This is a genomic window from Bifidobacterium bifidum ATCC 29521 = JCM 1255 = DSM 20456, from assembly GCF_001025135.1.
Taxonomy (GTDB): domain Bacteria; phylum Actinomycetota; class Actinomycetes; order Actinomycetales; family Bifidobacteriaceae; genus Bifidobacterium; species Bifidobacterium bifidum.
On sequence record NZ_AP012323.1, the window covers coordinates 1,614,802 to 1,845,487 of the forward strand.

192 protein-coding genes, 8 tRNA genes and 11 pseudogenes (1 of these 211 cut by a window edge) are annotated in these 230,686 nt (G+C 63.3%); 70 read left to right on the forward strand and 141 right to left on the reverse strand.

Translation table 11 applies throughout. The annotated features are described in order from the left end of the window. Nucleotides 1-16: 16 nt before the first annotated feature. Together ileS and BBBF_RS06790 are read right to left on the reverse strand one after the other, a co-directional pair. On the reverse strand, nucleotides 17-3,340 hold the full coding sequence (gene ileS / locus BBBF_RS06785) for a mupirocin-resistant isoleucine--tRNA ligase (RefSeq protein ID WP_080665051.1): 3,324 nt from the start codon (nucleotides 3,338-3,340) through the stop codon (nucleotides 17-19). Nucleotides 3,341-3,883: 543 nt separating this feature from the next. Next, entirely contained in the window at nucleotides 3,884-4,249 is a 366-nt protein-coding gene (locus BBBF_RS06790; protein ID WP_003818305.1) for a phage holin family protein, read from the reverse strand. A gap of 265 nt (nucleotides 4,250-4,514) precedes the next feature. Between BBBF_RS06790 and BBBF_RS06795 the strand changes: the two genes are divergently transcribed. Next, nucleotides 4,515-5,966, forward strand: coding sequence for an aldehyde dehydrogenase family protein (locus tag BBBF_RS06795; protein ID WP_021647842.1), 1,452 nt, complete (start codon nucleotides 4,515-4,517; stop codon nucleotides 5,964-5,966). A gap of 257 nt (nucleotides 5,967-6,223) precedes the next feature. Here the strand turns inward: BBBF_RS06795 and BBBF_RS06800 are convergent, their stop codons facing one another. The 3 genes from BBBF_RS06800 to BBBF_RS06810 form a co-directional block, all read right to left on the reverse strand. After that, nucleotides 6,224-7,123, reverse strand: coding sequence for an SPFH domain-containing protein (locus tag BBBF_RS06800; protein ID WP_370622753.1), 900 nt, complete (start codon nucleotides 7,121-7,123; stop codon nucleotides 6,224-6,226). Nucleotides 7,124-7,305: 182 nt separating this feature from the next. Then, nucleotides 7,306-8,601, reverse strand: a complete 1,296-nt coding sequence (locus tag BBBF_RS06805; RefSeq protein WP_021647841.1) for an O-acetylhomoserine aminocarboxypropyltransferase/cysteine synthase family protein — start codon at nucleotides 8,599-8,601, stop codon at nucleotides 7,306-7,308. Nucleotides 8,602-8,745: 144 nt separating this feature from the next. After that, a complete protein-coding gene (locus BBBF_RS06810) occupies nucleotides 8,746-9,975 on the reverse strand; it encodes a trans-sulfuration enzyme family protein (RefSeq protein ID WP_033509856.1) in 1,230 nt (409 codons plus the stop codon). A gap of 407 nt (nucleotides 9,976-10,382) precedes the next feature. Between BBBF_RS06810 and BBBF_RS06815 the strand changes: the two genes are divergently transcribed. Beyond that, nucleotides 10,383-11,771: an FAD-dependent oxidoreductase gene (locus BBBF_RS06815; RefSeq protein ID WP_021647838.1), complete on the forward strand. Its 1,389-nt coding sequence runs from the start codon at nucleotides 10,383-10,385 to the stop codon at nucleotides 11,769-11,771. 82 nt (nucleotides 11,772-11,853) lie between these two features. Here the strand turns inward: BBBF_RS06815 and BBBF_RS06820 are convergent, their stop codons facing one another. Together BBBF_RS06820 and BBBF_RS06825 are read right to left on the reverse strand one after the other, a co-directional pair. Continuing rightward, the gene (locus tag BBBF_RS06820) at nucleotides 11,854-13,098 is read right to left on the reverse strand and encodes a glycerate kinase (RefSeq protein WP_021647837.1); all 1,245 of its coding nucleotides are present in this window, start codon (nucleotides 13,096-13,098) and stop codon (nucleotides 11,854-11,856) included. Nucleotides 13,099-13,114: 16 nt separating this feature from the next. Beyond that, on the reverse strand, nucleotides 13,115-15,922 hold the full coding sequence (locus BBBF_RS06825) for an ABC transporter ATP-binding protein/permease (RefSeq protein ID WP_033509898.1): 2,808 nt from the start codon (nucleotides 15,920-15,922) through the stop codon (nucleotides 13,115-13,117). 255 nt (nucleotides 15,923-16,177) lie between these two features. Between BBBF_RS06825 and BBBF_RS06830 the strand changes: the two genes are divergently transcribed. The 3 genes and pseudogenes from BBBF_RS06830 to BBBF_RS10385 form a co-directional block, all read left to right on the forward strand. Beyond that, nucleotides 16,178-18,592 (forward strand): cation-translocating P-type ATPase, encoded by a 2,415-nt coding sequence (locus BBBF_RS06830; protein WP_021647835.1) that lies wholly within the window; start codon nucleotides 16,178-16,180, stop codon nucleotides 18,590-18,592. A 144-nt stretch (nucleotides 18,593-18,736) separates the two neighbouring features. After that, entirely contained in the window at nucleotides 18,737-19,255 is a 519-nt protein-coding gene (locus BBBF_RS06835; RefSeq protein WP_269446885.1) for a GNAT family N-acetyltransferase, read from the forward strand. A 244-nt stretch (nucleotides 19,256-19,499) separates the two neighbouring features. Then, nucleotides 19,500-19,709 (forward strand): annotated as a pseudogene (locus tag BBBF_RS10385) (MFS transporter); the annotation flags it as partial. Nucleotides 19,710-19,711: 2 nt separating this feature from the next. Here the strand turns inward: BBBF_RS10385 and BBBF_RS09660 are convergent. Then, nucleotides 19,712-20,011, reverse strand: a pseudogene (locus tag BBBF_RS09660) (MerR family transcriptional regulator); the annotation flags it as partial. Between the two features lie 109 nt (nucleotides 20,012-20,120). Here BBBF_RS09660 and BBBF_RS06845 point away from each other — a divergent pair. Beyond that, nucleotides 20,121-21,128 (forward strand): aldo/keto reductase, encoded by a 1,008-nt coding sequence (locus BBBF_RS06845; protein ID WP_021647832.1) that lies wholly within the window; start codon nucleotides 20,121-20,123, stop codon nucleotides 21,126-21,128. A 336-nt stretch (nucleotides 21,129-21,464) separates the two neighbouring features. Then, on the forward strand, nucleotides 21,465-22,007 hold the full coding sequence (locus BBBF_RS06855; protein WP_003814892.1) for a 3'-5' exonuclease: 543 nt from the start codon (nucleotides 21,465-21,467) through the stop codon (nucleotides 22,005-22,007). A 97-nt stretch (nucleotides 22,008-22,104) separates the two neighbouring features. Here BBBF_RS06855 and BBBF_RS06860 read toward each other — a convergent pair whose 3' ends face one another. The 3 genes from BBBF_RS06860 to BBBF_RS06870 form a co-directional block, all read right to left on the reverse strand. Next, complete coding sequence (locus BBBF_RS06860; protein ID WP_003818001.1) at nucleotides 22,105-23,397, reverse strand: citrate synthase; 1,293 nt, start codon at nucleotides 23,395-23,397, stop codon at nucleotides 22,105-22,107. A 210-nt stretch (nucleotides 23,398-23,607) separates the two neighbouring features. Further along, the gene (map, locus tag BBBF_RS06865; protein WP_003814888.1) at nucleotides 23,608-24,384 is read right to left on the reverse strand and encodes a type I methionyl aminopeptidase; all 777 of its coding nucleotides are present in this window, start codon (nucleotides 24,382-24,384) and stop codon (nucleotides 23,608-23,610) included. A gap of 24 nt (nucleotides 24,385-24,408) precedes the next feature. Next, nucleotides 24,409-25,314, reverse strand: coding sequence for an HdeD family acid-resistance protein (locus BBBF_RS06870; RefSeq protein WP_033509864.1), 906 nt, complete (start codon nucleotides 25,312-25,314; stop codon nucleotides 24,409-24,411). A gap of 228 nt (nucleotides 25,315-25,542) precedes the next feature. Between BBBF_RS06870 and BBBF_RS06875 the strand changes: the two genes are divergently transcribed. Continuing rightward, on the forward strand, nucleotides 25,543-27,624 hold the full coding sequence (locus BBBF_RS06875) for a M13 family metallopeptidase (RefSeq protein ID WP_021647828.1): 2,082 nt from the start codon (nucleotides 25,543-25,545) through the stop codon (nucleotides 27,622-27,624). Between the two features lie 45 nt (nucleotides 27,625-27,669). Here the strand turns inward: BBBF_RS06875 and BBBF_RS06880 are convergent, their stop codons facing one another. After that, nucleotides 27,670-28,239 carry a single-stranded DNA-binding protein gene (locus BBBF_RS06880; RefSeq protein ID WP_231855213.1) on the reverse strand — a complete coding sequence of 190 codons (570 nt, stop codon included), beginning with the start codon at nucleotides 28,237-28,239 and terminating at the stop codon, nucleotides 27,670-27,672. Nucleotides 28,240-28,588: 349 nt separating this feature from the next. Between BBBF_RS06880 and BBBF_RS06885 the strand changes: the two genes are divergently transcribed. Further along, nucleotides 28,589-29,530, forward strand: coding sequence for a hypothetical protein (locus BBBF_RS06885; RefSeq protein ID WP_003821436.1), 942 nt, complete (start codon nucleotides 28,589-28,591; stop codon nucleotides 29,528-29,530). Between the two features lie 155 nt (nucleotides 29,531-29,685). Here BBBF_RS06885 and BBBF_RS06890 read toward each other — a convergent pair whose 3' ends face one another. Then, entirely contained in the window at nucleotides 29,686-31,506 is a 1,821-nt protein-coding gene (locus BBBF_RS06890; RefSeq protein ID WP_029414654.1) for a proline--tRNA ligase, read from the reverse strand. A gap of 446 nt (nucleotides 31,507-31,952) precedes the next feature. Here BBBF_RS06890 and BBBF_RS09870 point away from each other — a divergent pair, with 446 nt between their 5' ends. Next, nucleotides 31,953-32,381, forward strand: coding sequence for a hypothetical protein (locus BBBF_RS09870; protein WP_021647823.1), 429 nt, complete (start codon nucleotides 31,953-31,955; stop codon nucleotides 32,379-32,381). Between the two features lie 109 nt (nucleotides 32,382-32,490). On the opposite strand, the gene BBBF_RS06900 is transcribed toward BBBF_RS09870, so the two are convergent. From BBBF_RS06900 to BBBF_RS10630, 5 genes and pseudogenes are all read right to left on the reverse strand, one after another. Further along, nucleotides 32,491-33,903 carry a DEAD/DEAH box helicase gene (locus tag BBBF_RS06900; RefSeq protein ID WP_021647822.1) on the reverse strand — a complete coding sequence of 471 codons (1,413 nt, stop codon included), beginning with the start codon at nucleotides 33,901-33,903 and terminating at the stop codon, nucleotides 32,491-32,493. Nucleotides 33,904-33,974: 71 nt separating this feature from the next. Continuing rightward, entirely contained in the window at nucleotides 33,975-34,826 is an 852-nt protein-coding gene (locus BBBF_RS06905) for a Cof-type HAD-IIB family hydrolase (RefSeq protein WP_021647821.1), read from the reverse strand. Between the two features lie 56 nt (nucleotides 34,827-34,882). Further along, a complete protein-coding gene (orn, locus tag BBBF_RS06910; RefSeq protein WP_003814872.1) occupies nucleotides 34,883-35,533 on the reverse strand; it encodes an oligoribonuclease in 651 nt (216 codons plus the stop codon). Nucleotides 35,534-35,561: 28 nt separating this feature from the next. Next, complete coding sequence (locus tag BBBF_RS10625) at nucleotides 35,562-35,906, reverse strand: ATP-binding protein (protein WP_021647820.1); 345 nt, start codon at nucleotides 35,904-35,906, stop codon at nucleotides 35,562-35,564. A 71-nt stretch (nucleotides 35,907-35,977) separates the two neighbouring features. Then, nucleotides 35,978-36,181: pseudogene (locus tag BBBF_RS10630) on the reverse strand (response regulator transcription factor); the annotation flags it as partial. Between the two features lie 197 nt (nucleotides 36,182-36,378). Here BBBF_RS10630 and BBBF_RS06925 point away from each other — a divergent pair. Beyond that, nucleotides 36,379-38,169, forward strand: a complete 1,791-nt coding sequence (locus tag BBBF_RS06925) for a glycoside hydrolase family 13 protein (protein ID WP_021647818.1) — start codon at nucleotides 36,379-36,381, stop codon at nucleotides 38,167-38,169. 153 nt (nucleotides 38,170-38,322) lie between these two features. On the opposite strand, the gene guaB is transcribed toward BBBF_RS06925, so the two are convergent. The 3 genes from guaB to BBBF_RS06940 form a co-directional block, all read right to left on the reverse strand. Further along, nucleotides 38,323-39,867 carry an IMP dehydrogenase gene (guaB, locus tag BBBF_RS06930; RefSeq protein WP_033509872.1) on the reverse strand — a complete coding sequence of 515 codons (1,545 nt, stop codon included), beginning with the start codon at nucleotides 39,865-39,867 and terminating at the stop codon, nucleotides 38,323-38,325. Between the two features lie 69 nt (nucleotides 39,868-39,936). Next, nucleotides 39,937-41,118, reverse strand: coding sequence for an MraY family glycosyltransferase (locus BBBF_RS06935; protein WP_021647817.1), 1,182 nt, complete (start codon nucleotides 41,116-41,118; stop codon nucleotides 39,937-39,939). After that, nucleotides 41,115-41,774: an L-threonylcarbamoyladenylate synthase gene (locus tag BBBF_RS06940; protein WP_003814862.1), complete on the reverse strand. Its 660-nt coding sequence runs from the start codon at nucleotides 41,772-41,774 to the stop codon at nucleotides 41,115-41,117. The genes BBBF_RS06935 and BBBF_RS06940 overlap by 4 nt, the downstream gene beginning before the upstream one ends. Before the next feature lie 289 nt (nucleotides 41,775-42,063). Here BBBF_RS06940 and BBBF_RS06945 point away from each other — a divergent pair, with 289 nt between their 5' ends. Further along, a complete protein-coding gene (locus tag BBBF_RS06945; protein WP_013363768.1) occupies nucleotides 42,064-42,468 on the forward strand; it encodes a maltose acetyltransferase domain-containing protein in 405 nt (134 codons plus the stop codon). On the opposite strand, the gene prmC is transcribed toward BBBF_RS06945, so the two are convergent. The 4 genes from prmC to BBBF_RS06965 all read right to left on the reverse strand — a co-directional run bounded on the left by prmC (nucleotide 42,411) and on the right by BBBF_RS06965 (nucleotide 45,286). Continuing rightward, nucleotides 42,411-43,400, reverse strand: coding sequence for a peptide chain release factor N(5)-glutamine methyltransferase (gene prmC / locus BBBF_RS06950; RefSeq protein WP_014760534.1), 990 nt, complete (start codon nucleotides 43,398-43,400; stop codon nucleotides 42,411-42,413). The two genes, BBBF_RS06945 and prmC, sit on opposite strands and share 58 nt — an antisense overlap. 264 nt (nucleotides 43,401-43,664) lie before the next feature. Further along, nucleotides 43,665-44,753: a peptide chain release factor 1 gene (prfA, locus tag BBBF_RS06955; protein ID WP_003814857.1), complete on the reverse strand. Its 1,089-nt coding sequence runs from the start codon at nucleotides 44,751-44,753 to the stop codon at nucleotides 43,665-43,667. A 145-nt stretch (nucleotides 44,754-44,898) separates the two neighbouring features. Then, nucleotides 44,899-45,111, reverse strand: coding sequence for a 50S ribosomal protein L31 (gene rpmE / locus BBBF_RS06960; protein ID WP_003814855.1), 213 nt, complete (start codon nucleotides 45,109-45,111; stop codon nucleotides 44,899-44,901). A 101-nt stretch (nucleotides 45,112-45,212) separates the two neighbouring features. Further along, nucleotides 45,213-45,286: transfer RNA gene (locus tag BBBF_RS06965), tRNA-Ile, on the reverse strand. A 139-nt stretch (nucleotides 45,287-45,425) separates the two neighbouring features. Between BBBF_RS06965 and BBBF_RS06970 the strand changes: the two genes are divergently transcribed. The 3 genes from BBBF_RS06970 (at nucleotide 45,426) to BBBF_RS06980 (ending at nucleotide 48,741) form a co-directional block, all read left to right on the forward strand. After that, nucleotides 45,426-46,469 carry a GlxA family transcriptional regulator gene (locus BBBF_RS06970; protein ID WP_013390155.1) on the forward strand — a complete coding sequence of 348 codons (1,044 nt, stop codon included), beginning with the start codon at nucleotides 45,426-45,428 and terminating at the stop codon, nucleotides 46,467-46,469. A 299-nt stretch (nucleotides 46,470-46,768) separates the two neighbouring features. Further along, nucleotides 46,769-47,656: a GRP family sugar transporter gene (locus tag BBBF_RS06975; protein ID WP_003814851.1), complete on the forward strand. Its 888-nt coding sequence runs from the start codon at nucleotides 46,769-46,771 to the stop codon at nucleotides 47,654-47,656. Nucleotides 47,657-47,715: 59 nt separating this feature from the next. Next, on the forward strand, nucleotides 47,716-48,741 hold the full coding sequence (locus BBBF_RS06980) for a Gfo/Idh/MocA family protein (RefSeq protein WP_021647815.1): 1,026 nt from the start codon (nucleotides 47,716-47,718) through the stop codon (nucleotides 48,739-48,741). A gap of 20 nt (nucleotides 48,742-48,761) precedes the next feature. Here BBBF_RS06980 and BBBF_RS06985 read toward each other — a convergent pair whose 3' ends face one another. The 3 genes from BBBF_RS06985 to BBBF_RS09670 all read right to left on the reverse strand — a co-directional run bounded on the left by BBBF_RS06985 (nucleotide 48,762) and on the right by BBBF_RS09670 (nucleotide 51,943). Beyond that, nucleotides 48,762-50,066: an SAM-dependent methyltransferase gene (locus BBBF_RS06985; protein ID WP_003814846.1), complete on the reverse strand. Its 1,305-nt coding sequence runs from the start codon at nucleotides 50,064-50,066 to the stop codon at nucleotides 48,762-48,764. Nucleotides 50,067-50,332: 266 nt separating this feature from the next. Then, a complete protein-coding gene (locus BBBF_RS06990) occupies nucleotides 50,333-51,031 on the reverse strand; it encodes a hypothetical protein (protein ID WP_003814844.1) in 699 nt (232 codons plus the stop codon). Nucleotides 51,032-51,430: 399 nt separating this feature from the next. Next, on the reverse strand, nucleotides 51,431-51,943 hold the full coding sequence (locus BBBF_RS09670; protein ID WP_021647812.1) for a GrpB family protein: 513 nt from the start codon (nucleotides 51,941-51,943) through the stop codon (nucleotides 51,431-51,433). A gap of 190 nt (nucleotides 51,944-52,133) precedes the next feature. On the opposite strand from BBBF_RS09670, the gene BBBF_RS06995 reads away from it, so the two are divergent. Continuing rightward, entirely contained in the window at nucleotides 52,134-53,000 is an 867-nt protein-coding gene (locus BBBF_RS06995) for a D-hexose-6-phosphate mutarotase (RefSeq protein ID WP_003814840.1), read from the forward strand. A 66-nt stretch (nucleotides 53,001-53,066) separates the two neighbouring features. On the opposite strand, the gene BBBF_RS07000 is transcribed toward BBBF_RS06995, so the two are convergent. Together BBBF_RS07000 and BBBF_RS07005 are read right to left on the reverse strand one after the other, a co-directional pair. After that, the gene (locus BBBF_RS07000; protein WP_017143542.1) at nucleotides 53,067-54,179 is read right to left on the reverse strand and encodes a serine hydrolase; all 1,113 of its coding nucleotides are present in this window, start codon (nucleotides 54,177-54,179) and stop codon (nucleotides 53,067-53,069) included. Between the two features lie 204 nt (nucleotides 54,180-54,383). Next, the gene (locus BBBF_RS07005; protein ID WP_013390158.1) at nucleotides 54,384-56,429 is read right to left on the reverse strand and encodes a DEAD/DEAH box helicase; all 2,046 of its coding nucleotides are present in this window, start codon (nucleotides 56,427-56,429) and stop codon (nucleotides 54,384-54,386) included. A 194-nt stretch (nucleotides 56,430-56,623) separates the two neighbouring features. On the opposite strand from BBBF_RS07005, the gene BBBF_RS07010 reads away from it, so the two are divergent. Beyond that, entirely contained in the window at nucleotides 56,624-57,538 is a 915-nt protein-coding gene (locus tag BBBF_RS07010) for a DMT family transporter (RefSeq protein WP_003816259.1), read from the forward strand. Between the two features lie 213 nt (nucleotides 57,539-57,751). Here BBBF_RS07010 and BBBF_RS10535 read toward each other — a convergent pair. The 6 genes and pseudogenes from BBBF_RS10535 to BBBF_RS07030 all read right to left on the reverse strand — a co-directional run. After that, a pseudogene (locus tag BBBF_RS10535) lies at nucleotides 57,752-57,952 on the reverse strand (ABC transporter ATP-binding protein); the annotation flags it as partial. Between the two features lie 39 nt (nucleotides 57,953-57,991). After that, on the reverse strand, nucleotides 57,992-58,891 hold the full coding sequence (locus BBBF_RS07015) for an ABC transporter permease (protein WP_033509876.1): 900 nt from the start codon (nucleotides 58,889-58,891) through the stop codon (nucleotides 57,992-57,994). A gap of 97 nt (nucleotides 58,892-58,988) precedes the next feature. Next, on the reverse strand, nucleotides 58,989-59,870 hold the full coding sequence (locus BBBF_RS07020; protein WP_021647807.1) for a sulfite exporter TauE/SafE family protein: 882 nt from the start codon (nucleotides 59,868-59,870) through the stop codon (nucleotides 58,989-58,991). 130 nt (nucleotides 59,871-60,000) lie between these two features. Then, nucleotides 60,001-60,159, reverse strand: coding sequence for a hypothetical protein (locus tag BBBF_RS10000; protein ID WP_014760542.1), 159 nt, complete (start codon nucleotides 60,157-60,159; stop codon nucleotides 60,001-60,003). Between the two features lie 71 nt (nucleotides 60,160-60,230). Further along, entirely contained in the window at nucleotides 60,231-60,422 is a 192-nt protein-coding gene (locus tag BBBF_RS07025) for a transposase (protein ID WP_021647806.1), read from the reverse strand. A gap of 55 nt (nucleotides 60,423-60,477) precedes the next feature. Beyond that, on the reverse strand, nucleotides 60,478-61,596 hold the full coding sequence (locus tag BBBF_RS07030; RefSeq protein WP_033509878.1) for a DUF2974 domain-containing protein: 1,119 nt from the start codon (nucleotides 61,594-61,596) through the stop codon (nucleotides 60,478-60,480). Between the two features lie 160 nt (nucleotides 61,597-61,756). Between BBBF_RS07030 and BBBF_RS07035 the strand changes: the two genes are divergently transcribed. Beyond that, on the forward strand, nucleotides 61,757-63,034 hold the full coding sequence (locus BBBF_RS07035) for an O-acetylhomoserine aminocarboxypropyltransferase/cysteine synthase family protein (RefSeq protein WP_003814823.1): 1,278 nt from the start codon (nucleotides 61,757-61,759) through the stop codon (nucleotides 63,032-63,034). 104 nt (nucleotides 63,035-63,138) lie between these two features. Here the strand turns inward: BBBF_RS07035 and BBBF_RS07040 are convergent, their stop codons facing one another. From BBBF_RS07040 to BBBF_RS10720, 3 genes are read right to left on the reverse strand one after another with little or no spacing between them, the layout of a single operon-like run. Then, on the reverse strand, nucleotides 63,139-63,456 hold the full coding sequence (locus tag BBBF_RS07040; protein WP_231855214.1) for an aldo/keto reductase: 318 nt from the start codon (nucleotides 63,454-63,456) through the stop codon (nucleotides 63,139-63,141). Continuing rightward, nucleotides 63,380-63,859, reverse strand: coding sequence for an MFS transporter (locus BBBF_RS07045; protein ID WP_021647803.1), 480 nt, complete (start codon nucleotides 63,857-63,859; stop codon nucleotides 63,380-63,382). The genes BBBF_RS07040 and BBBF_RS07045 overlap by 77 nt, the downstream gene beginning before the upstream one ends. After that, nucleotides 63,856-64,089 (reverse strand): hypothetical protein, encoded by a 234-nt coding sequence (locus BBBF_RS10720; protein ID WP_021647802.1) that lies wholly within the window; start codon nucleotides 64,087-64,089, stop codon nucleotides 63,856-63,858. Before BBBF_RS10720 ends, BBBF_RS07045 begins: the two co-directional genes overlap by 4 nt. Before the next feature lie 277 nt (nucleotides 64,090-64,366). Here BBBF_RS10720 and BBBF_RS07055 point away from each other — a divergent pair, with 277 nt between their 5' ends. Both BBBF_RS07055 and BBBF_RS07060 read left to right on the forward strand, forming a co-directional pair. Beyond that, complete coding sequence (locus BBBF_RS07055) at nucleotides 64,367-65,317, forward strand: ROK family glucokinase (protein WP_003814816.1); 951 nt, start codon at nucleotides 64,367-64,369, stop codon at nucleotides 65,315-65,317. A gap of 1,009 nt (nucleotides 65,318-66,326) precedes the next feature. Then, nucleotides 66,327-67,919: an ATP-binding cassette domain-containing protein gene (locus BBBF_RS07060; protein ID WP_021647799.1), complete on the forward strand. Its 1,593-nt coding sequence runs from the start codon at nucleotides 66,327-66,329 to the stop codon at nucleotides 67,917-67,919. Here BBBF_RS07060 and BBBF_RS10400 read toward each other — a convergent pair. Next, nucleotides 67,905-68,129 (reverse strand): MFS transporter, encoded by a 225-nt coding sequence (locus BBBF_RS10400; protein WP_230958092.1) that lies wholly within the window; start codon nucleotides 68,127-68,129, stop codon nucleotides 67,905-67,907. The two genes, BBBF_RS07060 and BBBF_RS10400, sit on opposite strands and share 15 nt — an antisense overlap. A 417-nt stretch (nucleotides 68,130-68,546) precedes the next feature. Here BBBF_RS10400 and BBBF_RS07070 point away from each other — a divergent pair, with 417 nt between their 5' ends. Next, entirely contained in the window at nucleotides 68,547-69,389 is an 843-nt protein-coding gene (locus BBBF_RS07070; RefSeq protein ID WP_014760548.1) for an alpha/beta hydrolase, read from the forward strand. Nucleotides 69,390-69,665: 276 nt separating this feature from the next. Here the strand turns inward: BBBF_RS07070 and BBBF_RS07075 are convergent, their stop codons facing one another. The 3 genes from BBBF_RS07075 to BBBF_RS07085 form a co-directional block, all read right to left on the reverse strand. Next, complete coding sequence (locus BBBF_RS07075) at nucleotides 69,666-70,295, reverse strand: pyridoxamine 5'-phosphate oxidase family protein (RefSeq protein WP_033509880.1); 630 nt, start codon at nucleotides 70,293-70,295, stop codon at nucleotides 69,666-69,668. Nucleotides 70,296-70,405: 110 nt separating this feature from the next. Further along, nucleotides 70,406-70,479, reverse strand: a tRNA-Asp gene (locus BBBF_RS07080). 40 nt (nucleotides 70,480-70,519) lie between these two features. Further along, nucleotides 70,520-71,020 (reverse strand): YdcF family protein, encoded by a 501-nt coding sequence (locus tag BBBF_RS07085; RefSeq protein WP_003821354.1) that lies wholly within the window; start codon nucleotides 71,018-71,020, stop codon nucleotides 70,520-70,522. Nucleotides 71,021-71,289: 269 nt separating this feature from the next. Here BBBF_RS07085 and BBBF_RS10405 point away from each other — a divergent pair, with 269 nt between their 5' ends. Beyond that, nucleotides 71,290-71,727, forward strand: coding sequence for a 5-oxoproline transporter, DUF979 family subunit (locus BBBF_RS10405; protein WP_021647796.1), 438 nt, complete (start codon nucleotides 71,290-71,292; stop codon nucleotides 71,725-71,727). Continuing rightward, the gene (gene pcp, locus BBBF_RS07095) at nucleotides 71,724-72,371 is read left to right on the forward strand and encodes a pyroglutamyl-peptidase I (RefSeq protein WP_014760552.1); all 648 of its coding nucleotides are present in this window, start codon (nucleotides 71,724-71,726) and stop codon (nucleotides 72,369-72,371) included. The genes BBBF_RS10405 and pcp overlap by 4 nt, the downstream gene beginning before the upstream one ends. An 87-nt stretch (nucleotides 72,372-72,458) precedes the next feature. Here pcp and BBBF_RS07100 read toward each other — a convergent pair whose 3' ends face one another. Then, nucleotides 72,459-72,656: a hypothetical protein gene (locus tag BBBF_RS07100; RefSeq protein WP_014760553.1), complete on the reverse strand. Its 198-nt coding sequence runs from the start codon at nucleotides 72,654-72,656 to the stop codon at nucleotides 72,459-72,461. Between the two features lie 983 nt (nucleotides 72,657-73,639). Between BBBF_RS07100 and BBBF_RS10635 the strand changes: the two are divergent. Beyond that, nucleotides 73,640-74,317, forward strand: a pseudogene (locus tag BBBF_RS10635) (DUF3800 domain-containing protein). Between the two features lie 150 nt (nucleotides 74,318-74,467). Here the strand turns inward: BBBF_RS10635 and BBBF_RS07110 are convergent. Together BBBF_RS07110 and BBBF_RS07115 are read right to left on the reverse strand one after the other, a co-directional pair. Next, on the reverse strand, nucleotides 74,468-75,124 hold the full coding sequence (locus tag BBBF_RS07110) for a hypothetical protein (protein WP_021647791.1): 657 nt from the start codon (nucleotides 75,122-75,124) through the stop codon (nucleotides 74,468-74,470). A 95-nt stretch (nucleotides 75,125-75,219) separates the two neighbouring features. Then, nucleotides 75,220-75,558, reverse strand: a complete 339-nt coding sequence (locus tag BBBF_RS07115) for a hypothetical protein (protein ID WP_003816275.1) — start codon at nucleotides 75,556-75,558, stop codon at nucleotides 75,220-75,222. Between the two features lie 588 nt (nucleotides 75,559-76,146). On the opposite strand from BBBF_RS07115, the gene BBBF_RS07120 reads away from it, so the two are divergent. Genes BBBF_RS07120 through BBBF_RS07130 form a run of 3 tightly spaced genes read left to right on the forward strand, consistent with a single transcriptional unit; the run spans nucleotide 76,147 to nucleotide 77,098 of the window. Further along, the gene (locus BBBF_RS07120) at nucleotides 76,147-76,371 is read left to right on the forward strand and encodes a DUF3791 domain-containing protein (protein ID WP_013390170.1); all 225 of its coding nucleotides are present in this window, start codon (nucleotides 76,147-76,149) and stop codon (nucleotides 76,369-76,371) included. Further along, entirely contained in the window at nucleotides 76,368-76,844 is a 477-nt protein-coding gene (locus BBBF_RS07125) for a DUF3990 domain-containing protein (RefSeq protein WP_013390171.1), read from the forward strand. The genes BBBF_RS07120 and BBBF_RS07125 overlap by 4 nt, the downstream gene beginning before the upstream one ends. Next, entirely contained in the window at nucleotides 76,841-77,098 is a 258-nt protein-coding gene (locus BBBF_RS07130) for a hypothetical protein (protein ID WP_021647788.1), read from the forward strand. Before BBBF_RS07125 ends, BBBF_RS07130 begins: the two co-directional genes overlap by 4 nt. A gap of 314 nt (nucleotides 77,099-77,412) precedes the next feature. On the opposite strand, the pseudogene BBBF_RS07135 reads toward BBBF_RS07130, so the two are convergent. The 3 genes and pseudogenes from BBBF_RS07135 to BBBF_RS07145 form a co-directional block, all read right to left on the reverse strand. After that, nucleotides 77,413-78,152: pseudogene (locus tag BBBF_RS07135) on the reverse strand (Fic/DOC family protein). Continuing rightward, the gene (locus tag BBBF_RS10005; protein ID WP_021647785.1) at nucleotides 78,149-78,343 is read right to left on the reverse strand and encodes an antitoxin VbhA family protein; all 195 of its coding nucleotides are present in this window, start codon (nucleotides 78,341-78,343) and stop codon (nucleotides 78,149-78,151) included. The pseudogene BBBF_RS07135 and the gene BBBF_RS10005 overlap by 4 nt, the downstream one beginning before the upstream one ends. Nucleotides 78,344-78,441: 98 nt before the next feature. Beyond that, nucleotides 78,442-78,990, reverse strand: a complete 549-nt coding sequence (locus BBBF_RS07145; protein ID WP_013390173.1) for a DUF4825 domain-containing protein — start codon at nucleotides 78,988-78,990, stop codon at nucleotides 78,442-78,444. Nucleotides 78,991-79,153: 163 nt separating this feature from the next. On the opposite strand from BBBF_RS07145, the gene BBBF_RS10120 reads away from it, so the two are divergent. From BBBF_RS10120 to ettA, 3 genes are all read left to right on the forward strand, one after another. Further along, the gene (locus tag BBBF_RS10120; RefSeq protein WP_013390174.1) at nucleotides 79,154-79,435 is read left to right on the forward strand and encodes a response regulator; all 282 of its coding nucleotides are present in this window, start codon (nucleotides 79,154-79,156) and stop codon (nucleotides 79,433-79,435) included. Nucleotides 79,436-79,474: 39 nt separating this feature from the next. Further along, the gene (locus tag BBBF_RS10125) at nucleotides 79,475-79,756 is read left to right on the forward strand and encodes a response regulator transcription factor (RefSeq protein ID WP_013390175.1); all 282 of its coding nucleotides are present in this window, start codon (nucleotides 79,475-79,477) and stop codon (nucleotides 79,754-79,756) included. A 282-nt stretch (nucleotides 79,757-80,038) separates the two neighbouring features. Beyond that, nucleotides 80,039-81,718 carry an energy-dependent translational throttle protein EttA gene (ettA, locus tag BBBF_RS07155; protein ID WP_003814786.1) on the forward strand — a complete coding sequence of 560 codons (1,680 nt, stop codon included), beginning with the start codon at nucleotides 80,039-80,041 and terminating at the stop codon, nucleotides 81,716-81,718. Nucleotides 81,719-81,920: 202 nt separating this feature from the next. On the opposite strand, the gene lnbB is transcribed toward ettA, so the two are convergent. Further along, nucleotides 81,921-85,247, reverse strand: coding sequence for a lacto-N-biosidase (gene lnbB / locus BBBF_RS07160; RefSeq protein WP_021647783.1), 3,327 nt, complete (start codon nucleotides 85,245-85,247; stop codon nucleotides 81,921-81,923). 382 nt (nucleotides 85,248-85,629) lie between these two features. Between lnbB and BBBF_RS07165 the strand changes: the two genes are divergently transcribed. Next, nucleotides 85,630-86,535 (forward strand): acyl-CoA thioesterase, encoded by a 906-nt coding sequence (locus tag BBBF_RS07165; RefSeq protein WP_013363792.1) that lies wholly within the window; start codon nucleotides 85,630-85,632, stop codon nucleotides 86,533-86,535. Nucleotides 86,536-87,059: 524 nt separating this feature from the next. Here the strand turns inward: BBBF_RS07165 and BBBF_RS07170 are convergent. From BBBF_RS07170 to BBBF_RS07225, 12 genes are all read right to left on the reverse strand, one after another. After that, on the reverse strand, nucleotides 87,060-87,599 hold the full coding sequence (locus BBBF_RS07170) for a DUF3180 domain-containing protein (RefSeq protein ID WP_003814779.1): 540 nt from the start codon (nucleotides 87,597-87,599) through the stop codon (nucleotides 87,060-87,062). Further along, nucleotides 87,596-89,110, reverse strand: a complete 1,515-nt coding sequence (gene folK, locus BBBF_RS07175; RefSeq protein WP_003814777.1) for a 2-amino-4-hydroxy-6-hydroxymethyldihydropteridine diphosphokinase — start codon at nucleotides 89,108-89,110, stop codon at nucleotides 87,596-87,598. Before folK ends, BBBF_RS07170 begins: the two co-directional genes overlap by 4 nt. Nucleotides 89,111-89,192: 82 nt before the next feature. Beyond that, nucleotides 89,193-90,065, reverse strand: a complete 873-nt coding sequence (gene folP, locus BBBF_RS07180) for a dihydropteroate synthase (RefSeq protein WP_013363793.1) — start codon at nucleotides 90,063-90,065, stop codon at nucleotides 89,193-89,195. Nucleotides 90,066-90,130: 65 nt separating this feature from the next. Further along, the gene (gene folE, locus BBBF_RS07185) at nucleotides 90,131-90,697 is read right to left on the reverse strand and encodes a GTP cyclohydrolase I FolE (protein ID WP_003816279.1); all 567 of its coding nucleotides are present in this window, start codon (nucleotides 90,695-90,697) and stop codon (nucleotides 90,131-90,133) included. Between the two features lie 140 nt (nucleotides 90,698-90,837). Then, nucleotides 90,838-92,931 carry an ATP-dependent zinc metalloprotease FtsH gene (gene ftsH, locus BBBF_RS07190; RefSeq protein WP_003814772.1) on the reverse strand — a complete coding sequence of 698 codons (2,094 nt, stop codon included), beginning with the start codon at nucleotides 92,929-92,931 and terminating at the stop codon, nucleotides 90,838-90,840. A gap of 6 nt (nucleotides 92,932-92,937) precedes the next feature. Beyond that, nucleotides 92,938-93,495 (reverse strand): hypoxanthine phosphoribosyltransferase, encoded by a 558-nt coding sequence (gene hpt / locus BBBF_RS07195; RefSeq protein ID WP_003816281.1) that lies wholly within the window; start codon nucleotides 93,493-93,495, stop codon nucleotides 92,938-92,940. Continuing rightward, the gene (tilS, locus tag BBBF_RS07200; protein ID WP_021647780.1) at nucleotides 93,482-94,600 is read right to left on the reverse strand and encodes a tRNA lysidine(34) synthetase TilS; all 1,119 of its coding nucleotides are present in this window, start codon (nucleotides 94,598-94,600) and stop codon (nucleotides 93,482-93,484) included. Before tilS ends, hpt begins: the two co-directional genes overlap by 14 nt. 12 nt (nucleotides 94,601-94,612) lie before the next feature. Further along, nucleotides 94,613-96,076, reverse strand: a complete 1,464-nt coding sequence (locus BBBF_RS07205) for a D-alanyl-D-alanine carboxypeptidase/D-alanyl-D-alanine-endopeptidase (protein WP_033509886.1) — start codon at nucleotides 96,074-96,076, stop codon at nucleotides 94,613-94,615. Nucleotides 96,077-96,134: 58 nt separating this feature from the next. Next, a complete protein-coding gene (locus tag BBBF_RS07210) occupies nucleotides 96,135-97,790 on the reverse strand; it encodes a hypothetical protein (RefSeq protein WP_033509888.1) in 1,656 nt (551 codons plus the stop codon). Next, on the reverse strand, nucleotides 97,790-98,719 hold the full coding sequence (locus BBBF_RS07215) for an ABC transporter ATP-binding protein (RefSeq protein WP_003814760.1): 930 nt from the start codon (nucleotides 98,717-98,719) through the stop codon (nucleotides 97,790-97,792). The genes BBBF_RS07210 and BBBF_RS07215 overlap by 1 nt, the downstream gene beginning before the upstream one ends. A 138-nt stretch (nucleotides 98,720-98,857) precedes the next feature. After that, a complete protein-coding gene (locus BBBF_RS07220) occupies nucleotides 98,858-100,081 on the reverse strand; it encodes a glycosyltransferase family 2 protein (protein WP_003814758.1) in 1,224 nt (407 codons plus the stop codon). After that, nucleotides 100,081-101,685 carry an AI-2E family transporter gene (locus tag BBBF_RS07225; RefSeq protein ID WP_003816286.1) on the reverse strand — a complete coding sequence of 535 codons (1,605 nt, stop codon included), beginning with the start codon at nucleotides 101,683-101,685 and terminating at the stop codon, nucleotides 100,081-100,083. Before BBBF_RS07225 ends, BBBF_RS07220 begins: the two co-directional genes overlap by 1 nt. A 53-nt stretch (nucleotides 101,686-101,738) precedes the next feature. Between BBBF_RS07225 and BBBF_RS07230 the strand changes: the two genes are divergently transcribed. Continuing rightward, a complete protein-coding gene (locus BBBF_RS07230; RefSeq protein WP_003816287.1) occupies nucleotides 101,739-102,638 on the forward strand; it encodes a glycosyltransferase family 2 protein in 900 nt (299 codons plus the stop codon). Between the two features lie 170 nt (nucleotides 102,639-102,808). Here the strand turns inward: BBBF_RS07230 and fucO are convergent, their stop codons facing one another. From fucO to galE, 6 genes are all read right to left on the reverse strand, one after another. Continuing rightward, the gene (fucO, locus tag BBBF_RS07235) at nucleotides 102,809-103,960 is read right to left on the reverse strand and encodes a lactaldehyde reductase (protein ID WP_003816288.1); all 1,152 of its coding nucleotides are present in this window, start codon (nucleotides 103,958-103,960) and stop codon (nucleotides 102,809-102,811) included. Between the two features lie 483 nt (nucleotides 103,961-104,443). Beyond that, nucleotides 104,444-104,575: a hypothetical protein gene (locus tag BBBF_RS10540; RefSeq protein ID WP_021647776.1), complete on the reverse strand. Its 132-nt coding sequence runs from the start codon at nucleotides 104,573-104,575 to the stop codon at nucleotides 104,444-104,446. A gap of 404 nt (nucleotides 104,576-104,979) precedes the next feature. After that, a tRNA-Phe gene (locus BBBF_RS07240) sits at nucleotides 104,980-105,055 on the reverse strand. Nucleotides 105,056-105,099: 44 nt separating this feature from the next. After that, a tRNA-Asp gene (locus tag BBBF_RS07245) sits at nucleotides 105,100-105,173 on the reverse strand. 152 nt (nucleotides 105,174-105,325) lie between these two features. Beyond that, nucleotides 105,326-106,033: a DUF4190 domain-containing protein gene (locus BBBF_RS07250; protein WP_003819800.1), complete on the reverse strand. Its 708-nt coding sequence runs from the start codon at nucleotides 106,031-106,033 to the stop codon at nucleotides 105,326-105,328. Between the two features lie 293 nt (nucleotides 106,034-106,326). Beyond that, nucleotides 106,327-107,340 carry a UDP-glucose 4-epimerase GalE gene (gene galE / locus BBBF_RS07255; RefSeq protein WP_003814750.1) on the reverse strand — a complete coding sequence of 338 codons (1,014 nt, stop codon included), beginning with the start codon at nucleotides 107,338-107,340 and terminating at the stop codon, nucleotides 106,327-106,329. Nucleotides 107,341-107,533: 193 nt separating this feature from the next. Between galE and trmB the strand changes: the two genes are divergently transcribed. Continuing rightward, nucleotides 107,534-108,445, forward strand: coding sequence for a tRNA (guanosine(46)-N7)-methyltransferase TrmB (gene trmB / locus BBBF_RS07260; RefSeq protein WP_021647773.1), 912 nt, complete (start codon nucleotides 107,534-107,536; stop codon nucleotides 108,443-108,445). 67 nt (nucleotides 108,446-108,512) lie between these two features. After that, a tRNA-Glu gene (locus tag BBBF_RS07265) sits at nucleotides 108,513-108,584 on the forward strand. A 1,187-nt stretch (nucleotides 108,585-109,771) separates the two neighbouring features. On the opposite strand, the gene BBBF_RS07270 is transcribed toward BBBF_RS07265, so the two are convergent. Beyond that, a complete protein-coding gene (locus BBBF_RS07270) occupies nucleotides 109,772-111,247 on the reverse strand; it encodes a glycoside-pentoside-hexuronide (GPH):cation symporter (protein WP_021647770.1) in 1,476 nt (491 codons plus the stop codon). 365 nt (nucleotides 111,248-111,612) lie between these two features. On the opposite strand from BBBF_RS07270, the gene lacZ reads away from it, so the two are divergent. After that, a complete protein-coding gene (gene lacZ, locus BBBF_RS07275) occupies nucleotides 111,613-114,771 on the forward strand; it encodes a beta-galactosidase, LacZ type (protein WP_021647768.1) in 3,159 nt (1,052 codons plus the stop codon). An 18-nt stretch (nucleotides 114,772-114,789) separates the two neighbouring features. Beyond that, nucleotides 114,790-115,176, forward strand: a pseudogene (locus BBBF_RS10420) (N-acetylglucosamine-6-phosphate deacetylase); the annotation flags it as partial. A gap of 107 nt (nucleotides 115,177-115,283) precedes the next feature. On the opposite strand, the gene BBBF_RS07285 reads toward BBBF_RS10420, so the two are convergent. The 3 genes from BBBF_RS07285 to BBBF_RS07295 form a co-directional block, all read right to left on the reverse strand. Then, entirely contained in the window at nucleotides 115,284-116,285 is a 1,002-nt protein-coding gene (locus BBBF_RS07285; protein WP_033509892.1) for a LacI family DNA-binding transcriptional regulator, read from the reverse strand. Nucleotides 116,286-116,469: 184 nt separating this feature from the next. Next, entirely contained in the window at nucleotides 116,470-117,756 is a 1,287-nt protein-coding gene (locus BBBF_RS07290) for a sensor histidine kinase (RefSeq protein ID WP_013363808.1), read from the reverse strand. Continuing rightward, complete coding sequence (locus BBBF_RS07295; RefSeq protein ID WP_003814721.1) at nucleotides 117,753-118,409, reverse strand: response regulator transcription factor; 657 nt, start codon at nucleotides 118,407-118,409, stop codon at nucleotides 117,753-117,755. The genes BBBF_RS07290 and BBBF_RS07295 overlap by 4 nt, the downstream gene beginning before the upstream one ends. A gap of 374 nt (nucleotides 118,410-118,783) precedes the next feature. Between BBBF_RS07295 and BBBF_RS07300 the strand changes: the two genes are divergently transcribed. The 10 genes and pseudogenes from BBBF_RS07300 to BBBF_RS10640 all read left to right on the forward strand — a co-directional run. Further along, on the forward strand, nucleotides 118,784-119,260 hold the full coding sequence (locus BBBF_RS07300; protein ID WP_003822154.1) for a hypothetical protein: 477 nt from the start codon (nucleotides 118,784-118,786) through the stop codon (nucleotides 119,258-119,260). A gap of 85 nt (nucleotides 119,261-119,345) precedes the next feature. Then, complete coding sequence (locus tag BBBF_RS07305; RefSeq protein ID WP_229029519.1) at nucleotides 119,346-120,368, forward strand: peptidoglycan-binding domain-containing protein; 1,023 nt, start codon at nucleotides 119,346-119,348, stop codon at nucleotides 120,366-120,368. Further along, nucleotides 120,358-120,960: an ABC transporter ATP-binding protein gene (locus BBBF_RS07310; protein WP_021647764.1), complete on the forward strand. Its 603-nt coding sequence runs from the start codon at nucleotides 120,358-120,360 to the stop codon at nucleotides 120,958-120,960. Before BBBF_RS07305 ends, BBBF_RS07310 begins: the two co-directional genes overlap by 11 nt. Continuing rightward, complete coding sequence (locus BBBF_RS07315) at nucleotides 120,957-122,054, forward strand: hypothetical protein (RefSeq protein ID WP_013363811.1); 1,098 nt, start codon at nucleotides 120,957-120,959, stop codon at nucleotides 122,052-122,054. The genes BBBF_RS07310 and BBBF_RS07315 overlap by 4 nt, the downstream gene beginning before the upstream one ends. A gap of 167 nt (nucleotides 122,055-122,221) precedes the next feature. Then, nucleotides 122,222-122,567 (forward strand): annotated as a pseudogene (locus tag BBBF_RS07320) (hypothetical protein); the annotation flags it as partial. A 149-nt stretch (nucleotides 122,568-122,716) separates the two neighbouring features. Next, entirely contained in the window at nucleotides 122,717-124,084 is a 1,368-nt protein-coding gene (locus BBBF_RS07325; protein WP_003818237.1) for an ABC transporter permease, read from the forward strand. Next, complete coding sequence (locus tag BBBF_RS07330; RefSeq protein ID WP_013363812.1) at nucleotides 124,081-125,304, forward strand: ABC transporter permease; 1,224 nt, start codon at nucleotides 124,081-124,083, stop codon at nucleotides 125,302-125,304. Before BBBF_RS07325 ends, BBBF_RS07330 begins: the two co-directional genes overlap by 4 nt. 12 nt (nucleotides 125,305-125,316) lie before the next feature. Beyond that, nucleotides 125,317-125,952 carry an ABC transporter ATP-binding protein gene (locus BBBF_RS07335; protein WP_013390186.1) on the forward strand — a complete coding sequence of 212 codons (636 nt, stop codon included), beginning with the start codon at nucleotides 125,317-125,319 and terminating at the stop codon, nucleotides 125,950-125,952. A 132-nt stretch (nucleotides 125,953-126,084) separates the two neighbouring features. After that, nucleotides 126,085-126,165: pseudogene (locus tag BBBF_RS09885) on the forward strand (DUF4916 domain-containing protein); the annotation flags it as partial. 131 nt (nucleotides 126,166-126,296) lie between these two features. Then, a pseudogene (locus BBBF_RS10640) lies at nucleotides 126,297-126,491 on the forward strand (branched-chain amino acid transporter permease); the annotation flags it as partial. A 69-nt stretch (nucleotides 126,492-126,560) separates the two neighbouring features. Here BBBF_RS10640 and BBBF_RS07345 read toward each other — a convergent pair. From BBBF_RS07345 to BBBF_RS07360, 4 genes are all read right to left on the reverse strand, one after another. After that, complete coding sequence (locus BBBF_RS07345) at nucleotides 126,561-127,616, reverse strand: Gfo/Idh/MocA family protein (RefSeq protein WP_013363814.1); 1,056 nt, start codon at nucleotides 127,614-127,616, stop codon at nucleotides 126,561-126,563. Nucleotides 127,617-127,842: 226 nt separating this feature from the next. Then, nucleotides 127,843-128,361, reverse strand: coding sequence for a low molecular weight protein-tyrosine-phosphatase (locus BBBF_RS07350; protein ID WP_021647760.1), 519 nt, complete (start codon nucleotides 128,359-128,361; stop codon nucleotides 127,843-127,845). Nucleotides 128,362-128,430: 69 nt separating this feature from the next. Further along, on the reverse strand, nucleotides 128,431-129,090 hold the full coding sequence (locus BBBF_RS07355; RefSeq protein ID WP_003818243.1) for a dihydrofolate reductase: 660 nt from the start codon (nucleotides 129,088-129,090) through the stop codon (nucleotides 128,431-128,433). Between the two features lie 47 nt (nucleotides 129,091-129,137). Further along, nucleotides 129,138-130,010 (reverse strand): thymidylate synthase, encoded by an 873-nt coding sequence (locus tag BBBF_RS07360; RefSeq protein ID WP_014760583.1) that lies wholly within the window; start codon nucleotides 130,008-130,010, stop codon nucleotides 129,138-129,140. A 453-nt stretch (nucleotides 130,011-130,463) separates the two neighbouring features. Here BBBF_RS07360 and BBBF_RS07365 point away from each other — a divergent pair, with 453 nt between their 5' ends. Beyond that, complete coding sequence (locus BBBF_RS07365; protein ID WP_014760584.1) at nucleotides 130,464-130,877, forward strand: OsmC family protein; 414 nt, start codon at nucleotides 130,464-130,466, stop codon at nucleotides 130,875-130,877. A 141-nt stretch (nucleotides 130,878-131,018) separates the two neighbouring features. Here the strand turns inward: BBBF_RS07365 and BBBF_RS07370 are convergent, their stop codons facing one another. The 4 genes from BBBF_RS07370 to BBBF_RS10015 all read right to left on the reverse strand — a co-directional run bounded on the left by BBBF_RS07370 (nucleotide 131,019) and on the right by BBBF_RS10015 (nucleotide 134,452). Beyond that, a complete protein-coding gene (locus BBBF_RS07370) occupies nucleotides 131,019-132,059 on the reverse strand; it encodes a universal stress protein (RefSeq protein WP_003818249.1) in 1,041 nt (346 codons plus the stop codon). A gap of 279 nt (nucleotides 132,060-132,338) precedes the next feature. After that, nucleotides 132,339-133,118 (reverse strand): C40 family peptidase, encoded by a 780-nt coding sequence (locus BBBF_RS10545; RefSeq protein ID WP_269446876.1) that lies wholly within the window; start codon nucleotides 133,116-133,118, stop codon nucleotides 132,339-132,341. A 177-nt stretch (nucleotides 133,119-133,295) separates the two neighbouring features. Further along, the gene (locus tag BBBF_RS07380; RefSeq protein ID WP_021647755.1) at nucleotides 133,296-134,318 is read right to left on the reverse strand and encodes a CHAP domain-containing protein; all 1,023 of its coding nucleotides are present in this window, start codon (nucleotides 134,316-134,318) and stop codon (nucleotides 133,296-133,298) included. After that, nucleotides 134,315-134,452 carry a hypothetical protein gene (locus tag BBBF_RS10015; protein ID WP_003822050.1) on the reverse strand — a complete coding sequence of 46 codons (138 nt, stop codon included), beginning with the start codon at nucleotides 134,450-134,452 and terminating at the stop codon, nucleotides 134,315-134,317. Before BBBF_RS10015 ends, BBBF_RS07380 begins: the two co-directional genes overlap by 4 nt. A 30-nt stretch (nucleotides 134,453-134,482) precedes the next feature. Here BBBF_RS10015 and serC point away from each other — a divergent pair, with 30 nt between their 5' ends. Both serC and BBBF_RS07390 read left to right on the forward strand, forming a co-directional pair. Next, entirely contained in the window at nucleotides 134,483-135,625 is a 1,143-nt protein-coding gene (gene serC / locus BBBF_RS07385; protein WP_021647753.1) for a phosphoserine transaminase, read from the forward strand. A 110-nt stretch (nucleotides 135,626-135,735) separates the two neighbouring features. Beyond that, the gene (locus tag BBBF_RS07390) at nucleotides 135,736-135,990 is read left to right on the forward strand and encodes a hypothetical protein (protein WP_003814675.1); all 255 of its coding nucleotides are present in this window, start codon (nucleotides 135,736-135,738) and stop codon (nucleotides 135,988-135,990) included. Nucleotides 135,991-135,996: 6 nt separating this feature from the next. Here BBBF_RS07390 and BBBF_RS07395 read toward each other — a convergent pair whose 3' ends face one another. Further along, entirely contained in the window at nucleotides 135,997-137,265 is a 1,269-nt protein-coding gene (locus BBBF_RS07395) for a sensor histidine kinase (RefSeq protein ID WP_021647752.1), read from the reverse strand. 183 nt (nucleotides 137,266-137,448) lie between these two features. Here BBBF_RS07395 and phoU point away from each other — a divergent pair, with 183 nt between their 5' ends. After that, entirely contained in the window at nucleotides 137,449-138,129 is a 681-nt protein-coding gene (gene phoU, locus BBBF_RS07400; RefSeq protein ID WP_003814671.1) for a phosphate signaling complex protein PhoU, read from the forward strand. A 220-nt stretch (nucleotides 138,130-138,349) separates the two neighbouring features. On the opposite strand, the gene BBBF_RS07405 is transcribed toward phoU, so the two are convergent. The 4 genes from BBBF_RS07405 to lysS form a co-directional block, all read right to left on the reverse strand. Then, nucleotides 138,350-138,514, reverse strand: a complete 165-nt coding sequence (locus tag BBBF_RS07405; RefSeq protein WP_229026557.1) for a hypothetical protein — start codon at nucleotides 138,512-138,514, stop codon at nucleotides 138,350-138,352. Between the two features lie 149 nt (nucleotides 138,515-138,663). Further along, on the reverse strand, nucleotides 138,664-139,404 hold the full coding sequence (locus tag BBBF_RS07410) for a phosphoglyceromutase (protein ID WP_003814666.1): 741 nt from the start codon (nucleotides 139,402-139,404) through the stop codon (nucleotides 138,664-138,666). A gap of 77 nt (nucleotides 139,405-139,481) precedes the next feature. Continuing rightward, complete coding sequence (gene menA / locus BBBF_RS07415; protein ID WP_003814664.1) at nucleotides 139,482-140,447, reverse strand: 1,4-dihydroxy-2-naphthoate octaprenyltransferase; 966 nt, start codon at nucleotides 140,445-140,447, stop codon at nucleotides 139,482-139,484. Nucleotides 140,448-140,663: 216 nt separating this feature from the next. Continuing rightward, the gene (gene lysS, locus BBBF_RS07420; protein ID WP_003814662.1) at nucleotides 140,664-142,355 is read right to left on the reverse strand and encodes a lysine--tRNA ligase; all 1,692 of its coding nucleotides are present in this window, start codon (nucleotides 142,353-142,355) and stop codon (nucleotides 140,664-140,666) included. A 129-nt stretch (nucleotides 142,356-142,484) separates the two neighbouring features. On the opposite strand from lysS, the gene BBBF_RS07425 reads away from it, so the two are divergent. The 4 genes from BBBF_RS07425 (at nucleotide 142,485) to BBBF_RS07440 (ending at nucleotide 146,829) form a co-directional block, all read left to right on the forward strand. After that, nucleotides 142,485-142,558, forward strand: a tRNA-Pro gene (locus tag BBBF_RS07425). Nucleotides 142,559-142,721: 163 nt separating this feature from the next. Then, the gene (locus BBBF_RS07430) at nucleotides 142,722-143,909 is read left to right on the forward strand and encodes an MFS transporter (RefSeq protein WP_014760592.1); all 1,188 of its coding nucleotides are present in this window, start codon (nucleotides 142,722-142,724) and stop codon (nucleotides 143,907-143,909) included. Between the two features lie 176 nt (nucleotides 143,910-144,085). Further along, entirely contained in the window at nucleotides 144,086-146,149 is a 2,064-nt protein-coding gene (locus tag BBBF_RS07435; protein ID WP_021647749.1) for a DUF4037 domain-containing protein, read from the forward strand. Between the two features lie 68 nt (nucleotides 146,150-146,217). Beyond that, nucleotides 146,218-146,829, forward strand: a complete 612-nt coding sequence (locus tag BBBF_RS07440; protein ID WP_021647748.1) for a DUF4125 family protein — start codon at nucleotides 146,218-146,220, stop codon at nucleotides 146,827-146,829. 54 nt (nucleotides 146,830-146,883) lie between these two features. Here BBBF_RS07440 and BBBF_RS07445 read toward each other — a convergent pair whose 3' ends face one another. Together BBBF_RS07445 and BBBF_RS07450 are read right to left on the reverse strand one after the other, a co-directional pair. Beyond that, nucleotides 146,884-147,861, reverse strand: coding sequence for a hypothetical protein (locus BBBF_RS07445; RefSeq protein ID WP_021647747.1), 978 nt, complete (start codon nucleotides 147,859-147,861; stop codon nucleotides 146,884-146,886). A gap of 32 nt (nucleotides 147,862-147,893) precedes the next feature. Further along, complete coding sequence (locus BBBF_RS07450; protein ID WP_021647746.1) at nucleotides 147,894-149,609, reverse strand: PspC domain-containing protein; 1,716 nt, start codon at nucleotides 149,607-149,609, stop codon at nucleotides 147,894-147,896. Between the two features lie 113 nt (nucleotides 149,610-149,722). Between BBBF_RS07450 and BBBF_RS07455 the strand changes: the two genes are divergently transcribed. The 3 genes from BBBF_RS07455 to gndA all read left to right on the forward strand — a co-directional run bounded on the left by BBBF_RS07455 (nucleotide 149,723) and on the right by gndA (nucleotide 153,568). Next, nucleotides 149,723-151,168 carry an ATP-binding protein gene (locus BBBF_RS07455; protein ID WP_003817674.1) on the forward strand — a complete coding sequence of 482 codons (1,446 nt, stop codon included), beginning with the start codon at nucleotides 149,723-149,725 and terminating at the stop codon, nucleotides 151,166-151,168. After that, entirely contained in the window at nucleotides 151,165-151,998 is an 834-nt protein-coding gene (locus tag BBBF_RS07460; protein WP_003817677.1) for a LuxR C-terminal-related transcriptional regulator, read from the forward strand. Before BBBF_RS07455 ends, BBBF_RS07460 begins: the two co-directional genes overlap by 4 nt. Before the next feature lie 121 nt (nucleotides 151,999-152,119). Continuing rightward, nucleotides 152,120-153,568, forward strand: coding sequence for an NADP-dependent phosphogluconate dehydrogenase (gene gndA / locus BBBF_RS07465; RefSeq protein ID WP_003814647.1), 1,449 nt, complete (start codon nucleotides 152,120-152,122; stop codon nucleotides 153,566-153,568). Nucleotides 153,569-154,437: 869 nt separating this feature from the next. Here the strand turns inward: gndA and pgl are convergent. The 8 genes from pgl to serS form a co-directional block, all read right to left on the reverse strand. Continuing rightward, on the reverse strand, nucleotides 154,438-155,226 hold the full coding sequence (gene pgl, locus BBBF_RS07470) for a 6-phosphogluconolactonase (RefSeq protein WP_021647743.1): 789 nt from the start codon (nucleotides 155,224-155,226) through the stop codon (nucleotides 154,438-154,440). 155 nt (nucleotides 155,227-155,381) lie between these two features. Beyond that, the gene (locus BBBF_RS07475; protein ID WP_021647742.1) at nucleotides 155,382-156,371 is read right to left on the reverse strand and encodes a glucose-6-phosphate dehydrogenase assembly protein OpcA; all 990 of its coding nucleotides are present in this window, start codon (nucleotides 156,369-156,371) and stop codon (nucleotides 155,382-155,384) included. After that, the gene (zwf, locus tag BBBF_RS07480) at nucleotides 156,368-157,930 is read right to left on the reverse strand and encodes a glucose-6-phosphate dehydrogenase (RefSeq protein WP_003814642.1); all 1,563 of its coding nucleotides are present in this window, start codon (nucleotides 157,928-157,930) and stop codon (nucleotides 156,368-156,370) included. The genes BBBF_RS07475 and zwf overlap by 4 nt, the downstream gene beginning before the upstream one ends. 303 nt (nucleotides 157,931-158,233) lie before the next feature. Further along, entirely contained in the window at nucleotides 158,234-158,758 is a 525-nt protein-coding gene (locus BBBF_RS07485; protein ID WP_033509834.1) for an HTH domain-containing protein, read from the reverse strand. Nucleotides 158,759-158,901: 143 nt separating this feature from the next. Continuing rightward, on the reverse strand, nucleotides 158,902-159,246 hold the full coding sequence (locus BBBF_RS07490) for a hypothetical protein (protein ID WP_003818894.1): 345 nt from the start codon (nucleotides 159,244-159,246) through the stop codon (nucleotides 158,902-158,904). A gap of 373 nt (nucleotides 159,247-159,619) precedes the next feature. Continuing rightward, nucleotides 159,620-165,379, reverse strand: coding sequence for an alpha-N-acetylglucosaminidase TIM-barrel domain-containing protein (locus tag BBBF_RS07495; protein WP_231855215.1), 5,760 nt, complete (start codon nucleotides 165,377-165,379; stop codon nucleotides 159,620-159,622). Nucleotides 165,380-165,924: 545 nt separating this feature from the next. After that, nucleotides 165,925-166,009, reverse strand: a tRNA-Ser gene (locus BBBF_RS07500). Between the two features lie 86 nt (nucleotides 166,010-166,095). Next, a complete protein-coding gene (gene serS, locus BBBF_RS07505; protein WP_021647739.1) occupies nucleotides 166,096-167,382 on the reverse strand; it encodes a serine--tRNA ligase in 1,287 nt (428 codons plus the stop codon). Nucleotides 167,383-167,678: 296 nt separating this feature from the next. On the opposite strand from serS, the gene BBBF_RS07510 reads away from it, so the two are divergent. Both BBBF_RS07510 and BBBF_RS07515 read left to right on the forward strand, forming a co-directional pair. Next, complete coding sequence (locus BBBF_RS07510; protein ID WP_021647738.1) at nucleotides 167,679-172,472, forward strand: ExeM/NucH family extracellular endonuclease; 4,794 nt, start codon at nucleotides 167,679-167,681, stop codon at nucleotides 172,470-172,472. Nucleotides 172,473-172,803: 331 nt separating this feature from the next. Next, entirely contained in the window at nucleotides 172,804-173,934 is a 1,131-nt protein-coding gene (locus BBBF_RS07515; protein ID WP_013363837.1) for a diacylglycerol/lipid kinase family protein, read from the forward strand. 81 nt (nucleotides 173,935-174,015) lie between these two features. Here BBBF_RS07515 and BBBF_RS07520 read toward each other — a convergent pair whose 3' ends face one another. From BBBF_RS07520 to BBBF_RS10020, 4 genes are all read right to left on the reverse strand, one after another. Beyond that, nucleotides 174,016-174,861: a PRD domain-containing protein gene (locus BBBF_RS07520; RefSeq protein WP_003814628.1), complete on the reverse strand. Its 846-nt coding sequence runs from the start codon at nucleotides 174,859-174,861 to the stop codon at nucleotides 174,016-174,018. A gap of 50 nt (nucleotides 174,862-174,911) precedes the next feature. Continuing rightward, the gene (locus tag BBBF_RS07525) at nucleotides 174,912-176,990 is read right to left on the reverse strand and encodes a glucose PTS transporter subunit IIA (RefSeq protein WP_021647737.1); all 2,079 of its coding nucleotides are present in this window, start codon (nucleotides 176,988-176,990) and stop codon (nucleotides 174,912-174,914) included. Nucleotides 176,991-177,647: 657 nt separating this feature from the next. Then, the gene (locus tag BBBF_RS07530; protein ID WP_003821809.1) at nucleotides 177,648-178,226 is read right to left on the reverse strand and encodes a hypothetical protein; all 579 of its coding nucleotides are present in this window, start codon (nucleotides 178,224-178,226) and stop codon (nucleotides 177,648-177,650) included. A 107-nt stretch (nucleotides 178,227-178,333) separates the two neighbouring features. Beyond that, nucleotides 178,334-178,504 carry a hypothetical protein gene (locus BBBF_RS10020; RefSeq protein WP_162175198.1) on the reverse strand — a complete coding sequence of 57 codons (171 nt, stop codon included), beginning with the start codon at nucleotides 178,502-178,504 and terminating at the stop codon, nucleotides 178,334-178,336. On the opposite strand from BBBF_RS10020, the gene BBBF_RS07535 reads away from it, so the two are divergent. Next, nucleotides 178,488-178,790 carry a Spy0128 family protein gene (locus BBBF_RS07535; RefSeq protein WP_021647734.1) on the forward strand — a complete coding sequence of 101 codons (303 nt, stop codon included), beginning with the start codon at nucleotides 178,488-178,490 and terminating at the stop codon, nucleotides 178,788-178,790. The two genes, BBBF_RS10020 and BBBF_RS07535, sit on opposite strands and share 17 nt — an antisense overlap. Before the next feature lie 60 nt (nucleotides 178,791-178,850). Here BBBF_RS07535 and BBBF_RS07540 read toward each other — a convergent pair whose 3' ends face one another. Beyond that, on the reverse strand, nucleotides 178,851-179,021 hold the full coding sequence (locus tag BBBF_RS07540; protein ID WP_225840968.1) for a hypothetical protein: 171 nt from the start codon (nucleotides 179,019-179,021) through the stop codon (nucleotides 178,851-178,853). A gap of 541 nt (nucleotides 179,022-179,562) precedes the next feature. Here BBBF_RS07540 and pgm point away from each other — a divergent pair. Continuing rightward, complete coding sequence (pgm, locus tag BBBF_RS07545) at nucleotides 179,563-181,239, forward strand: phosphoglucomutase (alpha-D-glucose-1,6-bisphosphate-dependent) (RefSeq protein WP_003814621.1); 1,677 nt, start codon at nucleotides 179,563-179,565, stop codon at nucleotides 181,237-181,239. Between the two features lie 380 nt (nucleotides 181,240-181,619). Further along, entirely contained in the window at nucleotides 181,620-183,044 is a 1,425-nt protein-coding gene (locus tag BBBF_RS07550; RefSeq protein WP_003821816.1) for an FAD-dependent oxidoreductase, read from the forward strand. Between the two features lie 112 nt (nucleotides 183,045-183,156). Here BBBF_RS07550 and BBBF_RS07555 read toward each other — a convergent pair whose 3' ends face one another. Next, entirely contained in the window at nucleotides 183,157-189,039 is a 5,883-nt protein-coding gene (locus BBBF_RS07555; RefSeq protein ID WP_033509815.1) for a beta-N-acetylglucosaminidase domain-containing protein, read from the reverse strand. 230 nt (nucleotides 189,040-189,269) lie between these two features. On the opposite strand from BBBF_RS07555, the gene BBBF_RS07560 reads away from it, so the two are divergent. Next, entirely contained in the window at nucleotides 189,270-190,349 is a 1,080-nt protein-coding gene (locus tag BBBF_RS07560) for a ribonuclease H family protein (RefSeq protein ID WP_013390211.1), read from the forward strand. 149 nt (nucleotides 190,350-190,498) lie between these two features. Next, nucleotides 190,499-191,197 carry a ribose-5-phosphate isomerase RpiA gene (gene rpiA / locus BBBF_RS07565; protein ID WP_003814612.1) on the forward strand — a complete coding sequence of 233 codons (699 nt, stop codon included), beginning with the start codon at nucleotides 190,499-190,501 and terminating at the stop codon, nucleotides 191,195-191,197. A 167-nt stretch (nucleotides 191,198-191,364) separates the two neighbouring features. Here rpiA and BBBF_RS09710 read toward each other — a convergent pair whose 3' ends face one another. Both BBBF_RS09710 and BBBF_RS07570 read right to left on the reverse strand, forming a co-directional pair. Then, the gene (locus tag BBBF_RS09710) at nucleotides 191,365-191,454 is read right to left on the reverse strand and encodes a 30S ribosomal protein bS22 (RefSeq protein WP_003817716.1); all 90 of its coding nucleotides are present in this window, start codon (nucleotides 191,452-191,454) and stop codon (nucleotides 191,365-191,367) included. Nucleotides 191,455-191,578: 124 nt separating this feature from the next. Continuing rightward, nucleotides 191,579-192,208, reverse strand: coding sequence for a hypothetical protein (locus BBBF_RS07570; protein ID WP_003818877.1), 630 nt, complete (start codon nucleotides 192,206-192,208; stop codon nucleotides 191,579-191,581). Between the two features lie 85 nt (nucleotides 192,209-192,293). On the opposite strand from BBBF_RS07570, the gene radA reads away from it, so the two are divergent. Beyond that, a complete protein-coding gene (gene radA / locus BBBF_RS07575) occupies nucleotides 192,294-193,694 on the forward strand; it encodes a DNA repair protein RadA (protein ID WP_013390212.1) in 1,401 nt (466 codons plus the stop codon). 141 nt (nucleotides 193,695-193,835) lie between these two features. On the opposite strand, the gene ribF is transcribed toward radA, so the two are convergent. From ribF to nusA, 5 genes are all read right to left on the reverse strand, one after another. After that, nucleotides 193,836-195,095 (reverse strand): bifunctional riboflavin kinase/FMN adenylyltransferase, encoded by a 1,260-nt coding sequence (gene ribF / locus BBBF_RS07580; RefSeq protein WP_003823255.1) that lies wholly within the window; start codon nucleotides 195,093-195,095, stop codon nucleotides 193,836-193,838. A gap of 280 nt (nucleotides 195,096-195,375) precedes the next feature. Then, nucleotides 195,376-196,668 carry a tRNA pseudouridine synthase B gene (locus BBBF_RS07585; RefSeq protein ID WP_017143574.1) on the reverse strand — a complete coding sequence of 431 codons (1,293 nt, stop codon included), beginning with the start codon at nucleotides 196,666-196,668 and terminating at the stop codon, nucleotides 195,376-195,378. 42 nt (nucleotides 196,669-196,710) lie between these two features. Further along, nucleotides 196,711-197,295 carry a 30S ribosome-binding factor RbfA gene (rbfA, locus tag BBBF_RS07590; RefSeq protein WP_003814603.1) on the reverse strand — a complete coding sequence of 195 codons (585 nt, stop codon included), beginning with the start codon at nucleotides 197,293-197,295 and terminating at the stop codon, nucleotides 196,711-196,713. 301 nt (nucleotides 197,296-197,596) lie between these two features. After that, nucleotides 197,597-200,563 (reverse strand): translation initiation factor IF-2, encoded by a 2,967-nt coding sequence (gene infB, locus BBBF_RS07595; protein WP_033509818.1) that lies wholly within the window; start codon nucleotides 200,561-200,563, stop codon nucleotides 197,597-197,599. Nucleotides 200,564-200,772: 209 nt separating this feature from the next. Beyond that, entirely contained in the window at nucleotides 200,773-201,801 is a 1,029-nt protein-coding gene (nusA, locus tag BBBF_RS07600; protein ID WP_003815687.1) for a transcription termination factor NusA, read from the reverse strand. 290 nt (nucleotides 201,802-202,091) lie between these two features. Between nusA and BBBF_RS07605 the strand changes: the two genes are divergently transcribed. Then, a complete protein-coding gene (locus BBBF_RS07605) occupies nucleotides 202,092-202,850 on the forward strand; it encodes a hypothetical protein (RefSeq protein WP_003814598.1) in 759 nt (252 codons plus the stop codon). Between the two features lie 313 nt (nucleotides 202,851-203,163). Further along, a pseudogene (locus BBBF_RS07610) lies at nucleotides 203,164-203,946 on the forward strand (IS1/IS1595 family N-terminal zinc-binding domain-containing protein). An 83-nt stretch (nucleotides 203,947-204,029) separates the two neighbouring features. On the opposite strand, the gene BBBF_RS07615 reads toward BBBF_RS07610, so the two are convergent. From BBBF_RS07615 to BBBF_RS07630, 4 genes are all read right to left on the reverse strand, one after another. Then, nucleotides 204,030-204,117: transfer RNA gene (locus tag BBBF_RS07615), tRNA-Ser, on the reverse strand. 340 nt (nucleotides 204,118-204,457) lie between these two features. Beyond that, nucleotides 204,458-205,258, reverse strand: a complete 801-nt coding sequence (locus tag BBBF_RS07620) for a transglutaminase family protein (RefSeq protein WP_003814594.1) — start codon at nucleotides 205,256-205,258, stop codon at nucleotides 204,458-204,460. Between the two features lie 121 nt (nucleotides 205,259-205,379). After that, complete coding sequence (locus tag BBBF_RS07625; protein ID WP_003822766.1) at nucleotides 205,380-207,563, reverse strand: circularly permuted type 2 ATP-grasp protein; 2,184 nt, start codon at nucleotides 207,561-207,563, stop codon at nucleotides 205,380-205,382. Between the two features lie 185 nt (nucleotides 207,564-207,748). Beyond that, on the reverse strand, nucleotides 207,749-208,651 hold the full coding sequence (locus BBBF_RS07630; RefSeq protein WP_033509836.1) for a tRNA pseudouridine synthase A: 903 nt from the start codon (nucleotides 208,649-208,651) through the stop codon (nucleotides 207,749-207,751). A 259-nt stretch (nucleotides 208,652-208,910) separates the two neighbouring features. On the opposite strand from BBBF_RS07630, the gene BBBF_RS07635 reads away from it, so the two are divergent. Then, nucleotides 208,911-213,746 carry a discoidin domain-containing protein gene (locus BBBF_RS07635; protein ID WP_231855216.1) on the forward strand — a complete coding sequence of 1,612 codons (4,836 nt, stop codon included), beginning with the start codon at nucleotides 208,911-208,913 and terminating at the stop codon, nucleotides 213,744-213,746. 398 nt (nucleotides 213,747-214,144) lie between these two features. Here the strand turns inward: BBBF_RS07635 and rplQ are convergent, their stop codons facing one another. The 29 genes from rplQ to rpsJ all read right to left on the reverse strand — a co-directional run bounded on the left by rplQ (nucleotide 214,145) and on the right by rpsJ (nucleotide 229,104). Further along, nucleotides 214,145-214,657, reverse strand: coding sequence for a 50S ribosomal protein L17 (gene rplQ / locus BBBF_RS07640; RefSeq protein WP_003819143.1), 513 nt, complete (start codon nucleotides 214,655-214,657; stop codon nucleotides 214,145-214,147). A gap of 86 nt (nucleotides 214,658-214,743) precedes the next feature. Next, entirely contained in the window at nucleotides 214,744-215,739 is a 996-nt protein-coding gene (locus tag BBBF_RS07645) for a DNA-directed RNA polymerase subunit alpha (RefSeq protein WP_003814583.1), read from the reverse strand. Nucleotides 215,740-215,819: 80 nt separating this feature from the next. Then, complete coding sequence (gene rpsK, locus BBBF_RS07650) at nucleotides 215,820-216,218, reverse strand: 30S ribosomal protein S11 (RefSeq protein ID WP_003814580.1); 399 nt, start codon at nucleotides 216,216-216,218, stop codon at nucleotides 215,820-215,822. Between the two features lie 88 nt (nucleotides 216,219-216,306). After that, nucleotides 216,307-216,684: a 30S ribosomal protein S13 gene (gene rpsM / locus BBBF_RS07655; RefSeq protein ID WP_003808138.1), complete on the reverse strand. Its 378-nt coding sequence runs from the start codon at nucleotides 216,682-216,684 to the stop codon at nucleotides 216,307-216,309. Nucleotides 216,685-216,816: 132 nt separating this feature from the next. After that, nucleotides 216,817-216,930 carry a 50S ribosomal protein L36 gene (gene rpmJ / locus BBBF_RS07660; RefSeq protein ID WP_003814578.1) on the reverse strand — a complete coding sequence of 38 codons (114 nt, stop codon included), beginning with the start codon at nucleotides 216,928-216,930 and terminating at the stop codon, nucleotides 216,817-216,819. Nucleotides 216,931-216,953: 23 nt separating this feature from the next. Next, nucleotides 216,954-217,172 carry a translation initiation factor IF-1 gene (infA, locus tag BBBF_RS07665; protein WP_003808114.1) on the reverse strand — a complete coding sequence of 73 codons (219 nt, stop codon included), beginning with the start codon at nucleotides 217,170-217,172 and terminating at the stop codon, nucleotides 216,954-216,956. A 165-nt stretch (nucleotides 217,173-217,337) separates the two neighbouring features. After that, entirely contained in the window at nucleotides 217,338-217,901 is a 564-nt protein-coding gene (locus BBBF_RS07670) for an adenylate kinase (RefSeq protein ID WP_003815675.1), read from the reverse strand. A gap of 67 nt (nucleotides 217,902-217,968) precedes the next feature. Further along, nucleotides 217,969-219,303, reverse strand: a complete 1,335-nt coding sequence (gene secY, locus BBBF_RS07675) for a preprotein translocase subunit SecY (RefSeq protein WP_003815673.1) — start codon at nucleotides 219,301-219,303, stop codon at nucleotides 217,969-217,971. 202 nt (nucleotides 219,304-219,505) lie between these two features. After that, nucleotides 219,506-219,961: a 50S ribosomal protein L15 gene (gene rplO, locus BBBF_RS07680; RefSeq protein ID WP_003814543.1), complete on the reverse strand. Its 456-nt coding sequence runs from the start codon at nucleotides 219,959-219,961 to the stop codon at nucleotides 219,506-219,508. A gap of 2 nt (nucleotides 219,962-219,963) precedes the next feature. Continuing rightward, nucleotides 219,964-220,146, reverse strand: a complete 183-nt coding sequence (gene rpmD, locus BBBF_RS07685; protein ID WP_003814541.1) for a 50S ribosomal protein L30 — start codon at nucleotides 220,144-220,146, stop codon at nucleotides 219,964-219,966. Then, nucleotides 220,146-220,880, reverse strand: a complete 735-nt coding sequence (gene rpsE, locus BBBF_RS07690) for a 30S ribosomal protein S5 (RefSeq protein ID WP_003815670.1) — start codon at nucleotides 220,878-220,880, stop codon at nucleotides 220,146-220,148. The genes rpmD and rpsE overlap by 1 nt, the downstream gene beginning before the upstream one ends. Next, a complete protein-coding gene (rplR, locus tag BBBF_RS07695; protein WP_003814538.1) occupies nucleotides 220,877-221,248 on the reverse strand; it encodes a 50S ribosomal protein L18 in 372 nt (123 codons plus the stop codon). Before rplR ends, rpsE begins: the two co-directional genes overlap by 4 nt. 1 nt (nucleotide 221,249) lies before the next feature. Beyond that, complete coding sequence (gene rplF / locus BBBF_RS07700) at nucleotides 221,250-221,789, reverse strand: 50S ribosomal protein L6 (RefSeq protein ID WP_003814536.1); 540 nt, start codon at nucleotides 221,787-221,789, stop codon at nucleotides 221,250-221,252. Nucleotides 221,790-221,806: 17 nt separating this feature from the next. Beyond that, nucleotides 221,807-222,205, reverse strand: coding sequence for a 30S ribosomal protein S8 (gene rpsH, locus BBBF_RS07705; RefSeq protein ID WP_003814533.1), 399 nt, complete (start codon nucleotides 222,203-222,205; stop codon nucleotides 221,807-221,809). Nucleotides 222,206-222,294: 89 nt separating this feature from the next. Further along, on the reverse strand, nucleotides 222,295-222,480 hold the full coding sequence (locus BBBF_RS07710; protein ID WP_003814530.1) for a type Z 30S ribosomal protein S14: 186 nt from the start codon (nucleotides 222,478-222,480) through the stop codon (nucleotides 222,295-222,297). Nucleotide 222,481: 1 nt separating this feature from the next. Continuing rightward, a complete protein-coding gene (rplE, locus tag BBBF_RS07715; RefSeq protein WP_003814525.1) occupies nucleotides 222,482-223,054 on the reverse strand; it encodes a 50S ribosomal protein L5 in 573 nt (190 codons plus the stop codon). Continuing rightward, nucleotides 223,051-223,386, reverse strand: a complete 336-nt coding sequence (gene rplX / locus BBBF_RS07720) for a 50S ribosomal protein L24 (protein ID WP_003814523.1) — start codon at nucleotides 223,384-223,386, stop codon at nucleotides 223,051-223,053. Before rplX ends, rplE begins: the two co-directional genes overlap by 4 nt. 1 nt (nucleotide 223,387) lies before the next feature. After that, nucleotides 223,388-223,756, reverse strand: a complete 369-nt coding sequence (gene rplN / locus BBBF_RS07725) for a 50S ribosomal protein L14 (RefSeq protein WP_003814521.1) — start codon at nucleotides 223,754-223,756, stop codon at nucleotides 223,388-223,390. A 92-nt stretch (nucleotides 223,757-223,848) separates the two neighbouring features. Beyond that, nucleotides 223,849-224,115: a 30S ribosomal protein S17 gene (gene rpsQ, locus BBBF_RS07730; protein ID WP_021648355.1), complete on the reverse strand. Its 267-nt coding sequence runs from the start codon at nucleotides 224,113-224,115 to the stop codon at nucleotides 223,849-223,851. 2 nt (nucleotides 224,116-224,117) lie between these two features. Then, complete coding sequence (rpmC, locus tag BBBF_RS07735) at nucleotides 224,118-224,375, reverse strand: 50S ribosomal protein L29 (protein WP_003814517.1); 258 nt, start codon at nucleotides 224,373-224,375, stop codon at nucleotides 224,118-224,120. Next, entirely contained in the window at nucleotides 224,375-224,794 is a 420-nt protein-coding gene (rplP, locus tag BBBF_RS07740; protein WP_003814515.1) for a 50S ribosomal protein L16, read from the reverse strand. Before rplP ends, rpmC begins: the two co-directional genes overlap by 1 nt. Nucleotides 224,795-224,798: 4 nt before the next feature. Then, nucleotides 224,799-225,617: a 30S ribosomal protein S3 gene (gene rpsC, locus BBBF_RS07745; RefSeq protein WP_003814512.1), complete on the reverse strand. Its 819-nt coding sequence runs from the start codon at nucleotides 225,615-225,617 to the stop codon at nucleotides 224,799-224,801. Nucleotide 225,618: 1 nt separating this feature from the next. Further along, entirely contained in the window at nucleotides 225,619-225,978 is a 360-nt protein-coding gene (gene rplV / locus BBBF_RS07750) for a 50S ribosomal protein L22 (RefSeq protein WP_003814510.1), read from the reverse strand. A 15-nt stretch (nucleotides 225,979-225,993) separates the two neighbouring features. Then, nucleotides 225,994-226,272 carry a 30S ribosomal protein S19 gene (gene rpsS / locus BBBF_RS07755; RefSeq protein WP_003814508.1) on the reverse strand — a complete coding sequence of 93 codons (279 nt, stop codon included), beginning with the start codon at nucleotides 226,270-226,272 and terminating at the stop codon, nucleotides 225,994-225,996. Nucleotides 226,273-226,288: 16 nt separating this feature from the next. Further along, nucleotides 226,289-227,119: a 50S ribosomal protein L2 gene (rplB, locus tag BBBF_RS07760; protein WP_003814500.1), complete on the reverse strand. Its 831-nt coding sequence runs from the start codon at nucleotides 227,117-227,119 to the stop codon at nucleotides 226,289-226,291. Between the two features lie 36 nt (nucleotides 227,120-227,155). After that, nucleotides 227,156-227,452 carry a 50S ribosomal protein L23 gene (rplW, locus tag BBBF_RS07765; protein WP_003814498.1) on the reverse strand — a complete coding sequence of 99 codons (297 nt, stop codon included), beginning with the start codon at nucleotides 227,450-227,452 and terminating at the stop codon, nucleotides 227,156-227,158. A 2-nt stretch (nucleotides 227,453-227,454) separates the two neighbouring features. Continuing rightward, nucleotides 227,455-228,120, reverse strand: a complete 666-nt coding sequence (gene rplD, locus BBBF_RS07770; protein ID WP_003815665.1) for a 50S ribosomal protein L4 — start codon at nucleotides 228,118-228,120, stop codon at nucleotides 227,455-227,457. A gap of 5 nt (nucleotides 228,121-228,125) precedes the next feature. After that, nucleotides 228,126-228,779 (reverse strand): 50S ribosomal protein L3, encoded by a 654-nt coding sequence (gene rplC, locus BBBF_RS07775; protein ID WP_003814493.1) that lies wholly within the window; start codon nucleotides 228,777-228,779, stop codon nucleotides 228,126-228,128. 16 nt (nucleotides 228,780-228,795) lie between these two features. Next, nucleotides 228,796-229,104 carry a 30S ribosomal protein S10 gene (rpsJ, locus tag BBBF_RS07780; protein ID WP_003808013.1) on the reverse strand — a complete coding sequence of 103 codons (309 nt, stop codon included), beginning with the start codon at nucleotides 229,102-229,104 and terminating at the stop codon, nucleotides 228,796-228,798. 637 nt (nucleotides 229,105-229,741) lie between these two features. Between rpsJ and BBBF_RS07785 the strand changes: the two genes are divergently transcribed. Beyond that, complete coding sequence (locus BBBF_RS07785) at nucleotides 229,742-230,281, forward strand: bacterial Ig-like domain-containing protein (RefSeq protein ID WP_003820218.1); 540 nt, start codon at nucleotides 229,742-229,744, stop codon at nucleotides 230,279-230,281. Beyond that, on the forward strand, nucleotides 230,257-230,686 hold the 5' portion of the coding sequence (locus tag BBBF_RS07790) for a hypothetical protein (RefSeq protein WP_231855217.1). 170 nt of this gene lie beyond the right edge of the window; the window shows 430 of its 600 coding nt (coding positions 1-430); its start codon is at nucleotides 230,257-230,259; its stop codon lies beyond the right edge, outside the window. Before BBBF_RS07785 ends, BBBF_RS07790 begins: the two co-directional genes overlap by 25 nt.

Below are 230,686 nucleotides of genomic sequence, written 5' to 3' on the forward strand. Positions count from 1 at the left end.
TCGGCTCACCACGGCATCACGCCTTGGCGACCTCCACGCCCAGCTCGGCACCTTCCTTCACCGCGAAGGAGGTGGCCAGCGTCTCATGGGCGATCAGATCGCGGAACCGCTCGACATCGGCCACATTGGCGGACGGCACGGTCAGCACCAGGGCGATGCGATCGGCGATGTCCAGGTCGGCGGCCTTGCGGGCGTCCTGCACGGCGCGAATCACGTCGCGGGCGTAGCCCTCGGCCTCCAGGTCGGCGGTCAGCACGGTATCGAGGATCACGAAACCGCCGGTGGGCAGAGCGGCCGACACGGAAGCGTCGACCTCGGCGGCGTTCTCCTCCTCCACGCGGTTGATTAGCTCGTATTCGCCAGCCTCCAGCGCAACCTCGCCGTTCGGCGTCTCGACGACCGGAGCACCGGTCGCGGCATCGACGTGCCAGGCACCGGTCTTGGACGCCTTGATGGCGAACTGGACCTGCTTGCCGAGGCGCGGGCCGGCGGCGCGGGCGTTGACCTTCAGCTCGTGCACGATCTTCAGCCCCTGCGAACCGGCATCCTCCATCGTGCAGAACTCAATATCCTTTATATTAAGCTCTGACTTGAGAATTTCGTCGTACGCCTTGACGGCGTCCACATCCTCGACCACGACGGTGAGCTTGGCGAGCGGCTGGCGCACACGGATCTGGGCGGCCTTGCGCAACGACAGAGTGCCGGAGACGATCTCACGCACCTTCTCCATCGCGTCCACCAGTGCCGGGTCGTCGACCAGCACACGGCCAAGCTCGGTCGCCTCACCGGTCTTCTCGTCCGAGACGTACGGCCAATCGGCCAGATGCACGGATTCACCGCCGGTCAGGCCACGCCACACGGATTCGGACTCCATCGGGGCGAGCGGCGCGAGAACGCGCATGAACACCTCAAGCACGGTGTACAGCGTGTTGAACGCGTTCGTGTCCTCCTTCCAGAAGCGGTCACGGGTGTTGCGGATGTACCAGTTGGTAAGCACGTCGATGAAGTCACTTGCCGCATCGCACGCGTCAGAAATCGCGAACTCGTCGAGCGACTTCTCTACACGCTCTACGAGCCTGCGGGTGCGGGCCAGCAGGTAACGGTCCATCTCGGGCAGACCCGCCACCTCGTCCGCGCGCAGCTGACGGGCGTCGAAGCCGGCCCCGCCATTGGCCGCGTTCGCATACAGCGTGAAGAAGTAGTAGGAGCTCCACACCGGCAGCATGACCTGGCGCACGGTGTCGCGGATGCCCTCAGCGGTAACAATGAGGTTGCCGCCGCGCAGGATTGGTGACGACATAAGGAACCAGCGCATGGCGTCGGAACCGTACTTGTCGAACACGCCGTTCACGTCCGGGTAGTTGCGCAGGTGCTTCGACATCTTCTGGCCGTCGGAACCGAGCACGATGCCGTGGCAGATCACGTTCTTGAACGCCGGGCGGTCGAACAGCGCGGTGGCCATCACGTGCAGCAGGTAGAACCAGCCGCGAGTCTGGCCGATGTATTCGACAATGTAATCGGCCGGGAAGTGCTGCTCGAACTTCTCCTTGTTCTCGAACGGGTAGTGGAACTGCGCGAACGACATCGAACCGGATTCGAACCAGCAGTCGAGCACGTCGCTGATACGGTGCATGTGGCTCTTGCCGGTCGGGTCGTCCGGGTTGACGCGCGTGAGGTTGTCGATCCACGGACGGTGCATGTTGACGTTGCCGTCCTTGTCGCGCGGGTAGTCGCCGAAGTCGGCCTTGAGCTCCTCCAACGAACCGTACACGTCGACGCGCGGGTACTTCGGGTCATCGCTCACCCACACCGGGATCGGCGAACCCCAGAAGCGGTTGCGGGAGATCGACCAGTCGCGCGCGTTGGCGAGCCACTTACCGAACTGACCATCCTTGACATTATCAGGAATCCAGTTGATCTGCTGGTTGAGCTCCAACAGGCGCGGCTTGATCTTCGTCACCGACACGAACCAGGAGCTCACAGGCTTGTAGATCAGCGGCGTGGCGCAACGCCAGCAATGCGGGTAGGAGTGCACATAGCTCTTCTCCTGGAACAGGATCGCGCGATGCTCGGCCGGGATCTCAGCCAGCGGGCCGTCTCCGTTGCGCAGGTTGCGCAGGATCGGCTTGTTCGCGTCGAACACGTACATGCCCTCGTAATCGGGGCACTGCGCGGTGAAGCGGCAGCCGGCGTCGAGCACGTCAGTGCTCTTGATGCCGTGCGCGTTCAGCGTGTTCATATCGTCCTCACCATAGGGAGCCTGGTGAACCAGGCCGGTACCCTCGACGGTGTCTACGTAGTCCGCGGTAAAGATTTGGTAGCCTTCGGGCCCCGGCACGTTGCCCTCAGACTCGGCTTTGTCGCCAGCGAAGTACGGGAACACCGGCCAGTAACGCCAACCGGCCATCTCGGAGCCCTTGAGCTCGCGCACGACCTCGTAATCCTCGCCGAGCTCCTTCTCGTACTTGGAGAGCAGGGGCTTGCCGAAGTAGAACTTCTTGCCGGCGTACTTGCCCTGCGTCGGGCGCACCTCGACATAGTCGATGTCAGCGCCGACGACGATTGCGAAGTTAGTGGGCACGGTCCACGGCGTGGTGGTCCAGAAGACCGCGTAGGCGTCCTCCTCGTCGCGCAGCTTCACGGCCACCGACACGGTGGTGTCCTGACGATCCTGATACACGTCGGCGTCCATGCGCAGCTCGTGCGCCGAAAGCGGCGTCTGATCCTTCGGGCAGTACGGCAGCACGCGGTAGCCCTGGTACGCCAGACCCTTCTCGTACAGCTGCTTGAACGCCCACATCACCGACTCCATGTACGGGATGTTCAGCGTCTTGTACCCGTGCTCGAAGTCGACCCAGCGGGCCTGACGATGCACGTAATCCTGCCATTCGTGCGTGTACTTCAGCACGGAGGCGCGGCAGGCGTCATTGAACTTGTCGATGCCCATCTTCTCGATCTGGTCGACCGAGTCGATGCCGAGCTCCTTCTGCGCCTCCAGCTCGGCGGGCAGACCGTGCGTGTCCCAGCCGAACACGCGGTTGACCTTGCGGCCCTTCATGGTCTGGTAGCGCGGGATCACGTCCTTCGCGTAACCGGTCAGCAGGTGGCCGTAGTGCGGCAGGCCGTTCGCGAACGGCGGGCCGTCGAAGAACACGAACTCGTTCTGGCTATGGTCGCCGGAAGGGTTGCGTTCAACGGACTTGTTGAAGGTGTCGTCCTTGTCCCAATACTTCAGGACGGTTTCCTCCATGTTGGGGAAACTCGGGTTCGGCGCGACGCTGGCGGTCTCGCCGCCCTCGTTCGCCTTGGGATACACGTGGGAATTGGTGGTTTCGCTCACCATTGCTCTCCTCGATGTCGCATTGCACTGGTCCTACGGGAGCTGGCTATAGCGAACCATTCACGGGAAGAACGGGGATTGAGACGGCCGTTCGCCACACCGGCGGCATATATGCGCCGGCGATGTCCTCGCGGCCGGAACCCTTGTTCCGCCCGGAACGGCCGTCATGGCCATTCCCGCCTACGAGGACGATGATCGGCGGCATGCCCTCAGGCTGCCGACCGCCACCGCGGTACCACCTCGCTTGTCGCTCGCATCCGGCCATCCTAAGACGGCGAAAACTCGCGACCGCTTGTGTTCGGCTGTGACGGGCCGATCCCGTCGGTTCTACTCAGCTTCGTGCCGTCGACGTTCGATCGACCGTCATGAAGCTTTTCTTCCGAAGACTCCCCGCTGATAACGGATCATCGCCTTGACTTCGGTGCATATCCTAGCACGGTGTGTGGCCGACGGAACCGGGGTGTCCGCGAACGCCGTCGGCTCGCGGCCAGGCAATCATGCGAGGCCCGAAATCCGACCATCATGCCGGATGTACGCCGACGCTCAATCGCGCACGATGCTGCCGACGATCCCCGAGACAATGGACATGATGAGAGAGCCGAGCACCGCCCACCAGAACCCGTGCACCAGCACGCCAACACCGAACAGACTGATTGCCAACCATGAGGCGAGCCGCATGAACAGCCAGTTGATGACCAGATACAGCAGCCCGAACGTGAGAATCGAAAACGGCAACGCGATCAGCTGCGTCACCGGCTTGATCGAGGCGTTGATCAGCGCCATGAACAGCGCGAACACTGCGATTCCCAAAATCGGAGGCTGCCCCACCGCGGTCATGCCGGGCAGAAGCACCACCATCACCGCGGCCGCAACCGTCAGCACCAGCCATCGCATCAGAAAATCCTTCATGGCGCCCATCTTATGCCATCCAAGCCGTCACCGATCGGTTGCGATGTGCCGGTTCGGTGCATTCATCATATGTCGGGCACGATCATCGAGAACGATTGCACTTAAGGGCACAATCGCCGCCTAAAGACCCAGACCACCCTCAGTCGGCTCCGCCGACAGCTCCCGCCAGCAGGAGCCAGCATGCAACTCCAATACGACGTCAGGGCGGAAATCGTCGATTACGTTCCGCGGATTCTTCGGCTACCATGCAAACAGGAGGACGACGATGACTACAAAGGAAACGGCGGCGGCGACCACGACGAAGCAGGCAGCCGCCCGGCAACGGGCGTTCGCGCAACTGGACGCGACCTTCCGCTCAGGAGTCACCCGGCCACTGCGCTGGCGAAAGGCGCAACTCGACGCGATGGCCCGAATGCTGAGGCAGAATGCCACCGTCATCGCCCGTGCGGTACGCGCCGACCTGGGCAAACCCGCCGCGGAGACCGCGCTGATGGAAATCGGGCTGGTGCTCGATGAGATTCGCTTCATCAAGCCACGCCTCGGCAGGTGGGCGGCGCGGCATCCCAAGCCGATGCATTACCTGCTGCAGCCCGCAGTCGGCTGGACAGTCGCCGAGCCGAAAGGCGTGGCGCTCATCATCTCGCCGTGGAACTATCCGGTGCTGCTCAGTTTCGAGCCTATGGCGGACGCGATCGCCGCAGGCAATTGCGTGTGCATGAAACCATCGGAGCTGTCTCCGCACACCAGCGGCGTGATGGTGGACCTCATCGCACGGTACATGGACCCGCAGGCGTTCCGCGTGGTTCAGGGAGGACCGCAGGAGACGACAAAGCTGCTGGAGCAGCCGTTCAATCACATCTTCTACACCGGCGGAGGAAAAGTCGGTTCGATAGTCATGGCCGCCGCCGCGAAGCATCTCACACCGGTCACTTTGGAGCTCGGAGGCAAGTCGCCGGTGTTCGTCGACCGTACCGCGAACCTCGAAGTCGCCGCGCGGCGCATCGCCTGGGGGCGGTTCATCAACGCCGGGCAGACCTGCGTGGCACCCGACTATGTGCTCGCAACGTCCGACGTCATCGAGCCGCTGGCAGGAAAGATCGCCAAGGCCGTCACGCGGTTCTTCGGCTCAGACCCGCAACATTCCGACAGTTTCGGACGCATCATCAACACCCGGCATTTCGACCGGCTGACTGCGCTGCTGCCCGATCCGAAGAACCCCGCCACCGGACGCACGGTATGCGGGGGCAATACCAGACGCGATGACCTCTACATCGCACCGACCGTGCTATTGGGCGTCAAACCCGATGCGCTGGTGATGCAGGAGGAGATATTCGGCCCGATTCTGCCCATTCTGGAAGTCGCCGACGCGAAGGCCGCAGTGGAATTCATCAACGCCCGGCCACGCCCGCTGTCGGCCTACGCGTTCACGGGCAGCAAGAGGGTACGGCGGATGTTCGAGCGCGAAGTCAGTTGCGGAGCACTGGGATTCAACCTGCCGCTTGGCCATCTGATCTCCAGTCGGCTGCCGTTCGGCGGCGTGGGAGCTTCGGGCATGGGCTCATATCACGGCAAGGCCGGGTTCCTGGAGTTCAGTCATGTCAAGACCGTGGTCGGCAAGTCCGCGGTGCCGGATACGCTTTCGTTGGTGTATCCGCCGTATGACGGCTTGAAGAAGATACTGATTTCGGCAGTCAGCCATACGCCGAGAGTGCGGTAGCGGGACACGGCGCACCTCCCGCTGGCGGGAGGTGACGTGCAGCGCCGGTGGGTGGTGACCACCCCCAGTCGGCTCAGCCGACAGCCCTTCGGCCCCTGCAATTATGGACGGGCTAAGCATGACTGTTCCGCTGGCTCATTGTCGTTCGCTCTTCGCCTACAAACAGCACCGCTGTTTGCTTGACGGCTCAGCCCGTCAACGGGGGCATAATGGAAAAGCCCCTCGCGATGAGGGGCTTTATCGATGAGTAGGACTTGTTACTTGGCTTCGTTGGTGGTGAGCATGGCCTTGGTGACCTGTTGGTAGAGATCCTCGTAGCCGCCGGGCGTGGAGGCGGGCAGCACGACGGTCTTGGTGTTGTTCGACTCGGACAGCGAGCGCATCACATCAAGGTACTGGTTGAACAGCACGACGTTGTTGACGTCGTTGATGTCCATGCCCACGGCCTGCAGGCTCTTGATCTGGTCGACGATGCCGTTTGCGATCTCACGACGGTAGTTGGCCTGGCCCTCACCCTGGAGTCGGGTCTTCTCGGCGTCCGCAGCGGCCTGCGTCTCGATCTGGATGCGCTGCGCCTCGGCACGCTGGCGGGTGGCCTCCTTCTCACGCTGCGCGGCGTTGATGGAGTCCATCGCGCTCTTGACCTGCGGGCTCGGGTCAATGGCGGTGATCAGCGTCTTGACGACGGTGAAGCCGAAGCGCGCCATCTCGGCGCCGACCGTCTTCTGCACGTCGAAGGCGACGTCGTCCTTGCGGGCGAAGGCGTCATCGAGGCTGAGCGCCGGGATCGCGGAACGCAGCGCGTCCTCCATGTAGCTCCTGAGCTGTCCGGCGGGATCGCGCAGCTCATAGTATGCGGTGGCGACGTTCTCAGGATTGACACGGAACTGCGTCGAAGCGACGACCGTGACGAACACGTTGTCGAGCGTCTTGGTTTCCAGCTGCACGTTCAGCTGGGAGACTCGCATGTTCGTCTTCGTCGAGATGCGGTCGACGAACGGGATCTTGGCGTGGATGCCGGCGAACTGGACCTTATTGTATTTGCCGAACCGTTCGATGATGTATGCCTGCTGTTGCGGCACGATGAAAATCGAGGCGCACAGCACGGCGAGGACGATGACGACGATGACGCCCGATATGATCAGAGCACCCGTCATTCCCACCAGAACACCCATCATTCCTCCTTGCCTGGTGTTGCCGCACCCTACTTTGGGTGCGATGTCTATTCCATCCTATCCGAAAACGACGGGCTTTCAGTGAAAGCTCACATAGAATTCAAGAGTTGTTCGCCGTGTGGCCCTTCTTCGTCTCACCGTACGGGACGGCGGCATGCCCACGTCTACTCCCCGTATGCGCCGGCTATGGCCCGGTCAAGGTCGGCCATCAGGTCTCCCGCGTCCTCAAGACCGATGGACAGACGAATCAGATCGTCGCTCACACCGGCGGCCTTGCGATACGATTCCGGCACCTCGCGGTGAGTGATGTTCGCGGGGTCGACGATCAGCGACCTTGCGTCGCCGATATTTGGCACATATGAGAACAGCTTCACGCCGTCGAGGATGCGACGCACACGGTCCGCGCCGCCTTCCACCTTGAACGAGAGGATCTGGCCGACGCCTCGGGGGAAGTATTTCCCGGCGAGCGCATGATACGGCGAGTCCGGCAACCCTGAATAATTCACCGACACGACATGCGGCGTGTGTTCGAGGTGCCCGGCGATGGCCGTCGCCGTTTCGACCTGGCGGGCGACCCGCTGCGGCAGCGTCTCCAGTCCGATCAGCTGCAGGTATGCGTTGAACGGGCTTTGCACGGCACCGAACGTGCGCAGGTATTTGACGCGGATGCGCCTGATGAACGCTTCGGAGCCAAACGCCCCGGAGAAGCTGCGCCGGTTGCCGTCGATGTCGGCGATGACCTGCTCAGGCCGCGTGAATTGCAGGAAACGGCCGTTCGCCCAGTCGAACCGTCCGGCGTCGACGATCACGCCGCCGATGGCGTTGCCATGCCCGGTGATGCCCTTGGTGGTCGAATGCACAACGATGTCGGCGCCGAATTCGATCGGGCGCAGCAGGTACGGCGTCGGCACGGTGTTGTCGAGAATCAGCGCCAGCCCGTGCCGGTGCGCCAGATCGGCCAGCGGACGGATATCGGTGATGGCGGTGTTCGGGTTGGCGACCGTCTCGGCGAAGATGGCACGGGTCGCGGGACCGATCAGAGACTCGATCTCATGCAGGTCGTTGATGTCCTTGACGAAATCAGCGTGGATGCCGAACTGCGGCAGGAAGTCGCCGAGCGCATCGACTGACGCCCCATACAGGTTCGTCGGCGCGATGATGCGGCCACCGCCCTCCCCCGCGCACATCAGCGCGTATGACACCGCGGCCATGCCCGACGACACCGCCACCGCGCCGACGCCACCCTCCAGGGCGGCAAGCCGGCGTTCGAGCGCATCGACGGTCGGATTGGCGACTCTGGAATACTCGAACCCGGATATCTCACCGGCGGCCAGATCACGGCCACGAGCGGCGTTCTCCAAATCGAAGGCGGCGGAGGCGTAGATGGGCACGCTGACCGCATTGTCGTTGCGGTTCGCATTATACCCGCCATGAACCGCAAGCGTGCTGAAATCAGTCATTTCCAAATCCCTTTCATCCGCATGACCGCCAAAACAACGAACACCGACCGCCATATTTCTTCAAGACACGACAGTGCGGGCGTCATCGCCATGAACGTCAACGCCCGCACGGCCCGCACCGCATGATAGGCACGGTACGCGACCCTATGCGGCCACTTCCGTCGTCAGCCGGTCGAGCACCTGACCGCTTACGCCGTCGATGCCCAGCGCCTCGAACGCCTTGTCGAAGCCCTGCCCCAGATCCTCGATCAGATCGGACACGTCCTCGATGCCCACCGACAGACGCACCAGCTCGTCGGTGATGCCCACCTTGAGACGCTCCTCGCGAGGCAGCTCGAAATGCGTCATGCGGCATGGCAGCTCGGCGAGGCTTTCCACCGCGCCCAGACTGACGGCGAGATGGAACACGTGCAGGTTGTCGAGCACGATGGACGGGTCAACCCCCGGCACCACTTCAAAGGACAGCACGCCGCCGAACCCCTTGAGTCCATTCTCGGCGAGCAGATGGTTGCGGTCGCCATACACGCCCGGGTAATGCACGGCCCGAACGAGCGGATGCGCCAGCAGGTATTCCGCCACGGCCTGCGCGTTGCGCTGCTGACACTCCATGCGCAGCGCTAACGTCTGGATGCCACGGCGCACGTCGTTGCATTCGGTCGGGGCGAGCACGCCGCCGAACCGGTTCTGCGCGAAGTAGATGCCATTGCCGACCTCATCGTCCAACACCACCACAAGGCCGGCGTTCACCTCGGAATGGCCTGCCAGGTATTTGGTGGCCGAATGGATGACGATATCCGCGCCCAAATCGAGCGGCTGCTGCAGGTACGGGGTGACGAACGTGTTGTCGACGATGGACAGCGCGCCGTATCGGTGCGCGATGGCCGAGATGCGGTTGACGTTGTTGATCTGCAGCAGCGGGTTGGTCAGCGTCTCGAAATATACGGCGCTGGCCGCGCGGCCGCCTCTGTCGCGCCCGCTGATCGCGGCGTCGAGCGCCTTGTAGTCGGCGGTGTCGACGCTGTCGAACTCCAGCCCACGCTCGGCGAAGTACTCGTTGAACAGCGAATACGTGCCGCCGTAGATGTTCTTGCCGACCACGATGCGGTCCCCGGGTTTGAAGATGGACAGCACCGCGTGAATCGCAGCGAGTCCGGACGCGAACGCGAAGCCGCGAGTCCCGTGCTCCAGCTGGGCGATCTGCTTTTCCAGAAAGTCGCGGGTCGGGTTGCCGCTGCGCGCATAATCCCAGCGGGGCATGGCGTTGACCGATTCGACAGTGTATGTGGATGAGTTGTAGATGGGCGGGTTGACGGCTCCGGTGTTGTTGTCGTTGACCGGCAATCCGTGGACCAGCTGAGTGTTGAACCTCGTCATGAGCACCCCCTGCGGTTTTTTGGCGGGTTTCCCGATGAACCTCGCGTGACCCTTATGAAGGTAGTCAGCGGCCGGCGGCCTCGCAACCCGGACGGCATACACATTATTTATAGGATGCTCAAAACCTTTGCAAACACTGGATTTTCACGACTTGCACGGCATCTTTGACGACCGGCAAGAGCCATTTGCGACACGCACGGAATGTTCTGGCGGCAACCAAGGCGCGACTAAGTGCGACATGGCTTCGCGCAGAAACCGACGCCACGACCCATCGGCCATCGTGATGTTCGTCACATCCGGGCCCTGCAGGGCATTTGGTCTCACCCCGGCAGCGGAACCGGGCGATATGCTGGAGTGACGCCGGCGGGATCCACGCGCCGGAGGGACCCAAGCAAAGGAGCTCGCCCATGACCACCGTAGCCATCGTCGGATGCACTCACGCGGGAACGTTCGCCGCCACATCCATCCTCAAGCAGCATCCCGACTGGACGGTCCACGTATTCGAACGCAACGACTCGCTGTCGTTCCTTTCCTGCGGCATCGCGCTGTGGGTCGGCGACCACGTGTCCGACCCGAAGCGCATGTTCTATTCGTCGCCGAAGGCCCTCGCCGAAGCCGGTGCCACGATGCACATGCGCCACGACGTGCTCGATGTGGATGTCGCCGGCAAGGTGTTGCGCGCCCGTGACATGAACACCGGGGAAGTCGGCGAATACCGATACGACAAACTGGTGATCACCACCGGTTCCGCGCCCGTGGTGCCGCCGATCGACGGGCTGGACGAGGCGCTCGAATCGGGACGCGTGCTGCTGTGCAAGAACTGGGACCATGCGATGGCGATCAAGGAGCGCGCGGGCAGCGCGAAATCGGCCGTCGTGATCGGCGCGGGGTACATCGGCGCGGAGATCGCCGAGCAGTTCAGCGAAATCGGCGTGAAGACCACGCTGGTGGATGCGCTGGACCGCGTGCTGGCGAACAATTTCGACGCGACCATCACCGATGACGTGGAGCAGGCGTTCGACGAGCATGGCGTGACCCTGGCGCTCGGCCAGAAGGTGACGGCGTTCCGGCCGGCGGCCGGCAGCGACGGGATCGAGGGCTCCGGCGTGACCGTGGTCACCGAGAAGGGCGAGTACACGGCCGATATGGCGATCCTGGGCGCCGGATTCCGCCCGAACACCGCGTTGTTCGCGGATCAGCTGCGTATGCTGAAGAACGGGGCGATCGTCATCGACGACTACATGCGCGCCTCATTGCCGGACAACACGGTGCTCGACGACGTGTTCGCGGCGGGCGACAGCGCCACGGTCCGATACAACCCGACCGGCGCGGACGATTACATCCCGCTCGCCACCAATGCGGTGCGGCAGGGGCTGCTCATCGGCGAGAACATCGTCGCCGCGACGAAGCGGTATCCCGGCACGCAGGCCACCAGCGCAGTGCAGTTGTACGATCTGGCGATGTCCGCCACGGGACTCACCGCCGGCGGCGCGAAACGCCGAGGCATCGCCGCGAAATCGACGACGATCACGCAGGATTACCGCCCCGATTTCATGCTCACCACCACGCCGGTGACGACCACGCTGGTGTGGAGCCCGGTCACCCGGCGCATCCTGGGTGCGCAGTTCCTGTCGAAGCATGACATCTCGCAGGCGGCGAACGTCGTGTCCGTGGCCATTCAGGCGGGGTTCACGATCGATCAGCTCGCCGGCGCCGACCTGTTCTTCCAGCCGAACTTCAGCCAGCCGATCAATTTCGTCGGAGCCGTGGCCATTCAGGCAGTGGCCGAAAGCTGACCCCAATCGTTGACTCGCGCTCAACGCGGATGCGAAAGCCCCGATCATTGGGAAACGGCCATTCCGGTTCTCGTATCCGCGGCTAATGCGAGCGCACGATTCGCATCAGCCGCGTGACCTGTTCGGCGGTGCGGGCCACGTTCGCACGGGCGTCGCGCAGCAGCTCATCGAGACTCGCGGCACCCGGCGCGGCACCGAAGACCGCATCGATGCCGCGCCCGTGCAGACACTCGATGCCGTCGCCGACGTGGCCGGCGATAGCAATCACCGGTTTGCCGTGCCGCTTCGCCACGGAGGCGACCCCGACCGGCGTCTTGCCGAACATGGTCTGCGCGTCAATCGAACCTTCGCCGGTGAACACGATGTCCGCCCATTGCGCGGCGGCATCCAGCCCGGACTGCTCGATCACCAAGTCGATACCCGGGCGAAAATCGGCGTGCAGCACGGCGAGCAGCGCCATGCCGATGCCGCCCGCCGCCCCTGCTCCGGGATGATCGGCGATGGGCGTGCGGGTACGGTGGTCAGGACGGGAACGGTGGCCAGGAGACGATGATTCAGCCACGGCCGCTTCGACTTTTCCGCCATCGCCATTCCGTTCGGCGGGCACCTGTTCAGCGAGCGCACGTTCGATGACCGACGAGACGTGCCGCAGGGCGCCGTCCAACAGCGTCACGTCTTCGCGACTCGCGCCCTTCTGCGGGCCGAACACCGCGCTGGCGCCCTCGGGGCCGGTCAGCGGATTGGTCACATCGCAGGCGGCGATGACATGCACGTCGCCAAGCCGTCTGTCCAGGCCGCTTAGGTCAACGCGCTCCACTTCGGCGAGCGCCGCCCCGCCCGGCCGCACGTCACGCCCGTCATGGTCAAGCAGCCGCACCCCCAACGCCTGCAGGAGACCGCAGCCCGCGTCGTTGGTGGCGCTGCCGCCGAGCCCGACGATGATCGTCTCGGCGCCGGCGTCGAGCGCGGCCCGGATCAGTTCGCCCGTGCCGTATGACGTCGTGGCCTTCGGGTCGCGTTCGGATGGGCGCAGCAGCGCCAGTCCGCTGGCGGCGGCGGTCTCCACGACCGCGGTGCGGCCGTCGCCGAGCAGCGCGAGCCCGGCCTGCACTGGGCGTCCGAGGGGATCGTGCGCGCTGGCCGTCAGCATTGTGCCGCCGGTGGCGTCGGCCAGCGCCCGCGCGGTTCCCTCTCCCCCGTCAGCCATGGGCAGGCATCGTATTTCGGCGTCGGGGTCGCCGCGGCGGATGCCTTCGGCCATGGCCCGTGCCGCCTCGGCGGCGGTCAGGCTCTCCTTGAAGGAATCAGGCGCACATAGGTATCGCATCGCCGGATCACGCCTGCTATTCGGTGCGCAGCGCGGTGGCCGGGTCCTGCTTGGCGGCCTTGCGCGACGGAATCAGGCCGCCGATAAGGGTGAGCACCATGCTGAGCACCACCAGGATCACCGCTCCGGCCACCGGCAGCGCGGCGTTCACGTCGTTGGTGCCGATGAAATGGTGCAGCACCTGGTTGCCCGGTATGAGCAGCAGCAGCGTCACGCCTATGCCGATCAGGCCGGCGCACAGGCCGATGAGTCCGGTCTCCGCGTTGAACACCTGCGACACATTGCGCTTCGAGGCGCCCATCGCGCGCAGGATGCCGATCTCCTTGGTGCGTTCCAGCACCGAGATGTACGTGATGATGCCGATCATGATCGACGACACCACCAGCGACACGGACACGAACGCGATCAGCACATAGGAGATCACGTTGATGATCGTCGTCACCGAGCTCATCATCAGGCCGACGTAATCGGTGTAGACGATCTTGTCGGCCTTGGGCACGGTCTTGTTGTAGTCGGTGATGGCCTTGGACACGTGGTCCTTGTCCTCGAAGCTGTCGGTGTAGATGTTGATCGTCGAGGGCGCGTCCCGGCTCACCACGCCGAACGCGGCGAGGTTGTCGTCATACGTGCCGGTCGAGACGTACTGGTCGTAGATCTTGACCAGCACGTCCTGCGAGGCGGTGGCGATGTACTGGTCGAAGCTGTCGGCGAGCTGCTGCTCGCTCATCGCCGCCATCCGCTGCCCGCCCGCGGCTGACTGCCCGGCCTGCCCGGGCTGAGCCGACTGCGCTGACTGCGACTGCATCACGGCCTTGGCCATGTTCGCCTTGTCGCTCACGCCGAGCGAGGCCACATAGGTCTTGGCATCAGCGGCCTTCGCCGCGTCGTCCAACGGCGAGAACGCCAGGCCGTTGAGCACGTCGCGGGTCTTGTCCTTCTCCTGGTCGGTGACGATGGCGCTGGAGTTCGCATGGTCGATCAGCTCGTCGGTCAGTGCGCGGGTGTAGCCGATTCCGGTGGCCAGCGGCGTGGCGGAGGCGTCCTTGATCGGCTTGACCACGCCCACGATCTTCAGCTGCTCCGCCGAGTCGAAGCGCTCTGCGATGGCGTCCGCGTCGTCGCCGATGTACGTGTAGTCGCCGTTCGCGTCCTTCACGTACTGGTCTGCGGCGGGTATCATGGCCAGCTTCTGCCCCATCGCCGTCGCGTAGTCGATCTTGCCGGTGGGTGTCTTGACCGTCTCGCCGTCGTTGAGCTTGTTCATCATGTCGGTGTAGTCGCTGGCCTTGAGCAGGCCCAGCTCATACAGCGTGGTGAGCGGTACCTTGTTGTCGTCGTCAAGCACGAGCACGACCTGGTCCTTGCCGGTCGGCCATGCGCCCTTGACCACGCAGTAGTTGTCGGTGATGACCTTGCTGATGAGCTGATCGTCCTTCGCCCCCGGCATGATTTCATGGAACGAGTCGGGCGACGCGCTCGTGTCGGTCTTGCCGGTCAGCACCGTCATCTGCATGCTCGTCATGTCGGACATGCTCGACGACTGGCCCATCGAGCTCATCCGCGCAGCGTTCGATGTCGAATCGGACTTGGCACCGATGGTGACGCCGTTCGCGGTGACCAGCGTGCCGTCGGGATCGTGGCTGAACACGGAGAACTTCACGTCGTACGTGTATTGGATGCCGGTTTCGCCGACATATTGGCGAACCTCGCTGTTGGGGTCGTCCAGATACTTCTTGAAATCGGCGAGGTTGTTCTTCGTGATGCTGCTCGTCAGGCTGGAGGCCTGCTTGATGCTGCGGTCGTCCGGGTAGATGCCGTCGTTCTTCGCCGATTTGCCTCCGGTCTCCTTGCCGCCCGCCTGGGCGCCCATGATGCTGGTCATGTCGAAGGTCTGCGAGTCGATGGTGATCGGATAGGCGGTCATCGTGTCGCGCTGGATGCTGTCGATGTACGCGTTAACGCCGGTGGAAACCGACAGGATCAGGGCGATGCCGATGATGCCGATAGACCCGGCAAACGAGGTGAGCAGCGTACGGCCCTTCTTGGTCCTCAGATTGTTGAAGCTCAGCGCGATGGACGTGGCGAGCGACATCGAGGCCTTGCCCAGCCTCTTGTGTACGGGTGCCTCGGACGCGCCCTCCTCGACCTCGTACGGGTCGGAATCGCTGCGGATCACGCCGTCGCGCAGCTGGACGGTTCTGGTGGCGTACTGCTCGGCGAGCTCGGGATTATGTGTGACCATGACCACCAGACGGTCCTTCGCCACCTCCTTGAGCAGGTTCATGATCTGCACGGACGTGTCGGAGTCGAGCGCTCCGGTCGGCTCGTCGGCCAGCACGATGTCCGGGTCGTTGACCAGGGCGCGGGCGATGGCGACGCGCTGCATCTGCCCGCCGGACAGCTGGTTCGGCTTCTTGTTGATGTGGTCGCCCAGCCCGACCTGTTCGAGGGCCTTGCGGGCACGCTCCCGCCGTTCGGTACGGGATACGCCGGAGATCGTCAGCGCGAGCTCCACGTTCGACAGAATCGTCTGGTGCGGAATCAGGTTGTAGCTTTGGAACACGAAGCCGATCGTGTGGTTGCGGTACGAATTCCAGTCACGGTCCTTGTACCGTTTGGTGGAGACCCCGTTGATGATCAGGTCGCCGCTGTCGTACCGGTCCAGGCCGCCGATGATGTTGAGCAGCGTGGTCTTGCCGGAACCCGACGGGCCCAATATCGCCACGAATTCGCTGTCGCGCAGGTTCAGGCTGACGTCATCCAACGCCTTCTGCACAAAATCGCCGGTCTTGTATTGCTTGGAAATCGACTTGATCTGCAGCACGATGCTCCCCTTATTACCCATGGGTGGTTCGTCGTATGTCTCCATGATTTGCGATATGACACCACTGTATCCGACCCGTTCCCCCAGCGCCTCGTGATTCACCGCAAGCATGGGGAATAAAACCGACAACAAACGACTTTGCGTCGCTTTGACATGACGGAACCGTGACGGCCCTCGCGCGTCAAGTGTGTGTATCAAGCATGCTTTGCGTTTTTTTAGCGCCCCCCTCAGCAGTTTTCCCATACAGTCGAAACCATGACAGGACTCACTACATCTGAAGTCGAAGAACGCCGCGCGCGAGGCGAGGGCGAAACCGGGGCGCGAAGCGTCACCAAATCGACAGGCGCGATACTGCGCGAGAACATCTGCACGCTGTTCAACGCACTGAACTTCGCTATAGCGATACTGCTGTTCGCGGTCGGCGCGTACTCCAACATGCTGTTCATCGCGATCATCATCCTCAACATCGTCATCGGCATCGCGCAGGAATTCAAGGCGAAGAAACTCGTCGACGAGCTGACGATCCTCAACCAGCCGCACGCGGTGGTGCTGCGCGACGGCAAGGAGACGACCATCGAGGCCGGCGACATCGTCAAGGACGATGTCATGGTGCTGGATTCCGGCAAGCAGATCTGCAACGACGCCGTGGTCATCGACGGCCGTCTGGAAGTCAACGAATCGCTGCTGACCGGCGAAAGCGACTCCATCGACAAGACCGCCGGCAGCGAGCTGTATTCCGGCAGCTCGGTGATTTCCGGCCGCGCGTACGCCCGTGTGACGCACGTCGGCGACGAGAACTACACGAATTCGCTGATCAACGAGGTGCGCCAGGAGAAGCGCGTGCACTCCGAGCTGCTGGATTCGATGCGCAAGGTCACCCGGTTCACCAGCTTCCTGATCATCCCGCTGGGCGTGCTGCTGTTCGTCGAGGCGATGTTCCTGCGGCGCTCCGGCACGTACGACGCCGTGGTGTCGTCCGCCGCGGCGCTGCTCGGCATGCTGCCGAAGGGACTGGTGCTGCTGATCTCCGTGTCGCTGGCCACCGGCGTGATCCGCCTCGCGAAGGCCAAGATCCTCGTGCAGAACATCTATTCGCTGGAGACGCTGGCGCATGTGGACGTGCTGTGCCTCGACAAGACCGGCACGCTGACGGACGGCAACATGAGCGTGGACCGGATCGTGCCGCTCGGCGAGCGCGGTGCCGCCGAGGATTCCGACGCGCTGCTGCGCGCCTACCTGGACGCCAGCGAGGACAACAACGTGACCATCGCGGCGCTGCGCGCCCATTTCGGTGCCGACGACTCCACCGCCGATGCCGGGCAGCCCGCGGCGCCCGCCAGTGACGGCCGTTTCGCCGCGCAGGCCATCATCCCGTTCTCATCGAAGCGCAAATGGGGCGCCATCACGATGCGCGCAGCGGCTGGTGCGGCAGACGCGCCTCGCCACGCGCAGGAGGGCGAGTCGGCCGCGACGGCGACCGGAACCGTGTTCCTGGGCGCCCCGGAGCGCATCCTTGGCGCGAACCTGCCCGATGAGGCGGCCGCGCTGATGGGTCAGGGACTGCGTCTGATCGCCGTCGGATACCTGCCCGGCGCGTGGACGGACGAGGAGCGTCTGCCGGATGCGCTGCAGCCGATGTTCCTGATCGCGCTGCGCGACAACATCCGCCCGCGGGCCAAGGAGACGCTGGCGTACTTCCGCGACCAGGGCGTCGACGTGAAGGTCATCTCCGGCGACCATCCCGACACCGTCGCCGCCGTCGCCCGGCAGGCCGGCCTGGAGCGTTGGCGTGACGTCATCGACATGACCTCGGTGCCGGCGGACGCCCCGGATTCCACGTTCGACGACGTCGCCGGCCGATACACGGTGTTCTCTCGCGTCACCCCCAAGCAGAAGCGCCAGCTGGTGCAGGCGATGCAGCGGGCCGGGCATCAGGTCGCGATGACCGGCGACGGCGTGAATGACCTGCTCGCCCTGCGCGAGGCCGACTGCTCGATCGCCATCGCCTCCGGGTCGGACGCCGCGCGCCAGATCTCGCAGGTCGTGCTGCTCGACTCCGATTTCACCTACCTGCCGCAGGTGGTGCTGGAGGGCCGCAAGGTCGTCAACAACGTGACCCGCACGGCCGCCGTGTTCTTCATCAAGACGATCTACTCGGTGCTGGTGTCGTTCTTCTGCCTGGCTTTGAACGTCCCGTTCCCGTTCATTCCGATCCAGATCACGCTTGTCGATGCCTGCATCGAGGCGTGGCCGTCGTTCCTGACGATATTCGAATCGGACACGCGACGCATCCGCGGCCGGTTCCTGCCCACTGCGCTCGGCAAGGCGGCGCCGTTCGCGATCGTCGTCACCGGCATGATCATCGCATTCAGCCTCATCGCTCCGTTCGGCGAGACGCAGAACCGCACGGTCATGTTCGCGCTGCTGGTCGCCGCGTCGATGGTCGCCGTGATCAAGAGCTGCGTGCCGTTCACGAAGATCCGCGTGTTCGTCTGCGTGACGATGGTGCTGGGTGCCCCGTTCGCGCTGCTCATCCTGCCGCACCTGTTCGAAGTGGTTGCGATGACCGGCCCGATGTGGGCATGGTTCGCGGTGGCGTTCGTGGTGATGATGGCCGTCACCGCCGCGATCATCGCGGCGCAGCGGGCATGGCTGCGGTCACGGCGCTGACCGGCGAGCGATTCCCCGTGATGCCGGCCGGCGTCCGGCCCGGAGCGATTCGGACATTCATGTTCGATGCGTTCCGGGCCGGGCACATGTGTTTTCCCTGACTGCGCGGTCACGGCAGAGAGCTGTTACAGTGAAGCCATGCAGATGATACGACACGCCGATATGAGCGATCTGGATGCGCTGGCAGCGCTCGAATCCGAATGCTTTCCGCCGGCGGAGGCGGCGAGCCGCGACGCCATCGCCGACCGGTTGCGCACATACGCCGACCATTTCTGGCTGCTGTTCGACGACGACCGGCTGACGGCGGCCATCAACGGCATGGTCACCGACGAGCCGGATCTGGTCGATGCCATGTATGCGGACACGTCCATGCATGACGAGCGCGGCGCGTGGCAGATGCTGTTCAGCGTGTGCACCGACCCCGGGAGCCGACGGGAGAGGCGGGCGAGCCGCCTCATGCGCTCCGTCATCGAAGACGCGCGCGATGCCGGGCGAGACGGCCTGGTGCTGACGTGCAAGGAACCCCTGATCGGCTTCTATGAGCGTTTCGGGTACCGGGACGAGGGCGTCTGCGGTTCCCGTCACGGCGGCGCGGCTTGGCATCAGATGCGTCTGGACTTTCGGCGGGAGCGGCAGCAGTCGTGTTGTCCACAGGGACGATAGACAGTATGCGGTTTCATTGTTTTTCCGTGAATCCCCGCAGGAGCTGTGTCGCCGAACGGCCGCAGCGGCGGTCTGGCAGCAGCAGCCGAGATCGGCCGCCCCCCCCGAGTCTCGCGAGGTATGCATGCAATCGAACATATCCGATACCGCCGTAGCGCAGTCGAATTCCATGTCGAAGCGTGATCTGGTCCCGATCATCGTGATGATGGTCGGCAGCTTCACCGCCATCCTCAATCAGACGCTGATGACCTCGGCGCTGCCCCATCTGATGCACGATTTCGACATCACCAGCAACACTGCGCAATGGCTGAGCACCGTGTTCATGCTGACGAACGGTACCATGATCCCCATCAGCGCGTTCCTCGTCCAGAAGTTCACCACACGGCAGCTGTTCTTCTACGCGGTCGGCATGTTCCTGTTCGGCACGCTCGTGTGCACGGCGGCGCCCGGTTTCGGCGTCCTGCGCTGCGCCTCGATGGCGGCGCGACGGTCCTCAAGCAGTGCGACGATGTCGTCGATATGCTCCGGTTCGTCGGCCTCGAACGCGAAGAACCGCTTGAGGTCCTCGATGGACATGCCCGCGTGCTTGAAACAGCAGATCGTCCTCATGCGGTTGATATGACACTGGAGGTATATGCGCTGCCCGGCCGGCGTCCGGCCAACGTTGGTGAGCAGCCCCGCATCCTCGTAATACCGCAGCGTCGACGGCTCCATATGGAACATGTCGGCGACCTCGCGGATTGTGTATCGTTCCATGCTCGACATTGTAGCCGCGAGGATGACACGCCGGACGCCCTTGCGCTCAAGCCAACTTGAAGCGTGACAATGGAGACATCGGACCGATCGACGACACCTGGAGGCACCCATGTTCGAACCCACCGGCACCTACGCGCCCGCCACGACGCGCTACGACACCATGCTGTACAAGCGCTGCGGCGCCAGCGGCCTGAAGCTCCCGGCCATATCGCTGGGCTTCTGGCGCAACTTCGGCGACATCACGCCCTACGACCAGATGAAGGCCCTGGTGCTCACCGCATTCGACCACGGCATCACGCACTTCGACCTGGCCAACAACTACGGCCCCGAACCCGGCGCCGCGGAGAAGAACGCGGGACGGCTGATCCGGCAATACCTCGCCGCCCACCGCGACGAACTGGTCATCAGCACCAAGGCCGGCTACGAGATGTGGTCGGGCCCGTACGGCGATTGGGGCAGCCGCAAATACCTGCTCGCCTCACTCGACCAGAGCCTGGAACGCCTGGGACTCGACTACGTCGACATCTTCTACCATCACCGTCCGGACCCCGAGACTCCTTTGGAGGAAACGATGGGCGCGCTCGCCCAGGCCGTCGCCAGCGGCAAGGCGCTCTATGTGGGCCTGTCGAACTACGACGGGCCACAGCTGGAGCGGGCGGCGACGATCCTCGATGAACTGCACGTGCCGTTCATCATCAACCAGAACAAATACAACATCTTCGACCGCACCGTCGAGCGCAACGGGCTCAAGGACACCGCCAAGCACCTGGGCAAGGGTCTCATCACGTTCTGCCCGCTCGCGCAGGGTCTGCTGACCGACCGGTATCTCAACGGCATCCCCGCGGATTCGCGCGTGGCGCACGATCCGCGCTTCCTGCACGCCGACGACGTGACGCGCGTCCACGGCCAGATCATGGCCCTGAACGAGATCGCCAAGCAGCGCGGGCAGACGCTCGCCGAGATGTCGCTCGCCTGGCTGCTGCACGACGACGCCGTGACCAGCGTGCTCGCCGGCGCATCCAAGCCGCAGCAAATCATCGACAACATCGGGGCGCTGAAGAACACGGACTTCAGCGACGAGGAGCTGAAAGCCATCGACGAGATCTCCATGCAGTGACGAATACCGCTGGAAGTCGCATCCGGAAACGGCTCCCAGCGTACCGGAAGGAAACGTACCGGCATATATTCATGCCAATCACAGCACAGCTTCCAGGATGGTGGAGTGATATGGAGGTTGTCGGCAAGAGCCGGCGAGGTCACTCAAGGTAACCCCACAATTGTCCCCCTCTCTCTTCTCCTTCTCACCCGGCCCTTTTGGGCCGGGTTTCCTTTTCTTCGGAGCCTGCGACACCGGAAAGCCGACGACGGCGAATCGTATCGCAATGGTGATGTACAGTAGTGAGTTCGCCACGACCATTACGAGGCGGCTTCATGCCGCCGGGAGGAGACACCGATGCTGCCCGACGGGACACTGCCCGACGATTATGTCGTACTGGATCTGGAAACCACCGGTGTCAGCTGGTATCGGGACACCATCATCGAGTTCGGAGCGGTGAAGGTCGTCGACCGCAAGCCCGTCGACACCTATCAGCAGTTGGTCAATCCGATGCGCAACCTCAATCCGTTCATCACGCAGCTGACCGGCATCACGCCGGACATGCTCGAACCGGCACCGACGCTGGACACCGTGCTGCCCGACTTCCTGCGCTGGTGCGGCGACGACGCGATGATCGGGCACAACATCATGCAGTTCGACATCAAGTTCATCGACCTGGCGGCGCAGCGCATCCTGCACCATGCGGTGCCGAACCGCATCATCGATACGTTGCAGATGAGCCGGAGCATGTACCCGCAGTACAACCGACACCGGCTGGTCGACCTGATCCAGCGTTTCGACATCGCCGACGTCGAGGAGCACCGCGCGCTGTCGGACGCCGAGCAGACACAGATGTGCTTCGAATACATGCGCGACGAGCAGCGTCGCAGAGACTGCTGAGAGCGGAGAGAGCTGACTGATGGCATTGGGCGTTGGCGCGCGGTCTCTGACGCCGCCCGCCAACGCTCAATGCCATCGGCGCAGTTTTCCGCTTCCGTCAGCGTTGATTCAGGGGGATGTAGGCGCGCTCCACCTCGCCGGTGTACACCTGACGCGGACGACCGATCTTCGTGTTCGGGTCGGCGAGCATCTCGCGGTACTGGGCGATCCATCCGGGGATGCGGCCAAGCGCGAACAGCGTGGTGAACATCGCCGGATCGAAACCGATCGCGCGGTATATCAGGCCGGTGTAGAAGTCGACATTCGGATACAAGTGACGTGACACGAAATACTCGTCGTTGAGCGCGATGTCCTCAAGCTCGACCGCGACGTCGAACAGGGCGCGCTCGTCGGCGGGAAGCTTGCGGGTGTCCTCACGCGCGATGATCTTCTCCAGATACAGGCGCGCGATCGCGGCACGCGGATCATACGACTTGTACACGCGATGCCCCAGGCCTGAGATGCGATGCCCCTCGGCCTTCGCGTCCTCCACGAACTGGCGGACGGACTTGCCGGAGTCGCGGATCGCCTTCAACTGACGCAACACGGCCTCGTTCGCGCCGCCATGCAACGGCCCGGACAGCGCGTTGATGCCGGCGGAGATCGCCGCATACAGGTTCGCGTGGGCGGAGCCGGCGATGCGGACCACCGACGTGGAGCAATTCTGCTCATGGTCGGCATGGATGATGAGCAGACGGCCGAGCGCGTGCACGTACAGCGGGTCGGAATCGAACCGCTCGTATGGCACGGCGAAGCACATGCGCAGGAAATCGTCGACGTAGCCGCGGGCGAGGTCCGGGTAGAGCATCGGCTCATCGCGGCGGCGCCGGAAAATGTAGCTGACCACCGTGCGCGCCTTCGCCATGATGATCTTCGCGGCCTCATCCAGCTGGTCGGAGTCGGTGATGTCGGTGGTGTCGGGGTAGAACGCCGCAAGCGCGTTCACCGCCGCAGCGAGCACGCTCATCGGATGGGCGGCACGGGGGAACGAGCCCATGAACGTGCGGAAATCCTCGCCCACCATGGTCTTGTGGTTGATGTCGCTGCAAAACCGGTCGTATTCCGCCTGCGTCGGCAGGTCGCCGTGTCGCAGCAGCCACGCGACCTCAAGGAAATCGGAATGCTCGCACAGCTGCTCGATGGGGTAGCCCCGGTAGCGCAGGATCGACCGATTGCCGTCTATGAACGTGATCTTCGATTCGCACTGCGCCGTGGTCAGGAAGCCGGGATCAAGCGTGACCCAGCCGTCGTTGCGCAGCTTGGAGACCACAATGCCATCCGGGCCGGCCGAAGCCTTGACGACCGGCAGCGTGTACTGATTCGAATCCACATGAAGTTCAGCTGTCGCCATGCACGCTCCTTAATCCCTTGATTGAGTCGTTCGAATTGTCAAGTCGTCGAAATTATCGAATTCGTCGTCCCGGTGCCTTGTATTGGACACACTATATTGCGTGCATGTTTCCACCAAAAACGCCGCTCCAGCACGTGGACATCATCACATGCCAAAGCGGCGACGGCATCGCCCGATACAGACCGTGGGCGATGGACGACCGGTTGCCGGTCAGTCGCGGGTGGTCAGGATGACCGGACCGTTCTCGGTGATGGCGATCGTGTGCTCGCTGTGGGCGCCACGCGACCCGTCCTCGGAACGCAGCGTCCAGCCGTCCTTGGGGTCCTGGTAGATCTCGTCGGTGGTCTTGAGGAACCACGGTTCGATGGCGATGACCAGACCCGGGCGCAGGCGGTAGCCGTGGCCGGCCTTGCCGTCGTTGGCGACGTGCGGGTCGCCGTGCATGATGTGGCCGACGCCATGGCCGCCGAATTCCAAGTTGATCGGGTAGCCGTACGAACGGGCGATGTCGCCGATGGTGGAGGACACGTCGCCCAGACGGTTGCCCGGACGGGCCGCGTCAATGCCGGCGGCGAGCGCCTCCTCAGTGCACTTGATGAGCTTGAGGTCGCTCGGGTCGGGGTCGTTGCCGACCACGAAGCTGATGGCGGAGTCGCCGACCCAGCCGTTGACGCTGATGGCCAGATCAAGGCTGACAAGGTCCCCGTCCTTGAGGTTGTAGTCGAACGGGATGCCATGCAGCACTGCGTCGTTGACCGACGTGCAGATGTAGTGTGCGAACGGGCCGGTGCCGAAGTCCGGCGCATAATCCACGTAGCACGATTCGGCGCCCTTGCGGTCGACGATCTTCTTGTGCACGTACTCGTCGATCTCCAGCAGGTTGGTGCCGACCTTCGTCATGGCCTTGAGTTCCTTGAGAATCTCGCCGACGAAACGACCGGCCGGCTTCATCTCCTCGATTTCCTTAGCGGTTTTCAGTTCGATCATGCAACCCAGCCTACTGTGCGGGGGTTACTTACGCCTCGGACGGCCGAACTTGAACGCGCGGACCATCGAGGAAACACCCATGACGATCAGCGCACATCCGCAGAAAATCACCAGGAACAGCATCGACGAGACCGGCGAGACCAGTACGACGAGACCGGCGATAATCGAGATGATCGCGTACAGCACCGCCCAGCCGGAGCTCGGCAGGCGCCATGATTCGGCGAGCGCCATCACGCCTTCCATCATCCAGCCGAGGCCAACCACCATCGTGATGAACACTGCGAGCGCCTGTCCGGACAGGGCCGCGTTCTTCAGCATGAGTACGCCGCCGACCGACAGCATTATGCCGATGAGGATGTCCAGGATGCGCCATCCGGCCGGCAGTCCCAATGTGACGATGGCGCTGACGATGCGGATCACGCCGGAGACCACGAAGTAGATGCCGAGTGCGACGGCCGCGACGCCGAGCGTCTTGCCGGGCCAGATCAGCAGCGCGACGCCGAGCACGATCGCCGCGACGCCGATGATGCCGTACAGGCCGCGGATCGCGTTCTTCGCCTTCTGCGGCAGCATCTCCTCGATCAGCCGGAACGGGCTGAAGTCCTCCCAGCCGCCCTGCCCTTGCTGCTGGCCGGGCTGCTGTTGGCCGAACGGAGGCTGGTAGGCGTAGGGCTGGCCGTACGGGCGGCCTGGCTGGTCGGATGCGACATCTGGCTGCGTCTGGTATTGGCCGGATGAGGCGCCGTCCTGCGGCGCTCCCCCGTACGGGTATTGCCGACCCGCAGGCTGGCCTTGAGGCGCGTAGGCTCCGTATTCCGGCTCTCCGGCACGGCCGGTCTGTTCGTTCCCGCCGGGCTGTCCGCCGTCACCGCGCCCGTTGTCGCCATGTCCGTCGCTGTGCGGGAAAGGCCCGCCATCGTATGTGCTCATCATGACTCCTTCACCGTTCATGCGGCCTGCCGTCAACCGTGTGCGGGCATCCGAAGCGGGCCACTTCGATATCGTCACCGTCACCACCATATTCTAGACAAGTTGTCCAATTCATGCCATCAACACAACCCGCCGTTCCGTCCAATACCTTGCGTGTCGTTCGCTATGGGAAAAGACGGGCCGCGGAAGGTCAGAAGGAACGTCACCGAACCCGGATAGTATGAGACCATGACCACAGATTTGACGTCCGGCCTCGATACGGCCGCTTTTTCCTCTGTTATCAAACCATCCGACGATCTGTTCCGTTTCGTCAACGGCCCTTGGATCGACACGTACCGGCTGCCTGACGACAAGGCGCGCTACGGTTCCTTCGACAAGCTCGCGGAAGACGCCGAGAGCCAGATCCGCGACATCCTGGAGGACGAGGACTGCCCCGCAGCCAAGTCGCAGGCGCTGTACCGCTCGTTCATGGACACCGACGCCATCGAGGCGGCCGGTGCCACGCCGATCAGGCCCGCCCTCGACGCCATCGACCACGCCGCCGACAAGGCGGCGCTGACCCGCACCATCGGAGCCCTCAAGCCCATCGACATGGGGCCGGACGTCTTCGACATCGCCGTATTCGGCGACCCCAAGAACCCCGACACGAACGTCGTGCACCTCGAACAGTCCGGCATCGGCCTGCCCGACGAAGCCTACTACCGCGAGGACCACTACACCCCGATCCGCGAAGCCTACGTCGACATGGTCGCCAAGCAGCTGCGTCTGGCCGGCTACGGCGACGAGGAGACCACCCGCGCACAGGCGGGCCGCTTCCTCGATGTCGAGACCCGCATCGCCGCGAACCACTGGGACAACGTCGCCACGCGCGACTCGCAGAAGACCTACAACCCGACCGATTTCGCCACGCTGAGCGACGAATTGGCCCACTTCGACATCGCGGCGTGGGCCGACGCCTGGCAGGGCGCCTACGACGCCACGCCGGCGGCGAAGACCCAGCCGGTGGACCTGACGGCCGCGCTGCAGCACACCATCGTCCACGAGCCCAGCTTCCTCAAGGGCTTCGACGCCTTCTGGAACAACGCTGACCTTGACGACCTCAAGCTGTGGGCTCGCGTGCACGTCATCATCGGCACCGCGAGCCTGCTCAGCCACGACTACGACGCCGCCAACTTCGACTTCTACGGCAAAGTGCTGTCCGGCACCACCCAGCAGCGCGACCGCTGGCGTCGCGGTGTCTCCCTGGTCAACGGCGTTTGCGGCGAGGACGTCGGCCGCGAATACGTCAAGCGTCACTTCCCCGAAAGCTCCAAGCAGCGTATGGGGCAGCTGGTCGGCAACCTGATCGACGCCTACCGCGTGTCGATCACCAACAGCGACTGGCTCGGCGAGGAGACCAAGGCCAAGGCGCTGGAGAAGCTGTCGAAGTTCACGCCGATGATCGGCTACACCGAGCGTTGGCGCGACTACACCGCGTTCGACGTGCATGCTGACGCCGGCCTGGTGGCGAACATGCAGGCCGCGGCGCTCTACGAGTGGGGCTTCCAGCTGTCCAAGGCCGGCAAGCCGGTCGACAAGGGCGAGTGGCTGATGAACCCGCAGACCGTGAACGCCTACTACGAGCCGAGCATGAACGTCATCGTGTTCCCGGCGGCCATTCTGCAGCCTCCTTTCTTCAACCCGGATGCCGAGGACGCCGCGAACTACGGCGGCATCGGCGCGGTGATCGGTCACGAGATCGGCCACGGCTTCGACGACCAGGGCGCACAGTACGACGGTGACGGCGTGCTCAACGACTGGTGGACGGCCGACGACAAGGCCAACTTCGAAAAGCGCACGAAGGCGCTCATCGAGCAGTACAACGCCTTCGTGCCTACACAGCTGGACGAGAAGTACGCCGACGAGCCGGACAAGGCGCCGCACGTCAACGGAGCGCTGACCATCGGCGAGAACATCGGCGACCTCGGCGGCGTGAACATCGCGCTGAAGGCCTACGCGTTCGCGCTCGACGAGGCCGCGGGACGCGACAAGGACGGCTCCGCGAAGGCTATCGAGGAGTCGCTGTCCGCGGCCCCGGTGATGGACGGATGGACCGGCCTGCAGCGTTTCTTCCTGAGCTACGCCTCGATCTGGCGCTCGAAGAACCGTGACGAGCTCGCCGAGAAATACCTGCAGATCGACCCGCACTCCCCCGCCGAATGCCGCACGAACGGCATCGTGCGCAACGTGGACCTGTTCTACCGTGCGTTTGATGTGACGCCCGACAGCGCCATGTGGCTCGACCCCGATAAGCGCGTACGCATCTGGTAATCCGTTGCCGGCAGGCAGGCTGAACCGCACCTGCCTGCCGGCAGATCATCGGAATTCGGCTTCTCCCGCCGGCCGCATGTCCCCGGTCGTCGACTCATCGAGCGGCGATTCGGCGAATCCCGAACCGAACTCCTGCGCCTGTGAGGTCTCCTGCGTCTGTGAGGCCTGCGGATTATTGGTCGGGGTTTCTTCGCCCAGATTATCGAACGTCACCGGCGTTGGATGCACCGGGCGCGCATCCGCCTGCTGTCCCGTGTCCGCCGTTGCCGTGCCGCCGCCCGGCGATGGCGGCAGGCCGGGATTCGCCGGCGTGCCGTTCCCCTGCGCCGGGGCGTCACGATCCGATTTCTGGAACTTCTTCAGTTCCGACACCCCGTAATTGATGTCGTGGCCGATATTGGTGGCCTCCACAACGATGCGGGAGCGCCTCTCATCGTTCTGGGTCGTCCATTCCTCCGTGCTGAGCACACCGGTCACGATCGCCGCCTCCCCCACGTGCAATGACATGCGAGCGTTGGACGCGAGCGTCCTGAACGCCTTCACGGTAATCCATGTGGTCGGCAGGTTGCGCCATTCGCCGGTTCCGCCATCCCGGTACCGCCGCGTGCTGCCCATCCGAAACGAGCATCCCTCGATTCCCCCGCTGCGCCCGAACGGCACCGGCATCGATGACGAACCCGGTGATGGTCACCGTCCCCTGTTGTATGGCCATGTCGGCCTCCTTTCCTTCCCTGTACTGACGTTGGACCGCCGATCCCCCCTTCGGCGGTGTACTCACTATCGCAGATTTCCCGCCGGCATCACATGGTTTTCGGACAATGTGGTCGAAGGCTACCCCTTTGGCGTGTTGTGGACAGCATGTGGATAGAAAACCGGTTATCCACAATCACGCCGTCAATGCCCCGGCTCATTCATGACCGGCTATGCTGGGTTCGGTATCGCAGACGAACAGCAAGGAGAATTCATGGGCAAACCGCCATGGATGCGACAGACCCGTGTCACCGCCGACGGGGAAACCGAATTCCACGACACCGGCTTCCCCACCAGTTTCCTGTCCATATTCATCGGCCTGAGTATGCCGAGGAATCCCCGCAAAGCGTTCTCGATGCACCGGGCCGTATGGTGGACGGTCGCCTGGCTGGCACTGTTCGCGGCGTTCACCGCCATACAGGCATGGTATACATTCCAGACCCGTGACAGCGCGCGGATGGGGGAATGGTATCTGCACATGTTCGGCATCACCCTGGCGGGCGACTGGTGGCCGATCGCGGTTCTGCCCGTGCTGTTTGGCCCCGGGGGCGTCGTGTTATGGATATTGGGCGGCGTCTTCAACAATCGGCCCTGGATCGTCGCCATCGCCAATGTTCTCGTCCTGCAATTCATCATCAGCGCATTGGGCGCTTCCATCGGACACTTCGCCATGTTTCTGACGTTCGGTCCGCATGTGCCGGGACTGACCGATTCGACCACCGGCCGCGCAGCAGAGCAGCTGTATGTCTCCAGCTCACCGCAGACATGGATTCCCGGTCTCATCACCGCCGGCATCGCCCTGACGCTTGCCGTAATCATGGCCGCTGTCACTGGGGCGAGCAGCGCAAGGCAGAACGGCACGGCGATGAATCGTCTGCGCATCATCGCGTACGTCTTATCCTGCCTGGGATTCGTCGCATTGCTCATAGCAATCTGCATAGTGCTTGCATTTCTGCGCAACAAGCAGACCAACATCCTGCTGGCGGTATTGGCGTTCCTGACGCTGATCGCATGGATTCCCGGAGAAATGAAGTCGATACGCCGCTGCGTCGCGGAACAACGTGATGCTTCATGGCAGTGCGTCGCGGGCAGCTTCCTGGCATTGGACCTGATATTCGTGCCGATGCTAGCCGCCACCGCCCTCACCTCATGGTGACAGACATGCGCCAGTCGGGCCCCCATCCTGCGAAAGTCCCATCCGAGCATGCGTAAACGGGACTTTCGCTGGGTGAAGAAGGAATAAAACGCAGAAGTGGGGGGTCTTTCGCATGAAAGACCCCCCACTTCGAGCGATCAGGAGAAGCAGCCGGACTACTTGCCGAGCAGCGTGTCCAGACGCGACGCCAGCGTCTGCGCAGCGTCGGCGACCGGCACGGCGACGGAATCGGAGCTGTCACGGTTGCGGATCTCGATTGTTCCGTTATTCACGGTGTCACGGCCGGCGACTGCAATCAGCGGCACGCCGATCAGCTCGGCGTCCTTGAACTTGACGCCCGGGGAGACCTTCTTGCGGTCGTCGTAGATGACCTCGATGCCGCGCTCCTCCAGTTCTGCGACCAGCTTCTCGGCCGCGTCGAACGCCGCCGCATCCTTGCCGGTGGCGACGACGTGCACCTGGGCGGGCGCGATGACGGCCGGCCATGCCAGACCGCGCTCGTCATGATGCGTCTCAGCGATGCAGGCGAGCACGCGGGAGACACCGATGCCGTAGCAGCCCATCCACACGGGCACAGTCTTGCCGTTCTGGTCGAGCACCTTGAGGTCAAGCGCCTTGGAGTACTTGAGGCCAAGCTGGAACACCTGGCCAATCTCCACGCCGCGCTCGAAGCTCAGCGGGCCGGAACCATCCGGGCTCATGTCGCCATGACGCACCTCGACCGCCTCGACGGTGCCGTCGGCCTTGAAATCACGGCCGTACACGGCGTGGAAACGGTGCTTGCCCGCCTCGTCGCCGCCGATGATCCACTCAGTGCCCTCAGCCACGTGCGCGTCGATGAAGAAGCGCACCGGTTCGGCGACGCCCGCGGCCTCGCCCTGCTTGCCGAAGACCATCGGCCCCATGTAGCCGGCCACCATCTCGGGATGGGCCTTGAGATCGTCCTCGGTGGATTCCTCCAGCTCGGCGGGCGCGAACTGCGCCTCAAGACGCTTCATATCGACCTGACGGTCACCGGGCAGCGCCACGGCGATGACCTCGCGCCACGGCCCCTCATGATCATCGTCCTCGGGGTGCAGCACAGTCACGGCCACGGTCTTCAACGTGTCGGCGGCAGTCCATTCGCGGCCGTCCTCACGCGGGTACAGACGGTTGGCGGTGGCGACCAGATCCTCGATGGTCTTGGAATCCGGGGTTTCACGGCTTTCCATCGCGGGCACGGCGGAGCTGTCCACGGCCGGCAGCTCTGGGGTGGTCAGCGCCTCGACGTTCCACGCCTTGCCGGAGGGCGCCAGCGCGAACGTGTCCTCACCAATCGCCATGGGAGCCAGGAACTCCTCGGACGCGGAACCACCCATCGGGCCGGACATCGCGAACACGGGCACGTACTTCAGGTCGAGACGCTGGAAGATGCGCTCGTAGGCGCCGCGCTCGTCGTAGTACGCCTTCTTCATGCCCTCCTCGTCGATGGTGAACGAGTAAGCGTCCTTCATGATGAACTCGCGGCCGCGGATCAGGCCCGCGCGCGGGCGGAACTCGTCGCGGTACTTGGTCTGGATCTGGTAGAGCGTGACCGGCAGGTCCTTGTACGAGGAGTACATATCCTTGACCAGCAGCGTGAACATTTCCTCATGCGTGGGGGCGAGCAGGTAGTCGGCCTCGTGACGGTCCTTCAGACGGAACAGGTTCTCGCCGTATTCCTCCCAGCGGTGGGTGGCCTCATACGGCTCGCGCGGCAGCAGCGCCGGGAAGTGGACCTCCTGGGCGCCGATGCCGTCGATCTCCTCGCGGACGATGGCCTCGATCTTGTTGAGGACCTTCAGACCCAGCGGCAGCCAGGTCCAGATACCGGGAGCCGCCTTGCGCACATAGCCGGCGCGCAGCAGCAGTTTCGCCGAATCGGTGTCGGCGTCGGCGGGATCCTCGCGCAGCGTGCGCAGGAACATGGTGGACATTCGAAGTGCTTTGGAACTCATGGGTTCCAAGGTATTCGCGTTCGGGGACATTGCGGGCCCGGTTCAGTTCGGCAAACCCGCAGTATTGAAAAAGGCCACCCACCCGGAGCTCACCGAGCGAGCGGCCTTCGTATTGGCCTCGCGGCCGTGCCGCTCTTATCGCGTCATCCGGCGCAGCCGTTCGAGGGTAATGCCGGCCGCCAGCATGGCCATCGCCAGGACGGTCACCAGCGACATGTCGATACCGGTATGGGTCAGAGAATCGGCCGCGGACATCTTGCCTCCCCGGCAACTACGCCCGTGTTCGCGCCCGGCTTGGCGGAAGACGAGCCATCACCCGACGTGCCACCCGGCACGGTACCGGGCTTGTTCTGCTCATTGCCGCCCGGCGCGGTGCTGTTCGGTCTGGGCTGCGTGACGATAGCACTGCGGGCGGTTCATCAGAAAGGCCGTCAACCGTTGCGCGCATGGTCCCTGTACGCCTCTTTCTCTTTGCCCGTGTCGCTGATGCTGCTGTGCGACCTGCCGACGCTGCCGAGATACATGTCCGAAGCCGTCAGCGCGGCTGTCTTCACTATGCTCGCGGGAGCCGCCTGTCTTATCGGCCCGGGCAATATGTCGCCGAGCGCATCATCGTCGCCTTCATCAGCGCTTTGAGCCTTACCGTCATCGCGATCGCCGATTTCAGCAATCGCATGGTTGAGAAAAACCTCGTGGCGATTGCCGCATATGTGCTGCTGCCGGCATTGGCCGCCACCGCATGGCTGCGTACATGCCATCCGATGGCCGACAGCGCGACCCGCAACCTGCGCTGGATATTCGGTGCCGCCGCGCGCTACGAGGCAAGCCTCAAATCGGTGCAATCGCTCGGAAAACGCATCTCACAGCTGCGCTAGCGCACCGCTACCCGGCGAAAGTCCCATCAGCACCATCTCAAATGGGACTTTCGCGGGATTGATGCCTTCCTCCGCCCAATAACAGTCCCATATCCGAAAGCAGCTACCACTAGAACAGCTCGGCTTGTTCGAATTCGCCAGCAGGCTCGTCCTCGGGAGGCGTTTGCGGCCGGAACGCAGCCACGCCCTCGTCGCCCAGCCGCGCGCTGGCGGCCTGTGACCTGCCGCGCAAATCGCCGTCGAGCATCACTGCATCCGCCGAAACCGCGAACATGCGCTCGTTGACGCCGGCAAGATACAATCCGCCCATGCGTTCCACACGCGAGAGCGCCACATATCCCATGCCGGGCGCGAACGTGCGGCTCAGATCCATCACCGCCCGGTCGAGGGTCATCCCCTGCGACTTGTGGATGGTGATCGCCCATGCGCATCGCAACGGCACCTGCGCCACGGACGCCATCACCGTGTCGCCGTCCATCATCTCCCACGTGGCCTGCTTCATCGTGACGATGTTGCCGTTCTCGAATTCCACGATGGGCCAACCGCCCTTGTTCTCGTTGGCGAAGCCGCGCACGGTACCGAGCGAACCGTTGACATACTGGTGGTCGGCGTCGTTGCGCAGTGCCATGACGGCGGCACCGGTCTTGAGCACGAGGCACTCCGGCGCCAGCATGTTGCGCTTGAGCCGTTCGACCAGGTGGGCCGGCCCCATCTGCTCGGCATGGAACTCGTGCGGCTCCTCGCCTATCCGCGCGAGCCTGGAATCGTTGAGATTATCGGCCTGCCGGTTGACGGGGAACAGGTGGACCGCCACCTCGCCCGGCTTCGGTGTCACACCGAGCCGCGTGACGAGCGCGTCACGGTCATCCTGATCCACGCATCCGGCGCGGATGTCGGTGAGCACGTGCAGCAGCCGGCCGTCGTCCTGACGATGCTGCTCGGTCAGATAGCAGATGACCGGCGCGAGTTCACCCCACACCAGCGATTCGGTGACGAATCCTTCCGGATTGAGTCCGGCCTTCGCGTACCGTTCGCGGGACGCCACGAAATCCGGGCCGGGCGGCAGCACGTCGCGGTCGCGCCCGGACACGGAGACCGGCGGCAGCTGGAAGAAGTCGCCGGACAGTACCACTTGCAATCCGCCGAACGGCCGAGGATCATGCCGCACTTCACGGCACACCTGATCGACCATGTCGAACAGCCAAGCGTGCATCATCGACACCTCGTCGATGATGAGCACGTCGGCCGCCTGTATCTTGCGCCGACGACGGGTCTTGATGGTCTTCAGCAGATTTGGCGTCAGCACGTTGGCGAGTCCGACGCCGCTCCACGAGTGGATGGTCTGGCCGTCGATATGCGTGGCGGCGATGCCCGTTGACGCGGTGACGGCCACGTTCGCGCCGTCTGCGCGCGCCTGCCGGATGAACTCGTTCAGCACGTACGTCTTTCCTGCGCCGGGCGCACCCGTCAGGAACACGTTCGCGCCGGCGTTCAGAATCGCGAGCGCCTCAGACTGCCGCATATGCCCTCCTTAAGCTCATGCATCACGCACGATCCGCGCGCCCTGGCGTATGACATCGCTCGCCTGCGGGCTCAGACCAGCCGGCGGACCACCTGCAGCACGCCGTGCTCGGTGTTGGCCGGCGCGATGTACCGCGCCGCGCGTTTCAGATCCGGATGCGCGTTGGCCATGGCGAACGACCATTCGCCGGCGTCGAGCATCTGCAAATCGTTGAGATAGTCGCCGAACACCGCCGTCTGCGCGGGCGTGACGCCGAGATGCCGCTGCAGCGCGACGACACCCTGCCGCTTGTCGGTTCCGGGATTCATGATATCGACCCAGTGCGCTCCGGATACCACCACCTGATGGGTGCGTTCCACATCGCCCAGCAGGTCCGCGGCCATGCCTTGCGCGTCGCCGAAATCGAAGATCGCCAGTTTCAGCACGGTTTCGTCCTCGGTCTCCAGCACCTCGTGCAGGTCGTCCACGATGCGCAGCGCCTTGTAGTATTTGGAGCATTCCTCGACGAACGGCCTGTCCTGCCGCTGGATGTACGCCGTGTTCAGACCGCATATCACGAGTCCGATGTCATGCGAGCCCGACGCCACCGCGGCGTCCACCAGATCGATCAGCGTACGCGTGATGTCCCAGCTCACCCCGTGCACGTCGATGACGTTGTCGTCGGCGACCACGACGTTGCCGTTCTCCGCGATATACGACATGGCGCCATCGACGCGGTCCGCGAACATGGAGCGCAGCGTGGCGAGCTGGCGGCCGGAAGCCGGCACGAACTCGACACCCTTGGCGTGCAGCTCGTCGAGCAGCGGCCAGAAGTCATCGGGGATGTTGCTGTCGCCGTCCAGCAGCGTGCCATCCATGTCCGCCACGATCAGGCGGATGTCGTGCGGCTTGTCGCAGATGGCGGTCCAATCGTTCGAGGTCATGGTGTCGTTCCTCTCAGTCGTGTGCGTGACGTTTTCTGTTTTTCGAGACCGGCCGGCTACTTATTCAGCAGGCTGGTGGCGACGATCTGGTCGGCGATGGCCTTCGACTCGGCCTCGTTCGGGCCGGGAGCCGGCGCCATGAACGCCTGACGGTAGTAGCGAAGCTCGTCCAGCGACTCGATGATGTCGGCGAGGGCGCGGTGCCCGCCGTTCTTGGCGGGGCGGTTCTCATACACCGCGGGGTACCAGCGGCGCGCGAGCTCCTTCAGCGTGCTCACGTCCACGCTGCGGTAGTGCAGATGGCTCATGAGACCCGGCATGTAATGGTCGAGGAATTTTTTGTCGGAGCCGATGGTGTTGCCCGCGAGCAGCGGCCTGACTCCGTCCGGCGTGAACCGCAGCACGTATTCGGTGACCTTGCGTTCCGCCTCTTCGAGGCTCAGGCCGTGCTCCCATTCGTTGATGAGCCCGGAACGGGTGTGCATGGCGCGCACGAAGTCGTTCATGTGCGCGACGGCGGCGTCGGACGGCTTGATGACGTAGTCCACGCCTTCGTCCAACACGTTGAGGTCGAAATCGGTCGGGACCACGGACACTTCGACGAGCTCGTCGCCACCGAAGATGTCAAGTCCCGTCATCTCGCAATCAATCCAGATCAGGCGCGAATCCTTCGCGCTGTACGTTTCCGCATCATGGCTGTCGACCATCGCAAGCCGCCTTTCCTGCTGTGTTTTCCTAGGGAACGTTACAGGCTATAGCAGACCGGGGACGCACCGTCAGGCCAGCGGGAAAGAGAGCAGCATCGTAGTGCCGGACGGGGACGAGGACTCCACCGCGACCGAGCCCCCCCCCATACCGGTTCGCCACGTCACGGGCGAGCGCGAGGCCGAGCTCGTACCCTTGGTGCGCGGTGCCGTCATCGTCCCGGGCGAAGCGGCGGAACAGTCGTTCGGGATCGCCGCCGATGACCGGCCCATGGTCGGACACGCGGATCTGCGCCCATTTGCGATGACGCGCACACCCGAGCAACACGGCCCTGCCGTCCGGATCCTTGATGATGCCGGAGTGCGGCTTGAGCACGCCCAGTCGCCCACCACCACGCTGGCCGTCTGGGCGTTGAACCCCCGCAGCAGCGCGCGCAACCGGTCCTGCAGTTCAATGAAGTGGAACGGCTTGGTCAAGTAGTCGTTCGCGCCGCAGTCCAGCCCTTCCACGATGTCGTCCACCTGCGCGAGCGCGGTCAGCATCAGCGCGGGTGTAGTGACGCCGGAGCCGCGCAGGGTGCGAATCAAATCCAGCCCGTCGCCGTCTGGCAGCCGGCGGTCGACGATCAGCGCGTCATGCTCTTGCCCTATCCAATTGGGACCCCGCTAAAGCGCCGCTAAGAAGACACGCGGGCACGACGGAAGCTTGGTGTCGCGGCACGACATGACCCGCCGTTTCGGGGGAAACGGGACGGATATAATCTTGGACATTCGGGACGCGGCCGGCCGCGCGCCATTACGGCAGTGCAGGAACGGCAGCGGTACATGCATACGGCCAGGAGGACTACATGGCAGAGGAAACGCAATCTATCACGACGCGGCACGACGCCGAGACCGACCCGGCACTGTGGTGGCGGCAAGCCGTGGTCTACCAGGTCTACCCGCGCAGCTTCCAGGACACCACCGGCTCCGGTCTGGGCGACATCAATGGCATCACCGGGCGGATCCCCTATCTGCGGCAGCTGGGCGTCGACGCGATCTGGCTGTCGCCCTTCTACCCGAGCGAACTCGCGGACGGCGGCTACGACGTGGCCGACTACCGTGACGTGGATCCGAAGCTCGGCTCGATGGACGACTTCGACCGGCTGGCCGCCGCCGCGCATGCGGCAGACATCAAAGTGGTGGTGGACATCGTGCCCAACCACAGCTCCCACCTGCACCCCTGGTTCCGTCAGGCGCTGGCGGACGGCCCCGGCTCCCCTGCGCGCGACCGGTACATCTTCCGCGACGGCAAGGGCCCGAACGGCGACGAGCCGCCGACCCGCTGGCAGAACCATTTCGGAGGTCCGGCATGGACGCGCGTGGACGACGGCCAATGGTACCTGCACATGTTCGCCAAGGAGCAGCCCGACTGGAACTGGAAGAACCCGGACGTGCGCGCCGATTTCCTTGAGACGCTGCGTTTCTGGTGCGATCACGGCGTGGACGGGTTCCGCATCGATGTGGCGCACGGGCTCGCCAAGGACCTCGACCGCGACGACCTCGACGACTACGTGGTGATGAGCACGAACGACATGCCCGCGGACGGATCCCACCCAGTGCTCGACCGCGACGAGGTGCACGACATCTACCGTGAGTGGCGCCGAGAGGTGTTCAACCGCTACGATCCCCCGCGCTTCGCGGTCGCCGAGGCATGGGTCCGGCCGGAACGCCAGTACCTGTACGCGTCACCGGATGAACTGGGGCAGGTGTTCAACTTCGAGTTCGCCAAGGCGGATTGGACCTTCAACGCGATGAGCAAAGCCATCGACGAGGGGCTGGCGTGCGCCGAGATGTCGGGCTCGACGTCCACCTGGGTGATGAGCAACCATGATGTACCGCGCCACGCCACGCGTTACGCGCTGCCGCAAGTGCCGACCGGCGAATACCATCAGATCGCCAACGACTGGCTGCTGCGTGACGGCACCACCTATATCGAGGATCGCCAGGCCGGCGCATTGCGGGCACGCGCCGCACTGATGCTCGAAATGGCGCTGCCCGGCTCGGCCTACGTGTATCAGGGCGAGGAGCTGGGCCTGTTCGAGGTGGCGGATATTCCATGGGACCGCATCGAGGATCCCTCCGGCCTGCGCACCTCGCGGGCGCAGTCCACCAAGGGCCGTGACGGCTGCCGCGTGCCGCTGCCCTGGGTCGCGTCCGACGTGCCCGAGACGTACACGTCCGACAAGAGGCGCGTCCATGCCGGCTCGTTCGGGTTCTCCCCTGCCGTCAGTGACGCCGAACCACACCTCCCGCAGCCCGCGTGGTTCAAGGATTTCGCCATGGACATCCAGGACGCCGACGACGGCTCCATGCTGAACTTCTATCGTCGCGTGCTGCGGCTGCGTCACGAGATGCAGACTCCGGACACCAGTTGCACGTTGCTTCCCGAGAACCGTCCGATCGGCATGCGCGACGGCGCCGACGGCCAGCCCGGCGGCGTGATCGCCTACCGTCGTGCCAACGGTTGGGCGAATCTGACGAATTTCGGCGCCACACCGGTTTCGCTGCCCAACGGCGAGGTGCTGCTCTCGTCCGCGCCGCTCACCGATGACGGCCGGCTGCCGCAGGATACGTCCGTCTGGATGCGGCTGCGGTAGGCCTGCCCGCGCCCGCCACGACGCGGGCGGCGGAGCCGATTCGACGCGGTCGGGCCTATATGCAAGATGACGGGCTCCCCTCGCAAATCGTGAGGGGAGCCCGCCATCATATTCATATGAGCCGAATCCTATGAACCGATCGGCATCGGCCTATCAGTTGTGGAAGCCGGTGTAGTTCGGCGCTTCGGTGGTCATCACGATGTCGTGCGGATGCGACTCGCGCAGGCCGGCGTCGGTGATGCGAATGAAGCGGCCCTTCTCCTGCAGTTCGGCGATGTTGTGCGCGCCCACATAGAACATGGACTGGTGCAGGCCGCCGATCAGCTGGTACAGCACGGCGTTCAGCGGCCCGCGGTACGGCACCTCGCCCTCGACGCCTTCCGGAACGACCTTGTCGTTGGAGGTGACGTCGGCCTGGAAGTAACGGTCCTTGGAGTAGGACTTCTTGCCGCGCGGGGCCATGGCACCCAGCGAGCCCATGCCGCGGTACAGCTTGTACTGCTTGCCGTGCAGCAGGACCTTCTCGCCCGGAGCCTCCTCGCAGCCGGCCAGCGTGCCGCCGAGCATGACGGTGTTGGCACCGGCGACGAGCGCCTTGGCGATGTCTCCGGAGTAGTGGATGCCACCGTCGGCGATGCACGGCACGCCGGCGGCCTTGCATGCCTGGGCGGCGTCATAGACGGCGGTGAGCTGCGGGACGCCGACACCGGCGACCACGCGGGTGGTGCAGATGGAGCCGGGGCCGACACCGATCTTGACGGCGTCGACGCCCGCGTCGATCATGGCCTGGGCGCCGGAACGGGTGGCGATGTTGCCGCCGATGACCTGCACGCCGCGGAAGGCGGGGTCGCGCTTGATGCGGCTGATCATGTCGAGCGCCAGACGGGCCTCGCCGTTGGCGGTGTCGACGACGAGCACATCGACGCCGGCCTCCATCAGAGCGGAGGCGCGCTGCCAGGCGTCGCCGAGGAAGCCGATGCCGGCGGCCACGCGCAGACGTCCCTGCTCGTCCTTGGTGGCGTCCGGGTACTGCTCGGTCTTGACGAAGTCCTTGACGGTGATCAGGCCGGCGAGCTTGCCGTTGTCGTCGATCAGCGGCAGCTTCTCGACCTTGTGCTGGGCGAGCAGACGGTGGGCGTCATCCTTGGAGATGTTCGCCGGACCAGTGATGAGGTTCTCCTTGGTCATCACGTCCTTGACCTTGAGATGGTCGTAGTCTTCGGACGGGATGAAGCGCATGTCGCGGTTGGTGATGATGCCGACGAGGCGGTTCTCCTCGTCAACGACCGGCAGGCCGGAGATGTGGAACTTGCCGCACAGCTTGTCGAGGTCGGCGAGCGTGACGTCCGGGTTGACGGTCAGCGGGTCGGTGATCATACCGGACTCGGAGCGCTTGACCACATCGACCTGGGCCGCTTGGTCGTCGATCGACAGGTTGCGGTGCAGCACACCGATACCGCCGTTGCGGGCCATGGCGATGGCCATCTCGGATTCGGTGACGGTATCCATCGCCGCGGAGATCGCCGGAACCTTCATGGTGATCTCACGGGTCAGATGAGTGGTGGTGTCGACTTCGGAGGGAATCACGTCCGTCTCGTTCGGCAGCAGCAGCACATCGTCATACGCGAGGCCCAGCTTGGAGAAAATCGGGGGGACAGGAGCATAGGATTGCATATTCGCTTCAGAATTTGTAGCCATGCATTCACTATATGAGCGTAATGCGACGAATGCGACACGAACATGGTCTCGACCATCATCATCGGCAGGTCACGGGCGCCGTTTTTTCCCGTCACCGCTTTCGTCAAACGAATGACGTGCCCGTCGCCGCGCGGATGCATACGACTGGTTCTCCGCGGCGATCTCCGGCAGGCGACGCTTCAGATACGGGTACATCGTCGCCACCGTCAGCAACACCACGGCGATGACGAAGCCGATGAGCACATAATGGACCTTGAAGAACAACGTCATGATCGAGCCGACCGCGATCAGAGCCGCCCACCCCCACAGAATCAGCACCGCTCCCTGCACGGTGTGGCCGATGCGCAGCATGCGGTGGTGCAGATGCATACGGTCCGGGTGCATCGGCGACTGCCCGTGGCTGAGTCGGCGCACGATCGCCAGACACATGTCCAGCACTGGCAGGAACAGCACCAGGATCGGCAGCAGGATCGGCATGAACACCAGCAGGTACACGCTGGCATGAATCGACGCCGGATCCAGACGGCCGGTCATCACGATTGACGCGCAGGTGATGAGATACCCGAGCAGCATCGAGCCGGAGTCGCCCATGAACAGCTTGGCCGGATGCCAGTTGTGCAGGATGAACCCGATGCAGATGCCGACCATCGCCACGTCGATCAGCGTCGCCATCGAGGCGTAGGACGGCGAATTGCGCGCGATGATGTAGGAGTACGCGGCGAACGCGACGCCGCCGATGGCGACGATGCCCGCCGCGAGGCCGTCCAGGCCGTCGACGAAATTGACCGCGTTGATCGACGCGACGATCAGTATCGCGGTGATCGTCACCGAGATACTGGGGCTGGCGGTGATCAGGGAGCCGAGCGGCAGCGATATGATCTGCAGGCCGCCCCACGCCACGAACACCGAGATCAGCAGCTGCCCGGCCATCTTCAGCATCCAGTCCAGATCCCACAGGTCGTCGGCCATGCCCAGCAGGCATATCAGCACCGCGCCGGCGAGGATCACCCACTCCTGGTTGTTGTTCTCGAACAGTCCGGTCGTGAATGCGATGCGACTGGAGTAGATCATTGCGAACGCGAATCCGATCAGCATGCCCAGTCCGCCCATGCGCGGCGTCGGGATGGTGTGCACGTCGCGCGCACGAACCTCTCCGACCGCGCCGATATGGATGGCGACATGGCGAATCAGCGGCGTGACCAGCCAGGTGACGCCGCCTGCGATGGCGGCGATCAGCAGATATATCCTCATGCGCCCAGACCACCACCGTTCATGTGCACGGCCTTGCGCACGACGGGCTGAGGGATGACACCCTCTCGCAGGATGACGATGCCGTCGCGCTCATGAGGGTCGGCGGCGACCACCGTGCTGGCGACATGGCCTTGCGTCGGCCCGCCGTCAAGATACAGCTGCACATCGTCGCCGAACGCCTGCACGGCCTCTTCGACCGTCTGCGCGCTTTCGTCGCCGGAACGGTTCGCGCTCGACGCGGCAAGAGGACCGAGCTCATTCAATATGCGCAGGGTCAGGGCCGAATTCGGCACGCGGATGCCCTGCGTACGCCTGCCCTGCGGGGTGGCACTGACCGTGGCGAGCGTGCAGTCCTCGCGGGCCACCGCGATCGGCGAGAACGCACCAGGCAGGAACTGCGCGGCCAGCCGGTTCAGCGGCGACGGCAGGTCGAGCCCGAGCCCGTCCAACTGGTCGACGGATGCCAGCAGCACCTGCAGCGCTTTGAAGCGCGGGCGGCTCTTGACCTGATAGATGCGGTCGATTGCGGCCTCGTTGCGCGGGTCGCAGGCCACGCCATACACCGTGTCGGTGGGAATGACCACCAAGCCTCCGCCTGCGATGACCGACGCCGCCTCGGCGAGGGATTCCTCATTCACCTTGCGAACCGCACTCATCAGACCTCCCGTATCGCGTATCACGCCCATCGCGGCGGTCACATGCCGCCGCGCGTATCCGAATACCGCTATCCAAGTATTATGGCACGTCCTGCCACACCGATGGTAGGCCGGTGCATGGCCCGACGCCACGGGTTCGCTCTCCCCCGCGTCGCGCGGGCCGGCCTGGACACGGCTTCCCATTGCACCATTGCGCCACGACTTGGCGCTGGCCGGCGCCGGCGACGACGGGCCTCATGTGACGGTACGGCGGAGAGACACGACCGTATCCGCCCGCGAGCGCGAGGAAATGCTCGCCGGCAAACTCTACAATCCCGCCGACCCCGAGCTCTCCGCTATGCGAGAGCGCGCAGGCGACTTGTGCACCCGGTTCAACGCGCTGCCTCGGGGAGACCACGCCGGCCGAGCCGCGGTACTGGACGAGCTGCTGCCGCCGATGCATCCGATCCGGTTCCAGGACCGCAACGTGCGGCGTGCGGCTGACGGGTCGTATTACGACTACGAGTATGGCAAGCCGATCGTGATCGGGTCGAACTGCTGGTTCGGCGGCAATGTGACGGTGGTCGGCGGCGTGACGATCGGCGAGGGCTGCGTGATCGGCGCCGGCTCGGCCCGGCCACGGCATCAGATCCTGGGTCAGGATCTGACCGCGAACAGGTACCGGGGCCGGCCGGTCCAGTCGTCGCCGGTATAAGCCTGGCCGAACCCGTTGGCCTGTGCGAAGGAGACCAGCCGCGGCCCCTGAGAGATGTCATGCTCCATCACCAGCACGCCGCCGGGGCGCAGCAATCCCGCCGCTCGCATCACGATCCGCTCCGGTATCAGCGTGCCGTCGGCGGAGCCGCCATACAGCGCCGCCTTCGGATCATGGTCGCGCACTTCGGGCTGTTCGGGGATCTGCGCTTCGGGGATGTACGGCGGATTCGTGACCACCATGTCGATGGTGCCGTCAAACTGGGCCAGCGTCGTGCCGCTGGTGGCGTCGCCGAGCTCGAGATGATAATTATCGGCGGCCAGCGGGTCGAGACGTGATATCCTCCGCCAGTTGCGCATCGTCCAGTCATAGGTGCGCGACACCTTCTCGACCGCCCACACCTGCGCGCCGCGCACCTCGGTGACCAGGGACAGTCCGATGGCGCCGCTGCCCGCGCACAAATCCACGATACGCGGGGTGGACAGCCGTTCGCGCGTGAGCCAGTCGATGCCGGCCTGCACCACGGTCTCGGTTTCCGGGCGCGGGATGAACACGCCCGGACCGACTTCCAGATCGAGGTAGCGGAACGGGGCATGGCCTGTGATGTACTGCAACGGTTCACGTGCGGCCCGCCGAGCGATCATGGCGTGGAATCGGGCGAGCGCCGTGGTGACGGCATCGCCCGCAGTGGCGGAGCTGTCGGAGCTCGCGTCGCCGGCATCCGGGGCATCAAAACTCGCATGCTCGTGCGGCAGGCCGTCCAGAGGCTCCCCCATCAACATCGCCTTGTCTATGTCGCGCAGGTCGCGGCCGCACGCCTCGGCGAGCAACAACTTGGCATCATGCTCGGGCGTGTCGATGTCGGCGTCATGCAGCGTCCGCGCCGCGGAGCGTATCACGTCTGTCACGTCATGGATGGATTCGGATGTCATGGTGTCCTTCCGCTCGTTGGTGGCTCATCGTCTCAGGGCGTTCATATCACGGCGTTTCGCACCGGGGCGTCTGCCGGCATATTCGCCGTTGCGTCGCTAAGTGCGCGCCGAAACGAAGTACGCGCGCACATAGCGACGCAAACCACGGATTTTCCGTTCCTAAGTGCGCGCACTTGTCGTTTCGGCGCGCACTTAGCGACGCAGAGACATCAATGGGGGTGCGATTCCCCAGGGAACCATCACTCTGACCCCGCCGATGGCCGGTCACTGCTGGTTGGCGAGCCGCTCGGCCTCGTCGGCTTGGATGTCGGAGTCGATCACGGCCTGCAGGTCGCCGTCGAGCACGGCGTCGAGGTTGTACGCCTTGTAGTTGGTGCGGTGGTCGACGATGCGGTTCTCCGGGAAGTTGTAGGTGCGGATGCGCTCGGAACGGTCGAGCGAACGCACCTGCGAGTGGCGCATATCGGCGGCCTCGGCGGCCTCCTGCTCATGCTTCATGGCGAGCAGGCGCGATTTCAGGACCCGCAACGCGGCGGCGCGGTTCTGGATCTGCGACTTCTCATCCTGCATGCTCACCACGATGCCAGTGGGGATGTGCGTCATGCGCACGGCGGAGTACGTGGTGTTCACGGACTGTCCGCCGGGACCGGAGCTCATGAAGATGTCGATTTTCAGGTCCTTCGGATCGATCTCGATCTCGTCGTCGTCCTCGTCGGCCTCGGGGAACACGATTACACCGGCCGCGGAGGTCTGGATGCGGCCCTGCGATTCGGTGACGGGGATGCGCTGCACGCGGTGCACGCCGCCCTCGTATTTCAGGCTCGCCCACACACCGTCCTCCGGCGCGGGCGTGCCCTTGGCGCGAATGGCGATCTGCACGTCCTTGACGCCGCCGAGCTCGGTGGTGTTCTCGGACTGCACGGTGACGGCCCAGCCGCGCTTCTCAGCGTATCGCAGATACATGCGCAGCAGGTCGCCGGCGAACAGCGCCGCCTCCTCGCCGCCCGTACCGGCCTTGATCTCCATGATGACGTCCCGGGCGTCATCGGGGTCGCGCGGGATCAGCGCGTTCCGCAGCTTCTCCTCGGCCGCCGGCAGCTCGGCTTCGAGCCGCTTGGCCTCATCGGCGAATTCGGGATCCTCCCCCGCCATCTCGCGCGCGGCCTCAAGGTCGTCGCGCACGGCCGTGTATGACTGATACGCGGATACAATCGCGCCGAGTTCGGCATGACGACGACCCAGCTTGCGCATCTTATCGGGGTTCGTCACCACCTCGGGGCTCGCCATCTGCTGTTCGATGGATTGGTATTCCTCCAACGCGGTCTGTGCCGCGGGGAACTGCTCGACTGCCATGTCTGGCTTGTCCTTCCGGATAGTAACAACGGTCGGCACCGCGTCATCATCGCTGTCGCGACGCCATTACAGATACAAAAACGCCAGTCCCCCGAGCGGGTGCGCCGAAGCGCGCCCAACCCGTGCGGGACTGGCGTCAGATACGCTACTTGGTCTTCTTGCCGTAACGCTTCTCGAAGCGAGCGACGCGGCCACCGGTGTCCAGAATCTTCTGCTTGCCGGTGTAGAAGGGGTGGCACTTCGAGCACACGTCGACCGTCATGTGGTCGCCCTTGTAGGTGGAACGAGTGACGAAGGTGTTGCCGCATGAGCACAGGACTTCAACGGCATGATAATCAGGATGGATACCCTGCTGCATGGTTTTGTCTCCTAGGGGATTCGGGGGACCCGGGTCGCCGCGCCCCGATGGCTGGCGTGAACCGGAACCTACGGAAGTATACGCCGAGGCATGGATTTCAGTGGGGCCGCAGGGGCTTGAACCCTGGACCGGCGGATTATGAGTCCGATGCTCTAACCGACTGAGCTACAGCCCCACGTTGGCGAATAGGCCAACCGTACTATTGTATAGCAGACCATCGGACTTGCGACACCCTCCCAACCGCCCATCGTCTGCCACGGCTATCATGTCGGCAGGGCCGGCAATCGGGCCGGGACACGCGGAAAGGAACGCACATGCGCATTGCGGTACCGCTGCCCGGCACGATGTGGGCGTTCGATGTCATCTCCATCATCCAGATCTTCGACGACGATTCCGTCATGTACGGCTCGTCCGACCGTCCGGTCATCGACTTCATCGCGAATGCAAGCTCCAAGGCACTCGACCACGGCATGTCCATCGCCACCACCGCGCTGCGCGACTACCACGAGAAACCTGATCTGATCATCATCCCCGGTTTCGCCAACCCGCATGAGATCGCCACCGACAGGCGCACCAGGGACGCCAAGGCACGGCTGTTCACAGCCGATCCCGCCGACGCGCTCGCCATCCGCGACTGGCTGGTCGCGTCCCACCGCGAGGGCGTGGAGATCGCGGCCATGTGCACGGGCATGTTCGCGCTGGCATGGACCGGTCTGCTCGACGGCGTGGAATGCACCACGCACCTGCCGTTCCTCGACGATTTGGCCGCGCAGTTTCCCAAGGCGCTGGTGCAGAAGGACCGTCTGCTGACGCACAACGCGAAGCAGCGCATCTGGACGTCCGCCGGCGGCAGCATCTGTCTCGACCTGTGCATCGCGCTACTCGCCGAACATGCCGGGCAGTCCCTGGCGACGGCGGAGGCGAACATGCTGATGATGCATTACCCCCGTTCGGTGGCCACCCGGCGCAGCGACGGCGCTCCATCCGTCTTGCCGCGACCGTCCCGGCAGAGTGACGAGATCATCGCGCTGACCCGCAGAGTCCGCGAGCATCTCAGTTATGACTGGACGCTGACGACGCTTGCGCAGACCTCCCACTCCTCCACGCGCTCGTTCCAGCGCCGGTTCAGCGAGGTCATGGGGGTGCCGCCGAGCACCTGGCTGCTGACGGAGCGTCTGAACGCCGCCAAGGAACTGCTGGAGCTCACCGATCTGCCGATGCAGCAGATTGCACTGAGAACGGGACTGCGCAACGCGGATTCGCTGCGCAAGCATTTCTCCGCCGCGTTCGGAGTCAGTCCGAGTCGGTATCGTCAGGATTTTCTGCGCACCGAATTGCGTCCGACGGAAAACGTGTGAGCCCGCTGGCCGGCGAAACGAACATGAGGAGTCGGATATCGGCCACATGACGCGGATTTCTCTGTGTTCGTTTTGTTCGGTACTGTGCGCATTCCTCACACTTTTCTTATTGAGAATGATTCGCTGAACCATCGGCGGGGCAAAGTGGCGCGTTCTTACCGATATTTGGCGCGAACCGACCGCATCGGCACCCGGTTTTCCCGCGACCGACGCTTAGACTCGGACTTGAAACAATGTTGTTAACGCCATCATGACAGACACGGATGTGTGTCATGCCGGCGCGATGAAAGGATACGAACATGTGGCCTATCCTCTTGGCCCTGGTCCCCGCATTCGGCTGGGGTTTTCAGGGCATTGTCATGCAGAAGGTCGGCGGCACCACCGCCAACAAGCAGATGGGCATGGTGCTCACCACGCTGCTGTTCGGTATCGTGGTGCTGATCTTCCACCCGATCAACTGGTCGTGGACGCTGATCGCGGCCGCGGCCATCAACGGCATCCCGTGGAGCATCGCGCAGATACTGCAGATCAAGTCCTTCGACTATCTGGGCGTGGCCCGCGCCATGCCGCTGTCCACTGGCATGCAGCTGGTGTTCACCACCCTGCTCGGCGCGCTGTTCTTCCATGAATGGACGCACGGCTGGCAGTTCGGCTTCGGCATCTGCGCGCTCGTCGTCATCATCGTCGGCGTCGCCTGCACCGCCTTCCAGGAGAAGAGCGAGGACAAGGGTCCGTCGAACCTGAAGCGCGGCCTGCTCATCACCCTGATCTCCTCACTGCTGTATACCAGCTACGCCGCCGCCGGCAAGTTCTTCTCGGTCTCCAGCTGGGACATGCTGTTCCCGCAGGCCGTGTTCATGGTGCTCGGCACGACAATCATCTCCTTCTGCATGAGCGGCAAGGACGCGATGGACCCCGAAATCGGCGTGTTCGGCAAGAAGAGCTGGATGAACATGAGCACCGGCGCCCTGTTCGCTACCGCGAACCTCACCGTGATGCTGTCCAATGAGATGAACGGTCTGGCGGTCGGCTGGACGCTGTCGCAGATGAACGTCATCGTCGCCACGCTGGGCGGCCTGTTCATTCTCAAGGAGAAGAAGACCAAGAAGGAGATGGCGTTCGTCATCGCCGGCATGATTCTCATCGCGCTCGGCGGCATCCTGATCGGCATCACGAAGAACGCATGACCGCCGCCCGCGCATCATCAACCATCAACCATCAACAAGTCAACAAGGGAGTATCAACCATGATCAATGTCGGTTTCATCGGATGCGGCGCCATGGGCCGCGACCACGTGCGTCGGATCACGGACAAGTGCGGCAACGCGCAGGTCGTCGGCGTATACGACACCGTGCTCGGCAACGCGAAGCAGGCCATCGAAGACAACCGCCTCGACGCGACGATCTACGATTCGGCCGATGCACTGATCGACGATCCGAACGTCGACGCCGTCGTCATCGCCAGCCGCAACGACGTGCATCTCGACCCGCTGCTGCACACTATCGCGATCGGCAAGCCGACGTTCACCGAAAAGCCGATGACCATCAACGGCTCCGACAGCTGGAAGGTCGTCGAAGCCGAGGTGGCCAAGGGCCGCAAAACCATTCAGGTCGGTTTCAACTGGCGCTTCGACCCCGGCTACGACGCGATGAAGACCTTCGTCGGCGACGGACAGATCGGCTCCCTGCTGATGGCCGGCATGCGTCACTACAACGCGCAGGCATCCACGAGCTACTACGGCACCGACAACGTCATCAACGACACGCTCATCCACAACTTCGACGTGCTGCATTACATGTTCGACGGCGACATCACCAGCGTCGAGATGAAGTTCGCCCGGATGAACACGCTCAACCCGAACGGGGAGTCCCTGCGCGAACCGCAGCTGGCCATCGTCGAGTTCTCCGACGGAGCCCTCGCCACAGCCGAGGCGAACGTCAACTGCCAGTACGGCTACGACATCCAATGCCGCCTGGTCGGCGAGTCTGGCATCATCTCGCTGCCGGATGTCGCCACGCCGGAGGTGCGCAAGGCCGGTCAGATCAGCCACGCGATCTCGTCCGCCTGGTTCGACCGATTCATCGAGGCATACGACCGCGAGTTCGACCGGTTCTTCGCGAATATCGAGGCCGACCGGCAGCCGGGCGGCAAGGAGGCGACCGCATGGGACGGCTATGTGGCGAACGTGGTTGCCGACGCCGCGCTGGACAGCCTGCACCACGGCGGGCGCATCCCCGTGACGCTCAACGAGCAGCCGGCGCTGTACCGGTAATCCGCCGTTTGTTCAACGGCTCAGGCCGCCCACCACGGACGCAGCGGGTACCAGTTGCCCTTCGGCAGCCCCTCCTTGTCGGGCTTGACGGCGAGGAACTGGTGCACCTGGATGCCGTTGAGCTCGAAGTTCAACTCGCACGCGGCCAAATACAGGCCGTACACCTTCGCCCGCTCGTAGCCGACCTGCTTGACGGCGTCGGCCCAGTTGGCCTTGAGATTGGCGTTCCAATGATGCAGCGTCAGCGCGTAATGCTGCCGCAGGTTCTCCTGGTTGACGACCTCGAAGCCGGCGTCGTGCAGCGCCGACTCGATGAACCCGGGCGAGGCGAGGTCGCCGTCGGGGAAGATGTATCGGTCGAGGAACTCGTCCGTTCCGGGCCGGTTGTTCGGCTTGTCCTTGGAGATCGTGATCTGGTGGTTGAGCAGGCGGCCGGCCGGCTTGAGCAGCTTGAACATCTCATCGAAGTAGTGGCGGTAGTTCTTCGCGCCCACATGTTCCATCATGCCCACCGAGGTGATGCCGTCGAAGTCTCGTTCCGGCACTTCGCGGTAGTCCATCACGCGCAGCTCGGCCAGATTCTCCAGCCCTTCGCGCCTGATCCACTCCTGACCGTACTCGATCTGCTCGTGCGACAGCGATACTCCCAGTGCCTTGATGCCGCGCTTGGCTGCGGCGATGACCAGAGCGCCCCAGCCGCATCCGATGTCAAGCATGCGGTCGCCGGGCTTGAGGTCCAGCTTGTCGAGCACCAGGTCGATTTTGTTGCGCTGCGCGTCATCCAGGCTCATGTCGGGCGTGTCGAACACCGCGCACGTGTACGTCATCGACGGTCCGATGAAGTCGGCGTAGAACTCGTTCGACAGGTCATAATGGAAGCTGACGGTCTCGGAGTCGGCCTTTTCGGTGTGCGGGAACAGACCGGACTTGATGCGTTCGAATTTCGAGGGGCCTTCGGACTGCGGCACCTCCACCTTGTGGTAGCCGTGGCTGAGAACGGCCGCCCCCATGCGCGCCAGTTCGAGCGGAGATGGCTTTCGGATGTACGATGCCAGTTCGACGAGCTTGCGCAGCTGCGGATACGGGTCGGCCACGTCCAGTCCTTCGATGTCGAAGTAGCCCAGGATGTATGCGCGGGCCAAACCGATCTCGTTCAGGTTGCTCGCCAACTGATAGATGGCCTTAGGACTGGTGACCCGGACCTGCAGGTCGGCGTCTTCCGGCCCGAACGTCGATCCGTCGAAGGCTTCGATGCACACCGGCGCGTCCTCTTTGAGGACCGCCTGCGCCATTTCACTTACCAACATGGTTTTTCCACTGCCCATGTTTCGCCTCTTTTCCCAACGACTGTGCCTTGCCGGATATGGCAATCACCGTGTCACTGTAGTCCCGCGTCGTCATTTTTCGCGCTGCGAGGAAACAGAAATCGCTCACTATGCATGCATCGGGCAACCACTATGTGACCAGCCACTCTGAAAGCGAACATTTGGCGGATATATATGGACAGCGCGGCCGCGCCAGTCGCATTCCGCATGTGAATCGGAATGCGGCCAGCGGGGCCGCGGTTTTCAGGATGATCCCGGACCAGCCGTCATGAGACGGCGTTCATGTACTCCTTCAGGGATTCGCCGATGCCGCCGGACTCGCCAGACGACTTCAACGCGGTGACGTGCCCGTCGGTATCGACGCCAAGCACTCCGGAGATTGGGTTGATGGCATTGTAGACGACGTCATATTCGTTGAGTAGCAGCAGGAACTCGGCGGTGCCACTCGCCTTCGCCTCGTTCAGCAGCGTGGTTGACGTCTCGCGTCGAACGATGCCGCTCTTGTCGACGCCGCCCACCTGCGCGACCTCAATGATGTCGCCGACTTTCGCGTCGCCCTTGATGACTTTGGTGACACGCACCCGGGTGACGGTCTCCGGCACGCCCAGCGCGTCCATGTCGATGTCGTCCTCCGTCAGCCCGTATTGCGGGTTCGTTTCAGGCGTTCCGGACGTGAAATCGATCTCGGGATACAGGATGCGCTCGCGCGAGTCGAGCGGGACACCGGTGACCACCAGACCGGCGGCCTTGACGCCCTCTTCGGCGGAAGAGTAGCCGGGATAGTCGGCGGTGATGGACTCGGCGGTCTTCGCCGTGGTCTCTGTCGCGGTCTTCGCCGTATTCTGCGTCGAGTGGCCAGCGGTCGGAGAGCCGACGGAATGCATATGCACGGCGACACCTACCACCAGCGCCGCAACGAGCGCCACGACGGCGAGCGTGCCCTTGATGACGTTTGACTGCTTCATCAGTAACAGCTCCTCACGTAACTCATGTCATATGCCTGAGGCATACGGATATATCTTTCAATCACAGTTCAGCAACGGTATTCATCAGCGGCCAGACCGGTCGGCTGATTGATCCGTCGATTATTTTTTTCATATCAGTCTCCGATGTCCAGCATGCAGTGAATCCGCGCCAACTTCGCCGTTGACAGAGCATTGAGTAAAGAACAGCTGTTTTTTCGTATAAAAATAAGAGAAACGCTGTAAATTCAACGTTTCTCTCACTTTTCATCAATGCCGCAGACCGGAATCGAACCGTTTTACTTAATCTCAAATACTGATAGAAAGGGGCTTTGAAGACTTCATCACGGTTGCGGTGTTCAAAAAGTGTTCAAACGTTTGTTGCATACAAACTGAAATTTGTCATATCCCTATTTCTGAGTAGATTTTTTCGACAAACGGTGACTTATGTTCGATATATTTCTCAATATCAAATGGATAGAGCGCAGCGCCTTCTTCTTTAATTCTACTGTATTCACGCACAGCTTCCGGATGAGAACGCAAATATTCACGGAAAGCAATACGCCTTTTCAGTTCCTCAGAATCTCGCGGGCATACATATAGATGATGCTTCCGCAAATGGGTTTTGCCTTCATATTTAAATGCTTCCCGTCCGGCAATACCAAGGTTTCCTTCATGGTGATAGTCGATTCTTTCTAAGGCAGAGATTACAGCGTCAAGCATGGAGTAATCTTTAATGACGACATCAATATCAATAATCGGTTTCGCTGATAAACCATGCACTGAAGTGCTGCCAACATGTTCTATCGCAAGAGCCAGTTGATCAAGAGCTTCCTGAATTTCACTCTTGATTTCACAAAAATCCCGCGCCCAGTGTTTATCATAAGGTAGCACAACAACATGCTTTGTAATCATTCTCTTTACCTCCACAAATCCCGATTTGTCTGTTTCACAATGTCAATAAGAGGAAGAATAACAGGCTTGCTTTTCAGAATCTCGGTATTTCATCATAAAGTGTTCAAAGGTGTTCAAACATTTTATATAAAAAACAGCTATGACCAAGGTAAGTATTTTCAAAGGCCGACATCGGCATATACTGTGATCTATGATTACTACGTTTACTATTCGCAACGTCGCCAATGAAGACGGTGCCGCGCAGATCAGCGATTTCGGCGCTCACGTGCTCTCCTGGACGCCCGCGGGCGGCCATCCCGCCGTATGGCAGCCCAAGGCCGTCTATCTGGGCAAACCGATCCGCGGAGGCGTGCCCGTGGTACTGCCATGGTTCGCACTCGGTTTCGAGCATGGCGAAATCGCCGGTAAGAAGCCGAAGCACGGGTTCGCCCGCACCACTGTCTGGCATGTGGACGAGGACGCGACCGACGACCGACGCATCCGATACACGCTGTCCGACGCCGACGCGACGCCCGAACTGCTCGCCCAGCTGCATTCCGGGGCCTCCCCGCGGTTCCATGCGGTCTACGACATCGAAGTCGGCAAGGAGCTGACCATGACGCTGACCATCACCAACGACGGTACCGAGCCGCTGCGCTATGAGACCGCGCTGCACACGCACTTCCATGTCGGCGACCTGACCCAGGTGAGCCTACACGGATTGGAGGGCTCCGACTATCTCGACGCCACGGTCGCCGGGTACCCTCCCCGCGTGCAGCCCGATGAGCCGGTGACCTTCGACGGCACCACGGTCGACCGCATCTACTACTCCACCGACACGTTGCGTCTGGATGACCCGGCATGGGATCGCGTCATCGTCATCGAGGCCCATGGCACGAAGCAGACCGTCACATGGAACCCGGGAACCGCGGCCGACACCGAAATCGGCGACATGCAGCCCGGCGAATGGCGCGATTTCGTAGCCATCGAGGCAGCCGCCTGCCGCGAGTATGCCATCGAGCTCGCTCCCGGCGAATCGCACGCGCTCACGCAGCGCATCAGCGTCGAGAACCGCTGAAAAACCGATTCATTCATACGGCCGCCGCATCTGCCGGCGGCCGTCACCATCTCCGGCGGCAACCGTTCACAGCAGCTGATACAGCGCGGCGCTGGCGTTGGCTATCGCCGTCCACGACGAGCCGGAAGTCATGATGACGAACGCATAGTCGCCCTTGCCGGAATATACGATGCCCGCATCATGCAGGTACGAGTCGCGGAATCCGACCTTGTCGGCAACGGTTCCGTTGCCGCCGATGCCGGCCGGTATGCCGCTGCGGTACTGCTGCCGTTTCATCAGGCCGATCACCATGTCCCGGTCGTCGTCGTTCCAGATCTCGCCCCGATACAGTTTGGTCAGGATCAGCGCCAGATCGGCCGATGTCGTGCGCACGTCCAGATAATGCAATGTCGTGTTCTTCGCGCCGAGCGCGTTCGCCTGCTGCGTTACTTTGTCGTAGCCGGCGCCGTTATCGCGCATCAGCCATGCCTTGGGACATTCGTTGTCGGAATCAACGATCATCGTGGTCAGGCACTGCTGCAGCGTCATGCCGTTGAGCGGCGAATCCCATGTCATCTCGCCTAATTCCACGGCCGTCACCATCGAATGCGCCACGAACAGCTTGTACGTGCTCGCCGATGCGAACACCTGGGAGGAGTCGATGTCGACGAGTGTGCCGGCATTGCTCAGATCGACCACGGAGACGGAATATCTCGCGCCGGAAAACACACCGGCCAGCGCGGCGGATGCCTGGGCAGTCAGGTCGCGTTCGGGCTGGGCCGGAGCCGGCATGGCCGCCTTGAACATGCTCCGAGACGCCGATTGGGAACGAACCCTGCCGGACCCCGACTTGTCGGAGAAACTTTCGTCGGAGGAGCCGTCATCGGCGGCACTGCCGTCGGTGGGGTCGACCGTGGCACCGGACCGGGCCGCACCGGCTGATGAAACGCTGCCGGACGAGCCATCGCCATCGTTCGAGCACCCGCGCACGGACAATAGCACCACCATCGTCACCACGGAGAACATCGCGATCAGCACCGTCAGACGGCGGCGCACATACGTCAGCTCACGGGTGGATATTATTCGGCCGCCAGGCGGGTTCGCCCGCCGACGAGGGCCGACACGACCGCCGGCATGCGTCACGATGCCGCGCAGGATACGTCCCGTCCTGCGCCGCGGCGGGCGCATATGCTTTGCCATCGCGCACCTCCCCGACTGCTCACATCGACGCCCCCATTGTAACCCCCGAACGCAGCTAGTCAGGGGCGAGCATCCACACCTTGGTCACCCGTCATGGCACGGCTAAGACAGGTCATATATACGACAGGTCATATATGACAGCCGGGCGTCGGCAGTATCGACAGGTACGTCGATGCCGCCGACGCCCGGCCGGTCAATGATTACTCAGCGACCGCGGCGGAACGGCGCCGCGTTGCGCTTGCCGTGCGACTTGCGGAATCCCGCGGCCTTGCGCGTGGCACGGTTCGGCCCGCTCTGGCTCCTGCGGTTCCGCCCGTCACGACGGTTGTCACCGTCGTTGTTGTGCGAGCCGCCCTTGCGGTCCTCGAACGACGTGTCGTGGAAACGCCCGTTGCGACGGTTGCTGCGGCGATCGGCCTCGCGACCGTCAAACGGCGTGTTGAAATCGTCGCCGAAGTCGTTGCCGCGGCGCTTCTTGCCGCCCTTGCGACCCTCAGCGTCACGGTACTGACGCCGGTCGTCAAAACGGCCGTCATCGAAGCCGGAGCGCCCGTATCCGTCGAAACGGTCCCGCTTGGTGGTGTGCTTGCGCTTGCCGTGCGGCTTGCCCTCGCCGATGATCGACATCTGCGATTCGTCCCGATGGTCGAACCGGTATTGGGCGCTCTCGCGGCCCTCCATTTCGGCGCCGTCATGACGATGGCCGTCACGGCGTGCGGACGGACGGGAGAAATCATGCTCGCCGCCACGGGCGCGGGACTTGCGGCCGGAACGTCCCCGCCCGCCGCGCGCCTCACCACCGCGACCGCCCTTGCGATCGGAGCGGCCGGCGCGCTCGGAACGGCGCAAAGCCTCAAGCGCCTTGTCCAGCGACCAGCCCTCGACGACCGGCGCGTGCTCGCCGACCAACTCGGTCAGATCTTCGGACGCCGGCGTGATTGCCACCGACTTGACTCGGATGCCGGCGCGCTTCATCATCTGGCGAGTGCTGCGGGCCTGATTCGGCAGGACGAGCGTCACCACGTCACCCTGTTCGCCGGCGCGCGCAGTGCGGCCGGAACGATGCAGGAACGATTTGGGGTCGGCCGGCGGATCGGTCTGCACGACCAGCGTCACATCATGGACGTCGATGCCGCGAGCGGCCACGTCGGTGGCAACCAATACGCGTACCAGGCCCTTCTCGAACGCCAACAGGTTGCGGTCACGCTGCTTCTGGCTGAGGTTGCCCTGCAGATCGACCGCGGGAATGCCCTCGTCGATCAGTTTCTTCGCCATCTTCTTGGCCTGGAACTTGGTGCGCGTGAACAGGATGCGCTTGCCGGTGCCGCTGGCCAGCAGACGAATCACCTCATGCTTGTTGCCCTGCGACACTTCGAACACGTGATGGGTCATCGTGTCGACCTGCGAGACGACAGAACTGACCGCATGTACTTTCGCATCCGGCAGGAACCGCTTGACCAGCGCGTCCACGCCGTGGTCGAGCGTCGCCGAGAACAGCATACGCTGACCGCGCGAATCGGTCTGCTCCAGCAGACGCGTGACGGGCGGCAGGAATCCCATGTCGGCCATCTCGTCGGCCTCGTCGAGAATCGTGATCTCCACGGCGTCCAGAGACAGCTTGCCCTGACGCAGCAGATCCTCAAGACGTCCCGGGCAAGCGACGACGATATCGGCGCCCGCACGAAGCCCCGCGACCTGACGGGCGTAGCTCACGCCGCCATACACGGTGACGGTGCTCATGCCGTACGCCTCGGCGAGCGGCTGAATCACCTCGTCGATCTGGTTGACGAGCTCACGGGTCGGCGCGAGCACCAATCCGCGCGGACGCGGCAGGGACGCCTGCTCCCGCGCGGCCTTCTCGTCGGACGCCTTGCGAATCTGCTCGAATTCCTTCATGGCCACTTCGGTGACGCTGTGCTCGCTCAGGCGGGCGACCAGCGGAATGGCGAATGCGAGCGTCTTGCCGGAGCCAGTCTGCCCGCGACCGAGCAGATCGACGCCGTTCAGCGAATCGGCGAGCGTGTCCGCCTGAATCGGGAACGCGGTGACCTTGCCGTCCATGGCGAGCACGTGCACCAGCGGCTTGGGCACGCCGAGCTCGGCGAACGTCGGAGCGGCATCCTGCTCCTTGTCATCTGCGGAAGCATCAAGGGCGGCATCGATATCATCTATATCAACAGTGTCCGTATCGGTATGCATAACGGAACGCGCAGCGGAACCAGCCGCGAAATCATGGTGACGTTTCGGCACAATAGCCTTTCAACAACGAAGCCGATCACTTACGCGGCTTCTGACGGAGTGTCTACCATATCAGCACCCCCTCCCCAGGATGCCGGGCCGGACGCGGCGCGGCGCGGCGGTTTCGCTATTACCATGTTATCGGGCCGCCGATGACGTGCCAATGCGCGCCAATGCCATATCGACTCATTGAGAGAGGTTCAACGATGAAGAAAGGACTGTCCCCGACGACGGGGCGGGTCATGTTGCTGTGCTGCGCGATGCTGTGGGGAGGTAGCTATCCCATAGCCAAGGTCGCGATGGGTGTCGTCACGCCGCAATGGCTGATGGGATTGCGGCTAGTCGGCGCGTCGACGATCATGCTTATCCTGTTTCGCAAGCGAATCGTACCGTATCTGAACAAATCCATCATCATCCCGGGGCTGGTGACCGGGCTCACGTATTGGGGCACGATGATCAGCCAGACGGTCGGCCTGACGATGATCGAACCCGGCCGCAGCGCATTCCTGACCTCGGCGTATTGCGTGCTGGTGCCGTTCGTCTCATGGCTGCTGATGCGGCAGCGCCCTGCGGCGCGCAACATCGTCGCGGCCGCCCTGTGCCTGACCGGCGTCGGCTTCGTGTCGCTCGGGTCCGGGCTGGGCGGGCTCACGATTGGCACCGGCGACCTGTTGACGCTGCTGTGCGCGGTGATCTTTTCGTTCAATCTGGTGTGTCTGGGCAAGTGGAGCCGCGTCATCGACCCGGTGGCGCTGACGTTCGCGCAGTTCGTGACGGCCGGCGTGTGCTTCATAGTCGGCGCGTCGTTCAGCGAACCGGCGCCGAACGCCTCATGGCTTGCGCCGGGCGTCCTCGCATGCCTGGTCTACCTGTTTCTCGGCGCGACGATGCTGGCTCAGATCATGCAGAACGTCGGGCTCAAGGTGACCCCGCCTTCGCAGGCGTCGATCATCATGTGCCTGGAGACCGTGTTCAGCATGGTGTTTTCGGTGCTGTTCTATGGAGAGACTGTCAGTGGTGCTGCGGCGACCGGATTCGCGCTGATTTTCCTGGCGATACTGGTGTCGCAGATCCGGCTCAACGGGCGTCTGCTGGAGCGGGTCGGCCGCAAGGCGCGGTAGTGGTGCCACCACACGGCACCACACCACCACACGGCACCACACCACCACACGGCACCACACCACCGTGCGACACCACGCCACCGTGCGACACGCCCGGAGTGCGTAGCACAATCATCGAATCGTCACTGGCCATGCATTGCCATTGCGCCGTTCTTCGATTCGCACCTTGCGATTGTGCTACGCATTCCGGGCGTGTCGCATGCAATCGTGCGGTCAGCGGCGACGCAGCTTGGCGAGCTGATAGACCTCGTCGGAGGCCGCGGCGACTTCTGGACTGGTCACGCACTTGCCCTCCTCATGGGCGAGCGCCATGATGTCGTCCTGCGTGGCCATGTCGAGATTGCCGGTCGGCTCGTCGGCGAGGACAATCGACGGACCATAGCTCAGCGCCCGCGCGATGGCGACGCGCTGCCGGAGTCGCCGCTCGTACCAGTCGAACCGGAACCACCCGAATCAGAGCTGCTGCCCGGAGCACCGCCCATATCGGCGCCGCGACCGAACTGCTCCTCCTGGCTGGCGGTCTGGGTCTCCTGCGAGGAGACGCAGCTGGTTCGACACGGGCACCGACGCCACGGCCCCGCCGGCCACGCCAAGCGCGATACCGCACATCGTCACGATCAGCAGCTCGATTGCGAACTGCGCCGCCACCTTGACCTTCTTCACGCCGATGGCGGTGAGTACGCCGACCTCGTATTTGCGTTCGCGGATGTTGAACAGATTGAGCACGACCGCACCGACCGCCAGTACGACGATGAGCAGCGTAAGGGCGAACTTGGCGAGGCTGTCGAGCAGCACGAGGCTCGATTCGTGGTTCTCCACGTCGGCGGACTGCACGGTGTAGGTGTCGTCCAGTCCGGCCTTCCGGACGTCGGAAGCGAAGGTCTCATAGTCGTCGGCGCTGCCGAGCATGTAGGTGTAGCCCAGCTGGGTCGTGGTGTTGTTGTCATCGTCGTTCGCGGTGGTGTCGGCGTCCAAGCCAAGCGATTTGAGCGTGGAGACGGATGTGTATATCGCGTTGTCGGCGTCCTGCGAGGTGCCGCCCATCGGGCCCATCGCGCTGGTGTTGCTGGACGTGCTGTTCTTGTAGATGCCGCTGATGGTGAACGTGTAGGTCGTCGACGTGTCGGACGGGTTGGTGACGGTGATCTCGTCGCCGACCTTCAAGTCGTTGAAGTCGGCGAGCGCCTTGGAGATGATGACCTTGCCGTTGTCCGACTCGCCATAGCCGAACACTTCGCCGGACGACATCGTGAACGTGCCGTTCGCCGCGTTGGCGATGGCGGTGTCCGACGAGAATCCGGTGAGCGTGAAGTCGCCGGAGGTCATCATCATGACGCTAAGAGAGAACGTCACGACCGTCGAATCTTGTCTGGCTCTTTTCTGAAAACTCTCTGAACGGAGAAATACGATATTATGCCGGATACTGTCGCATTCGACGGCTTCCGATTCGTCACAGGTAGGTTTTCATCGCCAGATCAACGGTGAGTACGATGCCGGCGAGCACAGCCGCGATGCGCATGATCCGGGCCGGGATCCTGCGAGTGACGGGCGACGCTATGTATCCGCCGATGAAGCAGCCGATGCACAGCAGGATGGCCGCAGGCCAGTCCACGACGCCGCGCACGATGAAGATGACCGACGCGCTGATGTTCGCACCGGTGCCGATCAGCGTCTTGAGCGCATTGATCTGATGGAACGGACCGATCTTGCCTGCGTCGAGCACCGCGAGCGCGCACGTGCCGGCACCGGCACCGAAATATCCGCTGTATACCGCCACGAACGCGACGCCGAGCCATATCCACCATGGGTCCTTGGACATGGGTTGTGTCGATGCGGGAGCCGACGCGGGCGCGCCGTCGCTCCCCTGCCCTTGTGGCGTCGTCAGGGATCTGGCCTGGGCCATGACGTCCGCCGCGGCCTGCCGCGCCTGCATGCGGCCGCGCGGATTGACCGCTATGATCAGCGAGCTGAACAGGATCAGCGGCGGAACGGCGAATTCGAAGATCTTCGGGTCGAGGCTGAGCAGCAGCGCAGCGCCGGCGACGCCTCCCACCGCGCCGATGCTTACGTAGGTGATGGAACGCAGCCGCTGCCCGCGCAGCTCCTTGCGGGCGCCCAGCACGCCACCGATGCCGGTGCCGATCACGCCGACGGTATTGCTCGCGTTGGCGAGGACCGGCGGAATACCCAGCGCCAGCAGGGCCGGATACGATACCAGCGAAGACGCGCCGACCGCATATCCCACGAATCCGGCACCGATGCCGGCCAGCAGGATCAGCAGCATCGTCATCAGCGAAAAACCGGCAATCACCACCGCATCAACTCCCCGCATATATGGACATCCCGACTCAGGGAGAATACGTCAAAGCGGCACGGCCCGCAGCCGCTCGTCAACATAGCGGACATGAATCACGATGCGCGACGCGGTCGCACGATGGCCCGCGCTACAGCGATCCGAGTGCTCAGGCCTCCCCGCGCGGCACCGCGCCCGACAAGGACGCCGCATGATTGGCCACGCGCAGTTGCCCGTACACCAGCGCCCGCGTGAAATGGTGCGCGCACAGACCATTACTTTCCGCAGGATTATGGCATCCCGCGATATTGCAGGTACGTTCCGACATAACAGCCCCCTTCCACCGCCCCCCCCATGGATTACGGTGATCTTCTCTGAGGCTTCTGATGTTTTTGTGGGTTAGATTACGGGTTGTGGCAGTCGGATGTCGAGTCCGCCGCATCTGGGCATGACCAGGGCGATGAGGTTGGTGACGCGGTGGAAGCCGTAGGCCATGCGGACGGTGACCTTGATCCTGTTGTTGAACGCCTCCGACTGCCCGGCGGTCAGCCTGTCGGGGTCCTTCAATACGGCGTACCCGGCGCCGCGCATGCGCCTGGCCGCCTCCCCGTCGCCGCCGCGCGGGCGACCGCCGTCACGGCGGCGGTCATTGCTTCGTCGCGATCACCGACGTCGCGGCTGTCGCGGCGAACCCCTTGAGTACGTCTGCCATCACGTCACGGTCCTCGGCGTCGATGCCGCGGACGGCGGCGAGCATGACCGGCAACGACTGCGTCCAATGCGAGGTGAGTTCGCCGAACGTGTCATACCCGCCGGCCTCGAGGACGGCGAACAGGTTCTCGATGAACCGGCGGCGATGCTCGTCATCGAACTTCGCCATCCACCCGTTGATCGTGCGCGCCAGATACCGGGAGCTCGCGGACAGGCCGCCGGCGTGCACGAACTCGCCGCGCTCGACCTGCCAGTTCAACGCGAAATGCTGCATGATGCTGGCGCCGTCGCTGGAGACGATCGTATAGCCGTCCTCCACATGCTCGCGCATCTCGAACAGCATGCCGACGATCGACGATTCCGGCACCGACTTGTCGACGAGCGGCGCGACCCGCGCATAACCGGGAGTATCGAAGAAGTCGGCGTCGAAGCCCGGCCCGTCATGGCAGAACACGGCGATAAGGCGCTCCTGCACCGCGGCAGGCGCGTTTGCGGCCGCATACACCGCCAGATTGCCGCCTTTGGAATGGCCGCCGACCATGAGCGGGCCGTCCCGGCGCCCCGCGATGTCGGCCAGATACCGCGCGGCGGACTCCTGCGCGGCGACCGGACGACGGAACGCCATCGCGAAATCCTCCTTCCAGCCGACGATCGTGCTGTCGGTGCCGCGGAACGCGACGTACGATGAGCCGTCGCCGACGTCGAACACGCAGGCGGAGAACTGCTTGGTGGTCTCGGGGTCGAACTCGTCCACGTAGCCGCCGACGCGCAGATCCCGCCAGCGCGGGCTTTCGCACATCGCCCGCAACAGGTCGACATTCATCGACGGCGACCACACCTTGCCGAACATGTCGTCATAGCATTCCGCGCGCAGCAGGTCCCTGACGCCCACCATGGCGAGGTCGACGTCCGTCGCCTCCGCATCGAGTCTCGGCACGTTGACGGGCATCCGCGCGTATGACAGCTGCGCGAGCGCCAGACTGTCGACCTCGTTGAACGGACGGTCGGCGAACGTGTCCTCGTTCGCGCGGATGTCATCGATGATGTTCCCCATGGCGGCCTCCCGTGATGCCATCGATTCTACGCGCTCCCCTTCACACGCGACGCCCCGGCCGCCTGGCACGCGCCGACACGCACTACAATGGTCTGATCACGTCAACATCACGCATGCATCCCATGCACGCCAAGCGGTTTCAAGCGCGAAGGAGAGCACTATGACGCACATCGACACCACCTGTGTCCAAGGCGGATACCAGCCGGGCAACGGGGAGTCCCGCACTCCCCCGATCATCCAGGCCACGACGTTCAAGTACACGTCGAGCGAGCAGATGAGCCGACTGTTCGACCTGTCCGAATCCGGCTACTTCTACACCCGTCTGCAGAACCCGACCAACGACACGGTCGCCGCCAAGATCTGCGAGCTCGAAGGCGGCGCGGCCGCGATGCTCACCAGCTCCGGCCAGGCGGCGAACTTCTTCGCCCTGTTCAACATCTGCAACGCGGGCGACCATATCGTGGCCTCGTCCGCGATCTACGGCGGCACGTTCAACCTCATCAACGTGACGATGCGCAAGATGGGCATCGAATGCACGTTCGTGAGCCCCGACTGCACGCCCGAGGAGCTGGACGCCGCGTTCCGGCCGAACACCAAGGCCGTGTTCGGCGAATCCATCTCCAACCCGGCGCTCATCGTGCTGGACTTCGACAAGTTCACCGCCGCCGCGCACGACCACGGCGTGCCGATCATCGTCGACAACACGTTCCCCACGCCGGTCAACTGCCGCCCGTTCGACTACGGCGTCGACATCGTCACGCACGCGACCACCAAGTACATGGACGGCCACGGCTCCTGCGTGGGCGGCGCGATCGTCGACTCCGGCCGCTTCGACTGGATGGCCCACGCCGACAAGTTCCCGGGACTGACCACGCCCGACGACTCGTACCACGGCGTCACCTACGCCACCGACTTCGGCCCGGCCGCCTACATCATCAAGGCCACCGCGCAGCTCATGCGCGACTTCGGTTCCACGCCGGCGCCGATCAACTCGTGGATCATGGGCATGCACCTGGAGTCGCTGGCCGTGCGCATGGAACGCCATTGCGCCAACGCACTCGCCGTGGCGAGGTTCCTCGAAGCCGACCCGCGCATCTCATGGGTGAGCTACCCGGGGCTGGAAGGCGACCGCAACCATGCGCTGGCCGCCAAGTACATGCCGAACGGCACGTGCGGCGTGATCTCCTTCGGCGTGCCCGGCGGGCGCGACACGGTCTCCTCGCTGCTCGACCATTTCCGGATGATCTCGATCGCCACGCACGTGGCGGATGCGCGCAGCTGCACGCTCTACCCGGCAGGCACCACCCACCGCCAGCTCACCGAGGAGCAGCTTGAGGAGGCCGGCGTCGGCATCGACCTGGTACGCCTGAGCTGCGGCATCGAAAACGCCGATGACATCATCGCCGACCTCAGGCAGGCCATGGACGCCGTGCTCTGATCAATCATCGATTTCGCTCAGCCGGCTCGCAAAATCATTCTCGGACACGCTCTCCCGGATCCGCTTCGCGAGCCGGCATCAGTCAGCGGGGAAGCCCAATCACGTCAGCCGACGTGGCGCTCGAAGCGGTGGAAGCCGGTGATGCGGTCGATCTCGGCCATGGCGTCGACGGGGATCTGGAAGCCGGATGCCTTGAGGTTGTTCTCCAGCTGGCCGGGCTTGCTCGCCCCGGCGATCACGCAGCTGATTTCAGGATGCTGCAGGATCCATGCCATCGACAGGACCGGCAGGTTCGTGCCAAGCTCGTCGGCGACGCCACGCAGCCGCTCCACCATGTCCAGGTTCTCATCGGTGAGCAGGTCGTTGATCTGGTGATCCGCCTGCCATGTGGCACGCGACCCGGCCGGCAGCGGCTGAACCACAGTGATCGGGTACAGAATGACGCTTCAGCATGCCGCCGACCACCGTGGCCGACACGGCGCCGAGCACCGCGCCGGGCAACAGGGCGAGAGCTCCCAGCACCGTGCCGGCGGTGAAGATCGCGATCGCCATGATGAACAGGGTCTTCGTGGCGAATTTGCGCACCATGAACGGCGAGCTGGGGATCGACACCGACAGCAACAGCAGGTAGCCGGCGGTCAGCCATTGCACGACCGATGCGCTGATCGAGAATTCCTCCATCAGTGTGGAGTAGGCGATGTTCAGCGACGCTTCCGACAGGATGCCGAGGAACGTCAGGATGGCCAAAGGCACCACGACGATGACGAGTTTCGTGGCGACCGGCTCTTTGCCGCCGTGGGGCAGGCGTGCGGTTGATGTGCTCATTGTGTCCTTTCCTTGATTTCCGGTACCCGGATGCGGCCGGATGCGCGGCGGATGGGCTGCGGCCGCGGGATCGGGCCGGCCGTCGTCTCGGCGAGCACGTCGCCCAGATGCGCGTGGTACTCCTCGACGTAGGTTCGGCGCAGGTCGAGTTCCCGCGCCGTGAGCGTGAGTGTGACGGCACGGCGGTCGGAGGGGTCGGCGTGCTTGTCGAGCAGTCCGATGGAAGTCATGTCGTTGACCAGTTTGGTGACGCTCGGCGTGGTGACGCCGAGGAACGCGCTTACATCGCATTCCCGTGCGGTGCCGACCGACTGCCCGTTGGGTTCGTTGAGTAGATGACACCGTTCTCAGCACAGGAGCGGTATGATGCACGATCCGGCACGTCACCCCGTAAAGCCCGGTATACAGGGTACATACACCAGGCAAAACACGCCCGGCAGAATGGTCATACCGGCTCGATACCATATCTGCCATACTTACTCACCATCAAACATCACAGGAGATCTCATGACCACGCTAGCCATTGATATCGGAGGAACCAAAATCGCCGCAGCCGTATGCGATGAAAACGATGCCATCACACATCGCTGGCGCGTTCCCACACCGATGGACGCCGACGCCATCAACCACCACATCGCCAACATCTACCATGAGGCCGTCGCCGCCGGCCACGACGACATCCAGGCCATCGGCATCTCCGCGGCCGGCAACGTCGGCGCGGACCGCCGCACCCTCACCTTCGCCGCGAACATCCCCGCGTGGATCAACTACGACCTGTCCGAGCACATCGGCGCGCTCATCGACCATGCCGTGCCAGTCGTCGTCGAGAACGACGCCAACTGCGCCGGCTGGGGCGAATACGTGCACGGTGCGGGCCAGGGCAGCTCGAACATGGTCGCGCTGACCGTAGGTACCGGACTGGGCGGAGCAATCGTCATCGACGGGCGGCTGTACCGCGGATCGTTCGGCATGGCCGCGGAGCTCGGACACCTGCCGATGGTGCCGGATGGCGACACCTGCGGATGCGGGCTTCGCGGCTGCGCGGAACGCTACACGTCTGGAAGCGCGCTGGAACGGTTCGCCAAGTCCGCCGTGCGCCGACGCCCGCAGGACGCCGAACGCCTGATGGAGTTGTGCGGCGGCGACGTCGACAAGCTCGAAGGCCCGATGGTCTCGCAGGCCGCACAGGAGGGCGACGTGCTCGGCCTGTACGCCTTCGGCAAAATCGGCGAATGGCTCGGCCGCGCGATGGCCGCCACCGCCGCGGTGCTCGACCCGGACGTCTTCGTGATCGGCGGTGGCGTAGTGGCGGTCGGCGACATCCTGCTGGAGCCGGCGCGATACAACTACCAGCGGTTCCTGGAGGGCAGCGCATACCGTGGCCACGCGAGCATCGTCGCCGCCACCGCCGGGCAGGACGCCGGCCTGATCGGCGCCGCCAACCTGGCACTGCGCTAAGACGCGCGATGAGAGATGACGATCAGACGCAATCGCGACGCGTGCAACATCCCAACATGAACCGCACGCGGGCTTACGGGTTCTGATACGTGCACAACTCCCGCGAAACGGCATAATGCACGCGTTGTCCAACGCCAGACGTGTACAACAGTGCATGACAACGATTTCATCCACTGTTGTACACCGACCGCAATTCCAGAAACGTTGGAATTCCAACAAGACACACATCTACATGCATAGGTCTCCCAAAGCGCCTCGTGCACAACTGCCGCATTCGCCCGATATGCGCACGTTGTACACGAGGTCCCCTTCGAAAAGACCTTCGAAAAGACCTTCGAAAAGACCTCCGGACCGAATCACATCCCTTTCATCTCCACCTCTCACATGAAGCCGAACGCGGTGCCTGCCGTTATGCGAGATTCGCACCGGACACGGATCACAGATCCCGTTTACCTTGACCGACAACGGCCGACACCCTAAGACAATGCGCGTTCGCGGTGGGAAATGCCACGAAATGTCGAAAACATGGGTTCTTGCCGGTTCGTGGCATGAAATATCCGACTTGTCTCATTGCTTGAAACAAAGGATACCGAATACTAGACAAGTCAGTAATTGGGCCTCCCATGCAGTTCTATTCGCGTCCCGGAAAAATCTTGCACGATACAACGAGAAAATTGCCGAATCACCAGCAGCGTTCGAGCATCGCCGTATCCTCCCTCGCCCCACCCTCCGGCCCAGCCGCATCACAGCATGTGGTAGTCTTGCTGTTGTTCATATTGGGCGGCATTCCGATATGCCAGGAAAGCCGCGTTGCAAAGGTAGTACCGTTTTGATTTCTCGATGAGCGTCGCCGAGTGGCTTCATGAGCGAAGCCGTGCCTCGGCGTACGCGATCGCAACTCACACCAATCACAGATCCGCAAACCGCATCGGCGAGATTGCGCCGATCCGGTTTCTGCATCCGCGCTTTATGTGAGTTTTCCCCCATTTCATCGAGAACAAGGAACCCAATGATACCTGCACTGACCCTGACGAACATCGTTTTCACTTATCCGGGCACATCGGAGCCGCTGCTTGACGGCATCGACGTCACTTTCGCACGCGGATGGACCGCCGTGCTCGGCGACAACGGCATCGGCAAGACGACGCTGGCCAAGCTCGCGATCGGCCGGCTCTCGCCAGATGCCGGGCGCATATCGCCGACTCCGAACCGCCTGCATACCGGTTACTGCCCGCAGAACACCGACGAAACACCGGAGAATCTGGAGGACTTCGCCTGCGACTGGTCACCGCAAGCCATGGAGATACGCCGTGAACTGGGCATCGGCGACGACTGGCCTTGGCGGCCCGGCACCCTGTCGGACGGCGAGGCGAAACGCCTGCAGATCGCATGTGCGTTGGCGACCGATCCCGACGTGCTGGTGCTGGACGAGCCGACGAACCACGTAGACCGGCCGACCCGCGAGCGCATCATCGCGGCATTGCGCTCGTATGACGGCATCGGCATCCTCGTCTCGCACGACGTGGCCTTGATTGACGCGGCGGCGAGCAGCTGCGCGTTGTTCGAACGAGATCATGTGCGCGGTCGTAACATCACCGTGGTGCGCGTGCGGCCGGGAAACTACTCCGCGGCATCCATGGATGCGCAACGGGAGCGGGCGGCGGCGGCAGGCATGGCGCGCAACGCCCGGCGCGAATCCACGCGCATCGACGCGGTCAAGGAGCAGCGCCGACGGGCGGCGACGAGCGAGATAGCCGGCGCGGCCAAAGCGCACCGGCTCGTGAATCCGAAAGACCATGACGCGCGCAGTCGCATCAAGAAAAACCATAACCCCAGCCGGCTCGGCCCCGCGAGCGCCCGCATCGACGCACAGGCGACCGCCGCCCGGGAACGGGCCGCAGCCGTCGTCACCGCCACGAAGCGCTATGACGGAGACATCTGGATGGATGCCGAATCAAGCAACCGACGGGAGCTTGTGCGGCTGGAGCCCCAGATCATCCCGTACGCGCCGCAATCGCCGGATGGAGTCGGCGCGGCAGCGATATCGGAGACAGCGGGCCTGAAGATACCGATGCTGACCGTCGGACCGCATGACCGGATCGGCATCAGCGGGCCGAACGGCACCGGCAAGACCACGCTGGTCCGCACGCTGCTGCGCACGATCGCGATGCGGGAGCAGTATTCCGGCATCCCGCTCCCCCGGCTGACGATCACGCAGAACACGACGGATCAGGATGCCCGGGAGGCGATGCGCCGGCTCACGGCGTTGACGCCCACCGACCGCGGTGATGTATTGTCGGCATTCGCGCAGCTCAACGTCGACCCAAGCCGCCTCCTCGCCGGTGGCAACCCGTCGCCGGGCGAATTGCGCAAGCTGCTGCTGTGCTTGGGATTGCGAGATCACCCGCATCTGATCGTGATGGACGAGCCGACCAACCATCTGGATCTGCATTCGATTCAGGCGCTGGCCCACGCGCTGGCCGGATACCCCGGCGCGCTGCTGCTCGTCTCTCACGACGAGGGATTCCTGGAGTGCGCAGCATCCATCCGCTGGACGCTGCATTCGGACGCCCTCGGCGGCGCGCAACTAACGGTCAGTTGACGCCACCATGACCAGCGTCTTGGCCTTGACCCATTTGAGCAGGAAGCCGACGCACGGCAGCGCCACGCCGACGGCCAGCATATAGCCGACGACCATCCATTGGGCGGTGCCGGATGGCACGGAGAACTCGTCCATCAGATCGGGCAGCGCGATGTTCATCGACGTTTCCGACAGCATGCCCAGGAACGCGCCGATGTACAGTCCCAGCATCACCTTGTGCGGATGCCTGAATTTCGGGGATTCGGCGGGAATATCATGTGCAGAGCCGTGTTCTGCGGCCGCGTGTTCTTGCAGGGTTGTTTCTTTCGAAGTTGTCTGGATCGCGGACAACATGACCTCTCTTGTACTCTTCCCGTCACCGTCGAGCGAGCGGCGCGCACGGCCGGGCCCTGCGTACACGTCGAGAAGTCCCTAACGTCCGGACCTGCGACGGCAACGAAAAACCGCATGACTGGCATCGGGCGAGCCGATTCGACGAATGTCATGCGGTTTTGAAACAGCCGTCACCGTAGCACGATTTGCAAATCCGCATAAGTCGCATCCGCGTGTCGTGCGCGTATCATGCTGGTAGAGGACGCGGCGAATCCTCGCTCGCGCCAGACCGAGCGACGACAGGAAAGGGAGACCATGCAGCATTTCACCCAGGTCATCGACGGCATCGACGGCTCGCGGGCCGAACTCGTCGGCTATGTGATCGACAACAGCCCGGAGATGGATCCGGACCGGCGCCGGCCGGCGATCCTGATCATTCCCGGCGGCGGGTACGCTATCGGATCCGACCGTGAATCCGAACCGGTCGCGCTGCAATTCCTCGCGGCCGGCTATCAGGCGTTCGTACTGAAATACTCCTGCGTGCCAAGCCGGTACCCGGTGGCGTTGCTGGAGATGGCCGAAGCGATGTCGATGATTCGCGAGCATGCCGACGAATGGCATGTGGATGCCGGGCGCGTGGCGGCCATCGGGTTTTCGGCCGGTGGTCATCTCGCCGCGAACCTGACGACGGTTTCCAGCGATGCCGAGCTGCGCGACGCCGGATATGATCCGGCTGCCGTGCGCCCGGACGCGCTGCTGTTGTGCTATCCGGTAATCACGTCTGGCCGGTTCGCGCACCGCGGCAGTTTCGACAACCTGCTGGGTGACGGCAAAGACGATGCGTCGCTGCTGGAGCTGCTGTCGATCGAGAAGCATGTCGACGCGACCATGCCGCCGGTGTTCATCTGGCACACCATCACCGATCAGGCCGTTCCTGTGGAGAATTCACTGTTGATGATCCAGGCGTGCCGTGACGCCGGGGTCAGTATCGAGGCGCACCTGTTCCCGCAGGGCGGGCATGGACTGTCGCTCGCCACCGTGGACACCGCGCGTGCCGGCTCGCCGGGCGAGGGTGACCTCAACAACGTCGTGCCGGCAGTGCAGATCTGGCCGCGGCTCGCCTTCGACTGGCTCCGCCGCACGTTCGACGTGAGGTAAAGGCTGCTGTCGGAGGTTCACAGGCCCATTCGCGCATATCCCGCGCCTGTGCCTTGGCTGTGCGCCGTCACCGTGCGTGGGTTATTGCGTCACTGTGCGAGGGTACCGTCACCGTGCGCGCCCTCACGCACAGTGACACATCAAGAAAATCCCTGTTTTCCAATGCTTTCCGGGTACCGTCACGCTGCGTGTGCCCTCGCAGCGTGACGGTACCCGCGCACAGTGACGCCGCGGAACAGCCCATTGGCAGCAACCACGGCCGGCAACTTGGCAGTGTCACTCACCGGCAGCTTGACGCCGCGCGTTCCGCGGCTCAGGCTTGGCGTGGATCTTCGCGGTGAGATGGCGCACTTCGATCTTCCATACCGTGACGCTGCGCACCTGCTGATCGGTGAACTCGATATCCGGCATGCCCGCCTGCTGCCCCATCAGCAGCCGCAGCCCTTTGCGGCACTCGTCCAGGTCGTCGATCACGCTGGCCACGCCGTTGCCGATCACCGACTTGAACGCCTCGCCCCAGTTGCACGGGGTGCGGCCGGCGATGACCTCACAATCAGTCTCCATCGAGAACGCCACATCCAACGCGTTTCCCGCAGCCCGGATCGCGTCGAGTTTGCGGCCGATCGACGCCGAGTGGATGTACAGGGTCAATCCGGCCAGTTCGTCGCCGGTGCCGGCTCCCTCGCGCCGCTGCCATTCGTATCCGAAATTCAGCGGCACGATCGTCAGTCCCTCGGCATCCGCATAGCCCACATGCACGATACGGCATGCGGCGATGATTCCCTCGATCTGTTCGCAATCGGTCACCTCGCGATCGGCGCGGCGCATCATGCGATGGCACCCTGCGACCGTGCGCTCGTTATTGCGTCGCGTCGGACGCGCTTCATCCAGTCCCGTCATCGCCATCGCTCCTTGTGCCGCCCCGGGTTTGATTTGATGATACTCCCGTTCCATGACCCGTAATTGAAGATGGGATCAGCCGCAATGCGGAGAAAAAGCTGAGCAAAAAGAAAAAGCGACCCCGGCCGGACTTGAACCGGTGACCTCCGCCGTGACAGGGCGGCGCTCTAACCAACTGAGCTACGGGGCCGTTCGTGCCGTCATCAGGCACAAGAGAATATAATACAGGACTACTCGACCATGGGCGTGTCGCGGCCAAGCGCCCGATAAAGACCGGTCGCACACGGCAACCGGTCAATGCCCGGCCGGGCGAGCGCACAGTACGGCCACAAATGCGCCTTGGTAACGGCTATGAACTCCCGGATGAACGCCGTGGGCCAGTAGTAGCCACGCGTATGGCTGCCGCCCCCATCCGCCTTCAGCCCGATATGATGCGCGTATTCGCTGGCTCGGAACACATGGTAATCGCTGGCGACCAGCGCGCAACGGTAGGCGAGGCCCCGGCGCCCGGGGACCGATTGCACGCCGCTGCGCGCATCCATGATCTCCTTCGAAAAACGAAGATTCTCCATGGTCGTGGTGGAACGGTCCTCCATGAGCACCGCGTCGGCGGGAACATGGCGGCTTTCCGTCAGGTACCGCCGCATCGATTCGGCTTCGGACACCACTTCGTCGCTCCCCTGTCCGCCGGAGGCGACGAACACGCCCGTCTTGCCCTGCTTCTCCCACAATGGCCGCCGCCAGCAGCGCCGGCAACGACGCCAACGTCATGCCGAAATTCATTCCGGCCTTCCCCACCAGTCATCGTCTTCTCGACGATGCGCTGAGACCCGTCACTATACCGCGGAACCTGCGGCCGTACCACTTACGCCGGTGGCCATCCACCACCGTCTCTTCCCCCGGCATGTGCGATGCCCTATAATCGTAGATTTGTCCTATTCACACGCCTCGGGCACACCGCCACGACCTCATGCGTGTACAGTGCAGGAAGGATTTCCATATGGAACCGAATTATCTCGTGTTGCTGGGAATCGTCATCGTGATCATAGGGTTCGCCCTCAAGCTCGATGCGATCCTGATCATCATCGTGTCCGCCGTGGCGACTGCGCTCGTCGGCGGCATCATTCCCAAGGGCAACGTCACGATCGGCATCATCGTGTTCGGCGTGGGCATGATGCTGTTCACGATGATCATGGGCAACGCGTTCGCCGCGATCACCGTGATGACCGTGGGCATCGGCGCGCCATTCGTGCTCGCCTATGGCGGCCAACTTCAACATCGTGCCCGTTGCGATGCTCGACATGAAGGACCGCATGGGCGTGATCAAGAAGCAGGTGCTGCCGGCGATGGTGATGATCGTCGTGCAGATCGTGTACATGCTCATCGCCCAGTGACACCGTATTCCATCCGTATATTTCAAGCAAAGGAGCCATTATGAGCAAGATCCTGGTCACCGGATTCGATCCGTTCGGCGGCGAGCCGGTCAATCCCGCATTCGAAGCGGTCAAGCTGCTGCCCGAGTCCATCGCGGGCGTGAGCGTCGTCAAATTGGAGATTCCGACCGTGTTCACGCGCAGCGCCATGGTGGTCGAGGAGGCCATCGAACGCGAGAAGCCCGATTACGTGCTGTGCATCGGTCAGGCCGGAGGCCGTTCGGCCGTGACCGTGGAGAAGGTCGCGATCAATCTGGCCGAAGCCCGCATCCCCGACAACGACGGCGAGCAGCCATTCGACACCCCGCTGCGCGAGGACGGCGACACCGCGTATTTCGCCACGCTGCCGGTCAAGACCATGGTCAAGCGCATCAACGCGAGCGGCATCCCGGCGCTCATGTCGTACACGGCTGGCACCTACGTGTGCAACAGCATCATGTACAACGTGCTGTACCTGCTCGACCGCAGGTTCCCCGGAGTCAAGGGCGGCTTCATCCACGTGCCGTACGCGACCGCGCAGGGCGTGGGCAAGCCGAACGGCACGCCCACCATGGAAATCGCGACAATGGCCAAGGCCATCGAGGCCGCGATCGAAGCCGCAGTGAGCGTCGATGAGGATGCCACCGACATCATGGGCGAAACCCACTAATCACGCCCACCCGTCGAAAACCACTGACATATCAGCCCGCCGACGAGCCCGCTCATGGGTTCGTCGGCACACTGCAGACGGACCGAATCACTTATCGGGAAGCCGGCCGTCGGGATCGCACACGATCCATTCGCCGCTGGGATCCACGGCGACCGTCGGGTGAGGAAACACCTGGTCGAACAGGTCCGCGTCCTCGATGACCCGTTCCGAGGTCTTGTACGGGACAGGCCTGGCACCGGCCAGACGTATGCGCGCATTATCGACCTCAAATCGTTCCACGGCCATATGGTCGCCTTCTCGCGATGGCCACTCGAACGAGCCGTGAAATCACGATGCGCAATATCCAAATACCGGCGCTCTCTCCGGGGATGAACGTGCAAACGATGAACGGGCAGATGATGAACGTGGCGACCCCGCCGCACTCCCATGAGATTTCTCGCGCAGCCATACTGATTCCGCGGGGCCGCGCTTGCGTTCCAACCACTCCGATTCCATACGACCATTACCTATCCTGACGGCCATTATTTCCCCTGATTGGGGCGCCACGCCCCACTCCAGCCCTTCCGATACCATGGTATGCGGTGGTTTGGCATGCCCGCGACCGACATGCGGACGGGCACCGCATGGAACGGCCGGCATGCGCGGACCAAAAGCACAGACCAGAAAACGGCGGAATCCCAACCCCTTTAAGGAGTAACTGCATACCATGGCAGAGTTTATTGTTCAGATGGGTCAGCCTTCGTGATCGTTGCTATTTCAACGTTTCCTTGGCGTGTCCGCTGACACAAAACGCTCGGGAACCAACCCGGTGGTTCCCGAGCGTTTTGTGTCAAGACTGTGTCACCTATTGTGTCATCAATCAGTCGGATTCCATTCAGATGATCATGCAATTCACTGCGTTCGGAACGGATGACACTAGACACATGTCCTGGCCCGCAGCTCCGCTGATTCACGTCAACACAGTAAGCATCAATGCATACCTATCCCATTCAGCCACGGGCACAGCCTACTCAACAGACCAATCCCCGAACCAACGGCGAAACCGAAACAAGCTTCAATCAAAATCAGAAACCTCATCGTTTCACCCCAGACCAGAAACCATCGTTGGCCCACCCGTGACCATCACCGCCTCCCTTGAATCCAGAGAACGGATTGACATCATCACACAAGACCAGTAAACTAGGCTTGCTTTCTCTTAGCAATAAGGAAGGCTCCAAGCCGCCGGGGGTATTCCCCCGGCACTTCTTTTTCATCCGGGGAGGCCGGCGATGCGCGAGTTGAGCATCATGGTCGACGAGTCCGGCGAATGGGGCAAACTCTCCAAGTACTATCTCATCACGCTCGTGTTCCATGACCAGTCAGAACCGGTCATGCCCCACATCGAACGCTATGAGCAACACCTCGCGGATGCCTCACTGCCAGACATTCCCTTCCACGCAGGACCATTGCTCAACGGGCACGCCGACTACGAGACCCTCAGCATGGCCGACCGCAAGCGCCTGTTCGTCGCGTTCTTCACCCTCGCACGGAATCTGCCCTTCACCTACGTGACGTTCGCACACCGCAAAAGCGAGTTCGACAACGACAAACGTCGTTTCGAGGCTTAGCTGCGGCGAGACCTGGCGAACTATCTGCTGACACACCTCGACAGATTCCAGTCGTACGACACCATCAAGATCTATTACGACAACGGACAGCAGGTCGTTACCAACGCGTTGAAGGCATCCATCGGCTATGCACTCTCCAAGGAAGCGGTCATCTACCGCAAAGCCGACCCTAAAGACTACCGCCTCGAACAAGCAGCCGATCTCATGTGCACCATCGAATTGACCGCGCTGAAATTCAAAGCCGGAGAAAACACCGAAACCGATCACAAAATGTTCGGAGACTGGCGCTCATTCAAACAGAACTACCTCAAAGCGTTACGCCGCAAACAAGCAAAATAACCGCCATATCCCGCATCGTTTCCAACAGACGCTTGCATAAAAACACTCAGCCCGCATACGACGAAAGGGTGGGCATGCCATGAAAGGACATGCCCACCCCTGATGTCAGTGGTTCGGCAAACCGGCTACGTGTTTAGCAGCGGATCCTCCTCACCGCTGTAAAACCGGCACCCAGCACGGCCAGGGCGACCAGCGCACCGGCCACGACCGCACGTCAACGCCGGTCTTGGCCAACCCCTGCTTCTTGCCATCGTTCTTGGAATCGGCCTTCTTGTCACTTGCAGACGGCCTGGTTGCAGCCGGTCTGTTGCTGTCGGACGGCTTGCCCTTCGCCTCATCCTTCAGGTTATCGATGTACACGCGGGCGGTTTTGCCCGGCTCGACCTTGCCACCGGCAACCGCAGCCTTCACGTCAGTCTTATCAGGCAACGTCTCAGCAGGCTTCGCAGCCGCGACGGACTTCGTCGTGAAATCAGGGACGAACTTCAACGCGTTCTCGTTGTCCTCCACCCAATGGCTCACCTTGGTATTGGAATCCTTGTAGATGGGCTGCGCGTACAGCGCGACTTGCCGGATATCCACCGGGGTCTTCACATGCACGCCATTACGCAGCAATTCGTTCGACGTGTCCTGAACGACTTCCTGATAGGGGTACGAAGGAAAATCAGAGCCCTTTGCGTTGTTCGTATACGCGGTGTTGGGAGTCAAGCCAATCAATGGGAAACCAAAACTGCCGGAAGCCTTGCCATTCCAGGAGTTCTTGTTGAAATACCTGGCGAACCATTGGCCAGAGGCCTTGAAAGCCACCTTGCTCCCATCAGTCGATAGGTCATTGTCGTTAAAGACGCCCTTGTACTCCTTATCGCCATGGAAGCCATAGATGCTGTCGTACGAGCCTGCGGTCAGCTCATCATCGGAAACGCCCGTGCTGCATATGGGAATCCAGTACCCCCGATGGTATTCGCACTTGAGTGCGCCTTCTCTATCGGGGTGATGTCGGTGATACGCTGCACCTCGATAGAGAAGCACACGTCCTTGATCTCGTCCACCTGCGCAGGGTCGATCTTGTAGTCGAACGACACGTTCGCCGTCTGCGCTCCCACATCCGACACCCTCACGTTGGACGACGTGATCGGATTGTCCTTATTCGTTACATCCGCCGCGTTCGCAGTGGCGACGCCCCCGAACAATGTGCATGCGGCCACGGCCAACGCCGCCATGGCCTTTCCGAAACGCCTCACGACATTCCCTTTCCCCCAGGTCCCCCGGGATTCTCATCGAAGGACGACGGGCAACCCCGCCTCCATACCCTGAAAACGCTAGCCCCCCGTGGCCTCATTCTGACGGCGTCAGGACACGCCGCATGCGCGCGTTCGCGCTGTTGCGCCATGACGATGGCGTATGGGATAATCCACAAGGTGCTTTTGCGTGGACCGGAACGGCCGTGGCGACACGGAAAACGGACGGGCGGATGACACGAATGACTGCCGTCCGGGACACCCCCCGAAACCGGTTGTGTCATTACCGGATCAGGGTCCCGCAAAACGTTGGAATTTCAACGTTTAGTGAATGGTTAGGTATTATATGGCTGAGTTTATTGTTCAGATGGGTCAGCCTTCGTGATCGTTGCTATTTCAACGTTTCCTTGGCGTGTCCGCTGGCACAAAAGTGTGTCATGGTCGGCTTGGATCGTCACTTGTGTCAAGTTTGTGTCATCTGTCGCTAATCCGAGACCCAGCATTGCTAGAATCGATGTAAGCGATGCCGACGCGACGGCATTCCACACCACGGAAGATTCATTCACTTTCGATGAGGCAAGGAGGCGAGACATGACGAAGCTCGAACGCAGCCAGATCGATTTCTCCACGTTTATGCTGTATCGGCTCGCCGAGCATTGGGGCAAGTCCGTGCCCGACACCTATCGCATTCTCGATAAGGCCAACGCTATCGACGGCTACCTTGTCCCCTGCTACGACATGCTGCACACACTCGGCAGCGAATACCTCGTCAACGACCTGACGGACTACGTGCGCGAGCAGGGAATCTGCATATGAGGCTGTACCACGGTTCCGACGTCACAATCGAAAAGCCCGACGCCATCCACTCACGCAAGAACCTCGATTTCGGCTCGGGGTTCTACGCCACCAGTTATCCGAAGCAGGCGGAACGCTGGGCCTTGCGACGTTCATTGCGCTCGCATGGCAAAGCGCTGGTCAACGTGTACGAATTCGACGAAACGGCGAATCTCCATATTCTGCGTTTCAACGAGAACGACGCCGAATGGGTTCGATTCGTATGCAACTGTCGTCGGGGCGGACAGCCTCCCCTGGGAACTGACCTCATCATCGGAGGCGTTGCGGATGACAAGGTCTACGCGGCCATAGACATGTACATGCGTGAGCTATGGGACATGGAACGCACCCTGCAGGCCCTAGCCTTCTACGAACGAAACGACCAGTACTGCTTCCTCACACCCCGGTCGATCGCAGCCCTGCGATACGTCGAGACCTACGAGGTGGAACAATGACGATCACGCCACAAACACTGACGAAGCTCGAAACGCTACGCAAGGAGCATCTCGAATCCGATCTCATCGCGCTGATAGCCGACCAATACGACATGACAGCCGCCGATGCGATGAAACTCTATTATTCCAGCCAACTCAGCCAACAGGTGGCCGACGGCTCCTACGGCATCGAACAACTCGACGCGCGCTACCTACTCGACGACCTTCAACGATACGAGCCGCAACTCTTCAGAACCGTCAACGCGACTGAATAGGGCACGGCTGCCGAGTTCCGACACGAGCACCCTCGCATCCCATCACATTCTGCAGCGACGCGGTGTGGACGACAAGGCAACAGCTCGTCCCGTTACTCGGACGCGGCATCACGACGATCAGCAAACACATCGGCAATGCCAAGCGTGAGGAATTGGACGGAATCGCCCCCCCAGCGGCACAACCCACGAGCTACATCTCGCCTACTCCCCTGCGTCGGGATCGTATCTGAGAATGTCGCCCGGCTCGCATTCCAAGGCCGGGCAGCGGCATGAACCGCAATCAGCGCGATGGGATGCGCCGACACCAACTGACATCACTCTTGAGGCATCTGGTACGAGTATTTCACCCGCAATGTTTGATAGTCGCCCTTGCTGAGACGGTATCCGACATTGGGCTGCTCCTGATATTCCCCGTCCATGAGATGACTGAATCGGACACCGGTCGCCAATGGTTCGGCAGGAGGCTTGGTAATCCGGGCGAACATCTGTTCCAGAGGCCCGAGGTCGTTCGACCGCATGGCGGCGATGGAGGCCGGGTCATTCTCGCGTCTGCCGACCAATCCCCAGTCGAAATGCCATCCGGCGTCACGGGCCACGACGTCCCAGAACACTCGTTGGGCGCGGCCGTTGCCCTCACGGAACGGGTGGAGGATGTTGAAATTGTTGTAGCTTACGCTCAACCGTCGATGAACGTCTCAAACGGCAATCCCCGCAACAGGTTGTCCTCTCGCAGCATCCGTTCGCTGTAGATCACTCCCATGTCGAAGAGCTCCAGCGGCTGGAACGGCTCTCCATCACCCTTCGCCATGTCGATGACACGAATCTCGCCGGCCCAGTCATACACATCCCGGAACAACTGGCGATGAATCCACTGCAACTGCGCAAGCGTGCCCTCGGCCTTCGGAAGGCTTCGATGCAGCTCGATGGAACGCGCCGTTCACAGATCGTTCTCGACGGTGGCCAATTCCACGGCACTCGACGCACCGGCCAGATTCCTCAGCACATCGGTGCCGGGAATCAGAGAGGGATCATGCGCGGCGCGGAGGTACGTCATGCCGCGTCCAGACCATAGCGTCGCCGGGTGCGGGCCACCAACTCGGCGGGATCGATCAAGCCTCTCGCATAATCCCTGGCGTCATCCATGAAAGCGACGGAAACGGCACCGCCCTCCATCTGCGTGGAATGAACAGCCAAGGCAACATCCTCTACCCGATCATTGAGCCAATCGCCCGACACCGCACCCACCTCATTCCACAGTCACGGTCACCGTTATGTTCCATTGTATGGCGCGCACAGGCAGCACAAGATTCCGCTAGGGGCATTCCTCCGGCTTTTCTTTTCTCCTATGCGTAGAACTGCTGGCAGAATTTCTGAGATGCCAATCGGGACCGAACCTCGGTCTGCCATTCCCCGGACGACGCGAGCAGGTCCGGCAATCGTTTTCCGAACACGTCTTCGATTTCCTCGCGCGTGAAGGAGTAGCCGTCGCCGACGAAGTTGTAGGTGATGTCCGACAGGTTGGGGATGGATGCCATGGACACGACCGAGTTGTAGATCAGGTCCCGCCACACGTCATCGACCCCGATATCCCCAACCACTTCAAGGTAGTTGATCGTCAGAGACTCATGCTCCGCGTCGATCTCGTATTTCCTGTCCACACTATGCAGAGGCAGCGCGCCGAAAAGCTCGCGAACGCCGTTATTGTCGCCCAGGGAGATGGGACCAAGCTGCGCGATCGGTGTGACGTCATGCGTCAGGGCGTCATCCTGCTCCCGCGCATATTCCGCGTTCGCCTGGTTCTCCGAGGCAATCTGAAACGCGGCACAGAACAGAACGACGACAACCGCGAGCACGCCGACGATGGTCATGGTTTTCTTGTTCACCGTTCTCATGATTTCTCCCTCGACTCTTCACAGGAACCTCGACTCGTCACAGGCACCCTTCGACGATGTAATCCAATTATAACCACGGGATTCCCGTTGTCCGACACTGATTGGCGATGGGATTCGACCCTGATGTTTATCGGTATCGAAACCATGGGTCCGGCTTGCCCGCATGGTCGGTGACATCCCGCTGTCCGTGGGCGCGGTCGTCGTCGGCTTCGCGGTCAGGAAGTTCATGGACGGGGCCGAACGGTCCCGGCGGGAACTGGGCGTGGCTTTGCTGGACGTGGACATGCCCGTCCTCGACGGGCCGGCGACCGCGAAGGAGATGGCCGGGCTCTACCCGTCGGTCGCGGTGATGATGCTCACCGTGTTCGAACACGAGGAATCGCTCGCCAAATCACTGGCCTTGAACGTGCGCGGATTCCTGACCAAGGACATCCCCTCCGCATAACTCGTCCAACTGATCAAACAGGCACACGCGGGATGCACGGTGTTCGGACCGCGCCCGACCAGTATTCTCGCCGACAGCTATCTATACTCCGGAAGAAACGACCCCGGATACGACGCCTTCCGCGACCGAGTGGAGCGTCTCCCGAACCACCTGCGCGCCACGTTCGACCTGCTCATCCAGGCGCTGCCGAACAAGACCATCGCCAAACGGCTCGGCCTGAGCGAGGCCACCGTGCGCTCCTACATATCCGAGATCTTCGCCGCACTCGGATACACCAACCGCGGCGAACTCACCATCACCGCCATCAAGGCCGGATACTGAACCACCCATGTAAACGCCCTCGGCCCACGCAAAAACGCGTAAACCCGATTGCAGATCCACCGTTGCGGCATGACGATGGGATATGGGATAATCCACAAGGTGCTTTTGCGTAGGACCAAGGCGCCGGCGATGACACGGGACAACCACAACAGCGAATGACGCACAACGGGCCGTCCGGGACACCCCCGTAAACGGTCGCGTCGTTTTCCATTGGTGTCATTACGGGGTCCGGGTCCCGCAAAACGTTGGAACTTCAACGTTTAGTGAATGGTTAGGTATTATATGGCAGAATTCGTATATCAGATGATCAAGGCTCGCAAGGCGTACGGCGACCGTGTGATCCTCGACGACGTGACCCTGAGCTTCCTGCCGGGCGCGAAGATCGGCGTGGTCGGCCCGAACGGCATGGGCAAGTCGACGCTGCTGAAGATCATGGCCGGACTGGAGACCGTCAGCAATGGCGAGGCCTACATCACACCGGGCTTCACGGTCGGCATCCTTCAGCAGGAGCCGCCGCTGGACGACACCAAGACCGTGGGCGAGAACATCAAGATGGCGTTCGGCCCGATCGCCGAGAAGGTCGCGCGTTTCAACGCCATCGGCGAGGAGATGGCCAACCCGGACGCCGATTTCGACGCGCTGATGGACGAGATGGGCAAGCTGCAGACCGAGATCGACGCGGCCAACGGCTGGGATCTCGACTCACAGCTCGAACAGGCCATGGACGCGCTGCAGTGCCCCGACATGGACACCCCGGTCTCCGTGTGCTCTGGTGGCGAGCGTCGCCGTGTGGCATTGTGCAAGCTGCTGCTCGAAGCCCCCGACCTGCTGCTGCTCGACGAGCCCACCAACCACCTCGACGCTGAGTCGATTCTGTGGCTGGAGCAGTTCCTGCACCAGTACAAGGGCGCCGTCATCGCCGTCACCCACGACCGTTACTTCATGGACAACGTGGCCGAATGGATCTGCGAGGTCGACCGCGGCCACCTGTACCCGTACAAGGGCAACTACTCCACGTACCTGGAGACGAAGGCGAAGCGTCTGGAGATCCAAGGCGCCAAGGACGCCAAACTCGCCAAGCGCCTCAAGAACGAGCTCGAATGGGTGCGCAGCTCGCCCAAGGCCCGTCAGGCCAAGAACAAGGCGCGTCTGGAGCGTTACGACCAGATGGAGAACGAGGCGCGCAACAACAAGAAGCTCGACTTCTCCGAGATCCAGATTCCGGCCGGCCCGCGTCTGGGCTCCGTGGTGCTGGAGGCCGAGCACCTGCACAAGGCTTTCGGCGACCGCGTGCTCATCGACGACCTGTCCTTCACGCTGCCGCGCAACGGCATCGTCGGCGTGATAGGTCCGAACGGCGTCGGCAAGTCCACACTGTTCAAGACCATCGTCGGTCTGGAGCCGCTGACATCCGGCGAGCTGAAGATCGGCGACACCGTGAAGATCAGCTATGTCGACCAGAACCGTGAAGGCCTCGACCCGAACAAGAACCTGTGGGAGGCTGTCTCCGGCGGACTCGACTTCATCGAGGTGGCCGGCGTCGAAGTGCCGACCCGCGCCTATGTGGCGAGCTTCGGATTCAAGGGCTCCGACCAGCAGAAGCTGACCGGCGTACTCTCCGGCGGTGAGCGCAACCGACTGAACCTGGCCCTGACCCTGAAGCAGGGCGGTAACCTGCTGCTGCTCGACGAGCCCACCAACGATCTGGACGTCGAGACGCTGGAATCCCTTGAAAACGCGCTGCTCGGCTTCCCCGGCTGCGCCGTGGTCATCTCCCACGATCGTTGGTTCCTCGACCGCATCGCCACGCACATCCTGGCGTGGGAGGGCGATGACGAGAACCCAGCCAAGTGGTACTGGTTCGAAGGCAACTTCCAGGCCTACCAGGAGAATCGTGTCGCCCGCCTCGGCGAGGACGCAGCGCGCCCGCACCGCCTGCACAAGAAGCTGACCCGCGTGTGACACTTGATTAAGTCATGAAGAAGCCCCCGCAAGGGGGCTTCTCGCGTTTTCGGCCCCTCGCCAAATATCCTCCCGCTGGCGGGAGGTGGCGCGCAGCGCCGGGGGGGGGGGGCGAGACCATGGCGCATAACATATACGAGGAGGCCCCTCACGGTTGGTGAGGGGCCTCCTGTGGCTATTGATCGGTCAGAACCGATCAGCGTCAGCGGACGCTGCGGCGACGAACCGTGACAACCGCACCGCCGGCCAGCGCGAACAGAGCCGCGATGGTGGCGAGCACCGCCGTGTCGGCGCCGGTGGCGCTGAGCTTGCCGTCGTTCGGCTTCGTGGTCGGCTTCTCCGTGCCCGGTTTGGTCGGCTCGGTCGGGCCAGTCGGGCCGGGCACCTCAGAGTCCTCGGTGACGGTGACGGTCACAGAGGCGGACTTGCCGTTCGCCGTGGTCGCGGTCACCTTCGCCACGCCCTTCGCGACGGCGGTCACCTTGCCGGTCTTGTCGACCGTCACGACCTTGTCATCGCTGGAGGCCCACGTCACCGCCTGGTCCGCGTCATCCGGCGCGACCTTCGCGGTCAGCTGCGCGGTGGTGCCCTTCTTCAGCGACAGCGCGCCATTGGCAACACCATCGCCAGAAACGGTCACACCCGTAGCCTCCGGAGTCTCCGTCACCTCGGGGTTGTCCTTCGGCTGCTCGGGCTCGGTGAGCTCGACCGGAGTGGCCTTGGCCGTCGCAGCCAGCTCGGCGACAGCCGCCCAGGTGACGCCTGCGCTGGTTTCGGTGAGGCCCCATGCGTCGTTGATCTGGAACTTGACGTACACGTCACCGGACGGAATGGTATTCGGCAGCGCGATGGTCTGCAGTTCCTTGGTGTACGGGAACTCAGCCGTGGCGACGGGTTCACCCCAGTTGGTGACATCGGCAACGCTGTTGGCGTCGCTGGCCGCCACCACGTACACTGCGACGTTCTTGGCCGGGCCGTTCAGCTTGTCCTGACGGTACAGGTGGGTGATGGCCGCAATCTTGTTGCCCTCGCCGGGCGACGCCTTGAACGCCAGCCAGTGCGGAAGATTGGCGCTGGGGTTGGAGTACTTGCTGTGCCAGAACGTGTTTGCGTTCTTGTCGAAGGCGTTGCCCACGGGAGCATGCTCGCCGGTGGTCTCCTGAGAGCTCGCCGCGTAGTCGCTTGCTTCCACGTCCTTGGTCAGGCTGCCGGTCAGCGCCACGCTGGTGGTGCCGAGCTCTTCACCGGTCTTGGTGTTGGTGAGCTTGAACTGCACGGTGACGTCGCCCGTCCCAGTGGTGTTGACCACGTTGAAGTAGGCGATGGCGGCCTTGCCGGCCGGAATCGACTTGAGGCTGACGCTTCCGGGCTTGATCTCCCAGCCTTCCGGCACGACCGGGGTGACGGTGACGTCACCGGTGTTCGCGTTGGATGCGGCCCTCACCTTGACGGTGATCTTGGACGGGGAGGCCGGGTTCACGGTCTTGGAGTCCACGGTGGCGGACATGCCCATGTGGCCGGTGAGCGTGAACAGCGCGTTGTCGCTGACCAGGTCAGCCGGGAACTGAGCGACGGTGCCAGCGGCGGGACGATGGGTCTCCAGATCGATGTTCTGCTCGTTGCCGGTGGCGATGGCGAGACGCTGCTGCGTCAGCGCCGGGGAGATGGTGTACTTGCCATCCTTGTCGGCGCGGATCTGCCACTTCTGCGTGTTACGCTCATTGGCGGTGTCGCGCTGATCCTGACCGACGGACACGTCGGCGCAGTTGCGCAGTTCCGGCGTCGCGCCGACCTGGGTGACGACATCGAGATGCTTGCTTCCGGTGAAGAGCGCAAGACACTTTCCGGACACTGTATCCTTCATCTGGTAGTAGCCGTCAGGCGTGGTGATGAGCTCCCACGGACCTTTGGAGATCGACTTCAACTGGGGGATGTCGTAGATGCCGGCATCGACCGGGGTGTAGTCGTATTCGCGGATGTCCAGCGGGTAGCCGATCTTGTCGATGTCCGCCTTCATATCGTTCCACGTCGCCCACGGGCGGGAATCGGACCAGGTCATCTGTGAGATGAAGCGCATGCCGTCGAAGATCTCCTTCTCGACCTCGTTCTCGGTCTGGTAGATCGAGCTGTCGGGCCAGATGGACACCTTCGCACCGGTCAGTTTGTCGTAGTTCTTGTCGATCTGTCGTCCGCCGTCAAAGGTTCCGACGTTCCAGTTGTTGTTGTACAGTCTTGCGGCGTTGACCTTGTACACTTGCGCCGAACGGGACCAGTACAGGGCCTGGGTCGCGTTCATCAACGTGTATCCGTCCTGGACGAGCTCCTGCGGCTTGCGGCCGGCACCATACCAGTATTCGATGACGATGTCCTTGTTCAGGGAGACGTTCTTGGTGTTGACGATGCCGTCGTTCCAGATGCGCAGCTGCTTGCCCTTGGCCTTGACGTATTTATCTATGTCATTGATGAAGCCGGTGAACGCATCATTCGGTGTCGCGCCGGCTCCGTACTGCTTTTCGGCGAACGTCTTCAACTTGCTGTAGTTGTCGAAGCTGGTGCCGATCATGTACTCGTCGGCGCCCATGTGCCAGTATTTCGTGGTGAATACGCCGTCGTATTCGTCAATCAGCGTCTTGTAGAACTTCACGGCCTCCGGGTTGGAGATGTCGAGCTTGTTGGGATCCTTCCGGCCTGAGTTGTCGGCAAGCTGGTACTCCGGGTAGTTCTCCAGCCAGACGTTCATGTGGCCCGGGGAGTTAATCTCCGGAATCACGTCGATGCCGTAGTTATTCGCCTTCTTGACGAACTTCTTGACGTCGTCGCGCGTGTAGTACGACCATGTGGCGGCCTTCTTGGTGTTGTCCTCTTCCGGCTTGAGCTTCATCTCCAGCAGCACGTAGTTGAGGCGCAGGTCGGCCATGTCCGACAGGAAACGGTCGATCCAGTCAGTGGAGATGTTGATCTGGCAGGCGCACAGCGTAGCGCCGCGCTCCTTGTACTTCGGCTTCGTGGCGACCGTGCCGGCGGGCAGGGTCAGCTGGCCCTGGCGAAGCATCTGCGAGACGGAACGGGTGCCGTAGAACACGCCGATGTCGGTCGCGCCGATGACCTCAAGGCCCTTCGAGCCGATGTTCAGCTTGAATCCCTCATCACCCAGTTCGGCCTTCTTCGATGCATCCAACGTGAGCGAGATGTCTTTGCCCGTCGCTGAACCGGTCGCGGCCTTGATGTCCACGTCGGTGAACTTGGTCAGCTCGGATGCCAGGCTCTGCGCACGCGCGGCCAGTGCATCGCTCGACACGACGCGGGTGCCTTCACCCAGCGTCCATGCGCCGGTGCCGTCGGTCCAGCCGTCCATGCTCGGGACGGTGGCCGGGCGGGTGAGATTCACGGGAGCCGTGGCACTGTACCCGGCTGCACTATCGTCGGCGGCGCTGGCCGTCATCGCGGTGCACATGCCACCGACCATCAGGCCGGCTACAATGGCCGCAACGGTACGCACACCGAAACGTCTATTGGAGCTTTTCTCCATTGAAACTTCCTTTATTCTCTTGTTGCGGTTATGACAGGAGAGCTTCATCGTCTCCAATGGATGCCGAGCCGGCAAAGCAAGACAAAGCCGTCACAACATCATCACCGATTAAACGTACACTGTGTTAACAAAATTAGCAAGATGCATGAATGTCGCCTTGCGTTCCAGCCTTTTCCACGCCCGGCACCCATATTCCACGTCACATCGCGTTCATCATCGGCTTACGCTCGTTACAAAACCGGCCGACCGAATTTACCTGGTCACGCTACACTGCTGTGAGTACCGAAACCGGCTGGGAGCCGAGCGAAAGCATGAACATATAAACGGACCGTATATATACCGCATGATATACGTCCCGGCACGTCACTGGAAGGGAGCGGCAATGACGCACGAAGACGGAACGACACCGTTGAATCATCTGGTAAAGGTATTGAGACTGGGCGACCCTTCCGAATACCGCGGACACACCTACATCAGCGGGGAGAGCCTGTACTTCCCCACCGGACGCGTGTACGGCGGGCAGGTGATCGCGCAGTCGCTGATCGCCGCATCGAAGACGGTCTCGCCCAGCCGGCTCCCCCATTCGGTGCACGGGTATTTCATCGCGGCGGGCGATATACGCCAGGATCTGCTGTTCGACGTGGAGACCCTGCGGGACGGCCGATCGTTCTCGGCGCGCAGGGTCAACGTGACGCAGTCCGAAGGGCCGATCCTGACCGCCATCGCAAGCTTCCAGGAACAGGGGCAGTCCGGAGTGGAGTTCTCCGATACGATGCCGCAGGACGTGCCGGCACCCGAAACGCTCACCAGTGCCAAGGAGCTGATGGAACCATATGCCGACAAATCGCCGTTCGCCAAGTTCTATGCGAAGAAGTCGCCGTTCGACATCCGCCACGTCACGCCGACCATCATGCTCGGCGCCGACAAGGACAGCGCGGCGCACGACTCAGGCAAGCAGCTGGTGTGGATGAAGGCCGACGGCGTGGTGGACGTGCCGCAGGTAATGCATCGGGCGATGCTGGCGCTCGGCTGCGATCAGGTGATGATGGAACCGGTGCTGCGCAGGGCGGGGCTGAGCATCTCGACGCCTGGCATCTCGTACGCGTCGATCGACCATTCGATGTGGTGGTATCGCGACGTGGACATCAACCAGTGGCACCTGTACGTGCAAGATACGCCGACCGCCGCGCACGGGCGTGGACTGGGCGTGGCCAAAGTGTACACGCAGGACGGCGAGCTCGTCGCCGCGATGGCGCAGGAGGCCCTGATTCGCGTGCCACAGCAGTGAGGCCACGGACGATGAGTGCGGCGGGTATTGAGGCTGGGGCTGAGACTGGTTCGGTGCCGGGAATTGCGGCTGCGGCCGGTATCCCGGTTGCGGCTGGTACTGAGGCTGAGGCTGATAATGAGGCTGGACCGTCATTGGTGTGCCATTTTGAACTGCCGGACCGGTCTGGGCAGCCGGGCCAGACACCGGTACGGCATTCTCGACCTTGGTTCCACATTTCGCGCAGAATTTAGCGCCTGCTTCAAGTGCACTGCCCACAGTGCATGCAGAACTTCATGCTTTTCCCTCTCGGATACGGCCCATCACAGAATGTGCGTTCCGATCAGCGGAACCGCGGATTCCATGCTCTCTCCATGGCGATCCTATTCCTGCACCTGCGAAACCCCCGTTTATCGCGGACGGGGGTGTTCACCTATTGAAGGGGCACGGAGATTGCCGGTGATCAGAGTGCGGGATCCGTGGTCCTGATTGGCACCGGACCACCCTCAGCCGCTACGCGGCACCTCCCGCCAGCGGGAAGGGGCTTAGTGGCGGGTTTTGGCGGTGGCGGAGGCGATGCCGCGGCGGCGTTTGGCGGCCTTCATCTTGGGGTTCTCCGGGCCCTCCATGGGCGGCAGCTGGCACAGCCATTCGCCGACGATACCGATCACCATGTCCGCCAGGCATATCACAGCGGCGACGGCGCATTGCGTCACGGCCGTCGCATAGTAATCCGCCTCGATATGATCGAGTACCAGCAGAATCTGCCCGACATACCAGCCGGCCAGCGCAGCGCCGGTCAGCCCCAGCGCCTTCGACAGCATAAGCGTGTACACGGCCTTGGTCGGGTCGAGCGGCTTGAGTCGGGCCCGCTTCTGCGGATCGGTGGTGGCGTACTGATGCACCTGCAGCGCCATCACCAGCACGACAATGCCCAGCAACAGGAGCACCACGGACACGAACCATGGCGCCCCCAACAACGAAAGCCCCGAGGACTCACTGACCTGCACAAGCAGACAGCCCGCGATCAGACCGAGCAGCAGCGCGACGACATACTGCCACCATGGGGTGCGACGTATCTTCATTCCGTACTCCCTACGATCCAAGTGTCGGACAGCAGTCCCACACGGTCGGCGTCGGGTGCCATGGCCAGCAGATACGACACCGGGTCGCCGCCGAGCCGCGCCTGCGGGTCCATGTCCATCCACGGTGCGAGCACCGAAGCATGGGTGCGGGCTGACGGCCACGGCACCCGGCAGTCCGGCTCATCGCAGACCGTTCCCGGCATATCCACCAGATCGAGGTCGACATCCCCGTTCAACGACTCCTCGACGGAACCGAGCGTGGCAATCAGCGCCTTCGCGTCCATCCGGCACGTCATTTGCATGACAGCCGACATGGCATCCGACCCATGCAGATGGCTCACATGATACAGCGGTGAGATGCCCTCGACCTGATCACCGGGAATGCCCTCCAATGCGACAATCGCCGTGCGGAACAGGGTTTCGGCCTCGTTACTGCGACTGTCCATCGAGATGACGGCCGTATGTATGGCCGGTTGAACGGTAGCGGTATCGCCGTCGCCCGGTTTCCGCGCCGAACCGTCGACGGTTCCATCGAATTGCGGTATGTCGGCTGCGCTGCCGGACGGCTGCACCGGGGCATCGTCGGCCATGCCGGTCATCCAACTGTCGTCGATGCGATGTACGTCCTCGCGGTCACCGGCCTCGTGCAGCAAATCGGCAATCTCTCCCCCGTGCGGGCCCGCGAGCCGGGCGGCCGGATCAAGAGCCAGCCACGGTGCCAAAACGAACGCCCGCTGCCACGCACGCGGATGCGGCAAAGTCACATTCGGGTCCTCGCTGACGAGGCCATCGACATCGATGATGTCAAGATCCAGTGTGCGCGACGCCCAATGTTGTTCCCGCGTGCGTCCATGAGCAACTTCGATATGCTGCAGGCGGCCAAGCAGACTCGCCGCGTCCAGCTCGGTCGTGACCTCGATGACAGCGTTGAGAAAATCCGGGGTACCATCCGGCATGCCCCATGCGGCGGTGCGGTACAACGGCGATATCCCAGTCACCTGTGTGCCTTCAAGGCCGTCGATATCCGCGATCGCGGACCGCATCGACGCCGCGACGTCGCCCTTGTTGCCGCCGAGTGCGATCACGGCGTGGTGCATGGGCGTGACACGGCCTTCATCAGCTCGACCAGTTTTGCCGTCCGTATTCCGTCCGCTCCGCCATCGCTCGATGGTGACGCTCACGTCGGCGAACGGCACGGTGATCGGAGCTTTGGGCTTATGCACGGTGACGGTTACGCCTTGGACTGCGGGATGGTCGGCTATCACGGCGTCAGCGATGAGAGCCGCCAGCCGCTCAATCAAGTCGACATGCTCGCCTTCGATGACGGATACGATCCGTTTGGCGACGCGCCCGTAATCAACCGTGTCATGCAGGTCATCGCTGGAACCGGCACGTGACAGGTCGAGATGCAGCACGGCATCGACGATGAAGGGCTGCGCGCGCTGGTGCTCGTAGTCCAGCACGCCGTGCGTGCCCATGCCTTGAACGCCGGTGAGGCGAATCGTGTCCACGGTTGCGTCCTTTCGTTTAGGTTGGTGGTGGGTGACCACCCCAGTCAGCTTCGCCGACGGCCCTCCGGCTGAGGGAGAAGGGTTAGTTTTGGTATTGTCGCCAGAGGGAGCCGATTGTCAGGGCGGCGCGGCTGCGGCGCACGTCATGCACGCGGACCGCCCAGGCGCCGTGTTCCGCGCACAGGGCCGACAATGCGGCGGTGGCATTGTCACGGTCGTCCATCGTCGGCTCGCCGATGCCGGCATCGTTCAACGCCGCCGAAACGAACCGCTTTCGGGAGGCTCCGATCAGCACCGGATATCCCGACCGCTTGAACAGATCCAGTCCGACGAGCAGCGGCAGATTATGCTCGATACCGGGCTTGGAGAATCCCAGACCAGGGTCGATGATGACCCGCTCCGGGGCGACACCGGCCTTGAGCACCGCATCAACCTGAGACATCAGCTCGTCATACACGTCCTTGAGCACGTCGTGTTCGTAGTGCGAGGTGTCGGCGTCCGGCGCCGCGCCGCCTTTCGACCCGGCCAGCCAGCCACGCCAATGCTGTACGATGTACAGGCAGTCATGGTCGGCCACCACGTGCGGCAGATCTCGGTCCAGTCGTCCGCCGGACACGTCGTTGATGATCTGCGCGCCCTCATCCAGCGCGGCCTGCGCCACGGCAGAGCGTGTGGTGTCGATGGAGACGACCGCTCCGTGGGCGATCAGCGCCTTCGCGGCACCGGTCACACGGTCGAGCTCGTCCTTCTCGCTGACGCGCTTGGCGCCGGGGCGCGTCGATTCCGCGCCGATGTCGATGATGTCGGCTCCCGCATGCAGCATGTCGTCGCCGTGGTCTCGGGCCTTGCCCGGATCCAGCCACAGGCCACCATCCGAAAACGAGTCCTCGGTGATGTTGAGCACACCCATCAGCAGTGTGCAGTCGGTATCATGCAACCGCTGCAGTTCAGTCATGAATTCTCCTCTCCGTCAATCGCCGAAACGGCGGCGATGCCGACCAGTCACGGCGATGAGCCGGATCAGTGCTTGGCCATGATCAGACTCATTGCCTCGGCACGGGTGGCCGGGGTGCGCATCACGCCGCGGACCGCCGATGTGATGGTTCGCGACGCGGGCTTGTTCACGCCCCGCATCGCCATGCACATGTGCTCGCATTCGGTCACGACGATGACGCCCTTGGCGTCCGCGTATTCCATCAGCGCGTCCGCGACCTGCTGGGTGATGCGTTCCTGCACCTGCGGGCGACGCGCGTACAGCTCCACCAGTCGGGCGAGCTTGCTCAATCCGACGACCTGCCCGTTGGACGGGATGTAGCCGACATGCGCGACGCCGTGGAACGGCAGCAGATGATGCTCGCACACCGAGAACAGCTCGATGTCGCGCACCAGCACCATTTCATCGGTCTCGACCGGGAAACGCTTGGACAGCACCTCCTGCGGGCTGCGTCCGAGCCCTGAGAAAATCTCCTCGCAGGCACGTGCGATACGGTCAGGCGTCTCCAGCAGACCCTCGCGATCGGGATTCTCGCCGATCGAAGTCAGGAACAGCCGTACGGCCTTGCGCACGCCCTCTTCGTCAATCGCCATATATCCTCCAGCTTCCCTCACCACTTATATAGTCGTCATGCCCGCCGAACCGGGGCAGGCACACCGTTTGCCGTCAAACGGCAAACGCCCGTGCGCCCGGCGAGCCCCTTTGCGGGACAGTCGGGCGCACGGGCACGAAATCACCGCTCCCCCGGCTTCATGCCGACGGAACGTTTGAGCGACTCCGGAATCTCCACCGGAGGCTTGTCGGAATCGGGACGGCGCTGGTCGGACAGCCACACCGGACGTTCCGGAGCCTTCCTGATGTTCGCGAAGATCGCGGCCAGTTCCTTCTCATTCAGCGTCTCCTTGACGAGCAGCTGGCGAACCAGCTCATCGAGCACATCGCGGTTGTCGTTGATGATGTTCCATGCCTCGGTGTGCGCGGTCTCGACAAGGCCGAGCACCTCCTCGTCGATGACCTCGGCGGTGCGCTCGGAGTACTTGTGCGGCGCAAGACCATCGAAATCGGCGCTCTGGTCGTCGGTGTCGGCCCACTTGATGGCGCCGAGCTTCGAGGAGAAGCCGTATTCCACGACCATGGTGCGGGCGATCTTCGTCGCCTTCTCGATGTCGTTCGACGCGCCCGTGGTCGGATCGTGGAACACGACCTCCTCCGCGGTGCGTCCGCCCATCGCGTACGCCATCTGGTCGAGCAGCTCGTTGCGCGACTGCGAGTAACGGTCGGTGGTCGGCATGACCGCGGTGTAGCCGAGCGCACGGCCACGCGGCAGAATCGTCACCTTGGTCACCGGATCGGTGTTGTGCAGTGCGGCGGCGACCAGTGCATGGCCGCCCTCGTGGTATGCGGTGTTGCGCAGCTCATTGAGGGCCATGCCCTTCGACTGACGCTTCGGGCCGGCTTGGACGCGGTCGATGGCCTCGTCGATGGCACGGTTGTCGATCAGCTGGGCGCCGGCACGGGCGCACAGCAGCGCGGCCTCGTTGAGCACGTTGGCCAGATCGGCGCCGGTGAAGCCCGGCGTGCGCACGGCGACCATGTGCAGATCGACGTCCGGCACGAACGGCTTGCCTTTGGCATGCACCTTGAGGATGGCCTCGCGGCCTTCGAGGTCCGGCGCCTCCACCGACACCTGACGGTCGAAGCGGCCGGGGCGCAGCAATGCCGGGTCGAGCACGTCGGGGCGATTGGTCGCGGCGATGATGATCAGGTTGGTGTCGCTGTCGAAGCCATCCATCTCGACGAGCAGCTGGTTCAGCGTCTGCTCGCGCTCGTCGTGACCACCACTCATGCCGGAACCACGCTTGCGTCCGACGGCGTCGATCTCGTCGATGAAGATGATGGCCGGGGCGTTTTTCTTCGCCTCATCGAACAGGTCACGGACGCGGGAGGCGCCAAGGCCGACGAACATCTCGACGAAGTCGGAGCCCGCCATCGCATAGAACGGCACACCCGCCTCGCCTGCGATCGCACGGGCGAGCAGCGTCTTGCCGGTTCCGGGAGGACCGTACAGCAGCACGCCGCGCGGGATGCGGGCGCCCAGGGCCTTGTACTTCGACGGATCCTTGAGGAAGTCCTTGATCTCCTCGACCTCCTGCACGGCGGAGTCCTCGCCAGCCACGTCGGAGAACTTGGTGGACGGCGTCTGGCCTTCGAGCAGCTTGCCGTTGTTCTTCTTGCCGCCCATGCCGAACATGCCGGACGCGCCGCCCATGCGGCTCATCAGGAACCAGAACACGGCGATCATGATGATGAACGGCAATATCGAGCTGATCAGGTAGCTGACCATGCTGGTCTGCTGCATGTTAGAGGTCCACCCCTTGGAGGGGTCGGCCTTCTCGACCGCCTGCACGACCTGCGCGCCCTGCGCGAACGTGTAGTAGAACTGCACCTTCTTGCCGTAGTTGTGCGGCTTGTTCGTGTCCGGATCGGTCTTCGTGAAGTTGCTCTTCAGCTCAAGCTGCACCAGCTGCTTGTTGTCGATGATCTTGGCGTACGCGACGTTCTCGGTCTTGAGCAGGGCGAAGCCGTCCTTGGTGTCGATGGTCTGCGTGCCGGCGCCGGCGAACAGCTGGAAGCCGGCGACCGCCATGACCACCAGCAGCACGCCCCACAGCCACGGGGACTTCCAGAACGGCTGCGGGCCGCCTGAGTTGTTTCCCTTCTGGTTGCCGTTGGGGTCGTTGGGCGAATTGCGTTTGAACGGATTGCCGTTGCCGCGGTTGCCATTGCCACTCGGCGGCATCTGCTGAGGGCCTTGAGGATAGCTCATACCTGATTATTCTCCTTGATACACTTCGGGCTTCAACACGGCGATGGAGTCAAGATTGCGGAATCGCTCGTCATAGTCCAGGCCGAACCCGACCACGAACTCATCGGGAATCTCATAGCCGCGATACCGCACGTCGACGTCCACTTCGCGGCGCGACGGCTTCTCCAGCAGCGCGAATATCTCCACCGACGCCGCGCCGCGGCGCTTGAGTTCCTCGACGAGCCATGCCAAGGTACGCCCTGAATCAACGATATCCTCGACGATAAGAATGTGCCGACCGCGGACATCGCAGGACAGGTCCTGCCGTATGGCGATCGTCCCGCTCGATTCGGTGCCCGACCCGTAGCTCGAAAGACTCATGAAATCCATCTGCACGGGAATGCTCAGCGCCTGCGAGAACGCGGCGATGGTGTTCACGGCACCCTTGAGCACCGCGACCAGCAGCAGGTCACGCCCCTGATAGTCCTTGCTTACCTGCGCCGCCACCTCGTGTATCTTGCTTGCGATCTGAGCCTTGGTGATCAGCTCATGGTCGATCTCGTCTTGAACATCAGCGATTTGCATGGAGACCATCTTGGCACACGCGAATGACGTGTTTCCGACGAAATGCTGAATGACCGCTGGGAAGTGCCACGGCACCCTGACCGTGCCACTGCGAGATCAGCCGGTCGACGGCGTCGACGTGACGGAACCCGGCCTCGATGCCGACCGCCGCGAGCGCGTGCGCGATCACGCGCAATCTGATCGCCCGCGGCTCCCGCGCCAACGCTTTCGCGTCGATCCACAACAGCTCGCAGTCTCCGTCGACGCTCCCGCACGAATCCCCGGCGAACGTCACCGCGTGCGCCGCAACCGATTCCGCGATACCGTCGAGATACGACTTCTCGATGGATGCGAGTTCGGCACCGTCACAGAACCTGCTCACGATATCGCCGCCGGCGAACGCGTTCAGATAGGGAATCAGCGTGTGGCGGACGCGCGAGCGCAGCGGGAAATCGTCCGGCAACGGTTCGTCCGCAGCCATATGGTCGCCGTTGGTCGGGTCATCCCACCATGTGATCCCGAGGTCCTCGCAGATGCCGGTCGTGTCCGCGCGGGTCAGACGCAGGAACGGGCGGGCGAACCGCACGCCGTCACGCTCGACGATCCGCGGCATCCCCGCGAGCGAATCCAGTCCGGAGGACCGCAACACATCCATCAGCACGGTTTCGGCCTGGTCGTCGCCGGTGTGGGCGAGCAACACGCATTCGGCCGATTCCCGTCGGGCCGTATCGGCCAGCGCACGGTATCGCGCGTCGCGGGCCGCGGCCTCGACGCCGTGACCGTCCCCCGACACTTCGACCGGCACCACCGCGACCGGGTCGAGCCCCAGCCCGCAGCATCGCCGTGCCGCCGACTGAGCCACCTCATCCGAATGCTCCTGCAGCCGATGATCGACCACGACGGCCCCGCATCTGATGCCCCACGACGCACACACGATGCCGGCCACCGCCGCCAACGCCATCGAATCGCGACCGCCCGAGCAGGCCACCAGCACCAGCGGGGCATCGGGCGCGGGGGTATGATCGCCGTGCTCGGCGAAGCGCGGATCCTGCCTGGGTAGTCCCAGATCGACCAGCATGGATCGCATCCGGCCGATCGCGGCACGCATCACAGCGGTATATGGCATGGGTCGAAACCTTTACAGCTTGGCCAGTTTGGCGGCCATCACGTTTATCGCCTCGATGGCCGACCACTGGTTCTCCGGGTCGTTGACGATCACGGCGAACGACAGCACGCCGCCCTTGACGCGGGACACGTTGCCGGCGAGCGAGGTCACGGCGTCGAGGCTGCCGGTCTTCACGCGGAACAGGCCGTTGTCCGGGCCGGTGACGATACGGTTCCTCGCCGTGCCGACCAGGCCGGGGATGGACAGTCCCTCCGCCGCCGCGGTGGCGATGCCGGCGGTGAGATTGCGCTCCTGCATCTCGATCAGCGTGGTCACGCTGACCTTCGATCCTGGCGTCAGACCGGAACAGTCGGCCATCTGCAGGCCGGACGTGTCGATGCCCTGCTCGGCGAGCGTGTCGGCGACGGCCTGCGTGTCGGTCTTGATGCTGTTGCCGGCCTGACGCTTGAGCGCCGTCAGACGGCCGAATAGCTGGGCTAGCGTATTGTCGGAATGCCTCAGCATGAACGCCATGACCTCGTTAAGCGGCGCCGAGCTGACCGAGGCCAGCGCTGAAGTGCCGCTTGGCGCCGCGCCCGCGGTCGGCCCGGACATCACGGTGATGCCGTTGTCGGCGAGCCGCTTCGCGAAGGTCGTCGCCGCGTCCAGCGCAGGCTGCTGGGACAGCACCGGGTATTGGCTGGAATCGTCGGGATTGGCCGGCTTGACCATATCGGTCCAGGTGCGTCCGCCGTCGACGGCCATCGTGGAGATCGCCGTATAGTACCGGTGCTCCGCGTTGTTTTCCGTGACGCCAGCCGGCGTACGATCCTGCCCGAACAGCGAATCGTCGTACAGCAGGTCGACCTGCGTGATGCCGCGCTGCTTCAACGCCTCGGCGGTGCGCTGCGCCAGCGTGCCCAGCCCGGCACGGCCGTTGATGTGCGAGGGATCGCTCTCCCCGTCCGACAGCAGCATGTCGCCCTCACCCTGCAGCACCACGGTCTTGCGGTTGTCGTCGCCCTGGATGAGATAGGTCTTGGTGTCGAGCGTGGAGCCCATGTCCAGCGTGGTCGCCGCCGCGAACGCGGTCAGTGTCTTCAGGGTCGATGCGGGCTGGCGGGGAATCATGGCGTCATGCTCGGCTACGATGTTGCCCTTGCCGTCCGCGATGGCCAGCGAGAAGGATTTGCCCACGCCCTCGCTGGCGGAGAACTCGTCGAGGATGGTCTTCGCGGCCTGGGCGTCGACGGGCATGGACGCGTCGACGCCGGCGGCGACCGTGCCGCCCGTGAGCGCGTCCTGCGGGTCGGGAATCGCGACGCTGTCCACTCCCCGCAACGTCAGGATGCCGGGTGCCACGTCATAGATGTCAGCCACGAAATACCCCGCCATCACCGCAACGGCGACGACGGCGGACACCGCGACGGTGACGGTACGCCGCGTCATCGGCAGATGCCGAATCATATGATGTCGGGCCGCAGCCTTTGATGCCACGAGCGAACTCCTTAGACAGACGTTACATCATCGCCGCAAGGGCGCCGCCCGAACCGGCTCAGCGCTGCAGCGACGCGAACGAATCCAACGTCTGGACGACACGGATCGCGCGCGCATCCAACAGCTTACCGCCAAGCCATGAACCGATGACCATGGCCGCCACGCCATTGGCGAGACCGACCGGCGCCATGACCCATAGCCAACCGCCCATATCGGCCACAACGAGCACGATCGCGACGAGAATCGTCGGCAGCATCGGAATCAGACAGCCGAAAAGCTGCACGAACGGGAACAATCCCTGGGCGACGGCACGGCCCTGCGGTGTGGAGAACGGCTTGTCCATCGACGGCACCGGATACATCAGCGAGCAGTTGGTGATCTCCGCGACGCCGATGCTGCTGAACGAGACACCCAACGCCAGACAGATGAACGTCACGCCCAGGAGCAGGCCGTCAGCCGTGCGCCAATCGCCGGTCAACACGAAGCAGGCCAGACCGAGCACCACCATATATATCACGTTGATGGACGCGAACACCCGCATGCGGGACCGACGGTCGTCCCAGCCGCGCACGCCGGCCAGCACCTCCATCGTGAAACCGCGGCCGTCGTATGCCAGGCCGTTGCCCTCGGTCATCTGCATCATCCATCCGCCCCAGATCAGACCCTGCCAGATCACGATCGTGATGCCACGCGACTGGAGCGCGAACAACGCCACGAACAGGACGGGCATCACGAACAGCAGGATCTGACGCGGGTCGCGGCGCAGATACGTCAGCAGACGGGCGGACATCGCGCCGGACGTGCTGTCCGGCATCCAGCCGAACGCGCCGATGCCGCGGACCTTCGCGGCACGCTCGGGCGCACCCGCGGTCACGCGGTCATGACGCAGGCACCAGACACAGCCGACGAAGCACACCACCCACGTGACGGCCAGGATCGCCAGACGCGCCACGAACAGGAGCGGGTTACCGGTCAATAGGTCGTACGGCAACTGGAACGCGGCTCCGAACGGGGTCCAGCTCAGAGCGTCGGCCACGCTCAGATCCGTCAATGACGGAAAATCATACAGACTGCCGGAATCGGCGGGGTTGTCGATGATGTTCGGCAGCTGGCACAGCACAATGAACACGATCATCGCGATGAGGTAGAACGCGTTCTTGCCACGTTTCGAGCGCACCAGCGTCGTCGATGCCGAAATGACCAGCTTGGCCAGCGACATCATCGTGATGATGGCCAGCGGGGCGGCGATGAGCTGCATGACGACCATGCCCACACTCATCCACCGGTATGCGAGGGACCACAGCATCAGCGCCAGCGTGCCACAGATCGCAGGCAGACCGCTCAGGCCGCCGAGCAGCATGCCGAGCTGCAGTTTCCGGTCGGGAATGCCGTACAGCGCGAACCGGTGCGGAGCCATGGTCGAGCCGTCGCCGACGAGCATCAACTGAATGAACAGGATGATGAAGCCGGCGAACGTCGACCCGTACATCACCGCGACGTGCAGCACCCCGTACATCCACCCCGCAGGGATGTGATGACCCGCCATATCGAATACGGGGCCGCCGAGGAACCACGCGAGAGCGCCGACTCCCACAAGGGCGCCGATGCCGAATACGATGCCGAGCACATAGCCGATGGTCTGCCACGTCGACTTGCGCAGGGTGGCAAGGGTGAGCGCCCAGCGCAGACGCACCATGGTCAAAGCGACTTCCATCATGACTCCTCGGGCGATGGGAACGGGGCGGTGGGCGCAGACGAGTCGGCAGGGGCGACGCCGTTCGCCGCGTATCCGCCGTCGAGCCACGACAGCTTGGCCGCGGCATGCCGGCCGCCGACCAGCTGTAGGAACCGCTCCTCAAGGTCCTCGCCGGCCGACACCTGCTCTATCGTGCCCGCCGCGCGGACCTGCCCGGCGTTGATGACGGCGACGTGCGTGCACATCTTCTCCACCAGCGACATCACGTGCGAGGAGATGATGACCGTGCCGCCGGTGGACGCGTACTCGGCGAGGATGTCCTTGAGGTTCGCGCTGGACACCGGGTCGACCGACTCGAACGGCTCATCAAGCACCAGGATGCGCGGGCTGTGAATCATCGCGGACGCCAGGCAGATCTTCTTGGTCATGCCCGCGGAATAATCGGACACCATCGTGTCCGCGGCGGAAACCAGATCGAAGGCGTTCAGCAGGTCGCCGGCGCGACTGTGCGCCACATCGCGCTTCATGCCGCGCAGCATGCCCGAATAGATCAGCAGCTGCATTCCGGTGAGCCGGTCGAATATCTGGTCGGGCTGCGGCATGACGCCGATCTCACGTTTGGCGGCGTTGACGTCCTGCCACACGTCCTGCCCGAGGATCATCGCGGTACCGGCGTCGGGGACCAGCAGGCCGGTCACCATGTTGAGCGTGGTCGTCTTGCCCGCGCCGTTCGGGCCGACGAGGCCGAAAAACGAGCCGACCGGGATGTCGAGGGACAGTCCGTTGACCGCAATCTTGCGGTCGAAGCGCTTGTACAGGCCGCGAATGGAGACCGCCGCGCGCGGGTCGGGCGGCGGCAGTGTCGCAACCGCGGGACGGGAGGGGACGGATGACGATGCCGTACGCGCGGGAAAACCGCCAATCTGCGGCTGATTGTCTATACTCATGACTCAAGCATAGACCATGCAGCTGTATAGACCAATCATCCCGCAGATCGATGACGGGCCGGCGGCAGCCAGCATCGGCCCGGCCGGCGGAGTCAGACATCGCTGCCGAACGCCGGTCGAAGCACGGCCCAAACCCGCTCAGCCCTTATGCACGATTGGCTTCCACTGAGCCTTGGAGAAGATGGCCTGGAACGAAATCGGCATGTAACTGAGCATGTAGATGGGGAAACTCAGCACATAGGCGAACAGCTCCTTGTTGGTGGCGCCGATGTGGTCGCGTTCCGCGACGATCGTCAATGCGGCCAGCGCCATCATCGTCACGACCGCCAGCACGATGTCAAAGGCCCATCCCGCAATCGCACTGAGCTGGCTCTGCCACGTCACGAATCCGAACGCCACGAACAGCAGTCCCAGTACGATGCGGATGACGCCCAGCACCGTGAACGGGCATAGCAGCAGGGTGAAATCGACGGATGAGAAATCACGCTCACGCACGGCCCGCTTGATCAGCGCCATGCCGTAATACCGGAACACCTGCAGGAATCCCTTGCTCCAGCGCAGTCGCTGACGCCAGCTCTGCTGGAACGTGACCGGCTGCTCGTCGTACAGCATGGCGGTGCCGCAGTATCCGATGCGGTCGCCGTGCAGGATGGAGTCCATCGTGAATTCCAGATCCTCGGTCAGCAGATGGAATTTCCATCCCCTGTTGCGCCGCATCACCTCGCGAGAAAACATGAATCCGGTGCCGCCCACATGGCAGCTGGAGCCGAGGATCATGCGCGAATTGTTCAGGAATCGCGACTCGCGGATGAACCACAGGGCCGAACCGGACGACACCCAGTTGTCGGCCAGGTTGACCGAATTGCGGTAGCTGGTCAGGATGCGGAAACCGGACTGGAAGGCCTTGTTCATCTCCTCGACGTAATGACGGTCGAGCCGGTTGTCGGCGTCGAACACGAAATAGGCATCGTAGTCGTCGGCCACACCCGAGTCAATCATGGTGCTCAGCAGGTACGACAGCGCGTATCCCTTGCCGATCAGCTCCGTGTCGTGGCGTTCGACGACATGGCATCCCATCTCGCGGACGACTTCGGCGGTGCGATCGGTACAGTTGTCGGCCACCAGCCAGATATCGATCAGCTTGCTCGGATAGGTCTGGTTGTGCAGCGAGTCGATGAGGTTGCCGATGACGTTCTCCTCGTTGCGCGCGGAGATCAACACGGCGTAGCGCTTGTCCATCGGCGCGTCCGGGAAGTGCACCGGCTTGGAGAACAGAGACATGATGACGCAGATGGCCTGGTAGATGATGCCGACGCCGCCCACCACCATCATAAGCACGTCGATTACGGTCAGCAATGCCATCAGCGCCACCTGCTTCGCGGATTGTCGGTAGACCCGTCACCACGGCGTGGGCGGGCGGTCTTTGCGGGACGGTCGGCTGCCGGCTTCGCGGCAGTGCCGGATGATTCGCTGTCGGACGGTCTATCGGAGGAGGTCTTCGCGGCGCCGGGCTCTGCAGAGCCGTCGCTGCTACCATCATCGCCATGCGCCTGTGCGGTACCGTCACCGACTCCGCGCAATTTCACGGCGTTGCCCGACTTCGCCCCCTCGCGCACGCTGCGCGACAGCACGTCCTTCGGTATGGCAATCGTTTCGGAATCCTCGGTCTCGTTGGCCTCGTCAAGGTCATATATCTGGTCGCGCAGCGCACGTAGCTCGTCGCTGATCGGCACATGGGCACTCGATCCTTTGGCGGCGCGCGGCATATGGTCGCTCATCGGCTTGATCACGCGCTCACTGAACGCCTCGGCGCCCTCCACGACCTTGGACTTCTTCCCCGGCACCGGATCGCTCATCAGCGGCGACTCCACCAGCGCATAGCGCTTCGTGTACACCTTGAAGATGGCCTGCATGCTCGCCGTGACCGGCAGTGCGAGGAACGCGCCCAGAGCGCCAAACAACGCGCCCATCACCAGTACGGCGAGGAACGCGACGCATGGATTGAGGTCCATCGTGCGCTGCGAGACCTTCGGCGAGAGAATCAGGTTCTCAATCTGCTGGTACACGATGATGAACACCAGCACACCGACCCCGTACCACAGGCCATTCGACCCCCAGGCGAACAGCACCGGCAGCGCGCCGCCGATATACGTGCCGACCGTCGGCACGAACTGCGACACGATGCCGCAGAACAACGCCAGCGGCAGCCAATATGGCACGTGGATAATCTCCAGGAAAACGGCCGTGCAGGTGGCGTTGATGGCGGCCAGGATGGAGCGGGAGAACAGGAAGCCGGAAATCTGCTCCTGCACCACCGTCCAGCCGAGCAGGAAACGGCGCTGCGTGTTCGGTCCAAGCCACTGGCACAGGCTGCGGCGCATCTTCGGGCCCGCGGCCGAAATATAGTACGTCACCATCAACACGGTCAGCAGATTCAACAGGAAGCTGAACACGCCCATCGTGGTGGTCAACGCCTGACCGGCGAAATCGGTGATCCACGACGTCTGCACGTTCTTGAATATCTCCATGCCGAGGTTCTCTATCTTCGGCATGTCGAACGACGTGTACTGCTTCACCGCGTCCACGATCTCCGTGTATATCGACGGGAGCCCCTTCACCATGGAGATCAGCTGCTGCACGAACATGTTGCCGAACAGCGTGAGCAAAGCCATGACGATCACGGCGAGGCCGATCAGGCTCACCGCCGACGCGAGGCCGCGCTTCCAGCCGTGTCGCACCATCGAGACCACCAGCGGCTCGACCGCCAGCGCGATGAATATCGAGATGACGACATCCAGCACGATGGTCGATATCTTGCCCCACGATGTCCACACGAAAATCGCGGCGAACACCGCGATGACCGTGTACAACAGCGCGCGCCCCCACCAATCCGGCGGTCGACGCGAATCCCCTTTGGCGGGGAACACCGACGCCAAATCCAGTTTCTGATCATCCGTTTCACTCATGAGACCCTATTGTAGCCAGCGGGAGTGTACGCACAGGTGCTTATCCTGTAAGTATGCTCAACGTTTCGATTATCATCCCCGCGTGGAATGAGGAGGAGCGCATCGCCGACTGCCTGATGAACGCCACGCGCCAGACCGTCGCACCACATGAAGTGATCGTCGTCAACAACCGTTCCACGGACCGCACCTGCGACATCGTCGAACGGTTCCAGCGCGACCATCCCGAAGCTCCGGTCATCCTGCTGCAGCAGAACGAGGATCAAGGACTGATCCCGACCCGCAACTTCGGTCTGAACGCCGCAACCGGCGACGTGCTGGGACGCATCGACGCCGACTGCATGCTCAAACCCGACTGGGTGGAGGTCGTGTCCGGCATCTTCACCGAGGATCCGGACGCCATGGGCGCGACCGGACCGGTGGTGTATTACGACATGCCCGCGAAGGGTGCCGGGCTCGCCGGCGACGACCACATCCGCCGGCACACGTACCGGGCGGACAACGATCAGGTGCTGCTGTTCGGTTCGAACATGGCGATTCGCGCCTCAGCATGGCACGCCATCTCGGGCGAGGTCTGCCGCGACCCGGAGGACGTGATGCACGAGGACATCGACGTGTCGCTGCATCTGCTCAACCATGGTTTCAAGACGGTGTACTCACAGTGCATGATCTGCGGCATCTCCGCACGGCGCATGGACACGTCCTTCGCGTCGTTCCACCGGTACATGCAGCGGTTCAAGAACACATTCGCCGCACATCCCGATCATTGGCGCGAGCACCACACCGAGCGGCGCCTGTATGCGCTCTACCCGTGGCTGCACATGCTGTACCCGATTTATCAGCAGCATCTGGCCGCGAAGGACATCAACCCGGCCGAAAAGATCTGGTTCGACGAGCAGATCAAGCTCGTCAAGAGCCATTTCGACAATCCCGAGCAGGTGGACGCCGTCGAATGACGTCGGCTGACGCCAGCTAACAGATGATGGTGGGGTTCCGACACGGTATGTGCCGGAACCCCACCATCATCTGTTAGCCGCATCCGTTGCGGATTATCGCGGCTTTCTCCCGCTCACGGGGCCGGCCGGCGGATGGACGCGCCGCCGCGGACCGGTCCCGTGTCGCTCTATCACATCAGCGAGGTGTAGATCTTCAGGATGTCCTCTTCGGTGGCCTTGCGCGGGTTGCCCGGCGTGCACACGTCGTTGAAGGCGTCGTGGGCGAGCGGTGCCAAGTCGGCCTCGGTGGCACCCACCTCGGAAATCGTGGTCGGGTTCTTGAGATCCACGGTCAGCTGGTGGACGGCCTGCACGGCCTCCTCGCGCACCTTCTCAAGGTCGCCGGTGTAGGCGTCCTCGATACCGAACGCGTCGGCGATGTCACGGTACTTTTCGCCGGTGAAGTCCTTGTTGTATTCCATGACCGGGGCCAGCAGGATGCCGTTGGCCACGCCGTGGGCCACGCCGAGACGGCCGCCCAGCGGGTGGGCCATGCCGTGCACGAGACCCAGGCCGACGTTGGAGTAGGCCATGCCGGTGATGTAGGAGGCGTAGGCCATCTGCTCGCCGGCCGGCACGTCGCCGTCGGCGGACTTGGCCAGGTTCTTGGCAATCATGCGGATGGTCTGCATGCTCAGGCAGTCAGACAGGCTCCATGCGCCCGGGGTGATGTAGCCCTCGATGGCGTGGGTCAGGGCGTCCAGGCCGGTGGCGACCTTCAGGCCGCGCGGCATCGTGTCGGTCAGGTCGGGGTCGACGAATGCGACGATCGGGATGTCGTGGGGGTCGACAGCCACGAACTTGCGCTTGTTGGCGGTATCGGTGACCACGTAGTTGATGGTGGTCTCAGAGGCGGTGCCGGCGGTGGTGGGCACGCCGAAGATCGGGACGGACGGGTTCTTGGTGTCGGCCACGCCCTCAAGGGACAGTACGTCGGCGAACTCCGGGTTGGCGGTGATGATGCCGATGCCCTTGCAGGTATCCTGCGGGGAGCCGCCGCCCAGGCCGATCAGGAAGTCGGCGCCGGATTCGGCGAACTTCTTGACGCCGTCCTGGATGCATTCGACCGGCGGGTTCGGCTTGACGTTGTCGAACACCTCATACGGCAGGCCGGCCTCGTCCAGCACATCGGTGACCTTCTTGACAGTTCCGGTCTTCAGCAGGATCGGATCGGTTACGATGAACGCCTTGGTGAAGCCATGGGACTTCGCGACCGCCGGAATCTCCTTGATGGCTCCACGGCCAAAATACGCGGTCTGATTGAAGATCATGCGATATACCATGCTGGCTCTCCTTTGAATGACGCGCGGGCGTTGCGCTCGGCGTATCTGCTATGACGATTCCTATCGTACCTCGAAAACTGGAAACATGCTGGGAAGGTAACGCAAACACAGCAGAGAACAGTTGCGGTATAGCGCTGTAGCATACAATCGCCCCCGCGGCCTTACCCCTACGAAAAATCCCATTTGTCACCGCGTAAGTTTCTTCATCGCAAGTCCCACAAAGCAGTACATGCCGTACCACATTATGAGCTGCCCCGCATCCCGCCGCCCTCATTCATCCCGCCAAAGTCCCATCCGCACGGGCTGAAACGGGACTTCGCTCGGACTAGACACTCGGACGACACCCCCATCCGGCCAAAATCCGTTTGGCGCGGCGCGGATGCGACCATACACGGATGACGTGGCCAGAATGCTCATGCTGGGGACGATGCAAAGAGGCGATTTCATGCCTGCGCATCAATCAGACGCCCGGCTGCGCTCCGCTCAGGAATGATGCACGGCACTCGTCACCTTGATGGCGGTCCATGCGCCGCGTACGGCCAGCAATGCAAGCCATGCGGCGAACAGCAGCGAGCCGACACACGGCGAAATCAGCCCGGCGATCAACGTGCCCAACGGCGCCGTCTGACATTTCCGCCCGCGCCGCGCTTGCTCTTGCCTTCTTCAATCATGCTCACGGGTTTACTCTAGCGCGGGTAACGCCTTCAACCAGCACCGGGTGCAAATTACGGGTTGAAATCGCCGTTCTGGGCAATTCCCCGTGCCAAATCGCCGTTTTAAGGTCCAAAAACGGCGATTTGGCACGGGGAATCACGGATTGCGGCGATTTCAACCCGTAATTTCGGGAAGAGTGGGGAAAAAAGAGACCGGGAGGAGGGAGGGCGCTGGGGGCATGCAGGACCGAGACGCATGCTGGCCCTAGCTCACGCAATCAGGTAAGACCCATGACCCGCCCGACTTCTCGACCAGATGCAAGAAACCCGCCATCCCAATGTTTCCAAAGGGTGACGGGTTTTCCGTGGTGGCTCCGAGCGGCATCGATCCGCTGACCTAGCGATTTTCAGTCGCTCGCTCTACCAACTGAGCTACAGAGCCAGTGAACATAAAAACCCGGCGAAAACCGGGTCTTCACATTCCAGCGACCCCGGCCGGACTTGAACCGGTGACCTCCGCCGTGACAGGGCGGCGCTCTAACCAACTGAGCTACGGGGCCATATGCTTGTTTGCAAGCAACGAGTAGATATATTACAGAGTTCTGGGCGATATGCAACTTCGGCGTGTCGCAGCGCCCGCAGAGCCTCCCAGGCAGGCCCGAACACCACCGAGGATGAACCTGAATCCCAGTATTTCCAGCACTTCCCGCACCTACCCTATCAGCGCCGCCAACGGCATGATCGCAAGACTGGTGAAGGCGGAGTCGCCGTAATCCTTGTAGACACAATCGCCGTTGATGCAGTACGACCCGTTCCAGGTTTCCGGATGATTCACCATGTATACCCCCACCGCGATCGCAAAAATGATGGTGATGATAACGATCACGATGGCAATCGCACTGATGACGATGCCCGCTATGGCGAACGCCTTGCCGCGCTCCTGCGTGCGGTTGATCTGCCGCAGGGCGATGATCGAGAGAATCAGTCCGGCCGGGCAGAACACGAACGACAGGACGAACCCGACAATCGACATCGTGTTCCATCGATCGTTCGGCGCATAGTACGCCGGCACGCCATAGGGGTTCGCGCCATACGGAGGATACGGAGGATATTGCGCAGCGCCATAGGGAGCCCCGTACTGTGGCTGCTGGGCGCCATACCCCGGTGCTCCATAGCTGCCGGTCTGGCTGTGCTGAGGCTGGCCATACCCTGGCTGGCCCGAGTACCCGGCCTGACCATAATCCGGCCGGCCATATCCGGTCTGACCATACTCACCCTGACCATACGGCGGCACCTGACCATCCGCGGCACCGGCACCCGGAGCCCACGAACCATCGCCCGCCTGCTCATACCCGGCCTGCGTCGGCACCTGCCCGTCATTACCGTCAGTCGGCATGGCACTTGGCGTATTCGATGACATCTCAGGACTCCTTCGGTCGCTATCGTTCCCGCCGCCGCTCACCGCCCGGCGCTACGCCAGTATATCCTGTCAACGCCTTCATCTCAACGCCAAGGCATCACAGCGCCATCCCCGAACCGGCGCAATACGATCGGACAGACCAGGGCCGGCCGCACCGCCCCATCCGCAGACGAAGCGACGCGAACCGGCCCCGTATTCGGTCGAGTCACCATTCAGACGGCGGTACGTCCGGCCATAAGCCGACCGTCAACGCCCAGCAGCCCGACCGGTCACCCAGACACCCGGCCACCCGTTCAGCTGACCTGCTTCCAGGTGGCGACGTCGATGTGGTGCTCGGGGTTGGCCTGCCACGCATCCCACGCGGACTTGACGATGTCCTCCACGTCGTACTTGGCGTGCCAGCCCAGCTCCTCGTTGATGCGCTTCGGAGAGCCGATCAGGTGCGGCGGGTCGCCTGCGCGACGGGCCATCACGGCCTCGGTGAACGGCAGGCCCGTGACCTTCTTGACCTCGTCGACGATCTGGCGCACGGAGGTGCCCTCGCCGGTACCCACATTGAAGGCGTCGTACTTGCGCTCGTCGCGGTCAAGGTACTTCAGCGCGGCGATGTGAGCGTCGGCCAGGTCGGAGACGTGAATGTAGTCGCGCACGCAGGTGCCGTCCGGGGTCGGGTAGTCGTCGCCGAAGATGGCCGGCGCCTTGCCCTTCTTCAGGCGGTCGAACAGCATCGGGATGAGATTGAGGATCGCGGGGTCCTCCAGCTCCACCGGACCGCATCCGGCCACGTTGAAGTAGCGCAGCGCGCAGAAGCGGATGCCGAACGGCTGCTCGCAGGCGCGGGCCATCCACTCGCCGAACAGCTTGGTCTGGCCGTAGGGGTTGATCGGCAGCATAGGGACGACGTCCTCGGGCACCACGTCGACCGGCGGCACGCCGTAGGTGGCGGCGGAGGACGAGAAGACGAGCTTCTTGGCGTTCTTGGACTGGGTCATGCCGGTGAGCACGTTGAGCATGCCGTTGATGTTCTGCTGGTAGTACCACAGCGGCTTCTCGACGGATTCGCCGACCTGCTTGCGCGCGGCGAAGTGGATGACGGAATCGACGTCTTCGGCGTCGAGGATCTCGGCGAGGCGGTCGCCGGCGCCCGGCGCGGCGATATCCATGCCATACAACCGCGCGCCTTCGATGCGGGCGGGCTTTCCGTAGCTCAGATCGTCGACGACGACAACGCGTTCGCCGGCTTGATGGAGCGCATGGACGACGTGGGCACCGATGTATCCGCACCCACCGGTAACGAGAACTGTCATATCTGTCCTTTCGTGACCGTGAGCATAACCATCGGCATCCGCGACGACTGACCATAACCAATGGTTAACGATAGTTGAATGTTTGATTATGCTCGCTTTTGTTATTTTTCTGAACAGTTTTATCGTAGCACATGAACATAAGAGAACAAAATATGTTCATTGAAACATTACCGACATTCCAGACCATGCACAGATGACAGGCGAGACGGCCCATCGAAGCACGGCGGCCACGAAGGAGGTCAACGGCCCCGGGATAATATGGCACATACCACGACCGACCAGAAACGAGGAAACCGTGCCAGAGCAGATCGAACAGCCGACTTTCACCCCGCGTCCGGTACTGTCGTTCGTGCGGCGATCCGGCCGTCTGGACGCGCGGCTGCAACGCGCGTGGGACAACTACGCCGACACGTATCTGCTGGACATCAACGCCGGCGAGGGGTCGCTGGACGTGCGCGACGACTTCACGCTCGACCGCGACACCATCGCCGTGACCTGGGGCAACGCCAATCCACTGATCGTCGAAATCGGCACCGGACAAGGCGAGAACATCGTCGCCGCCGCGGCCGCGCACCCCGACGTCAACTTCCTCGCGCTGGAGGTGTACGACCCCGGCGTCGCGCACACGCTGCTGCTCGCCGGCAAGCAGCGGCTCGGCAACCTTCGCATCGCGCAGGTGAACGCGCCCGAACTACTCGCCGCGACCGCCCCCGGCTCCATCGCCGAGGTCTGGACGTTCTTCCCCGACCCTTGGCCGAAGATGAAGCACCACAAGCGCCGCATCGTGCAGCCGCAGCTCGCGCAGTCCATCCACGGCGCGCTAGCCGACGGCGGGGCGTGGCGCATCGCGACCGACATCGAAGACTACGCCCTGCACGTGCACGAGGTGATGGACGGGCGCACGGACTTCCGCAACGCCGGCACGATCGCCGTCAGCCTGCCCACCGGGCACGTCGGCAAGGGCAACGCCGAGCTCGCCGACGACATGCCGCACGCCGATTTCACCGAATCGGAGCGATTCGACGACCGGGTGCTCACCAATTTCGAAAAGAAGGGACTCGCCGCGGGTCGGGTCATCCACGACCTCACCTATATCGCGGTGTGACGCCGATTACGGCGTGTCGCGGATTTGCATTATCGCCGCAGCTCACGTAATGTATATCGAGTTGTCAGCCCCCATCGTCTAACGGTTAGGACACCAGACTTTCAATCTGACAACGAGAGTTCGACTCTCTCTGGGGGTACTCACCAGCTCCGGGTTCCACGAGGTATCGTGGCCCGGAGCCTTTTGTTTCCAACGGTTTCAGGCCATCAGCTTGGCCATCAGCTTGGCCTTCAGCTGCTCGAACAGGAAATCGCGCGGTGGTCGCTGCCACCAAAGATGCACCTAAGTCCCTCTCTCCCAGCATCTGACGCATGAGCGTGTCGTCCAGCAGGGACATCACGGGCACGCCGAAGTAGTCGGCCAGCGCCGCGATGTCGGGGATACTCCACGTGTTCTTGTTCTTCATCTTCGCGCTGACTCCGCCCCTGGTCATCTTCAGAGGCTCCGTGAGCGCCGTCTGGGACAGGCCGTGCGCGGTGAGGGACGTGGAGCCGAGGACAAATTGTCCCGGAATCTTGGACAGAAAGTCGCCCAATAGACAAGTGATAAACAATTCTCCCCTCATCCCCTTCGGGGATGCTCCCCTCAACGCCGAATCAGCCTCCACGAAGCCGGTCGCTGATCCGAAGCCCGAACCCGTTCCGGCGACCATGGCCGATCGCAAGACCGTCCACTCGCTGCTGATCGACAGGCCGTACGGTGAGATCATCGCGACGATGGACTGGGCGTACCGATCTACGGGGCGGCGCTGCTGCGCACCTCGCTGTGTCAGGAACACATCGAAGGCGTCATCTCGCAGGAGGCATGCCCGGTATGCGCATACGACAAACGCAACCACGCCACCCACGGCATCGCCGGACGGCGCAAGGCGAAAGCCGGCGCACAGGCAGAGGCGGTGCGGCCATGAGCGGGGACGGGCAGCATCTTGAGGCGCGGAAGAAGGCCAGCGAATGCCGCGACTTCCCGCAACCATGGTCCGACTACCTGTGGTCGCTGGAGTTCGAGCACCGTCCCGGCGACGCGAAGGCGTTCATCAGGCGCTTTGCGGCTGTTTGCTTATCTTGGTCGAAAACATCCTACCCAAAAAGCGCTCTTCTCTTACTCCCCCAACAACCAACGGAGAAACCCCACCCACGAGAACAGCAATAGCGCCCAATTATCTCACCTTCTATTTCCTTCAAATAAGAACGGCGGGCTCCTTTGACAAGGAGCCCGCCATAATCCTTTTATCAGCCGCCACCAACGCGGTATGCGGTGCAGATATCGGGATCATTGACTTCGGAAATCATGAACGCTTCATCCTGCATGATTCACCTCAGCTCGACCCTACTGCTTGTCGGCTTCCTCGGAGGCGAGTCGTCCTTCGAGCTGTTCGACGATGTGGGCGTGCATGTTCTCGTCGATCTTGACGGTCAGGAGGAAGACGACGAGGCTGGCGACGATGCCGGCGAGCGGCAGGTAGTAGGCGCAGGTCTTGAACGTGCGGATGTTCGCGGCGGTCATGTCGGCGGCGGTGGCGTTACCGACCATTCCGGCGGCGACGACCACGAAGCCCACGATGCCGTTGGACAGGGCGCCAGCGATCTTGTCGAGCATCGGGCGCACGGAGAGGGTGACGGCCTCGTTGCGCTTGCCGGTCTTGAGCTGGCCGTATTCGATGGAGTCGGTCATGCTCAGGATGGCGGTCATCTGGATGGTCTGCGCAGGCAGGTAGAAGAGGACGAGCGCGACGATGACGACGGGCAAGTTCATGGGCGCGATGATGAACAGCGTGTAGCCGGCGATCATGAGCGCCATGCCGGCGGTGTACAGCCAGCGGCGCGGGATGCGACGGTTGAGCACCGGGTAGAGGGGCGTGGTGCCCAGTCCGGTGATGACCGGGATGATGCCGGCGATGGAGAAGCTGTCCGGAGCTCCGAGCACGTACTTGAACTGATAAAAAAGCACGCCGGTGGTGGCGACGTTGGCCACGGAGTACAGCAGGTAGCTGAGGGCCACCCACAGGAGCTGGTCGTTCTGGGCGATGGCCTTGAACGCCTCGATGGGGTTGCCGTTGGCCTCGGCCTTGGCGCGCAGCCCGCCTTGGTTCTCTCGGGTGCCGAACGCGACGCTCCACGCGGTGAGCAAGCCGAGCACGGCGATGATGATGGCGAACGCCGCCCAGCCGGTGCGGCCCTGCTCCCACTGGCCGGTGAACTTCCAGGTGAACCAGCTGACGACGGGCACGACGATGACGGTGACGCCGTTGTAGCCGATGGATCCGGTGAACGCGCCGAGCGCGGTGTACGTGCTGCGCTCGTGCGAGTCGGAGGAGATCGCGGGGATCATGCCCCAGTAGGAGATGTCGCGCAGCGAGTAGATCACGTCGAGCAGGATGAACACGATGACGAACAGGACCATGAACACGCCGGTGTTCACGTCCACGAGGCCGAACAGGCCGGTGAACACCATGATCAGCAGGATGCCGGGCACGATACCGCCGATGAACTGCCACGGGCGGAACCGGCCCCAGCGGGTGTTCGTGTTGTCCACGAGGTTGCCGAGCAGCGGGTCGAGGAAGATCTCCGCGATGCGGATGACCACCACGAGTCCGGTGATCACCGCGATGAGGCGTTTGGCAAGCGTCTTGTCCACGTCGATGAACAGCGCGGTGGTCACGAACGTGATGAAGAACGTGCTCATCGTGTTGTAGAACGCGGCCTGGCCCAGGTTACCGAATGCGTATGCGATCTTCTGACCCGTGTTCCGCGTGGGCTGCGGCCTTCCGGTCGTTTCCGTGTGCTGTGTGGCGAATCCGCTCATGGTGTGGTGGCCTCCTTGCGACCTGTAAAGAATCCGTGCGCGCGAACCGCTTCGATCCCGCAAAGCGTGAGTATAGAACTATCTTGAAGAATAAAAAAACTTTACCGCGTGTCGCAAATCATGCCAACGTTCTGCAACCGGCACTCCGTGTGGATGAGTAAGGTTTGAAGCCTGCTTGATGTGCTTGAATCTTAAGAAATCCACGTATTTTGCATGTTGCAGGCCTTGTGCCGCGAAATGCTGGAAAGAATTTGCGCAATCAAGTAACAATATTTATCCTTGTTGTACAAGGAACCTGATTCAACGAGGTTCCCTCACTGCGGCGGCAACGACGCGACGCAATCCGATGCGAAAGCGAGGACATCATGAACACAACCGACGATCAGCGGAAGAACGGCGATCCGATCGTCTCCCCGTCCATACCGACGACGGCATGGCTCGCCGACCCGCGCGTGTACGCGGTTCACCGGCTCGACGCCCATTCCGATCATGCGTGCTGGTCTCGCTCCCCAGTCGACGGCGAGGGCACGGATCTCAGGCAGAGCCTTGACGGCGAATGGCGGGTCCGCGTCGAGACGGCGCCGACGGGTCGTTTCCCCGATGGGACGAGCGACGGGCCGGACTGGAGCAGCGACATGTCGCCTCTGTTCGCCGCGCCCGGATTCGACGATTCGTCGTTCTCACGCGTGCAGGTGCCCTCGCATCTGGAGACTGCGGGGCTGCTTGCCCCGCAGTACGTGAACGTGCAGTACCCATGGGACGGACATGAGGACCCGAAGGCCCCGGCCATCCCCGAGCACGGCCATGTGGCGGTCTACCGGCGCGAGTTCGACGCGGATGGCGAAGTCGCCCAGGCCGTGCGCGAAGGGCGCCCGGTGACGCTTACCTTCCAGGGCGCGGCCACAGCCATCTACGTGTGGCTCAACGGCTCGTTCGTTGGCTACGCCGAGGACTCCTTCACGCCCAGCGAGTTCGACGTGACGGACGCGATCAAGGTGGACGGCAACGTGCTGGCGGTCGCCTGCTACGAGTATTCGAGCGCGAGCTGGTTGGAGGATCAGGACTTCTGGCGTCTGCACGGCCTGTTCCGCTCCGTCGAACTCAACGCGAGGCCCGCCGCCCACGTCGCCGACCTCCATGCCGACGCCGACTGGGATCTCGCCACATCAAGGGGTTCGCTCTCGCTGGATGTGCTGATCGACGGTGCCGCGAACGCCGCGACGGCCGACTTCGCACTATGGGACAAGAACGGCACCATCGTCTGGCGCACCGCCACGAAAGCGGACGGAACGCTGCACGCCGAGGCCGAGATCGATGACACGGCGCCATGGAGCGCCGAACGTCCCGACCTGTACGAGCTATCCGTCACTCTGCTCGACGCGGACGGCAAGGTCCTGGAGACCGCTCGCACTCGCATCGGCTTCCGGCATGTGGCCATCGAGGACGGCATCCTCAAGCTCAACGGCAAGCGCCTCGTGTTCCGCGGCGTCAACCGCCACGAGTTCGACTGCCGGCGCGGCCGGGCCATCACCGAAGAGGACATGCTGTGGGACATCCGCTTCATGAAGCGCCACAACATCAACGCGGTGCGCACCTCGCACTATCCGAACCAGTCACGCTGGTACGAGCTGTGCGACGAATACGGCATCTACCTGATCGACGAGACCAATCTGGAGACCCATGGCAGCTGGAACAGCCCCGGCGACATCCCCGTGGGAACCTCCGTCCCCGGTGACGACGAGGCCTGGCTGGGCGCGTGCATCGACCGGCTGGACAGCATGATCCTGCGCGACCGCAACCATCCCAGCGTGCTCGTCTGGTCGCTGGGCAACGAATCCTACGCGGGCGAAGTCCTCAAGGCCATGAGCGCACACGCGCACCAACTTGATCCGGGTCGTCCCGTCCACTACGAAGGTGTCAACTGGAACCATGCCTACGACGGGATCAGCGACTTCGAAAGCCGTATGTACGCCAAGCCGGCCGAGATCCAAGACTGGCTCGAACACGGCGACGAACGGGGCGAGGCGAGCAAGCCGTTCGTCAGCTGTGAGTACATGCATGCCATGGGCAACTCGTGCGGCGGTCTGAGCGAGTTCATCGACCTCGAACGGTACGAGCGCTACTCCGGCGGGTTCATCTGGGATTACATCGACCAGGGGCTCGTCCAGCGTCTGCCCGACGGGAGCGAACGCCTCAGCGTCGGCGGAGAATGGGGCGACCGTCCAACCGACTACGAATTCGTGGGCAACGGCATCGTGTTCGCCGACCGCACGCCCAGCCCCAAGGCGCAGGAGGTCAAGCAGCTGTATTCGCCGGTCAAGCTCGCCCCCGACGGGCACGGCGTGACCATCGAGAACCGCAACCTGTTCGCCGGCACCGACGGCTACGTGTTCGCCGCACGGCTCCTCGAAGACGGGCATGAGATCTGGCATGCCGACTACCGTTTCGACGTGGCCGCAGGAGATACCCAACACCATGACATCGCCTTCCCGGACATCGACGCGGACGGGGATACGCGCGAAGTCACCTACGAGGTCGATCTCTTGCTCGCCGAAGCCACCGCATGGGCGCCGGCCGGCTACGAGCTCGCGTTCGGCCAACTCACCGGCACGCTCAACCCCGAACAGGACATCACCGAGACCAGCCATGACGACGACGGCCGCGCAACTCGCACGCTCAGCCGATGGAACGCCGGCATCCGCCGCGACGACGAGGAAATTCTCCTGTCACGCACTCAGGGAGGCATCGTCTCCTGGAAGCGCGACGACCGGGAAATGGTCATCCGTCGCCCCGAACTCGTCACGTTCCGCCCATTGACCGACAACGATCGCGGTAACCATTCCGGTTTCGACCGTGCCGCATGGTTCGCGGCCGGCCGATACGCCATCGTAACCGAAACGAAAATCCATGAAAGCGATGACGGTCTCGTAGCGGAATACCAGTACGAACTTGCCGATCCGAACCACACGCCCGTGTCCGTCACTTACCATGTCAACTCCGATATGCGTATGCAACTGACCGTCGAATACCCCGGGAACGCCACTGACATGGCCAGTCTGCCCGCGTTCGGTATCGAATGGGAGCTGCCCGGCGAATACGATCGTCTGCGCTACTACGGCCCCGGCCCCGAGGAGACCTACCGCGACCGTAAGCAGGGCGGCAAGCTCGGCATCTGGGACGCCACCGCGAAGGCGAGCATGGCGCCGTATCTCATGGTGCAGGAAACCGGCAGCCACGAGGACGTCCGCTGGCTCGAAGCCACCGACATCCAAGGCCACGGATTGCGCGTCACCCAACGCGGCGACCGTCACTTCACGGCCAGCCTGCTGCCCTGGAACACCTACACGATCGAGGCCGCGCGCCGCCACGAGGACCTGCCCAAACCGCGCCACAACTACCTGCGCCTGCTCGCGGCCCAGATGGGCGTCGGTGGAGACGACTCCTGGGGAGCCCCCGTCCACACGGCCTACCAGCTGCCCGCCGGCAGGCCGCTCACCCTCGACGTGAACCTCGAACTCATCTGACCGGCAACGGGCGGCGGCATGCACCACCATGCCGCCGCCGGCCCCGCCTACGACGCGGCGATCGAGGCCACGGGCGCTGCGGCCGCGGACGGCACCGGCGAGGAGGCGTTCGAGCGCGCCGGCCACGCGGTCCACGGCACCACCCGCCAGGTCCTCTCGCTCATCACCAACCCGATGGACGTGATCTGCCGCAACATCCGCACCGTGCGCGAGAAGATGGCAACCCGCCCCGACATCCTCGGCTGCCACCTCGAAGGCCCGTTCCTCGCCCTCAAGTGCAAGGGCGCGCACGATTCGAACTGCCTCAAAGACCCGATGCCCGAACTCATGGACCGCATGCTCGACGCCTCGGGCGCCGACCTCGCCGCCGGCAAGCTCGGTTGCATCCGCCAGATCACCATCTCGACCCCACCGACTGGACCGCCCAACACGTCTGGTGCGCCGGCCGCCAGGTGGAGTAAACTCCTTCCAGCAAAATCGACGCCGGTGCCGCCCGTCTTCGAGACGACGTCTTACGCCTGAGGAACGAAGCTTGCGCGCGGCACCAGTTCGGTCGTCAGCAGGATGTGACGACGCACCCGCCGCTCATGCTTCAACCCATCGATCAGGGTGGAGAACGCCATGCGGGCCAACTCCCTTTGATCGATCGCATACGAACTCAGCGGCGGCGACGTGTACCGGGCGATCGACTGGTTGTTCACACTCACCACGGCCAACTCGTCGGGAACCTCCACGCGCAGTGCGTTCAACGCCTGCAACGCCCCCACCGCAAGCACGTCGGCGGCCACGATCAAACCATCGGGCATGCTGCCGGCCTCACGATGGTCAGCCACCAACTGCTCCGCGAGACGATAGCCGTTCTCCACGGTGAACGTGCCGGACGAATACACCAATCCGTCCGTTTCCAATCCCAGATGCGCGGCCCACTGACGGAACGACAGCTCGCGAATGTCCTCGGGATAGTCATGCATGCCCATGATGCTGCCCACGCCGCCGAGAAACGCGATATGACTGCGGCCCGCCGCGATCATCGCGTCCAAGGCGTCCAGCATCGTCTGCGACAGATCGGGACACACGGAGTCGAACAGGCGCGGCGCCGGATTCGTGTCGATGCACACGCCATGCGGGAGCACCATATGCAGGGCTCGCAGGTCCGCTTCGGGAAACACCGGGGCTCCCACGGTGATGAACCCATCAAACTCCGTTGCGCGTTCCGTCAACTCGTGTATGGACCGGATGAACGTGAGCTGGTCCAATTCCAACGACTCCGCACGCTCCGCAAGAACCTTCCGCAGATCGGCGAAGTACGCGTCCTGCAATTCCTCCCCGGACGGAGGCGCATCCAACACCGCGATCGCGGGACGGAACACGTTGCGATACCCCATCTCCTCGCACACGCGCAACACACGCCGACGCGTCTCCTCCTTGATGGAGAACGACGGGTCGTTCAACAAGCGTGACACCGTGCTCTGCGACACCCCGGCCCGTCCCGCGACTTCCTTGAGCGTGGCCATGACATCCTCCCCGCAAACTTTAGTAAAGGGTTTTACTACAGCATAACCCGGGAAGGCGGGGTTAGCGGCATTGGCGGCGTGGAAGTTTACCCATGACTGGTAGACTGCACATGTCCCGGCAATAGGGGCAATGCATAGGGGGGTGGCGGGCATGTGCAGCAACATTCCCGTCACCTTACGATTCTTATAGCGTGTCAGGTAAAAGAATTATGATTCTCAATCCACCTTCCGGCCGCGCCTGCAGACTCAAATGGCCATGATGCATAGCGACAATCTCTTGCACTATGGATAAACCCAATCCGTGATGAGGTGATGCAGATCCCACATGCGTATTTATCCTATTATCCTCCCCTCTGTTAAAAGGTGACAGGAAATCATCTATCCTCGTATCGGAAAGATCCATGCCGGTATTGGATATGTCTATCGCAATGCAGGACTCGCCTTCGTATTGCCTGTCGTTGGCTAAGTTTATCCATACATGTGGTTGAGCCGCACGATTATGCTGAATGGCATTCGTAATAAGGTTTGCAATCATCTGTCTAATTAGCAGACCATCGGCTAGGATATATGCATTCTCCAGATTGGTATGTACTTGAACTCTATCTCCGATAAGTTCCATATTTTCCTGAAGAACATTGCGAATGATCTCAGCTACATTAACTCGGCTAAGGTCAGCTCGGTTTAATTGCTGAACTTTCGACAATTCGAGCAGATGATTGACGATTTCAACCCCAGCATGATTTGAAGCCAAAGCCTTTTCGACGAAAGGTCTGCAACGCTCATCGAAAAGCTGGTTGTGCAGCGGAATCTCCAATGCGGCCGAAGTGGCCGCAAGTGGATTTTTTAACTCATGTGACGCATCGGCGATAAATTCCTTTTCCCGACTGATTGCGCTGTTGAGATCCTTTAACATGAGGTTGTATGCGGATGCAATAGTGTACGCCTCGTCGTTTTCATATGGAATAACGATAGGTTGCCTTTCCAATCCAGCGTCGGACGCGATAATCTGAGAGGCCACACTATTGATTCTTCGTTGTGTCCTAGTGGCGATAATCCAAGTTATTCCTCCAGATAATATGCCGAAAACAATGATGGGGGCTATGCTTACCGCCAATATCAGATCCCGGGATTTTATGTCTCCTTGTTCCATAGTTAGCGTTAAAGCATCCTTACCGGAGTCATACCCGGCAGAAACGTAATCCTTACCGGAGTCAGGAGGAATGGCTTGCGAATTCAAACTATGTTGTTCATCGGCATCTTCTGCCTGAGTAAAAGATTTATTTACGGTCACTGTTTCCAGTTGCCGGTTCACGACATAATATGTCATGGCGGTCACCACTCCGGTAAGCATGAAGAACACGATGACGATCGTGGTGACCAATCTTCTCCTTGTAGACCACTGAAACGGTAAACGCAGTTTCGGATGGCTGGAATGGCTCCCATTCGACGAAGGATATTCAGGCTTTTTCATGATATGCGATATCCTTGTCCGGGAACGGTTTCAATGAAATCAGTGATTCCGATTTTCGTGCGAATCGCATAGATTGTGGTCTTGACGATTCCTCTCGTATGAGCGTGATCATCCTGCCAAATCTCACGATATAGACATTCCGCACTAATCACCGCACCTCGCGCCTCAATCAGCGTCCTCAATACGGCAAGTTCTCGTTTCCCAAACTTTAGTTCTGCACCGCGAACCGTGATGGATCCCGTTCTGAAGTCCGCAGAAAAGTCATCCCGGTTGTAGACCATGTCATTCACCATGCTCAAACGCCGACGCACCGCATTAACTCTGGCCAGCAGTTCGGCGTATTCAAATGGTTTCGTTAAATAGTCATCTGCCCCAAGATCAAGCCCGCGGACTATGTCCTCGGTCTGAGATGCCGCGGTCAACATGAGAATGTGTATGGGATCACGCCGTTCGCTTAACCTCTTAGCGATTTCGTCACCATGCAGTCCGGGAAGATCGCGATCAAGTATCAGCATGTTCCACTCCCCGGAATTCAGTTCCTCCAGGGCATCCCGGCCATCGTAAACAGCTTTTGCCTCCATGCCTTCCATGGAGAGTCCCATCCGTACCACATCAGCGAGATTGGCGTTGTCTTCGACAATCAGAACCTTCATCCGTCCAGCTCCCTTCGCGAAACAATGCGCACACCATAGCATTCGCGTCCAACCTGGTCAGGAATCGGTCAGGTTCAGTCAGCGGCAGGTCAAAACCCGCCTTGCCAGCCGTGCACGTCGTAGCTTTGACTCCGGCTGGACGGACTTCCCCGTCGCGGCCTCTTTCACAGAAGAAAGGAAACAACATGATGAACATGAAGAAAGGAATACATATGTCAAAAGATGCGTTGCGCGTGGTTGCGGCTGCCGGTGTGTTGTCAGTGGTGTTGGGTTTGGGGGCGTGTTCGATGCCGGGTTCCGGGAATGCCGGTGCATCAGATGGGGGCTCCTCCTCGTCTTCGTCGTCTTCCGGATCGTCGTCGTATGAGGCGGAGTTGAAGCAGGCATTGCAGTCGGCGTCGAGTGATTTCGAGCGCGGGGTGTTGGAGCGCGCGGTCAAGGCCGGCAGGATCAGCGAGTCGGATTACCGCGAGGCGAACGAGAAGTACCAGGAGTGCATGGCCGCCAAGGGCGACGACGTGGAGTTCGACACGGACCAGTCCACCGGGTTGATGCAGGAACACATGAACACGGACGATAATTACGATTCGGCCAAGGCGAACGAGGACAGCATGGCGTGCGCGAAGGGCACGAACCTGCAGATCCGCGACCTGTACGAGCGAATGGTGCAGAACCCGTCGAACGCGGACGAGATCGAACTGGTCGTGGGTTGCCTGAAACGACGCAAGCTGGTGCCTGATTCGTTCACGAAGCAGGATTACCTGACCGAGATGGGCAAGCCCGAGGGGTCGTCGAAGCTGGACACGTCGTCGGACGCGTTCTCCCAGTGCCTGGCGAACCCGAGCAAGTAGAGGAAGTGTTGCTCGTGTTTCGACAGGGAAGAATAGTGCCCGCACGCGTCGGCGGGTGAACGGCGTGGGGTTCGTGGCGGCGTGCATGGCCGCGTGTCTGGCGGCGGGCATGGGCCTGGCCGTGGGGCTGGAGCGGACGATGACGCCGCCGTCCCTGTCGGATTCCTCGGATGCGGGAAATCTCGCGTTGGGGTCGGAGGAGTTCGACGACGTGCGTTCCCTAAACGTGGACGTGACGGCGTCGCCGGCCGGTGGGGTCGCGTTCCCGGTGTCGGGCCGGGTCACGTTCGCGTCGTGCCCCGCGGACGGCGTGGTGCGTTCGGGCTCACGCGAGTACGGCGTGGATGGCACGCCTCTGGTGAGCCTGCACACGGACACTCCCCTGTACCGCGATCTGGCGTACGGGGACAAGGGCGACGACGTGACAGCGTTGCAGAACGAGCTGGCCGCGCTCGGCTACGGCGGCTCCCGGTCGGGCGTGTTCGACTGGGCCACGTGGGACGCGTGGCGGCGCCTGTACGCGGCGAACGCCGGCACGGCCACGGCGGCGGCCCGAGTCCAGCAGGGCGCGTTCTCCCGCGCGTTGGCGGTGTGGCTGCCCGCGCAGACGATGAGCGTGTCATGCGCGGCGTCGCTGGGTTCGACCGTGACCGGCGATTCGACGGATTCGCTCGCGTTCCGCAGTCTGGCCGGGGTCGCGTCGGTCAAGGCCGCGTCCCTGCCGGACGGCCGCATCCAAGGCGATCGCGTGGTCGAAATCAACGGCAGGGACTATCCCATCGGCGACGACGGCATCGTATCGGACACGGCCGCGTTGCAGGCGATGGCGGGATGGTCCACGTACACGGGCGCGCACAAGGACGGCGAGGACGTCACGAGCGTGACCGTGACCTACAAGCTCAAAAAGCCGATCGGCGTGTACTCGGTGCCAGCGTCCGCGCTCACCGGGCTCAAGGGCAGCGACGGATGCGTAGTGGCGACCGACGGCACAAGCGTCAAGGCGCACGTGGCCGGCAGCTCATTGGGCCGCACGCTGGTCACGATCGACGGCAAGGCGCCCGCGAGCATCAAGGCCGATCCGGGACAGGCGGTGTGCGATGCGCGTTGACCTCGACCACGTCGGCCACCGGTACGCCGACGGTCCGCTCCTGTTCCACGATCTGACCGCGAGCCTCATGCCCGGGCACGTGTACGCGCTGACCGGGCCGAGCGGCGCGGGCAAGTCCACGCTGCTCGGCATCATCGCCGGCTGGACCACGCCCGCCGAAGGCCAAGTGACCCGGCAGGGAATCGACTCGATGCGCTGGATTTTCCAGAACCCGCACGGCGTGGCCCAACGCACCGCGATCGACCACGTCAGCCTGCCCCTGCTCGTCAAGGGGCTCCCGCGCCGCGAGGCCGAGGAACAGGCGCGCACGCTCATGGACCGGTTCAACCTGACCCGGGTCACCGACCGCAGGTTCGCGGAACTGTCCGGCGGAGAGGCCCAGCGCCTCATGCTCGCCCGCGCGTTCGCGGCCCAGCCCTCGCTCATGCTCGTGGACGAGCCCACCGCCCAGCTCGACATGCACACTGCGGCCACGGTCAGCGAATCCCTCTCCCGTATCGCCCGCAACGACACGATCGTCGTGGTCTCCACCCACGACCCGAACACGCGCGACGCGTGCACCGACATCATCGATTTGAAGAACTACCAATGAACCACACCACGATGAAAGCAACCGCCGTCATCTCCGAGGCATGGCGCTCCATCACCAGCGGCGCAGCCCGCCTCGCCCCGGCCGTCCTCGCCCTGGCCCTGACCGCCGCCGGCATGGGCGTCATGGACATCGCCGCCGGCTCAACCATCCTCGACCAGGCAAGCGCATACCGGCAATCCGGAGCTGACATCCTCGTACTCAACGCGCCCGACGGCATCGACGCGGCATCCTGCGAACGCCTCACCAGCCTCACGAACGTCCAGGCCGCCGGAGCGATCCGCACTACGGACCCGCTCACCCTCGCGGCCCTGCCCGACACCACCACGCCCCTCTACCAGATCACCCCCGGCCTGGCCAAACTCCTCGACACCAAACAGGACCCGAACACGACCGGGCTGATCGCATCCCAACAAGTCGCCGAAACGCTCGGCACCTCCACCGGCGGCACGATCGGCCTCGCCGACGGGCGCACCGCGCGCGTCAAAGGCATCTACCAATACCCCGACGACGGACGCACCCCCGGATACGCGTACGCGCTCATGGAGGAAACACCCGCCACCGGCACGTTCGACGCCTGCTGGGCCAAGACCTGGCCGCAAACCGACCGGACCCGCAACGCCCTATGGTCCACCCTCACCCCGAACGCGAAAACCACCGGCGACGATGCACCCACCCTCGGCCAGCTCAACACCACCAAAGGCGACGGCTTCGACGGACAAACCCTCTACCGGCAACGCTCCACACGCATCCTGCCCGCCTGCGGCGCACTCATCGCCCTCGCCATCGGATACCTGCTCATACGCGGCCGACGGCTCGAAATCGCCTCCGCACTGCATTGCGGCGTACCCAAACCCGCACTCGCCACGCAGATCATCATCGAAACCGGCATCACCATCCTGCTCGCCACCGCCATCAGCCTGCCCATCGACATGACCGCCGCCAGACTCCTCATCGACACCACCGACCGAACCGCCATCACCCTCAACGCCATACAAACCACCATCACCACCAACACCGCCTACCTACTCGCCACCACCATCACCGCCCTCCACATCAAAGAACGACATCTCTTCACCTACTTCAAAGAACGATAAAGCGCAGAAAATCATTAAAATTACGTGATCCGTATATTCCGAAATCCTCATCATCGTCGGCGGACACTATCAGCACGGCATCCTACTCGATTCATAGGCTGCCGTTTTCATTTATCAATGCTCTCACGAAGGGAGCGTAAGACATTTAGCGGCCACATCGAGGTAGGGGGCTGGCCATGCTGATCGGCTCCTCGTTGGTCTGCATGACGCGCGGGAGGACGGTATGCCGTGGCGGTGCGAATGGCGCATCGTCCGACGGGCTGGCGCACGGTGTTTGTGTCGCCGACGTTGCTGATGTTGCCGGGGGTAATATTGATGATGGCGTTGCCGGCGCGTGTTCGGGCGAATCCGACGTCTGGCACAAGACCGTCATCTGCTGGCTCGTCCTGGTCGCATACCTGTACATCCAATGCGAGAACTATGCGTTCGCCGCCTCGAAGGCGAGGCGCGAGCGCTGATTCCTCGCGGGCCGACGCATCGACGCGCCCCGAGATGGACCAAAATCCAGAATAACCGACATTCGCCGCTGTTCCGTCTTTCGCCCAAGGCGTATATCTACCCGTATCTTGAGGTGCATCATGTATTGTCGCGGCTAACTAACCGGCGAAACGCGGCATGTTTCGCATTTTGGGCGAAAAGCCCAAGGCCCACAGGAGGTATTGATGACGTTCGTTGCACGGTCGGTGCGCTATGTTCTCAGAAAACGAGTGCGAACCATAGTGCTCCTCATAGTATTGACCATCATAACAGCGAGCATGCTATCCACGATCGCGGTTTCTCGAGCAGCTCAACAGGCCGCCGGACGAATCGAGAAGGAAGCGGTCGGCGGATTCGTGCTGGCCAGCAATCTGCAGGGCAGCATGCTCACGCCTCGCGGAGGCGGCATGGTGCGTCCCGCCGACGTGCGCAGGATCGCCCAACTGCCCGGGGTCGATTCGTATATGGTCCGTCAGAACGCCACCGCCGACCTCGTGGGGGCGAATGTGGCGAAGGTCCCCGGCGGCGATGATTACGATGCGACCAAGGAGCAGCAGTTCGGCAACGCCGCCAACGTCATAGGCACGAATGATTCGTCGAAACTCAACGTGTTCACGTCGCGCACGCTCGGCATGGCCGAAGGACGGCATCTGAAGGCCTCCGACAAGTACACGTCGATGATCCATGAGGATCTCGCCAAAGCCAACGGGCTCAAAGTCGGAGACACGCTCACGCTCAAGGCCAACGCCTACGACGCCGACAACGAATCACATTCGACGGCGACCGTCAAGACCACCATCGTGGGCATATTCAAGGGCGACAGCGCCAGAAAGGTATCCAGCCGAGCGGAACTGACCGCCAACACCATCTACACCGATCTGGATACCACACGCGATCTGTACCAGTACAAGGACGGCAAGGAAATATACCAGGACGCCACCTTCGTGCTGTCCAAGGGCGTTGACGTGGAGAAGACCATGGACGCCGCAAAGAAACTCCCGGTGGATTGGAACAACTATCAGATCACGCGCAACGACCAGTATTCATCGAGCATGCTGCATGCCGCCCGCGGCGTGCGCTCCATGATGCGCGGCGCCCTGATCGGCGTGACCGTCTCGGCCGTGCTCGTGCTCAGTCTCATGCTGCTGCTGTGGATGAACGACCGCCGTCAGGAGATGGGCATACTGGTGTCCCTTGGCGTCGGCAAGCCCTCCCTGGTCGCCCAATACCTCACCGAGATGGTGCTGATCGGTCTGCCGTCCCTTGCCCTCGGCTGGCTGTGCGCGCAGGGAATGGCCCAATGGCTCGGCACCACGGCGCTCCATTCCGTGAACGCCTCCGCGGCGAAGGAGCTGAGCAGCATGGGACAGGTCGGCGGCGACCTTGAATCCAGCATGTCGGTGCGCACCCTGGATTCGCTCACGGTGTCGGTCGACGGGACCGCCATGCTGTACGTGGCGCTCGGATTGTTGGCGGTGATGCTGGTGTGCGTCGCGGTGGCGTGCATACCGATGCTGCGCAAATCGCCGCGAGACCTGTCGGAGATTCGATGATGAGCATGAATGTGTGGAAGCGTGCCACGTTGGCGATCGTACGCAAGCCGGTACGCAGCGGCATCATCGGTCTGCTGATGCTGATGGTCTTCACGAGCCTGGTGGCGCAGGTCGGAGTCTCGACGGCCCTGCGTACCATGTCCGACAGCATCGGCGCGGGCATGGGCATAGGGTTTACCGTCAGCGCCGGCGAGAATCCCATCAGCGCCGAGGAGGCGAGCCGGTTCTCGCGTATCCCCGGTGTGACGAAGACCGCCTATGCGACGAAGACCTTGGCGCAGGTGGATGGCGCGCGCCCGGTCATGCCCCGGCAGGGCCCCCGATTGGACTCCGATCTGGCCATGCAGGTCAGCGTGCTGGGCACCACCGATTCCTCATTGTCCGAGGAATTCCAGAGCGGCCTGTACCGTCTGGAGCAGGGCCGCCATATCTCGGGCGACGGCGACAATGTGCTGGTCCACCGCGACTTCGCGCTGCAGAACGGCCTATCGGTCGGCTCGACATTCCGTCTCCGGCAGGAGGGGCGCAACGCCACGGTGCGTGTGGCCGGGATCTTCTCCGGCAACGTGCAGGCCCAAAGCCCCTTGCCCTCGGACACTTCCGAGAACCTCATCTATTCGGGTAGGCGAGTGACCTCCGCTCTGACCGGAAACGACCAGATCGGCATGATCCGATGCCTGTCGGATAATCCGCAGGACCTGTCCGCGGCGGTCAGTCAGGCCAAGACCATGGCCGGCGGCAAGTACGACGTCACCGACGATTCGGCCCGGCTCTCCGGCGTCCTGCAATCCGTGCAGACGGTGCGTGATCTGGTGCGCATGGTGCTGCTGTCCGTCTGCCTCGCGGACGTACTGGTGCTGGCGATGGCGCTGGTCTTCTGGATTCGCTCACGCATCCATGAGATAGGCACGCTTCTGGCCCTCGGCATCGGCAAGATGCGGATCGTCGCACAACTCGCCATCGAAACCGGACTCATGGCGGTGGTCGCCGCCCTGTGTTCGCTGGGCACCGGCGCCATGCTGTCGGGATACGTGTCTTCCCGACTGTTGCGCGATTCGGGCGTCGCGCCGTTGGAATCGTTGCACGTGGAGGCCTTGCCGCCTGAGCAGACGCTGCTCATCCTGCTGCTCGGATGCGCGGTCATCGCCGTGGCCCTTGCCGTGTCATGCGCCGCCGTGCTGTCCAAATCCCCGAAATCCATTCTTTCCTCTATGCGTTAGGAGTCACCAATTATGTCTAACTGTCTGCAACTGGACCATGTCGATTACGCCTACGGCGCGGCGAAGATCCTTGTTCTTTCGGATGTCAGCGCGGATTTCGAATCCGGGAAGATGTATGCGATCACCGGCCCGTCCGGCGCCGGCAAGAGCACGCTGCTGTCGCTGCTGGCCGGCCTGGACGCCCCCTCCCGGGGAGTGGTCCGCTTCGAAGGGGAGGACATCGCCACATCGGGCTATGCGAAGCACCGTCGAGAGCACGTGTCCCTGGTGTTCCAGGACCATAACCTGATCGACTACCTCACCCCCGAAGAGAACCTGCGGCTGGTCAGCACCAAGGCCGATATGAAGATCCTCGAGGAACTGGGTTTGAGCCGTGAGGAATCCAAGCGCAACATCATGCACCTGTCGGGCGGCCAGCGTCAACGGGTGGCGGTCGGCCGCGCGCTGGTCGCCCCGGGCCGCGCGATCCTCGCGGACGAGCCGACGGGCAGCCTCGACCCGAAGATGACCGACGAGGTGATTCATCTGCTGCAGCACGCCGCCCATCAGCTCGGCAAATGCGTGATCGTGGTGACGCATTCCAAGCGCGTCGCCGACTCCGCCGATGTCGTGCTGCGTCTCAGGAGCAAGAAACTGGCCCGGGTGTGACCCACCTGGGCCGGGCGGCACCCATACACCGCTTCGGCATTTCGGCACCCCGCACCCCGGCACCCCGGCGACCCACTCGCGTTGCCGGGGTGCCGTATTCGTTCTGCGACATAATGTCGTGATAATGGAACCATGCCAGTGATGAATGATGAAGTGCCCGGCGAGGGCGATTTCGACGCGGGGCGTCGACGTGGCGAGTTCGACGATATCACTTGGCGGATTCTAGCGGTGGTTGCAACACCTGGTGTTTTTTTTGGTGTTGCAACCACCGCTAGAATCCGCCTTTCTGGTGTTCCCCGAATCCAGGCAACCACCCAAGCTCGTCGAATACTTCGGCAAGGTGCTCCCCCTATGCCATGACCGGCCTGCTGGTGGTATATGCGCTACGCAACACGCCGATCCTGACCGGTTCGCACGGCATTCCGGAACTCATCGCCTGTGCCGTCATCACATTGCTGCATCTGTGGAAGCGCAACATACTGCTTTCGACCGCCGGCGTCACCGCGGTGTATATGCTGCTGATACAGCTGGTGTTCTAGGAGCATGCCTGGCGGCGAGTCCCGTCAAGGATGGATGAGGAACCCGCCGCCCAACCTGCCGCAGAACCGTCACTCGAACGGATACTTCAGCCCCCACTTCGCCCGCAGCTCGTCCATGAGCTCGACGATGCGCAGCGAATCGGCGTGCGGCATCTCGGCGCACTCCTCGCGCCCGTCGAGAATCGCGTTCGCCGCGGCGGCGACCTGATACTCGTAACCGGTCAGCTGCGCCGGCACATCGTAATGCTCCGCCACGGCATGGTCGGCGCCGTATACGTCGATCGCTTCGATGTTGTTGATGTTGCGGCACACCACGTACCCCTTGTCGCCCCAAATGCAGCCCGCACGGTCGGAGCAGGCGAGCATCGACGACGTGGACACCGCCATCACGCCATTGGCGTAATACAGCGTGGTCGAGTTCTGCGCGTCCACGCCGGTCGGGGCGTATGGCGTCATCGACGTCTCGACGCGCTCGACCGGCACCTCGCCGTGGCCGCCCATCACCATGTCGATGAAATTGAGCGGGTACACGCCGACGTCGAGCAGCGCCCCTCCAGCCATCGCGGGATCGCTCATACGCGCCTTGCCCGACACCGGATAGCACAGGTTCGCCGAAATCGACCGCAGCTCGCCGATCGCGCCGGAGGCCACGATCCGGTCGACGATGGCCCGCGACGGCATGTAGCGCGTCCAGATAGCCTCCGTGCACAGCAGACCGCTGCCGTCGGCCGCATCGAGCAGCGCACGGGCCTGCGCGGCGTTCGCGGTGAACGACTTTTCGACCAGGATGTTCTTGCCGGCCTTCAGGCAGGCGATGCCCTGCTCGGCGTGCAGGCTGTGCGGCGTGGCGATATACACCAGATCCACGTCCGGGTCGGCCAGCAGCTCGTCATACGAGCCATACGACACCGGGAACCCGTATTCGGCCGCGAACGCCGCGGCCCTGCCCCCGTCACGCGCGGCGACCGCATACGGCGCTACCAGACCGGCATACCGCGGGTCCGCCGCCATCGCCACCAGTGTTCGCGCCATCGAATGCGCGATGCGCCCGGCGCCCAGAATCGCCACGTTGATGCGCAACCCCTGCGCTTCGGCCTCGGCACGTCTGCCGTTCAGTCTGCTCATCATTCCTCCTCGAACGTTCCGATACATGTTCCGATGGAATACGCGGGTATCCCCGCGAAACCGGCTGTCAATGCACCAGAATAATCCGGTGAACGATATCCGCCCGGCTCGCCGCGGCGCAATCCGGCGAATATGACGCGACGCGCCCGGCAGTCATGCCAAGGCGCGTCGCGTTTCATCGCATCTCGTCGCGTGCCGCCACGCTCCGGCGGCCGGCCGCATGCCGTCATCCGATCTGCCGTTCCACCCAATCGACGATGTACGGCGCGACCTCCTGAATCTGGCCGATGGCCACCTGGAACTCGTGGGGCCCGCCATACCAGGGATCCACCAGGTCGATGGAGTCCTCGCGGCCGGCCGCCGGCTTGGGCAGGTTCGGGTCGAAACTGCGGTACATGTGCACTTCGGCGCGCTTGGAGGACGGCAGCTGCCGCAGCAGTGCGCGCATATGCGAGGCCGTCATCGGCAGGAACAGGTCGGTTTCCTTGATCTCCTCGCGCGTGACGCGATGGGCGAAATGATGCGTGGGGATCTCATACCCGTCGGCCCGCAGCACGCGCACGGCGCGCGGGTCGATAGGATGGCCGTACTCCTCGTCGCTCACGCCGCTGGACAGGACGCGCACGCGGTCCTCCCCTATCCCACGCGACTCGAATTCGGCGCGAAGGATGATCTCCGCCATGGGCGAGCGGCAGATGTTGCCCGTGCACACGGTCATCACGGTGTATGGGTGCTGCTGTGTCATGATGGCTCCTGATGGTTTCCGATGGGCGCCTGTGCGTAAGGCGCCCGGTGAACTTGCGCGCGCGGCGATTCAGCCGATCTTGCGATAGGTGACGAAGCGGTACCGCTTGATTCCGCTGTCGTCCTTCTGCGTTCTCTTCCAATGGCCGGGGTCGGCGACCTCCCACAGGCCGGCGTCGACCAGAGCATCCATATCGGGCGCATACGTGTCTGCGTCCACTGAGGTCTGGATCTTCGTCACGAACGCCTTGCTGGCGAAAGGCAGCGCCTCCTGGAAGACCTGCGCTCCACCGATCACCCAGATCTCGCTGCGGTCAAGCCCGTCGTCGGGAATGGCCTCCTGCCGCGCGATGTCGAGCGCCGCATCCAGATCGGTGACGACCGTGGCGCCCAGCGCCAGATACTGGGGATTGTGCGATACCACGATGTTGTCACGATTGGGCAGCGGGCGGTACTTCACGTTCAGTGACTCCCATGTCCTGCGTCCCATGATCACCGGGTGAGAGACGGTGAGCTCCTTGAAACGTTTCATATCCTCCGGCAGATGCCAAGGCATGCCGCCGTCGAACCCGATGGCACCGGGACGGCCGTCTTTGTCGTCAGCTTCGGCCCAAATCAGGTTCACTGAAAACGTCTTGGGAAAGTCATCACCCCAATCATCGGCTTTCTCCTGCCCGGCGAACCCGGGCTCCGGTTCGTGATAGCCGTTGCGGCTACTATCATGCTCCATTTCATTCACTCCTTGAATCGGACTGGGACAATAGTGTAATGGTCGGTTCAGACCGCGACCGGCGCCTTGATGGTGGGATGGTGCCGGTAGTCGACGATCGTAAAATCCTCGTACTGGTAGTCGAACAGCGAATCGGCCTTGCGGATCTCGATCTTCGGATACGGGTACGGCTCGCGCGACAGCTGCTCCAGCACCTGATCGACGTGGTTGTCGTAGACGTGGCAGTCGCCGCCGGTCCAGACGAATTCGCCCGGTTCCAAGCCGGTCTGCTGCGCGATCATCATTGTCAGCAGCGAATACGAAGCGATGTTGAACGGCACCCCGATGAACATGTCGCACGAACGCTGGTACAGCTGGCAGCTGAGCCGCCCGTCGGCCACGTAGAACTGGAACAGGGCGTGGCAGGGCGGCAGCGCCATGTTCTCGACCTCGGCCGGGTTCCATGCGCTGACCACCATGCGACGGGAGTCGGGGTGGTTGCGGATCAGGTCGAGGACATTGCCGATCTGGTCGATGGTGCGATTCGGGTCTTCGGGAGTCGGCGCGGGCCAGCTGCGCCACTGCACACCGTACACGGGACCGAGGTCGCCATTCTCGTCCGCCCAGTCATCCCAGATGTGCACGTTGTGCTCCTGCAGCCAGCGCACGTTGCTGCTGCCCTTGAGGAACCACAGCAGCTCGTATGCCAGTCCCTTGAAGAACACGGTCTTGGTGGTGAGCAGCGGGAATCCTTCTGACAGGTCGAAACGCATCTGCTGCCCGAACAGGGATATCGTTCCCGTGCCGGTGCGATCGGACTTGAGCGTGCCTTCGAGCATGATCCGGCGCACCAAATCCTCGTACGGCGTGGGGACGTCACTGTGAGGACGGGCGGGGATACGGGTGCGGATATCTGCGAGTTGTTCCGGTGTCAAAGCCATGCCACCCAGTGTAACGACAGCGGCTAACAGCCCGACGCGAGTGGCGGAGACGACGGACGGCAACGTGCGATGGATGCGGTAGCGTCACGCTGTGCGGGTACCGTCACTGTGTGCGCCCTCGCACACAGTGACGGTACCACAAACCCCAGTGTTTCCAGCGGTTTCCAAGAAACCGTCACGCCACGAACCCGCACAGCGTGACGGTACCCGCACAGCGTGACGCCGAAACATGGCATGCACAGGCGATTTCGGAGATGAAACGCCGGACGAGACGGGGGTAGACACCCCAAACCAGACCCAGATCAGACCAAAGTACCCATCGAGCAGACGTGCTCGGGCCGGAGGGGCGTCCAGCCGAACGCGTATCACGACCCATGGCGAACGATTGTGGTCTACATTAGAGGTATGTGTGACGCGGCAGGCGCGTCATGACGACTACACGAGGAGATACGCATGGGCAAGCGACTTTGGGTCGAGCGCAACAAGGATGGTTCATGGGATGCGTTCAGCGATGACGGCGCTCACATCAAGTTCGGCAAGGGCCGCGGAGTGTTCACCCCCGGAGACCTGATGAAGATCGCGCTGGCGGGCTGTGCCGCGCTGTCCAGCCAGTTCGCCATCGAGCACACACTCGGTGACGGCAAGGGCGCGAAGATCGTCGTGGACGGCACATATGACGCCGACAGCGATGCCTACATCAACTTCAACGAGCAGGTCGTAGTGGATGCCACTGACGCGAAGCTGAGCGAAGAGGATGCGGACAAGCTCAAGGAGCGTGTCACGCGCCACATCGAAAAGGGCTGCACCGTCAAGCACACCTATGTGCAGGAGACGCCGGTGCGCATGGACGTGACGGTTCGCCACTGAGGCATCGCGGAGCTCCTCCCCTGTCATATAACGGCACGGGGGAGTTCATGCTACCGCGTCCGGCACGAGCGCCGGCACAACAACATCATGGCCCCGCCGGGCATCGAGTCCGGCGGGGCCACTGCATGCATCAGAGCCGAATCAGGCCTTGTGCTCGGGGTCGATGGCCGAATCGATCTGCTCGACGACCTCCGGCTGCGCGGCCGGCACCGGCAGCTCCTCGACACCGCCGATGGACTCCAAGGGCTTCGGCTCGACATCGGCCGGCGAGCTCGGAACCGTGTCAAGACGGGATTCCGCGGCTTCGACGTACTTGCGGGGTACGACATACACCGGGCCGACGGCGTGCTGGATCAGTCCCTGGCTGGTGGAGCCCAGCAGCAGGCCGGTGAACCCGCCGCGGCCGCGGGAGCCGACGACGACCACGTCATGGTCATAGCTGGCCTTGGTCAGCGCCTGCACGGCGTTGCCCGGCACCACGGTGCGGGTGATCTTCAGATCGGGGTAGGACTCCTCGATCGGCTTGATGCGTACCTCAAGATCCTCCATGAAGGATTCCATCACGGCCTTGTCGCCGTCCGAGCCCTGCACCTTCGGCGCGGCGGAGATCACGTCGAGTTCGGCACCCCACATGTTGGCGAACGAGGCGGCGATGTCCAGCGCCTTCAGACCCCACTTCGACTCGTCGGAGCCAACCGCCACCTTGGTGATCGTGTTGTTCAGGTGCATCAGGTTGCCGTCGTCGTCGGTATAGGGCACGACGACGATCGGGCAGTACGCGTACGCGGGCAGCGACGAGCTGGTGGTGCCGAGCAGGCGCTCGGCCAGTCCGCCCTTGCCTCGATTGCCGATGACGATGAGATTATAGTTGCGCGACAGCTCGACGAACACGGACGCCGGGTCACCGGTGACGATCAGCGTCGCCGCCTCGACGCCCTGCTCGTCGGCGATGGCCTTGGCCTTGGAAAGAATCTCCTGTGCGTCGCTGTGCGCCGCGTTGTCATCACCCATCGCGGTGTACGTGGCGTCGAACGACACTGCGGCGTAGCTGGGCAGCGAATACGCGCATACGATCTGCAGCATCAATCCCGCATGCTTGGCAAAATTGGCGGCCCACCACGTGGCCTTGTAACTGGCATGAGAACCGTCCACCCCAACCAGAATCGCCTTCTCGTTGATCATGGCAACCTCCTTAAGGTAACACCGATGCAGCGGCGCATCGGGTCATAGTTCCTAGAATACCGCGTACGCGTCAGGATGCGGGATGAACATCAGTCATTTTGCCGATTGAGAACAATGCCACATTCCTGGCGTCGGTGTGTCATAACGCGCGGCAGCGCAGCGGAAGCGGGCACGGCATCGTCGCCGCATCACCTGTCGAAAAAGCACGACAGCGCCCCAATGGAGGCGCTGTGCAGTGCGAAATATCGTTCGAAGACTCTTCGACCCGAAGCAACCGGCTTAGATGATTCGGTAATACTCGAAGGAAGCGTATACGGGCACGATGGACACGCTCTTGCCGGGGCGCGGCGCGTGAATCATCAGACCGTTGCCGACGTAGATGCCCACATGGCCGGATCTCCACATCAGGTCGCCCGGCTGGGGATCGCTGACCTTCGTGCCGTGAGCCTGAGCCCACGCACGCTGCTGATAGTCGATACGCGGCAGGCTGATGCCGAACTTGGAGTACACGTACTGCGTGAAGCCCGAGCAGTCGAATCCCGACGGCGTGGTGCCGCCGTACACATAGGGCACGCCCTGGAACTGGGAGGCGTAGGCGACCACGCCGGCGCCATTGGCGCTGACCGGGGCATTGACCGCACCGTCATTGGAGACGGACGACGAGCTGGTGCTGCTGGTCGCGGCCGATGCGCGGGAACGGCTGACCTCCGCCGCCTGCAGGCGAGCGGCTTCGGCGGCGGCCTTCTCGGCGGCCTTGCGCTCCTCTTCGGCCTTCTTGGCCTCTTCCTCGGCCTTTTTCTCGGCCGTGGACTTGGTTTCGGGCACGTTCAGGGATTCCACACCGCCCCAGCTTTCGCTGTCATCGGAGCTGACCGATACGGTCTCCTTGAGCAGATCCTTACGCGCGGTGTTCATCTTCGGGAACGAGCGAGAAGAGGTAATCGCCTTCCTGCTCGCATTATCGGAACCGGCCAAGGCGACAGGCACCGATACCGTGAACAACGCCACCGCAGCTGCTGCGGCGGTGATAGTCGAAATAATCTTCTTGCAAATCATCATCGAGGCATGATTGTAGCACACAGGCATGCATCTTCGCCTGAAAACATTCACGATAGGAAATCACGCCATATCGGCGACATCACGGGAAAACCGGCAATCTTCACACGACCGGCGCGACACTCCCGGGAGAATAATAGAGATGAATCTCACTGACGGGGACCGAAGACCCGCCGAAAATCAGTAGTGGATGTACTGGAAGTCGTTCACGTTGGAAAGGGTGCGGGATACCGGCTTGCCGTTCAGCGAAGCGCCGCACTCCGAGATGGTGACCGTGCCGTCAGCGTTGATGCTCTCCACGATGGCGACATGGCCATACACGGAACTCGCGCCTTCCTGGCCCGCGCGGAACACCATGACGTCGCCCTTGTGGCGAGGCGTGTTGTCCACCCAGTAGCCGTGCGCACGAGCGGAGTTCGCCCAGTCCTGACCATTGCCGAAATATGATCCGACGGGCAGGCCGAGCTGATGGCGACGCAGGTATGCCCACCACGTGCACTGGCTGAACGCATAGGCGAGACCGCTGTCGCCCGTGGCATGGTTCGGGCTGAATCCTTCGGGCAGCTTGCCGGCATCCTGGTCGACCAGCACCGCGACCTGCGGGTTGTTCGCCAGGGAGCGGGACAGCTGGCTCACGTCAATGGCGGAGTTCTTGTCGTTCAGCTCCCAGTTGCCGTTATTGGTGGTCTGCACGGATTTGGCGTCGGCGATCGTGTTGCTCGTCTTCGCGTCGGCCGCGCCGCTCGTGGCCGCGGCTGCGGTCTGGTCGGAGGCGATGGGGCCGAGCTCGGTACGGGATTCGGAACGCGAGACCGTCGAACCGGTCACGCGGGCCAGCTGAGTGGTCGTCGTGGCGGGATCGTCGGCCAGCAGACGAGAGTTGGACGACTGCTGGATATTGGAAAAGGCCAAGGCGGTGGCCGCAGTGCCGACCAGAGCCGCAAGGGATGCGGATGACATCATGTACGACTTGCGCTGCGCGGCCTTCGCGGTCTCGCGGATGGCCCGGCGGGTCATCGGGGCGACCTCGTTCAGCTTGGCTGCAAGAACAGGGTCGATGGCGAGCGCCACGGCATCGCCGTTGGCCGCCCGCACGGCACGCACGGCCCTGGCCGTGTGGGAACCCCGGGAGGAGCGGAATAACGCCGAAGGGCTGGTGCGCTGAACGGAACCCTTATTGGCCTTATGCGCAGCATGCCTCATACTTTTTGCTCCTTTAATACCATCGCGATGCGGCCTTCCGAAGACGCCGCACGTTCATCACGGTTGACCAGCTTACCGCGGGGTGCGGCCATCGGCAACCCGACCGCATCCGACACATGAACGCCGATCCCCATCAATCCGCATCATTGGCTAGTGTTGAACATATGGACAATATCGTGAACATCCCGTCCTCAATGAAGCCCGAAGACGGACGATTCGGCTCCGGCCCCAGCAAGATCCGCCCCGAGCAGGTGGACGCGCTCGAACGCGGCGGCAAGACGCTCCTCGGCACCTCACACCGGCAGACGCCGGTGAAATCCCTGGTCGCCTCCATCCGTGAAGGACTCGGTTCGTTCTTCTCCCTGCCCGACGGATATGAGATCGCGCTCGGCAACGGCGGCGCGAGCGCCTTCTGGGACATCGCCTGCGCGTCGCTCATCGCCGGCAAGGCCGCATTCGGCACATACGGCTCATTCAGCACGAAGTTCGCCAAGTCGGCGCAGAGCGCGCCCTTCCTCGACGACCCCGTCATCTTCGCGGGAGAGCCGGGCACCTATCGGCTCCCCGAGCGCACCGACGGCGTGGACACCTACGCGTGGGCGCACAACGAGACCTCCACCGGCGTGTCGGCACCGGTGCGGCGCGTGGAAGGCAGCGACGAGCAGAACGCGATCGTCGTGGTCGATGGCACCAGCGCTGCCGGCGCGTTGCCGGTGGATGTCAGTCAGACCGACGCGTACTACTTCTCCCCGCAGAAGGCGTTCGGCTCCGACGGCGGCCTGTGGATCGCGGTGCTGTCGCCGCGCGCCATCGCACGTGCGCAGCAGGTCGAGGGCGAAGCCAAGCTCGAAGGCTCCCGCCGTTGGGTTCCGCCGTTCCTCTCGCTGACCTCTGCGCTCGACAACGCACGCAAGGATCAGACCCTGAACACGCCGTCGGTCGCCACGCTAATCATGCTGGAGAACCAGGTGCGCTGGCTCAACGAGAATGGCGGCATGGCCTGGTCCACGGCACGTTGCGCGCAGTCCGCCGCGCTGCTGTACGAGTGGGCGGAGCGCAGCGAATACGCCCGGCCGTTCGTCGCCGACCCGGGCTCGCGCTCCAATGCGGTCGTCACCGTCGACCTGGATGACGCGGTCAGCGCCAAACAGGTCATCGCCGCGCTGCGCGAGAACGGCATCGTAGACACGTCCGGATACCGCAAGCTCGGGCGCAACCAGCTGCGCATCGGCGTGTTCCCCTCGGTGGAGCCGTCGGACGTGGCCGCGCTCACCGCGTGCATCGATTACGTCGTCGAGCACCTGTGACGGACGCGGCAGCAAGAGCCGCCCGATCATCAAGGACTGAACGCTCGGGCGGGTGCCGGTGTATGTACCGCCACCCGCCCGATTCATCCCATGCGCTAAGGTATATAGGTATGAAATTCGCAGCCATCATCAATCCTGAAGTACGCAAGCCGGCACCGAAACCGGTGCGCGTCGACCTGCGCAAGACGTTCCTCATCGGCTGCGTGCTGTGGTCGGTCGCGCTGATCGTCAGCGCGATACTGCTCGCGTGCGGGCTGGATGTGCTGCAATTGCTCATCATGTGCGCGGCCGGACTGATCATCGGCGTCATGATGCTGGTATGGGAGCATTTCGACCGCTGGGATTACCGGCGTCTCGGCAACTGAGCCGTATCAGTCCCCCACCGGCAGCGACAGCGTGAACGTGCTGCCCTGCCCGGGAGCGCTCCACACCGTCACATCGCCGTGATGGGCGAGCGCCGCATGCTTGACGATCGCCAATCCCAGACCGATGCCGTCGGTCGTGCGCTCGTTCTGGTTGGAACCGCGGTAGAACCGTTCGAAGATACGGGGCAGATCGGCCTTCGGCACGCCCTCGCCATGATCGATGACACGCACCACGGCGTTCTTCCCGTCCGAAGACAGGGCGACGGAGACGCCGACCGCCCCGCCTGGGTGTGAATACACGATCGCATTCTCCACCATCTTGCGCACGGCCATGCGAATCTGATCGGCCTCCCCGTGAATCATCACGGGGCTCTTGCCGCCGACCCGCACCTGCACCCCGGCATCCCGCGCAGTGCCGGCAAGATCATCCACGGCCCCGGAAACCTGCGAGAACAGGTCGCAACGGTTCGCCTCCGAAGCCGTCACCGGCTCCTGAGCCTTAATCAGCATCAGCAGGTCAGAGATCATGCGGTCGAGCCGCACACAGGAATGCCGCACCTGCCGCGCGTGGTTCGACAGCTGCTCGTGGCTCACGTCCGCGCTCTCCAACGAATCGGCCAGCCGCTCCAGCGCGCGGGTCGGTTGCAGCAGCTGTTCGGAGACGTTCGATATGAACGAGTCTCGAATCTGAGCGAACCGGATCGACTCGCTGACATCGTTGATCAGCACGAGCACCAGATGGTCGCCGATGCGTCCCACCGTCACCTTCAGCCAGTTCGGCCGAGACGAGGCCTCTGCGGTCAGGCCGTCATCGGCAGCCGCGGCATCGAATCCGTTCATCGTCATGAACTGCTCCGGCGTCTGAGTCTCCAGGTCGAACGAGCACCGGGAACCGTCCTTCATCACCTTGTGCACCGCGTCAAGCAACGTAGGTTCGATCAGCGTGTCATCACGCACCAAGCCGAGTCTATAGGCCGCAGGATTGGCACGGACCACCTCGTCCTGATCGTCCACCACGACCGACGCCAGCGAGAGCATCGACAGCACCAGCTGGGTGGAGTCATCCAGATCATCGGCCGGCTCGTCATCCTCCTGACGACGGCGCGCGCCGCGACGCCGAGACTGCAACGACGGCAAGCGGTCATTGCTGCGCAGCGCGTTCATGATGACGGGCTGCAGCCGGTCCGCGATGAAAAAGCCGATTCCCGCCAATGCGGCCAGCGCCAATAGCGCGAAAACTACAAAAATCCATACCGACGGCTGAAACTGAGGCATGGTTCCATTGTCTCACACCGAGAGGCGACATGCGGCGAACGTGAATTCCGGGTGAACCAGCCAATGAATTTTGAGACAATTTCAAGAACCTGACCGCCACGCACTAGGCAAACACAGCTTATGCGGCTTACACTTGATAGAGGTTCCATCAAGAGCAACTACATAGCATGAAAGGCTACAACAATGCGCGTTATTTTTGACGAGGAGCTCAAGGCCGTTGCCGATGACCTCGATCGCATGGTGCAAGACGTGCGCAAGGCCATCAACGGGGCCGGAGACGCCTTGCTGAAGCAGGATGTCGAAGCCGCCCAGAGCGTCATCGACGGCGACATCGAGATCGATGCCCTCGAATCCAGCGTCATCGACCAGTGCATCCGTCTGCTCGCCAAGCAGAACCCGGTGGCGACCGACCTGCGAGTCGTCGTATCGACGCTGCGGCTCGCTGCGACCTTCGAGCGCATGGGCGATTTGGCGAAGCACATCGCCGAAGCTGCACGCCGCATCTACCCCGAACCGGCGCTGCCGGCCGAGGCCACGGAGCTGTTCACCGAGATGCAGCAGTTCCTGTCGATGACCGCCGACCGCATCGTCGTCATGCTGCAGGACCGCGACGCCAAAACCGCCGAGGAGATCATCCTCGACGACGACAAGCTCGACGCGCTGCACCACAAGACCTTCGACCTGGCTCTGTCCGACAAGTGGACCGGCAGCCGTCAGCAGCTGATCGACGTCGTGCTGCTCGGCCGCTTCATGGAGCGTCTTGGCGACCACGCCGTGTCGGCCTCCCGCCGCGTCGTGTACATCGTGTCCGGCTTCGATCCGAGCAAGGAGCCGTCGCGCGACGAGGACGGCGCCGTCGAGTGACGACGACCGCGGCGATGCCGTCACCGGCATTCCGCCATAACTGAACTTCTCTCCACGGAGAGTCCCATGAACGGCGAGACGGCCACGGCTGCTCGCCGTTTTTGTATGCCCCGACGGGCGGTGCGCGGCTTTGGAACCCGGATCATAGACTCCATCGCGACGTCACCGTGCGTGAGTTGCGTCACCGCGCGCGCCCTCGCAGCGTGACACCCCGCACGAGTCACGCTTCGCCGCGCTCCCAGTCAGCGGAAGCGGGAATGGTGCGAATCGGCGAGAAGACGGCCACGACCATGCCCGCCGTGGCCAGCGCACACACCACGGCGGCGATCAGCGTGAACCCGCCCGGCACGAACCGCAGCATGCCGCCGACCACGACCGGTGCCACGGCGCCGAATACGCCGAGCAGCGTTTCGCATACCGAGGAGACGCCCCCCTCGGCCTACATCACACACGTCGGGGCGTGGCCGGATACGCAAAAGGGCCGCTCCCATGAGGGAACGGCCCTATGCATCAGGCTAATGCCAGGTCAGAGAATCACTTCTGGCCCTGAGCGGCGACGGCGGCGGCACCGGCGGCGGCGGCCTCCGGGTCCAGGTACTCGCCACGCGGCTTGACCGGCTTGAAGTTCTCGTCCAGCTCGTAGAGCAGCGGGATGGCGGTCGGGATGTTGACCTTGGCGATCTCGTCCTCGGACAGGTTGTCGAGCATCTTGACGATGGCACGCAGCGAGTTGCCGTGGGCGGCGATCAGCACGGTCTTGCCGGCGCGCAGCTCAGGCTCGATGGCGGACTCGAAGTAGGGCTTGACACGCTCGACGACGTTGGCCAGGCACTCGGCTTCCGGAACCGGGTCACCGGCGTAACGCGGGTCGTGGTTCTGCGCGTACTGGTCGTTCGGGTCGATCTCGGGCGGCGGGGTCGCGTAGGAGCGACGCCACAGCATGAACTTCTCGTCACCGTACTCCTGACGAATCTCGGTCTTGTTCTTGCCCTGCAGAGCGCCGTAGTGACGCTCGTTGAGACGCCAGTCACGCTGAACCGGAATCCACAGGCGATCGGCGGCATCCAGTGCGATGTTGGCGGTATTGATGGCACGACGCAGCAGGGAGGTGAAGACGATGTCCGGCAGGACGTTCTTCTCCTTGAGCAGCTCGCCACCACGCTTGGCTTCGGCTTCGCCCTGCTCGGTCAGCGGGACGTCCACCCAGCCGGTGAACTGATTGGTCTTGTTCCATGCGCTCTGTCCGTGACGGAGCAGTACTAGTTTATAAGTCATAACTCGCAGTCTACCGCTCAGCCCGGCCAAATTCGAGCCTTTGTTCACCGTTTCGCCGAACGCTTGCGCAGGAATACTCACACCATCAGCGAAATCAGCAGGATGACGGCGAAGAACGGGGGCTGGAAGCAGGCGTCCGACAGCGCTTTGCGGAATTCCTTACGGCCCGTGCTGGTCACCATGCGCCACGGCACGCCGATGCCGGACAGCATGAGGATGCCGCCCCACGGCGTCCACAGCAGCATCACCACCCACACGCCGATCGCCCATGCGACGACGCAGCAGACGCCCAGCATCACGCGGGCGCCACGCTCCCCCATGCGCACTGCGAGCGTGCGCTTGCCATGCCGGCGATCCTCGTTGATGTCACGCAGGTTGTTCACCATCAGTATCTGGCATGACAACAGCCCCGCGACAACCGCGCACAACACGCCGAGCACGCTGACCGAACCGCTCAGCGCATACTGCGTGCCAAGCACGGCGGCCAAACCGAAGAACAGGAACACCGAGAGTTCGCCGAATCCCGCATATCCGTATGGATGCTTGCCTCCGGTGTAGAACCAGCCGGCCAGCAGGCAAAGCACGCCGACCAGCAGCAGCCACCACGCCTGTGACAGGACGACGGCGACGAGGCCGCACACGCAGGCCAGCAGAGCGCTCACCACGGCGGCGACGAGTACATGCTTCGCCGGAACCAGGCCGGACGCGGTCAGCCGCATGGGCTTCTTGGTCTTCTTCTCACTGCCACCGCGGCCCTCATCGACACCGCGGATGCCATCGGAATAGTCATTGGCGTAGTTCACCGCGATCTGCAGTAACACGCCCACGCACACGCACAGCAGCGTGACGAGCCAGAACCGAGACATCATCGCCTGCGCATCGGCGGTGACCGCCGCGCATTGCGACGTGTCGGACCGGGTCTGCGCGCAGTTGAGATCGCCCACGATCACCGGATACGCGCAGCATGCGCCCACCGCCACGGAGGACAGGGAGGTCGTCAAGGTTTTCGGGCGTGCGCCGGATATCCACAGTTTCACAGTCATACAGTCCAGTGTACGTGCCTTTCACGGATTCCGTGGATATGTCGTCATGATCATCCGCCGACATCAGCACGCCCCGCTGGCGGGGGGGCTGTCGGCACAGCATCGATACATGAACAGGCGGGGCTCCACGCACACACGCGTGGAGCCCCGCCATATCGTTTCAATCGGTCATCGCCCGCAGTCCGCACGCAAGGCCGGCAGCGGCCCGCCGCACGTTTACTGCAACGCCAGCGGCTTGACCAGAGGGAAGGTGATGGTCTCGCGGATCGTGGCACCGGTCAGGGCGATGAGCAGTCGGTCGATGCCCATGCCCATGCCGCCCGCCGGGGGCATGCCCACGCCGAGGGCCTCCAAGAAGTCCTCGTCGATGTCGCAGGCCTCCTCGTCGCCGGCCAGCGCGTCCTTGGCCTGGGCCACGAAACGCTCGCGCTGCACGATCGGGTCGTTGAGCTCGGAGTAGCCGGTGGCCAGCTCGAAGCCGCGCACGTAGAGGTCCCACTTCTCCACCACGCCGGCCTTGTTGCGGTGGCCCTTGACCAGCGGGGAGGTCTCGACCGGGAAGTCGCGCACGAAGGTCGGCTCGTATAGCTTGTCCTCGTAGAAGTGCTCCCACAGGTGCTCGACGAGCTTGCCGTGGTTCTCAACGTCGTCACGCTCCACGCCGAGCTTGTCGGCGATCTCGCCCAGATGCTCCACGGAAGTGCCGGGGTTGTCCGGCCCGCCGTTCGGCACGATCTCTTCGCCGAGCGCCTCGGAGAGCGAATCATACATGCTGATGGTCTTCCAGTTGCCGCCGAAATCGTATTCGGTGCCGTCGAGCAGCGTGACCTTATGGGAGCCGAACACGTCCATCGCGGTCTTCTGCACGAGCTCCTTGACCAGCTGACCGATGGTGTCGTAGGTGCCGTACGCCTGGTAGGCCTCGACCATCGTGAACTCGGGGGCATGCGTGGCGTCGACGCCCTCGTTGCGGAAGTCGCGGTTGATCTCGAACACGCGGTCGATGCCGCCCACGAGGCAGCGCTTGAGGAACAGTTCCGGCGCGATGCGCAGATAAAGGTCCAGGTCGAAGGCGTTCATGTGCGTGGTGAACGGACGGGCGGCGGCACCGCCGTGGATAGTCTGCAGCATCGGCGTCTCGACCTCAAGGAAGTCGTGGTCATCGAACGTGCGGCGCAGCGAGGCGACGGCCTTGGACCGGTTGCGCACCATGTTGCGCACCTTCTCATCGGCGATCATGCCGATGTACGGCTTGCGCGTGCGCGTGTCGTCGTTCAGGTCCTTGTGCAGGGCGGGCAGCGGCTGCAGCGCCTTGGACGCGATGGCCCATTCGGTGGCGAACACCGACAGCTCGCCGGTCTTGGACGCGATCACGCGGCCGCGCAGGTACAGGTGGTCGCCGAGGTCCACAAGCTGCTTGAACTGCTTGAGCGAGTCAGCGCCGATCTCCTTCTTGGAGATCATGCCCTGGATCTTCGTGCCGTCGCCGGCCGACAGCTGCACGAAGCACAGGCCGCCGCCGTTGCGCAGAAACAGGACGCGCCCGGCGATGCCGACCACGTCCTCGGTCTCCTGACCGGCTTCAAGCTTGCCGTCATACTTGGCGCGCACGGCCTCGATGGTGTCGGTCACGTCGAGGTGCACCGGGTAGGGCTGCATGCCGGCCTCAAGCATCATCGCGCGCTTGGCGACGCGCATCTGCACCTGCTCGGGGTGCGCGAGCGGGCCGAACTCCTTGTTGGAGGGATCGACGGCCTCGTCCAAAGTTGCGCCGGCGCCGATGCGGTCGCGGATGGCTGCGTCCTGTCGCAGCAGCATCTCGGCACGTTCGACCGTGGTCATGACGGGAACAGCGGGCGCCGTCTCGTCGTCGTTCAGGGATTCGGGGGTTTCTTGCGTCTGACTCATAATGTCACAGTGTAATGAGATGGCGATACACGCCGAAAGTCCGTTGATATTCCGCGGTTTTCGGGATGCCACGCCACGCCGGTTTGGCTTGTCCGGGATTTCGTTGTATTATAGCCTGCGTTGCCAAAACGGGCTGTAGCGCAGCTTGGTAGCGCGCTTCGTTCGGGACGAAGAGGCCGCGGGTTCAAATCCCGCCAGCCCGACAACATGAAGGCCAGATCGCGTCAGCGGTCTGGCCTTCTTCTTACCGGTGGCTTGGCAGCTCCCGCAGTCTCACACTGCGGGACCACCACAACCATCAGCGACAATCACAACAAACGACACCCACGCGCGGGCACGCCCGCGAGATGTGATGAAGAGGGAACCATGAAGAAAAGCCTGCTTGCCTTGGCTTCCGGCGCGTTCATCCTCGGCGCGGCCGAATTCGTGATGATGGGCATCCTGCCCCAGACCGCCGAGGCGATGCACGTCGATATCCCGACCGCCGGCCACTTCATTTCCGCCTATGCGATCGGCGTGTGCATCGGCACGCTGATCCTGGTGTTCGGGCGCAAGATCCCGCCGAAGCAGCTGATCATCATGTTCATGGTGATCGCCTTCGTCGGCAACGTCCTGTCGGCGTTCTCCGTCAATGCGCCCATGCTGCTGGCTGCCCGTTTCATCTCGGGACTGCCCCACGGCGCGTTCTTCGGCACTGCCACGCTGATCGCCAAGACCGTGGCCGACAAGGGCAAGGAGGCGCAGGCCGTCTCCGCCATGGTCACCGGTCAGACCGTCGCCAACATGATCGGCGTGCCGGCCGGCACGCTGATGTCGGAGTTCCTGTCATGGAGGCTTGCGTTCATCGTGCTCAGCGCCTGGGCCGCGATGACCGTGTTCCTCGCGCTTGCCTGGGTTCCCGCCATCGCGCCGGTGAAGGACGTCGGTCTGGCCGGCCAGTTCAGGTTCCTCCGAAAGCCTGGACCGTGGCTGATTCTGGGCGCGGTGTTCACCGGCAACGCCGGCGTGTTCTGCTGGTGGAGCTACGTGTCGCCGTGGCTGCAGAAGACCGGCGGATACGACAGCGACATGGTGCCGTTCCTGATGATGCTCGCCGGATTCGGCATGGTGGTCGGCGGCATCATCGGCGGGCGTATCACCGACAACTGGCGTCACGCGGGAACCGCAGCCCTCGGGCAGGCGATCTCCGGCGTCGGCCTGCTGCTGGTGTTCCTGGTGCCCGGCAACCATGTGAGCGCCGCCATCTTCACGTTCTGGATCGCGTTCGGCCTGTTCTTCATCTCCGCCCCACAGCAGCTGCTGATGACCGAATCCGGCAAGGGCGGCGGCGAGCTGCTGGCCGGCGCGGCCGTGCAGGTGGCGTTCAACTTCGGCAACGCGGTCGGCTCGATGGTCGGCGGCGGCATGCTGAACTTGTCAGGCATGAACTACCACTTCACCGCATTGGGCGGCGTGCCGCTGGCGGTCATCGCGGTGGCGCTGCTGACCATATACTCCATGCGTCACGAGACGCACACCGACGCGCTGGAGCGTATGCGCGAGATCACGGTGTGAGTTTCGCGGGATATAGCTCTCAAAACTCGCAGATACAAGTGGAATTTCGCTGAATCACCGGTATATCTGCGAGTTTTGAGAGCGGGGTTTGTTATATAACTCACATCACACGCCGAAAACGTCATCACCAAGGCTTCCTAGACTGGTAGAAACCGGTTTCATGGCAAGGAGATGACATGAACGATGATGCACTGATGGCGAAGCTGATGGCCGCGTTCGACGATGACGCGGCACCGGACCAAGCCGGGGACGAGCCCCGACCTTCCGAGCAGCCTTTTGACACGCAACGGTTCCTCGCCGGGCTCGACGCGATCTTCGACGCGCACGCCGCCGCCAAGGCAGGGCCGTACCTGGAGCAGGCCATGATCGACGCGGAGAACGCCGGCGATGACGCCGGGCTGCTCACCGTGCTGAACGAGACGATGGGGTTCTACCGCTCGCAAGGCCGACACAAGGAGAACCAGTGGATCGTGCAACGGGCGCTGGAGCTCGCGACCCGTATGGGCATCACGGGCACCGAGGCATGGACGACCACCCTGATCAATGCGGCCACCGCCATGCGGGCGGCCGGCCAGTACGACCAGTCCGAGGATCTGTACAAGCAGGCGCAGGCGTCCAGCGAGCGCACGCTCGCCCCCAGCGACCGGCGACTCGCCGCCCTGCACAACAACCTGTCGATGCTGTACAGCGAGACCGGGAAAACGCATCAGGCCGAGGTGGAGCTGGGCGAGGCCCTGCGCATACTGGAATCGTCGAGCCCGGATGCCGAAACCGACCTCGACGTGGCCTCGACGCACACGAATCTGGCGTTGACGCTGCTCGCCGAAGACAAGCTGTCCGCCGCGAGCTGGCATGCGGCGAAGGCGTTGGAGATCTACCGCAACGGTCATCTTGAGCACAGCGCCCATTACGCTTCGGCGCTGGCCGGCTACGCGCAGGTGCGTTTCCACCAGCATGATTACGGGCAGGCGGTGAACCTGTACTGCCAGGCCCTGCAGGTCATCGAGGAATGCTACGGCAAGGACACTGATTATTACCGCATCACCGAGAGCAACCTGCGGCAGGCCGAACACGAGGCCTCCGAGCATGCCCCCGCGAATGTTTCACAGAATGTTTCACAGGATGCGAGCGCAGGTGGGAATGGTTCCGGCACGCCCGGCACAGCACCCGCCGGCACCCCATCCGCCGCCGTTCCGTCCGCTACCGCCTCACCCACCGGCACCTCACCCATATGCGGCCTCAAGCTGGCACGCGAATGCTGGAACGCCTACGGCAAACCGCTCATCGCCGACAAATACCCGGAATATCAGGGGCGCATCGCGGCGGGACTGGTGGGCCACGGATCGGAATGCTACGGGTTCGATGACGATCTCTCGCGCGACCATGATTTCGGCCCACGCTTCTGTCTATGGCTCACCGACGAGGATTATGCGGCGATCGGCGAGCGCCTTCAGGCCGATTACGAGGCGCTCCCCCAATCGTTCATGGGATACGGCCCGCGCGAGTCCACCGCCAGGGCTCAGGGTGCAGGCAGGCGCGACGGAGTGTTCCGCATCGGCGATTTCTTCGAGTCGATCACCGGATACCGTCAGGCGCCAAGCACCAACAACCCGCACGAGTGGCTGATGCTGGATGAGGCGACGCTTGCCGCCGCCACCAACGGCGAGGTGTTCGCCGACCCGTTGGGCAAGTTCCTCGACACCCGGCAGGGGTTCAAGACCATGCCGGAGGACGTGCGGCTGGCGCTGATATCCAAGCGTCTGGGCATGATGGCGCAGGCCGGGCAATACAATGTGCCGCGCATGCTCGCGCGCGGCGACGGTGCGGCCGCCTGGCTGTCGATCGGCGAGTTCGTGCAGGCGGCGGCATCACTGGTGTTCCTGCTCAACAATCCGATCACCGTGGGATACCTGCCGTATTACAAGTGGCGGTTCGCCGCGCTTCGGCGGCTGTCGTCCCGCATGGCGGCGAGGCTCGCCGATGTGTGCGGGCAGCTGGAGACGCTGCTGCGGCTGAGCTCCGCCGCCTGCTATGGCGGTGCCGGTTTCGGCGAGGGCGGCAAGGGGTCGGCACCGGTCGCCGAGAAGATATCCCAGACCATCGAGCACGTCTGCGCCGAGGTCGTGGCCGAGCTGCGCCGAGAGGGACTGACCGGCAGCGACGAGACGTTCCTGGAGTGGCAACGGCCATATGTCGAGGAGCACATCGCCAGCGACGCGGCTTGTCTGCATTCCCTGTGACAGGGCGTGACCGGCACGGGAGATGACGGCGGCAACGACGATAACGGACAACGGGAAAGAGGCGGCGGATGAGCGACCAGCTGATCGAGCGGATAGTGCGTCATGAATGGGATCAGTTCCAGCGCACGAACAACGAGGGCGGGCGGGCCGCCTGCCAAGGCAATTGGCCGGTGTTCCGGCAGATGCGCACGAGCCAGTTCATGACATGGCCCGATCCGCTGCTGGACAGTTATCTGGCCGATCTGGTCGAAGCCGAGCGTGTCGGGCGCAATCTGGTCACGGAGAAGTACGGTCGCATGATGGAGTCCACGGCACCGCAGGATTTCCATGACAACATCGAACCGTACATACCCCGGTTGAGCGATGAACGTATCGCGACGCAGGAGCATGTCATCGCGACGCAGGTGGCGTGGGCCGAGGACTTCCGTGCCCGCTACCCGAAACTCGGCCGGGCCATGCGCGTGCTGCGCACCGCGGAGGACACCGCGCAATCCACGTCGTTCGAAACATATCTGCGCGGGGAGCTCGGCACCTACTCGGAACGCACGATGGCCCTGTACCGGCGTTTCGTCGACGATCTGCTCCAAAAGGGTCGGAACCTGACCGAGGAGACGATCGCCCACACCGTCGCCCTCGCAGGTTTCGCCGATCTCGCCGAAGCGGAGGCCGCACAGGGCTGACGCGGGAATCGGTGCCTTGCCGGCAGGGCCGCCGGCAAGGCACCGATCGATATGTCACTCGTCATGGGGCGTTCGTGCGTTGCGCGCTATCTTTGCCAGAGACCAGATGATGGCGATCAGGATCAGCGCCCCGCCGACCACCGCGCACCCGATGGCGAACATCACGCGGGGATCCATATCGAACCATGCGAGCACGCCATTGGGGAACCTCACTCCGAACAGGATCGCCACCGCGCCGACCAGCAGCATGAACACACCCAATGTCAGTGTGGCGGCGCTCGGCCCTGTCTTGCGGATGACCGGACGCACCGGCACGTCCCGCGGCACTTGCACGTAATTGGAGCCCGCACCCGGCTGGACCCAGGGACCGGCCGGAGCGGCGTATGCAGGACCCGCATCCGGGCGGTTCGGTCCGTATCCGTCATGCTCTCGCGGGGGCTGCGTGCTGTACAGCGGAATCTGCTGAGGTGCCGGACCGGGCTGCTCTGTATCACCCGCGGCGAAGGCCGTGGCGGCATCAGGCTGTTGCGTGGCGCCCGCGCCTGTGGATGGCGCGGCGGCAAGAGGCTGCCCTTTGTCAGGAACATCGCCGGCCGTTGTGGCTCCGGCCGGAACATCGCCGGTTCGCCGATCGGAAGCGGCGGCGGGACTCCCGAATGCGTCGGCGGCAGGCTCGGTCTCGGTCTGGCCGTCATCCACGGGGGCCGCCGATTCGTCCGAAACCGCCCCGGCCGCAAGTGGTTCGGCAGACAACTTCTCGGTCGACGCGGAGTCAACCGGCAACGACTTGGTCTCGGCCTGCGGCACCGCGACCTTTTCTACCGGCATCGCCTCTGTCTCGGCAACCGGCAGCGTCTGTGTCGGCTCGACCGGCAACGCCTGCGTCGGCTCGACCGGCAACGCCTGCGTGACGGCAGAAGCCTGTTCGGACACGCCGCCGACCAGTGTCGGCAAAGCCTCGGTCTGCTCGAAATCCGCAGGCATCGCCTCGGCATTCGGAAGATGCCGTGTCATATCGTGATCGTCATTCATGATGTGCTCCTTGTATCATTCGCCCGCAGTGCTCACAGGGCGTCATCGGATGAGCATCCGCCGCTGTCATCGACATAACGGACGGCCACTTTCCCCTCGATGGTGTACGGCACGTTGATGATCAGTTCGGGCCCGCCTTCGGGAATGGTGCTGTAATCGAGGTTGGATGCGCCGCCGTCGCACGCCGGCTTCTCACCGGAACGGCCCGAGAACGTGTTGTCCAGACGCAGGAAATCGTATCCCCACTGGTTTCTGGTGATCGTATACCGGCCTCCGATAGAACCGACGAGCCGATACCCGTCGCTGCGCTTGCCGAACGCAAAGCTGCATCCTTGCGGCAAAGTCAGAATCACCCGGGCCCGATAGGCCGAGATGCGCAGGTCCCCGACCGGACACGTCGATTGCCTGACCTTTCCGTCGACATCCGTCACCTTGTGGGGGCTGATGCCGGGCACGCCATCTCGCGTCAGATCAATGCTGACGCGGTCGTCGCCGTAATTCGTGCCGACGAACCGCACGCCCTGTTGCAATCGGGCGATCTGCTGATCGGTGGCGCCATATTTCGTGACTCCGCGAACATTGACCAGCGTGCCGCCTTCGGACTGCATGGCATCCACCGTATAGCTGTAAGCGACGTTGACGCCCAGTACGCAGACCGCGACGAACGCGGCGGTCCAGGCGAGCGGAATCAGGCCTCCGGAGCGGCGTCCCATCAGGCCAAGCACCGTTATGACAGCACCCAGAGCCAGGCAGACGCCGCCAATCCACAGCGTGAGCACACGGGTCATCGATTCGATGGATGAGTTGTCGTTTGCCAGCATCAGAACCGCACCGGAGACGAGCATCAGCCCGATCATGCCGATGACGATGGCGAAACCGGCCGGCTTGCGGCGCTCGTATTTCGGTGGAAGAGGCCCCGCCGATGGGCGATACGGAGACGACTGGTACGGCATGGGAGGACGTGCGGGCCGATCGGCGGTATGGGGCTGGCCGAAGCCGTATCCCGGAGCGGGCTGCTGGAACGGCTGACGCACCGACGCTACGGAGGACTCCGCTGCACTTCCCGCGGTTTCCGGCGCGGTGGGCCCTGATGAGCCAGCCGTGCCGGCATCGGCCGCCTGCTCTCCCGTGTCCGCACCGTCATAGGCGTATGACGAGGCCGGCCATCCGCGCCGGTATGAGCCGTTCTCAGAATCGCCGGTACCGCTGGCATCGCTGACGCCGCTGCCCGACCCGTATCCGCCATGCCGCCGGTTGGCGTTCTGCACCAGGGCCCACAGCACCAGCGCCGCGCACAGGGCCGCCGCGAGACCGGCACCGGGGACGGCGACCGCCAGCATCATCATGATTATCACGCCAAGCATGTTCCAATCCCAGCGCCCGTCGATCAGCTCCTCGCCGAGGATACGGCCATCCCGCGCATCGGGCAGCAGCGCCCATGCGATGGCATACAGCGCCAAACCGAATCCGCATAGCACCACGCTCGCCAGCACCAGTGCCCGCACCAGAGTCGGGCTCCATCCCACGCGCTGCGCGATGGCGCTGCACACGCCGGCGATCCACCGGTCGTCCCCGCGCTCCATCGCGCTGCCGCGGATCCACGAGAAGAACCGGTCGCTCTGCCGCTTCGGCTTCGGCTGGGGTCCGGGCGCAGGAGAGCCGTACGGATTTGAACCGTACGAATCCGAACCATTCGTGCCGGGGCCGGCGGCGCCACCCGCGTCATAGGCATACGTTGTATCGTTCATGCTTCCATTACAGCAGCAACCGGCCGCCGCACGCATCGGGGGACACCCTGATTGTTCCCTGAACCGGGGCGTTATGCCCCATGTCGTCTTCCCCGGAGGCGCACAATGGGACCATGATCCAGCCGAACAACCCATACCGGCAGCCGCACGCGCCCCGTCGGACGCAATGGCAGGCCCGCCGCGCCCAACCGCCGTCCGCCGCGCCGAGCCTGCCATTGATGCGCCCGCGGAACGGGCGCGTCCTCGTCGGCGTGTGCCGTGGCGTGAGCCTACATCTGGGAGCGCCCGTATGGCTGGTGCGACTCGCGTTCGCCGCGGCCGCTCTCGCGTTCGGGGCCGGCGTCATCGCATACGTGTTCCTGTGGATGTTCATGCCGGTCGGCGATCCCGTCGCCGCCGCGCAGGCCATGTCGGATGCGGCCTCGACAGGTTTCGCCGAGCCGCTCTCCCGCGGTAATGCGGCATACGCCGGCACCGCGGGTGACAGTGGCCGCAGCGACGCCGACGACTCCTCGGAGGGACTGGCGGCGGCTCTGCGCCGCGCCCCGAAACCTTCACTGGTGGCATTGGCCGGTCTGGTGTTCATCGCCATAAGCGTGCTGCTGTCGTTTGCCGGCGGACGGGAGCTGATCGTGCCGCTGGCCGTCGCCGTCGGCGGCCTCGGACTGGCATGGTCGCGGTTTGACGCGGACGAGGGCAAACTGCCATCGATGCTTGGCGGCATCGTGCTTCTGTTCGTCGGCTATGCGATCTTCGTGTTCACCAGCACGGTTCCGGGGTGGGGCGCGTCCCCTCGCCGCATCATCATCGGCGGGTTCGTACTGCTGGCCGGCACGGCTCTGGCGATCGTGCCTTGGGTGAGCACGCTCATCCGCTCCCTATCCACCGAGCGCGCACTCAAGGAGCGTGAAGAGGAACGTGCCGACATGACCGCGCACCTGCACGATGGCGTGCTGCAGACGCTCGCCCTGATCCAGCTGCACAGCGACGACCCGCAGACCGTGTTCTCGCTCGCCCGGCAGCAGGAGCGCGAACTGCGCGAATGGCTGTATCAGGAACGCACCACATCGGACCGTTCGGTCAGCGCCGGGCTGAAGGCCATCGCCGCGCAGACGGAAGACGAGCACGGCAAACCGATCGAAGTGGTGACCGTGGGCGACGCGAGGCCCAGTGCCCAGACCGACGCGCTGCTCGATGCCACGCAGCAGGCGCTCATCAACGCCGTGACGCATGGCGGCGAGCCCATCTCCGTGTATTGCGAGGCCGGCGCCGACAAGGTTGAGGTCTTCGTGCGCGATCATGGCGATGGGTTCGACGTGAACGCGATTCCCGAGGGCCGGCTCGGCATCCGCGAGTCGATCATCGGGCGGATCCGACGACGGGGCGGTACAGTGGAGATCGTATCGAGGCCGCATTGGGGCACCGAGGTGCGCATGCACATGCCGGTCGCAGGCGGACGGCAACCGAACCAGCGGGGCGATGCCACGAACGCCGGCGGGCAGCATGGACGACCGCCATCCGGCGCGGCATCATACACACGCACGCAGAGGGAAACATGATTCGACAGGTGAAGCATATGGGTCAGGCAGACAGCACAAGCATCGGACCGACATCAGGAGCGGATGCGAGGCAAGGGGCGGCCGGTGAGTTCGGCAGCGTGGAGTGCAACGACGTGGAGTCCGGCAGAGCCACTGATACGGATACCACTCCCCGCGAAGCTGCGGCGACGCCGATTCGCGTGGCCGTCGTCGACGACCATGAGATGTTCCGCGCCGGTGTCATCGCCACGCTGCAGCCGTACTTCCACATCGTCGGGCAGGCCGCCGACGTGGAAGGCTCGATCGCGATGATCGCCGACATCAGACCGGACGTGGTGCTGCTCGACGTGCACGTACCCGGCGGCGAGGGAGGAGGAGGCGCGGAGATCCTCGCCAAATCGCAGCCGCTCTCCCCCGCTTCCGCGTTCCTGGCGCTGTCGGTGTCGGATTCGCCGCAGGACGTCGGCTCGGTGATTCGTGCCGGCGCACGCGGATACGTTACCAAAACCATCACCGGCGACGATCTGATCTCATCCATCAAGCAGGTGCACGAAGGGTATGCGGTGTTCTCGCCGAAACTGGCCGGATTCGTGCTGTCCGCCTTCCAGGGGGCGCCGATGGACGGGGCCGGCGGCGCGCGGGGCCGCGACGAGGAGCTGGACCTGCTGTCAGGCCGCGAGCAGGAGGTCATGCGCCTGATCGCCCGCGGATACACATACAAGGAGGTCGCCGCCGAATTGTTCATCTCCATCAAGACCGTGGAGACCCACATGTCAAACGTGCTGCGCAAATTGCAGCTGTCCAACCGCACTGAACTGACCCGCTGGGCAGCCGACCGCCGCATCGTATGAGGCAAGGCACGACCGGCGCGGCGACATTTCCATGCCGACGGTGAAACGGACGCCACCCACGTAGAGCGTTCTTCATACACTGGTAACGAACAAAACCCTATCCTCGTCGGAAGGAAACAGCATGACCGCTGAAGCAAACGTCGGTGTCGTCGGACTGGCCGCAATGGGAGCGAGCCTCGCCCGCAATCTCGCCCGTCACGGCAACAAGGTGGCGGTGTTCAACCGTCACTATTCGCGTACCGAGAAACTCATCACCGAGCATGGCAGCGAGGGCGAGTTCTTCCCCGCGAAGACGATGGAGGAATTCGTGGCATCGCTGAAGAAGCCGCGCACCGCGATCATCATGGTCAAGGCGGGCGAGCCGACCGACGCGATGATCGGCCAGCTGGCCGATCTGATGGAGCCGGGCGACATCATCGTCGACGCCGGCAACGCGCACTTCCCCGATACGATCCGCCGCGAGAAGGCGATCAGCGCCCGCGGACTGCACTTCGTCGGCTGCGGCGTGTCCGGCGGCGAGGAAGGCGCCCTGCTCGGACCCTCGATGATGCCCGGCGGCAGCGAGGAGTCCTGGAAGACGCTCAAGCCGATCTTCGAGTCCATCGCGGCGAAGGCCGAGGGTGAGCCGTGCGTGACGCATATCGGCGAGAACGGCGCTGGCCATTTCGTGAAGATGGTGCACAACGGCATCGAATACTCCGACATGCAGCTCATCTCCGAGAGCTACGACCTGATGCGTCGCGCGCTCGGTATGACGCCGGCTGAGATCGGCGACGTGTTCGAGGAGTGGAACAAGACCGAGCTGGAGTCCTACCTGATCGAGATCACCGCCGACGTGCTGCATCAAGTCGACAAGAAGACCGGCAAGCCGCTGGTCGACGTGATCGTGGATCACGCGGGCATGAAGGGCACCGGCACGTGGACCGTGCAGTCGGCGCTTGATCTGGCCGTGCCGGTGACCGGTATCGCCGAGGCCGTGTTCGCGCGAGGACTGTCCGGGCAGGCCGAGCTTCGCGCCGAAGCCCAGAAGCAGGACTTCGAGGGACCGTCCGGCGTGGTGCCGATGGCCGAGGAAGACAAGGTCGCGTTCATCAATGACATCCGCGAGGCGCTGTACGCTTCGAAGATCGTCGCGTACGCCCAGGGCTTCAACGAGATCACCGAAGCCGCCAAGGTGTATGACTGGAAGATCGATCTGGCTGCGGTGGCGCGCATCTGGCGCGGTGGCTGCATCATCCGTGCAAAGTTCCTGAACCGCATCTCCGACGCGTTCGAGAACGGCGAAGCCAACGTGTCTCTGCTGTTCGCCCCGTACTTCAAGGACGCGATCGAGACCGCCGAGCGCTCGTGGCGACGCGTGGTCTCCCGTGCGATTACATTCGGCATCCCGGTGCCGGTGTTCGCCTCCTCGCTGGAGTACTTCGACGGCCTGCGCTCCCCGCGCCTGCCCGCCGCCCTGATCCAGGGCCAGCGCGACTACTTCGGCGCCCACACCTACCAGCGCACCGACATGCCCGGTGCTTTCCACACGTTGTGGGCTGAGCCTGGCCGTGAGGAAATCATTGCGTGATTTCCGGTGACAGCCGCGAGGAGACACCGAGCCTCGCGAAGCGAGACCCCAATCGTAGGGGCCGAAGGCGAGCCTGGTCATAAGCAAACACCGAGCCTCACCACAAGCCCCTCTCTACCGCTCGCAGATCGAACGCGAACCATACGAATGATGGCGCAGGCTCCCCTAGGGGCGCCTGCGCCATCGTGTTTCATCGGCACACCATTCATATCGTGTGGTTCCCATTTTTCACACAGACGTTTTTCGCGCACAGTAATCGCAACCAGCCGCATCCCAACATCACCAATCAACGCCCAGTCACCGCCGGCGGTGCATATCCTCCTGTACAACGCGCGCATTGTAGGCAAACGCAGCAGTTGTACATACACCGTCCCGAGAGACCTCGCACACCATTCCTCATTTCGTTGGAATTCCAACGTTTCCAGGAACTCCGTCGGTGTACAACAGTGGGCGCAATCGTTTTCAACGGCTGTTGTACAGATTCCGCCCCGTACAACGCGCGCATTATGCCATTTCGCGGGAGTTGTACACGCATCGGCATCGCAACCCTGCGCGCTTCTTGCGCTGCATCCCATTCGCATGCCGGACCGCACCGGGCACGCAATGAACCCTCGGGCGGAGTGAACGAAATTCGCAATACGACCGGATTGTCCAGTACGATCGTCGAACCGCATCGCCATGATTGACAGACCGGCCTCAATCTCATGCCATGATGAACACCAATCAGATCTTATTTCACGATGGGAGACGCGGCACGAAACGGCAAAACCATGCATCTTTGCCGTTTCGTGCCACGGAATCCTCGAATTGTCTCGTTATCCGAAATAACAGGCGTCAAATACCGAACTATCCGATAGTCGAGACAAACCTCACAGCTTGCTGGCGGCGTCCTGGTCGATGTACCAGATGAGTTCCTCGCCGTCGGCGAAGGAGCTCGGGGCCTGCGGATTGCGCGGCTGGGCGAAGGCGGCGGCGACCGCATCGGCCTTGCGCTCCCCGGACGCGAACACCCACGTGTGCCGCGAACGGGCGATCATGGGAACGGTGAGCGTCACGCGCAGCGGCGGCGGCTTCGGCGAATCGCGCACGCCGGCGACCAGCACATGCGGGTCGTCGATCAGCACTTCAGGCCGGCCGGGGAACAGCGACGCGAAATGCGCATCCGGGCCGACGCCGAACAACGCGATGTCCAGCGTCGGCTCCTCCCCCAGCTGCTCGATCAGCTCCTTTTGGTAGGCGGCGGCCGCATCGGCCAGCACCGCATCGTTCTCCTCGTCGGTGGCTGCGGCGATCTGTGCGGCGTCGCGCGTGTCAGCGGGCATCTCGTGGATGTTCTCCTCCGGCATCAGCCCGCGCTCCACCAGGATGTTCAGGAACCGCCGCGCCTGCTTGGCGTTGCGGTCGTCGCTGTCCTCGGGCACGAACCGCTCGTCGCCCCACCAGATGTGCACGCGCGAGGCGTCCAGGTCATCGGCCAGCGGGTCGGTGCCGATCGCGCGCAGCACGCGATTGCCGTCGGTCCCGCCGGTCAGCGCTATATCCACGCGGCTGCGCCCCGGTTCGGCGAGCAGGTTCCTGATCGTGGTCAGCACGCGCACGGCCACAGCTTGCGCCAGAACATCGGGGTTCGGGCATGTTACGGTTTTTCTTTGCGACATCAGTTACAGCTCCTTTGTCGTTCTGATTCGGTCTTCACGCGCCCGGGCATGGGCGCGTGACGGTTCCGTGACGCTCACGCATCGTCGTTCATTCGTTGATTCACCGATTGCCGTCGGGCCGGCGCCTTGCGGTCGAGACGCCGGCCCGACAGTGCTTATTCGGCAGGATGAATCAGATTCCATCCCTGGGTGATGACTTCAGCATACACTTCATCCGGGTCGAGCTGACGCAGCTCTTCGCTCAGGCATTCCTCAAGCGTCCTCGTGGGCACGCTGATGGATTGCGGCGACTGGCCAGGCGTGCTGATGACGGCGATGCCCTCCTTCGCGTCCGGCCGCTCCAGACTGAGCGTCCCGTCCGCGCGCGTCAGGTATACGCCGGTCACGGCGGTCGCGCCGGGCACCTCCTCCATGATGACGGGCACGTTGAGCTTCAGCCGCAGCCAGGCCGCCAGCAAATCCATGGGCAGGAAGCCCTTCGGACCGGAGACCTTCACCGTGCTGATCGGCAGGTGCGGCGGCTGGTCGAGCATGGTGGCGAGCATCGCACGCCACACCGTCAGGCGCGTCCATGCCATGTCCACGTTCTTCGGCGACCAGTTGCGGCGCAGATCCTCGATGGTGCGGTAGGGGTTCGACGAGTGCATGGCGTCGGTGATGCGACTCCTCGCCATCGCGCCGAGCAGGTCCTTGGACGGGTTGGCCGGCGCCTCGTTCGGCCACCACGCCACGACCGGCGCGTCGGGCACGAGCAGTGGGATGACCAACGTGTCGGGATGATGGACCAGCCCACCACGCGGGTGCAGCACGATGATCTCACCGGCACCGGCGTCCGCGCCGAAGCGCACCTGGGCGTCCAGATTGGAATTGTCGTACGCCGCATCCGCGTCCTCGGCGGGCTTGGGCGCACCCTCGACGGGCTTGCGCACGCCATTTCCACGCCGCGGGGAGATGGCGATGACACGGCACGGGTGCTCGCGGCTGGCGGCGTTGGCCAGTTCCAGCGCCTGCTCCAGCTCGTCCTCGGTGGTGGAGATCAGCAGCGTCAGCACGCGGCCGGTCGCCGACTCGCCGCGCTCCTCGTGCAACTCGTCGATCTTCTGCGATATCTCGCGGGTGCGGGTGTTCGGCATTTCGATAATCATGGCATCCTCCAGTGGCGTCCGTCGCGTGCGAGCATTTCATCGGCCTCCGTCGGCCCCCACGTGCCGGCACGATACGGCTGCGGCTGACCGAGCGTGGACCAGAATTCCTCGATCGGGTCGAGGATCTTCCACGACAGGTTGACCTCTTCGGTGGTCGGGAACAGCGGCGGGTCGCCGAGCAGCACGTCGAGAATCAGTCGCTCGTATGCCTCCGGCGAGCTCTCCGTGAACGAACGGCCGTAGCTGAAGTCCATCGAGACGTCACGTACCTCCATCGCCGTGCCGCCAGGCACCTTGGAGCCAAAGCGGATCGTCACGCCCTCGTCGGGCTGTACGCGGATCACGATCGCGTTCTTGCCGAGCTCGCGTGTCGCGGTCGACTCGAACGGCAGGTGCGGCGCGCGTTTGAACACGACGGCGATCTCGGTGACACGCTTGCCGAGACGCTTGCCGGTACGAAGATAGAACGGCACACCGGCCCAGCGGCGGGTGTCGATGTCAAGCCGGATCGCCGCATAGGTCTCGGTGGTAGACGCCGGGTCAATGCCCTTCTCCTCCAGGTATCCGACGACGTCATGCGAGCCCTGCCAGCCGGCGGCGTACTGTCCGCGAGCGGTGTGTGCGGCGAGGTCCTTCGGCAGACGCACCGCGGAGAGGATCTTCGTCTTCTCGGCGGTCAGGTCGGAGGCGGTGAACGAGACCGGCTCCTCCATGGCGGTCAGGGCCAGCAGCTGCAGCAGATGATTCTGGATGATGTCGCGCGCTGCGCCGATGCCGTCATAGTATCCGGCGCGGCCGGCCACGCCGATGTCCTCGGCCATCGTGATCTGCACGTGGTCGACGTAGTTGGCGTTCCAGATCGGCTCGTACATCGCGTTGGCGAAACGCAGCGCCAGCATGTTCTGCACGGTTTCCTTGCCGAGATAATGGTCGATGCGGAACACGCTCGACGGGTCGAACACCTCGGAGACCACACGGTCGAGCTCCTTGGCGCTGGCCAGATCGTGGCCGAACGGCTTCTCGATGATCACGCGTCGCCATGCGCCCTCGGACGAGCGGGCCAGTCCGCAGTCGGCGAGCTGACGCGCCACCACGGGGAACGCCCGCGGCGGCACCGACATGTAGAAGGCATGGTTGCCGCGCGTGCCCCGGTCGCGGTCCAGTTCAGCGACCGTGTCGCTCAACCGCGCGAACGCCGCGGAGTCATCGAACGTCCCCTGCACGAAACGGATGCCCTTTGCGAGCTGCTTCCACGTCGATTCGCGGAACGGGGTGCGGCAATGCTGCTGCACGTGCTCGCGGACGAAATCCCTGAAATGGTCTTCGGTCCAGTCGCGGCGTGCGAAGCCGGTCAGTCCAAAGCTCGGCGGCAACAGGCCGCGGTTGGCGAGGTCATAGATCGCGGGCAGCAGTTTCTTGCGCGACAAATCGCCGGTCACGCCGAAGATCACGATGCTGCACGGGCCTGCGATGCGCGGCAGGCGCAAATCGCGCGGATCGCGCAGTGGATTGGTCCACGCGGTTGGCGTGGCGGAAACGGAATCAGTCATACGCACCATAGTAGTGATGCGCGTGCATCTCATGGCCCATTCCTCTCAGAAAGAACCATGCAATGCAGCACATCGCGGGATTTTGGCGCGGTGAGAACCGCTCCGGGACCACCCCCAGTCGCTACGCGACAGTCCCCGCCAGCGGGGGCGAGACAGCACAGTCGCTACGCGACAGTCCTCCGGGCCCTGCAATCAAGGACGGCCTTGCAGCCGCATCTCTCTGATGCGCCTGCCGGCTCATACTCGCCTATAGACAGCCCACCGGGCTGTCTACTGTACGGCTCGTCCCGCCAGCGGGGGCGAAAGCTGGCGTCAGAGCGTGGGCTGGTCCGTCTCCCCGCTCTGCTCGCCGGTCTCGCCCTCATCCTCCCGCAGTCCGGATTCGAGTCTCCGGTTGCGTTCGCGGAGCCTGTCGTTCTCCGCGGTCAGCTCGTGGATGTACCGGATCTGCTGCGCTATGAGCATATCGCGCAGGTCCTTGGCCGCCGATCCGCCGAAATTCTCGCGGATCGTGGCCGCGCGAATCGGCGCCGGCGGAATCAGCGGATTGCCGGTACGCGGGAACTTGTCAGCGGATATCGGCTCGGCGTCGTCATCAGCCGGTTCCATCATCTTCCAACGCGCGATGCACCGTTCGATGCGCTTGTATCCGATAAGCGACGGGTCAAGCCCGACGTCGCGGAATATACCCGTCGGCGAGTCCCCCGCACGATACCGCTGCATGCAGTATTCGCGGAACTGGCCGGTGTATCGGATGCGGTTCCGTCCGACGCTGTTCACGGCAGGCAGTGAACGCAGGTAGTCAATCTCGTCGTCGTCAAACTCTCTGTCTTTCATGATGGTGCCCTCCAGCACTCTTCTCATCGATAGAGATGAACATGAAACGGAGGTTCGCCAGGATTCACTGCACTGTCTTCCCCGCAGTATCCTCCGAATCGGGACGCCCGCCCTGCCTCGTGAAAGGCAGGCGGATGGCCGAGTCAGCCGCCGATATGCGATTCGCGGCGTGCACGGGTCATCATCGGCGACGTGCCTGGCAGCCGTGTCTCGCCCAAAGCAGTCGCGACGGATGTCACCGCGGCGTAGGTCTCCGACTTCACAGGGACTTCCGAGGGTTCGGGGGTGTTCGGCGCGTCGGGGGTGGAGGTTTTCAGCACGGGCTTGGCATCGGCCATGGAATCGATCATGTGACCATCGACTTCGCCGGTCAGGATGACGTCGACGCCATTGGCGATGTCAAGCGTTGCGGCCAGAGCGATGTTGGCGGCCGGAGCGGCGGATCCGGCCTTGGCGGCGGTCAGCGGGGCCTCATCACCCACGCGCATGACTGGGGATTGCGCCTTGTGCACCGCGTTTGCGGCGGCGGCATCGCCTGTATATTTGCTGGATGATATTGATAATCGTTGCCTGAACCTGACGACGAAACGTCGATTTTCCCGAAACATGATATATCCTTCACTTCTTGCTTCGGGAGGGTTCATCCTACGCAAAAAGCGCAAAACAAGCCCCCCCCCCCGTGATTTCGAAGTGTAGCGCCAGCGGGAAGATATTTGGGGGACTATGTTTCTAAGGGGTTATGACGGGGAGTTACGGGGGTGTCTTTGGCGGCGCGATATGGTCATGCAGGAGACCATGTGTGTGCGAGCACGTCGGTATGGCCGGTCACCCCATACAGGTGCCCGGCCATACCGCAGCCGGTCACCGGCGACGGGAGCGCGCCGTCGTGATGGAGAATCCCGCGGCAAGCATGATGCATGCCGTCACTGCGAGCAGCAGCGTCTGGGCGCCCGTCTTCGAGAGGGTTTCCGTGCCCGCCGTGCCGGGTTTGGAGGTATCGGCGTTGCCGCCGGCGCCGGGTTTGACGCCACCGGGACGCTCGGGCTGTCCGCCGCTGCCAGGCTGTTCGGGATCCTCGCCACCTCCTGGTTCCTCACCGCCGCCGGGCTGCTTGCGCTCCAGCCCGTCGCGAGCCTGAGTCAGGGCCTTTACGGCCTTGTCCAGATCGCCCTGCGTGGTGGATCGCCGTCCGCACTCCTCCTGCGCGGCGGCCAACGCCTCGGCGAACGCCTTCCACGATTCGGCAGTGTAATCGCCTTCTCTGAGAGCCTGAGCCGACGCGATGGCGTCGGACAACGGGCCACGGTCCAGACGCGCGTCGGACAGCGCGGCGATGGCATCATTCAGCCGTGCCGCAAGGGCGTCCACGTCGGACTGGGAGATGTGCGCCATGTCGGTGGCTACGGCGGCGGCAAGAGCCTCGCGCATCGTCGCCCACGCAGCCCTGTCGTACTGCGATTCGACCAGACCGTTCGCCGCCCGCTTCGCCGCATCCAACGCGGCCGCATCGATGTGCACGATTGACTCGTTGAACGCGGTCGTCGCCTGGCGCAGCGCGTCCGCCGCGGCGTCCACCTTATCGGCGTCTCCGGCGGCTGCACCGTGTGCGGCCTTGGCGTCGTCGATGGCCTGGCGCAGAGCGTCCGCGGCGCTTTGCGGATGCTGCCCCTCGTATTCGCCGACGCTGCCCGCCGTCTGCGCGTCCTCCAGCGTCTTGACCGCCGCATCCAGCACGACCTGATAGCGCTCCTGCGCGTCAAGCTGCGCGAGCGCCGTGTCGGCCGACCGCCGCAACGCAGCCGCGGCGTCATCGAGATCCTGTTGCGTCACCGTGCCGTAGGCGTCGGAGACCTGCTTGGCGCTTGCCCTCGCCTCGGCCAATGCGGCCGACGACGCGGGCAGGCCATGCGCGTCCAGAGACGCGATCAGCGCCGCGGCGTCATCGATCGCCACATACAGCGCGTTGCGGTCGAGCGACACGTAGCCGGTGCGGTAGAACTCGGACACCGCGTCTTCGACGGTCGTCGTCCACCGGCCGGCCTCGCGCGAGGTCAGTCCGGCGTCCAGCGCCGCCCGCGCCCGCTCCAGCACGACTTCGAGCTTGGTCTTCGCCGCCCGGGTGACGTTGCCGGCGTATTCGCCGACGGTGAGCTTGCCGAGCGCGGTCTCGACGGACGAGAGGTAGCTTTCCAGAGACGCCCCTGCATCCGCCTGATACAGGTACAACTCGTTGATGGCGACGGGGTTCTCGTTGAGCACGGTGATGCGTACCGCGTCGGTGTAGACGGGCCGTGCAAGGCGGGCCACGATCTCCGGCTTCATCTGCGCATTGCCGGAATAGTCGGTCAGCGTCTTCCACTGGTCGGCTGCACCATCGCCCGCACCGCCGCCGTCCTGCGGCACCACGCGGTATTCGGCCTTGAACCGCACCGGCTCGCTGTTACCGGAGGCCAGCAGGCCGAGCATGTTGATGTCCGCGGCCTTCGCGAGCGTGAATGTCAGGGTCTTGTCAGCCGTGGCCGTCAAGGTGGCCGCGCTGTCGCGGTCTCCGTCCGTCAGCTTGGCGAGGTCGGCGGCCGTGAGCGTCGAGCCGTCCGAGGCCGTCGTCTTGGCGTCGCGAGCCACGTTGCCGGGCGTCGCGTAGACCTCGATCTCGGACACCAGCGGCCATGCGGGCGAGCCGCTGGAGGGGATGCGGGCGTCGGCGATGTCCATGCGGATGCGTGTGATGCTCATGCCGACCGGCACGTCCATCACGATGCCCTGCTGTTTGCTCAGGTCGGCTTCGGTTCGTTCGGCGACCGTATGTTCGTCGCCGTTCGCGTCGATCACCTTCAACGTGAACTGCATGCTGCGGTCGGGCTGGCCTTCCTCGAACTTGAGCCGTATGCTGTCGACCTCACGGGCTTTGGCGTAGTCGAGCTGGAACCATGCCGGCGTGGCGCCGTCGCGGGACACCCATGCGGTCGCCTTGCCGTCCACCAGCGCGCCGGCGTTCTCGGGCGCGTCCTTGGTGGGCGACGACGTGATGGCGGCCGAGGTGGCGATGTTCACGCCTTCGATGGTGTCGCCGGCCTCCTGCAGCAGTTCGAGTTCGGCGAGCGCCGGCCATGCGGTGCCACCGACCGACCCCGTGAACTCCACGGTGACGTGTTCGACCTCCTCGCCAAGATTCGCCGCATACACCTGATCGAGGGCGCCCTGGTTCTGCGTCTCGTCGATCAGTGTCCGCTCGGTACCGTCAGCGAGCCCCGCGACGACCCTGAACTGGAACAGGCGGCCGGCCGTCTCGAACACGAGCCGCACGCGGTCCACACGCTGCGCCGACGCCAGGTCGATCCGATACCAGTTCGGGTCGGACCCGTTGCCGACCCACAGCGTACCGTCGTCGCCGTCGTTGCCGTTCGACGCGGGCCGCTCGCTGGGGCCGGCGCTTGCGGCGCCGCCGAGCGCCAGGTTCGTGTACTCGGGCTGCGGCTGCGCGGCTCCCCAGACGGACAGCTCGTAGATGCCGGTCAGGTCCCGCCCGTTCGTCGAATGCAACTTCCAACGCACCTTGGAGCCGAGTATGTCGGCGGCGACCTCGTTCTTGGAGCTGACGGCATCGGCTTCGCTGCGGCCTATCTCGACCCATCCCGAGCCGTTCCAGACCTCGATCTCGTAGCGCAGCGGGAAGTCGGCCGCGATCTGCTGCAGGGTGATGCCGGCGCCGGTGATCGAATACGTGCCGCCGAGGTCGACCACCAGCGTGGCGTCGGTCTTGCCCGTCTGCGTCCAGCCGGTGTCGGTGTTGCCGTCGGTCACGTCCGGGACGACGGTGCCGGTGTCCTCGTCGGTCACGTCATGTCCCAGCGCCAGGTTCGTGCGTTCGACCGCGGTGCCACCGTCGGTGACGTCGTCCATCGCGGTGACCGAATACTGGTCGAGGATGATCTTGCCGAGCGCTTTCTGGTCGACATCATCCGCGGCTTCGGTCGCGAAACCATACCCGTCCTCGTCGCTTTTGCGGTTCGCCCACTGCCAGCCGTAGTCGAACCAGTCCGGGTCGGTGAAGTCGGTGCCGTGCTCCAGTTTGTTCAGCCGGTTGTCCACGTACGTCTTCCACCGCCGATAGTAGTAGTCGCCGGTCAGCCCGGCCCACTGGCGGTTGGAATAGTCGATGAGCGAGCCGTTCTTGTTCAGACCCCACGTGGTGACGAGCGCACGCGCGTTGAGCTCGAACAGGTCGGCGGTCCAATCGTCCGCGCCGTCGAGCATCGTGCGGGCATCGTCGATCCATGCGCCCACGAGGAAGTCGTCCGAGCTGGAAAGCAGCTTGTCCTGCGCCTTGATGATGTCCAGCATCCGGGACGACAGTGTCCGGAACGTCTCCAGATCGCCCGACTTGTACGCCTGCCCGGCGAGCGGCTGGTATTCCTGGAAGCTGTTGGCCAGCACCTGCCGCATCACGTCGACGTAATCGTAGCGGAAGCCGGCCGAGTCCTTGTACGAGTCATACGCCTGCTCGAACAGGGCCGCGGCCTTCTCGAACTGCCGCTTGTCGTAATCTATGTCGCTGTGGCCCCACGTGGACGCCGAGCCGATGGTGTTGTCGGACGGGCGGGCGTTGATGATGGATTCGCTCGCGCCCTGATAGTATTCGCCGTCCGTGTGCTTGTAGGCGGTGTCAAGCAGGATGCCCCACGCCTTCTCGATCGTCCCGTCGGTTCCGCCGTACCGGCGCTCGGCATACTCCTGCGTCCAGGAGCGATAGTCGACCGGATCCTGCTCCCAGGTCATGTCGAACAGCAGCTCGTAGACGATCGGCGAATTGTCGATGGCTTCGGGCGTGATGCCGATGCCGCGCATATAACCGCTGGAGTTGTAGGCTTTCGTGATGTCCTGGGAGATCACCTCCGGCACTCCGTCAAGGCCCATGCGTCCGCCGAAGTTGTGCAACATGTTCCACACCCACGGCACGCCCTGGTTCTCCATCGCGCTGGCCTGCGAGCGCAGGTCGCTCTGCAGGTCGAGCACGAGCGCCTGGCCCTTGTCCGCGAGCCCGGAGAGCTTCGTCTCGTCGATGCCCCACTGCCACTGCTGCATCACCCACACGGCCGCCGGGTCATGGTCGAGCATCTTGCGCTGCACGGTGCGGTAGATGTCGACGATGTCGAAGCCGTCTGGAACCATGCCGCCCTCATGGAACGGATCGACCGCGTAGTAGTTCGACACCTTGCCGAACACGTTCTCCTGAGCTTTGTAGAACGTGTCGCCGACCTTCTGGAAGTAGTCCTCCTTGCCGGCCGCCTTGTCGGCGTCGGTCAGATACGTCTTGATCATGTACGGGCGGTCGAAACCGGACCATGTGCCGGACGACGCGGCCACCGACGTCGGGTTCTTCTCCTGGAAGTCGGCCGGCACCTGACCGCCGAAGCCCTGGATGACCGGCGTGATGCCGTACGCCTGCATGCGGTCGTGTATCCTGCGGCCGAGCTCGACGCGCTGCTCGAACCATGCGGCGGGCAGGGGGCCTCCGACCGAGTACAGGTTCTGCATGTAGAACCATGCGTAGTATCCCGGCCCGGACAGGTATTCGCGCACCTCGTCGTCGCTGTAGCCGTATTGGGTGAGCGTCTCGCGCAGCACCTCCTCCTGTCCGACGATGTCGAGCATGAGGTTCACGCCGTTCATCGCCGCCCAGTCGAGGAACGGCTCGTAATCATCCCAGTTCCAGAACGCCATCGTGTACGAGTAGGTGCAGAAGTTGAGCGCGTACCGGTACTCGTAGTTCGTGTATTTGAGGATTTTCCGGCCGACTGCAGGCAGGCTCTCCGGCATGGACAGCTGGGAGCCGAACAGCGGGTTGTAGTCGACCTTGCACCAGTGGCGCAGATAATAATTGAGGCCGGACGCGAGCGAGACGCCGTTGTTGCCGCGGATGGAGATCCGGCCGTCGCCGGTGTCTGAGATTTCGAACACGTCCTTGCCGTCAGCCTTGCCGCGCAGCTGGAAGTCGAACTTGTCGACCCACCGCTCGCCGATCACGCGGCCGACGAGGTTTCTGACCTCGGTGACGGTCTTCTCGGCGGCATAGTCGGAGTCGGTCTCTACGCGGGCCCACTCCCGGCCCCACGAGCTTGAGTCGAAGTCGGTGACGGAGATGGCCTTGGGGCTGGCCTGCTCGTCGGAGACCTTGGTGCCGTGGAAAGCGACTTCGGCGAGGTTGACCTGCTGGGCGGCGGAGTTGTAGCTGACGCTGATGCGCGCGTATGCGGCTTCGGTGGCATCGATGGGATGCGTGTCGGCGGCACCGCTCGCGGGGGCGTCATCGCTCTTGTAGGCCACCTTGCCGTAGTCGGCGCCGTCCTTGGACAGATAGACCTCGTAGTGGTAGTACGAGCCGGTGAGGTTGGTGATGTCGATCTGCGAGATGCTGTATGTGCCGTGCAGGTCGAAGTCGAGGAAGCGGCGGTAGTCCTGCATCGACGAGTCTGCGGGCGACTGCCAGTAGGTCGCCGGATCGCCGTCGACTGCGGCGGCCGCAGCATGGCCGTCCGCGGCGGCACCGCTCGCCGTGACGCCGGCGATCGCCGGTTCCACGGCGCGCGCGAGGCGTCCGGATGTGATCAGGCCGCACATGAGTGTCGCCATGGCGACGAGCAGGGCCGTCGCGCGACGCCGCCATGATCGGGGGCAGGTCGGAGGATGTTCGGGCGAGTGCCCACGACGATGACGAGCGGATGAAACCATCATTGATTGCCCTTGTCTTCTCTTGATTTTCAGTAAGAACCGCGCCGGCGAACATTGCCGGATTTTGTTAACAATATATACAAAGAATGGGACATGGCGCGCCCGCATCACGCCGCGCCGCGCCGCTTTCAACCGCCCCTGTACCACACAATGCGATTTTTGGCGGTTTTTGTGCTGGTGTGGTACAGCGCCGATTCAGGACAATTCGGGCGAATTCCTCAGATCATTGGAAAATGGCGGTTCCTGAATTCTTGTTCGTTGCCATACCAGCTCAAAAACGCGTCGAAATCGCATTGTGTGGCAAACGCTGTGCCACACAATGCGATTTTGACCACAAATTGACGTGGTGTGGCACAATCCCCAGATGCCGGACCGCGGATATGCCGGCAATAGACAAAAAGGGTTCCAGGCGATGCACCCGGAACCCCGATATGCGGACAGGGCGAGATTCGAACTCGCGGTGGCTTGCACCACAACGGTTTTCAAGACCGTCTCTTTAGGCCGCTCAGACACCTGTCCTTATGTGCGCCACGAAGCGCACAAGATTCAATTATACATCCGGCGTGGATGTTCTCCGCCACCGGATGCGGTCGACGCCGAAGCGATCAGGCTTCCCACTTGGTCGGCTCGATGACTTCCTTGCCGCCCATGTAGGGGCGCATGGCCTGCGGAATCTCGATGGAGCCATCCTTCTGCTGATGGTTCTCCAGGATCGCGACGAGCCAGCGCGTGGTGGCCAGCGTGCCGTTGAGCGTGGAGACCGCGCGGGTGGAACCGTCCTCGTTGCGCTCGCGGATGTTCAGGCGGCGGGCCTGGTACTCGGTGCAGTTCGAGGTGGAGGTGAGCTCGCGGTAGCGGCCCTGGGTCGGGATCCACGCCTCGGTGTCGAACTTGCGGGCTGCGGAGGAGCCGAGATCGCCGGCGGCGGTGTCGATGACGCGGTACGGCACCTCGACCTTGGCGAGCATCTCCTCCTCCATGCTCAGCAGGTGCTGGTGCTCCTTGTAGGAGTCCTCCTGCTTGGTGTAGACGAACATCTCCACCTTGTCGAACTGGTGCACGCGGATGATGCCGGACGTATCCTTGCCTGCGGCGCCGGCCTCGCGGCGGTAGCAGGAGCTCCAGCCGCAGTAGCGCAGCGGGCCGTTGGACAGGTCGAGGATCTCGTTCTCGTGCATGCCGGCGAGCGCCACCTCGGAGGTGCCGACCAGGTACTGCTCGTCAGGCTCGCGCAGACGGTAGATCTCGTCGGCGTGGGAGTTGAGGAAGCCGGTGCCGGCCATGACTTCGGGACGCACCAGCGTCGGGGTGATGGCGAGCACGAAGCCGTGCTTCTCGGCCTGATCGACGGCCATGGTCAGCATGGCGATCTGCATGCGGGCGACCGCGCCGCGCAGGAAGTAGAAGCGGGAGCCGCCGACCTTGACGCCGCGGCGCATGTCGATGCCGGCCACGCCGGTGCCGAGGGTCAGGTGGTCTTTCGGCTCGAAGCCTTCGGCCGCGAAGTCGCGGGGCTGGCCGACCTTCTTGACGACAACGTAATCGTCCTCGCCGCCTTCCGGGGCCTCGGGTTCGACGACGTTCGACAGCTTCCACATGGCGGTGGTGTATTCCTCGGCGGCGACGTCCGCGGTGGCCTTGTATTCGGCGACCTTGGCGGACAGCTCCTTGGTCTGCGCGATCAGCGCGGCCTTCTCGTCGGCGGGCGCGGCGGCAACCTTCTTGCCGATCTCCTTCTGCTGGGCGCGGGCCTCCTCGAACTCCTTGAGCGCGAAGCGACGGGTCTCGTCGGAGCGCAGCACCTCGTCGACTAGTTCGACGGATTCGCCGCGCTTGCGCTGGGATTCCTTGACAATGTCAGCATGTTCGCGAATGAATTGAATATCAAGCATGTGCCTAACACTACCGCCGTAAGCCGACACGGACAATACCCCTCGACCGGCCCTTGAACGGCCCGCCGCACACATCACGGCCACTCCCTCCCCTCGGCCGGCGCGGCCGTTGCATCGCCGCATCCGACTACGGAGCCGGAGAACAGAGTTCCGAGCGGATTCACATGACGTTCATTGCGGCTCCATGTGCCGTCTCTTCGGGCTTCCTACGCTGGCGTTGCACATCGGTTCCCGTGCGACGACCGTTCGCGCCCTGCGACGCGTCGCTCGGGAATCTTCAGCAAGAAGGAGTATCCATGCGTATTTCAACACGCATTCAAAGCCTGCTGGTCTCGGCAGCGCTGCTGGTGCCGCTGGTGGCGATGCCAGTCACCGCAGCCTACGCGCAGCCGACCGAGGAAAAGACCGCGGCGTCCTGGTCGGGCGTCGTCATCAACGAGGCGTATCTGTCCGGCGGCAGCAAGGGCGCCGCATACAAGAACAAATTCATCGAACTGTACAACACCACCGACAATGACGTGACGCTCGACGGCACCTCGCTGCAGTACCGTCCGGCGAGCGGCACGGGCGCGAGCAACGCCGCCGCCGACCTGACCGGCGTCATCAAGGCCAAGGGCCACTATCTGATCAAGGCGGGCTCGAACGGCTCCGACGGTGCCGAGCTGCCGCAAGCGGACGCCACCGCCACCAACCTCAACGCCAGCGGCACCAAAGGCACGCTGTTCCTCGCCGCCACGACAAGCAAGCTCAGCCCGGCCGTCGGCGACACCACGGCGAACGCCGACATCATCGACGCGCTCGGCTACGGCGACACCAACACGTTCGAGAAGGCGGCTGCCACCGCGCCGAAGAGCAACGCCGACGTGAAGTCGCTGAACCGCGCGAACGGCGTGGACACAAACGACAACAGCGCCGACTTCACGCTGAGCGCCGACATCACCCCCGAAGGCACCGGCGAAGGATCCCAGCCGACACCGAAACCAGACCCGACGCCCGGCGACTGCCCGACCGGCGAGGCCGAAATCGCGCAGATCCAGGGCACCACCGACACCAGCCCGTGTGTCGGCAAGACCGTGACCACCACAGGCGTGGTGACCGCGGCCTACCCGGACGGCGGATTCAACGGCTACACCATCCAGACGCCGGCAACCGGAGGCGCGGTCGACCTCGCCGAGCACAAGGCGTCCGACGGCCTGTTCGTATACGATTCGAAGAACGTCAAGGATCTTCAGATCGGCGACTATGTCAAGGTCAACGGCACGATCAGCGAATACTACGGCCTGACCGAGCTCAACGCGAGCTCCGTCACGAAGCTCTCCGACAAGGTCGAGGCCCCGAAGGCCTCCACCGTGGCGTTCCCGAAGACCGACACCGAGCGCGAAAGCCTGGAAAGCATGCTGATCGCGCCGCAGGGCGACTACACCGTTTCGGACGTGTACAACACGAACAAGTACGGCGAGATCGGACTCGCGGCATCGAACAAGCCGTTCCTCAACCCCACCGTCAAGGGCCTCAAGGGCGACGCCGAAACCGGTGCCGCATACCAGGCCGAACTCGACCGCATCGAAGCCGAGGGCGTGTACCTGGACGACGGCTCCAGCCGCAACTTCCTCGACACGAAGTACCCGGACAACGCCGACACGCCGCTGCCGTACCTGTCGAACGACCAGCCGGTGCGCGTGGGCGAGAAGGTCACGTTCACCAAGCCCGTCGTGCTCGACTACCGCAACAGCGCGTGGCGCTTCCAGCCGACCGAACGCCTGACCGGAGACAACGCCGACGCGCAGCCGGTGACGTTCACCAGCACCCGCACCGACACGCCCGATCTGGCCGCGGTCGGAGGCGACATCAGGCTCGCCACGTTCAACGTGCTCAACTACTTCTCCACCACCGCCGACAAGACCGGCTGCTCCACGAGCAACGCCTACACCGACCGTGACGGCAACCCGGTCACCGCGAAGAACTGCGACGTGCGCGGCGCATGGGACAAGGCCAACATGGAACGCCAGCGGGCGAAGATCGTCAAGGCCATCAACAACCTCGGCGCCGACGTGGTCTCGCTGGAGGAGATCGAGAACTCTGCCAAGGCCGCCAGCTCCGTGCCGGCATCATTCAAGGGCGAGCGCCGCGACTACGCGCTCTCCACGCTGGTCGACGCGCTCAACGAGCAGGCCGGCGAAGGCACCTGGGCCTACGTGCCCAGCCCGCAGACCGTCCCCGACCTCGACGTGGAGGACGTGATCCGCACCGCGTTCATCTACAAGCCCGCCAAGGTCGCGACCGTCGGCGAAACCCGAATCCTCACCGACTCCGACGCATTCAACGGCAAGAACGGCTACGAGCACGGCCGCCAGCCCGACGCCCAGGCGTTCAAGGCCAAGGGCGCCGCCGACTCCGATGCGTTCCTCGTCGTCGCCAACCACTTCAAGTCCAAGGGCTCGGCGAGCAACGCGCTCAACCAGGATCCCGGCGACGGCTCCGGCAACGCCGACTACACCCGTCAGGCGCAAGCCGACGCGCTGCTCGCGTTCACCGATGAGGTGAAGAGCGATCTCAAGCTGGAGAAGGTCTTCCTCGTCGGCGACTTCAACGCCTACTACGCCGAAAAACCGATCCAGAAGATCGTGGCGGCCGGACACACCGACCTAAGCGAGCAGGTGAGCGAAAAGACCGGCAAGTACACCTACGCCTACACCGTCAAGGACGAATCCGGCAACACGAACGGAGGGGTCGGCTCGCTCGACCACATCTTCGCCAACGAGGCCGCGATGCGGTCCGTGACCGGCGCGGACATCTGGAACATCAACTCCGTCGAATCCGTGGCGCTGGAATACTCGCGCTACAACTACAATGCGAAGAACCTGTACCAGGCCGATCAGTTCCGCGCCTCCGACCATGATCCGGTGATCATCGGAATCTCGGCCTCCGGCACGACCGGCGGCACGGCCACGCTGAATCTGCTGAACTTCAACGATTTCCATGGCCGTATCGGCAAGAACCTGACGGTGCCGTTCGCCGCTACCATCGAGCAGCTGCGCGCCGAGCACCCGGATTCGTCGCTGCTGCTGGCGGCCGGCGACAGCATCGGCGCCTCGCTGTTCAATTCGTCGGTGCAGAAGGACCAGCCGACCATCGACGTGCTCAACGCGCTGGGGCTCAAGGCCTCCGCGGTCGGCAACCACGAGTTCGACCAGGGGTACGACGACCTGACCGGCCGCGTGATCGGCACCGACGGCAAGCGCAACGCGCAGTGGGATTATCTCGGCGCGAACGTGTACAAGAAGGGCACCGGTACGCCGGCGCTTCAGGAATACAGCATCCAGAACGTCAATGGCGTGCGGGTCGGCGTGATCGGCGTGGTCACGCAGGAGACCTCCACGCTCGTCTCCCCCGGCGGCATCGAAGGCATCGAGTTCGGCGACCCGGTCGAGGCCGTGAACCGCGTGGCCCGTCAGCTCACCGACGGCGACGAGTCGAACGGCGAGGCCGACGTGATCGTGGCCGAATACCACGAGGGCGCCGCCTCCAACGAGGATGGCGCCACCGCCAAGCCGACCATCGACGAGCAGAAGGCCGCCAGCCCGGTGTTCAAGAAGATCGTCGACGACACCGACCCGGCGGTCGACGTGATCTTCACCGCGCACACGCACATGAAGTACTCGTACACCGATCCGGCCCACAACGGACGCCCGGTCATCCAGACCGGCAGCTACGCCGCGAACATCGGCCAGGTCGTGCTCGACTACGACAAGGCCACCGGCACCGTCACCTACCGCAAGTCCGGCAACGTGGCGGTCGACACCAGCAAGAGCGACGACGAGCTCGCGGCCGCCGGCGACGACACCGTCAGGAACGTGAAGAGCATCGTCGACGCCGCCGTGGCCAAGGGCCAGGAGGAAGGCGACAAGCCAGTCGGCTCCATCGCCGCCGACATCACCACCGCCTTCAAGGACGGCGCGCGCGACGACCGTGCCTCCGAATCCACGATGGGTAACCTCGTCGCCGACTCGCTGCTCGACTCACTGTCGTCCGAGGACCGCGGCGGCGCCGAAATCGGCGTGGTGAACCCCGGCGGCCTGCGCGCCGAATTCTGCAAGACCGGCGACAACGAGAAGTGCACGATCGCCGCCGACGGCACCATCACCTATGCCCAGGCCAACGCCGTGCTGCCGTTCCTCAACAACCTGTGGACCACCACACTCACCGGAGCCCAGTTCAAGGAAGCCCTCGAACAGCAGTGGCAGACCGACGCCGACGGCAACGTGCCCTCCCGCCCGTACCTGCAGCTCGGCCTGTCGCACAACGTCTCCTACACCTATGATCCGAACGCGGCGCAGGGCAATCACATCACTTCGGTGACCGTGAACGGCAAGCCGCTCGACCTCAAGCGCGAGTACCGCATCGGCTCCTTCTCGTTCCTGCTGCAGGGCGGCGACAACTTCCGCGCCTTCGCCGCCGGCAAGGACACGAAGGACACCGGTCTGGTCGACCGTGACGCATGGATCGACTACATCTCCAAGAACTCGCCGCTCAAGCCGCGCTACGACCGTCGCGCGGTGGCCGTCACCGGCATCCCGGCCGGTGGCAAGGTCACGGCCGGTACCTCGTTCGATCTGCAGTTCTCGAAGCTCACGCTCACCTCGCTGGGCGTGCCCGCCGAGACCAAGCTGGTCGCCACGATCGACGGCACCGAGGTCGGCTCCGCGGCCGTCAAGGACGGCGACACCGCCACATTGCAGGTCGCGGTTCCCGCCGGGCTGCCGGCTGGCGCGGCGACGCTCACCGTCAAGGCCGTGACCAACGGCACAACCGTGACGCTGCCGCTGACCGTCGCCGCCGGCACCTCGACCGAACCTCAGCCCGGCAAGCCCGGCAAGCCCGAGCAGCCTGGTCAGACGAAGCCCGGTACGGGCGATGAACGGCACGACGGCGCGAACAACGCAGCCGGCAATGGCGGCAACGCCGGCGCCGTCGAGCAGCTGTCGCAGACCGGCGCACCCGTGGTGGCGGTGGTCGTCGCCATGATGGCGTTGCTGGCCGCCGGTCTCACCGCGGTCCGCACGTCGAAGCGAGCCGATCGCATACGCTGACCGGCCAGCTGAACTGGCCACAGTCCTCCGCGTGGTGGGACGCGCCCCAACGGGTGCCTCCCGCCACGCGGATTTTTTATGCGCGCAGCGAGACCGGGGGTGGTCGCCAACACACCAAGCCACCGTCAGACTCGCTACGCGAGCCAGCTCCCACCAGCAGGAGCAAGACGACGCACCTCCCAATGACAACACAAGACCGAGGCCGGTCGCCGTGGCATCCGCTTCGTTCCTCTCCCCACGCATGCCCCCGCCCGTGAATATCGTGTGGGAATCGTCGAATTTCGGCAGGGCGAAACCATTACAAGCCACTTGAACGTTCACAATGGGAGGTATGCCGCTAGCCGCCATCATCACCATAGCCGTCATCGCCGGCGTCATCGTCCTCATCGTCGCCGTGACGTTCGCCCTTCGCGCCCGCCGCCACAAGCGCCTGTCGCAGCAGCTCGTCAAACGCAACGACGATCAGGTGCATTACGTCTTCGTCGTGAACCCGTCCAAGCCGCAGGCCGCCCAGCGGCGCGCGCACATCGAACAGTTCTGCCGTGACAAGGGACTGACCGACGTGGAATTCATCGACACGCAGCTCGACAAGGACGGCCGCGCATGCGCCAAGGAGGCGCTCGCCAACGGCGCCGACGTAGTGGTCGCGGTCGGCGGCGACGGCACTGTCCGCACGGTCGCGAGCGCCATGTCCGGCACCGGCCATGCCATGGGCATCATCCCGATCGGCACCGGCAACCTGTTCGCCCGCAACATGGGTATTCCGATCGACGACATCGACGCGGCGCTCACCGTCGCCACATCGCACGGGTCGCGGCACGTGGACGTCGGCCGTCTCTCGCTGCTGGACGATCCGAAGGCCGATCACGGCCACGCATTCCTGATCATCGCCGGGGTCGGTTTCGATGCCGCCATGATCGACGACACCGACCCGCAGCTGAAGAAGAACATCAGCTGGCTGGCGTATTTCGTCGGCGGCGTGAAGAACCTGTTCACCCCGAAATACCGGGGCGACGTGACCATCACCAGCACGGACGGCAGCATGCACACCCGTCATGGCGTGGCATTCCGCACGTTCATGGCCGGCAACTGCGGGCAGATCCCCGTGTTCTCGCTGATGCCCAACGCCTCATACGACGATGGCATCCTCGATTTCGAGATCATCGACACATCGGGCGGCATTTTCGGCTGGGCGAACCTGTTCGGCGATGTGGTGCACCAGACCATCACCGGCAAGCCCGGATCGAACCCACTGTCGACGAATTCGACGATGGACCAGATTCAGGGAGTGAGCGCGGAGATCACGCTGGAGAAGCCGGTGCTAGCCCAGGTCGACGGCGACATGCTCGGCCGCACGCGGCATCTGCGATTCACCGTCGACCGCGAGGCGCTGTGCGTGCGCGTGCCGGAGGTCGCGCCCGACATGTCAGCGACGGGAATCATCCCGCCGATTCGCGATTGATACGAAACCGACGCTCTCAAAACTTGCAGATAGAGGCCGTTTTTCATGGAAAATGGCCTCTATCTGCAAGTTTTGAGAGCGCTACTCATGCTTACGCGCATCCGCGACGACCCGTGCGACGTGCAACGCCAGGTATGCGACCTCATCTTCGGTGAGGTTGGAGCCCAGACGCAGCGAGGCGACGGTGCCGATGGTCTGCGCGCACTGCATGGCCTTGGGATATGACTGCCGGATCGATGCGATGATCGGCTCGGGTTCCTTGTCGAGCTGCTTGCCCTGATGGATGCGTACGAACAGGTAGCGCAAATGGGTGATGAACCGGCCGACGTTGACGCTGTGCTGATCAAGCGAGACGCCGTAGGTCTGCTCGATGATGGTCAGCATCTGCTGGATGACGCCGGTCATCTTGTATGTGTCGGACAGGTCGCCGTTCGCGAAGCCGGCGTTGACCAGATGCAACGCCAATGCCACGGCCTCGCTGCCGGGCAGGACACCGTTCAGGTGACGGTTGAGTTCATTGACCAGCCGCGAGGCCTGCGCGTACTCGGACGCGTACAGCGACTGGACTTCCGCCTGCAGCGGATATGCGATGTTGACGTGGCGCTGCGCCCTCTGCACCGCACCGGTGATGTGGTCGGCGAGCGCCATGACAAGCGTGGGCTGCGATTCGGCCTGTTCCGCGAGCCCGGTCGCCGTCATGGCGTCCGTCACCAGTCGAATGATCTCCGGAGGTATCTCGGACAGCAGTTCCGCGATATGGTCCGGGTCTCGGCCGTCGGCCGGAACGAACACGCGCACGATTTTCGCGTCGTCGACGCGCTGGCCGGGTTTGGCCTGGAATCCCAGGCCGCGCCCGGTGACGATGACCTCGCGGGCACCGTCCTTGGCGAGTACGACGTTGTTGTTGAACACGCGAAGAATTTTCACGGCATTCCTTCCGGCCGCTCGGCCGTTGCGCCGATTGGCTCTTGATGCGGTCAGCGCTGGATGTCCAGCACTTCCTGGCCCGCCTGCACGTCCACGCCCGTCTTCGGGGTGACGCCGGCAAGCGCCGCGGTGTTCAGCACCGTCATCAGTGTCGTGGTGCTGTATCCCGCCTCCTTGACCTTATCAAAGTCGACGGTCACCAGCGTGTCGCCCGCGTTCACGCGCTGGTTGGCGCTGACGGCAACGTGGAAGCCCTCGCCGTTCATCTTCACCGTGTCGATGCCGACGTGCACCAGCACTTCGATGCCGTCGTCGGTCTTCAGGCCGAAGGCGTGACCGGTCTCGGCCACGGTCTGCAGCACGCCGGAGACCGGCGCGACCACGGTGGAATCAGTGGGCTGGATGCCCACACCCTCGCCGAGCGCGCGGGAGGCGAACACCGGGTCGCCGGCGTCGTCGAGCGACACGACATGGCCTGCGACGGGGGCGCCGACCGTGGTGGTGCGAACGGCGGTGGCAGTAGCGGTCGCGGTGGCGGTCGCCACCGGTGCAGCGTCCGCCGGCGCCGTCTCGACGGCGGTCCCGTCAGACTCGCTGGCGGCGTTCATCTCGGCCTTCTGCTCGGGAGTACGGTAATCGAGCATGATGATCAGCACCATCGAGACGATGAACGACACGGCGATGGAGACGGCGTACACCCACATCTGGCTGAACACCGGGATGGTGAGCAGGGAGGTGAACGCGAACGCGTTGGTGGTCACGCCGCGCACCGATTCGCCGGCTGCAGTGACGGACGGGAACAGCCAGCCGAGCACCGCGATGACGACGCCACCGGCGAAGCAGCCGACCAGCATGCGCTTGTAGATCAGCTTGTAGCGCAGGTGGATGCCGTACAGGCTCGGCTCGCCCTCGCCACCGAGCAGGCCGGCGGCGAGGGCGCCGAGCGAGGTCTGGCGCATGTCCTTGTTCTTGTCGCGGATGGAGATGAACAGCACGCCGGCGGTCGCGCCGAAGCAGGCGAAGTTCCACACGCCCATCGGGCCCTGGATGAAGTCGTAGCCAAGGGACTGGATGTTCATCAGCATCAGGGCGTTGAGCGGCCAGTGCAGGCCGAGCGGCACAAGGAACGGGTAGAGCATCGGGATCAGGATCGCGAAGATGAACGGGGCGTGGCCGTTGAGCCAGGCCAAGCCGACACCGAGCCAGTTGCCGGCGAGGATGCCGAGCGGGCCGATGAGGAAGGCGGTGAGGGCGCCGACGATGATCATCGAGAAGAACGGCACGAACACGATCTGCACGCTGTCAAGGATAATCTTCTTGAGCCCGTGGTAGACGAGCGCGAGCACGGCAGCCATCAGCAGCGGCACGAACACGTTGCCGCTGTAGTCGTTGAGCAGCATCGGAATGCCAAACACCTTGGTCGAGCAGGAGGTGGTGCCCAGCGTGGCGCTCTTGACGCAGGTGGTCACGCCCTTCCACTTTTCGGAGTCCATCAGGTCGGCGAACTGCGGGGTCATCAGAGCGGCCATAATGGAGCCACCGAGCCACGGGTCGACCTTGAGCTTCTTCGAGGCGTTGTAGGCAATCATGATCGGCAGGAAGTAGAACACGCCCTTCCAGATGGCCTTGATGAACACCAGGCTGGTGTTGGCTTCCTCGCCCGGCACGATACCGATGGAGATGCACAGGTTGATCAGGGCGATGATGATCGACGCGCCGAGCAGCACGCCCAGGATCGGGCGGAACGAGTCGGACAGGTACTCGAAGAACGAGTCCATCCACGCGACTTTGCCGCGCACCTTGGCGCGCTCGGCGGCTTTGACGTCGGCATCGGACTGCGCCTTGTCGCCGGCGACCGCGCCCTTGCCAGCGCCGACGCCCGCCATCTCGGGCAGGTGCATGATGTTCTCGTACATTGTGGCGACCGCGCCGCCGATGACGACCTGGTAACGGTCGCCGGACTGCGGCACCGCTCCCAGCACGCCCTTCATGGTCTCCAGCCGGTGCTGGTCTACTTTGCCCGCGTCGACGAGTTCGAAACGCAGGCGAGTCACGCAGTGCGTCAGGCTCTTGACGTTGCCCGCGCCACCGATCGCTTCGATGATCTGCGATGCAGTTGATGCTGCCATCTCACATCCCTTTCCGTGAATCTTCCATTGATCCGTCTCCGGTGCCGGGTCGCAAAACAAAAAAAAGACCTGAGATATGGATAGTAGATATGGATAGTCCTATCCGTATCTCAGGTCTTGCGTCTTGTCGACTTGCAACCCTGCATCGAGTCGATTGGTATGTTAACTTCAGATGAACTGCGACACGCCGATAAATCACAAAGATGGCATCGCAACCATTCGGACGATGAGCTGGTGGCCGATGCGGCCCGCCTTTCATCTATATAAACATCCATATAAGCATCATCGCCGGCTCACGCGACGCATGTTTCGCGGGCACCCGTCACTGTGCGCGGGTCGCGTCACGCTGTGCGACCCCGCACCAAGTGACGCTATGACGAAAACCCTTGCAATCACTGGGCTTTGGGGATATCGTCACTGTGCGAGGGGTCGCGCAGCGTGACGCGGCCCGCGCACAGTGACGCAAAACCCGCGCAGCGTGACGACCGGTCGGAACATAGAGCACCGACCGGCCGTATGGCGTGGAACCATTTTCGGATCTCGCCGCGCGAGACATCACCCGCAATTGACGGGGCGGGCGGCGCGCTCGCGGCTCAGCCCGCACGTACGCCGCCTTACGGACGCATCACGGCGCCCATCCGCGAAGACCCGCTACCGCTACAGCGTGAACTTCCGGGAAGCGGCGGCTCCGGTCGTGGCGAAATCGGAGCCCTTGGACTGCAGCGAGGCCACGGCCGTCACCTTGTGCGAGCCGGGCGCAAGCGCCTTCGGCAGACGAACCGTCCAGGCACCGGCGTTCCCGACGATCGCGACGTAGCTCTTGCCATCCACCGTCACCGTGACCTTCGCGCCGGCGGCGGCATCGACCATACCGGATATCTGGCCGGCGGCGAGCTTGGCGAACTTCGGCTGTCCGACGTTGATGGACAGGTTGAAGCCGTGCTTGAACATCGCCTCGGCGTTGTACTTGCTGTCAACGATGGCGAAGCCACCGGCGACCGCATCGTCATCGGCCGCGTCATCGCAGGAGCTCATGTTGCCGTACGAATCCACGCCGATCGAGTAGTGGCCGGACACGATGGCACCGCCCGAGTCACCGCTCAGCAGGAAGGCGCTGAAGTGGAAGTCGTACACGTCGAGCAGCTCGCCGTTGTCGTTCACGCTTTCGGTGACCTTGTCGGCGGTGACGACGCCGCATGTCCAACCGCTGGTCGAACCGGACTTGCAGGCGGGCATACCGATGGTGACGCAGACGCGTCCCAGACCTGCAACGGGATGCCATCATCCTGCGTGAAATTACCCACACCCTTGGTGGTCAGGTCTGGGCCGGTGGTGTCTGCGCCTCACGTGGACAGCTCGGCCGGGTTCTTGTACTTGCTCGTGGACAGGCGGTCGAGTATACCGGCATCGTTGTTGTCGCCGACATGGCCGTATGCGGTCGCGCCGACGGTGTCGCGCAAATCGGAGACGTTCTCCTTGCGGCTGCGTACGTGGTGGATGCCGGGCACTACCACGAACGCAGCCGATGGCACTGTCACTTTCGACCAGCTGCCGTTCGACGCTGCCGGCACGTACGAGTACACGCTCGTGCAGGTCGCCGGCAACGCCGATGGCGTCACGTATGACAGCACCGAGTACGCGGCGACCATCACCGTGACCGCGACGGCCGACAACACGCTGACCGCCGCCGTCTCGTATGCGAAGGATGGCGAGACCGTTGACGCGGCCACGTTCGCCAACATGCACAAGGCGCCGACGAAGCCTGGCGAGCCGACGCAGCCGGCTGAGCTCGTTAGTTAAGCCCGGTACCAAGCCGACCAAGCCCAGCAAGCCGAAGGTCACGATCTTCAAGCCGCAGGTTCAGGTCGCGCCTTCCGCCGATGCGGTGAAGACGCTCGCGAAGACCGGTTCCACGACCGGTGCCATCGTGATTGCCGCCCTCTTCGCGGCAAAGGCCAATCCATCAACCTCTCGCCGGTTCCAAGCGCCTTTGATTCCCCATGCCGTTGGCATATCGGCGTCGATGGCCAACACAGACCGCCTCTGCCGTGCCATTTCCACTCGTCCCTTCCTCCCGCGTCTCCATCCCCTATGTTCCGCCCTTCGCCATCCTGTCCTCCGGGGCTATCCGTCGTACTCTGTCACTCCACTAATCAATCCTCTAGGGTCAATCGTGCTTCCTCGCATCCTTGTCGCCGTGCCCCTTTTCCGCCATGTCCCTTTCCTCCGCGTCTCTTTTCGCTGCATTCTTTTCCGCCTTCCCCCTCCCCGCCGTCATCCTCTTATCTGGTACACCGGTACATTACGGGTTCAAATAGCCGTTATTCACAATTGCATGTGCGAAATGGTCGTTTTTGGGCTTTGAAACGACCATTTCGCACGGGGGATACCAGATAACGGCTATTTGAACCCGTAATGTACCGGTGTACCTAATGACAGAGCGGATAGAGCTGGGCGCACATGGCATGCGCAGGCAGCACGCCCGGCAACATCACCAACATTCTCGAACAAAAAATCACAATTTCTCACAAAAACGTAACCCAAATGACACCGGTCGTGGCAAAATAGAAGCATGGTAGCAAACAATGCGGGCAAGCCCGCCACCCCAGCTGATCTGATCAATGTCGACGAAGTCATCGGCAAGTACTATGACCTCGTCCCCGACCCGGCGGTTCCGGAGCAGCGTGTCATCTTCGGCACGTCCGGCCACCGTGGTTCGTCCCTGAAGACCTCGTTCAACGAGGCCCACATCGTCGCCATCACACAGGCCATCGCCGAGTACCGCAAGAAGGCCGGCGTCACCGGCCCGCTGTACCTCGGACGCGACACCCACGCCCTGTCCGGTCCGGCCGAGAAGACCGCCATAGAGGTGCTCGTCGCCAACGGCGTGCACGTGCGCGTCGACTCCCGCGGCGATTTCGTCCCCACGCCAGTCGTCTCCCAGGCGATCCTGACGCACAACCGCGCGGCCGACGGCACCCAGCGCTTCGAAGGCGAGGGCCTGGCCGACGGCATCGTGGTCACCCCGAGCCACAACCCGCCCACCGATGGCGGCTTCAAGTACGATCCGGTCACCGGCGGCCCGGCACCGGCCGAGACCACCAACGCCATCGCCGCCCGCGCCAACGAACTGCTCGGCGACTTCAAGTCCATCAAGCGAGTGCCCTACGAGGAGGCCATCAAGTCCGAGTACGTCGAGGGCTTCGACTTCCGCGAGCACTACGTCGCCGACCTGGGCAACGTCATCGACTTCGACGTGATCCGCGACTCCGGCGTGCGCCTGGGCATCGATCCGCTTGGCGGCGCCTCCGTGAACTATTGGCCGCTCATCAACGAGAAGTACGGCCTGAACATCGGCGTGGTGCGCCCCGAGGTCGACCCGACCTGGCGCTTCATGACCATCGACCACGACGGCAAGATCCGCATGGATCCGAGCTCCCCGTACGCGATGAAGGGCCTCGTGGACCAGCTCAACGCCGGTGCCTGGGACAAGTACGACCTGGTGGGCGGCACCGACCCGGACGCCGACCGCCACGGCATCGTCTGCCCGAACTGGGGCGTGATGAACCCGAACCATTACATCGCCGTGTGCGTCGAGTACCTGTTCGGCGGCAACCGTCCGGGCTGGCCGGAAGGCACCGGCATCGGCAAGACCCTGGTCTCCTCCTCCCTGATCGACCGCGTGGCCTCGTCCATCAACGCGAAGCTCGTCGAGGTTCCGGTCGGCTTCAAGTGGTTCGTGGATCCGCTGTTCAGCGGCGAGGTCGCGTTCGGCGGCGAGGAGAGCTCCGGCATGAGCTTCCTGCGCCGCGACGGCCGCGTGTGGACCACCGACAAGGATGGTCTGATCCCCGACCTGCTGGCCGCCGAGATCACCGCCAAGACCGGCAAGAACCCCGCGCAGCTGCATCAGGATCAGGTGGCTCGCTTCGGCGAGAGCTGGTACAAGCGCGTCGACACCCCGACTACGCTGGAGCAGAAGGCCAAGTTCGCCAAGCTCACCGGCGATGACGTGGCCGCCACGCAGCTGGCCGGCGAGGACATCACCGCCAAGCTGACCGAGGCGCCGGGCAATCACGCCAAGATCGGCGGCCTGAAGGTCACCACCAAGGATAACTGGTTCGCGGCCCGCCCGTCCGGCACCGAGAACATCTACAAGGTGTACGCCGAATCCTTCGTCTCCCCCGAGGCGCTCGACAAGGTGCTCGACGAGGCCAAGCTCGTCGTCGACAAGGCATTGGGCGAATGAGATCCACGCAACGCATGGCCGGGCTGGCGGCCCGTTAGCCACCAAACGACCGACCCCGAGGCCCTTTGCGGATCAGCTTCCGCGAAGGGCCTTCGCATTACACCCATGGGCCGTCTGGATGAACGCCGTGACCGGGCCCACCTCGGGTGTGGATAACCATGTGGATAAGTCCGATTCACGCTTCGCTCCGCCCACCGCATCTGATATGATGACGGTATCATAGCCGCATAGGACAGGACTACGGCTCCGACTTCGGCGCGCGTGCGTACAGTGGTGCGCCCACTCGCGTCGACCGGTCCCATCGTCGCCAAGGAAGGGGACGAAAGACGGATACACCTCGGTTTGGGCGCACCACCATCCGCATAAGTAAGGACATCACCATGACCAGCACCAGCAGCACCGACGTTCCATCCGCGATTTCCGCGAACGCCCTCATCATCGGATTCGGCAAGGGAGGCAAGACATTGGCCGCAAAGCTCGCTTCAACGGGCCGAACTGTCGTCGTGGCCGAAGCGAGCGCCGACATGTACGGCGGCACCTGCATCAATATCGGATGCCTGCCGTCCAAATCACTGATCCTCTCCGCCGATCGGGCGCGGCGAGAGGGCGCGAACCGTACCGCCGAAACCCGCGAAGCGGCATTCGAAGCCGCCATCAGGGAGAAGCGGCGCGTCACCGCGATGTTGCGCGACAGAAACTACCATAAGCTGGCCGACCAGGGCAACATCACCGTGATCACCGGCCGCGCGCGCTTCACCGGCGCCCACAGTGCGGAAATCACCACCGCCGACGGACCGGTCGCCGTGGCCGCGGACATGATGTTCATCAACACCGGTGCCACGCCGCACATTCCGGACATTCCCGGCATTCGCACCACTCCGGGCGTATACACCAGCACCGGTCTGATGGACGTCGACGAGCTTCCGCAACGGCTGGTGATCATCGGCGCCGGATTCATCGGACTTGAGTTCGCTTCGATGTTCGCCGATTTCGGCACGGCGGTCACCGTGCTGCAGCACAGCGACGAGTTCCTGCCACGCGAGGACGAGGATGTGGCGGCCGCGATCCGTGCACAGCTGGAATCGCAGGGGGTCAGGTTCCTGTTCGGCGCGGACACCAAGGCGATCACATCGGCGGATGACGGCATCAGGCTGTCCGTCTCGATGAGGGGCACGTCGGACGTCGGCTCCGAAGCGCGTCTGTGCCTGTCCACCGACGCGGTGTTGGTGGCCACCGGACGCACGCCGAACGTCGAGGGCCTGAATCTCGAGGCGGCGGGCGTGGAACTCACCGAACGCGGCGCCGTGAAGGTCGACGACCTGCTGCGTACCACCGCCGACGGCATCTGGGCTTTGGGCGACGTGAACGGCGGCCCGCAGCACACGTACATCTCGCTGGACGACTACCGCGTAGTATGGTCTCAGCTGAACGGTTCCGCGCGCCCGTACACGCTGAGCGACCGTCGCAACGTGCCGTCAAGCACGTTCCTGCACACGCCGTATTCGCGTGTGGGCCTGAATGAGCGCGAGGCGAAGGCGGCGGGACTGGATTACGTGGTCAAGCGACTGCCGGTGGCCACGGTGCCCAAGGCCCAGGTGATGCGTCGGCCGGAGGGCATGATGAAGGCGCTCGTCGAGAACGGCACCGACCGCATTCTCGGCGCGATGCTGCTCGCCGCCGAATCGCACGAGGTGATCAACATCGTCAAGCTGGCGATGGATATGGGCGCGCCGGCCAGTACACTGCGCGACATGATGTTCACGCATCCGACCATGGCCGAAGCGCTGAACGACCTGTTCGCGTAACGGTCGCGGATCGCGCGTGTCCGCGATACATTTACACAGCGTCCAACAAATCGGGGCTCCCCTCCTTGGATTGGAGGGGAGCCCCTTGGGTTATCGGCTAGTCAGCCTGCCGTCACACCTCACGGCGGCGACGGGCGTAGGCCACGGCGCCCAGGCCAGCGCACGTGGCGAGCGCGATGATGATCGCGAACACCTGCACGTCGGCGCCGGTCTTGGAGATGTCGTCACCCTTATGAGTGCCGCTCTGGGTTCCGTCGCCCTTGTTGTCACCGGGTGCCTGCGACTTGAGAGTCAGGCCCTTGATGGCGGCTTCAAGCGCGTCGGCCATCGCGTCGACCTTGCTCTGCTGGTCGATGGTCAGTCCGCGCTTCACGGCCTTCTTGGCCGCCTCGAACTTCGCCACCGAGTCGGCGGTGTAGCCGCTCAGGTCCGAGGGGACCTTGGCGAGCAGGTCATCGATCTTGCCGTAGTCAGCGGACTTGTAGGCAAGCTTGGCCTCGGCGGCTTCGAACGCCTCCTTGGCTTCGGTGAACTCGGCAATCCCGACTTCGCCTTCACCGGCGGCGGCCAGCTTCTTCAGCGCCTTGTAGGCGTCGGAGTAGGCCTTGTAGCTGGCGTCGGTGTAATAGCCCTTGTCGTTGTCCTTGAGCTTGATGCCGTCCACGTAGTCCTTGACGCCGGTGGCGCGGGCATCCAGCTTGGCGACCGCAGCGTCGATGGCGGCGACGCGCTCGGCGAGCTCCTTGACGGTGCCGGACTTGTACAGCGTGTCGAGACCCTTGACGACCGGGTCGGAGGTGGTGTCGTCCTTCGCGGCGAGCAGCTTGGAGAGCGCCTCGTAGCTGGCCGTGGTGTACTTGGACGAGTCGACCTTGCCGGCTTCGGCGACCTTCGCCTTGAGTTCGACGGTGGAGACCAGGGCCTCCTTCGCCGCCTTCATGGCGTCGATGTTCTGCTGGTTGAGGCCGGCATCCCCCTTGACCTTGTCGCTCTTCGCCTTGGCGATGGCGTCGGTCAGGGCCTTGTAGCTGTCGGTGGTGTACTCGCTGCCGTTAACCTTTTCCATGTCGGCGATGGTCTCGTCGAGCACGGTGGTGTCGGGCGGCGTCGTGGTGCGCACCAGCGCGTTCTCGGCGGCGGTCAGCGCGGTCAGCGCGGCGGCCACCGAATCGGTGGTGCCGTTGACCAGCTTCGCCTTTGCGGCCTTGAGCGCGTCGGAGTACGCCTTCCACGAGTCGGCGGTGTAGTTCGCCTCCACGTAGTTGCTCTCGTGCGCGATCTGGGCCTTGAGGGCGGCGACGTTCACCAGCGCGGTCTTGGCGGTGGTGTACTCGGCGGTCTTGGTCTTGAACGTGGCCGGCTTGGTGCCGTCGGCGGCGATCAGGGTGTCGAGCGCCTCCTTAGCGGCCTTGAAAGCCGCGTAGGAGTTCGTGGTGTAGTCGGCCTCGTCGATCGTGGCGAAGCTGTCGACGGCGATCGTCGCGAGCTCACGCTGGTAGGTGGAGTCCTTCAGCGCGGCGAGAGCGTCATCGACGGCCTTCTTGAGGCTTGCGGCGTCTGCTGTGGACAGGTTGTTCGTGTCCTTCAGCGCTTCCTTGACCTCGTCGAGCGCGTCGGTGTACGCGGTGAACGTCACTGTCGTGTAGAAGTGGCCGTCGTTGGTGACGGCTGCATCCACGAGCTTGCGCAGCGCGGCGACCGCGGCAGCGTCGGCCTTGGTCTGCGCGGCGTCGATGGCGCTTTGCACGGCGCTGGCTGCGGCGTCGATCGAAGCCTTGCCGACCAGCGGGCTGCCGTACACCGCCTGGGCGGTGGCCTTGGCCTCGTCATACGCGGTCTTGGCGTTCGCGGTCCAGGCGGAAGTGTCGACGGTCGCGTCGATCTTCTCCTTGAGCGCCGCCTTGGCCGTGGTGATGTCGGCGTCGGTGTCGGCCGAGTCGAGCGTGATGAACTCGGAGATCTCGGGGATGGCGTCACCCCACGCGATCTTGACGCTGAGCAGCTGCTTGCCGTCCGGCACCTTGAACTCGTTGATCGCCTGTTCCAGCGTTCCGAACGTCACCTCGGAGGTGGAGCGGGCGGCTGTACGAGCCGTCACACCGGAAGTGGTTCCGGTCGCCGCGTCGTACACCGTACCGGTGACGGTCGCGCCACTGGCGGCACCCGACTGCACGATGCGGAACGACTTGATGTCGCTCGGGTCATCGATCTTGTAGGTCAGGGAGCCATCGGCCGCACTCGGCTTGTACGTGGTGGTCAGGTCGCCGTCGATCATGTTGCTCGGCGCGTGGCCGCGCTCCTCGACCTTGGTGGCGGAGAACGCCGCGTTCGCCTCGGTGGAGACGTAGGCGCCCTGATTCACCATGAACTCGTTGAACGCGAGTGCACGCTGCGGGTAGTCGGCGGTGGTCAGCAGACGCAGGTAGCGCATACCGGTGCCGTTGGCGATGTCGTCCTTGCCGTAGTAGAAGACATTCGGGTAGTTGGAATCGGTCTTCTTGTTCGTGTCGCTTATGTCGCCGAACGCGGTCGTGGTGTCGGTGTCGGACACACCGTCGCCAATCTCGAACGCGTCAACCCAGGTCTTGCCATCGACGGACATCTGCACCTTGGTGTCGCGGATGTAGTCGTACTGCGTGTCCTGCGTGTAGATGCGCAGCGAGGTGATGTCGATCGGCTGACCGAGATCGAACACCGCGGTGTTGCCCCGTCGCGGCTGGCCGGCGAACTTGATGACCGTGGTCATATCGCCGTCGAACGCGTTGCCGCTTTCGCGGGTGTCGGTTCCCCAATCGGTGCGCTTCTGGATGTCGGACGAGACCAGCTTGCCGAACTTGCCGACCGTGGAAAAGCCGACCTTGAGCTTGTCGACCGAGAAGGCCGCTCCGTCGGTGTCATTGATCACGCGCACGTAGCGGGCGGTCTTGCCCGTGAGGTTGCCCGGCTCGACAGTGGTCCAGACGAGTCCGTTGTCGGAGATCTGCAGGCTGGGGTTCGCGTTGCCGGTGTTCAGCTCGACGTCGGTCAGATCACGGATCGCCAGCAGATCGAGTCCGGCGTACTGGCCGCCGTCAAGCATCGTGTGCGATTTGTCGAACAGCTCCGCCGTATTGGCGCCCAGCGTGGCGGTGTACCCGTGCTGCGTCTTGTTCGTGTACACCGACTTGAGCGGATCGGCGGTCTCGGGCGGGGTCACGGTGATCTCGGCCACGCGCCACCACACGTTCTTGGCGGCGGTGTTGCGGATGCGTACGTAGCGCCCGGTCACGTTGCCGCTCACCGTGGAGGTGACGTCGTCGCTCAGGTCGCCGAGCTTGGTCCAGGTGGCCTTGTCATCGCTGACCTCGACGACGCCCTGGCTCGGACGGTCGTCGGGGCTGGAGGCATGACCGGTAATCGTGACCTCGCCGATCGGCTTGCTGGAGCCCAGATCGACGATCACGGCCGCGCCGGCCGCGATCTTGTCGCCGTTCGGGTCCTTGAGGTAGGTGATCGTGGACGGGTTGCCGTCGATCATCTGCTCCTTGGTGCTGCTGTAGGTGGCGTTGAGGTTCTCCAGCTGCACGCCGGTCGCCGTGTACGGAGCGAGAGTCTCCTTCTCGACCTTGTTGACGTCGATGCCCTTGATGCCGAGCCACAGGTCATCGCCGTTGTCGGCGGTGGCGATCAGTCGCACGCCGGTGACGCCGGTGATGTTCAGACCGGTGACTTTGATCGGCTCCTCGGAGCCCTTCGGGCGCTCGAACGTCGCATCCGGCACGTCGGTCCAGTTCTCGCCGTCCGTGGTGGTCTGCAGCTTGGAGTGGTAGAAGTGGTTCTTGCCGCCGTTGAACGCGAAGCGGATGCTCTTGAGCGTGGTGGCCTTGCTGAACTTCACGCCGACGTAGTTGCCCTTGTGCAGGTAGTTCGGGTTCTGGAACACCGTGACCGTGCTGTCTTTGCCGTCGAAGATGTCTTCGATCGAGCCGGAGGTCGGCGTGGTGAACACGTCGCTGATGTACGTCTTGGTCACGACGTTCGGGTCGGCCTCCTGCTGCACCTTGTTGGACAGGTAGGAGTCCATCGCCTTGATGAACGGCACGATGTGCTGCACGCCGACTTCGGCGTACTCGGTGTGGTTCACGTAGTAGAAGCCGTGCTTCTTGGACGCGGCGAACGCGGACTGCGCGTCGGAGTACTCCTTGAGCGTCGAGGACGTGTCGCCGTTCAGCGCGGCCTCGATACCCGCGATGTAGGCGAGCGCGGCCTTGGTGGTGTCATCCCAGCAGTCGATCCACGGGGCGATCTGCTCGTTGGCGTCCTGCCCGGTGTAGTCCTTGCCGATGTCGCCGAGCATCTTCGCATCGCCCTTGGCGCGGTAGGTCTTGGCTGCCTTCTGCAGCGTGACGAACGCGGCCTTGATGTCGGTCAGGTCGTGGGCGGTGATGGTGCCGTCAGCCAGCTTCGCCTTGGCGGCGGTCAGTGCGGGAGCCAGGTCCACGGACTCCTGCAGCGCGGTGACGCGCGAATCCATGTTCTGGTTGATGGTGTGCTTGGACAGCTCACGCAGCGCGTTCGACGCGGCGGTCGGCACAGCGGAGTTGTGGTCGACGAACGAGAACGAATCCTGCCATGCCTGGTCGGCCTCGCTCTTGCTCCGCCAGATGTTCCACGAGTAGGTGGCGTTGCCGAAGATGCCGACCTTGCTCGGCTCGGACTGCTGCATCGGGTTGAGCACGATGCCCTGGATCTTCGACGGGTCGACGCCCGGATGCAGGAACGTGTCGTAGCCGCCCATGATCAGGTGGCTCTTCGAGTTGTCGGAGCACGGCCAGTTGATCCACATGTAGGGGCCGCGGCCGACGTTCGAGGTGAACGTGTCGGTGAAGTTCTGCGAGACCTCGCCCCAGACGCGTCCGCCGGTCATGACGATCTGCACTTCCTTGGGGAAGTTGGCGAAGTAGCTCATGCCGTTGCCCATGTATTCCTGCGTGACGAACGGCAGCGTGGTCTTGAGGTCCGGGTAGGTCTTCTTCATTTCCTTGAGCCACGCGACCATATCGGTGAGCAGCTTGGTGTAATTGTTACCACCCACGTTCGCCGCGTCATCGGCCAGGATGGCGATCTGGCGTACGCCGACCCCGATGGTCTGCGCGAACTTGTCCTGCAGCACCTTCAGATCGGCCTGATAGTTCGCCTCGGAGTTGAACCGAATCGCGTTGTTCATGAACGGGTGCAGAGCGAACACGAAACGCGTCTTGGAGGCGTTGCCGGCATCGGCGAGCGGCTTGATCTTGGTGTCGAGCTCGTCCTGCGTGTACAGCGTACGCCACTGCGAGTTGTGCTTCGGATCGTCCTTGGGGGCGTAGAAGTACGAGTTGAGCTTGTAGTAGCCGCCCCACTTCATCAGGTTGATGCGGTCCTGAGTGCTCCACGGGTTGCCGTAGTAGCCTTCGATGAAACCGCGGCTGACCACATCGGCGTAGTCAGTGACGGTGAAGTTGCGGATCGTCAGGCTATCGATCTGGCCGAGCACCTGGTACAGGGTGGTCAGGCCGTAGAAGCTGGCGTCGGTGTCTTTGCCGAGCACGGAGATCGTGCCGTTGTCGGACTTGAGGAAGTATGAGTCGGTCTTGTCGAAGATGGCGGAATCCGGGCTGTACTTGCTTTCGATGGCAGTCTCGGCCTTGCCATCGGAACCGTTCACGCCCACATAGACGTTGGTCTTGCCGCTGACTGCGGCGTCGGATTCGGTGACGTTCAGGTTCTTGAGCGCCGCCACTTCGTCCAGTCGGTCCTGGGTGGCTTCATCGATGTCATCGTCATAGATGACGTTGATGTCGCGAAGAATGTACTGTCCGCTGTCATAACGGATCGAATGCGGCTTGGGGTACAGCGTGTATTCGGTCGCCGCCGTATCGCCGCCTGCCGCGTACGCCGTCTGCACGCCGATGGCCACTGCCGGGCTCAACGACAGAGCCGCGGCAAGCAGGCCTCCTAATGCCTTACTGCGCATACTGGGGTTCCTTTCCTTGTCCGGCACTGGGGACGCGCCGGCTGAATCTCTCATCATTGAATTATTCGTCACCATGCTGCTTTGCATCATCGTGACACGGGGACTCGTGTGAGTTCATCATTGGTCAGTATTCAGTATATATAATTAACAAAATATCGCGACGTTTTCGGTCGTGTCGCAGCCCATCGGCGATTCATGGCCGTGACACGGCGTGCGTTACTGTTGTTGTCATGACCATCACCGTATCGACAGACGGAAGCGCCCTGGGCAATCCGAACGGCCCAATGGGCTGGGCCTGGGCCGACCACGAACTCAACATGGCACATTCCGGCGGCCATGAGCACGGCGGCGACTGCGATGCCGGCGGCGCCACGAACGGCACGAATCAGATCGGCGAATTGTGCGCAGTGCTGGAGGCGCTGCGCGCACATCCCGGCGCGGAGCCGCTGGTCATCGAGACCGACTCGCAGTATGCCATCAACTGTTCCACCAAGTGGGTGCACGGGTGGAAGAAGAACGGCTGGAAGAACTCGCAGAAGAAGCCTGTAAAGAACGCGGCGCTCATCAGGGCGATCGACGCCGAGCTGTCGCGCCGCGCCGGCTCGGTGAAGTTCGTGTGGGTCAAAGGGCACGCGGGCAACGCCGGCAACGAGAAGGTGGACGACCTGGCTCGCACGTATGCCGGCGACTGCCGCAGCGGCGTGCAGGAGGGATATCTGCCGAAGGAGGGATGGCAGTCGCTGCTGGCTTCGGAGTATGCCAAGGGAACCGACGTGCCGGAGGATGCGCAGATGCTGCTGGACGGCAAGATTTCCACGCAGGAGTACCATCTCGGGCGAGGCGGGGAATCGGGTGAAGCGGGAGCCGAGCACGAATCGGACGGCGACAACGTCGCAAAGCGAATCCGCAAGCCATCGTTGGCGGAGCTGCTTGCCGAACCTGAAGGCGTGCCCGACTACGGCGAGACCCAGTCGGACACATCATCCACCACTGCGATGTCAACTCCTACTGTTCCTATGACGACCGAATCGGACGCGACCGTCGCACTGTCATCGAATTCGGCACAGGCCGAGGACACACAGTCCGGTAGCTCCACACGCTCTGTGGCCGAACCTGCGGCGCCGCGGCTCTCACCGACCGCCCTCACCGCGTCGGGCACGCTGCGCTTTACTCCCCCGCCATCCACCAGCCCGACATATGACGGACGGCCGCGCATCATCCACGGACTGGTTCGCGTGGACGGATATGTGAACGGCGACGGCACCATCACCCTCAACAATGCCGCGTTCTATACGGACAAGCAGGGATAGCAGCCGAATGGCGGCGGTTCTCCTCCCAAAACCCGGACGAACGGCGGTGACGTTCCACGAACCGGATACTATAGAGGTGGACTTCAATCCCAAAGTTTGAAGCATGTTTCCCTCCAAGGGGAATGCACGGACATTTCAAGGAGTACATGATGGACAAGGCACAGCAGGATGCACTGAAGAAGGCGGCCGGCATCGAAGCCGCCAAGCTGATCGAGAACGGCATGATCGCCGGTCTCGGAACCGGTTCGACCGTGCGTTTCCTGGTCGATGAGCTCGGCCGCCGCGTCAAGGAGGAGGGCCTGCAGTTCACCGGCGTGACGACCTCCCGTCGCACGCAGGAGCAGGCCGAAGGTTACGGCATCAAGATCGTGGACATCGATGATGTGGATCATATCGACATCACCATCGACGGCGCCGACGAGGTGGACAAGAACTTCAACGGCATCAAGGGCGGCGGCGCCGCACTGCTGTGGGAGAAGATCGTGGCCACGAACTCCAACAAAATCGTGTGGATCGTGGACGAGTCCAAGGTCGTCGACACCATCGGCAAGTTCCCGCTGCCGGTCGAGGTGATTCCGTTCGGCGCCGGCCACGTCATCAAGCAGTTCGAGGCCAAGAACTACAAGCCGGTGCTGCGCCTCGACGCCGACGGCAAGGAAGTGCGCACCGACGAGAACAACTTCGTCGTGGACCTGCATCTTGAGCGCATCGACCACCCGCAGGATCTCGCCGAGGACCTGATCAACACGGTCGGCGTCGTCGAGCACGGCCTGTTCCTCAACATGGTCGACAAGGTCATCGTCGGCGACCCCAACGGCCCACGCGTAATGACCAACGGCAACAAGTGACCTAACGCGGCGAATCGCCGCCTCAATCCCGGCGCCGGCAGCCCCCCCCCATCGGAGTCTGCCGGCGCTGTCATATCCAGTTCGCTTCCGCCAGCGGGGACGAGAATGTAAAAGCCCCGCGGCCGACAGGGTCGCGGGGCTTTGTGTGCGCGCTTGCGAGCGAACGACTACTTGCGCTGGTGGCGAGTCTTACGCAGCATCTTGCGGTGCTTCTTCTTGCTCATCCGCTTGCGGCGCTTCTTGATGACCGAACCCATCGTCAGCCTCCCTTAGTACGTTAAAGATTGCAACTTGCCCAATAGTACACGTATTGAGGGACTTACGCATCCGCGCGTTCCATTTCCGCCATGAATCCGCAAATCACCCCGAATTATCACGAAATCACAGCGGGAACGGCTCGTAGAACCGCAGCACGGATTCCTTGGAGCCGGTCACCTCGAACACGGCGGTATCGTTCTGCCACAACGCCGTCGCGGTCTTGCCATCCTTACTGTCGGCCCTCACCGTGTAGCTGCCGGTGCTCTTGCCCGACACCTTGACGTCCCCGGACTTCAGCTCCTTGCCGGTCAGGTTCTTCGCCAGCTCGTCGTACTGCTTCTTCACGGTGTCGGAGTCCGACCATTGCGCGACGATGACGGTCACGTCCTTCGCCGACTTGCCCGTGGAGTACGTGAGCGTGTACTCCTCCAGCGGCGACGCGGACTTCCAGGTCTCGCTGGCGCCCGCCTTGGTGCGCGCGTAGTTGAGCACGCTGTCCGGCATCGCCTTGAGCAGTTCGGATGCGTCATCCGGCAGCGCGGTGGCCTTGATGCTCGGCTTGGTAGGCTCGGTGGCGGTCTGCTGCTGCACCTTCGTCACTTCGTCCGTCTTGTTCAATGCCCAACCGGGCCATACGAACGCGGACAGCAGCGCAAGCACGACGACCAGCGCGGCGACGATCATCACGACGATCAGCTTGCCGCGCGATGCGGAACTACCGTGCGGATAGGAAGGGGATTGAGTCTTTGCCATGCTGTGATTCTCTCACGCGCATACGACGCAACGGCATCGTTTCGCCGGCGACGTCGGCGTGCCGCTTTGTGCTAAGGTCTGCGGTATGGTGAAGTCGGCGACGCGATATGTATGCAGCGAATGTGGTTGGGATGGTCTCAAATGGGTGGGCCGCTGCCCGCAGTGCGGGCAGTGGGGCACCGTGGAGGAATTCCACGAGGCCCGTCCCGCCGCATCGTCGTCGCGCACCGCGGCGCCGGGCCGCACCTCACGCACGCAGGCGGCCGCGTCCATCGTCAGCGCGGCGACGCCCATCACCCAGATAGACACGTCCACGGCGTCACGGCTGTCCACGGGTTTCGGCGAGTTCGACCGTGTGCTCGGCGGCGGCATCGTGCCCGGCTCGGTCGTGCTGATCGCGGGCGAACCCGGCATCGGCAAGTCGACACTGCTGCTGGAGACCGCCGGCAACATCGCCGCAGGCCAGCCCAACGGCTCGGTGCTGTACGTCTCCGGCGAGGAATCGCAGGCGCAGGTGCGGCTGCGGGCGTCGCGGGTCAATGCGATGGAGCAGAACCTGCTGCTGGCGTCCACCACCGATCTCGCCACCGTGCTGGGGCTGATCGAGCGGACGCGGCCGACACTGGCGATCGTGGATTCGGCGCAGACCATCGTCTCGCAAGACGTTGATGGCATCTCCGGCGGCTCCACGCAGGTGCGCGAGGTGGCGAGCGCGCTGATCGACACGGCGAAGACGCTGAACATCCCCGTGCTCCTGGTCGGGCATGTCACCAAGGACGGGTCCATCGCCGGCCCGCGCACGTTGGAGCATCTGGTGGATGTGGTATGCCAGTTCGAGGGCGATCCGGAAACGGCGCTGCGTATGCTGCGGGCGGTGAAGAACCGGTTCGGGCCTACGGATGAGGTCGGGTGTTTCGATATGAGTGGCGAGGGCATCGAGGAGGTCAGCGATCCCTCGGGACTGTTCCTGTCGTCCGCCGACGAACGTGTGGAGGGCACGTGCGTGACGTTCACGCTGGACGGCCATCGCAGCCTGCCCATTGAGATTCAGGCGCTGGTGACCAGTTCCGTGCTGCCGACACCGCGACGGGCGGTGGTGGGGGTCGAGACGAACCGCATCGCTATGCTCACCGCCGTGCTGTACCGACATGGCAAGGTGAACCTGCTGGCGAACGACCTGTATGTATCGACGATCGCGGGAGGACTGGCGAAGGAACCAGCCTGTGATCTGGCGATTGTGGCGGCGCTGGCCAGTGCGGCCAGGTCGAAGCCAATCGCGCGAGACACGTGCGCCATCGGCGAGATCTCCCTGACCGGGCAGATTAGGCCGGTGCCGCGGCTGGAGCACCGGCTGCGCGAGGCCGCGCGGCTCGGGTTCGCCACGGCGGTGGTGCCGCCGATGCGCAAGCGTGTCACCATCGAGGGGCTGCGCATCGTAGAGGTGACGCATCTGCGCGACGCGCTGGAGTCTCTGGGCGTCGTCTGACAGTGACGGTGACGGTGACGACACGGCACGCGCAAGATACGCGAGGCACGATAGCGGCGCGATTCAGCGCATGCGAGCCTATGCCGATACCGTTCTGACGCAGGTGGAGAGACCGGCGTCTGTCGGGTGCTCCTGCCGCGCTCAACGCGCGGAGGTCAGTTCCCTGGTCTCCTGAACGTTGCGCGTCAATTCGTCCTTGAGCGCATCGGCACTGTCGAATTTCACCTGCGGGCGCAGGAATCCCGCGAATTCGACGCGCACGTCGTGACCATACAGGTCCAGCCATTCGTCGGTGACCGCGTACGCCTCGACCACCCGCTCATTGAGACCGGTCTCTTCGTTGAAGGTCGGCTTCGTGCCGATGGAGATCGCTGCCGGCCACCGGTAGGGTGATTCGGCGGCGAGCCTGGCCTTGGATGAGCCAGAATCATACACGCGCGGAATCACCGAGGCATTGCCGCTGCCGCTGTTGCCGTCGGAGGCGTTCTCGTCGGAGTCGGCGGGCGCTCCCGCCGCGCCCAAATCGATCAGCCAGCCGGCATACACGCCATCCACCGGAATATAACCGTCAATCATGCTCCCCAGGTTCGCCGTCGGGAAACCGATTGTGCGGCCGCGCTCCTCGCCGTGCACCACCGTTCCCTCGATGGCGTGCGCATGGCCGAGGATCTCGTCGGCGGCCTTGATACGACCATGTGCGAGCAGGTATCGCACGTTCGTCGAGCTCCACACGCGCACTTCGCGCCCCTGATGCTTCTTGCTCCACGCGCGCAGCTGCGCCTTGGTCATGCCTTCGGTCGGATCCACAGGCTCCCCAGGCTCGCTCGGCATCTGCGGGGTGACGTCGGCCGGCACGCGCACATGACCTGGGCCGCGGTCGTCGACGATCTCAAGCTCGAACACGCCGGTGGCCTGCGCGAGGACTCCGATGGCCTTCACATCGCCAGCGCGGTTGGCGCCCATCGCCGCATCCGTTCCCAGCACCAGCGTGCGCATGCCCAGTTTGCCGACCATCTGGCCGAGGAAGAACCGATATGATTTCGTGGCGAACGCCAGCGTATAGCGCACGATCAGCACATGGTCCACGCCAAGGTTCTCCAGCGTCCGCAGCCTCTGGTCGACGCTGGTCAGCGCCATGGGGTCGCAGAAGCCGTCGCCCGGCTCCTGCCCGTCATGGGCGGCCGCGTACGCGTGCACGACACCGGGACGCGGGTCGAACATCACCACCACGGAAAACGCCTTGTCGGCCTTGGCGAGTTCCACCGCTCGGCGGATGACCGCCTGATGGCCGCGGTGCATGCCGTCGAACACGCCGACCGTGACCACGGATTTCCTGTTGGCACTCAGCGTCGGCCATTCGACCAGCCCGGAGGCGTCCGGGGCAAGAGTCGTGATTTTCATGGGTGATGGTGTTCCTTCACGTGTTGCGCCGTATATGCGGCTTGTGGGCATGGTTCCGGCCTTCCATGATACCCGCCACCAGTGCGGCTGCGCCACCGAAATGATGAACTGATTTGCATCATGCCGTCCCGATGCCGTCACTGTGTGCGGGCGCCGTCACTGTGTGCGTGGACGCACAGCGTGACGCATACCACAAAACCTTTGGAAAATAAGGATTTCTGGCATTGCGTCACTGTGTGCGTGGACGCACAGCGTGACGCGCCTCGCACACAGTGACGCATTACGCGCCGAATACGGTGGCCGGCTTGGCCTCGCCACGCTTGGCGCGCTCGACGAGCGCCACCACTTCCCCGCTCTGCGGCAGATACGCGGCGGCCGTACCGTGGATGTCATAGGGGATACGCCGGCCGTACCGCAGGTTGACGGCGTCCTGATCGGTGATGGCGAGCAGCGGCATGGTGCCTCGCGCGGCATCCAGCATCGTCAGCGCCTTGCCTGCGAGCTCGTCGCCAATCACATCGAGCACGGCGCGGTTGCGGGACTGGTGGTTGCCGTTGCGGTCGGTGTACTCGCGTGTCTCCACGTGCGCGGTGATGACATTCGGCGAGGAGACGTCGAAACCGCCCACCCGCGTGCGCCGCAGCCGTATCAGGTGCCCGCCGACTCCCAGCGCCGCGCCCAGGTCGCGCCCGAGCGCGCGGATATATGTGCCCGCCGAGCAGCTGACGCGCACATCGACGTCGATCACCGGCGTCGCCTCCGCGTCATCCCGTTCCGTCGTTGCCCGCCCGTCCGCCGCCGAGACGAGCGGAAGTCCTAGCTGCCGCGTCGGGGCATAGCCGAACCGCACATCCAGCACACCGAACGCGCTGACGGTGATCCGACGCGCCTTGAGCTGCACGTCCTTGCCGTCGCGGGCCAGATCATAGGCACGTTGACCGTTGATTTTGATTGCGGAGAACGTGTTCGGCACCTGCTCGATGCTGCCGGTGAGCTGCAATGCGATGATGTCATCGATACGGTCGCGCCACAGCTGCTGGCCATCCGGCAAAAACGCTTCCTGATGCGGATGATACGCGGAGCCGTCATCCGCGACCTTTGCGGCTGCCACGGCCGAACCCTTGGCCGCGTTCACAGGCCCATTCTCGCCAGCCGACTGAGGCCCACCGGCGACCGGCAATGCCAGCAGCTCTTGCCAGCGCTCGGGCGAGGTAGCCGACAGCAGTTCGCCATCGGCATCATCGGTGGTGGTGGACTGGCCGAGGCGAATCGTCGCCTCATAGGTCTTGTCGTGTTCGACGATATGGTTCAGCAACCGCGTGGCGTTGCCGAATCCGACGACCAGCACGCCGGTGGCCATCGGGTCGAGGGTGCCGGCGTGCCCCACCTTTTTCATATGCAATGCGCCGCGCGCAGCCGCGACGATGTCATGACTGGTGACGCCACGCGGCTTGTCCACGACCAACAATCCCGACGTAGGAGTCGCCGGCGCGGCGGAGCCAGCCACAGGCGCGGCTTGCGTAGCCACGATCGGAGCCTGCTCGCCGCCCGAGGCTTCGGGTACGGTCCCCATCAGTGAATTCTCTCCCGTCTCGCAGAACCGCTGATATGAGGCTCAGCGGTCGCCCGTTGCCTCGTCCGCCGCGTTCTCGGCGTCATCTTCCAGGGTCTCGACGCCGATGCCGTTGCCTTCGACGTCGTCATCGTCGAGGTCGTCCGCGTACTCGTCGTACTCGTCGTCATCGTCAAACTCGTCGTCATCGCGCTCTTCAGGATGCTTGTACGGGTCGGCGTCGCCCGCGTACTGCGCGGTCTCGCGCGCCTTGGCGATCTCCTCGTCACGCTTGTGCGCGACAGCCAGGATATCCTCGATCTCATGCGCCTCGCTCGGCACCTCGTCATAGATGAACTGCAGCTGCGGGGTCAGTCGCAGGCCGGCTTTGGAGCCGACCAGCGAACGCAGCCGCCCTTTCGCCTGATCGAGCGCCTGCTTGGCGCGCTTGCGCTCCCCCTGCTCGCGCCCATCATGCCCAAGCTGAGTCCAGTACACCTTGGCGATCTGCAAGTCATTGGTGACGCGCACATCGGTGATGGTCACGCTCGCAAGCCGCTTGTCGTGCAGCTGAGCTTCCATCGACGACGCGATCACCCGTTGGATCAGCGCCGCGACTCGTGCGGCGCGCGGGTTCGTTCCTGCCATAAAAATCCTTTTCCTCGATTGCGCGGCGAACCGCTGACAATATCACTCGTATCATATTCGCACATCCCCTACTCGAAGGCTCACAGCGAATCGTTCTCAATAAGAAACATGCGGGGATTGCGCACATTAGCGCACAATCGAACAAAACCGAAAAGCCCGGAGTTCCGGCCATCAGCAGCGAATACTGTTCATTGGCGAAAAACGGGGGGCGCACGAACCGTAATGAGAATGGTTCGCTGCGCCCGTCCGCGAAAAAGCGGCGGACACCCGAAAGCGCCCGCCTCCCATGTATATATGCGCCTTACTTGCGCTCGACTTCCTGCATCTCAAAGGTCTCGATGATGTCGCCGAGCTCGATGTCGTTGAAAGTGCCGAGGTTGATACCGGCCTCGTAGCCTTCCTTGACCGACTGCACGTCGTCCTTGAAACGACGCAGCGAGGAGATCTCCAGGTCGTTGACCGTGGCGACGCCGTTGCGCAGGATACGGCACTTCGTACCGCGCTTGACCTCGCCGTCCTGCACCATGACGCCGGCGATGTTGCCGAACTTGGAGGAGCGGAAGATCTCGCGGATCTCGGAGTGGGAGGTGACGACCTCCTCGTATTCCGGCTTGAGCATGCCCTTGAGGGCGGCCTCGATGTCTTCGATCGCCTTGTAGATGATCGAGTAGTACTTGATCTCGACGCCTTCACGGTCGGCCAGATCCGCCACCTGACGGTTCGGGCGCACGTTGAAGCCGATGATGACGGCCTTGTCGACGGTCGCGAGGTTGACGTCGTTCTGGGTGATCGCGCCGACGCCGCGGTGGATGACCTGGATGCCGACCTCGTCGGACACCTCGATCTTCATCAGGGAGTCTTCCAGCGCCTCGACGGAACCGGAGGAGTCGCCCTTGATGACGATGTTGAGCATGTCCACCTCGGACTTGGCGAACTGCTCCTTGAGGCTTTCGAGCGAGACGATCTTGCGGCGTTTCGCGAGCTGCGCGGCGCGTTCGGTGGCTTGGCGCTTCTCGGCGATCTGGCGGGCGGTGCGGTCGTCGGATGCGACCAGGAAGAGATCGCCGGCGGTCGGCACGGACGTCAGACCCAGCACCTGCACGGGCGTGGACGGGGTGGCTTCCTTCATATGGTTGCCGTTCTCGTCGAGCATGGCGCGCACGCGGCCGTACGAGGTGCCGGCGACGATGGCGTCGCCGATGCGCAGGGTGCCCTGCTGCACGAGCACGGTCGCCACAGCGCCGCGGCCCTTGTCGAGTCGGGCTTCGACGGTGGCGCCTCGGGCGTCCATATCCGGGTTCGCGCGCAGGTCGAGGTCGGCGTCGGCCGTGAGCAGCACGGCTTCGAGCAGCTTGTCGACATTGGTGCCCTGCTTGGCGGAAATGTCGACGAACATGGTGTCGCCGCCGTACTCCTCCGGCACGAGGCCGAACTCGGTGAGCTGGCCACGGACCTTCTCCGGGTTCGCGCCCGGCTTATCGATCTTGTTGACGGCCACGACGATCGGCACCTTGGCCGCCTGCGCGTGGTTGATGGCCTCGACGGTCTGCGGCATCACGCCGTCATCGGCGGCGACCACGAGAATCGCGACATCGGTGAGCTCGGCACCGCGGGCACGCATGGCGGTGAACGCCTCGTGGCCAGGGGTGTCGAGGAACGTGATCTTGCGCTTCTCGCCTTCCAGATCGACGGTCACCTGATAGGCGCCGATGCGCTGGGTGATGCCGCCGGCCTCGCGGGCGATGACGTTGGTCTTGCGGATGGTGTCGAGCAGTCGGGTCTTACCGTGATCGACATGGCCCATGACGGTGACGACCGGCGGACGCGGCTTCAGATCCGCGTCTTCCTGCAGCTCCTCGCTGTCAAGGTCGATGTCGAACTGCTGCAGCAGCTCCTTGTCCTCCTCCTCGGCGGAGACGATCTGGATGTTCCAGCCGATCTCCTCGCCCAGGATCTGGAAGGTGGATTCGTCCAACGACTGGGTGGCCGTGGCCATCTCGCCGAGATGGAACAGCACGGTGACCAAGGCCGCCGGGTTGACGTTGATCTTCTCCGCCAGATCGGCGAGCGAGGCGCCCTGACGCAGGCGAACGGTCTGGCCGTTGCCGGTGGGGATGCGCACACCGCCGATGACGGGCGCCTTCATCTCCTGGAATTCCTGACGCTTCGCGAGACGGTTCTTGCGGGCCTTGGACGACTTGCCGCCCTGACGGCCGAATGCGCCGGCCGCGCCGCCGCGACCGCGACCGCCGCCGCGCGACGGACCGGTTCCGGACGTGTTGGAGTTGTTCTGGAAGCCGCCGCCCTGACCAGCGCCGGTGCCAGCGCCGGCACCGAAGCGGTTGCCGCCCGCGGGACGGGCGCCGCCGGTCTGACCCGGACGGTTATGCCCCCACTGCCCCGGCTTGGCGCCCTGCGCTCCCTGACCGGGACGACCGCCACGGAATCCTCCGCGACCGCCCTGACCTGCGCCGGGACGACCGCCACGGCCGCCGCGATTGTCGTTGTGGTTGCCGTTTACGGTCGGACGGGCCATCGGGTGCGGACGGGGGATGTCGCGCGGGGTGGGCGCGTGCATGCCCTGCTTGCGGCTGAACGGGTTGTTGCCGGGACGAGGCCCCGGAGTCGACGGACGGGCGCCGCCGTTGGCGGAAGGTGCGCTGCCTGCGCCCGGCTGCTGGCCCTGGCGCGGCTGACCCTGATGGGAGCCTCCTCGGGAATCCTGCGGACGGCCGCCGGCGTTGCCGCCGTGACCGGGTTGGTGGGAACGCGGGCCGGGGAAGGCGCCGCGCTGCCCTGAAGGCGCGTGCGGATTGTGACGCTGCGCGGGTGAGGGACGGTTCTCGCCGCCTTCACGGTTCGGTCGAGCGTCACGCATGTCGCCGCGGGATTCGTTGCGATTGTCGCGCGGCGTCGTGCCGCGATTCGATGACGGCACATGTGCAGCAGGCGCCGCAGAGCGCGGTTCCGCCGGACGCGGTGCCGCGGCGGGCTTCTTGCCCAGACCGGGCTTGGCTACAGGTGCGGGCTTGACTGCGGGAGCACGATGCTCCGACGGTGCGGGAGCCGGTGTCTTGCGTTCCGCTGCGGACGCTCCCGGCTTCGCCTCGCCCTTCTGGAAGGCGTTCTTCAACTTGCGCGCCACCGGCGCCTCAACCGTCGAAGAAGCTGATTTTACGAATTCACCCATGTCCTTGAGTTTGTCAAGGACGGTTTTGCTGTCGACGCCAAAATCCTTGGCAAGCTCGTACACGCGTTTTTTCGCCACATTACTCCTAATTCTGGGCCGCGCGTAGACTCGCGCGGCTATTTTCCGATGACGGATTCTGCCCGTTTCATCGTGCAACCATGGTCGTGTTACCTCATATCTCGATCCCGTGGCATGACGGCATAACGCATCCACACCCGGTGTGCCGTGTCCAGCATACTAGGGACGTTGGATGTGCCGTCGGCCGCGCGTCACCGCCGTGTCGCGGATCACTTGCCTTCGGCAGCGACCTTCTTCGCGTGCGCTTCGGTGGATTCGATGCCGATCTTCCATCCGGTCAGCTTCGCCGCGAGACGCGCGTTCTGGCCTTCCTTGCCGATGGCCAGCGACAGCTGGTCATCATGGATGAAGGCGATGGCGGTCTTGTTCTTCTCGCTGATGACCTGCACGCCGGTGGCGACGGCGGGAGACAGCGCAGAGGCGACGAACTTCGCCGGATCGGCGGACCAGTCGACGATGTCGATCTTCTCCGGTCCGAGGTTCTCCATGACGGCGCGCACGCGGGCGCCGCCGGGGCCGATCAGGGCACCCTTGGGGTTGACGCCATCGGTGTTGGCGCGGACGGCGATCTTGGTGCGGGCGCCGGCCTCACGGGCGATGGCCATGATCGACACGGCGCCGGACACCAGTTCCGGGACCTCGCGCTCGAACAGGCGACGCACCAGCTCGGGGTGCGAACGGGAGACGACGATCTCGGGGCCCTTGACGCCGCGCGCCACGTTGACGACATACACGCGCAGACGCTCGCCATGACGGTAACGCTCGCCGGGCACCTGCTCGCGACGGGGCAGAATCGCCTCGACATCGCCGATGGCGACATGCACGTTCGTCGGATCGCTGGCATCCTGCTGAACGATGCCGGTGACGAGCTTGCCCTTCTGGCCGGAGAAGGCGCCGAAGACCTTGTCGTCCTCGGCCTTACGGAACAGCTGTCCGATGACCTGGCGCGCGGTGGCCGCGGCGAGGCGCCCGAAGTTGCGCGGGGTGTCGTCGTACTCCTCGCCCAGCTCCGGTGCGGGATGAGGGTCATCCTCGGTGGGCTCCACCGGGATCTCCTTACGAGCCCACACGGTGAACGTGCCTGCCCGCGTGTCGAGTTCGACACGGGCATGCTTGGCCGCATGAGGTGTTTTCAGATAGGCCAGACGCAGCGCCTCTTCCAGTGCGGCGTCCAGTTGTTCGAGATCGATTCCTTGCTCGATGGCGAGCTGATGCATTCCTGCCAGGTCCAGTTCCATACTCAAGACCTCCTATGAAGTTATAGCCGTGGTGGCGCGCATATGGTCACAGTCGTCTATTAGTGTAGAGGCCTATGCAGACACGTCATTGGCCAGATCACGGCATTCCATGCCGTGAGAGGAACATATCTTCGTGGTGTCGCCGTATCGTCGCGGCACTCTGCATCACCGCCCTGTGCGGCGCCCTGAGCGCCTGCAGCGCGCCCCGGATCGATGGGCGCGCGGAGTCGGAACACCAGCCCAGCGCCTGCGAGAGCGCCTACTGGGCCGCCGACGCGTCGACGGCCACCATGAACGGCCGTCACCATATCATCATGCGATATCTCGCGGCGAAGCAGGCCGTCGGGCAGTGGAGCGAGGTGGCCGCCACCTGCACCCAGCGATTCGCGCAGGGCACGATCAGAAGCGCCCAGGCCGAGCATGTGGCCGTGACGCTGGGCACAAGGCTCGGTGGCAACGACACCTACCGCACGGTCTCCGACGACAGCCTGAGGCAGGTTCTGGGCATCGACCTCGACGGCGCCACCTTGGGCGCCATGTCGCTGGCCGAGGACCGCGCCGGGTTCGTCATGGAGGTGCTCGCCGCGCGGGATACGCCCGGCGCCACCCTGAGCCGGTCCGACCGGCACAAGACCGCGGGGCAATTGCTCTTCACCGCGTCCGGCTTGAGCCGCGACCCACGAGAAAAGGTCTACGACATCCAGAAGATCCTCGCCTCGCCGACCTCGATGACCGATTCCACGACCGGCCTGAGCGTGCCGACAACGGCCTTGACGGAGATCGACTGCGCCCGGGAGCAGCTCGCCGCAATGGCCGATGACGGGGCGTCGGCCAAGTCGAAGCACACCGACAAGACCGGCAACAACACCAACGGCAACGGCGATACCGACAGTGCAACTGACACCACCGACGTCAACGCCACCGATACCAACACCGTCGGCACGGAAAACGACGCACGCCTGCGTGTCCTCTCCACGCTGATCTCCTCCCACATCACCTCCGCATTCGCACTCGGCTACCCCGACATGGACGCGTTCCTCTTCTCCTGATCGCGTCACTCCCGCAGCCCTATTATGCATACGGGGGTAAAAGCAACACCCGTACGCCGCAGAAGTCAGCCCGATTGCATATGCGCAACATAACCGTTTCTTCGTAAAAGGTCTCACGTTGCCGTGAAACCCGATGGAAAAAACGCCAAACTCACCCTCGATGGCTCATCGATGAGCCAGCAACGACAACGTAGGGCCTATAGGAGCTTTTGTGGTGTTTATGATCGAGGTCTGGCCTTGTACGAGTAGGCGTGTCGGCATGTCTTTTTCCCCGCGTGGAAAAAGATGCGCTCCCGGTGGTGGGCTGGATGGTGTGAGAACGCCATCCAGCAAAGCGAAGAAATGCCCGGCATGCGGGCGTGCGATGAAGAAGAACGGACGGACCGGCAAGGGCACGCAACGGTGGAAATGCCGGGCCTGCCGGCTGAGCTCGACGATGCCGCAGCGCGGCCGCAGACGGGCGCGGACGCTGGAGGAGTTCCTCTCATGGCTGCCGGGGCCGTCGTCCCAGACGGCGTCGGAATCCACGGGCGACGCGCACGCCCTGCGCAAGCGGATCGCATGGTGCTGGTCAATCCGGCCGCGCATCGCCCCGCCGGACGCGAAGCGCCACACGGTCATGGCCGACGGCACGTACATGGGCCACGGCTGGCGCCTGATCATCGCCATCGACGGCGAAAGCGGAGAAGTCCTCGCCTTCCAGTGGCGCGCATACGAGGAGCTGCGCCGCTGCTGCCGGCGGTTGGAGAAACTGTTCCGCGCGGGGGACTCTTCGCCTTTCCCGGGCCGGCGCTTGCCGCAGGTGGGCCGGTGGCGCGCACCACGAACCGGCTGGAGGGCGGCGTCAACTCGGTCGTCAAGAACGTGTTGCGCAACCCGCGGACTGCCCGAGGAGCACATGCTCCGCGCGTGCGAATGGGTGTGCTACATGAAGACCGCGCACCCGCGGCCGGAATCATTCATTCCCGACGATCCGCTGGAGGACGGGAAAGCGACGTCGCCCGAACCGGAAGGCGACGCCTCGCCCGCATACGGGATCGGCATCGACTGGAACGAATTCCACACCGGCACGCGATATCCCAACGGCACCGACTGACGCCGAGAACCAGACCTAAAGCACCACAAAAGTTCCTATAAGCCCGAAAGAGGGTTCCGGGAGAATCCCGGAACCCTCTTTGCTGGCGGATAGGGCGAGATTCGAACTCGCGGAGGGGTTAGCCTCACACGCTTTCGAGGCGTGCTCCTTAGACCGCTCGGACACCTATCCATGCGCTGCGAAAAAACGCAACTTGTTCATTATAAGTCGATTTCCCGATTACGCAAATCAGCGCGTGGCGCACCTGCCACCGCTCCATCGAGCCTCCATCGGCGAGCTATCTGCGTTTCGAGGGGTGGATTCAGCTCCTGCAAAACATCTATCTGCATTTCAAGGGGTTGGTGGTCAAGTATGACGGCTCGCTAATCCGCATGATTCCAATAGCGTAACAAGCCGAATACATCAGGTATCGCGTTTGAGCAACCCCCTGAAACGCAGATAGATGACCCGAGCAGCCTCAATCAACCCCTCGAAAGCGAGATAGCCCGCAAAACGCCCCAGGCAACCGTCCTCACAGCAGCTGCTCGTGGACGGAGGCGTTCACCCATTGGTTCTGCTGGACCTGATAGCCCGAGAAGATGCCGATGTCGAGCATGCAGTCGCGGTAATCGCGCCCGTGGGCGATGGTGATGTAGTTGTCGTCGACCATGCGGTTGTGGGTGGGGTCGAGCCCGATCCAACGGCCGTCGTGGTAGATCTCCACCCATGCGTGCGTCGCACCCTCGCCGCCCAGCAGGCCCGCGATGTAGCGGGCGGTCAGCCCGACGTGGCGGCACACCGAGAGCATCACGTGCGCGTAGTCCTGGCACACGCCCTTGCGCTGGGCGAGCGCCTGCTCGGCGGTGGTGCGGATCGTGGTCGAGGCGGGCGTATACGTGAACGCCTGATACACCTCGTCCATCACCTCCCATGCCTGATCAATCGGAGTGGCATCGGCCGGCAGCCCGGCGATGCGCGCCCGGCACGCCGCGATCATGGCCTCGATGCACGGCCCGGGAATCGTCAGCGCCGAGTTGAACCGGTACAGCGGCTTATAGATCTCCGACTTGATGTGGGCGTTGTCGACGAACGCGATGCCCTTCACCGAATAGCTGAATATCGTGTGAGGCTGCGGGATGAACCCGGTCATGACCACGGAATCGAACGAGTCGATGGTCGTCTCCAGTTCGACGTCCGGCTCGATGGCGACCTCCACGTCCACCACCTGCTGTCGCGGACCGGTCGCAGGCACGCAGCGCAGTTGGAAACGATGGTCGGTGACCGGCGAGCTGAACGTCAGCTTCATCTCGTAGTCAAACACCAGTTTCTTCATGACGGCAGGCTCCTCGTCGGATAATGCTCGCAAAAATCCACTCTAGTCTAGCAGAAACGGCGGAGGTCATCCGTCAGCTGACGGCCGCCGACCGGTCACTCTCCGATCGGCGGCCTGCCCCTCACGGACGCTTGGCGTCCATGTTCATCGCGTTGAGCATGCCCGCGTCCTTCGGGTCGCCGGTGATGGCCCGGCTGTTGAAGTCGGTGAGGAACTCGTTCAGGCGGCTCGTCAGCTCCGGGTAGCCGCGGCTCGGCAACTGCCCGAGTAGCCAGCTGATGCCGGACACGAAGCATGAGGGCAACGGCATGCCGTCGAGTGTGCGCGAGTAGGTCTCCAACTTGGCGAGCGGCGCGTCGAGCTCGCTATTGTCCAGATGGAAGCGGGTGTACAGGTCGATGCGCTCGATGTACTTGCCGATGAACACGAACGCCTTCAGTGTGATGTCTGCGGTGGAGTTCTCGATGCCGCCCCAGAACGCGAGCATGTCGTCGGCGATGTCACGCTGCGAGTAGATGTCATCCGCGCTGGCGGAACGCTCGGCGGCCTCGGTGATGTTCTTCACCGCGAGCTCGACGTACTGCAGCAGCCTCGACGTCAGCTCCGGGCGCAGCACCACGGCGTTGTTGAACGCGGCGACGATGGCGGAGCGCACCGAGTCGGGGTTCGTGCCGTCGTAGAGGAAGGAGTGGATGAACCCGTCGAAGTCCTCGAAATCCTGCGGTAGGTCGAGCGCCTTCGCGAACGGGCGGAACGCGTCCACATCGGTGTCCATCACGCGGTCGTAGAAGGGGAAGAACTGCACGAGTGTCGTGAACGCGCGCTCGGTGTACCGCCCGAGCCAGTACAGGTTGTCGGCCTTCGACGCGGTGACCAGCGACAGCGAGTGCCGCTTCGAATGCGGAATGAGGTTCACCGAGGCGACCGACTCCTCGCGCTGCCTGTCCGTGCTGCCGTCTTCGGGCGCCAGCACCCACGTATCCTTGAATCCGCCGCCCTGCGACGAGTTGACGATCATCTGGCCGGGCACTGACGAGTAGCGCGTCAGGCCGGAATACCACACGTGCGTGTTCTGCCCGGTGACCACGAACGCGCGCAGATCGCACTTGCGCGGGCTCACCTCGCCACTGTCCGGGTCGATCACGTCGATGTCGCGGAACTGGATGACCTCCTGCGCGATAAACCGGCGCGGATCCTCCTTGATGCGGTCGGCCAGATCCTCCCGCGCGGCCTTGTCGAGCGACGAGCCGAACACGACGCCGTAGCCTCCGGCTTCCGCCACGTCCTTGATGACCAGCTCGCCCATGCGGTCGAGCACTTCCTTGCGGTCCTTCTCGAACATCGGCATGTAGGTCGGCGCGTTGTGCAGGATCGGCTCCTCGTTGAGGTAGTAACGGACCATCTGCGGCACGAAATAGTAGATCGCCTTGTCGTCCGCGGCCCCGTTGCCGGGCGCGTTGATGATGGCGACGTTGCCGGAACGGTAGGCCGACAGCAGTCCGGGAACGCCGATAACCGAGTCCGGGTTGAACGCGAACGGGTCGAGGTATTCGTCGGACAGTCGGCGGTACACGGCGCCCACGCGATGCCGGTTGCCGGCATAGTCGAGGAAGTACAGCTTGTTGTCGACAACTTCCAAGTCTTCGGGGAACGCGAGCGCCGCGCCGGTCTTCTCGGCCAGGTAGGCGTGCTCGAAGAACGCCGAATTGTAGCGTCCCGGCGTGAGCACGACGGCGATGCCTTCGGTGGATACGAAGTCCATGGCCTTGCGCAGCAGCCGCGGATAGTCGCGGTTGTCGCGCACGTGCACGTCGCGGAACAGTTTGGGATTCGTACGGCGTTCGATGTCGCGCGCGAACAGCGGGTAGCTGGCTCCCGACGGGATGCGCAGGTTGTCTTCCAGCACCCACCAGCGCCCGTCCTCGCCTTGGACGAGGTCTTCGCCTGCGATGTGCGCGAAGATGCCGCCGGGAGGAGTCACGCCGTTGACTTGCGGAAAGTAACCGGCCGACGTGTACACGTATTCTTCGGGGATGACGCCGTCGTGGATGATGCGCTTGTCTGAGTATATGTCTTTGAGGTAGGCGTTGAGTGCGTTCACGCGCTGCTTGAGGCCGGCTTCCAGCTCGTCGAATTCGTCGGATTCGATGATGCGCGGGATCGGGTCGTATGGAAACAGCCGGTCGTGGTATTCGCCGTTCTTGTATACGCCGAAACGCACGCCGTTGCGGCTCAGTTCACGGTTGATGTCTCCTCGCCTGTTGACCAGTTCCTCGGCGAATTGTCGGGCTGACCGTTCTGTCATGGCGACTCCTTGTCTCACAGATACGCATGCTGAACGCTTATGCTCTATGATACTGAACTCGTCCCAGCGTATGCGGCCGTGGTTTCCGCATTCGCTCGAAAAATCGACAATCATGTTACGAATCGGTCGCGCCGCGAACGGTTCGCCGGCCTGCCGAACGTCTGCCTTCGCGCCCACCCCCGCGTCTACAGCGTGCGCTTGGCGCGTATACGCTCGGCCCGTTCGGCGAGCTCGTCGTCGGCGGGATAGGCGACGTGCTCCAGCGTCAGCCCTTGCGGCGCGATCGGCCCTGTGGAGCTCTCGCGCAGCGGCACGGCCATCTTCTCTCGGAACCAGTCGGTCGAGCGCTTGCCCATGCCGACCTGTATGCAGCCGCCGACCAGCGAGCGCACCATGTTGCGAGCGAAGGCGTCGGCGACGATGGTGAAGCACAGCAGGTCGGATTCGGCGGCCGGCGTGCGGTATCGCTCCCCCATGCCGTCGACGACCAGCGGCCGGGTGGGGATCCGCCGCCAATATGCGGTTTTGACCTCGCGAATCGTGGTACCGCCCGGATTGGGGGTGGCGAACGAGCCGAAATCATGCAGTCCGATGGTCATCGCGGCGGCCTCGTTCATCGCGGCGACGTCGAGGTCGGCGTCGAGGTGCAGCACGAAGCCGCGCAGACGCGGGTCGACTTCGCTGGCACGGTCGGCCACGCGATACACGTAAGTGCGTTCCAGTGCGGAGAACCTCGCGTCGAATCCGCTCGGCGCGACCGTCACGTCATGGATGGTGATGTCTGCGGGCAGCATGCGTTGCAGACGGTGCTTGAGCGCTACGGTCGGCGGCACGCTCATGTGCCCGACGCAGCGGCTCAGCGTTTCCTCGCCGATGTCGAGATGGCAGACCTGATGCGAGGCGTGCACGCCCGTGTCGGTGCGGCCGGCGACGGTCAGGCGCAGCGGCTCGGCGGGATCGTCGACCGGCACGCGCGTAATCGTGTGCAGCACCCGTTCGATCTCGCCCTGCACGGTGCGAATCGTCGGCTGCTTCGCCCATCCGAAGAAGCCGCCGCCGTCATATGCCAGGTCAATGCGCAATCTCATCACGCCCACCAGTATATCGACGCCGCGCCGAGTCCCCTCCCCCACCTCGCGACACCCATGTGCCGATACACTGTGGGCAAATGTTGGATGTAATGGTAAACTTTGTTTATATTGGAGCAAAGTCGCAACGAATGCGGCGATGCGCTAACCAATCAACAAAGATTCCGACAATAACAGAAACAACATTAACCACATACCCAATGGAGAGATTATGCGATTGAGGAGAGTGAAAGCGGCCATAGGCAGTGTCCTGGCAGCCGTGACACTACTGAGTATGTCGCTGACCGGCGTCACGGCGGCGCAAGCCAGCGATGACAATCTTGCACTGAATCAGACCGTAACGGCCAGTTCATATGAAGTGGCGACGACTGCGCCCGAGAAGGCCGTGGACGGCGATCTCGGCACACGCTGGGGCACCGCGCAGAACAAGGCCGCAAACGAATGGATCGAGGTCGGCTTGGGCGGCACCAAGACCGTCAAGCAGATCAACATCGATTTCGAGCGCAAAGATGCCGATCAGAACATCACCAGTTTTAAAGTCGAGCTGAAGCAGGGCGACACCTATACCAAGGTGTATCAGAAGGACACCCGCGCCAAGCAACAGGAGATCATCCTGCTTGACCAGGCACAGCAGGCGTCCGCCGTGAAGGTGACCGTACTGTCCGCCGACGGCGGCACCATGAACTGGGTCAACGTGGGCATCAACGAGATTTCCGTGTACTCCGCACCCAAGGAGACCGTGCTCGACACGGCCGACACGAACCACATGCTCGGCGCCACCATGACCGCCTCCAGCAACGAGACGGCGACGCTCACCCCCGACAAGGCGATCGACCAGAACCGCACCGGCCGCAACAACCGTTGGGCCAGCGGCTACGAGACCCCGAGCAACATCTGGCTGAAGGCGGAATTCCCGCGGCTCACCGCGGTCAAGGACATCCGCATCTATTTCTTCGAGCGTGACGTGAATCCGAAGCCTACCAATGTCCAGAGCTTCGACCTGTCCTACACCGACTCCGAAGGCACCGAGCACACGCTCAAGTCCGGCTACGCGATGACGGCCTCCGGGACCGGTTATGTCGCTGACGTCGTCATCCAGCTCGATCAGGCCGTCAACGCCCGCTCGCTCAAGCTGTCGAACTTCGCGATCAAAAGCTCCGAATACAACAACGTGAGCGTCGCCGAATGGGAGGCGTATTCGAACGATCAGGCCGAGCCGGGCGCCACGCTCGACAGCGTGGTCTCCGACCTCGAATCCAACCACCTGACCATCGAGACCGACACCGACACGCTGGCTCTGCCCACTGTGCCCGACGGCTACACCGTCAAGTTCAACGGCGCCGACTACGAGCAGCTCATCGCCGCCGACGGCACCGTCAACCACCCGCTGGTCGACAAGACCGTGCAGGTCGCCTACGTCGTCACCGACACCGCCACCGGCAACACCAAGACGACCTCCGACATCCCCTACGTCGTCAAAGGCACCAACCAGCAGCAGGAAGGCAACAACGCCAAGCCGACCATCATCCCCGAAATCGCCGAATGGCATTCGACCAGTGCCGCCAAGCTGGCGGCCTCCGCCGTGACGAAGGTCGTCTACGACGATGATTCGCTCAAGGCCGTGGTCGACGAGTTCGTCGCCGACTACAAGGACTTCACCGGCATCAAGCTGACCGCCAAGAAGGGCGCCGCCGAAGCCGGTGCGTTCAACTTCGTCAAGACCGACTCCACGGCCGCGATCGCGCAGCTCGGCGACGAAGGCTACACGATGAACATCCAGGCCGACCGCGTGGTCGCCAAGTCATCCAGCGTGACCGGCAACATGTACGCGATGCAGACGATCCTGCAGATGACCAAGCAGGACGCCAGCGGCTTCGTGATCGGTTCGATGCGCGACTACCCGCGCTTCACCACCCGCGGACTCCTGCTCGACGTGGCCCGCAAGCCCGTCTCGCTGGAGATGATGCGCGAGATCACCCGCACGATGCGCTACTACAAGATGAACGACTTCCAGGCGCATCTGTCCGACAACTACATCTTCCTGGAGAACTACGGCAAGCGCGACAACGAGGACGAGGCGTTCAAGGCCTATGACGCGTTCCGTCTCGAATCCAGCCTGACCAACGACAAGGGCGAATCGCCCACGGCCGAGGACTACTCCATCTCCAAGAAGACGTTCAAGCAGTTCATCCAGGACGAGCGCGCCCTCGGCATGAACGTCGTGCCGGAGATCGACGTGCCCGCGCACGCCAACTCCTTCACGAAGATCTGGCCCGAGCTCATGGTGAAGGGACGGGTCTCCCCGATCAACTCCAACCGACCGCTCATCGACCACCTCGACGTGTCCAAGCCCGAGACCATCGCCAAGATCAAGGAGATCTTCGACGACTACACCAAGGGCGACGACCCGACGTTCGACAGCGACACGACCGTGCACATCGGTGCCGACGAGTTCCTCTACAACTACACGGCATACCGTAAGTTCATCAACGAGATCGTCCCCTACATCAAGGACACGAACACCGTGCGCATGTGGGGCGGCCTGACTTGGATCAACGACCACAAGACGGAGATCACCAAGGACGCGATCGAGAACGTCGAGATGAACCTGTGGTCCAAGGACTGGGCCGACGGCCTCCAGATGTACAACATGGGCTACAAGCTGATCAACACGATCGACGACTACGGCTACATGGTGCCCAACGGCAGCTACGGACGTGCCAACGCGTACGGCGACCTGCTGAACATCAGCCGCGTCTTCGACAGCTTCGAGCCCAACAAGGTCCGCAGCAGCGGCGGCTACCAGGCCGTGCCCTCCGGCGACGACCAGATGCTCGGCGCCGCGTTCGCGATCTGGAGCGACAACATCGACAAGAGCGCATCGGGTCTGACCGAATCCGACCTGTACTGGCGCTTCTTCGACGCGATGCCGTTCTACGCCGAGAAGACCTGGGCCGCCACCGGCAAGGAGAAGGGCACCGCCGCGAAACTCACGGCGCTGGCCGCCAAGCAGGGAACCGGCCCTCGCACCAACCCGTACTACCAGGCCACTTCGAAGAACAGCGTCTACGAGAGCTACGACTTCAACGACGGGCTCGCCGACGCCAGCGGCAACGGCCGCGACCTGACCATCGGCGACGGCAGCAAGGCCGCCGTCAAGGACCAGTCGCTCAAGCTCGCCGGCGGCTCCAGCTATGCCACATCCAAGCTCGACAAGCTCGGCAACGGCAACGAGCTGACGTTCGACGTGACGCTCCAGCAGGCTGCCAAGCCCGGAGACATCCTCTTCGAGGCCGACGCTCCGTACGGCACGCATGACATCCGCGTCATGGAGAACGGCAAGCTCGGCTTCACGCGAGAGCTGTACAACTACTACTTCGATTACGAGCTGCCGGTCGGCAAGACGGTCACCGTGACCATCAAGGTGGACCAGCAGACCACGAAGCTGTATGTTGACGGCGAATTCGTGAGCGATGCGACCGGCAAGTACATCGACAAGGGCATCGAGAAGAAGACCGGCATCACTGCTGCGACCTTCGCACTGCCGCTGCAGCGTATCGGCTCGAAGACCTCTGCGATCAACGGCGTCATCGACAACGTCATCGTCAAGAAGTCCGAGGCCGAGACAGACCAGTACAACAAGTCCTGCTGGACCGGCACGACCAATTCCGAGACCCAATACAACGACACGGAAGGTCTGCTGCGGTACGCGTTCGACAACAACCCGAGCACCATCTGGCATTCCAACTGGAAGGGCGCCACGGACAAGCTGACCGGTTCGAACTCGTTCTACGCCGAGATCGACATGTGCCAGAAGTACACGATCAACCAGTTCTCCTTCACGCCGCGTACCAGCCAGGACAGCGGACAGGTGACCAAGGCCGATCTGTACGTCAAGGCCAACGCGAACGACGAGTGGAAGCAGGTCGCCACGGATCAGGTGTTCGAGGCCAGCCGCGCCAAGAAGACCTTCATGTTCGACGAGCAGGAAGTGCGGTACGTCAAGTTCGTGGCCAAGTCCTCGAACGATGGCTGGGTCGCGGTCTCCGAGTTCGGCGTGACGAACAAGCCGTCCTCCACCGTGCGCGTATTCGTCGCGGCCGAACCGGCCGAAGGCGGTACGGTGAGCGTAGCCGCCGAGGGCGAAACCGGCACCGATACGGCCGTGGACGTCGCATCCGGTGCCTCGGTGACCGCCAAGGCGGTCGCGGCGGATGGCTACAGGTTCAGCGGCTGGTTCACGACGGCCAGTGAGACGGCGGTTTCCACCGATGCCACGTACACGTTCGCAGCCGACGGCAACACGGCTCTGACCGCGAAGTTCACCAAGGACTCCACGCCGGATCCCGGCCCGAAGCCGACCATCAGCTCGATCGCCGTCACCAAGCCGACCGTCACCGATTACAAGGTCGGCGACACGTTCGACGCCACTGGACTGGCGGTCACCGCCACGATGTCGGACGGCAGCACGAAGACCCTGACAGCCGGCGAGTACACGCTCGCAGCCACGCAGGACGGTGCCGCGGTCGCGCTTGACGAGGCGTTCGCCAAGGCCGGAAAGGTCACTGTCACGGTCACCGCCAACGGCAAGACCGCCACCTTCGACGTGACCGTGACGGCCAAGGATCCCGATCCGGAACCCGCGACGCTCAAGTCCATCAAGGTCACGTCCAGGCCGGACAAGGCCACGTACACCGTGGATGAGACGTTCGCCAAGACCGGTCTCGCGGTGACGGGCACCTGGTCCGACGGCAAGACGGCGCTGCTGAAGGACGGCGAATACAAGCTGTCCGCGGTCGACGCCGACGGCAAGACCGTCGACTTGACCAAGCCGTTCACGGCCGCGGGCGACGTCACCGTCACAGTGACCTCCGGCAAGCTCACCGACTCCTTCACGATCACCGTCAAGGCAAAGACCGTGACCCCGACTCCTGGCGACAACAAGCCGGGCGAGAACAAGCCCGGTGCCGACAAGCCGAAGCCGAACACGCCTGACGAGGTCGCCAAGACCGGTGCTTCGGTCACGGCGGTCGTCTTCAGCGCCCTGTTGCTGTTGTCCGCAGGCTACCTGCTGGTGCGTAAGCGCAGGATCTGACCGAATCACGTGTCATCCCCCGCGGATGACACGCTGAGACCCTAGAGGGGGCTCCCGGTTCACGCCGGGAGCCCCCTCTTCCGTTGCGTGCAGGTACGTAATAACGTGGATATGTCATTATCGCCTACTGTTGCGTATCTAAGTGCGCGCCGAAACGACGAGTCCGCGCACTTAGCTACGCAAACGGGGCTATTTGCGTTCCTAAGTGCGCACGGTTGTCGTTTCGGCGCGCACTTAGGAACGCAACCGCATCTGATGCCAACGCACCCGCTGGCGGAGGGCTGTCCGTGCAACGGACTAGGGCCCGTCAACAGCCTCCAGTACCACCCAACAAACAAAAACAGGGGCTGGAAACCAGTTACGGTTCCCAGCCCCTATCAATGTCTATGAGACGGGTCTCACTCGGCCTTGTCGGCGGTCTCCTCGGCAGCGGTCTCGGCGGGCGCCTCAACCGGAGCTTCAGCGGCGGCGGTCTCCTCGACCGGAGCCTCGGTAGCGGCGGCGACCTTGGTGGCGGCCTCAGCTTCCTTGACGACAGCCTTCTTCGGGCTTACCGGCTCGGTGACGAGCTCGATGACGGCGGCAGGCGTGGAGTCGCCCTTGCGCGGAGCGATCTTGACGATACGGGTGTAGCCGCCCTCACGCTGCTCCATCTGCTCGGCAATCTGAGTGAACAGCACGTGCACGACGGACTTGTTGCGGATGACGCGCATCACGCGACGACGGGAGTGCAGGTCACCGCGCTTCGCGAAGGTGATCAGGCGCTCGGCCAGCGGACGAAGGCGCTTGGCCTTCGGCAGCGTGGTGGTGATGCGACCGTGCTGGAACAGGCTGGTGGCCATGTTCGCGAGCATAAGGCGCTCATGGGCCGGGCTTGACGCCAGACGCGGGCCCTTCTTGGGTGTAGGCATAGTTTCTCCTTATAGCCCGTCGGATTCAGGTGGGCACATGCCCGAACGTCCGAATCCGACGGTTATATCTGTTGCGAAAGGTGACGTCACTCGTCCTCAGGCGAGAAGAACGTACCACCTTCCAAATTGTTGGTATCGAAGCCCAGCGGCGACGACTTCAGCGACAGTCCCATGGACTGCAGCTTGTCCTTGACCTCGTCGATCGACTTCATACCGAAATTGCGAATATCCAGCAGATCCTGCTCGGTGTGAGCGACAAGCTCGCCGATCGTGTGGATGCCCTCGCGCTTGAGGCAGTTGTAGCTGCGCTGCGTGAGGTTGAGGTCCTCGATCGGGACGGCCATCTCGGGGTTGGTCTCCTCCGCGACGGGAGCGGGACCGACTTCGACGCCTTCGGCCTGCACGTTGAGCTCACGGCACAGGCCGAACAGCTCAACCAGGGTGGAGCCAGCGGAAGCCACCGCATCGCGCGGTGAAATGGCCGGCTTGGTCTCCACATCCAGAATAAGCTTGTCGAAATCAGTGCGCTGTTCGACGCGCGTGGCCTCGACCTTGTAGCTTACCTTGAGCACCGGGGAGTAAATCGAATCGACCGGGATACGACCGATCTCATCGGTGTCCTGCTTGTTCATCTGCGCGGGGACGTAACCACGGCCACGCTCGACAGTGAACTCGATTTCGAGTTCGCCGTCGTCGGCGAGGGTCGCGATGTGCTGGTCCGGGTTGGCGATGGTGACACCGGCGGGCGGTGTGATGTCGCCCGCGGTGACTTCGCCATTGCCGCTCTTGCGCAGATACATGACCACGGGCTCGTCGTACTCGCTGGTCAGCACGATGCCCTTGATGTTCAGCAGAATCTCAGTGACGTCTTCCACGACACCCGGCAGAGTGGTGAACTCATGCAGGGCACCGGAAATACGCACGGAAGTGACCGCCGCGCCCGGAATCGAGCTCAGCAGTGTGCGGCGCAGCGAATTACCAAGCGTGTATCCGAAACCGGGCTCAAGCGGCTCGATGACGAAACGGGAACGCTGCGGATTGATGGATTCCTCGGTAAGTGTCGGACGCTGTGCGATAAGCACTGTGTGTATCCTTTCAGCTTCTGGACGGTGGTGCACTCACCTTCCGTAAGCGGTTTTGGATGGATGAGATTGCTGAGTGCTCAGACGCGGCGACGCTTCGGGGGACGAACGCCGTTGTGCGCTTGCGGAGTGACGTCGGTGATGGAGCCGACTTCGAGTCCAGCGGACTGGAGAGAACGGATGGCGGTCTCACGACCGGAACCCGGGCCCTTCACAAAGACATCGACCTTCTTGACGCCGTGTTCCATGGCCTTGCGGGCCGCGGACTCGGCCGCCATGCCAGCGGCGTACGGAGTGGACTTACGGGAGCCCTTGAATCCGACATCGCCACCGGACGCCCAGGACACGACTGCGCCGGACGGGTCGGTGATGGAGATGATGGTGTTGTTGAACGTTGACTTGATATGCGCCTGCCCGACGGGGATCGACTTGCGATCACGACGACGAGGCTTGCGCGCGGCCTGCTTAGGAGCTGCCATTGACCCTCGTTTCCTTGTAACGAACTGTTGTTTTGGATTGGATCCGGACGATGGGTGTCACCCCGTGGCCCGAATCGACGCCACCTTATTACTTGGTGGCCTTCTTCTTTCCGGCGACCGTGCGCTTCGGACCCTTGCGGGTGCGGGCGTTGGTCTTGGTGCGCTGACCGCGCACGGGAAGTCCCTTACGGTGACGCTGGCCTTGGTAGCAGTTGATCTGGATCTTACGACGGATGTCCGCGTCGATTTCACGACGCAGATCGCCCTCGATCTTGTAATTGCCTTCGAGGTAATCACGCAGCGTAATCAGCTGCTCATCCGTCAGATCCTTGACGCGAATATCCGGGTTGATACCGGTCGCGGCAAGCGTTTCCTTGGCACGAGTGCGACCTACACCGAAAATATAGGTGAGGGCGATCTCGATGCGCTTCTCATTGGGGATGTCGACTCCGGCAAGACGTGCCATTGCGATTCCTTCTGTGTTCACGCAGGTCGTGCACCGAGTCTTCCGGTTCCCCGGCCCGGGCCTGCGTACCCGGGGTTCAGCTGTTCGCTGTGACTCAGCGCCTTATTTATTTGTTGCCGCTGGAATCTGCTCTCAGCCCTGGCGCTGCTTGTGGCGCGGGTTCGTGCAGATCACCATGACGCGGCCGTGACGGCGGATCACGCGGCAGTTTTCGCAGATCCTCTTCACGCTAGGGCTGACCTTCATGGTTTTCCTTTGCTTGTACCTATTTACTTGTAACGGTACGTAATACGTCCACGGTTCAGATCGTAGGGGCTCATTTCCAGCACGACGCGATCCTGCGGCAGGATGCGGATGTAGTTCTTCCGCATTTTGCCGGAAATCGTCGCCAGCACGATGTGCTTGTTCTCAAGTTCGACGCGGAACATCGCATTCGGCAATGCTTCCACTACCTGACCTTCGACTTCAATCACACCGTCTTTTGCCATAAGCCTTACAGTCCATTCCTTGGGTGTATTACACTTGTATGTCCGAAGACACACCAAATTTAAAGAATATATCATAACGGGTCACGACACGCCGAGGCGTGCATGACCCGTTATAATTTCTTGCTTTATCCTTGCTCCTGCCGGCGATACGACCGGCAGCGGCAATCAGTCGCTCAGCGCGGCGACGATGTTGGCCTGAATGGCGTCGATGTCGCCGACGCCGTCAATGGCGACCAGCTGGCCGCGGCTCTTGTACGTGTCGAGCAGCGGAGCGGTTTCCTTGGCGTACGTGGCCAGACGCTTGGCGATGGCCTCGGGGGTGTCGTCAGAACGGCCCTGCTCCTGCGCGCGCTTGGCGATGCGCTGCATCAGCACATCGTGGTCGGCGTCAAGGGCGACGACCTTGTCCAGCGGCGTGCCGAGCTCTTCGAGCATCGCGTCCAGCGCCTTGACCTGGGAGGCGTTGCGCGGGTAGCCATCGAGAATCCAGCCGTTCTTGGCGTCATCCATGGCCAGACGGTCCTTGACGATCTTGTTGGTGAGCTCGTCGGGCACCAGTTCGCCCTTGTCGGTGTACTTCAGCGCCTCAAGGCCGAGCTCAGTCTTGTTCTTGATGTTGTAGCGGAAGATGTCGCCGGTCGAGATGGCGGGGATGCCGTAGTGCTCGGCGAGCAGGGCGGCCTGGGTGCCCTTGCCGACACCTTGCGGGCCCATAATCAGCAGTCGCATGTGGTCTCCTTGGTGAAGTGAATACGTTATATATGTTCGCTCCCGTAAAAGCGGGAGCGCAGAAGGATCAGCCTTCCTTGTGGTCGATGCCTTCGAGCAGGAAGCCGGTGTACTGGAACTGCTCGGTCTGGGCCTTGGCCTGACGCAGCGTGTCAAGGCCAACGCCCGCGATGATCAGGATCGTGGTGCCGCCGAACGGCAGCTTGGAGTTGAGGTTCAGCGCCATGATCAGCACGGTCGGGATCAGCGCGACGAACAGCAGGTACACGGCACCGACCGTGTTGAGGCGGTTCATCACGTAGTTCAGGTAACGGCTGGTGGCGTTGCCGGCGCGGATGCCGGGGATGAAGCCACCGTATTCCTTCATGTTGTCGGCGGTCTCGTCCGGGTTGAACGTGATCGACGTGTAGAAGAAGCAGAAGAACACGATCATCAGCGCATACAGCGCGATGTACCACACCGAAGTGGTGTTGGCGAGGTTCTTGTTGATCCAGTCGACCCAGGACTGTCCCGACTTGCCGAACTGCGCGATCAGCGTCGGGATGGCCAGGATGGAGGACGCGAAGATCGGCGGGATGACACCGCTCATGTTGATCTTCAGCGGCAGGTAGGTGGAGGAGCCACCGTACATCTTACGGCCGATCATGCGGCGCGTGTACTGCACGGGGATGCGGCGCTGGCTCAGCTCGACGAAGTCGACGAAGACAAGGATGACCACCAGCACGCCGGTGACGATGCCGAACTTCAGCCAATCGCCGTTGGTGCCGTTGGTGCCCCAACCGATCTCCCACAGCTGCGGCAGGAAGCCGGAGCAGATGGACATGAAGATCAAGATGGACATACCCTGACCGATGCCCTTGTCGGTGATCAACTCGGCCATCCACATGATCAGGCCGGTACCACCGGTCATGATCAGAACCATGACGGAGAGGTTCCACACGGAGTTGTCCGGAATCGGCGAGGAGCACATGTTGTTGAACAGTGCGCCGGACTGTGCGGTCACCAGAATCGTGGTGGACTGCAGCACGGCCAGGCCAATGGTGAGGTAACGCGTGTACTGCGTCAGCTTGGCCTCACCGGACTGTCCTTCCTTGTGCAGCGCCTCGAAGCGCGGGATGACCACGCGCAGCAGCTGCACGACGATGGAAGCGGTAATGTACGGCATGACACCCAGCGCGAAAATGGACAGCTGCAACATTGCACCGCCCGAGAAGAGGTTGACCAAGCCGATGAAGTTTTCCTGGCTACCGCTAAGTGTGTTGATACAATCCTGCACCGTCTTGTAGTTGACTCCCGGCGTCGGGATGAACGAACCAATACGGTAGATGATGATCATGGCTAAGGTAAAGAGGATCTTGTTCCTCAGTTCCTTGGTCCGAAAGGCTTGGATTAACGTCCTCACAAGGATTCCTTTCCGTTGTGCGCGCCCGGCGCACCGAAGCAAACATACTCTAACCGTCGAGTCTAGCGTACGGGGTCTACCCGCAGACACGCTGGTGTCATATGTCATATGACGAGTCGTAATGACAGATAAGGCCCTCGCCCGCGACATGAGCGGGGAGGGCCTTATCTCATTGGTCACATGCAGTGTTGCCGAACAACAATCAGTTTTCGGAAACAGAGCCGCCGGCGGCCTCGATCTTGGCCTTGGCGGAAGCGGATGCCTTGGCGCCCTTCACGGTGACGGCCACGGTGATGTCACCATCGCCGAGAACCTTGACCGGGAAACCGCCACGGACAGCGCCCTTGGCAACCAGCGCGTCAACGGTAACCTCGCCGCCCTCAGGGAACAGCTCCCCAAGAGCGGAGACGTTGACAACCTGGTATTCCTTCTTGAACGGGCTCTTGAAGCCACGCAGCTTCGGCAGGCGCATGTACAGCGGCAACTGGCCGCCTTCAAAGCCCGGACGAACCTGGTAGCGCTTCTTCGTACCCTTGTCGCCACGACCCGAAGTCTTACCCTTGGAGCCTTCACCACGACCGATGCGAGTACGGTCCTTCTTGGCACCCGGGGCGGGCTTCAGATTGTGCATCTGCAGGAGTTCATCTTCGTTGGCCATAATCAGTCAGCCTCCTCAACGGTAACGAGGTGACGAACCGTGAGAATCATGCCGCGGGTAACGGAGTTGTCCTCACGAATCACGCTCTGGCCGATCTTGCGCAAACCAAGGGACTGGGCGGTCGCGCGCTGCTTGGGCGTGCGGTTCACCAGACCATGGTGCAACGTGATCTTCAGGTTAGCCATCACTCACCATCCTTCTGTTCAGCGGCGGCCTTGGCCTGAGCCTCTTCACGAGCCTTCTTGGCCTCGGCGATGCCGGCGGCGCGAGCGCGAAGCATCGCATCGGGGGCGACCTCGTTCAGGGCGAGGCCACGGCGGGCAGCGATCTCTTCCGGCTCCTCAAGCTGCTTGAGGGCGGCCACGGTGGCGCGAACCATGTTCACGGCGGTGGCGGAGCCCATCGACTTGGTGAGGATGTCGGTGATGCCGGCGCACTCCATGACGGCGCGCACGGGGCCACCGGCGATAACGCCGGTACCCGGGGCGGCCGGGCGGAGCAGCACGGTGCCGGCGGCATCATGGCCGATCACCGGGTGGGTGACGGTACCACGGATGCGCGGAACGGTGAACATGTGCTTCTTGGCGTCGAGCTGGCCCTTGGCGATGGCCGCCGGGACCTCACGGGACTTGCCGTAGCCGACACCGACGGTGCCGTTGCCGTCGCCGACCACAACGAGGGCGGCGAAGCTGAACGTACGACCACCCTTGTGGGTCTTGGACACGCGGTTGATGGTCACCACGCGATCGAGCATCTCGTCGCCGTGGTTCTCCTCACGACGGTTGCGACGCTCGCCGCGTCGGCCTTCGCCACGCTGTCCACGACGGGACTTGCGCTCATCATTGTTGTTGTTCTCGGGTGCCGCAGTGTTCTGAGTCTCTTCAGCCACTTGGGTTTCCTTCACTTCGTTGTCGCTCACAGTGCCAGACCTCCCTCACGGGCGCCATCAGCGACGGCTGCGACGCGACCGGTGTACTTGTTGCCACCGCGGTCGAACACGACCTGCTCGATGCCTGCCGCCTTGGCCTTCTCAGCCACCAGCAGACCGACCTTCTTGGCGGCCTCGGACTTGGTGCCCTCGAAGCCAGCGAACTCGGCGGTCAGCGTGGAGGCGCTCACCAGGGTGTGGCCCTTGGTGTCGTCAACGATCTGAGCGACCATGTGACGGTTGGAGCGGGTGACGACGAGGCGCGGACGCTCCGGGGTGCCGACGACCTTCTTGCGAAGACGAGCGTGACGACGAAGGCGCGCGACCTTCTTGCCCTTACCTAGAATCTTGACGCTCATATCACTTACCAGCCTTTCCGGCCTTGCGCAGGATGCGCTCGTCCGCGTACTTGATGCCCTTGCCCTTGTAGGGTTCCGGAGCACGCAGCTTGCGGATGTTAGCGGCGACCTGGCCAACGACCTGCTTGTCGGTGCCCTTGACGACCACTTCGTTAGCGTTCGGCAGTTCGAAAGTGATGCCTTCCGGCGGGTTGACGGTGATCGTGTGAGAGTAGCCGAGAGAGAACTCGATGCCCTTGCCCTTGGCGACGGCACGGTAACCGGTGCCGACGATGAGCAGGCGCTTCTCGAATCCATCGTGCACACCCTTGACCATCGAGGCGATGATCGAGCGGCTCAGACCGTGCTTGGCACGGGTGGGACGCAGGTCATCCGCGGCGGTCAGGATAATCTCGTTGCCTTCGACCTGAGCGGTGATGCCCTCAGGGATGACGTAGGAATCGGAACCCTTCGCACCCTTGGCGGAGAAGTTCTGACCCTCGATAGCGACTTCCACGCCAGCCGGGATGGTGACGGGGAGCTTACCAATATGCGATGCCATGTGTCAGCTCTCCTTTCTCACCACACGTAGGCGACGATCTCGCCGCCAATGCCCCGGTCGAGGCATTCCTTCTGGGTCATCAGTCCCGAGCTGGTCGAGATGATGGCGATGCCGAGGCCACCGAGCGGCATCGGCAGGGAGTCGGACTTCGCGTAGCGACGCAGGCCCGGCTTCGAAATGCGCTTGATGCCCTGGATGGAACGCTCGCCGTTCGGGCCGTACTTGAGGGTGACCTCAAGGTCCTGGCCGACCTTGGCTTCCTTGGCGGTGAAGTCCTTGATGTAGCCTTCGCGCTTCAGGATCTCGGCGATGTTCGCCTTGAACTTGGAGTACGGCATTTCCACGGTCTCGTGCTTTGCCGCGCTCGCGTTACGCAGACGCGTGAGCATGTCTGCGATCGGATCTGTCATTGTCATGTGGGCTTGTTGCCCTTTCTCGCCGTGGTTTCCGCCGCCCTAGCGCCTGCACTGCAGACGTTCGGGCCGCGGACCTTCAGCGTCGATGTTTACCAACTGGACTTAGTGACTCCGGGCAGCTCGCCGCGGTGGGCCTTCTCGCGAAGGCAGATGCGGCACAGGCCGAACTTACGGTACACGGAGTGGGGACGACCGCAGACCTGGCAGCGCGTGTAGGCGCGCACCTTGAACTTCGGCTTGCCGGCCGCCTTGTTCTTAAGAGCGGTTTTTGCCATATCAGTTCTCCTTGAAGGGGAAGCCGAGGTGCTTGAGCAGCACGCTTGCTTCCTTGTCGTCCTTGGTGCTGGTCACCACGGTGATGTCCATACCACGCTGGTGATCGATGCTGTCGGGGTCGATCTCGTGGAACATGGACTGCTCCGTGAGGCCGAAGTTGTAGTTGCCCTGACCATCGAACTGCTTGCCGTTGATGCCGCGGAAATCGCGGATACGCGGCAGAGCCAGCGTCAGAAGGCGATCCAGGAACTCCCACATGCGGTCGCCACGCAGGGTGACGTACGCACCGATGGCCTGGCCTTCACGCAGGTGGAACTGCGCGACGGACTTCTTGGCCTTGGTGATCTTCGGCTTCTGGCCGGTGATCAGAGTGAGGTCCTTGACGGCGCCTTCGATGAGCTTGGAGTCGCGGGCCGCAGCGCCGACGCCCATGGAGACGACGACCTTCTGGACACGAGCGACCTGCATGGGGTTGGAGTACTTGAACTCCTTCTCCAGTTCAGGAACGATGACGTCCTTGTACTGCTGCTTCAAGCGCGGAGTTGCCGGCGCCTCGATAGTGCTATCGGTCATGCCAGCTCCTTTCCGGACTTCTTGGCGACGCGCACGCGCACGGTCTTCACCTTGCCGTCACGAGCCTCCTGCTTAACATTCACGCCGACGCGGGTCGGCTCCTTGGTCTCCGGGTCGACCAGCATCACGTTGGAGCGATGGATCGGGGCCTCCACGGAGACGATGCCGGACTGCTGTCCCTGCTGCGTGGCGCGGACGTGCTTCTTGACGATCTGCACACCCTCGACGATCAGACGGTCGTTGGGCAGCACGCGGGTGACGGTGCCCTCCTTGCCGCGATCCTTGCCGCGGATGACCTTGACCAGGTCGCCGCTCTTGATCTTGGCTACCATGTCAGATCACCTCCGGAGCGAGGGACACGATGCGCATGAAGCGCTTGTCGCGCAGTTCACGGGCGATCGGTCCGAAGATACGAGTGCCCTTCGGTTCACGGCCGGAGCCGAGAATGACGGCGGCGTTCTCGTCGAACTTGATGTAGGAGCCGTCGACACGACGGTGCTCCTTGACGGTACGGACGACAACGGCCTTGACCACATCGCCCTTCTTGACCGACCCGCCAGGGATCGCGTCCTTGACCGAGGCGACAATGACGTCGCCCAGGCCGGCATAGCGTCGCTTCGATCCACCGAGCACGCGAATGGCAAGGAGTTCCTTGGCACCCGTGTTGTCGGCGACATGAAGCCGCGTTTCCTGCTGAATCATTGATTCTCCTTAGCCGAGCTGGTTCTCCCCGAGCACCCTGCCTGCCTATACCAGCGCAGGCAGGGTGTCTCGCGGAGCCTTGCCGAACTTGTTTACTTGGCGCGCTCGATGATGGATTCGAGACACCAACGCTTGGTCTTGCTCAGAGGCCGAGTTTCCATAATACTCACGAGGTCGCCAACATGGGCGTCGTTGTGTTCATCATGGGCCTTGACCTTCTTGGTGGAGCGAACGACCTTGCCGTACAGCGGGTGGGTCGAACGCTGTTCGAGCTCGACGGTGATGGTCTTGTCCATTGCCTCGGACACGACATAACCGCGACGAACCTTGCGGAAGTTGCGCTCTGTAGTATCAGCCATGCTTACTTCTCCTCCGACTTGGTCTCGGTAGCCTCAGGCTCCTGACTGATGCCGAGCTCACGCTCGCGCAGGACGGTGTACATCCTGGCGATGTCGTGCTTGACCGCCTTGAGGCGGGCAGTGTTGTCGAGCTGACCGGTGGCAGCCTGGAAGCGCAGGTTGAACAGCTCTTCCTTGGACTTCTTGAGGAAGCCCTCGATCTCTGCGTTGGTCTTCTCGTTCAGATTCTTGATTGCGTAATCAGCGGTACCGACTGCCATCAGATATCACCACCTTCACGTGCGATAATGCGGCACTTCATCGGAAGCTTGTCGATGGCGCGGCGCAGAGCCTCGCGAGCGACTTCCTCAGACACGCCGCCGATCTCGAACATCACACGGCCGGGGTGGATGTTGGCGATCCAGAACTCGGGGGTACCCTTACCGGAACCCATTCGGGCGCCCAGCGGGTGCTTGGTCAGCGGACGGTCGGGGAAGATGTTGATCCACACACGACCACCACGCTTGATGTAGCGGGTCATGGCGATACGCGCGGCCTCGATCTGACGGTTGGTCACGTACGCCGGGGCAAGCGCCTGAATGCCGTAATCGCCGAAAGCGATTTCGGTACCGCCCTTGGACATGCCAGAGCGGCCCGGACGATGCTGCTTACGATATTTGGTCCTCTTTGGGATAAGCATCAGCTCACTCCTTCGTTTCCGTTGCGGCAGGAGCCTCGGCGGCGGCCTGGGCCTCAGCCGGAGCGGCTTCGGTCGCGGCCTTCTGCTGAGCGCCGGCGGCACGGTTGCCACGGCGCGGGCGGCGATCGCCGCGACGGCCCTGACGGTTGTTGTTCTGCTGCGCCTGCTGCTCTTCGAACTCACGCTCGGTCATGTCGCCCTTGTAGATCCAGACCTTCACGCCGATGCGGCCGTAAGTGGTCTTGGCCTCGAAGAAGCCGTAATCAATCAGAGCGCGCAGGGTCTGCAGCGGAACGCGACCTTCGCGGTAGAACTCGGAACGGCTCATTTCCGCACCGCCGAGGCGGCCGGAGAGCTTGATACGGATGCCCTTGGCACCGGCGCGCATGGCGTCCTGCTGGGCCTTGCGCATGGCGCGACGGAAAGTGACGCGGTTGGTCAGCTGCTCCGCGATGCCCTGAGCGACGAGCTGGGCGTCCAGCGCGGCGTTCTTGACTTCGAAGATGTTGAGCTGGACCTGCTTGCCGGTCAGCTTTTCGAGCTTGGCGCGGACCTTCTCGGCCTCGGCGCCACGGCGTCCGATGACGATGCCCGGACGGGCGGCGTGGATGTCCACGCGCACGCGGTCACGGGTACGCTCGATGACGATACGGGACACGCCCGCACGCTCGAGATCCTTGTTCATGACCTTGCGGATCTTGTCGTCTTCGAGCACGAAATCACTGTAGCGCTCGCCGACCTTGTTGGAATCGGAGAACCACTTCGAGCGATGGCTCTCAGTGATGCCCAGACGGTATCCGAACGGGTTGATCTTCTGACCCATCTCAGCGATCCCCTTCCTTGTTGGCAACGATGACCGTGATGTGGCTGGTGCGCTTGTTGATACGAGCGGCACGGCCCTGTGCACGAGCACGGAAACGCTTCAGCGTAACGCCCTCGTCCACATAGGTCGTCTTGACGACCAGGTCATTCTCGCGGAACGGCTCACCGGCCTTGTCGGCCTTGACGCGAGCGTTGGCGATGGCGCTCTCCAGCACCTTGCGGACCGGAAGGGCCGCGGCCTGGGGGGCGAACTTCAAAATGGTAACGGCTTCGGTGGCCTTCTTGCCTCGGATGAGGTCGACCATGCGGCGAGCCTTGCGCGGCGTCACGCGGACGTGACGAGCGATTGCTTTAGCTTCCATAAGTCATTCTCTCCTTTAGCGGCGGGCCTTCTTGTCGTCCTTCACGTGACCCTTGAAGGTCTTCGTGGGGGCGAACTCACCGAGCTTGTGACCGACCATGGCCTCGGTGACGAACACCGGGACATGCTTGCGGCCGTCGTGAACAGCGAAGGTGTGTCCGATGAAATCAGGAGTGATCATCGAACGACGAGACCACGTCTTGATGACGTTCTTGGTCCCCTTCTCGTTCTGCTCGTCGACTTTCTTCTGCAAGTGGGCGTCGACGAAGGGGCCCTTCTTGATGCTACGAGTCATCTTCTCGATACTCCCTTTACTTGCGGTTCTTACCATTCGGACGACGACGAACAATCATCTTGTTCGAAGCCTTCTTCGGACGACGAGTACGAACCTCACCCTTGCCCCACGGCGAAACCGGCGGCTTGCCACCGCGGGTACGACCGCCGTGCGGGTGGTCGACGGGGTTCATGGACTCACCACGGGTCCACGGACGCTTGCCCATCCAACGGGCGCGACCGGCCTTGCCGAGCTGAATGTTGGCGTGCTCGGAGTTGCCGACCTCACCGATGGTGGCGCGGCAGCGAGCATCCACATTGCGGATTTCGCCGGACGGCATACGCAGCTGGGCGTAGGCACCGTCCTTGGCGACGAGCTGCACGGCGGCACCGGCGGAACGCGCGATCTTCGCGCCGCCCAGCGGACGGAGCTCGATGGCGTGCACGATCGTACCGGTCGGGATGTTCTTCAGCGGCAGGTTGTTGCCGGGCTTGATATCGGCCTTCTCGCCGGTCTCAATGGTGTCACCCTGCTTGATGCCCTCGGGGGCGATGATGTAACGCTTCTCGCCGTCGGCGTAGTGCAGCAGCGCGATGCGAGCGGTACGGTTCGGGTCGTACTCGATGTGAGCGACCTTGGCCGGCACGCCGTCCTTGTCCCAACGCTTGAAGTCGATGAGACGGTACTGGCGCTTGTGGCCACCGCCGCGGTGGCGGGAGGTCATACGGCCGTAAGAGTTACGACCGCCGGTCTTGCTGAGCTTGCGAACCAGCGACTTCTCAGGCGTGGTGCGCGTAAGCTCGGAGAAGTCCGAGACGGACGCGTTACGACGGCCCGCGGTCGTCGGCTTATAAACGCGGATAGCCATAATATAGTTCTTCCTTTAACTTTTCTCGGCTAACCTTCAGTTGCCAAAGATGTCGATCGACTGGCCCTCGGCAACGGTCACGATGGCGCGCTTCTGGGAAACACGCTGGCCGAAACCGGTGCGGGTGCGCTGGCGCTTGCCGGCGCGGTTGAGGGTGTTGACGTTCGTCACCTTGACCTTGAAGATCTCTTCGATAGCCTGCTTGATCTGCACCTTGTTCGCGTTCGGGGCCACCACGAAGGTGTACTGGCCGCGATCGGACAGGGCGTAGCTCTTCTCAGAGACGACAGGCTTCAGGATGATGTCATGTGCTGGCTTGTGAATAGCGACCATGATCAGGCCTCCTTGGCGGCCGGCTTGGTCTTCGCGTCGACGAAGGCCTCAAGGCCTTCCTTCGTGAAGACGACGTACTGAGCCGTGACCACATCGTACGTGTTGAGCTGATCGGCGAAGATCGGGTGAACGGTCGGGATGTTGCGCACCGACAGCCACTCGTTGACGTTATCGCGGGAGAACACCACGGTGGTGAACTTGTTCTCGGTCACCGGGGTGAGCGCGGCGATGGCGGCCTTGGTCGACGGGGTGTCGGTGACACCGAAGTCAACCACGACGACGCGGCCGGCGTTGGCGCGATCGGAAAGCACGTAGCGCAGGGCCGCGGCCTTCATCTTCTTGGGGGTGCGCTGCGAGTAGTCGCGCGGCTGCGGACCGAACACGGTGCCGCCGTGGTACCACTGCGGTGCACGGATGGAGCCCTGACGGGCACGACCGGTGCCCTTCTGCTTCCACGGCTTCTTGCCGCCGCCGGAAACCATGCCGCGGGTCTTGGTGGCGTGCGTGCCCTGACGGGCGGCAGCCAGCTGGGCCACGACGACCTGGTGGATCAGCGGGACGTGAGCCTGGACCTCGTCGGCGGTGTGGCCGAAGAGCTCGGCGGGCGCCTCAACGGAGCCAGTGGCCTGGCCCTTGCCGTCAGTGACGTTGAGAGTAACGTTTGCCATGATAATCAGGCTCCCTTCACTGCGGTGCGGACGAGGACGATGCCGCCCTTGGGGCCGGGAATGGCACCCTTGATGGCGAGGACATTGTTCTCGGCATCAGCGGACATGACGGTCAGGCTCTGGACGGTCGCGGTCACGTGACCCATGCGGCCGGCCATGCGCTTGCCCTTGAGGATACGGCTCGGAGTGGCGCATGCGCCGACGGAGCCGGGGCGACGTTCGTTCTTGTGAGAACCGTGGGTACGGCGGTAGGACTTGAAGCCCCAGCGCTTGATCGTGCCCGCGAAGCCCTTGCCCTTGGTGGTGCCGGTGACATCCACCTCTGAGCCCTCGGCGAAAGCGTCGATGGACAGCTCCTGGCCGGGCTCGTACTCGGCGGCGTCCTCGGTGCGCACCTCAACGAGGTGGCGACGCGGGGTCACGCCGGCCTTGGCGAAGTGACCAGCGAGCGGCTTGGTCACCTTGGTGGGATCAATCTGGCCGTAACCGATCTGGATGGCCTTGTAGCCATCGGTCTCCTCGGACTTGACGGCCGTGACCACGTTGGTGGACACATCCACCAGCGTGACGGGGACGAAGAAGCCGTTCTCGTCCCACACCTGCGTCATGCCGAGCTTGCGACCCAGCAGAGCCTTGTGGCTACCTCTTTGCGAAGTCATAACGATCCCTCCTCCCTTACAGCTTGATCTCGATGTTGACATCTGCAGGCAGATCGATGTGCATCAGAGAATCCACAGCCTTGGGGGTGGGGTCCACGATGTCGATGAGACGCTTGTGCGTGCGCATCTCGAAATGCTCGCGAGAATCCTTGTACTTGTGAGGAGAACGAATAACAACAAACACGTTCTTCTCGGTCGGCAGAGGAACCGGGCCCACCACAGTGGCACCCGCGTTCGTCACCGTCTCGACGATTTTCTTCGCCGATTGGTCGATGACCTCATGGTCATAGGACTTAAGCCTGATGCGGATTTTCTGTCCCGCCATTGCCGTCCGCCCTTTCTAGCGATTCGTTGACTATTACCATCCTGCTAAAGGGCACCGGCGAGCATGACACACGAAAATACTTTTCGCGGCCATAACCACATCAGTGCGTAGACATGCAAGAAGCCCGTCGAAACGGACCCCTTGTTCCACGCTCGCTTTTTTGATTCCAATTTGCGAGCCCAAAACAGGCAACTTGTTAATTAAAGCACCAGGGGTACCTATAGGGAATTCGGGCGTGTCGCACGCCCGAATCCTGCCATATCCCCTCAGGGCTGCCGCCCCTCGGCGTCGCCTACCGGCAGCCCACCGGGCTACCGGCCACACGGCTCCGCGGGCGTGTCGCACGCCCGAATCCTGTCATATTTCCTCAGGGCTGCCGCCCCTCGGCGCTATCTGCGTTTCGTGAGGTTGTCAGAGCACGATCCCCTCGGTATCACTGCCCTACGGTTGTTGGAATCATGCGGTTCCCGGAGCGCCTCTACTCTGCCATCAACCCCTCGAAATGCAGATAGCCCATTATTCTCGCCTCTCAGTGCGCCGATACACCTATCCGTACACGATTTTCAATGGGCTATCGGGAAAGGCAGTAGCCAAACGGCCCCGCGCACGGTTTTCGTGCTGTACGATGACAACCAACTTGGGAGAGACATTCAGGCTCGCCCTCGCCGCGCTGCGTTCGACGGTCGGCGATGCGAAGTTCCGTGAGATCGAGAAGACCTGGGTGCAGGAACATCAGGAGCAGTTCGACCCGACTGGTCTGAAGATTACCGCGACTTACTCCGACAAGTCCACGAAGGCCATCGACCCGACCGATGAGGCCGTGACCTATCACTACGACTTCGCGAAGCCGTCCGGCGCGGCGAAGATCACGGTGACCTATGACGGCCAGACCGCATCGTTCACGGTCAAGGTGACGGCCGATGCCGGAAACAAAACCGGCAACAACCCCAAGCAGCAGGCATCGCCGGTACAAAACGGCAGCACCTCGACGCAGCCGAACGGCGTGTCCAACCCGCTGTCCAAGACCGGCGCCAGCACGGCTCCGATCATAGCCCTGGCGGCACTCGCACTGCTGACGGGCGGCGTCAACGCGGACCCGTATGGCTGTTCGCCGCATGGCTGCGCCGGGAGCGCTCGCTGTGGGGCAACGCCGTGGCCGTGCTCGCCACATCGATGATGACGGTGGTCATCGCCTCGTTCGGGGACCGGCTGCCGCCGTTATGCGGGGCTGGTGGCAGCCAGGTTTCGTGCGATGCCGTGGCGCAGTATCGGCAGGGCATTCGCGCACTGCCTGACTGGCGTTCCTGGGCTGATGTGCAGGCATGGTGGCCGGCGTATTCCGTGCCGAAGGCGGCGTTGACGGCCGCGATCGTTTTCGCGCTGACGCAGTATGGCTCGGTGCTGTTCGTCAAAACGATGATTCGCGAATACGGGAAGCGATCCTACTTGGTGGCCTCATGGGTGTGGCACGCGGCGCTTGCCATCACCGGGTTCGCCGTCAATATGTGGCTGGGTGTCGTCGCGGTCGTCCTGCTGACGCGGTCAGTGGCGATACCGCTGCGATTCCGCGGGCAACGCGAAA

What these genes read in the sequence shown, in the direction of transcription:
- BBBF_RS06790 (WP_003818305.1), bottom strand. Translation starts at nt 4,249, where the DNA reads ATGAAGGATTTTCTGATGCGATGGCTGGTGCTGACGGTTGCGGCCGCG.
- BBBF_RS06795 (WP_021647842.1), top strand. Translation starts at nt 4,515, where the DNA reads ATGACTACAAAGGAAACGGCGGCGGCGACCACGACGAAGCAGGCAGCC.
- BBBF_RS06800 (WP_370622753.1), bottom strand. Translation starts at nt 7,123, where the DNA reads ATGACGGGTGCTCTGATCATATCGGGCGTCATCGTCGTCATCGTCCTC.
- BBBF_RS06805 (WP_021647841.1), bottom strand. Translation starts at nt 8,601, where the DNA reads ATGACTGATTTCAGCACGCTTGCGGTTCATGGCGGGTATAATGCGAAC.
- BBBF_RS06810 (WP_033509856.1), bottom strand. Translation starts at nt 9,975, where the DNA reads ATGACGAGGTTCAACACTCAGCTGGTCCACGGATTGCCGGTCAACGAC.
- BBBF_RS06815 (WP_021647838.1), top strand. Translation starts at nt 10,383, where the DNA reads ATGACCACCGTAGCCATCGTCGGATGCACTCACGCGGGAACGTTCGCC.
- BBBF_RS06820 (WP_021647837.1), bottom strand. Translation starts at nt 13,098, where the DNA reads ATGCGATACCTATGTGCGCCTGATTCCTTCAAGGAGAGCCTGACCGCC.
- BBBF_RS06830 (WP_021647835.1), top strand. Translation starts at nt 16,178, where the DNA reads ATGACAGGACTCACTACATCTGAAGTCGAAGAACGCCGCGCGCGAGGC.
- BBBF_RS06835 (WP_269446885.1), top strand. Translation starts at nt 18,737, where the DNA reads ATGATACGACACGCCGATATGAGCGATCTGGATGCGCTGGCAGCGCTC.
- BBBF_RS06845 (WP_021647832.1), top strand. Translation starts at nt 20,121, where the DNA reads ATGTTCGAACCCACCGGCACCTACGCGCCCGCCACGACGCGCTACGAC.
- BBBF_RS06855 (WP_003814892.1), top strand. Translation starts at nt 21,465, where the DNA reads ATGCTGCCCGACGGGACACTGCCCGACGATTATGTCGTACTGGATCTG.
- BBBF_RS06860 (WP_003818001.1), bottom strand. Translation starts at nt 23,397, where the DNA reads ATGGCGACAGCTGAACTTCATGTGGATTCGAATCAGTACACGCTGCCG.
- map (WP_003814888.1), bottom strand. Translation starts at nt 24,384, where the DNA reads ATGATCGAACTGAAAACCGCTAAGGAAATCGAGGAGATGAAGCCGGCC.
- BBBF_RS06870 (WP_033509864.1), bottom strand. Translation starts at nt 25,314, where the DNA reads ATGAGCACATACGATGGCGGGCCTTTCCCGCACAGCGACGGACATGGC.
- BBBF_RS06875 (WP_021647828.1), top strand. Translation starts at nt 25,543, where the DNA reads ATGACCACAGATTTGACGTCCGGCCTCGATACGGCCGCTTTTTCCTCT.
- BBBF_RS06880 (WP_231855213.1), bottom strand. Translation starts at nt 28,239, where the DNA reads ATGGGCAGCACGCGGCGGTACCGGGATGGCGGAACCGGCGAATGGCGC.
- BBBF_RS06885 (WP_003821436.1), top strand. Translation starts at nt 28,589, where the DNA reads ATGGGCAAACCGCCATGGATGCGACAGACCCGTGTCACCGCCGACGGG.
- BBBF_RS06890 (WP_029414654.1), bottom strand. Translation starts at nt 31,506, where the DNA reads ATGAGTTCCAAAGCACTTCGAATGTCCACCATGTTCCTGCGCACGCTG.
- BBBF_RS09870 (WP_021647823.1), top strand. Translation starts at nt 31,953, where the DNA reads ATGGTCCCTGTACGCCTCTTTCTCTTTGCCCGTGTCGCTGATGCTGCT.
- BBBF_RS06900 (WP_021647822.1), bottom strand. Translation starts at nt 33,903, where the DNA reads ATGCGGCAGTCTGAGGCGCTCGCGATTCTGAACGCCGGCGCGAACGTG.
- BBBF_RS06905 (WP_021647821.1), bottom strand. Translation starts at nt 34,826, where the DNA reads ATGACCTCGAACGATTGGACCGCCATCTGCGACAAGCCGCACGACATC.
- orn (WP_003814872.1), bottom strand. Translation starts at nt 35,533, where the DNA reads ATGGTCGACAGCCATGATGCGGAAACGTACAGCGCGAAGGATTCGCGC.
- BBBF_RS06925 (WP_021647818.1), top strand. Translation starts at nt 36,379, where the DNA reads ATGGCAGAGGAAACGCAATCTATCACGACGCGGCACGACGCCGAGACC.
- guaB (WP_033509872.1), bottom strand. Translation starts at nt 39,867, where the DNA reads ATGGCTACAAATTCTGAAGCGAATATGCAATCCTATGCTCCTGTCCCC.
- BBBF_RS06935 (WP_021647817.1), bottom strand. Translation starts at nt 41,118, where the DNA reads ATGAGGATATATCTGCTGATCGCCGCCATCGCAGGCGGCGTCACCTGG.
- BBBF_RS06940 (WP_003814862.1), bottom strand. Translation starts at nt 41,774, where the DNA reads ATGAGTGCGGTTCGCAAGGTGAATGAGGAATCCCTCGCCGAGGCGGCG.
- BBBF_RS06945 (WP_013363768.1), top strand. Translation starts at nt 42,064, where the DNA reads ATGCTCGCCGGCAAACTCTACAATCCCGCCGACCCCGAGCTCTCCGCT.
- prmC (WP_014760534.1), bottom strand. Translation starts at nt 43,400, where the DNA reads ATGACATCCGAATCCATCCATGACGTGACAGACGTGATACGCTCCGCG.
- prfA (WP_003814857.1), bottom strand. Translation starts at nt 44,753, where the DNA reads ATGGCAGTCGAGCAGTTCCCCGCGGCACAGACCGCGTTGGAGGAATAC.
- rpmE (WP_003814855.1), bottom strand. Translation starts at nt 45,111, where the DNA reads ATGCAGCAGGGTATCCATCCTGATTATCATGCCGTTGAAGTCCTGTGC.
- BBBF_RS06970 (WP_013390155.1), top strand. Translation starts at nt 45,426, where the DNA reads ATGCGCATTGCGGTACCGCTGCCCGGCACGATGTGGGCGTTCGATGTC.
- BBBF_RS06975 (WP_003814851.1), top strand. Translation starts at nt 46,769, where the DNA reads ATGTGGCCTATCCTCTTGGCCCTGGTCCCCGCATTCGGCTGGGGTTTT.
- BBBF_RS06980 (WP_021647815.1), top strand. Translation starts at nt 47,716, where the DNA reads ATGATCAATGTCGGTTTCATCGGATGCGGCGCCATGGGCCGCGACCAC.
- BBBF_RS06985 (WP_003814846.1), bottom strand. Translation starts at nt 50,066, where the DNA reads ATGGGCAGTGGAAAAACCATGTTGGTAAGTGAAATGGCGCAGGCGGTC.
- BBBF_RS06990 (WP_003814844.1), bottom strand. Translation starts at nt 51,031, where the DNA reads ATGAAGCAGTCAAACGTCATCAAGGGCACGCTCGCCGTCGTGGCGCTC.
- BBBF_RS09670 (WP_021647812.1), bottom strand. Translation starts at nt 51,943, where the DNA reads ATGATTACAAAGCATGTTGTTGTGCTACCTTATGATAAACACTGGGCG.
- BBBF_RS06995 (WP_003814840.1), top strand. Translation starts at nt 52,134, where the DNA reads ATGATTACTACGTTTACTATTCGCAACGTCGCCAATGAAGACGGTGCC.
- BBBF_RS07000 (WP_017143542.1), bottom strand. Translation starts at nt 54,179, where the DNA reads ATGGCAAAGCATATGCGCCCGCCGCGGCGCAGGACGGGACGTATCCTG.
- BBBF_RS07010 (WP_003816259.1), top strand. Translation starts at nt 56,624, where the DNA reads ATGAAGAAAGGACTGTCCCCGACGACGGGGCGGGTCATGTTGCTGTGC.
- BBBF_RS07020 (WP_021647807.1), bottom strand. Translation starts at nt 59,870, where the DNA reads ATGCGGGGAGTTGATGCGGTGGTGATTGCCGGTTTTTCGCTGATGACG.
- BBBF_RS10000 (WP_014760542.1), bottom strand. Translation starts at nt 60,159, where the DNA reads ATGTCGGAACGTACCTGCAATATCGCGGGATGCCATAATCCTGCGGAA.
- BBBF_RS07025 (WP_021647806.1), bottom strand. Translation starts at nt 60,422, where the DNA reads ATGCGCGGCGCCGGGTACGCCGTATTGAAGGACCCCGACAGGCTGACC.
- BBBF_RS07030 (WP_033509878.1), bottom strand. Translation starts at nt 61,596, where the DNA reads ATGGGGAACATCATCGATGACATCCGCGCGAACGAGGACACGTTCGCC.
- BBBF_RS07035 (WP_003814823.1), top strand. Translation starts at nt 61,757, where the DNA reads ATGACGCACATCGACACCACCTGTGTCCAAGGCGGATACCAGCCGGGC.
- BBBF_RS07045 (WP_021647803.1), bottom strand. Translation starts at nt 63,859, where the DNA reads ATGAGCACATCAACCGCACGCCTGCCCCACGGCGGCAAAGAGCCGGTC.
- BBBF_RS10720 (WP_021647802.1), bottom strand. Translation starts at nt 64,089, where the DNA reads ATGACTTCCATCGGACTGCTCGACAAGCACGCCGACCCCTCCGACCGC.
- BBBF_RS07055 (WP_003814816.1), top strand. Translation starts at nt 64,367, where the DNA reads ATGACCACGCTAGCCATTGATATCGGAGGAACCAAAATCGCCGCAGCC.
- BBBF_RS07060 (WP_021647799.1), top strand. Translation starts at nt 66,327, where the DNA reads ATGATACCTGCACTGACCCTGACGAACATCGTTTTCACTTATCCGGGC.
- BBBF_RS10400 (WP_230958092.1), bottom strand. Translation starts at nt 68,129, where the DNA reads ATGCTGGGACTGTACATCGGCGCGTTCCTGGGCATGCTGTCGGAAACG.
- BBBF_RS07070 (WP_014760548.1), top strand. Translation starts at nt 68,547, where the DNA reads ATGCAGCATTTCACCCAGGTCATCGACGGCATCGACGGCTCGCGGGCC.
- BBBF_RS07075 (WP_033509880.1), bottom strand. Translation starts at nt 70,295, where the DNA reads ATGGCGATGACGGGACTGGATGAAGCGCGTCCGACGCGACGCAATAAC.
- BBBF_RS10405 (WP_021647796.1), top strand. Translation starts at nt 71,290, where the DNA reads ATGGAACCGAATTATCTCGTGTTGCTGGGAATCGTCATCGTGATCATA.
- pcp (WP_014760552.1), top strand. Translation starts at nt 71,724, where the DNA reads ATGAGCAAGATCCTGGTCACCGGATTCGATCCGTTCGGCGGCGAGCCG.
- BBBF_RS07100 (WP_014760553.1), bottom strand. Translation starts at nt 72,656, where the DNA reads ATGGCCGTGGAACGATTTGAGGTCGATAATGCGCGCATACGTCTGGCC.
- BBBF_RS07120 (WP_013390170.1), top strand. Translation starts at nt 76,147, where the DNA reads ATGACGAAGCTCGAACGCAGCCAGATCGATTTCTCCACGTTTATGCTG.
- BBBF_RS07125 (WP_013390171.1), top strand. Translation starts at nt 76,368, where the DNA reads ATGAGGCTGTACCACGGTTCCGACGTCACAATCGAAAAGCCCGACGCC.
- BBBF_RS07130 (WP_021647788.1), top strand. Translation starts at nt 76,841, where the DNA reads ATGACGATCACGCCACAAACACTGACGAAGCTCGAAACGCTACGCAAG.
- BBBF_RS07145 (WP_013390173.1), bottom strand. Translation starts at nt 78,990, where the DNA reads ATGAGAACGGTGAACAAGAAAACCATGACCATCGTCGGCGTGCTCGCG.
- BBBF_RS10120 (WP_013390174.1), top strand. Translation starts at nt 79,154, where the DNA reads ATGGTCGGTGACATCCCGCTGTCCGTGGGCGCGGTCGTCGTCGGCTTC.
- ettA (WP_003814786.1), top strand. Translation starts at nt 80,039, where the DNA reads ATGGCAGAATTCGTATATCAGATGATCAAGGCTCGCAAGGCGTACGGC.
- lnbB (WP_021647783.1), bottom strand. Translation starts at nt 85,247, where the DNA reads ATGGAGAAAAGCTCCAATAGACGTTTCGGTGTGCGTACCGTTGCGGCC.
- BBBF_RS07165 (WP_013363792.1), top strand. Translation starts at nt 85,630, where the DNA reads ATGACGCACGAAGACGGAACGACACCGTTGAATCATCTGGTAAAGGTA.
- BBBF_RS07170 (WP_003814779.1), bottom strand. Translation starts at nt 87,599, where the DNA reads ATGAAGATACGTCGCACCCCATGGTGGCAGTATGTCGTCGCGCTGCTG.
- folP (WP_013363793.1), bottom strand. Translation starts at nt 90,065, where the DNA reads ATGACTGAACTGCAGCGGTTGCATGATACCGACTGCACACTGCTGATG.
- folE (WP_003816279.1), bottom strand. Translation starts at nt 90,697, where the DNA reads ATGGCGATTGACGAAGAGGGCGTGCGCAAGGCCGTACGGCTGTTCCTG.
- ftsH (WP_003814772.1), bottom strand. Translation starts at nt 92,931, where the DNA reads ATGAGCTATCCTCAAGGCCCTCAGCAGATGCCGCCGAGTGGCAATGGC.
- hpt (WP_003816281.1), bottom strand. Translation starts at nt 93,495, where the DNA reads ATGCAAATCGCTGATGTTCAAGACGAGATCGACCATGAGCTGATCACC.
- tilS (WP_021647780.1), bottom strand. Translation starts at nt 94,600, where the DNA reads ATGCCATATACCGCTGTGATGCGTGCCGCGATCGGCCGGATGCGATCC.
- BBBF_RS07210 (WP_033509888.1), bottom strand. Translation starts at nt 97,790, where the DNA reads ATGGAAGTCGCTTTGACCATGGTGCGTCTGCGCTGGGCGCTCACCCTT.
- BBBF_RS07215 (WP_003814760.1), bottom strand. Translation starts at nt 98,719, where the DNA reads ATGAGTATAGACAATCAGCCGCAGATTGGCGGTTTTCCCGCGCGTACG.
- BBBF_RS07220 (WP_003814758.1), bottom strand. Translation starts at nt 100,081, where the DNA reads ATGGCATTGCTGACCGTAATCGACGTGCTTATGATGGTGGTGGGCGGC.
- BBBF_RS07225 (WP_003816286.1), bottom strand. Translation starts at nt 101,685, where the DNA reads ATGAGTGAAACGGATGATCAGAAACTGGATTTGGCGTCGGTGTTCCCC.
- BBBF_RS07230 (WP_003816287.1), top strand. Translation starts at nt 101,739, where the DNA reads ATGCTCAACGTTTCGATTATCATCCCCGCGTGGAATGAGGAGGAGCGC.
- fucO (WP_003816288.1), bottom strand. Translation starts at nt 103,960, where the DNA reads ATGGTATATCGCATGATCTTCAATCAGACCGCGTATTTTGGCCGTGGA.
- BBBF_RS07250 (WP_003819800.1), bottom strand. Translation starts at nt 106,033, where the DNA reads ATGTCATCGAATACGCCAAGTGCCATGCCGACTGACGGTAATGACGGG.
- galE (WP_003814750.1), bottom strand. Translation starts at nt 107,340, where the DNA reads ATGACAGTTCTCGTTACCGGTGGGTGCGGATACATCGGTGCCCACGTC.
- trmB (WP_021647773.1), top strand. Translation starts at nt 107,534, where the DNA reads ATGACAGGCGAGACGGCCCATCGAAGCACGGCGGCCACGAAGGAGGTC.
- BBBF_RS07270 (WP_021647770.1), bottom strand. Translation starts at nt 111,247, where the DNA reads ATGAGCGGATTCGCCACACAGCACACGGAAACGACCGGAAGGCCGCAG.
- lacZ (WP_021647768.1), top strand. Translation starts at nt 111,613, where the DNA reads ATGAACACAACCGACGATCAGCGGAAGAACGGCGATCCGATCGTCTCC.
- BBBF_RS07285 (WP_033509892.1), bottom strand. Translation starts at nt 116,285, where the DNA reads ATGGCCACGCTCAAGGAAGTCGCGGGACGGGCCGGGGTGTCGCAGAGC.
- BBBF_RS07290 (WP_013363808.1), bottom strand. Translation starts at nt 117,756, where the DNA reads ATGAAAAAGCCTGAATATCCTTCGTCGAATGGGAGCCATTCCAGCCAT.
- BBBF_RS07295 (WP_003814721.1), bottom strand. Translation starts at nt 118,409, where the DNA reads ATGAAGGTTCTGATTGTCGAAGACAACGCCAATCTCGCTGATGTGGTA.
- BBBF_RS07305 (WP_229029519.1), top strand. Translation starts at nt 119,346, where the DNA reads ATGGCCGCGTGTCTGGCGGCGGGCATGGGCCTGGCCGTGGGGCTGGAG.
- BBBF_RS07310 (WP_021647764.1), top strand. Translation starts at nt 120,358, where the DNA reads ATGCGCGTTGACCTCGACCACGTCGGCCACCGGTACGCCGACGGTCCG.
- BBBF_RS07315 (WP_013363811.1), top strand. Translation starts at nt 120,957, where the DNA reads ATGAACCACACCACGATGAAAGCAACCGCCGTCATCTCCGAGGCATGG.
- BBBF_RS07325 (WP_003818237.1), top strand. Translation starts at nt 122,717, where the DNA reads ATGACGTTCGTTGCACGGTCGGTGCGCTATGTTCTCAGAAAACGAGTG.
- BBBF_RS07330 (WP_013363812.1), top strand. Translation starts at nt 124,081, where the DNA reads ATGATGAGCATGAATGTGTGGAAGCGTGCCACGTTGGCGATCGTACGC.
- BBBF_RS07335 (WP_013390186.1), top strand. Translation starts at nt 125,317, where the DNA reads ATGTCTAACTGTCTGCAACTGGACCATGTCGATTACGCCTACGGCGCG.
- BBBF_RS07345 (WP_013363814.1), bottom strand. Translation starts at nt 127,616, where the DNA reads ATGAGCAGACTGAACGGCAGACGTGCCGAGGCCGAAGCGCAGGGGTTG.
- BBBF_RS07350 (WP_021647760.1), bottom strand. Translation starts at nt 128,361, where the DNA reads ATGACACAGCAGCACCCATACACCGTGATGACCGTGTGCACGGGCAAC.
- BBBF_RS07355 (WP_003818243.1), bottom strand. Translation starts at nt 129,090, where the DNA reads ATGGAGCATGATAGTAGCCGCAACGGCTATCACGAACCGGAGCCCGGG.
- BBBF_RS07360 (WP_014760583.1), bottom strand. Translation starts at nt 130,010, where the DNA reads ATGGCTTTGACACCGGAACAACTCGCAGATATCCGCACCCGTATCCCC.
- BBBF_RS07365 (WP_014760584.1), top strand. Translation starts at nt 130,464, where the DNA reads ATGGGCAAGCGACTTTGGGTCGAGCGCAACAAGGATGGTTCATGGGAT.
- BBBF_RS07370 (WP_003818249.1), bottom strand. Translation starts at nt 132,059, where the DNA reads ATGATCAACGAGAAGGCGATTCTGGTTGGGGTGGACGGTTCTCATGCC.
- BBBF_RS10545 (WP_269446876.1), bottom strand. Translation starts at nt 133,118, where the DNA reads ATGATGATTTGCAAGAAGATTATTTCGACTATCACCGCCGCAGCAGCT.
- BBBF_RS07380 (WP_021647755.1), bottom strand. Translation starts at nt 134,318, where the DNA reads ATGAGGCATGCTGCGCATAAGGCCAATAAGGGTTCCGTTCAGCGCACC.
- BBBF_RS10015 (WP_003822050.1), bottom strand. Translation starts at nt 134,452, where the DNA reads ATGGGGATCGGCGTTCATGTGTCGGATGCGGTCGGGTTGCCGATGGCC.
- serC (WP_021647753.1), top strand. Translation starts at nt 134,483, where the DNA reads ATGGACAATATCGTGAACATCCCGTCCTCAATGAAGCCCGAAGACGGA.
- BBBF_RS07390 (WP_003814675.1), top strand. Translation starts at nt 135,736, where the DNA reads ATGAAATTCGCAGCCATCATCAATCCTGAAGTACGCAAGCCGGCACCG.
- BBBF_RS07395 (WP_021647752.1), bottom strand. Translation starts at nt 137,265, where the DNA reads ATGCCTCAGTTTCAGCCGTCGGTATGGATTTTTGTAGTTTTCGCGCTA.
- phoU (WP_003814671.1), top strand. Translation starts at nt 137,449, where the DNA reads ATGCGCGTTATTTTTGACGAGGAGCTCAAGGCCGTTGCCGATGACCTC.
- BBBF_RS07410 (WP_003814666.1), bottom strand. Translation starts at nt 139,404, where the DNA reads ATGACTTATAAACTAGTACTGCTCCGTCACGGACAGAGCGCATGGAAC.
- menA (WP_003814664.1), bottom strand. Translation starts at nt 140,447, where the DNA reads ATGACTGTGAAACTGTGGATATCCGGCGCACGCCCGAAAACCTTGACG.
- lysS (WP_003814662.1), bottom strand. Translation starts at nt 142,355, where the DNA reads ATGAGTCAGACGCAAGAAACCCCCGAATCCCTGAACGACGACGAGACG.
- BBBF_RS07430 (WP_014760592.1), top strand. Translation starts at nt 142,722, where the DNA reads ATGAAGAAAAGCCTGCTTGCCTTGGCTTCCGGCGCGTTCATCCTCGGC.
- BBBF_RS07435 (WP_021647749.1), top strand. Translation starts at nt 144,086, where the DNA reads ATGAACGATGATGCACTGATGGCGAAGCTGATGGCCGCGTTCGACGAT.
- BBBF_RS07440 (WP_021647748.1), top strand. Translation starts at nt 146,218, where the DNA reads ATGAGCGACCAGCTGATCGAGCGGATAGTGCGTCATGAATGGGATCAG.
- BBBF_RS07445 (WP_021647747.1), bottom strand. Translation starts at nt 147,861, where the DNA reads ATGAATGACGATCACGATATGACACGGCATCTTCCGAATGCCGAGGCG.
- BBBF_RS07450 (WP_021647746.1), bottom strand. Translation starts at nt 149,609, where the DNA reads ATGAACGATACAACGTATGCCTATGACGCGGGTGGCGCCGCCGGCCCC.
- BBBF_RS07455 (WP_003817674.1), top strand. Translation starts at nt 149,723, where the DNA reads ATGATCCAGCCGAACAACCCATACCGGCAGCCGCACGCGCCCCGTCGG.
- BBBF_RS07460 (WP_003817677.1), top strand. Translation starts at nt 151,165, where the DNA reads ATGATTCGACAGGTGAAGCATATGGGTCAGGCAGACAGCACAAGCATC.
- gndA (WP_003814647.1), top strand. Translation starts at nt 152,120, where the DNA reads ATGACCGCTGAAGCAAACGTCGGTGTCGTCGGACTGGCCGCAATGGGA.
- pgl (WP_021647743.1), bottom strand. Translation starts at nt 155,226, where the DNA reads ATGTCGCAAAGAAAAACCGTAACATGCCCGAACCCCGATGTTCTGGCG.
- BBBF_RS07475 (WP_021647742.1), bottom strand. Translation starts at nt 156,371, where the DNA reads ATGATTATCGAAATGCCGAACACCCGCACCCGCGAGATATCGCAGAAG.
- zwf (WP_003814642.1), bottom strand. Translation starts at nt 157,930, where the DNA reads ATGGTGCGTATGACTGATTCCGTTTCCGCCACGCCAACCGCGTGGACC.
- BBBF_RS07485 (WP_033509834.1), bottom strand. Translation starts at nt 158,758, where the DNA reads ATGAAAGACAGAGAGTTTGACGACGACGAGATTGACTACCTGCGTTCA.
- BBBF_RS07490 (WP_003818894.1), bottom strand. Translation starts at nt 159,246, where the DNA reads ATGCGCGTGGGTGATGAGGCCCCGCTGACCGCCGCCAAGGCCGGATCC.
- BBBF_RS07495 (WP_231855215.1), bottom strand. Translation starts at nt 165,379, where the DNA reads ATGTGCGGCCTGATCACATCCGGACGCCTCGCGCGCGCCGTGGAACCG.
- serS (WP_021647739.1), bottom strand. Translation starts at nt 167,382, where the DNA reads ATGCTTGATATTCAATTCATTCGCGAACATGCTGACATTGTCAAGGAA.
- BBBF_RS07510 (WP_021647738.1), top strand. Translation starts at nt 167,679, where the DNA reads ATGCGTATTTCAACACGCATTCAAAGCCTGCTGGTCTCGGCAGCGCTG.
- BBBF_RS07515 (WP_013363837.1), top strand. Translation starts at nt 172,804, where the DNA reads ATGCCGCTAGCCGCCATCATCACCATAGCCGTCATCGCCGGCGTCATC.
- BBBF_RS07525 (WP_021647737.1), bottom strand. Translation starts at nt 176,990, where the DNA reads ATGGCAGCATCAACTGCATCGCAGATCATCGAAGCGATCGGTGGCGCG.
- BBBF_RS07530 (WP_003821809.1), bottom strand. Translation starts at nt 178,226, where the DNA reads ATGCCCGCCTGCAAGTCCGGTTCGACCAGCGGTTGGACATGCGGCGTC.
- BBBF_RS07535 (WP_021647734.1), top strand. Translation starts at nt 178,488, where the DNA reads ATGCCGGGCACTACCACGAACGCAGCCGATGGCACTGTCACTTTCGAC.
- pgm (WP_003814621.1), top strand. Translation starts at nt 179,563, where the DNA reads ATGGTAGCAAACAATGCGGGCAAGCCCGCCACCCCAGCTGATCTGATC.
- BBBF_RS07550 (WP_003821816.1), top strand. Translation starts at nt 181,620, where the DNA reads ATGACCAGCACCAGCAGCACCGACGTTCCATCCGCGATTTCCGCGAAC.
- BBBF_RS07555 (WP_033509815.1), bottom strand. Translation starts at nt 189,039, where the DNA reads ATGCGCAGTAAGGCATTAGGAGGCCTGCTTGCCGCGGCTCTGTCGTTG.
- BBBF_RS07560 (WP_013390211.1), top strand. Translation starts at nt 189,270, where the DNA reads ATGACCATCACCGTATCGACAGACGGAAGCGCCCTGGGCAATCCGAAC.
- rpiA (WP_003814612.1), top strand. Translation starts at nt 190,499, where the DNA reads ATGGACAAGGCACAGCAGGATGCACTGAAGAAGGCGGCCGGCATCGAA.
- BBBF_RS09710 (WP_003817716.1), bottom strand. Translation starts at nt 191,454, where the DNA reads ATGGGTTCGGTCATCAAGAAGCGCCGCAAGCGGATGAGCAAGAAGAAG.
- BBBF_RS07570 (WP_003818877.1), bottom strand. Translation starts at nt 192,208, where the DNA reads ATGGCAAAGACTCAATCCCCTTCCTATCCGCACGGTAGTTCCGCATCG.
- radA (WP_013390212.1), top strand. Translation starts at nt 192,294, where the DNA reads ATGGTGAAGTCGGCGACGCGATATGTATGCAGCGAATGTGGTTGGGAT.
- ribF (WP_003823255.1), bottom strand. Translation starts at nt 195,095, where the DNA reads ATGAAAATCACGACTCTTGCCCCGGACGCCTCCGGGCTGGTCGAATGG.
- BBBF_RS07585 (WP_017143574.1), bottom strand. Translation starts at nt 196,668, where the DNA reads ATGGGGACCGTACCCGAAGCCTCGGGCGGCGAGCAGGCTCCGATCGTG.
- rbfA (WP_003814603.1), bottom strand. Translation starts at nt 197,295, where the DNA reads ATGGCAGGAACGAACCCGCGCGCCGCACGAGTCGCGGCGCTGATCCAA.
- nusA (WP_003815687.1), bottom strand. Translation starts at nt 201,801, where the DNA reads ATGGAACTGGACCTGGCAGGAATGCATCAGCTCGCCATCGAGCAAGGA.
- BBBF_RS07605 (WP_003814598.1), top strand. Translation starts at nt 202,092, where the DNA reads ATGAACGGCCGTCACCATATCATCATGCGATATCTCGCGGCGAAGCAG.
- BBBF_RS07620 (WP_003814594.1), bottom strand. Translation starts at nt 205,258, where the DNA reads ATGAAGAAACTGGTGTTTGACTACGAGATGAAGCTGACGTTCAGCTCG.
- BBBF_RS07625 (WP_003822766.1), bottom strand. Translation starts at nt 207,563, where the DNA reads ATGACAGAACGGTCAGCCCGACAATTCGCCGAGGAACTGGTCAACAGG.
- BBBF_RS07630 (WP_033509836.1), bottom strand. Translation starts at nt 208,651, where the DNA reads ATGAGATTGCGCATTGACCTGGCATATGACGGCGGCGGCTTCTTCGGA.
- rplQ (WP_003819143.1), bottom strand. Translation starts at nt 214,657, where the DNA reads ATGCCTACACCCAAGAAGGGCCCGCGTCTGGCGTCAAGCCCGGCCCAT.
- rpsK (WP_003814580.1), bottom strand. Translation starts at nt 216,218, where the DNA reads ATGGCAGCTCCTAAGCAGGCCGCGCGCAAGCCTCGTCGTCGTGATCGC.
- rpsM (WP_003808138.1), bottom strand. Translation starts at nt 216,684, where the DNA reads ATGGCACGTCTTGCCGGAGTCGACATCCCCAATGAGAAGCGCATCGAG.
- rpmJ (WP_003814578.1), bottom strand. Translation starts at nt 216,930, where the DNA reads ATGAAGGTCAGCCCTAGCGTGAAGAGGATCTGCGAAAACTGCCGCGTG.
- infA (WP_003808114.1), bottom strand. Translation starts at nt 217,172, where the DNA reads ATGGCAAAAGACGGTGTGATTGAAGTCGAAGGTCAGGTAGTGGAAGCA.
- BBBF_RS07670 (WP_003815675.1), bottom strand. Translation starts at nt 217,901, where the DNA reads ATGCGACTGCTGATTATGGGCCCGCAAGGTGTCGGCAAGGGCACCCAG.
- rplO (WP_003814543.1), bottom strand. Translation starts at nt 219,961, where the DNA reads ATGGCCAACGAAGATGAACTCCTGCAGATGCACAATCTGAAGCCCGCC.
- rpmD (WP_003814541.1), bottom strand. Translation starts at nt 220,146, where the DNA reads ATGGCTAACCTGAAGATCACGTTGCACCATGGTCTGGTGAACCGCACG.
- rplR (WP_003814538.1), bottom strand. Translation starts at nt 221,248, where the DNA reads ATGAGCGTCAAGATTCTAGGTAAGGGCAAGAAGGTCGCGCGCCTTCGT.
- rplF (WP_003814536.1), bottom strand. Translation starts at nt 221,789, where the DNA reads ATGGCATCGCATATTGGTAAGCTCCCCGTCACCATCCCGGCTGGCGTG.
- rpsH (WP_003814533.1), bottom strand. Translation starts at nt 222,205, where the DNA reads ATGACAATGACAGATCCGATCGCAGACATGCTCACGCGTCTGCGTAAC.
- BBBF_RS07710 (WP_003814530.1), bottom strand. Translation starts at nt 222,480, where the DNA reads ATGGCAAAAACCGCTCTTAAGAACAAGGCGGCCGGCAAGCCGAAGTTC.
- rplE (WP_003814525.1), bottom strand. Translation starts at nt 223,054, where the DNA reads ATGACCGATAGCACTATCGAGGCGCCGGCAACTCCGCGCTTGAAGCAG.
- rplX (WP_003814523.1), bottom strand. Translation starts at nt 223,386, where the DNA reads ATGGTAGCCAAGATCAAGAGCGGCGACCTGGTCAAGGTCATCCGCGGC.
- rplN (WP_003814521.1), bottom strand. Translation starts at nt 223,756, where the DNA reads ATGATTCAGCAGGAAACGCGGCTTCATGTCGCCGACAACACGGGTGCC.
- rpsQ (WP_021648355.1), bottom strand. Translation starts at nt 224,115, where the DNA reads ATGGCTGATACTACAGAGCGCAACTTCCGCAAGGTTCGTCGCGGTTAT.
- rpmC (WP_003814517.1), bottom strand. Translation starts at nt 224,375, where the DNA reads ATGGCAGTCGGTACCGCTGATTACGCAATCAAGAATCTGAACGAGAAG.
- rplP (WP_003814515.1), bottom strand. Translation starts at nt 224,794, where the DNA reads ATGCTTATCCCAAAGAGGACCAAATATCGTAAGCAGCATCGTCCGGGC.
- rpsC (WP_003814512.1), bottom strand. Translation starts at nt 225,617, where the DNA reads ATGGGTCAGAAGATCAACCCGTTCGGATACCGTCTGGGCATCACTGAG.
- rplV (WP_003814510.1), bottom strand. Translation starts at nt 225,978, where the DNA reads ATGGAAGCTAAAGCAATCGCTCGTCACGTCCGCGTGACGCCGCGCAAG.
- rpsS (WP_003814508.1), bottom strand. Translation starts at nt 226,272, where the DNA reads ATGACTCGTAGCATCAAGAAGGGCCCCTTCGTCGACGCCCACTTGCAG.
- rplB (WP_003814500.1), bottom strand. Translation starts at nt 227,119, where the DNA reads ATGGCTATCCGCGTTTATAAGCCGACGACCGCGGGCCGTCGTAACGCG.
- rplW (WP_003814498.1), bottom strand. Translation starts at nt 227,452, where the DNA reads ATGGTCGCTATTCACAAGCCAGCACATGACATCATCCTGAAGCCTGTC.
- rplD (WP_003815665.1), bottom strand. Translation starts at nt 228,120, where the DNA reads ATGGCAAACGTTACTCTCAACGTCACTGACGGCAAGGGCCAGGCCACT.
- rplC (WP_003814493.1), bottom strand. Translation starts at nt 228,779, where the DNA reads ATGACTTCGCAAAGAGGTAGCCACAAGGCTCTGCTGGGTCGCAAGCTC.
- rpsJ (WP_003808013.1), bottom strand. Translation starts at nt 229,104, where the DNA reads ATGGCGGGACAGAAAATCCGCATCAGGCTTAAGTCCTATGACCATGAG.